We start from the raw sequence: 225,049 nt of genomic DNA on the forward strand, positions 1-225,049 counted from the left end.
CGATCCCGGTGGCGGTGCTCAGCACTCCGGTGGCGAGGTCGACGATCTCACCGTCGACCAGCACGGCCACGGAGGCCGCCGGAACTCCGCGTTCGCCCGCCTTGCGGGCGAGCGTTCCTCGCACGAACTCGATGACCTCGTCGGAGCTCTTCATGGGTTCACCCTAGGCGCGGGCGGAGAGCGACCTTTTGTTCAGATGAACAGGATGAAGGTATCCCGTTCGTCCGTATGAACAAGCCGCTCCCGTCAGCCCCGGATCAGGCGACGCCAGGCGAGTTCGGCCAGAACGGATGCCTGCAGCGGCAGCACCGCGTCGTCGAAGACCGTGTGCTCGGCGTGCATCGGCACCGGGCCCGCCGCGGTCATCGCGCCGACGAACACGAGCGCGCCGGGCACCTCCTGCAGCACGTACGAGAAGTCTTCCGAGGCCATCGACGGCTCGGGCAGTCGCGTGACGCGCTCCACCCCGACGAGTTCCTCGAGCACGGCCAGCACCTCGCGCGTCTCGGCCGGGTCGTTGTAGGTGACGGGGTACGAGGCGATGAACTCGGCGTCCAACCGGCATCCGTTCGCTGCGGCGATGCCGGTGAGCAGCGTCGGCAACTCGGTGCGCACGGTGTCGAGGGTGGCCATCGACAGGGTGCGGATGTTCGCCTCCATGCTCACCGTCGAAGCCAGCACGTTGCTCGCCTCGGAGTCGCTCGAGAGCCGGGTGATCGAGATGACGGCCTGGTCGGTGGCCGGCAGGCGTCGCGCGGCGAAGGTCTGCACCGCGAGGATCAGCTGCGCGGCGACCGGAACCGGGTCGATCGCCAGCTGCGGGAAGGCGGCGTGCCCGCCCGTGCCGTGCAGGGTGAGGCGCAGCGCACTGGCGCTCGCCATCATGGCCCCCTCGCGGGTGACGAGCTGCCCGAACGGGGTCGCACTGTCGACGTGCACCGCGTAGGCCGCGACGGGCTTCTCGCCCGCGGCGTCGAGCACGCCCTCGTCGATCATGAGGCGACCACCCGCGTAGCCCTCTTCCCCGGGCTGGAACATGAACGCGATCGTGCCCGGCAGCTCGTCGCGACGCGCAGCCAGCAGCCGCACGGCACCGAGCAGTCCGGCGATGTGCAGGTCGTGTCCGCACGCATGCATGGCAGCGGATGCCGCGGCGAACGGCAACCCGGTCGATTCGGTGAGTGGCAGACCGTCCATGTCTCCGCGCAACAGCACGACGGGCCCAGGGCGGCCGCCGCGCAGCACGGCCGTGACCGACGACAGTGCGGTCCCGCGCGTGATCTCCAGTCCGAGGCCGTCGAGTTCGCGCAGGATGATGCGCTGCGTTTTGGGCAGCTCGAGACCCACCTCGACCGCCGCGTGCAGCTCGCGCCGCACCGCGATCAGATCGTCGCGGAGCGCGTCGGCCGCCTCCGCGAAACGAGAACCCATCAGAACAGCATCCGCTCACCGAGCACGGGCACGGCGTCGAGCAGATCCTGCGTGTAGGGGTCGCCCGGGTGGGCGAGCAGCGCCTCGGTCGGCCCGGATTCGACGACCTTGCCGTGACGCATCACGCACACCTCGTCGCTGATGTACCGCACGACGGCGAGGTTGTGAGAGATGAAGAGCATCGAGATGTCGAGCTCCTGCTGCAGTTCGCGCAGCAGGTTGAGGATCGCCCCCTGCACCGACACGTCGAGTGCGCTGGTGACCTCGTCGGCGATGAGCACCGACGGCTCTCCGGCGAGCGCCCGGGCGATGGTGATGCGCTGGCGCTGTCCGCCCGAGAAAGCGCCCGGGCGCTCTCCGGCGCGGTCGGGGTCGAGGTGCACCTGGGCGAGAAGCTGCCGCACCCGGGCGATGCGCTCGGCCCGCGTCCAGCGGCGACCGGTCGCCTTCAGCGCCTCGGCGATCGAGTCGCCGATGGGCATGAGCGGGTCGAGGGCCGAGAACGGGTCCTGGAAGACCAGTTGCATGCGGCGACGGGTGCGTCGGGCCGCGGCACCCGCGCCCACGGCATCCGCACCGTCGACCCGGATCGACCCGGACTCGGGCCGCACGAGCCCGACCGCGGCGGCCGCGATCGTGCTCTTGCCCGAGCCGGACTCGCCGACCAGACCCAGCGTGCGCCCCTTGGGCACCGCCAGGTTCACGCGCTCGACCACACGGGTGCGTCCGTAGCGCACGCTCAGGTCGTCGATCTCCAGTGCGTTCACACCGGCACCTCCCGGTCGTTGATCGTCGGGGCGACGGCATCGTCGAGCGACTCGAGCGATTCGTCGAGCGCTTCGGGCAGCAGTTCCGGCGGGATCACCGGCAGCGGCTGGGTGCGGTCGCTGGTCATGTCGGGCAGGCACGCGATGAGCGCCTTCGTGTACGGATGCTGGGCGTCCTCGCGGATGCGGTCGGCCGAGAGCGACTCGACGACCCGCCCGTCCTTCATCACGATCACGCGGTCGCAGAACGCCGACACGAGGGCGATGTCGTGCGAGATGAACACGATCGCGGCCCCGGTCTCTTCCTGCGCCCGGTGCAGCACGCCCATGACCTGCCGCTGCACGGTGACGTCGAGGGCGGTGGTGGGTTCGTCGGCGATGATGAGGCGCGGCTTGCCGGTGAGGGCCATGCCGATCATCGCGCGCTGACGCATGCCGCCCGAGAACTCGTGCGGGTACTGCTTCAGGCGTGCGGTGGCGTTCGGGATGCCGACCGCGTCGAGGGCATCGGCCGCGCGGGCCCGCGCCTCTTTGGGGCGCATGCCCATGTGCACCTCGGGCACCTCGGTGAGCTGACGCCCGATCGTGAGGGCCGGGTTGAGCGAGGTGAGCGGATCCTGGAAGATCATGCCCAGCTCGACGCCCAGGCGTGCCCGATCGGATGCCGTGAGCGTGCGGGTCATGTCGAGGTCGTCGAAGCGGTGCGCCGAGGTGGTGATGCGGGCGTCGTCGCCGAGGAGCCCGGCGAGCGCCATCGCGGTGAGCGACTTGCCCGATCCCGATTCGCCGACGATGCCGACGATCTCGCCGCGTGCGACCTGCAGGTCGACGCCGCGCACGCGCTCGATGAGGCCGCCGTCGGCGGTGGGGAACGCGATGTGCAGGTCGGTGATCTCCGCGATCAGTTCGCGGTCGGATGCGGTGGCCTCCGGGGCGAGTTCGCGGCGACGCGCGGTGATCGTCACCGACCCGGCCGCGCGGGCGGCCACGGCGCGCAGACCGTCTCCGCGCGATCCGGCGACCGCCTCGCTGAGCAGCGTGAACACCAGACCCGCGAGAACCACCGCGATGCCGGGGCCGACCGCCGCGAGGGGGTTGATGTAGATGCGCAGGATGCCCTCCTGCAGCATCCGCCCCCAGTCGTAGGCGGGAGCCTGCACGCCCAGACCGAGGAACGACAGCCCGGCGAACGACAGCAGCGTGACGCTCGCGGTCGCCGCGGCGTTGACGAAGAACGGGTTGGCGATGTTGGGCAGCACGTGCCGCACCAGGATGCCGACCGGACCGACGCCGACGACCCGGGCGGCGCGCACGTAGTCGCGTCCCGAGACCGAGGCGGCCAGGTTGTAGACCAGGCGGGCGAACGAGGGGATGCCGGCGAAACCGATCGCGAGCATCGCCCCGGTCGCCGTCGCACCCCAGATGACCGTGAAGAAGAGAACCATCAGCAGCCACGGGAATGCGAGCAGGATGTCGAGGAGTCCGGTGAACCAGCGGCGCGGATACTTCGGCAGGATGCTGGCGACGAGGCCGAACACCACCCCGCCGATGAGCGCGATCGCGGTGGCACCCAGGGTGAGCAGCAGGGTCAACCGGGTGGCGACCAGAACGCGGGCGAACACGTCGCGCCCGAGTTCGTCGGTGCCGAACGGATGCGCCGCGCTGGCCGGCAGCAGTCGGGACGAGACATCGGTCGCCTCGGCGGCGGCGCCCCAGATGACGGGACCCGCGACGGCGAGGAACACCAGCAGCGCGGTGCCGACGAGCGCCGAGATCGTGAGGGGATTGAGGAGTTTGGTGCGCACGGACATGTCTCAGCCCTCCGTGATCGACGAGCGGGGATCGATGGTGGCGAGGATGACGTCGACGACGAGGTTCACGCCGAGCACGATGAGCGCATAGACGATCACCACGCCCTGCACCATCGGGTAGTCCTTCGCGCCGACCGACGAGACCATGATGGTGCCGAGCCCGGGGATGGCGAAGACGGTCTCGATCAGCACGGTGGCCGCGGTGAGACCGGCGAGGATCAGCCCGCCGACGGTCAGCGACGCCGTGACGATGTTGGGCAGCGCGTGACGCAGGTGGATCAGGCGCCGCGGCAGCCGCTTGGCCCGCGCGGTCGTCATGTAGGTGGTGTCGAGCACCGCCAGCATCTCGACCTGCACGATGCGCACGAGGTAGGCCATGGGCCCGATCGCGAGCGCGATCACCGGCAGCACGGCATCCGCGGGTTTGCCCCATCCGGCCGCCGGCAGCCAACCGAGCTGCACGGCGAAGAGCGAGATCAGGCCGACCGCCACGAGGAAGCTGGGCACCGCGATCAGGATGCCGAGCACCGCCGAGACCGCCATCGAGAGGCCGCGGCGACGACCCGAGCGGGCGAGCACCGCCGCGCCGATGCCGGCCGGGAGCGCCCCGACCACGGCGATGATGAACGCGAGCACGGCGAGCAGCAGCGTCGTCGGGAACCGCTGGGCGATCACATCGCCCACCGGCCGCTGCAGTCGCACCGAGGTGCCCAGGTCTCCGGTGAACAGCCCGCCGATGAAGCGGAAGAACTGCTCGTACATCGGACGGTCGAGTCCGAGCTGCACGCGCGTCGCCTCGACGAGCTGCGGGGTGGCGCTCTGGCCGAGTGCCGCACGCACGGGGTCACCGGGCACGAGGTACATCAGCAGGAACGAGGCCACGACGACGACGGCCAGCGAGATCACCAGTCGTCCGAGTCGTCGCAGCAGGAAGGCGGTGCGCGGCGAGAGGCCCCGCCGCAGACGGCGCTCCTCCACCCGCGCCGCCAGGGCGGCCGTGGTCGTGTCGACCACCTCGGCGGTCGCGAGCGGAGGAGTCGTCATGTCAGCCGAGCATCCGGATCGAGGTGGGCTGGATGTTGTTCGGCTGCTCGAAGACCGCGCCCGACTGGTAGGTCGGGAGGATGTTGTCGGTCACCGGGAACACGTCGAAGCGGTTGATCAGTTCAGCCTCGGCATCCTGCCAGATTCCGCAGCTGTCTTCGGGAGTCGCACTGGACGCCTCGGCGGCGAGCGCCGAGTACTCGGGGTTGTCGACGAACATGAAGTTCAGACCGCCCTGGTCGGGGGTGGCTCCGTCGAAGAAGGTCGACAGCACCACGGGTCCGCCCGGTGCCACCTGCACCCAGCCGGTGTCCCAGTCGAACGTCGACCACAGCTGCTCCGACCACGCCGCCGCGTCATTGGCGGAGAGTTCGGTGGTCACTCCCAGAGCATCCCACGTCTCCTTGACGAGCTCGGCCGCGGCCGCGTGCGTCGAGGTCGGCGCGTTGTAGACGAACTTGATGACGAGCGGCTCGCCGTCCTTCGAACGCTGGCCGTCGGAACCGACCGTCCAGCCGGCCTCGTCGAGCAGTTCGGCGGCACGGTCGAGGTCGGTCGCGGGAAGCTCCCACTTCGGACCGTCGGCGACGCAGAGCAGCGGGTTCTTGGTGACGAGCGAGACGGACTCGAGTCCTTCACCATCGGCGATGACCGTGCCGACCTCGTCGCGATCGATCGCGATCGAGAGGGCCTCGCGCACGAGCGGGTCGGAGAACGGACGCCCCTCCTTCTCGTTGAAGAGGATCATGCCGACGGGGTTGCGCACACCCGTGTGGGTGAGGCCGGCGCCGTCGAGGCGGGAGCGGTCGGCGCCCGAGATCGTCGCGGCGTTGATCTCGCCGGAGACGAGCAGGTTCGCCGCGGTGCTCTCGTCGGTGACGACGCGCGCCTCGATCGTGTCGGGCAGGCCGACCGTCTCGCTGGTGACGTCGTCGGGGCCCCAGGTGTAGTCGTCACGCTTGGTGAACGTGTAGGTGTCACCGGGCTTGAGGTCGCTGAGGGCGAAGAGGCCCGTGCCGTCGGTCGCGTCGGAGAGCGTCGTCGGGTCGGCGAGACCCGTGTCGCACACCAGCATGATCGTGCCGACGTTGACCGCGAGGAACGGGTTGTTCTCGGTGCTCGTCACCGTGACGGTGTTGCCGTCGGCGGTGGCCGAGATCTTCTCGTCGATGACCGAGCCGTACGAGAACGTCGCGTTCTCGGGGTCGGCGTTGTAGTTGAGGTTGTCGGCGACGGTCTGCCCCGTGAACTCGGAGCCGTCGGCGCAGGTGATGCCCTCCTTCAGGGTGAAGACGACCTCGGTGCCCGTCTCCTCCCAGCTCTCGGCGAGCCAGGGCTCGAGTTCTCCGTCGGGGGTGACGGCGATGAGGGATTCGTAGGCGAGGGTGACGACGGCGAACGTGTCGGGCGAGACGGCCTTCAGCGGGTTGAGGTCGCCCGGGTCATCGCCGACGGCGGTGACGAAGGTGCCTCCCGAGACGAAGTCGCCTTCGGCGGGAGCGGGTTGATCGGTCGAACCCGCACACGACGTCAGTGTCAGCGCGAGGGCGGAGACAACGGCGGCCACGGGTAGTGCGGTACTGCGTTTCATTGCGATCTCCTTGTATCGGGTACGGGAAGGAAGGCTGTGGGGTCAGCGGACGGGGGCTTCGGCCGAGAGCCGGGCGAGGGGCCCGGCGGCCTTGACCGTCACGTTGACGGTGGGGTGGGCGGTGTAGGGAACGTGCGTCTCGAGCACCTCGACGACCGACACCTGCAGCGGGTCGGCGCCGGCCTGGATCGCCTTGGCGATGGCGGCTTCGGATGCCTGTTCGATGGCCGACTCGCGGTCGCCCATGGCGGCCATCTGGTCGGCGCGTCCGCCGGCGAGCGAGATCGCCGCACCGACGGCGTTCGCGACACCGCCGTGGTCGGGACGCAGGATGCGTCCGGCACTCGCCAGGTGGTCGGGAACGAGGAACCCGCCACCGCCGACGACGACGAGGGGGATGTCCATGCGTCCGAGCGAGAGGCGTTCGACGGCCTGCTCCAGACGGTCGGCGACGACCGCGAGGGCCCGTTCCAACGCCTCCGACATCGACGACGACAGCGCGGGGAGCGTGCGGCCGTCGATCGAACGACCGGCCAGAGCCGCAGCATCCGTCAGCGTCGGCGTGGAACCGCCGAACAGCAGCCCCTCCGGGTTGATGCGGTAGCCGACCGAGTCGGGTCCGACGCGGCCGGAGGCGACGTCGATCACGGTGCCGCCGCCGATGCCGACGCTGAGGATGTCGGGCATGCGGAAGTTTGTGCGCACCCCGCCGATCTCGCGGGGCAGCGTGGACTCCCGCGGGAATCCGCCGACGACCACGCCGAGGTCGGAGGTCGTGCCGCCCACGTCGATCACGATCGCGTCGTCGTGCCCCGAGAGGTACGCGGCCCCGCGGATCGAGTTGGCCGGCCCCGAACCGATCGTCATCACCGGGTACTGCGCCGCGTAGTCGAGCGACATCAGCGTGCCGTCGTTCTGGGCGAAGAAGGTGGCAGCGTCGAGGCCCTCCTCGGCGACGACCGTCACCAGCGCCTCGGTGACCGAGCGCGCGACACTGTAGAGCGCGGCGTTGAGCAGGGTCGCGTTCTCGCGTTCGAGCAGGCCGGTCGGACCGATGTCCTGGCTCAGGAACACCCGGGTGTCCTGGCCGAGGTGCGCGCGCAGCAGCTCGGCGACTTCGAGCTCCTGGTCGGGCGACGAGGGGCTGAAGATTCCGGCGACGGCGATCGCGTCGAAGTCGTCGAGACCGTCGACGAAACGCAGGATGCCGTCGCGATCGAGCGGCGAGATCGGCGTGCCGTCGACCATGTGACCACCGCCGAGCATCGCCGAACCCGCGAGCACCATGCGCACGAGGTCTTCGGGCCAGCCGGTCAGCGGCGGGTACTCGGTCGCGGCGGGAGCGCCGAGGCGGATCATCGCGACCCGGTCGAGCTGACGGCGCTGCACGATCGCGTTCGTGGCGTGGGTGGTGCCGAGCATGACGCGCGAGACGCGGGAACGGTCGTCGCCGATCGCGGCCAGCACATCGCGGATGCCCGCGCGGATGCCGCCAGTGATGTCATCGGTCGTGGCCCGTTTGGTCCACGCGAGCACCTGGCCGTCGCCGTCGAGCACGACCGCGTCGGTGTTGGTGCCGCCGACGTCGACGCCGATGGACAGATCGCGCGCGGTCATCGGCCGGCTCCTTCGAACGGGATGTAGGGCAAGTCGTAGCCGAAGGCCGCAGGACCGGCGAGCTCGAGCCCGCGCGGGGTGCGCCAGATCGGGTCGCACGCCCAGGCGAGCACCGAGACGCGTTGGCCGAAGCGCAGCATCTCGGTGGTGATGGCGTGGCCGGTCTCGGCGTCGATGATCGTGATGAGGTCGGGCACGCTCACCAGCACCTCGCCGTCTTCGAGCACGAGCAGGTTCTCGTTCTGCAGTTCCAGACGCTGCAGGCGGCCGCGGTCGTCACCGGTGCCGGTGATGGTGACCGAACCCCGCACGAACCCGCCGGCCGTGCGGCGGTCGAGGTCGGTGATCTTGCCGGTCATGAGCACGCGGGCGTCGAGCTCGGCGGCCACGGCGTTCACCGGGTCGGACGACGACATGAGTGCGTGCCCGACACGGATCGCCGCACTCACGGTGCCCTCGATCACGGCGCCGCGGGCGGTCTCGGCGGTGAGCGGGTAGTGGGCGGCGATGCAGATCGACCCGCTGGCGACGGTGAGTGCGCGGGCATGCCGTTCGAGCCAGTGCAGATCGACGGTCTTCATGATCGAGATGTTGCCGACGACGTCGCTCTGCACGGCCCACTCGCAGGGGACTCCGGCGACGTTCATCGCGACCATCGACGCGTCGGGGAAGGCACGGCCCATACCGTCGGCATCCAGCATCTTCAGGCCCAGACGTGCGGCCCAGCCGATCGGCTGCACGCCATTGCCGCCGCCGATCTCCGCCGCCATGAGCGTGGTGACCTTGCGTCCGAGAAGCTGCTCGGCTTCGGCGAGGAGCGAATGGATCTGGTCCTTGGCCGAGAGCATCTCGATGCCGACCGTCGGGGCGCCGATGCCCGACATGAGGATGACGACATCGTCGGGGCCGAGGTCGTCGACGGTGACCAGCGGAACCGGACCGTGCTCGCGGATCGCGTTCTCGACCATGATCTGGGAGGCGTACACGGCACCGCCGCCGCCGGTGCCGAAGATCGCGGTGCCGACTCCGAGCGCGGCGATGTCGTCTGCCGTGATCTCGGTGATCGGCGCCGCGGTGTGCGCGGCAGGGGAAGTCTGAGCCATGTGTTCACGCTACGGACGGATGCGGCGACGAGCAATGTCGCCTCCGTCTAGTGTTTCAAGGCATACTGTGCGCATGGCACAGTACTCACTGCGTGATCTGGGAGAGGATGCCGAGCGTCTCGGTCTGCGTCTGCTCGCGGGTCCGCTCGACGACCGCTCCCTCACCCGCGTCGATCTCGTCTCGGTCGACCGCCTCGACACGCTCACCGCCGGAACGCTCGCGATCATCCCCGGCGACGAGCAGCCGCCGCCCTTCCGCATCGACGTCGCCCTGCGCCAGGCCAGCGCCCGCCAACTCGCCGGCATCGTCTTCTCCACCGCCGTGGCCCTCGCCGAGACCGCGACCGTGCTGGCCGACCGCGGCGGGGTGCCGGTCTTCGCCGCCGTCGGCATCGGATCCGCCGACCTCGCGAAGGCCGTCGACCGGGCGATCTCGGGCGGAGCATCCGAAGCGATGATGCGCGGCGCCGCCGCCATCTCCGCCGCCACCGCCGCCGCCTCCGAGCCCGGCAGCACCGCCGACAGCATCCTGCTCGCCGCGGGTGGCGTCTTGGGCGCCGAGCTGTCGCTGGTGTCCGACCCCGCCGTCGCCTGGACCGACACCGACGCCGTCTTCATCGGCGAGGTGCCCGTCGGACGACTCATCGCCTCGTCGGCCGACGGCGCCACCGAGGTCTCGCTGCCGGTGATCGCCTCACTGCTGTCGCGCGTCGCGCAGCGGCAGAGCAGCGACCGCTACGCACCCACGCAGTCGCGCGCCGATCTGCTGCTCGAGCTCGTGCTCGCCGATCCGTCCCGCGCCGAGGGTTTCGTCGCGCAGGCCGCCCGGCTCGGCCTGCCCCTGCCGCAGTCGCACGTCGTCGCCTGGCTCGCCCCCACCCGCACGACCGACCCCGGGGCGCGCGCGCCCCGCAGCGTGCAGCCGGCACTCGAACTGTTCGCCCTGCAGCTCGTCGAGGCGCGCGACGAGATGTGGCACGTCGCGTTCCTGCAAGACGACCTCATGCTCGTCTGCACCGAAGAGCACGGTGCCGGCGACCACCAGCGGCGCGTGCGCGAGGTGGCGATACTGATCCAGCAACAGGCCCAAGAGCTCGCCGGTGCCGACTGGGCCTACACGCTCGGTCTCGGCACTCCGCAGCTCGGTGCCCTCGGGCTGCGGCAGTCGGCGGCCGAGGCGCGCATCGCGGCCGAGTCGGCCATCGCCGCCGGGCGCTTCGGCGGGGTCGAGCTCACCGACGTCACGGGTCTGCGGCGGGTGCTGCTCGATGTGTACGCCTCGCCGATCAGCCGCGAACTGCTGCACGACATCCTGCGCCCGCTCGATGATCTCGGCCCCGAACGCGCGCTGCAGTCGGTGCGCACCCTGCTCGTCTATCTCGCCCACAACGGGTCGCTCGTGCATGCCGGCAAAGAGCTCATGCTGCACCCGAACGGCGTCGGATACCGCATGCGCCGCATCCGCGACCTGCTCGGCATCGACCTGAGCGACCCCGACGCCCGCTTCGCCGTCGAACTCGCCTGCCGCGTGCGGCTGCTCGCCGCCGGGTAGCCGGCCTCGCGCGGCCCTCACTCAGGACAGATTGCTCGATCTCACCCCGTTGACACGGTTTCGGGCAGCATTTCGACCGTTCGTCCTGAGTTGGGGCCGGGGTTCGGCCGGCATAACTCCTCAGAATCCGGCCCGCGCGGCCCGAACAGCCGGAATCCGGGGCGAACGCGACGGATTCTGAGGAGTTATGCGCCGAGCTCGGCGCGCAGCGCCGCACCATCGGCATCGAGCTGCGGAGCGCGAGGCAACCGCGCCGTGCCGTTCGTGCCCAGCGCCGAGCGGGCGATCGACACGCCATCGTCGTGCTCGATCAGGCCCAGCGCCGCGGCCTGCGCACCCCGCGCCGCCTCTTCGGGACTGCGCACCTGCGCCACGAGCACCCGCGCCGCCTTCAGGCGGGCGACCACGTCGTCGACCGAGAGGGTCGCGACCCGGGCCGACAGCATCCGTTCCAGGTCTTCGCGTCCTTCGACGCGCGCCTGGTTGCCCGCCCATGCCGGTCCGCCCAGCACGCCTGCGAGATCGAGGGCATCGACCAGGCGGGCGAACATCGCGTCGTTCGTGGCGCCGAGCACGACATTGCCAGCGGATGCCGCGAACGCACGGTACGGCACGATCGACGGGTGCGCGCTGCCCCACGGTTTCGAGGGCGGCCCTCCCGCCGAGGTGGCGGCGATGACCGTGCCGAGCGAGCTGAGCGCCGTGGCGAACAGCGAGAACTTCAGCCGCCGTCCGACACCCGTGCGCTGCCGTTCGAGCAGAGCGGCGAGCACCCCGTTGATCATCGACATGCCGGTCGCGATGTCGACCATCGCGACGCCCGACCGCACCGGGTCGGCGCCCTCGTAGCCGGTGACGTGCATGAGGCCGGATTCCGCCTCGACGGTCACGGCGGTGCCGGGCTCGGCCGCGAGCGGTCCGTCTTGCGAGAACCCGCTGATCGACGCGTAGACCAGCTGCGGGAACCGTTCGCGCATCGCGTCCGCGCCGATTCCGAGCCGGTCGGCGACACCGGGCCGGAAGCTCTCGACCAGCACGTCGGCCGTGCCGATCAGCCGATGCGCCGTCTCGCGGTCGTGCGGGTCGGCGAGGTCGAGGGCGATGCTGCGCTTGCCCCGGTTGATCGCGTGGAAGTAGGCGCTCGCGCCGTGCACGAACGGCGGACCCCAGTGCCGGGTCTCGTCGCCGATGCCGGGCTGCTCGACCTTGATCACGTCGGCGCCCAGCTCGGCGAGGGTCATCGTCGCGTAGGGGCCGGCGAGCAGGCGAGTGAAGTCGATCACGCGGATGCCGGTCAGCGGGCGGAAGTCTCCGTCGGTCATGCGCGATCCCCCTCGATGCTCGTCTCTGCGACGCTACTCGGGGGTCGGATGCCCCCGGCATGGAGCCTGCGCACACCGGCGCTCCCCCGCTGTAGGTCTTCACCACATGACCGGGCACCACTCGGGGCTCTAGGCTCGCAGCACCGATCGAAGCGCGACCCCGAGTCCCGGCGCACGAGGAGACCCCATGCCGTACACAGATTCCGCCGACGTCCGCCTCTACTACGAAGTCTTCGGCGAGGCGGATGCTCCCGTGCTGGTGCTCGTGTCGGGGGGCGGCGCGCAGCTGCTCGCCTGGGACGAGCGCTTCATCGAGATGCTGACCGACGGCGGACTGCGGGTGGTGCGGTTCGACAATCGCGACACCGGGTTCTCGGCACGGTTCGGCGGCCCCGACGACGTCGACGGCGGATACTCGCTGTCGGACATGGCCGGCGACATCCTGCGCGTGCTCGACGACCTCGGCGTCGAATCGGCGCACGTCGCCGGGCATTCGATGGGCGGCATGATGGCGCAGATGCTCGCGATCGAGCATCCGCAGCGCGTACGCAGCCTCGGGTTGCTGTCGACCATCCCGGGCCAGTCGCCGCGGTACGTGCTGCACGGCGAACGGCCCGAACTCGCCGAGCCGCCCGTGCGCATCACGCGCGAGCAGGCCGTGGCGTTCACCGAGGCGGCGTTGCAGGCGGCCCCTCCCGGCCGCTACGACCCGCAGGTCGCCTGGCACATCGCCGCGACCGGCGAGGCGTACGACCGCGGCTACTTCCCCGAGGGCTTCTCCCGGCAGTGGGCGGCCCTGCGGCGAGCGCCCGAGCGGCTCGAAGATCTGAAGGCGGTGACGGTCGCCACGCTCGTGCTCCATGGGCGCGACGACGACGTGCTGCACTGGGCGTCGGCCGTCGACATCGCCGAGGCCATCCCCGGCGCCGAGTTGCAGGTGCATGCCGACATGGGCCACCTCATCCCCCACGAGCTGTGGCCCGACATCGCCACCGCGCTCCTGCGCACCGCCGCACGGGCCGACGAGCAGCGCGAGGCCTGACCGCGCGGCCGGTCACCCCCGGCGATCGCCTCAGCGTCGCGCGTCAGCGATCCGCCTCGGCGTCGAACGACTCCACGCCCGTCTGGGTGAAGGGGTGCGGCCCGCGAGGGCCGAACACGAGCACGAGTTCAGCGGGAGCATCCGATTCGTTGCGCACTCCGTGCTGCATGCCCTCGGGGGCGTAGAAGGCGTCGCCGACCCGCAGCACACGGCGGTCGCCCTCGGAGGTGACCACGACCTCGCCGCGCGTCACGATGTACATCTCGTCGGAGCTGTTGGTCGAGCAGCTGTCGGGGTCGCCCGCGAGGTGATGGTGCTCGCCCTCTTCGGCGCCGGGCTCGAGGTGGTAGAACATCACCGAGGTCGGCAGCGCCGTCGTCTGCTGGAAGTACCACTCGATGCCCACGCGTCCTTCGCCGTGGTACAGCTCCCAGTCGTGGCTGTTGTCACCCCTCTTCTGCACGCGCATGCTGACAGTGTGCGCGGGCGGTGCGGGTCGCATCTATGGGTCGATCGTCCACGCTGACGCGAGCGCGATGGGTGATCAGCAAGATCGGTTCGCCGAGTCGCGTCACGAATTCAGATATTCAGCGTCTTTCTCTGTGAAGGGCTTCTGCACTTCGGCCGGCCTCCCCGCCGGCAGCCGGACTTCGGCCGGCACACATGATCCGCGGTCCCCACGCCTGGATCCGAGGGAGGGCACCCCACGCCCTCCCTCTTCTCCGTTTCCGGGGCCGTCGTCCCCCCTCGCATTCGGGAGGAGATCCGCATTCGGGAGGGTGATTTCGGGGATTCGATCCTCCGCAGCGCAGATCTCCTCCGTAGTGACGGGCGGATGCTTCAACTCAGCGTCCTCTCAGACCCGACCCCTATCGTCGCTGTCTCGTTGTCCATCCTGGGGAGGTCGGCTGACGAAAGGTGATGTATGTACATCTTCAACACCGGAGTCGCCGTCGCACTCGTCGTCGTCACGTTCTTCATCGGGGTGCGGGTGCACGCGGTCCGCACCCGAGCCACGGTCGACGATGGGCGCGTCAGCCGGTACGTGTATCCGGCCGCCTTCGCCTTCTGCGCGGTCGCACTGTGGAACGATCCGCTCTTCGAACCGGCCTGGCTGCAGCTTCTCCCGTTCGTCGTCGCCCCGTTCATCGCCGGCTTCGTCGTCCGTCTGGTGCTGGTGAAGGCCGAGAGCCACCGCGCGACTCCGCCGCCGTCCGCTCGTTCGGGAGGAGATCCGCATTCGGGAGGGTGATTTCGGGGATTCGATCCTCCCGAATGCCGATCTCCTCCCGAATGACGGGCGGATGCTCCCACTCAGCGTCCTCTCAGAACGGATGCCTATCGTCGCCGGGTCGTTGTCCATTCTGGGGAGGGTCGACCGACGAAAGGTGACTCATGAATGCCTGGAACCTCGCGAACGCGATCGCTCTCGTCGTCGTCGCACTCTTCCTCGGGATACGGGTGCACGCGGTGCGCTCACGGACCGCGATCGGCGACGGCCCGGCCACCCGTTATCTCTATCCGGCGGTCGTCGGGGGTACCACGGTCGCACTGTGGAACGACCCCCTCTTCGAACCGGCGTGGCTGCAGCTGCTTCTGCTCACCACCGTGCCGTTCACGATCGGCTTCGCCATCCACCTGATTGCGTTCAGGCGACAGCGCCGTCGCGAGGCGGAGTAGCCGCAGCATCCGCCGATCTCGAAACGATTCGTCATGTTGGCGTGATGTTTGGCCTCGAACTCGTCTTATAGGTGAAGGTCGGCAGAGTCGTCTCCGATTTCCGAACCGGAGACCTTCGGACCCGAATCCAGACGGATGCCACACCCTTCGGCGGGGAGGAAGCATGATCTCCTCTCCGCCGGAGTCTTGGGCGGCGCCGCGCGCGACTCCGCAGGTACCCCGCGCCTGACACCGCCGTCATTCAGGAGGAGATCGGCATTCAGGAGGATGCTTCGCCAGCATTCGTCCTCCGCACTGCCGATCTCCTCCCGCATGCAGCTCTCCCCGTGTGCGGGTCGCCTCCCGCGGTGCGAGAGACTGGACACGCGGATGCTGTCCGCCGACGCTCGAGGAGAACCATGTCCGAAGCATCCGCCGCCCTGAACCGGCCGCTCTGGGGCGCCACCTTCGGGCAGGCCGTCTCGCGCTTCTTCCGCAAGTACTCGACGTTCCGGGGGCGTGCATCCCGCAGCGAATACTGGTGGGTCGCCCTCTTCCTCTTCCTCATCACCCTCGTGCCGAACGCCTTGCTGGTGGCCGGCGTGACCATCGGGGTGCAGAGTGCCCTCGAACTGCGTGAGCCGGTCTCGATGGGCGCGAACCTCGACGACAGCACGCTGATCGGCTACAGCCAGCCCGGTATCTTCGCGGATCCGACCGCGATGCTGCTCATCACCCTGGGATCGGTGATCGGCGGCCTCATCGTGCTCGCGATCATCGTGCCGAGCCTGGCGCTCACCTGGCGTCGACTGCACGACGCGGGGCTCGGCGGCCCGTGGTTCTTCCTGACGCTCATCCCGGGCGTCGGAGGGTTCTTCCTGCTCGCGCTCATGCTGCAGCCCGCGAAGAAGGAAGGCCGCCGGTTCGACGTGCCCCTCGCCTGACGGGCGGCGGTGTCAGCCCTCGCGCAGGCCGAGCGTCGGGATGAGCCCCTCCAGATACTGCGCGGTGTCTTCCCATCCGGTGACGGCATGGCAGGCCACTCCCAGCGCGAGCACGGGATAGTCGTTGCCGTCGGGGTCGAGACGGTCGCCGACGAACAGCATGTCGTCGAGAGGGATGCCCGTCTGCTCGACGAGCCGATTCATGCCGTACGCCTTGTCGATACCGCGCTCGGTGATGTCGATCGACGTCGAACCGCCGGACCGCACTTCGAGGTCGGGCAGTCGCGCGGCGATCGCGGCCCGCAGCGCATTCTTCTTCTCGCCGGTCGGGTCCCACGCCGACTTCGCCGCGACCGGAGCCTGCTGTCCGAGCGCCGAGAACGTGACCTGCGAACCGCGGTCTTCGATGATCTCGCCCCAGGTCTCGGACTCCCAGAGCCCGAGTCGCCGCGCCCCCTGCTCGACGATGACGATCGCTTCCGCCCTCCGCTCCGCATCGAGGCTGAGGGCGTAGACGGTTTCGATGCCGTCGGGTCGGATGCGGTAGTACTGCGTTCCGCAGGCGGGCAGCAGGTGGAACTGCGCCAGATCTTCGGCGCTGGCATCCGGCAGACGGTCGACGACCTGGGCCGTGAACTGTCCGAGCTGGCCGCCCGAGATGATCGCGATCTCGACACGTGCGGCGAGATCGAGCAGGAGGGAGGCGATCCGGGGGTCGATCGCGCTCTTCGACGGTGCCAGCGTGTCGTCGAGATCGAAGGCCACCAGGCGCGGTGCGGCGCCGTTCACTCGGATGCCTCGGCCGGGGCATCCGCCTGCGCCCGCACGGGCCCGGTGCTTCCGCGCACGATGAATTCGACGGGCGGCAGATCGATCGTTCCGGGTTGGCGGCCCTCGACCAGGGCGACGAGGGTGCGCGCGCACGCGTTGCCCCACTGGAAGACGTCTTGCCGCACCGTCGTCAGCGGGGGGATGATGTACGGCGCGAGCGGGATGTCGTCGAATCCGACGATCGAGAGATCGTGCGGCACGCGTACGCCGCGATCGATCGCCGCCGAGATGCCCGCGATGGCCATGATGTCGTTGGCGTAGATGATCGCCGTCGGGGGCTCGGGGTGGTCAAGCAGTTCGTGCGTGGCACGCGCGCCCGATGCGCCGGTGAAGTCGGCCTGCGCGATCGGGCCGGGTTCGAGACCGAGCTGCGCGAGCTCGGTCAGCCACGCCTCGCGACGCACACGGGAGTGCACGTAGCGGTCGGATCCTGCCACGTGCGCGATGCGCTGGTGGCCGAGAGCGTGCAGGTGACGCACGGCGCGTCGGATGCCGGCGGCGTCGTCGAGCCCGATCGGTGCGGTGTCTTCGCCGCCGCCGGCCCCCAGCAGCACGCAGGGCATGCCCAGCGCCGCGAGTTCGGCCGGTCGTTCGTCTTCGATGCGGAGGTCGGTGAGGAAGACGCCGTCGACGCGCGCCTCGTGGGCGAAGCGCGAATACGCGTCATGCTCGGCCTGCTCACCGTCGACGACCTGCAGCACCAGGGCGTATCCGACGGTCGAGAGGAAGCTCTCGACCCCGGCGACGAACTGCGGGAAGAACGGGTCGGTGCTGAGCAGCTCGGGATCGCGCCGGATCACGAGCCCCACCGCCTGGGCGCGGCTGCGCGACAGGGCGCGTGCCCGGGCATCCGGACGCCATTCGAGCTGGCGCGCCGCCTCGAGGATGCGCTCCTTCGCCTCTTCGCCGACGCCAGGGCGCCCGTTGAACACGAACGACACCGCGCTCTTCGACACCCCGGCCCGTGCCGCGACGTCACCGATCGTGATCTTGCGTTCGCGAGGCGCACCCGCGGGTGCTGCGGATGCCGTCGTGCCGGCGCCCTGTCCATCGGGGGGTGTCGCGTTCATGGTTGTAGTGTAGCCGACCGTTTAGCGCGATTTAGCTCCGTGAGCCGATACCACCATCACCCTCCCTGGCGCTGGCATACCGGCCATCCGAGGGGACGCGCGCCTCAAGGTTGACCACAAACTCCAAAACCGGTTTACTAAGAGAGTTGTCAACGTCGAGCACCTCGCCGATCACCGGCGGATGTGCGACGACGGACGGTCGTATCAGTGAGGAGCAATCGCGATGGGCAGTGCCGCACCAGCGCAGAAATCGAACATCGGGCTCCCGCGACGACGCGGCAGTGCGCTGCGCCGCTGGCTGGGCGACAACCCGCTCGGCCTATTGCTGAGCGCCCCGTACACGGCATTCGTGATCGTGGTGTTCCTCATCCCGTTCGGCTTCGGCATCTGGATGTCGGTGCACGACTTCTACTTCACGGCCCCCGGCGTCGCCGTGGAGCATCCGTTCGTCGGCTTCGAGAACTTCGCCGCCGTGCTCGGCGACCCGATCGTGCGCCAGGCGTTCGGCAACCTGCTGATCTTCCTCGTCATCAACGTGCCGCTGACCGTCGTGCTCGGCCTGCTGCTGTCGTCCGGACTCGACGCGGTCGTGCACTGGAAGGGCTTCTTCCGCATCTCGTACTACGTGCCCTACGTGACGGCATCCGTCGCGACGCTCGCGGTGTGGATCTTCCTGTTCAACGGCAACGGCGTGGTCAATTCGATGCTCGGCTCGCTCGCCCCCGACCCGTCGTGGCTGGCGAACCCCGCGCTGATCATGCCGCTCATCGCCGTCTACGTCACCTGGAAGAACCTCGGGTTCTACATCCTGCTCTACCTCGCAGCGCTGCAGAACGTGCCGAAAGAGCTGCACGAGGCGGCCCAGCTCGACGGCGCCGGCCGGTGGCAGCGCTTCCGCTCGGTGACGCTCCCCGCCGTGCGTCCGGTGACGTCACTCGTCGTGCTGCTGTCGATCATCACCACCGGTCAGATCTTCACCGAGCCGTACCTGCTCACCGGTGGCGGCCCCAACAACGCGTCGATGACTCCGGCGCTGCTCATGTACCAGCAGGGCATCCAGCAGGGAAAGCCCGACATCGCCGCGGCCATCGGCATGATCCTCGTCGTCGCCGTGATGATCGTCTCGCTCGTCTCGCGCCGCATCACGGAAGGCAAGAACCGATGACCACGTCGACGATGCGCGAGAAGCGCTCCGTGCGCAGCGGCCGGGTGCTATCGGTGCTGCGATTCGCCCTGTTGCTGATCGGTGCCCTCGCCGCTCTCGTGCCGTTCTACTACATGGTGATCGGCGCCCTCCAGCGCAAACGCGACACCAGCCTGTTCGGGCTGCTGCCGCTGCCCGAGAACCTCACCTTCGACAACTTCGTCGAGATCAACGAGTCGGTCAACCTGCTCGGATCGCTGCTCAACTCGCTGATCTTCACGGCCGGCGTCGTCGGATGCACGCTCGTCTTCGGTCTGCTCGTCGGCTACGCGCTGGCGGTGCTCTCGTTCCGCGGTCGCGGGATCGTGTTCGCGCTCGTGCTGCTGGTGCAGGCGATCCCGTTCCAGTTGCTCATGATCCCCCTGTACGTGATGGTCGTGCGCTACTTCGGGCTCGCCGACAACTTCATCGGCATGATCCTCCCGTTCGCGATCAACTCGGTCGCGGTGCTGATCTTCCGGCAGTACTTCCTGCAGATCCCGCGCGACGTGTTCGACGCGGCCCGCATCGACGGCGCCAGCGAACTGCGCATCCTGCTCTTCATCGCCGTGCCTCTCGTGCGCCCGGCCGTGCTGACCGCGATGCTCGTGACCTTCATCGGGCCGTGGAACGAGTTCCTCTGGCCGTTCCTCGTCACGAAGGACGCCACGAAGCAGACGCTCGCCGTGAGCCTCGCGAACTTCTCCCAGACGAACGGCTCGTTCCTCGAGAACCCGATGGGCGCCGTGCTCGCCGGTGCGTGCGTGCTCGCCGTGCCCGTGGTCGTGCTGTTCCTCCTGTTCCAGCGGCACTTCACCTCAGCGAATCTCGGCTCGGCCATCAAGGGCTGAACCGTCGACACCGAAACACCTCGAAGGCAAGGCAATGACCCCATCCCCCACCACCGCACGCACGACCGCCGTCCCGTACGCCCTGACTCGGCTCGGCACGATCATGTCGGCGAACCCCGGCGACCCGCTCGAGGCGGAGGGAGTGCTCAACCCGGGAACGGCGTGGGGCCCCGACGGCGAGCTCTACCTCTACCCGCGCGTCGTCGCCGCCGGCAACGTCTCGCGCATCGCGCGCGCCCGGGTCGTCATCGAAGACGGTGTGCCGGTCGACGTCGAGCGCCTCGGCGTCGTGCTCTCACCCGATGAGCAGTGGGAGCACGGCACGCAGAACGCCGGCGTCGAAGACCCGCGCATCACGTTCCTCGAGCCGCTCGGCCTGCACGTGATGACGTACATCGCCTACGGCCCACTGGGCCCGAAGCCGGCGCTCGCCTACTCGCACGACACCGCCACGTGGACCCGCCTCGGCCCGATCCAGTTCGCGTATCAGCCCGAGCTCGGAACCGACCTCAGCCTGTTCGCCAACAAGGACATCGTGTTCTTCCCCGAGCTCGTTCCCGGTCCCGACGGAAAGCCCAGCATCGCGCTGCTGCACCGCCCGATGTGGGACCTCGACTGGCTGCGCCCCGGCGAGGGCGCCCGCCCGCCGGTCGGCATCGACGAGGAGCGTCCGTCGATCTGGATCGGTTACGTCGACGTCGACGCGGCACGAGCGGATGCATCCGCCCTCACCCGCGTGCACGGCTCGGCGATGATCGCCGCACCCGAGATGGCCTACGAGAGCGCGAAGATCGGTGCCGGGCCTTCTCCCCTGCGCGTGCCGGAGGGCTGGCTGCTGCTGCACCACGGGGTCTCGGGCGCGACCCCGAAGGGCTTCGAGCTGGCGCACGGCTCGGTGTACTCCGCCGGTGGGATCCTGCTCGACGCCGACGACCCGCGGCGGATCCTCGCTCGCTCGCCCGAGCCGCTCCTCGCTCCCGAGACCGCGGAAGAGACGCAGGGCACGCTCGCGAACGTCGTCTTCCCAACCGCGGTCGAGCAGATCGGCGACCGCACGTTCGTCTTCTACGGCATGGCCGATTCGTCGATCGGCGTCGCGGAGCTCACGCACCTCTGACCCACGGCATCCGTCACCGCAAGGGCCGCTCCCGATCCCGGGGGCGGCCTTTCGTGTGCCGCGCCGCCGGTTCCCGAGCGACGAGCGCAGCGACGAGACGAAGCCGGCCCCAACTCAGGAAGAAGGTCGCAGGCCAGCCCGGAATCACCCGATTCGAGACCTCCGCCGCAGGTTTTCCTGAGTTGGGTACGGCCCGCGTGCGCAACTCCCGAAGAACCGCGAGGATCGGCCCGGGTCCTGCGTCTCGCTCCGCTCGCTCAGGAACCCGATCCCGACACGGCGAAGGGCCGCCCCGACGGGAGCGGCCCTTCGCTGTTTCACCCTCAGTCGCGGGTCTGCCGCCGCACCTTCGTCGCGGCTGCGCCCGAGATGAGCAGCAGCAACGCGATGGCGAGGGTCCAGGGCAACCAGGTCAGGTCACCGCCGGTGCCGGGCAGGGCACCGGGGCCGTCCGCACCGCCCGGAGCTCCCGGCGTGCCGGGCCCACCGGGGGTGCCCGTCCCGTCGGCTGCGAGGACCAGCACCGGGGTCGAGGCGATGTCGGCATCCGCCAGCATCACGACGATCGTGTGCTCGCCCGGATCGGTGTCGGCGGGCACGGTGCCGCGGAATGCGATCACGCCGTCATCATCGGCCGTCACGGTGCCGAGGTCAGCCGGGGCCGACCGCAGCTGGACGACGTACTCCACGCCGGGCTCGAACCCGGTTCCGCTGACGTCGATGCGTCCGCCGACCTTCGGCGTTCCTTCGACGCGCACGACCGGCGTCACGACCTCGGGATCGACGGTGACGGTGATCGGCGCCGACGACTCCGACCAACCACCCGCGTTCTGCGCACGAACGGTGACCGGGTATTCACCGGGGGCGAGCCCGGTGACGGATGCCTCGAGCACTGCGGCTTCGCTCTGCACCGTGCGATCGCCGACGGTGACCTCGTAGGCGACGATCGGGGATCCGCCGATGTTCTCCGGCGCCGACCACTGCACGTGCACCCTGTCGCCCACCGCGGTGGCGGCGACGTCACGGGGGGCACTCGACACGGCGTCGAGACGTACAAGGCCGGCGAGCGCGGCTTCGAGAACCACCGCGGCCGCGTCGACCTGCGCCTGGGGCGAACCGGCGGCGCGCACCACGTCTTTCGCGGCTTCGAGAGCCGGCAGCACCGGCGCCCAGCTGCTCGGCGTGTAGGCGGTGCTGTCGAGTGCGTTCGCCGCATCGATCTGTGCCTGGATGCGCGCGGTGTCGGCCGAGACCGTGACCTCGCACCAGGCGATCTCGGTGCCGCCGTCGTGCCGCAGACCGACGGTCGTGCGTCCGGGTTCGTGGGTGGCGAGATCGACCTCGATGCGACCGTCGGCCGATTCGCGGGCATCGCCCTTCACGGTGGCGATCGATTCGTCCATCGACACGGCGGTGAAGCGGTCGTCCAGGTCGACGGGCGACACGGTGGCCGCGACGACCGCCGCCCCTCCACGGCCCGCGGAGACAGGCCCCGCGCACTCGAGCGTGTAGCCGCCGTACAGCTCGAACTCCCAGATGTTGAGTCCGTACTGCGTCGCCGGCACGCCCGTCAGTCGCACGTAGCGCACGTCTGCCGGCGCGAAGTCGAGCGTGTGGGTGAGCGACGGTTGCGCCGCTTCGACCCGCGCGAGCGGAACCCACGTCGTTCCGTCGACCGATCCTTCGATGCGGTAGTTGTTCGACGTGCCCGATTCCCAGGCGACGACCGCCCGCGAGACCGAGGTGACGCCACCGAGGTCGACCTGCAACCAATGCTCGGCGACGGCGCGCGCCGACGACCACTTCGTCGACCGCGATCCGTCCGTCGCCTTGGGGGCGACGACGGTCGCGACGTTGTTGTAGACGCTGTCGGCCGTGGTCGGGCGGGCGAGGGCGAGGTTGCCCTTGCCGCTCGGAACCGACGGAGCATCCACGACCAGCCGGTCGGAGAACACCTCGAACTCCCACAGCGACGGACCGTAGTCGAGCGCACGGGTGAGGGTCTGCATCCGCACGAAGCGGGCGGTTTGACCCTCGAGGGTGATCACGTCGAGGCCGCCGTCGCTTCCCGCACCCGGGGTGACGTACGCGTCGCGCCAGGTCTTCCCGTCGTCGGAGAGCTGGATCTTGTAGGTCTTCGCGTAGGCCGCCTCCCACCACAGACGCACGGTCGACACGGGCTTCGATTCGCCGAGGTCGATCTGCGCCCAGGCGCTGTTGGCGTTGTTGCCCCGCCAGCGCGTCTCGGGGTCGCCGTCGGCGAGCGCGGTCACGAGGTTGTACCCGGCGTAGCCGGAGGCGCGCGTCGCACTGTCGATGGCGAGGTTGACGCTCGACGACACCGACAGTTCGCGGATGCCGTACGCCGACGATCCTCCGTCGAGCAGCAGCACGCGCACGTGCTCCGCCGGCGTCGGGGTGATCGCGATCTCGGAGAGTCCGCCCTCGCCCTTCGTGACGTGCGACTGGTCGGTCCAGTCCACCCCGTTCGGCGACGTCTGCACGACGAAGTCGGTGGCGGGGGCATCGGTCCAGTCGATCGAGACCTTCGTGACCCACGAGCCGCGAGGCAACGTGGTCGACACCCCCTGGGTACCGCCCTCGGCCGAACGCCAGACCGATTCGCGGTCGCCGTCGCCGAGCGCGGCCACGGTCGACGAGTCCGCCGTGCTGCTGGCGCTGTACGCCGACGCGGCCGGAAGGTCACCGGCGGCGAGCGCGGCGGTCACGGTCTTGCCCATGTTCTCGCCGGATCCGAGCGCGAACGCACCGTGCCAGTTCTGTCCTGCGCCCTGCAGCGTCACACTGACCGAGAGTCCGGGGCGATCCGGGTTCGAGAGGCTGACCACCGGGGTCGCACCGCGTTCGTCGAGCAGCACGATGCTGGGCTGATCGACCGCGAGGGTGCGGCCGTCGCCGAGGTCGAGCGAGCCGGCGGTGTAGAACGTCGCCATGGTGATGCCCGCCTCGGCGTGCCGCACGGCCTGCACCTCGGTGTCGTTGCGGAGCGTGCGCACGGTCGGCTTCGCCGCGTACGCCTCGACCTCGGACGGGGTCGCCGCCGGCAGCACGGTGTAGTCGTACTGTGCGGCAGACGGCTTCACGCCGTGATCGATGGTGAGCGAGAACGCATCACGGCTGAGGGGTTCCTCCCCCTCCCAACTGCCGGTCTGGGTCTTGTTCGAGACCGTGACGTCCTGACCCGCGGCGAACACGTAGCCGACCTCGTCGTTGTATGCCCAGTGAGCACCCCCGACGCTCTGCTGGTCGGTGCCGGGGTTCACGGCCTTGCCGTCGACGGTCGCGTTCTCCTTGGCGGATGCCTGATTGATCGTGGTGTGCACGGCGGCGTCGCTCGTCGAGACGATGCCCGCTCCGAGGGCGACCATGCCCTCGTCGAACGAGAAGTAGCTCTTCTGCGCGTTCGTCCCGGCCGTGTCGAGCGTGAGCACGCTCACGCCGTACTCGCCGTTCGAGGTGCCGCCGGTGAAGCTCGCTCCGTCGCCGTTGCGCCCGCGGTTCTCGAAGCCCCGCTCGGTGCGCTTGACGTTCGGCGCCGTCACACCGGGGTAGTGCCACCAGTCGAATGCCGGTCCGAGATCGAGGTATTCGCGGTTGTTGACCTGGATGGCCGTCGAGCCCATCGCGTTCCAGAACACCGGGTTGCCGACTTCGTCGCGGTACGAGGTGCGCAGTTCGGCACCGAACGTGCGCGATGAGTTCAGCCGGGTGAAGATGCCGTAGCCGTCACGCAGGTGCGACGAGAACTCCGACCGCCAGAAGTACTTGTTGCCGGTGACGCCGTTCGTCTCGGTCTTGCCGAGCACCCCGTCGAGCACCGCCTGGTAGGCGGTGGAGTACAGAGCATCCGTGCGCACCATCCTCTGCAGCGGTTCGATGAACTCCGAGGCGTGGCTCGTGATGACGCCCACCGTCTTCGGCGGACGGTAGTTGAGATAGAGCATCCCGATCTCGCCGCGGATCAGCCAGCGCGTGCCGCTGATGAAGTAGAACGCGATCGAGTCGAGCTGGTCGCGCGTGAACGCGAGACCGGTGCCGCGCGCGACGTCCGACCACAGGGCGGCGTAGGTGAAGAGCACCATGCCGTAGCCTTCGCTGTAGAGCTGGGCGCCGTGGGCCCAGAAGCTCGCGTCGGGTTGCACGGCCTCCTGCACGGTGCCGGAGTGGTCGACGGCGATCGTGGCGACGATCGTCGCGAACCCCTCTTTCACCTTGGCGATGTCGCGTGTCGAGAGTGCTTCGAAGATGTAGTTCGAGGTGCGCCACGAACCGTTGGCGCCCACCGGGTCGAGCTTGCCGGTGTTGTGCTTCAGCGCGACATCGAAGGCCGCGGGGCTCAACGCGGAACCGAGGAACATCGAGATGCGCCCCATGGCGATCGACTCGCCGATCTCGGTCTCCCACCAGTTGGTGTTGCCCGGATTCACGCGGTCCCAGTGCAGCAGGGCGCGCTGCACGGAGTCGACCAGGCGTTGGTCGCCGAAGCCTGCGGCGTTCGGGTCTTTGTACGCCTGCGTCATCGCCAGCATCCGATAGAGCGCGGTGTACGCCGACCAGACGCTGCCGTTCGCCGAGCTCGTGCGGTCGGCGTAGTTCACGTCCGACCATGAGCCGTCTTCGTTCTGCGACGCGACGTAGTCCAGCGCCTCCGACGTGCGGGCGAGGTAGATGCCGTTCGCGATGATGATGTCGTCGCCCTGGCCGAGGTAGTACTCCTCGAGGCGATCGATGACGGTCGCGACATCGTCTTCGGGAGCGGCGGATGCCGGGGCGGCGACGATCGCCGACGAACCGATGACCAGGGCGACGGTGAAGGCGATGAACGCGGTGATGCGTCTCATGGCGAGGCTCCTTTGCCGGGGTGCCGTGAAGCGGGTGAGGCGGATGCCTCGAAGGGTATGGGTGCGAGGTCGTCCGTGCTCGGGTGCACGGAGCGGGAAACCCCGGGGTGCGCGCCATGACACGCTCACCCCGGGGGCGATCGGCCGGGGAGCCGATCCGATCGATCAGCCCTGAGCGATCAGCGCGTCGATCTTGTCTGCGGCGGTCGAGAAGGTCTCTTCGAGGTCACCCTCTCCGGCCTGCACGGCCTGACCCCACGCGTCGCGGAAGGTCTGCCACATCTCTGTCGCGTCGGCGACGTTGGGAACGTCGACCGTCAGCGGAACGGATGCCGCGAACGTCGCCAGCACGGGGTTGCTCGCGAGGTAGTCGGCGGCGATCGTGTCGATGTCTCCGCGGATCGGGAACTGCCCCGTGGTCTCGAGCAGTGCCAGGTCGTTGTCGGCATCCATCGAGAACTTCACGAAGTCCCAGGCGGTCTGCTTGTTCTCGCACGAGGTGTAGAGCCCGACGTTCTTCGAGTCCCCGAACGTGTAGGTCTCCTCGGCAGCGGTGCCGTCGGCGGTCGGCAGCGGCACGATGCCGTAGTCGATCTTGCCGTCGAACGCCCCGGCGCCCCACGGACCTGCGATGCCCATGGCCGACACTCCGTCGGCGAAGGGGCCGGCCCAGGCGTCGCCGCTGTAGGCCTCGGCCGAGGAGTAGCCCTCGGCGTAGAGCGTCTTCCAGAATTCGAGGGTCTCGAGGCCCTCTTCGCTGGTGAACGCGGCGGCGCCGTCGCTCACCAGCTGGGTGCCGCCCGAGTTGGCGAGGAAGAACGGGTAGAAGTCGAAGAGCGAGTTCGTGTAGTCGCCGGATGCCGGCGGGTACAGCACGAAGTCGGCGGCGCCGCTCTCCTTGATCGCGGCGGCGGCGGTGAGAACGTCGTCATAGGTGGCGAGCTCGGGGTTCTCGGGGTCGAGCCCGGCCGCCGCAAAGACGTCCTTGTTGTAGTAGAGCATGAAGGGGTTGGCCTTCCACGGCACCTGGTACAGGTCGCCGTCGGGCGAACGGAAGCCGTCTGCTGCGTCACCCGAGCGCTCGGTGATGAACGATTCGCCATCGTCGAACGTCGTCGAGATGTTCACCAGGCCACCCTGCTTCTGGAAAGCGGGGACGGCCGCGGGGGCGGTGTTGTACACGAGGCACGGAGTGTTGCCGGCCGTGATCGCTGCGCCGATCGCGTCTTCGGAGGACTTGCCCGAGGGGATCGCCGCCGCGGTGACCTGCTCGTCGGGGTGATCGGCGTTCCACGCCTCGACCACGTCTTCGGCCCAGGCGATCTCCTGCTCGTTCGTCGAGTACCAGATCGTGATGGGGCCGGAGGTCAGTTCGCCCCCGTCGGGAGCACCGGCCTCAGCGGTCGAGCCGCACGCCGCGAGGGGCAAGGCGAGGGCGGCCAGTGCAACGACTCCTGCATAACGCTTCATTGCGAGAAACTCCTTCGTTCGGAAGCCGCGCCTGCGAGCTTCCTTGCTGTGCTGGGGTCTGGTCTCTACGGGTGAGGCCGAACACAAATCAGTAAACCGGTTTTGTAAGTGAATGTCAATCAGTCCGGTTCAGATTCTGCACGATTGGCTCAGATGCCGTCGCAATGGCCGATCGATGGCCGCGTCACCGCCATCTGAACGCGCTAAACAGCACTAAACAGGGAGTTCTGGGGCTGTCCGACATCGCACGCACCCCTCACGGCTGCGTCTCCGCTTCGGCCCCGGAGACGGCGCCGGCCCGGTACCACCGGCTGCTCGGCCGACGCGGCGTCTCGCGCTCGCGGACGTGGTCGCGCCATGCCAGCCCGAATCCCAGCGCGGAGACGATGAACACGACAACCAGCGGGATGATCGCCTCGCCGACGTGCGTCGCGATCGGACCGAACAGAAGGATGCCGCCGACGACGAGGAACACGACTCCCTGCAGCAGATAGGCCTGTCGATGCGTCATCCCACTCCCGTCCGGGCACTCAGCAGTCGCCGGACTCCGCCGTCGGCGGATGCACCCTCTTGTGAGACGTTCTCCGCCGGAGAATCAGTCGCACCGCCCACGCACGCACGAGCCACCCCCGGCCGCGCGACGCAGAAGGGGGTGGCTCGTATTCACAGGGGCGCTCGGCGGGCGGGGCATCCGACAGAAGACGGATGCTCCGCTCGGCGAACGGGTCAGAACGACGTGATGACCACCCGGGTGATGTTGGGGTCGCGCAGCGCCTCGTAACCCTCGTTGACCTCGTCGAGGGCGATCTCCTTCGACAGCAGCGAGTCGAGTTCGAAGCGGCCTTCGAGGTAGAGCTTCGCGTACATCGGGATGTCGCGCTTCGCCGTGGTCGATCCCATGTAGACGCCCTGGATGCGCTTCTGCGTGCCGATCAGGCCGACCTGGTGCACGTCGATGTGAGACGTGGGGTCGATCACGCCGATCAGGTACAGGCCGCCGCCGGGAGCCGCCATCTCGAGCCCCTGCTCGGCGACGACCTTGGTGCCGACGAAGTCGAAGACGGCATCCGCACCGCGTCCGGTGATCTCGAGGACCGCGGCGACCGGGTCGACCTCTTTCGAGTTCACGACGTGCGTGGCGCCGAACTCGCGCGCCTTGGCGAGCTTGTCGTCGGCGATGTCGACGGCGATGATCGTCGTCGCGCCTGCGACGAGCGCACCGTTGATGGCGTTGAGTCCGACGCCGCCCGCACCGATCACGACGATCGAGTCGCCGGCCTGCACGTCGGCGGTGTTGAGCACCGAGCCCGCGCCGGTCACGACACCGCAGCCGAGCAGCGCCGCCTGGGCGAAGGGCACCTCGTCGGGAACCTTCACGAGCTGGTTCTCGTGCACGAGCGCCTGCTGCGCGAACCCGCCGAGACCGAAGGCCTGTCCGACCGACGATCCGTTCTCGCTGAGGCGGGGTGCCTCTCCCGCTGCACGCAGCGTGGCCTCGGGGTGCAGGCACTGGAAGACCTTGCCCGACAGGCACTTCTCGCAGGCGCCGCAGTACTGCACGAGGCATCCGACGACGTGGTCTCCGACGGCGATCTCGGTGACGGAGGGACCGACCTTGGTCACGACTCCCGCGAGTTCGTGTCCGAACACTCCGGGCAGTTCGTTGCCCAGATCGAAGCGCGACATCGTGAGATCGGTGTGGCACAGGCCGGATGCCTTGATGTCGACGAGCACCTCGCGACCGATCGGGTCGGCGATGTCGATGTCTGCGCTGACGAACCCTGCGCCGAGCTCGCGCACGAGTGTTGCCTTCATTTGCTCTCTCCTTCAGAGGGGTGTCCGTCGGCGTCTCCGGCGGACGACGGGATGCTCGAGTGCATCCAGCGGGGCATGAGCTGCATCAGGTGGTGCGCGAGCTCATCCTCCGTCGCTTCGATGTCGCCCAGCACCCACGAGGCGATGAGCCCGGTGGCGGCGTGCGCGATGTAGGTGGCGGCGATGTCGGGATCGAGCCCGGCGGGCGGATGCGCGGAGTCGCGGATGTGCGCGACGATCTCGACCCGCATCAGCTCGGCCACCCGGGCCTCGACACCCCGGGGAACCGCCACGGCGAACGCTCCGGCGTAGAGCGAGCGATACTCGGCGTAGTGGGCGATCAGCGCGCGCTGCGAGCGCTCCATGACGGTCACGTCGATCGTTCCGGCATCCGCTTCGCGCGAGGCGACCGCGATGTCGTGGAACGCCTGCTCCTGCAGATGCAGAGCGAGATCGTCGACCCCGGAGAAGTGCGTGTAGAACGTCGCGCGGGCGACACCCGCCTTCTCGGTGACGGTGCGTGCGGTGATCTCGGTGCCGGCGTCGGCGAGCTCACGGACCGCGTCGTAGAGACGGGAGCGGGTGGCCGCCACGCGGCGGTCGGTCGAAGACCGGAGCCCGTCGCGCACACTCGCGAGATCCGGGGTCGCGTCGATGCGATTCATGCATACGACTGTACTCCTGTTGCTGGACAGGTGTCTAGAAGTGGCCTACTCGCCCTGATCCCTCCGGCGTTGCCGGCGCCACTCCCCCAGCGACCCGACGGCGAAGATCACGCACGACAGGAACGACGGGATCGCCACATAGGGCCAGAAGGACTCCTCCCCGAGCATCCGCAGCCCGAACAGCAGGAATCCCACCGACGACGCGCCGTAGATGATGACCTGCCGCATGCCGAGATCGTCGGACTTCGAATGCTTGCTCCCCGTGCTCATGGACTCTCCGATCGGTGGGAACGCTTCGCCACTAGAGATGACGGCTCCGCCCGAGGAATCGGTCGGCATCCGCGCCGAGAAGACCACTCGCGCGAGCCATTTCGCGCCGACGCCGTAAGAATCCGACCCCGACCTCGTCTCATAAGGGGGCGTATCGCCCCGATCGTTCATCTCTGGGGGAAAGGAACGACATGAGCGAGGGCATACCTCTCTGGTCTCCGCATCTTTACAAGGCACCGGCATCCGCCGCGCACGCGCGTTTCCATGTGCGCGCCGATCCGGCCGCCATCGCCGACGCGATCGCACAGATCGTGGTGGGGGGCCAGCACACCGACTTCCAGATGGACGACAGCCGACAGCGTGTGCGTTTCCGCACGAAGCGCACCATCTGGACCTGGGAGATGGACGTGGGCATCACGTCGACACCGATGCGTCGCGGATCCGACGTGCAGATCGCGCTCGATGTCGCCCCCGACCGCCCCTTCGGGCCCCACGACGCCGAGAAGAACGAGGCCGCCGTCGAGCAGATCCGCCGCCAGATCGAGCTGTCGATCGGCTGATTTCACGATTCGGCGTCAGATTCCGTCGTCGAACGCGTCAATAGAGGTGGGTGCCGAGTCTCGGTCTCGTGCACCCACACCCCGATCCGGGTATATCGGGGCCACCTGGTGGGTGACATGGGGGTGTCACCCACCGGCGGTGGCCGGCATCGCACATCATGCAGATGCCGGCCACCTCAATCTCGCCGCGCACGATCTGCCGGCGGATGCTCGTGGCGACGGCCGGCCTCGGGAACCATGAGACCGGCCGTCTGACGCATCCGAGGGACCCGTCGTGGTCTCGGCACGTCACTAGCAAGACGTGCAGGCCGCCGGTTTCTGTCGCCGCTACGCAATACGTCATCGCTTCCCGCCTGGCGCCACGCCTGCCGTTATGCTCATGCCCATGACTTTGGCTACCGTTCAGCAGCAACTTTCCACTCCCGAGGGGTTCGCGAAGGCCGTAAACGCCCGGGGCACCGCCTACGGTGTCGGCATCGCCAGCCTGGGGCTGGGCGTCGCAGGCTTCCTCCTCAATCTCTTCTTCACCGGCCAGGCCCTGGACTGGCAGTGGAACTACGTGTTCCCGCTGCTCTTCCGGCCCGACCTGTTCGAATACTCCAACACGCGCGGACAGATCTGGGCGTACATCTACGCGTGGGCACCGATCGTCCTGATCCCGCTCGGCATCATCCTGCTCGTCGTGCACTTCTCGACGCGCAAGACGGCGGGGGCCTCGCTCTTCGCCGACTTCCAGTCGCGCGGATGGGTCGGCAAGCAGCGTTACACGGGCCTCAAGGTCAAGAACGGCAACGCCGATGTCGACACCGTCTTCATCTCGCACCCGAGCACTCCCGACGAGACCTTCGACGCCATCGCGCTGCAGTACCAGACGCACATCTCGAGCCTCGACAAGAAGGCCCTCAAGGCCACCGCGGCCGCTGCGGTCAAGGCGGGCATCCTGAACGGCACCAGCGCTGCCGCACTCGCGCAGGGTCTTCCCACCGAGATCACGGCTGCTCCGGCGCAGGGCAAGGGCGAGTTCGCGGTCGTGGTTCCGCCCGCTCCGGGCTCTTCTGCGAAGTACCGGGTGCTCGCGATCAAGGGCTAATTCTTCTTCTCAGTCGAAAATTCGACGAGCGAGCGTCAGATTCCGGACGCTCGCTCGTCTTTCTTTTGAGGGATAGTCGGTTTCCTCACCTACGCGGCGATTCCAGGGGAGTCTCGCGCGAAGGGGGCGGAGTGTGGTGCGCCGCCCCCTTCACCCTCCACTGAAGCGAATTGGTGAGTGATGAGCTTGATCTTGATGGATGCCCGTGAACGAGCAGGCAGCGCTGACGCGATCGATGGAGCCCTCGCGGCAGCCGATCCGGCACCGGGTCTTGCGATCACGCCGCGGCCCGAGGCATACGGCCTCTCCGAGTCACGGCGAGAACGACGTTTCCTGGGCGACGACGCGTTCGTCGAGCTCGGCACGGCGATCGCCACCGGCGCACTGTCCGATGGCGACCTGATCCGCGACCGCGACCTCGCCGCGCAGATGGGTGTGTCTCGTACGCCCGTGCGCGAGGCGATCCTGCAGTTGCAGCACATCGGTCTGGTCGAGGTGCTCCCCTCGCGGCGCACCCACGTGACCCCGCTCACGCACGAGATCGCTGACGACTGTCGGCGCTGGGCCGGGTACTGCGGCGGCATCGCCGCTCGGCAAGCCGTAGGTCGCCTCACGGCCGCAGATGTCGAGAACGCCGACGTCCGTATCGACGCCCTGCTCGAGACACTCGGATCACCGGCCGAAGCCGCCGCCAGCGCACTCGAGCTGCTGCTGTTCTTCTCCGCACGCGCGGGGAGCCCCATCCTGCACTCCGAGATCTCCGAGCGTCAGTTCTCGCTGCTTCGGGCACTGCGACGCATCAGCTACGCGCCGAACGAGATCGAAGATGCCCGCACCGGGTGCCGTGATCTCGCCGATGCGCTCGTGCACCGCGATGGCAATCAGGCAGAGACCGCGATGCGCACGATCTTCGGCATCAGCTGAGTCCGATGACGGATTCCACGCGACGCCAGCAACAGTTCGCGGAGGGCAAGGCGGTGCTCGAGGCGACCGGGGGGACGGTCGCCTCGAACGTCATCGACGCGCTCGGAGAAGTCTCGCCCGAGCTTCGCCATCAGATCGTCGCGTGGGGATATGGCGACATCATCGCCCGCCCGGGTCTAGCACCGCGCGACCGGCAGCTCGTCACCCTGGGCATGCTCACCGCACTCGGCGGGTGCGAACCCCAACTCGACATCCACATCAACGCGTCGCTGAACGTCGGGCTCACGCCCGAGCAGATCATCGAAGCACTGCTGCACTCGTCGGTCTACTGCGGATTTCCCCGCGCCATGAACGCGACGTTCGCCGCCAAGAAGGTCTTCGAACAGCGCGGGCTGCTCCCGGCCGAGTAAAGGGGCGCTCAGTCCGCGTCGACCGGAGGCGTCTCGCTGCGGCGATACCCGGGGCCGACCTCGGCATCCGCAGCGACAGCCGCGGCCTTGCGGCGCCGCTGCACCAGCACCAGCACGACCGCTACGACGACCAGCACCACCACGAGTCCGATGCCGACCCAGAGCACCATCGGCAGAATCGGGTTCGCGACGAGCTGCTCGTCGTCGACCCCCTCGATGTGATCGGCCGACGCCGTGCGCACGAGCGGCGTCGTCGAGTCGCCGATGTAGACGCTGATCAGAGCGGTCGCGCGGAGCTCGCCCTCGGGGATGTCGGCGACAGTCGCCGGGATCTCGAAGGTGCTCGTGGCCGCAGCGTCGAGCGTCGTGGTCCAGGTCACCTCGTTGCCTTCGACCACGGCCCCCTCGAGGACTTCGTCGGCAGCATCCACCTCGATGTACGCCGGCGGGGTGAGCGCGATGCGCGCGTCGATCGACTCTCCTCTATTAACGACCTCGGCCGTGTAGGTGAGGTCGTCTCCCGGGGCGAGGGTGTCGACACCGCTGGTGAGGGTGATGGAGAGGTTGGGCGCGGCCTGCGCCGGAGCGACCTGCGCACCGAGCATCCCGAGCACGGGAATCGCGAGCGCGGCGACCCCGACGAACCGTCGGACTGTTGAGAGGAGTGTGCGTGTCATATATGAGTGTGCGAGAGCGGGGGAAGCTCGACGGCCTCCCCCGCTGTTCGCGCCTACCTATTCGATGATCTGGTTGCGGCGTCGGACGAAGAGCAGCGCGAGCCCTCCGATGATGGCGAGGACTCCGACTCCCAGTCCACCACCGACGATCCACGGGTTCAAACCGGTGATGGCCAGCGGCGGTGCCGGAAGCTCGACCGTCGTCAGGGTCGCGCAGGCGGTGCCGCATCCGCCACCGTCTCCGGCGACGACCGCGTTCACCAGCTGGCGGTCGCCCGTGGCCGGGTCGTTCACCGTCACGCTGTAGGTGACGACGATCGTCGCGCCGGTCTCGAGCGGGCCCGCCCAGGTGAGCACGGGCGCCGTGTAGGTGGCGCCGTTGGTGGCGTCTGCGTTGTACGTCGCGTCGTCGAGCACCTTCGACAGGTCGTCGGTGAACGAAGCCGGGATCTCGTCGGTGTAGTCGACGAGGCCGGTGTTGCTGACCGAGATCGTGTAGGTGACGACGTCGCCGGGGCCGGTCTTCGTCGTGCTCACGGTCTTCGCGACCGCGTACGACGAGATCGGCGTGAACGTCGTGCACGCATCCTCACCCTCACCCACGCTCAGGCACTCGCCGCCGGCACCCGGGGTGACCGCGTTGAGCAGTTCGAGGTCACCCGTCGCGGGGTCATCGACCGTGACCGAGTAGGTGAGCGTGATGCTCTGCTCGGTCGGCAGCGCCAGCGCCCACGAGAGCTCCGGTGCGGAGTAGACCGCGCCGTTGCTCGCGTCGTCGTTGTACGTCGCGTCGTCGAGAACCTCGGAGAGGTCGTCGGTGAGGGTGGCCGGAGCATCCGCCGTGAAGGCCGCTGCACCGATGTTCGTCACGACGATCGTGTAGGTCAGGGTCTGACCCAGGTCGACCGTGGTAGCCGACGCCGTCTTCTCGACCGAGAACGCCCGCAGGGCATCCGTCGTCGAGCAGTCGGCTTCGGGGTCGCACTCGCCGCCGGGGCCGTTCGGAATGACCGCGTTGGTCAGCACCCCGTCGCCGAAGCCTGCCCCGTCGACCGTCACCGAGTAGGTGATCGCGATCGACTCGCCCGCCGGGAGCGCGCCCGACCAGGTGAGCGTTCCGGCCGTGACCGTGGCACCGTTCGTCGCGTCGTCGTTGTACGTCGCGTCGTCGAGCACCGCCGACAGGTCATCGCTGAACGATGCCGGGTCTTCGTCGGTGTAGTCCGTCGCACCCGTGTTGGTGATCGTCACCGTGTAGGTCACGGTCTCACCTGCGGTGACGAATCCGCCGGCCGACGACGACTTCGCCGCCGTGTAGGCCTGCAGCAGGTCTTCGGTGCTGCAGGTCTCGAGGCACGTACCGCCGCCGCCGGGAACGACCGCGTTGGTGAGAACGCCGTCGCCGGAGCCGGCCGCGTCGACCGTCACCGAGTAGGTGATGGTGATCGTGGCGCCGGCCGCGAGCGGACCCTCCCATGAGAGCGTCGTGGCCGTGACGGTGGCACCTTCGGTGGCGTCGTCGTTGTAGGTCGCGTCGTCGAGCACGGCCGACAGGTCGTCGGTGAACGAGGCCGGGTCGGCGTCGGTGAACGCGACCGAGCTGTTGTTGGTGACCGTGATCGTGTAGGTCACGGTGTCACCCTCGTTCACCTCGCCGCCGCCGGACGAAGCCTTCGTGACCTGGAACTGTCCGATCGCGGTGTCGGTGGCGCACTCGCCCTCGGGGTCGCAGTCGCCGCCCGGAGCGGTCGGGACCACGATGTTGCCGAGGTTGAGGTCGCCCGCACCGGAGCCGGCTGCGTCGACCGTCACCGAGTAGGTGATGGTGGTCGATGCGCCGATCGCGAGCGGACCCTCCCATGAGAGCGTCGTGCCCGTGACGGTGGCGCCGTTCGTGGCGTCGTCGTTGTAGGTCGCGTCGTCGAGAACGTTGGCGAGGTTGTCGGCGAAGGATGCCGGCTCGTCGGCCGTGTAGTCGATCGCACCGATGTTCGTGACGGTCACCGTGTAGGTGATGACGTCGCCGGGCCGCGCCGTCTCGCCGGAGGCCGACTTCGACACCGTGTACGCGCCGGCCGGGATGTTGACGAGGCAGGCCGGGTCGTTCGAGTCGGGCGAGCAGTTGCCGCCGTTCTCGGTGACGACCGCGTTGTCGATCTGGCTGTCGCCCGTGATCGGGTCGTTCACCGTCACCGAGTAGGTGACCGTGACGGTCTCGCCGATGTCGAGCGGGCCCGACCAGCTGAGCACCGGCTCGTCGTACGTGGCGCCGCTTGTCGCGTCGTCGTTGTACTCCGCGTCGTCGAGCACCGCAGTCATGTCGTCGGTCAGCGCCGCCGGAGCTGCCGTCGTGTACGGGGCCTCTCCGGTGTTGGTGATCGTCAGCGTGTAGCTGATCGTGTCGCCGGGGATCACGTCGACAGCATCCGCCGTCTTCGTCACCGTGAACGACTGCACGGGGGTGGTCGTCGTGCACTCGGCGCCCGGCTCGCACGCGCCGCCGACTCCGGTCGGCACGACCGCGTTGGTGAGCACGTTGTCGCCGGTGTTCGGACTGTTGACCGTCACCGAGTAGGTGATCTCGATCGAATCGCCCGCGGCGAGCGCGCCCGACCAGGCGAGCGTGTTTCCGGTGACGGTGGCACCGCCCGTGGCGTCGTCGTTGTAGCCGGCGTCATCGAGCACGGCCGACAGGTTGTCGGTGAACGATGCCGGAGCTGCCGTCGTGTAGGCGACCGTGCCCGTGTTGGTGACCGTCACCGTGTAGATGATGGTGCCGCCGAGCTGGATCGACTCCGCCGACGCCGTCTTGGCGACGGTGTACGACTGCACGTTCGTGGTGGTCGAGCATTCGCCGATGCAGTCTCCGCCGGGAGCCGTCGGGGCGACCGCGTTGGTGATCACTCCGTCGCCGGTGTTGGGGTCGTTGACCGTCACCGAGTAGGTGATCTCGATCGATTCGCCCGCGGCGAGCGCACCCGACCAGGTGAGCGTCGGCGCCGTGTAGGTGGCGCCGTTCGTGGCATCGGCGTTGTAGGTGGCGTCATCGAGCACGGCCGTCAGGTCGTCGGCGATGGATGCCGGGGCCGCCGTCGTGTAGTCGACCGAGCCGGTGTTCTCGACCGTGACCGTGTAGGTGATGGTGGCACCCGGGACGATGGTCGACGCGGAGGCCTCCTTCGTCACGGAGTACGACTGCACGGCCGTCTCGGTCACGCACTCGTCGGGCAGGCACGCGCCGCCGGGGCCGTCGGGGACGACCGCGTTGGTCAGCACGCTGTCGCCGGTGGTGGGGTCGTCGACCGTCACCGAGTAGGTGATGGTGATCGAGTCGCCGGCTGCGAGAGCGCCCGCCCAGGTGAGCGTGCCGTCTTCGACGGTGGCGTCATTCGTGGCGTCGTCGTTGTAGGTGGCGTCGTCGAGCACGGCGGACAGGTCGTCGGTGAACGATGCCGGGTCTGCCGTCGTGTAGTCGACCGCGCCCGTGTTCGTCACGGTCACCGTGTAGGTGACGGTGGCGCCGGGCACGACCGTCGCTGCCGATGCCTCCTTCGAGACCGTGTACGACTGCAGCTCGGTCGTCGTCGAGCATTCGCCCTCGCAGTTGCCGCCGGTGCCCGTCGGCACGACCGCGTTGGTGAGCACTCCGTCGCCGGAGTTCGGGGCGTTGACGGTCACCGAGTAGGTGATCGTGACGGTCTCGCCCGCGGCGAGCGCACCCGACCACCCGAGCGTGTCGTCGGTGACGGTCGCGCCGCTGGTGGCGTCGTCGTTGTAGGTCGCGTCATCGAGCACCGCCGACAGGTCGTCGGTGAGCGATGCCGGTTCGGCGTCGGTGTAGTCGACGGTGCCGGTGTTCTCGACCGTGATCGTGTACGTGAGCGTGGCGCCCGGCACGACGGTCTCCGACGACGCGGTCTTCGTCACCGTGTACGACTGCACGTCGGTGATCATCGAGCAGTCGCCGGTGCACTCGCCACCGGGAGCCGTCGGCACGACGCCGTTTGTCAGCGCGCCGTCACCGGTGTTCGGGTTGTTCACGGTGACCGAGTAGGTGATCTCGATCGAGTCACCCGCGGCGAGAGCATCCGACCAGGTCAACATCGGGGCGTCGTAGGTCGCGCCCGCCGATGCGTCGTCGTTGTACGTCGCGTCGTCGATCACGGCCGACAGGTCGTCGGTGAAGGATGCCGGGGCAGCCGCCGTGTAGTCGACCGAACCGGTGTTCTCGACCGTCACGGTGTAGGTGATGGTGGCGCCGGGGGTGATGGTCGCCGTGGAGGCGACCTTCGTGACCGTGTACGACTGCACACCGGTGGTCGTCGAGCAGTCGCCCTCACAGGAGCCGCCGGGACCGTTCGGCACGACGCCGTTGGTGAGCACGTCGTCGCCGGTGGCCGGGTCGTTCACCGTCACGGAGTAGGTGATGGTGATCGTGTCGCCGGCATCGAGGGCGCCCTCCCACGAGAGCGTCGGCTCGTCGTAGGTCGCGCCGTTGGTGGCGTCATCGTTGTAGGTCGCGTCATCGATCACGGCCGACAGGTTGTCGGTGAACGCTGCCGGTTCGGCGTCGGTGTAGTCCACCGATCCGGTGTTCTCGACCGTCACCGTGTAAGTGATGGTCGCGCCGGGGATGGCGCTGGTCGACGATGCGGCCTTCGTCACCGAGTACGACTGCACACCGGTCGTGGTCGTGCAGTCACCGGTGCAGGAACCACCGGGACCGATCGGCACGACCGAGTTGGTGAGCACGTCATCGCCGGTGGCCGGGTCGTTCACCGTCACCGAGTAGGTGATGGTGATCGTGTCGCCCGCGGCCAGTGCACCCGACCACGACAGCGTCGGTGCGGTGTAGGTCGCACCGTTGTCGGCGTCTCCGTTGTAGGTCGCGTCATCGAGCACGGCCGTCAGATCGTCAGTGAAGGATGCCGGGCTGAGAGCCGTGTAGTCGACCGTTCCGGTGTTCGCGACCGTGATCGAGTAGGTGAGGGTCGCACCGGGCACGACGGCATCGGCCGAGACCGACTTCGACACCGTGAACGACTGCACCGGGGTGGTGGTGCCGCACTCGTCGGGCGTGCACTCGCCGCCGGGGGCGGTCGGCACGACGACGTTGGTGAGCACGCTGTCACCCTCGCTGGGGTCGTCGATCGTCACCGAGTAGGTGATGGTGATCGACGCGCCGGCGGCCAGGGGGCCCGCCCATTCGAGCGCACCGTCGGTGACGGTCGCGCCGTTGGTGGCGTCGTCGTTGTAGGTCGCGTCATCGAGAACGGCCGACAGGTCGTCGGAGAACGATGCCGGGTCTGCCGTCGTGTAGTCGACCTCGCTCGTGTTGGTGACGGTCACCGTGTAGGTGACGGTGTCGCCGGGCAGAGCAGACGTCGTGGATGCTGCCTTCGACAGCGTGTACGACTGCACGTCGGTCGTGGTCGCGCACTCGCCGGGAGCGCACTCGCCGCCCGGGCCCGTCGGGAGCACCGCGTTGGTCAGCTCACCGTCGCCCGTGCGCGGGTCGTTGACGGTCACCGAGTAGGTGATCTCGACGGTCTGGCCGATGCTGACCGCCCCCGACCATGCGAGGGTCGGCGACGTGAAGGTCGGCGCAGGAAGCTGGATGCCGGGCTGTCCGACGACCGCGGCCGAACCGCTGCCGTAGGTCGCGTCATCGAGCACGGCCGACAGGTCGTCGGTGAGGGTCGCCGGTGTGGTCGTCGTGTAGGCGGTGCCACCGTCGTTCACGATCGTCAACGTGTAGGTGACGACGTCGCCCGCGTTCACAACCTCGGGCGTCGACGCTGCGACCTCCTTCGAGACCGTGTAGTGGCTGACCGGGTTCTCGGTCACCTCGCAACCGGCCGGCGGGCAGGTGCCGTCGCCGTTGCTGAGCACGTTGCCGAGCGAGTGGTCGCCCTGATCCGCGTAGGGGTCGACCGTCACGGTGTAGGTCACGGTGAGCGTCTCGCCGACCGGCACCTCTCCGGTGATCGCGAGATCGGCGCCGGTGAGGGTTGCCGTCAGGCCGGTTTCGGCTGTCGGGCCAGCGGTCAGCGTGGCGTCGTCGAGCACTCCCGCGAGGTTGTCGAGAGCATCGACCGCCGCAGCGGCCTGTCCGACGTTCGTGAACTCGAGCGTGTAGGTCACGGCCTGGCCAGCTACGACGGCGGTGCCGTTGGCAGGATCGACGGTCTTGGAGACCTCGAGCGCCGCAGCCGGAACCTGCGCGAACGTGCACGCGTCATCCGGGTCGAGGGCGTCGTCTTCGGGCACGCAGACCGTGTTGACGAGCACGTTGTCGCCCGAGGAGGCGTCGTAGGTCACCGAGTAGGTGATGGTCGACGACTGTCCGGACGCGAGGACGCCCGACCAGCTGAGCTCGGGGGCGTCGTAGTCGACATCGCCGAACGCCGCCGTGGCGTCGCCGTTGTAGGCGGCATCGTCGAGCACGTCGGTCATGTCGTCGATGAACGTGGCGGGAGCGGCGGCTGTGAAGGCGCCCGGGCCCTCGTTGGTGACGGTGATCGTGTAGGTCACGATCTCGCCGTCGGCCGGGAGCTCGTCGGTGTCGGCGACCTTCGTGAGGGTGAGGCGCGGAAGCTCCGCCTGGGTGGCGGCACAGGGCTCACCGGTCACCGGGTCGGTGCCCTCGGGCGTCGCCGGGTCACACGTCGGAATCGTCGTGGGCGGCGTGCCGGGCGGCGGCGGGGTGGCCGGCTGCCAGGCGACGTTGCGCACGACTCCATCGCCACCTGCGGCGAGCGTCACGGTGTACGTGATGGTGACCGAGGCCTGGGAGGCGAGCGCACCGCTCCACGAGAGGAAGCCGGGCGCGATGTAGACGGGGTTGGCACCGGCGGATGCCGCGGCACTGCCGAACGTCGCATCATCGAGCACGCCGCGCAGGTCGTCGAAGACGACGGCGGGCGATGCGGCGGTGTAGTTGCCGACACCGGTGTTGGTTGCCGTCACGGTGTACGTGATCGTGTCACCGGGGCGCGAGTTCTCCGTCTGCGTCGACGTCTTCTCGATCTCGAGCGCCCGCCCGCCGAATACGACCGGGTAGTCCTCGACCTCACCGCCCGATGCCGCGCCCGTGGGGAGCGGATCGGCGACTGCGCCTGAGAAGAGGCGGAATCTCGCGAACGTATCGGCCGCGACTGTGCCCACGGGGAAAGTGAGCACGTAGCTCGCCGTACCGCTGTTAGCGGGCACCGAGGCGGTGAGGCGTTCGGAGGTCTCGAAAGTTCCGTTGCCGTTGAGGTCGATCCAGCCCGCGAGCGTCGCCGGCAGGGGGGAGTTGTTCGTCGCCGAGACGGTCACGGCGGTCTGCTCGCCGACCTTGCGCAGGATGGGCGTTGTCACGCCATCCTCGTCGGCGAGGTTGTCGATGTCGTCGCCATTCGCCGTGGCGGTCGGCTGACCGTCGAGTTCAGCGTCGACCAGCGATCCAAGCATGAGCGGAGCCGTGCCGGTGGCTTCGACGTAGCCGATCAGTCCGTGGCGGGCACCGTTCGAGGCGATGTCGGTGCCATAGCTGTTCGGGGCGTCGCCGAGATCGACGAGGAGCGAGGCGCTCGCGCAGCGGGCGCCGTCGTTTCCACCGGAAGCGGGTCCGTTCGTGAACAGCACTGCGGTGACTGCGGCGGTGTCGACGCGGAATATCCCGCCGGTGGTGTTGTTCGAGAAGTAGAGGTTGCCATCGGCATCCGCGTATCCGGCGCCATAGCTGCCCGTGGGCATGTTCTGCACGACGCCATGATCGGTCTGCTGGTTGGTCGTCGTGTTGAACTCGATCAGGCGCGAGGTCGCGTTGACGCTCCAGAGGCTACCGTCGACGAACACCCAGTCGGGCCCAGGCACCATGCCTGTCGGCGCAAGAGTTCCACTGGAGACCACCTGGCCGAAGGTCGGCGATCCCTGGGCGTAATCGATCTCGTACCAGGGTGCGGCTGATGTATTTCGCGTCAGCCAGTAGTGGCCCTGGTCATCGAAATCGCCCATGTTGAAGCCGCCGGTGAATGTGAGTCCGGCGGGGGTCACGTCATTCGTCGTGCCGTTGATCGACATGCGCACGATCCGCAAGGCGCCGATGTCGAACCCGTAGACGTAATTGTCGGTCTGGTTGAAGCCCTGAGCGTTGACGGTCTGCCCGATGACCGTCGCGCCGATCTGCGAACTCGCTCCGGTGATCAGATCGACGGCAAAGATGCCGGTGCGCTGATTCGGTGCCGTGCCGATGGTCTGGAAGAGGTAGCCGTCGGTCGAGCAGGTCCACACCGGCGGGTCGACGACGTCGAGGGTCGTGGATCCGGGAGGGTTCAGACCGGTCTGCGTGACGTTGCCCGGGCCGTTGGTGTACGAGCCGACGGTGTCGGACGTGACGTTGACGGTGATCGTGCAGGATGCCGCGTTGGCGGCGAGCGTGCCGTTGGTCACCGTGAGGGTGCTGCCGCCGGCGGTCGCGGCGCGCGTGGCCGTGCAGGTGCCACCGAGGTTTGGGGTCGATGCGACGCGCACGCCCGCGGGCAGCGTGTCGGTGAAGCCCCAGCCGACCTTCTGCGCGAGTTCCGACGTGTTCGTCACTGTGAAGGTGAGCGTCGAGGTGCCACCGACGTAGACCGATGCCGGAGAGAACGCCTTGTCGAGCTGCGGGGTCACGTCGAGGATGCGCATATTGTCGAAGGCCGCGTCGTTGCCGACGCCGCTGCCGTTGGCATTGGTCATGCGCACACCGACGGATGCACCATTGAAGAGCACAGAGCCGTTCGACGTGTAGGTGCCGACGCTGACGGCGGTCGCGGCCACGACTGCGCCCCCGACCGCGGGCGCATTGACGGTCTTGGTCGAGGTACACGCGTTCACGGTTCCGCCGACCGCGGTTGCCCCACCCGCGGGCGCGATCAGCGAGAAGTTGTAGAGCGGCGCTGAGACGGAACAGTTCTTCGCCGCGCCGTCGACGCTGAACGTGATGAACCGTCCGGTCGCCGATGCGAGGGGAATCTGCGCGACGGTGGCGAACTGAATGAGGTTCGCTCCGGGATTGCCCTCGGTGAATGCTGCCACCGCATCGTTCGCGGCTGCCGTCGCCGGGTTCACGTGGGCGCCCAGCGCCCAGGCGAGTTGGCGAAGATTGGCGGAGCTGCCCGCGTTCGCGCAGTTGCCCTGGGTCGTGTACGGGATGTTGTAGTTGACGATCTGCCCATTGCAGTTCGTCAGCCAGGCGTTGTTCGCGGTGTACTTCTGGCCGTTCACCCCGGTGTAGGCCGTGAGCAGAACCGGTGCGGAGCCCGGCGTGTTTTCGAAGTTCTCCTCGAAGAGGGTGGTGGGGGCTGAGGGCACTCCTGGGTTTCCGGGTGCCATCCGCGGCGCGATCAGGGCGGCGGCAGCCGATGCTCCGCCGATGCTCGCGGTGCTGGTGGCCGGAGCTGCGGCGAGCGCGGCACCGGTGGGCACGAATGCCGACATGAGACCGATGACAAGCGAGGTCACCGCGACGATGCTCAGGGCCGGGCGCTTGCGCGCGAGCACTGGGCCGCGAGAATCCGACAATCGTCGAGTCCTGCGGTTCGTTTTTTTGGCGTGCGCGCGCATAAGGGTCCCTCTCCCCCCTATCCGGCTCGGGGACGCCAGACAGGACTTGCGCTCAGTCAATCGCCACCGAACGCACAGGTAAAGCTCAGGAAAGTTAAATCACCCTGGTGGGGTCGTTAACTCACCCTCATCTCACCCTCAGGGTGCTCTGGCCCGTCAAGACCTGAAGAACCCGGTCCCTGAGCGAGGAGCGCAGCGACGAGACGAAGGGCCCCATCACCTGGGTCCCTGAGCGTGTCGAAGGGCCCACCTCAAGACACTCAGCGGAACCGGCCGGCTGCTTCGAGCGCGCCCGCCCGGGTCGATACGCCGAGCTTGCGATAGAGAGCGCGCAGGTGGGTCTTCGCCGTGTTGCGGGAGATGTGCATGGCTTCGGCGATCTCTTGCACCGAGGCGTGTGCGGCCAGCAGACCGAGCACCTGTTTTTCGCGCGGGGTGAGGGAGATCAGGGGTGGCGGCGTGAACCGGGCGGTCGCGTCGGTGGGAATGCGGGTGTGCTCGGTAAGCGCTTCATACACGACGGGGAGGGCATCGTGGGCGGCGTCGAACGCCTGGGTGCGCTCGAGGTGTTCGGCGGCCGAGCGAATCGCCTGCGCGCGGTGCGCGGCGCGGGTGAGGTGGGCGAGGTTGGCGCGCAGTACGCGCCACCGCGAAGGCTCGGTGAAGGAGGACGCCTGGCCCTGGAGGGAGCGCGCGAGCAGCATGGCCGCTTCCGTCGTGCGGCCGCGCACCATCAGGAATCGTGCGGCGCTGGCTGCGAGGAACGGGTCGGGCTGCGCACTGCGGACGGCATCGAGAACGTCTCCCGCCGCGTCGAGGTCTCCGAGCGACTGGTGGATGTCGGAGAGGTCGGCACGGAACAGCGCTCCAGCGAGCGAGCTCGGCGGGGTGAGTGACGGGTAGGCGTTGAGCTCGCCGTCGATGTGGCGCACCGCACGGGCCCGGTCTCCCCAGATCAGGGCGATGCGGGCGCGAACATGGGTTCCGACCCACCACAGGTCTCCGGATTCGATGCCGCTCGGGATGCGGGCGAGGGCGGCTTCTGCCGATGCCCGGTCGAGGCGGCCGATCGCCACCAGCGCTTCGGCGAGACCCCCGGCGATCTGCAGCCGGAAGGCCATACCGTGCGGGTTCGACTCGACGGGCACGGAACTGCGTGCGAGCCATTCGTCGGCTCGGGCGTTGTCGCCGGCCAGCGCGTGTGCGAGCGCGCAGTATCCGGCGAGGTACGGGGTGATCGGATGCGGGAGCCCGCTCGCGCTCCACCGCCACCCTTCGGAGAACGCTTCGGCGGCGTGGGCGAGGTCGCCGACGACGAGCCTGGCGAGTCCGACGTGGATGAGGATCATCCCGAGGATGTCGTCGAATCCCTGCTGCTCGCCGGCGTCGCGGATCACGCGCTGCACGTCGTCGGCGGCGTCGTTGGCGCGGGTGAATCGACCGGAGACCAGATTGCGGCGGATATCCATGGCATGGGCGCAGAGCGTGTCACGAACGGCGGGTGTCTCGTGGTCGAGCACCCATCGCGTGAATGTGCGCTCGACGCGTTCTTCGACGAGTTCGGCGGATCGCCAGGCCGCACGCGTCCATGCTGATGCGAGCTGATAGCGCGGGTTCTCGGCGAGCCAGTCGGCCGGCACTCGGGGCCAGGCGGCGATCAGGGCGTCGGGTTCGGCGACGGAGAGAGCGAAGAAGTAGTCGTCGATCAGTGCGCCGAAATCGCCCCACCGCTGCTCATCGAGCGAGGCTTTCACTTCGTCGAGCACACGGGCGCGGTCGTCGCTCAGCCATTGCATGGCTGGTCTGCGCTTTCGTCGATCAGGGTTCGCACAGTTCGGGTCTTTCGTGAACTCAGGGTTTGTCGTTCGCGGGGGATGCTGTGCGAGGTCGCATCGGGTAATGCGTCTCGAACACCCCGGGGATGAAAGTGTGGGGCCGCGCATCGACTGATGCACGGCCCCACTCTGTTAGCGCGTTGCGCCCGTCAGCGGATTACGCCTGGCCGCGGCGGCGGCGAGCCACCAGGGCCATGACACCGGTGATCAGCAGCAGCGCGGCCACGATGATCAGCGGCAGCGAGTCTGCACCCGTCGTTGCGAGGTACGTCGTCGTCGGCGGGGTGTCGGACGTCGGAGGCGTGACCGGCGGAACGACCGTGACCGGGTTCTCCAGTCCGATCTCCAGCAGGCCGGCACCGGCGGTGAACGTCACGCTGCCGTCGGCGTTGTGCGTCAGGCCCTCACCGGTGAACACCGGTGCGCCGTAGACCACGCCGTCTGCCGTGGCCTTGACCTCGGAGAGCGTGATGACGGTACCCACGGGAACCTCGGTGACCGTGTAGATCGTGCCGTTGGAGACCTTGAACGTACCCGCCCGCTCCTCGGTTTCGCCCGGGTAGACGGCCGAGAGGTTGACCGTGTACTCGGCGCCGACGACCTTGGCCGCACCGTTGCCGGTGACGGTCTTGGTCACGGCGAACTCCGTGTACTCGATGGCCACGGGGTTCTCGAGGCCGATGGCCACGGTGCCGGCACCGATGGTGAAGGTGGCCGAGCCGTCGCCGTTGTCGGTGACGCCGGTGCCCGTGTAGACCGGGGTGCCGTAGATGACGCCGTTGGCGGTCGGTGCGACCTCGGTGAGCGTGACGACGGTGCCGAACGGAAGCTCGTCGAGACCGTCGGTCTCACCGTCGGCGATCGTGAGCGTACCGGTGACGGGAGCACCCGCTGCGGTGTACGAGTAGTTGACCGTGTACTCGGCGCCCTCGACCTGCGAAGCGCCTGCACCGGTGACGGTCTTGGTGACGTCGAAGCCGCCGAGCACCTGGGTGACCGGGTTCTCGAGACCGATGGCGATGACGCCGTCGATCATCGTGGCGGTCGCGGTGCCGTTGCCGTTGTCGGTGACGCCGGTGCCGGAGAAGACCGGGGTGCCGTAGACGACGCCCGTTCCGATCGCGGCGACCTCGGTGAACGTGATGACCGCGCCCTCGGGAATGTCGTCGACTCCGTCGGTCTCGCCATCGGCGATGGTGAGCGAGCCGGTGACCGGGGCCGCCGTTCCCACCACGTACGAGTAGTTGACGGTGTACTCGACGCCCGCGACCTGCGGAGCACCCGAGCCGGTCACCGTCTTGGTGACCGCGAAGTCGCCGAGGTTGTCGCCCTCGCCGCCACCGCCGGCACCGACGTACTCGACGGGAGTGGCGTTGTAGGTCGAGCCGTTGACGATCGCCTTGTTGTTGAAGAAGTCACCGTTTGCGACATCCGTCGGAAGATCCACGATGAAGCTGACTTCGTAGACGCGCGTGCCGTCGGTGTTCGCACCGTTGAGCTGCACGTCGAACGCCGTGTCGGCGGGGCGGTTGGTCAGCGTGTACGAGTTACCCGCGGTGGTGCCCTGACCCAGGTAGGTCCACTTGGACGTGTCGTCCTTCTGCGCCCAGTCGGCGTTGGCGATCGAACGGACCGTCAGGCGAGCCGGGTCGAAGACGAGCGGAGCGTCGTAGTCATCGGTGATGATCGGGTTGGCACCCGAGCCGAGGTCGTCGCTGGGAACGCGGATGACCCAGGTCATCGTGGTGCCGTCGTTGTTCATGTAGCCGAACTTGGTCGGCGCCGAAGGAACGTCGTCGGGGCCGGCCGTGCCGACACCACCCTCGACGTCAGTGACGATCGTGACGCCGTTGCCGGTCGTGAACTCGATCTCTTCTTCGGTGAACGTCTCGACGAACTTCGCGTTGAAGTTGAGTGTGCCGTTCACGTTGTTGTGCGTGGCGACGAAGTCACTGAGCGTGCAGACGAACTGCGACTCGGTCACAGCGCAGGTGCCGACGATGTTTCCGTCAGCGTCCGGCAGGTTGATCGTCGCTCCGAAGCCGACGAGAGCGTCGGGGAAGTCGAGGGTGAAGGTGTCGCCCGGCTGAGCCGAGTCCGGCACGGCCCACGTCGCGTTGACCTGGTACTGCGCATCCTTCACGTAAGGCGGCGCGTTGACGATGTCGACACTCGTGACGCCATTGACTTCCGCAGCATCCGCGGCCGGAGCGGTGAACACCGCCGAGAACATCGCGAGCACGATGCCGATCAGTACGACGACTGCCCCCGTAGCGCGCGAGCGCTTTCGGAGTACAGCAGAACCATTCCCATTCATCCCAGTTTCCTCTTCCCAAGCTCAGCGGTCGGTGTTCCCCGACTAAGAGACGCTGATATATCGCGTTCGTTACGCAGGTCGTGTGACCTCTTTCGGAACCTCGAGCTCCACCACGATGACGAACCGCAACCGATCGACCGTCTACGAGTGTGGGAAGGTCCCCTCCACTCGGGAGTAAATCGGTGCCGCATGCCCCAGGTCAAGCTCAGCCCCACAAACAAGACGTATTGGCCCCAGGAATCGGTCGGTCTCGCAGAAAATGTCCTCGAAGGCTGCACCAATCAGCCCCATTCCCACGATTCCCAGCGGGTGGCGGCCGCCCCTTGGGGGGAGAAGCGGGCGGCCGCCGTCGACGCGCTCATGTGGTGAGGAAAGCACCCGAGGGCGTCACAACCAAGACGAGATGGGATACCGAATCTGTCGCCGGTGCGGAGAACGTGATTCCCGGGCACGACCGGGAACCGGACTGCCGCTCAGCCCGGCCCGGTCCGGCCGGGGCTCAGAACTCGGAGCGCCGCGCAAACTCGTCGACAGCGTGCGATCTCTGGGTGGCGCGAAGCATCTGTTTCGTCGACGTGAACCCGGACTGCTCGGCGATCTGCGAGACAGGGAACGAGTTCGACGAACGGAGCCGCTCGACTTCGCTGAGACGCCGTCGCTCGATCTCCCGCCGCGGTGTGGTTCCGAAGTCGCTGAACGCGCTATGGACGGTGCGCACACTCACCGCCAGCTCCTTCGTGAGTCGCGCGACGTCGAAACCCGCGTCCCGGAAGTGCGTCTCGATCACCAGCTGGGCGCTCATGAACAGCCCGTCTCGGTGGAGCGAGCTGGAGCGCGCGGCAGAAGCGCCCGCCTCATCGAGCGCCCCGGCGACGAGGTGCTCGAGTGAGATGCCGAGATGCGTCCGTGCGGATTCCGTGGCGGGCGGTGACGTGTTCAGGATGGAGTTGGTCATCGAGAGCAGCGCGCTCAGCGACGCGTTCTGCATCGACACGGGCTCGTGGAATCGAAATCGAGAACGCCCGGCCCTCAGCAGCGTGGGTTCGAAGTACCAGACGAAGCGTGCCGTCTCGGCGAGGGTCTGCGCAGTGGTGGGGGCTTCTCCGTCGAGCAGGATCAACGACCCGGCCTCGGCTTCGACCGACGACCCGTCGACCTCGAACTCGAACGCCCCCTCGACCGTGTAGACGAGGTACATGAGGTTCGGGGCGGCCGACAGGCTGTATCCCGCGGAATTCGACCACGCTCGACCGATCCCGAATCTCGGATGCTGCATCGTGTCTGCCACGAGTCGTGGATCGATCGCCCCGCGGGGTTGCCACCCGAAGTCGTCGCATTTCTCGGCAGCGGCTTCACCCATCGCCATGGCCGACGCGGCTCTCCTGCTCGCGTTTCGCCCCACAGGCGCAGCTGTGTTTGTGCGCGTTCGTTCGTTCGTTCGGTTCATCGTGTCCCGCTCGCGTTGATATGCAGGGTGGAAGACCGTCAGGTCGGGTAGCAAGCAGAGTATCGCTGCCCGGTCGCTATGGCGACACATTTTCTCCGCTGGTCAGAGAAGCGCCACCCGGATGTCACGTCGAAGCCGTTCTGCCGCCTTGAGGTTCCTCATCGCTGCCGACGCTTCTGCCGCAGCATCCGTCGGCGCACCGACCGAGTCGAGCCAGATGTCTACCTCGGTCGCGCGTCCGATCGGCGCCGTGATGACGATGACCACGTCGAGCTCTCCGTGCCACAGCGTTCGGCGCGTGCGGAAGCTGACGCGCAGGTGATCGGGATCACGCACGAAGGCGTCGTGCCGCGCCCTCTCGGCGAGCAGCTCGACGGCAGAGGCCACCGAAGCAGGACGCGCGTAGGTCGCCAAGCGGGCGTGCGCGATGGATGCCATGGTTCCCCTCCGGATCCGACACTCGAGATGGTCGACGGCCGGCTCCAGAGCGGAGGAGCCGGCCGTCGTCGAGTGGGCGCATCGCGAGACGCGCATCCCCCCGAGTTCCGGCAGATGATGGGAGGCCGCCGGAACGACGCGCCGGGTCAGAGAACCCAGAACGCGCTACTAGAGAGACGGGTTGGGGCCCGGAATCAGTCGGATGCGCCGCCAGAAACCGCAGCCGCGGTCTCGCGTCGATTTCGGATCGCCGCAAGCGTGACCACCAGCGAGACGACGGCCAGCGGGCCGGTAAGCGGAATGAGCGGCAGAGGCCATCCGTCGAGTGCGACGAACAGGGCGACCATGGCGGCGGTTACGAACCACAGTGCGATCGCCAGTGGAACGGTAGCGAACCGGCGCACGCCGGCGCCGTCACCGCGGTGCTGTCGGTTGAGCTGCACGATGCTGACGATGAAGGGAACGAGCGAGAGCGTGCCGCACACGACCGCCACCACCTCCGCGTCGAAGAGATAGGCGAGCGTGGCGGCACTGATGAGGACGGCTCCTGCGAAGAACCATGTAGCGGGGCGTTTCATGCGGACGACCGTAGGTAGAGATCCTGAGCGTGCCGTGTGGATCGCTGCGTGGCCGATCGGGCGGTGGGAGAGCGGATGCTACGCAGCATCCGTGCGCCGCGGCCACGCAGCCCAGACACCGCCCGGCGGGAGGGCAGCGCGGGCTTGCGCGAGGCGATCACGGTCGGGTGTTCTGACTGGTCCGCGCGCGCTCGCGGTGCGCTGCGCGCCGGTGGCGTGAAGGCGATACTCGGCGTGCGGCGACGGCGAGTCGTCGATGTGCTCGCTGTAGCCGCCGTCGACGACGGCCTTCACGATCCACTCCATGTCTTCGGCGAGATCGTGGATGTCTTCGTCGCACGCGTCGCATCGGCAGTCGGGAAAGCGGAATTCGTGCAGAACGCCTGCGGTGATCAGCACCCCCGAAGGTTCGATGAGCGAGAACGAGAGCGGCGCGGCGGTGGGGTCTCGTGGCACGACGTCGAGCACTCGCGGCGCGGAAGGATCGGTCACCACGGTGCGGATGAGCGCGGCGTCGTACGTGCGCAGCATCCAGTCGATGAGTGCGTTGGCGACGAGTCGGAGGGGTTCGAATCGGTCCGGGTCGTGCACCCGCTCATGGGACTCGGCGGACGGATGGTCGGACCACTGGTGCCCGTATTCGATCACCTGACCGTCGTCGTCGCGGTATTCGCGGAACGCGATCAGGGGACGCTGGTAGCCGTGCACGTGTCTCCCGTAGTGGCAGTGCTGCGGTGGATGACGTGGGGCCGGCGCCGGGCCGACCCCACGTCACTCATCGTTCTCAGGCTGCTTCTTGTTCCTTGCGGCGTCGGAAGGTGAGCACGAGACCGAGCATGATGATCGCCAGCGCGGCCGCACCGATCCCGATGCCGACCATCGTGCCACCGGTGATCGCGAGACCACCGCCACCCGCAGGAGGTGTGGGCGTTGCCGGCGTGACCGGGATGTCACCGCACGCCTTGTCGGTCACGGTGGTGCCGTCGACGGTGAGTTCGGCTTCGTTGATGAAGCCGCCGCCGGTTTCGGTGGTCGTGGTGGTGCACTCGGCCTCCACCACGGTGATCTCCGTCTCGACGGTCGTGTCGATCGTCACTCGGTAGGTGTGGGTCTCGCCACCGGCGAGCGTCACACCTTCGGCGATCGTGGTGTCTTCCACCCCGTCGTAGTCCGGGTTGGTGTCGACCTCACCGGGGGTGATGTTCTCGACCGCGACGTCACCGATCTCGACGTCTCCGCCGAAGTCGAGGGCATCGACCAGGTCGTACTCCCCCTCGGCGGTGCCGTTGTTGATCACGTCGAGCTCGTACGTCACCGTCGACTGGTTGTCGTCGGTGAGGTCGGTCGCTCCGATGAACCGCTTGTCGAGAACCATGTCGAAGTTGCGGTCGATGACCAGACCGGCATCGAGCGTCGGATCGGCCGAGTCCTGCCCGAGGGTGAAGACCTGGGTCGCGCCCGTGGCGGGGTCGGCATCCGAATCGATCGTCGTGTCATCTCCCGTGTGCTGGGCGGTGAACGTGGTGTTCGAGTTCAGACCGTTCGGGTCGAAGATGACCTGGTACTCACCCGATGCGAGGTTCGCGAACGAGTAGTTGCCGTTCGCGTCAGTCGTCGTCTCGAGCGAGACGGCGTTGCCGTCGACATCGGTTCCGACCAGACGCACGGGGAACCCGGCGATGCCCGGCTCACCATCGGTCTGCAGGCCGTCGCCGTTCACGTCTTCCCAGACGCGGTCGCCGACCGTCGACGAGATGATCTGCACGGTGCGGATCGCGGGACCGACGCCCTGCGTGACACCACCGGCGCGTCCTGCGGTGACGTTGTTGTACACGTCACCGCCGGCGTTGCCGACCGGGGTCATCGCGATGTCGACCTGGAACGGGGTCGCGGGAGTGAAGGCGCCCGCACGCTGGAACCGCAGGCCCGTCACCTCTTCATTCGAGGTGGGGCAGTCCGCAGACGTTCCCGAACCCGACACGACGGTGCCGGAGATCGCACTGCACCAGACCGTCGATCCGCTCGCGCCGTTGGAGGCGTGACCGGGGGCGACGTTCAGCGACCCAGGCGCCGTGGCCGTGTAGAGGATCTGGATGTTGTCACCCGCGACGGCTGTCGCGGAGTCGAACACCAGCTCCCCTTCGAAGTCACTGTTGTTCAGCCCGTTGGCCGGCAGGACGTCGATCACGTCGACATCGGTGACGTTCTCGGGCGCGTCGACGTTGGCGAAGAACACGCTCCACAGGATGGTGCGCGGGTTCGTGACGCCGTCGGGGTTGACCTCGATGACGGGCTTGTCGACCGTCTTCGCAACCTTGATACCCGTCGGAACGACCAGCTGGATCTGCACGTCGTCGTCACGCAGGTTCGCGGGGCTGCCATCGATCGGCGACGACGCGAGCACCTGGTTCGTGTATGTGCCGTTACGGGCGGTCGAGATGATCTCTGCCGTCACGATGAGCGGTTCGATCGGCGCACCGATCGGCAGCTCACCCAGGTTGAACCGCACGTACTGGCGGTTCGCGGCACAGGCGATCTCGGCATCGGCCGGAGCGCCCATCTGCACGACCTCAGGGGTGATGGCGTTGGCACCCTGCACGGTCGAGCCGTACACCTGGTACTCGGGCAGGCAGTCCTCGATCTTGACGAGCGCCGGGTTGCCCTCGACCGTCACCGGACTCGTCAGCGTCGGGTTCAGTCGGTAGCGGATGTTCGAGCCGGAGGTGTACTGAGGAACAAAGTTGTCGATGAACTCACCAGTAGTCAGGTTCTCGACGTACTTCTGCACGCGAACGATCCCCTCACCCTGGATGAGGCGGTCACCGAGATTGCCTGTATGCGTCACCGGATTGTAGTTCGAACGATTGGTAGCCCGAGCGGGGTTGGTAACCACTCCCGCAGCATCCGTTATCCCCATCACGGCCATCTTGGATGCCCAGTTGCCAATCGGAGAGGTGTCATCGGAGTCGAGAACTACCTGTCCGATCGCGTACTGAAGGTTCACGTCACCGAAAGTCGTACCCACAGGCCATTCCGTATTGAAGGAGATTCGCACACGGTTGACGCCCTCCCAAATAGTGCGGCCTTGCCCGTCAACGACGGGAGTGACTAGGTCGCTCGGATCTTCCACCCACGTGCCTGTGGAGCACTCGGATGCCGCATTGGGGCCCGCGACACCCATGCTGTACTCAATTCGCACGTTGCGTGCCCCGGAAGCCGCGGTGCCGATAAGACTTGAAGGAACCGCACCATTGGCCTGAGTTGCGTATGCGAGGTAGACCGGATTGCCGTTGCTCGGATAGTCCGCAGGACGTAGGCCGGCCCAGTCGGAGCGCGCCGCGAGGGCTAGGCGATCGGCATCCCAGACGTCGCAGGCCACGACGCTACGTGAAAGGTCCGTCCCGGTCCCCGCAGGTGCCCCCTCGGTGATTCCGATTACGCTCTGAACCGCCTGACCAGGCAGAACGACGGTGTTTCCATCTTTTCGGACGCCCGAGCCGGGAGGTCCTTCGTAGACGCCACTTCCGGAGAACGGAATGCCGGCTGTGTTGCCCGGCTGACCGAAGATGCCAGTGAAGGCTTTGTCGAGCGACCCCTGGGCCTGCAAGGTAATGGCAGCATCCCGAGTGTTGTTGGAAGGGTCATCCACTGCCGGAGTTCCATCAATGCCCGTCATCTGAAGATTCACGTACTCGTTGTGCGTGTTGAGGGTGTAGACCCCCGGCGTCGCGCCACCGCCGAATTCAAGGATCGCTCGCTGCGGAATCTGCACCCGAAGCTCGAAAGCGATGACGAGGCTCTGGCTTCCCGATAGAGCGTTTCCACTACCGGTCGTAGTCGGGACGGTCACAGCAGTGGTGTCGGCATTCGTGATGGTGATGACACCGTTCTGCCCCGGGGTCGTGCCCGCAGGGCAACTCACAATGCCACTGTCACGAACCGAGTTGGCGGGGTTCGCGTAGCTACCGACGCTGAGGCGGCTGTACGGCAGCGAGGCGCGGAAGCCACTGCCGGAGGTCGTGATCCCGCAGCTGCGGAAGATAGGTGCGTACGCGGCACGAGCAGCTGCGTCGGATCCCGCAGTAGCTACCATTTGAGCCCATACCGTCGCGCCATAGAACGACGCCGGGTCCATGTTGTCTTCGAACCTGATCGTCGAGGACAATGGCGCGACGCCTTTGCCCCCTGCTGGGACTGAAAGCGTCACCGGGTACGACAGCTCGCGGCAGACCTTCGAGAGATCGTTGACGCACGCGTTCGTGTTCTGGAAGAGCGGCCCTTGGTTCGCAGCAGCAGCATCGAGGCGCTTCGACAGGTCGAATCGCGGAGCGGCCGAAACCGTCTGCGAGATCGGGTCGGTGGAGACGGCTTCCGGAATCTGGTCGGACGTGACGTCGAAGACGACGTCGTCCATCGTCGTGCCGTTCGTCACCTCGGGCTTGACACGGGTCACGAAGGGGTAGTTGAGCGAGGTGCCACCGGTCTGGTCGTCGAGAACACAAACGACCTCCTGCGTGGGGTAGGACTGCCACGACGTGCCGGTGATCGGCGGGGTCAGCGCGGGCAGCGTCTGCGGCGTCGCGCCGGAGCCCGGAAGGCAGAACGGCGGAAGGCTGACGAGCTCCTGACCGCGCGGAACCGTGAAGCGCACGGTCGGCGTGGTCTGGTCGTCGCCCTCGAAGCGGATGCCGAGGTTGTACGAGATCGTGTCGTTCGTGCGGATGATGTCGTTCGTCGCGCTCGAGTCGTTGCCGGCGGCATCGTCGGCAGAGAACGGCGCCGTACCCGTGGTCTGGCTGATGGTGAGCGCGAGCGTCGCCGCCGCATTCGCCGGTGTGGCGACGATGAGTCCGGCGAACAGCGCGCTCAGCGCTGCTGCCACCCCCACTGTCCTGGTCATTGCGCGCGAGCGCGCGGTCGTGCGAGTCATGATGGCCCTTCCCCTAGCCAAGGTGATGCGCAAAGTTGCCCTTCGAGCAGGATGTGCGGGTGCTTCCTGACCAGAGAGACTGCGGGTATCGCTCAGTATTACGCAACGGTGGTGAATTAAGGTGAACAATTTTCTGCATTATGTGAGGACATTTTGTGCACTCATGGGAGCGAGTGTGCGCAGTGCGTTCGTCGCCGCCTCTGACGTGGTCACTATGTCGTCGTAGTGGTGAACGAAGCCGTGGGCGTCTTCGATGACGATCGAGACACGCACCTCGCCCTGGTGCAGTTCCGCCGACGATCCCTCATCGGATCGTCGGAAGTGGCCGAACCTCATGCCTCCACCCGCGGCACCGAGGCGGTGCCTTCGGCGAGGGCGGACAGCATGCGCATCCGCCGAGTCGACTCCCACCGCACACGATGCAGATCGTGTCCGCGGGCGCGCATGAGTTCACCCCGATCGGGTGTGAAGTCTTCAGCCGCTTCGTGCAGCGTCGACAGTGCTGTCATCTCGGTCGCCTCCCCCTGCCCCATCGACCCACGCCCCCTTGTCGGCAACCCCGGTGAAGAAATGCTGGGTGGAGAAGCCGACTTGGGGAGGCTCTCCACCCAGCCACCCAAAGGGCTTCGACACTGGGGAGGGTCGAGCGGGGGCGAAAACTCCCCCACATCAGAATTGACGGTGTCGCAGGCGGAATCGGTCGGCATCCGATCGAAATCGGCGGAAGAAATACGCAGTGAGGCGGCCGCCTCGGGCGAGGATCAGCCCGAGTAGTCGTCGGAGTAGGTCGCGCGAACCGTCGCCCCCCGCTCGGCGAGAGCATCGATCGCAACGGCGTAGTCGATCTCTCCACGACCCGTGTGCTCGATCACGAACACCCCGCCTCGCGGCGAGATCAGGTCGGTGGTGCAGGAGACGAGCGCACCATCCGCATCACACGCCCATCCCTCCGGTGCGGTCACCGAGGTGACGTCGGCTGAGAGCTCGACCCGCAGCTTGCTCACGCTCCACGCCTCGCCCTCCACCGCGAAGTCGACGTCGAAACCGGTCACGCCCTCATCGATCGAGGCCACGGTGACCTTCAAGTCGCCGTCGGGCGCCTCGGCGAAGATCCAGGTCTTGGTGACGAAGGTCACCGTGATCACGGTCATCAGCACGAGTGCCGTGCCGGCCGCGACCACCATCGCCGCTGTGCGGGCCCACTCGTGCACGTGCGAGGCGCCGGAGCCGGAGCCGGCCGGCGCATCCGTCGGGACGCTGCCGGACACATCAGCCGGAGCATCCGCCGGAACATCGGTCGGCGCGTCGGCCGGCATCTCACTCGCCTCCGCCAATCCGGCAGGCCCCGCCAACGCCACGGCCCCCGCGACCGGCAGCACGCCGAGCGTCGCTAGTCCGGCGAAGCGCCGCCACGACCGACGGCAGTACGGGCAGGTGCGGTAGTGCTGGGTCGACCGGTTGGCCTTGGTGTCTTCGGGGGTGTCGCCGACGGTCTCCGGCAGCAGTTGAGCCGCCGCGACGCACTCGGGCCTGGCGTTCTCTTCGAGCAGCAGGCGCAGCGTCGTGCGCCGCAAATTTCCGCGAGCGCGACGCGACAGCGAGTAGATGGCAGCCGCCGGGCGAGCCAGATGCTCCTCGAGATCGCGCGGCTTCATGCCCTCGAGCACCGTGGCGACGAGCACGCGCTGCTGATCTTCGGGCAGTTCACCCAGGGCCCGACGCACGACCGCCAGCTCCGACTCGATCTCGAGCTCACGGATGCGGGGGTCGGCGCGCGACGCCGGCTCCTCGACCACATCGAGCGCGGCGACCTTCGAGCGCGGCGAGCGGAAGTCGTCACGGATGCGATTGCGCATCGTCTGCGCGATGTACGCCGGCACGTTGTCGGTCGGCCCCGTCCCCTCGGACCACTTCGCGAGAACCACGAGCAGCGCCTCGCCCAGCAGATCGTCGGCATCGTGCGAGGTTCCGGCGATGCGCTTGGCCGTGATGGTCAGCGCGGGCAGGGTGTGGGCGAAGTACTCCCCCGCCGCATCGCGATCGCCGGCGGCCGCACGTGCGACCAGCGCCGAGAGCACTTCGGGGTCTGCGGCGGACGGCTCGATGTCATCCCCATCTGCGGGGTTCGAGAAGGTATCCGTCATCACATCCCTCGTCGATCGGAGGCCAGAGAGTCACGACGCTCCACTGCAAGCCGTCGCCGAGCGGCAACGTTACACGGCTGAGGGCACACTCGGGGCAACCACGCGTCAGTGCGCGGTCGTTCTGTGGATGGATGACGGCGGGATGCCCTCGGTCACGCCCTCGAATTTCGGGTTCGAGCGGCTGCGCGAGCACCTGCCATTCATTTGACGAGATCGGGTGCGAATTCTGTCGGCGTCGACCTCAGATGCGTGGTTTCGACTGTCATTCGGGAGGAGATCGGCGTTCGGGAGGCGGATGCCGGGGCATCCGCTCCTCCGTCGTGCAGATCTCCTCCCGAATGACGGGCCTTCGCCTCGATCGCCCGCTCAGGAGCAGACCGGACGGAGGCACGCGCGGGTATATCGCGGGCGAATCCGGCGAATTCACGCGGGCATGCCGCATCCTTCTGCAATGGGGAGTCTCTTACCGGACGGCGCCGGACGGCGCACAGCGGGCGCGGTGGTCTGGGCCGTCTACCCCTGGGCGATGTGGCTTCTGCCCGTGCTGCTCTTCGGTCTCGCGATCTGGCACGACCCGAACGGCTTCCACTGGGTCGCACAGGTGCTTCCGATCATCATCGGGGCGCTCGTGCTGCTCGGTTGGTGGCCGTATGCCATCTTGCACCGCCGAGGGTACGACGCATTCCCCCGCTCCGTGCTGGTGATGATCGTTCTGTGGTGGTGCTGCTCCGCCGTCGTCATGACCTGTTTTCCGAACTCGATCGGCGACACGCAGCTCCTCACCGAGCTGACGTTCGGCCTCGTTGCGGAGGGGTCGACGTACGACGTACTGCAGGCCGCGTTCTTCGCCGGGCTCGTTCCTCTGGCGGCCGCGATCGTGCTGTCGCTCGCCGCACGGCCGACGTGGTGGGCAGCGCCGCACCCGGTGCACAACTCCTCAGAATCTGTCAGCGATGGCGCGTTTCGGAGCGAACCCGGCGCGATTCGCGACACTTCTGAGGAGTTGTGAAGCGCGTGACACCTAGACGGCGGCAATACTCCAGGCCGCCGTGTGCGACTCGCCCGGCTCGAGCACCACGAGGTCGACGCCGGAGTTGAAGGCATCCGGCGGGCAGGTCATCGGCTCGACGGCCAGGCCGATGCGGTGCGTGCCGTCGACACCGGGGGTGTCTGCGGTGTGGATCTGCACCCATGGGCAGCGTTCGTCCCAGGTGAGCGCGACCCCGTGGCCGTCTTCGGCGAGGACGGTCACGGTGGCGACACCCGCCGAATCCCGCGTGAGCGAGGTGAAGGCGTGATCGATGAACGTCTCGCAGATGATCCCCGGCTCCCGGAAGTCGAACTCGGGGTGCGCGTCGATCGCGTCGACCCGCACCGGGCTCAGGCGGTCTTCGGTCACGAGCAGCACCTCGTCGGCGGGGAGCGTCAGGATCCAAGCATCCACCCGTCCTGATCCGGCCGAGAGATACGGATGCGGACCGGTGCCCCACGGGGCCGCGACGGCGTCGGTGTTGGTGGCAGTCACCGACTGCGTGAGGCCGTCGGGACCGACCGCGAACTCGGTCTGCACCACCACGCGGAACGGGTATCCGGCCTGTGCAGGAATCGTCGCCTCGAGCACGACGCGATCGGATGCCGTCGCCACCACGTCGAAATCGACCCAGGCGAGCAGCCCGTGCAGGGCGTGCCCGCGGGCGGGTTCGGTCAGGGCGAGCTGATGCTCGACCCCGCCGAAGGAGTACTTCCCATCGACCACGCGGTTCGGCCACGGCGCGAGCGTGGCACCGCGATACGCCGGGCGCACCTCGTCTTCGGCGAACGGAACCACCAGGTCACGGTCGTCTTTCGCGAGAGCACGCAGCGTCGCGCCGATGGTCGCGATCGTCGCCTCGTATCCGTCGGCGGCGATGGTGACCTGCCTACCGGAACGCGGCCCTTCGACAGGCTCAGGGACCCAGCCGGGGGCAGGCTCAGAGACCCCCTCCTGGGTTGCTGAGCCTGTCGAAGCATCCCAGGCCCCCACCGTCACAGGCCCTGGGCGAGGCGGTGGTAGGCCTGGTTCCAGCGCACCTGCTGCTGGAACTCGGGCAGCCGCGTCGACTCGTCGATCACCAGCAGTTCGATCTCGGCCATCTCGGCGAAGTCGCGGAACGCCTCGATGCCCACGGCGGTCGACATCACGGTGTGGTGCGCGGCACCGGCGGTGAGCCAGGCGGCGGCACTGGTCGGGAAATCGGGCTGCGGCTTCCACACGGCACGACCGACGGGGAGGTTCGGCAGCGCCTCGCGGGGCTCGACATTCTCGACGACGTTGGCGGTGAGGCGGAACCGGTCGCGCATGTCCGACAGCGCCACCACGACCGCGGGGCCGGGATCGGCCGTGAAGACCAGGCGCACCGGGTCGTCTTTGCCGCCGATGCCGAGCGGGTGCACCTCGAGCGTCGGCTGCGCCGACGACAGCGACGGCGACACCTCGAGCATGTGCGCGCCGAGGATCACCTCGTCGCCCGGCGTCATGTCGTAGGTGTAGTCCTCCATGAGGCTCGCGCCGCCGGGCAGCCCCGCACCCATCACGTTCGCGACCCGGACGAGCAGCGCGGTCTTCCAGTCGCCCTCGGCGCCGAAGCCGTAGCCCTCGGCCATCAGACGCTGCACCGCGAGACCCGGCAGCTGCTTCAGCGTGCCGAGGTCTTCGAACGAGGTCGTGAACGCGCCGAAGCCACCCTCTTCCAGGAACGAGCGCAGGCCGACCTCGATCGCCGCTCCGTCGCGCAGCGACTGGTGACGCTCGCCCCCGCGGCGCAGCTCGGGCGCCACCGCGTACAGCTGCTCGTACTCGGCGACGAGTGCGTCGATCTCGGCATCCGTCGCCGCATCCACCGCCGCGGCCAGATCGTTGACGCCCCACGTGTTCACCTGCACGCCGAACTGCAGCTCGGCCTCGGTCTTGTCGCCCTCGGTGACCGCGACGAAGCGCATGTTGTCGCCGAAACGCGCCAGCTTCAGGCTGCGCGACGCCGCGAGACCCGCCGCCGCACGCTGCCAGGTCGCGAGCTCGGCGCGCACGCGCGGGTCGCTCGCGTGACCGACGATCGTCTTGCGCGGGATGCCGAGGCGGGTCTGGATGTATCCGAACTCGCGGTCACCGTGCGCGGCCTGGTTGAGATTCATGAAGTCGAAGTCGATCTCGCTCCACGGCAGTGCCACGTTCGCCTGGGTGTGCAGGTGCGCGAGGGGCTTGCGCAGGCTGTCGAGGCCCGTGATCCACATCTTCGCGGGGCTGAACGTGTGCATCCAGGCGACGACGCCGATCACGCGGTCGTCGGCGTTCGCCTCGAGGGCGATGCGGCGGATGGCGTCGGTGTCGGTGAGCACCGGCTTCCACACGATGCGCACCGGCACGTCGTCGGCGGAGTCGAGGACGTTCGCGATCTCCTGCGACTGCGCCGCGACCTGCGCGAGCGTCTCGGGGCCGTAGAGGTGCTGGCTACCGGTGAGGAACCAGACCTCGTAGCCGTCGAGCGAGGTGGTGAGCGAGGTGCGGGTCATGAGGCGTCCTTCGTGGGCAGAGCGGTGATCGCGGCGGCTTCGATGGCGAGGCCGTCGCGGTAGCGGGAGAGGTACGAGGCGAAGCCGGCGACATCGGCCGGGTCGGGTTCGGCGGTGACGACGGATGCTCCGGCGAAAACGGTGTCGTCGAGATAGGCACTGAGGTCGCGGTCTGCATGACCGAGGTATGCGGCGAGCACCGCGATGCCCCACGCCCCGCCCTCGGCGGCGAGCTCGCCCACGTCAACCGGGGTGTCGAGGGCGGCGGCGAGGAACCGCTGAGCCACTCCGGCGGTGCGGAACAGGCCACCGTGCGCGAACATCCGCTCGATGCGCACGCCGTCGTCCGACAGGATGCGCATGCCCAGCGCGAGCGTGCCGAAGACCCCGTAGATCTGCGACCGCATCACGTTCGCGAGGGTGAACGAGGCATCCGGGGTGCGCACGAAGAGCGGGCGTCCCTGCGAGAGTCCCACGACCGGCTCGCCGGCGAGGTGGTTGTAGGCGAGGAGGCCGCCCGCATCCGCGTCGCCCTGCAGCGCCTCGTCGAAGAGCGTCGCGAAGACGGCATCCTCGTCGATGTACTGGCCACTCGCGACGCTGAACCGGTGGAACAGCCCCGCCCACGCGCCGAGTTCGCTGGCGCCGTTGTTGCAGTGCACCATCGCGACCGGCGCTCCGGCCGGAGTCGTGACGAGGTCGAGCTCTTCGTGCACCGACGGCAGCGGCTTCTCGAGCACCACCATCGCGAAGATGCTCGTGCCCGCACTGACGTTGCCGGTGAGCGGGGCGACGGAGTTGGTCGCGACCATGCCGGTGCCGGCGTCGCCCTCCGGCGGGCACAGCGGAACTCCCGCCTGCAGCGCACCGGACGGATCGAGCAGGGCGGCGCCCTCGGGTGTGAGGGTGCCGGCATCCGCCCCCGCGGGCAGCACGGCGGGCAGGAGCGCGGCGAGGTCGCGGCCGGTGTGCGCGCGGTACTTCTCGAGCAGCACCGCGTCGTAGTCGACCGCAGCGGAGTCGATCGGGAACATGCCCGAGGCGTCACCCACACCCAGCACCCGGCGCCCCGTGAGGCGTTCGTGCACGTACCCGGCGAGAGTGTTGATCGAGGCGATATCGCCCACGTGCGGCTCATCGTCGAGTACCGCCTGGTGCAGATGCGCGACCGACCAGCGCTGCGGGATGTTCACGCTCAGCAGCGCGGTGAGTTCAGCTGACGCGGCACCCGTGCTCGTGTTGCGCCAGGTGCGGAACGGCACGAGCAGCTCGCCGGCCGCATCGAAGGCGAGGTAGCCGTGCATCATGGCCGAGATGCCGATCGCGCCGAACGACGACGGACGGATGCCGTGGTGCTGCTGCGCCTCATCGATCAGGGCCGAGTACGCCGCCTGCAGCCCCGACCAGACGTCGTCGAGCGCGTACGTCCAGCGGCCGTCTTCGAAACGGTTCTCCCAGGTGTGCGATCCGGTCGCGAGCACCTCGGCGGTGTCGGCGTCGATCAGGCACGCCTTGATGCGCGTCGACCCCAGTTCGATGCCGAGGGCGGTGCGGTTCTGTTCGATCGCGGCGGCGCCGCTCGCCGCGGTCATCGTCGGGCATCCGCACTCTGGCCGTACACGTTCTGATACCGGTCGTAGAGTTGGTCGATCGCCGCCTGCGGGATCGGGATCAGCGGCCCGGCCCCGCGGGCGTAGTGCACGGTGCGCGCGACGTCTTCGACCATGATCGCCGCCTTCACGGCATCCTTCGCATTCACGCCGATCGTGAACGGACCGTGGTTCTGCATGAGCACCGCGCGCGAGCGGTGACCGGTGAGGGTCTCGACGATGCCGCGTCCGATCGAGTCGTCGCCGATGATCGCGAACGGACCGACCGGGATCGGCCCCCCGAACTCGTCGGCCATGGCGGTGATGACGCAGGGGATCTCTTCGCCACGCGCTGCCCAGGCGACGGCGAACGTGGAGTGCGTGTGCACGACTCCCCCGACCGCGGGCATGTGGCGGTAGACGTAGGCGTGGGCCGCGGTGTCGCTCGACGGGGAACGCTCTGACCCCGGGGCACCGGGGATCGCGGTGCCGTCGAGGTCGCAGAGGATCATGTTCTCAGGGGCGAGGTCGTCGTAGCTCACGCCGGACGGCTTGATGACGAACAGGTCGGCGCCGGGCACGCGGCCCGAGACGTTGCCGCCGGTCCAGACGACGAGGCCGTTGCGCACGAGTTCGCCGTGCAGACGGGCCACCTCGTCGCGGGTGCGGGCGATCGCCGCCTCGACCTCGGGGGCGTATCGGGGGGCTTCGTCGCTCACAGGCACCTCGTCGTGGTTGTGGACTGTGACCGGTCACAGTTCGTGTCACGGGAAGCCTACGACCGGGCGTGCAGCGGGGTCAAGGCCGCAGCCGGCGAGGGGTCAAGACACGCCGCACGCGGATGCCCTCATGCGGCGTGTCTTGACCTCTCACCGGAGAGGAGGCGCCGCCACCGAGTCGCGCACGACGAGCTCTGGCACGACGAGCTCGGGCACGACGAGCTCGGGCACGATCGCCGACGCGGATGCCGCGGCATCCCCCGCGATCACCGCCGCCACCGCTCGGCGCGCCAACTCGTCGAAGTCCTGCCGCACGGTCGTGAGCCGGGGCCACGCGAACGCCGCCTCGGGCACGTCGTCGAAGCCCACCACGCTCATCTCCCCCGGCACCGCGACTCCGGCCGCGTGCAGCGCGCCGAGCAGGCCGAGCGCCATCTGATCATTCGCCGCGAACACCGCCGTGGCACCGGCCGCGCGCAACGCGGGCGCGGCCTCGTAGCCGGCACGTGCGGTCCAGTCGCCGGCGATCGTCAGGGCGGGCACGAGGCCTCGCACCGCGAGCTCGGCGGCGAACCCCTCGGCTCGCGATTCCGCCTCGAGCCAGTCCGCGGGGCCGGCGAGATGCGCGATGCGCGTGTGTCCGGCATCCGCCAGCACCCCGACCGCGAGCCGTGCCCCGGCGACCTGATCGACGCCGACACCGCGCGCATCGTGACCGGCGGAGTGCAGTGTGACGATCGGCACGCCGGCGGTCACCGTCTCGAGCACCCGCAGCGTGCGGGCGTGCGGTGCGACCACGAGGATGCCCTCGACCCCCTGCGCCACCAGATGGTCGACAGCCGACGAGACGGACGCCGCGTCATCGGCATCCGCGAACGCCGCACTCACCCAATACCCCGCTGCGCGAGCGGATGCCTCGATCGCCGCGATGCTGCGCGACGGGCCGAACTGCAGGGCGTCCGACGCGAGCACCCCGAGCGTGCGGGACCGGCGGGTGCCCAGCGCACGGGCCGCGTTGTTCATGCGGTAGCCGAGCTCGCCCATCGCCTGCAGCACACGCTCGCGCGTGGGTTCGGCGACGTCGGGATGCTCGTTCAGCACCCGCGAGACGGTCTGCCGCGACACCCCGGCGAGCGCGGCGACATCGCGCACACCGACCGCCCGTCCGTTGATCTCCGTCACGTCGAGGAGTCTAGGCGGCGCGGCATCCCGTCCCTAACTCAGGACATTCGGGCCGGAAACCACCCGAAACGCCCGATATCCGACCCGAATCGGGAGTTTTTCCTGAGTTAGGTACGGCGGCCCCGCGCATAGTTCCTCAGAAACGGGCCGGAACGGGCCGGAACGCGCCGAATCCGCCCCGGTGCTGCAGAATCTGAGGAGTTATGCAGTGCGGTGCGGGCCCTTCGACGGGCTCAGGCCCCCACTGCCAACCCCGGATCGCGGATCTCGCGAGCGTCAGCTCACCGTCGCGACGATCACCGGGGTCATGGCCGCCATCATCACGACCATGATCGCGGAGGTCACCGCCCCCGCCACCGCATCTCCGGCCGGCGACGACTCCGCGAGCTCTTCGATGCGCTTCTTGAGCTTGCCCGCCGAGAGGTCGCCCACCTCGGGGCGCATCAGAGGATGCGCGGCATTGAGCCCCTGCAGGATCGCGAGCAGCGTCAGGTCGGCCTGCGTGGGAGCCACCGAACCGGCGATCACCCCGGCGAGCCGCGAACGCAGCAGCATCTCGGGGCCGGGATCGGACTCCGGGGTGCGCTCGGCGCCCCAGCCGAAGAAGCCGCGCTCCCCGTGGGCGAGCACGCCCTGCGCGACGAGCGAGGCGACCACGTCGTCGAGCGGATCGAGCTTCGACCGAACGACGAGGGACTGCAGCTTCTTGCCGCTCAGCGGAGCCAATCGCGCCAGCGCGGCATCGAGCACCGGATGCCCGGTCGGCTCGGTCGAGAGAACGTCGACGGCCGGGTTCCTCCCTTCGCCGATGCGCACCCGGCCGTGCAGGACCAGGTCGACGATGACGGCGGCGATCTCGCCATACGGACGGTAGCCGCCGGCTGACGGCTCGACGCGTCCGTCCGGCCGGAGCAGCAGCAGGTGGAGTTCCTCGACGATCAACATGCCCTCACGCTACGACGCCGCCTGCGCCTGCCGCATCCCCCGCGCGACGGATGCTTCGCCCCGAGCCCCGGAGCCCGAACGTGAGAACGCCCTTCGTTTCGCGGGTGCGAGGCGAAGGGCGTCCCTGGGAGAAGAGTTACTCCGCGGCGGCGACCTTCTTGGCATCGTCGGTGTTCAGCACGCGGAAGAGGATCGCGGCGATGGCGCCACCGACGATCGGGGCGAGGATGTAGAGCCACAGCGAGCTCCATGCGAAGTGACCGCTGACCGAGAGGCCGAGCGCGACGGCCGGGTTGAACCCGCCGCCCGAGATCGAGCCGACGGTCGTGGCGCCGACGAAGACGACGCCACCGATCGCGAGACCGTAGAACGAGTTGCCCGCGGTCTCCTTCGAGGTGGCGACGTTGAGCACGACATAGACGAGGAAGAGCGTGAAGATCGCCTCGACGAGGAACGCGGGCCAGATGTCGATGACCATCGCGGTCTCGGACGGAGCCCACCAGACCGAGCTGACGAGAGCGGCGAGCACGCCGCCGATGGCCTGGGCGATGATGTACGCGACCAGGTCGACGACGCTGAGGCCTCCGCGCAGGAACACGCCGACCGAGACGGCCGGGTTGAGGTGCGCGCCCGAGATGTGCCCGGTGGCGAAGATCAGCACGGCGAGGGCGAAGCCGATCGCGAGCGGCGTCAGCGGGCTGCCGCTGTTGACCGCGCCGATGATGCTGAGGACGAAGAGGAAGGTGGCGAGCGCTTCTGCGAGCGCCTTGCGTGCGGTACCGGTCATGAGAACCCGTTTCTGATCAGTCTGATGATGCGCGATCCCCCCGGACCGCCGGCTGAAACATAGCGTTCGAGCGCGGCCGGCCGTCGTCGCCGCGCGGGCAATCTGTGAACCTGCTGGGAGAGACGGCCGCTGTCAACCCCGTCGCCAGTACCGGCGCGTCGGCAATAGCGTGCTCGCATGACCATCGAGACCACTCCGGACGCCGAGGCGCCCACGCGGCTGCGCCGGGCCATCACCGGCCCCCTCCTCTTCGCCTTCATCCTGGGTGACGTGCTCGGGGCGGGCATCTATGCGCTCATGGGCGTGCTGTCGGAGACGGTCGGCGGGATGCTGTGGGCGCCCCTGCTCGTGGCCCTGCTGCTCGCCCTGCTCACTGCGGGCTCGTACGCCGAACTCGTCACGAAGTACCCGCGCGCGGGCGGGGCCGCCGTGTTCGCCGAGCGGGCGTTCCGCAGCCCGGTGATCTCGTTCCTCGTCGGGTTCAGCATGCTCGCCGCCGGTGTCGTGAGCGCTGCGGGGCTGTCGATCGCGTTCGCCGGCGACTACCTCGGCACCTTCTTCGACCTTCCGACGACACCGGTCGCGATCGTGTTCCTCGCCGTCATCGCGCTGCTCAATGCGCGCGGCATCCGCGAATCCCTCGGTGCGAACCTCGTCATGACGGCCATCGAGCTGAGCGGCCTCGTGATCGTGATCGTCGTGGTCGCGATGTTCTTCGGCGGGGGCGGCGGCGACATCTCGCGGGTCGTCGAGACACCGGAAGGCACCCCCGCGGCCATCGCCGTGCTGGCGGGTGCTGTGATCGCGTACTACTCCTTCGTGGGCTTCGAGACGTCGGCGAACATGATCGAAGAGGTCAAGAACCCCAGCCGCACCTACCCGCGCGCGCTGTTCGCCTCGCTCATCACCGCCGGCGTCGTCTACGTGCTCGTCGGCCTCGCGAGCTCGATCGCCCTGCCGGCATCCGAGCTGCAGGATTCGTCCGGACCGCTCCTCGCCGTCGTCGAGGCGACCGGGGCGAGCATCCCGTCGTGGCTGTTCAGCCTGATCGCCCTCATCGCCGTCGCGAACGGCGCCCTGCTGACGATGATCATGGTCAGCCGCCTCACCTACGGGATGGCCGAGCAGAAGCTTCTGCCCAGCGCCCTCGCGCGGGTTCTGCCGAAACGCAAGACCCCGGGGTCGCGATTCTCACGACCACGCTCGTCGCGATGGGGCTCACGCTCGTCGGAGACCTGCAGACGCTCGCCGAGACCGTCGTGCTGCTCCTGCTGATCGTGTTCCTCAGCGCGAACGTGTCGGTGCTGGTGCTGCGCCGCGACAAGGTCGAGCACGATCACTTCCGCGTCTGGACGTTCGTGCCCGTGCTCGGCATCCTCTCCTGCATCCTGCTGTTCACCCAGCAGCGCCCGCAGGTCTGGCTGTTCGGCGCGATCCTGCTCGCCGTCGGCGCCCTGCTCTTCCTCATCACCCGACTCGCGCGACGACGCACCGAGAAGACCACCACCACCCAGAAGGAGCACGATGATGACAACGCGTGACACGACCGGCGACGACGGCGAGACGTTCGAGCAGAACCGCCACGATCAGCTGACGACCGCCCCCGAGGCGACCGAGGCGGATGCCGACCCGCGCATCGAGGTCACCGAGCACGACGGGAACACCCGCATCGACATCGCTCCCGATGCCGACGTGCGTCCGGGGCCCGGCCCCGGGATGCCCGAAGCCGACGGCGAGTAGAGCGCAGCCCTTCGTCTCGCTGCGCTCGCTCAGGAACCGGGTGAGCGCTACAGCCAGCCCTTGCGCTTGAACGCCGCGTACAGGCCAAGCCCCATCGCGAGCATCAGGCCGAGCGCCATGGGGTAGCCGAGCATCCAGTGCAGCTCGGGCATGTGATCGAAGTTCATGCCGTAGATGGTTCCGACGAGCGTCGGCGCGAAGAGGATGGCGGCCCATCCGGAGATCTTCTTGACCTCTTCGTTCTGACGGATGCTGAGTTCGGTCATGCGCCGCATCTCTTCGTTCTGCCGGCGGGCGACGATCGTCGACTCCACCGTCAGCGCGTTGTCGAGCACGGTGCGGAAGGTCGTCGCCTTGTCGGCGATGCGCAGCGTGTGATCGAGCACGTCGCGCAGATACCGCTGCAGCTCCTCGTCGACCCGATACTTGTCGGATCCCCGCAGCAGAGCCTCGAGCATCCCCGACAGCGGCTGCGTCGCCCGCTGGAAGTCGATGACCTCGCGCCCCAGCTCATAGATGCGCTGCGTCGCATCGACGCCGTCTTCGAAGAGCTGGCTCTCGATCTCGTCGATGTCGTTCTCGAGCCCGGCCAGCACCGGCGAGTACTCGTCGACCACCTCGTCGAGGATCGCGTACAGCACCGCCTCCGGGCCGTGCTTCAGCAGGGCGGGGTCGCCCTCGACCCTGCGGCGCACGCGCCCGAGGTCGGGCGACTCGGCGTGACGGATGGTCACGACGAAATCGGGCCCGACCAGCACGTGCACCTCGCCGAACTCCACCTCTTCGGTGGCGTCGAGATAGCGCGCCGGCCGCAGCACCATGAAGAGCACCTCGCCGTAGCGCTCGAGCTTCGACCGCTGGTGCCCCGAGAGGGCGTCTTCGACGACGAGCGCGTGCACGCCGAACTCCTCGGCGACCTCGCGGATCTCCTGCTCGCTGGGCCGGTAGAGCCCGATCCACCCCATTCCGCCGCGCTCGCGCAGAGTCTCGAACGTCTCACTGAGGCTGTGGGGGTTCGCGGTGCGCACGCCGTCGACGTAGATCGCATTGTCGATGATCGCCATGGAACCCTCCCGGCGCGGCGACACCGCCGCGCGATGTCAGTGCGAGATCACTCCACGGGAGGAGCGACGCAGGGGATCGCCGAGTCGGTGATCGACTGGTGATATTGCTCGGCGGTGAACGGCAGACCGAACTCGGGTGCGGCCTCGCCCGACGCGGCGGGCGCCTTCGAGGCGATGGCCGCGAGCTCCCACGCGAGCGACTGCGCGATGCCGGCGCCCGCCGTGGAGTTGTTCAGCACCACGGCGACGGTGAAGCCGGTCGCGGGGTCGGAGTAGGCCGCCGTGGCATAGCCCGGAGTCCAGCCCTGCTGGCCGATCATCGAACCGACGATGAAGCCGCCGCCCGTCGCCTGGTGCCACGACGGGGCGTCCTGGTAGGCGGGGAGCGGTGCGCCGAAGCGGTCGGGCTTCTCCTCGGTGCGCAGCACCTGCGCCGCCTCGGCCTGCGCGTAGCGACCGAGGTCGGTGATGGTCGACACGGCGCCCGAGTCGGTGAACCCGGTGCTCGACGACAGCGTGGTGATGTCGACGGGCGCTGCGCAGTTGTATCCGCCCTCGACGGCGTTGAGGTAGTGGCCGTTGAGCACGGGTCCGCTCGACGGCGGGGCAGCGACCGGATCGGGCAGCGACGTGCTGGCCAGGCCCAGGGGCTCGGTCACATACTCGGCGATCAGCTCGGATGCCGACATCCCCGACGCGCGCTCGAGCGCGAGGCCCAGCAGCAGGTACCCGGAATCGGAGTCGCGGTAGGTCGTGTGCGGGGGGATGCGCCCGTGCGAGAGGCCGAACGACGCGAGTTCGAGCGGAGTCCAGACGCGCTCGGGGGTGTTGATCCACGCGCCCTTGACGGTCTCTTCCGACGAGCTGGCGCCGCTGGTGCCGTTGCACAGGTCGAGGAGGGTGACGTCTTTCAGGTCGGCGACACCCGCCACGTACTCGGGAACGGGCGCGTCGAGCTCGACGGTGCCCTCGTCGGCGAGCGCGTAGAGCACGTCGCAGGTCATGAGGCGGGTGACATCAGCGATGCGGAACGACATGTCGACATCGACCGGGGTCTCACCGCCCGGCTCCTGGCTGCCGACGCCGGTCACCCACTGGCCGCTCCACGGTGCCCACACGCCGACGATGGCGGCGGACGAACCCGAGGCGACGATGGCGTTGTCGACCGCGGCCTGCATCTGGGCGACCATGTCGTCGGGAAGCGCGCCGTCGACCTGCGTCGGCGGCGTGTAGGTGAATGTCTCCTCACTGGAGCATCCGGTGAGCATGAGACCGAGCACGACAGCGCTGGCTGCTGCGGCGCGCCACCGGCGCGACGAGAGAAGCTGCATAGAAGAAACCCCCGGGGATGTGTCTCCCGAGTCTAGAGCGAGCTTCCTGAAAGACGACATCGAGCCGCCGCATCCGCTCTCGTTCTAGGGTGAAGGAGTGCCCCACATCTTCGATGATACCGTGACCGCCGCCGTGCTCCACCACATGAACGACGACCACACCGACGACAACCTGTTGATCGCGCGCGCCTTCGGCGGGGAGACGGATGCCGAGATCACCGCCGTCGTCATGACCGGGTTCGACGGCGACGGCGGCACCTGGCAGGTGACCCGTGGCGGCGAGACGGAAGAGCTCGTGGTGGCCTGGCCGGGCGGGTCGATCACCGAGCGCCCCGAGGTGCGGCGCGAGATCGTCGCCCTGTACGACGCCGCGTGCGAACGCCTGGGCATCGAGCCCCGCCCGCACGCTTGAGCACCCGCGACGCCGCGTGACATTGCGGGTTTCGCCGGGACTTAGGTAACCCTTACACTGAGACCATGTCCGAGATCCTCTCCTTCTCCGCCGCCCTGCGCGAGCGTTCGTCCGGATCGCACTCCCGCAGCGAGACCGCCGGCTTCATGTCCGACCTCCTGAAGGGCGAGGGCTCCCGCGAGGACTATATCTCGCTCGTCGCTCAGCACTACTTCATCTACGAAGCCCTCGAGGCCACGGGCGACCGCATGCGTCAGGACCCGGTGGCCGCCGTCTTCATCAGCGACAAGCTCACCCGCCTGCCCGCCCTCGAAGCCGACCTCGAGTTCCTGCTCGGTGCCGACTGGCGCGAGCAGATCGTGGCCTTGCCCACGACGCAGCGCTACGTCGAGCGCATCAACCAGGTGGGCGCGACCTGGGTGGGCGGCTTCGTCGCACACCACTACACGCGCTACCTCGGCGACCTCTCCGGTGGCATCTTCATCGGCCGCGTGATGGCCCGCCGTTTCGGCTTCGAGACCAACGGCATCGGCTTCTACCTCTTCGACGACATCGCCGACCCGTCGGCCTTCAAAGACGTGTACCGCGACCAGCTCGACGCGGCCCCGTGGGACGACGCCGAGCGCGAGCGCGTGATCGACGAGGTGCTGCTCGCCTACCGCTTCAACACCGAGCTCTTCGAAGACCTCGACCGGGCCCGCGCCGCGGCCTGACCCTTCGACAGGCTCAGGGCCCCACTGGGTCGCTGAGCCTGTCAAAGCGCCGCCCTGAGGGTCAACCCTTCGGGATCTCCGGGGTGGATGCCGCGAGCCAGGCGTCGCGCATGAACCGGCGCACATCTTCGTCGACGCGGATGTCGCTCGGGCGCAGCGGGCGTGACAGGTACAGCCCCTCGAGCGACGTCAGCCGGCTGAGGGCGACGTAGGTCTGCCCCGGGGCGAACGCACCCGATCCGAGATCGATGACGGCACGGTCGTAGGTCTTGCCCTGCGACTTGTGGATCGTCACCGCCCACGCCAACCGCAGCGGGAACTGCGTGAACTCGGCGACGACGTCGCGGCTGAGCTTCTTGGTGTGGGCGTCGTAGGCATAGCGGAACCGTTCCCAGACGGCTGGCTCGACATCGACCTCTTCGCCGTCGATGTCGACGCGCACCGCATTGCCGAGAATGCGGATGACCGTGCCGATCGTGCCGTTCACCCAGCGCGGCGGCTCCCCCGACATCGCGGTGTCGTTGCGCAGGAACATCACCTGCGCGCCCACCTTGAGTCTCAGCTCCGATTCGGCGGGCAGCGAGGCCTCGCCCCGGCCGAACTCTCCGCTCACCTCGGCGCGCGCGGTCTGCTCCTTGCCCGGGAGAGCGGCGAGGTGACGCGTGTTGATGCCGTTGACGATGTCGTTGCGGGTCGCGAGGGTGATCATCGGCACTTCGCCCGGTTCGGGGTCGGGCGCCGGGCGCGCACCGTGACTGTTCAGCACACCCGCGATCTCGGCCGTCACCCGCCCGTACCGCACCGCGTTGAGCATCGCTTTGAATCCGTCATCGGACTGGCGGTGGATCTGCACGAGCTCGCGCACGTGCAGCTCGGCCCGGGTGTCGACCTCGAACAGGCCCTGCTGCTGGGTCTGTCCGTCGGTCGTGCCGCCGGTCCACACCTTCGCGTCGAAGAACCAGAACGAGCGGTAGTGGTCTTTCACGTACCGGGCCTCGTCGCCGCGGGGCGGCACGGGGGCGAGCTGATACGGGTCGCCGAACATGACGACCTGCACGCCGCCGAACGGTTCGCCCCGGCGGCCGCGCGCCTGGCGCAGCGAGCGGTCGATGGCATCCATCAGGTCGGCGTTGACCATCGAGATCTCGTCGATGACCAGCGTCTCGATGGCGTTGAGGATGCGCCGGGTCGCGTCGTTCTGATCGATGTCGCCGTCGGCGATGAGTCCGATCGGCAGGCGGAACAGCGAGTGGATCGTCTGCCCCTCGACGTTGAGCGCCGCCACTCCCGTCGGCGCGCAGATCGCGATCTGCTTCTTCGTGTTCCATGCGAAGTACTGCAGGAGCGTGGACTTTCCGGTGCCCGCGCGCCCCGTGATGAAGACGTGCTCGCTGGTGTCCTCGATGAGACGGAACAGCTCGTGCTGCTCGTCGGACAGGGCAGGAAGGGACACGGATCTCACAGAGGGAAGCGGACGGATACGGGGCGCCACACCATGCTACGGCCCGGCATCCGCCCTGGCATCGCGGCGCTCGGCTTCGTCTCAGGACACCCTCATAGACTGACGGCATGGACGGGGTGGAGTCTACGGCGCGTGGGCGCGCGCGCCTCGGCGTCGACCTCGCCATGCTCGCCCTCGTCGGGGTGCTGCTGATCGCCGCGATCTTCGCCGGCGGAGCCACCCTCTACAAGGACTTCTACGGTCCTTCGGCGTTCGTCACGCGCTATCTCGACCTCCTGTCGTCGGGAAAGGCCGCCGACGCGCTGCGCGTGCCCGGCGTCGCCGTCGACCGCGAGACGCTCGACACGGCCGGCATCGACCCGACAGCATCCGAAGCGCTCCTGCGCCAGGCCGCGCTCGCTCCCCTGACCGACGTGCACATCGACGGTGAGGAGCCCGTCGAGGGCGGCACCGCGGTGACCGTCAGCTATCGGGCCGCCGGCCACCCGGGCAGCACCACCTTCACGGTCGAGCAGGACGGCTGGGAAGGGGTCGCGCCCCGCTGGCGGTTCACGAAGAGCCCGCTCGCCGTCGTCGAGCTCACCGTGCGCGGCGCCGATCAGTTCGCCGTGAACGGATTCGACGTCGATCGCCGGCAGGTCTCGGCGGCGGGCGTCGAGGCCGCGCCGCTCGACCCGGTTCCGCTGCTCGTGTTCACACCCGGCCTCTACGCCGTGACGGTCGACACGGCGATCGCCACCTCGACCGGGCACGGCGTGCTCGCCGACTCCCCGCTCACGATCACCCCGCTCGACGTGCAGACCGAACCCACCGAGGAGTTCATCGCCGTGGTTCAGGAGCGCGTCGAGCAGTTCCTGACCGGTTGCACCTCGCAAGAGGTGTTGCAGCCGACGGCCTGCCCCTTCGGGATGCAGGTGCGCAACCGCATCGCCAACCCCCCGAAGTGGTCGATCGCGACCCAGCCGACTGTCACCGTCGAGCCCGACGGCGGCAACTGGCGGATCCCCCCGACGGATGCCGTCGCCCACATCGAGGTCGACATCAAGTCGCTCTTCGACGGATCGATCCAACCGATCTCCGAGGACGTGCCGTTCCAGGTGAACGGCACGATCGTGATCCTGCCCGACGGCTCGGCGTCGATCCGCGTCGGCTCTCCCGAAGACGCCGCCGCCGGCTGAGGCTCTGGCTCAGCGCGACGTGCGCTCGGCCTCGCGCCGGTCACGTTCGGCGAGAGCAGCGAGCTGGGCGTTGTACTCCTCGAGCTCGGCCTCGCCCGTGCGATCGGCGTGCCGGTCGCGGCGCTTCTGCACCTTCGTGTCGTTGCGGCTCCACTGGATCGCCACCGTGATCGCGAGGATCAGCGTGGGGATCTCACCGATCGACCAGGCGACACCGCCGCCGATGTACTGATCCTCCATGGGCGTCGCACCCCAGGTGCGCCCCATCGAGCCGAACCAGTCGGCGACCATGAGCCCCTCCTGCATCATGATCGCGACGCCGAAGAAGGCGTGCATGGCCATGATGGCGATGAGGGTGATCAGGCGTCCCGGGTACGGCAGGCGGTACGGGATGGGGTCTTCGCCGACGAGCGTCAACACGAACAGGTAGCCCGAGATGAGGAAGTGCGTGACCATCCACTCGTGCCCGAGGTGCTCGAACATCGACCACCGCACGAGGTCGGTGAAGTAGAACGCCCACAGCGACAGGATGAAGATGCCGGCGGCGACGAACGGATGCGTGACGACGCGCGAGAACGGCGACTGCACCGCCCAGAGGATCCACTCCCGACCGCCGCGCGTGCCGTCTTCGCGCTTGTGGATGGCGCGCAGCGCCAGCGTGACCGGCGCACCGGAGACGAGCAGCAACGGGATCGCCATCGACAGCATCATGTGCCCGAGCATGTGCACGCTGAACAGGTACTCCTGGTACGCATTGATCGGGCCGCAGGTGACCCACACCAGCAGCAGCAGACCGAGCACCCAGAAGATCGTGCGGTGGATCGGCCAGCGATCCCCGCGCCGGTGCAGGCGGATGACGCCGGCGATGTAGAAGAACAGACCGAACCCGGCGGCGACCAGCCACAGGATGTCGAGATCCCACGACGTGAACCAGCGGTCGAGCGTGAACTCCGGCGGCACCGCCGACCGCGTCAGCACCTCGGCGGGGGTCTGCGCGAACGCGGCCTCTTCACCGGTCGGAGGGGGCGTGCGGGCGAGGGCTGCGGCAGCGCCCGAGGCGAGACCCATGAGCGCGACCTCGCAGAGCACGAGCATCCAGAACCACCCTGCCGCCCGCTCTCCGTCGAGCTTGGGGATCAACCGGGCGCGATACCAGGCGCCGAGCAGACCCATGCCGCCCAGCAACACCACCTTGGCGAGGAGGATCGTGCCGTACGGCGTCCAGAGTTGACTCCAGTCGCCGAGCGCGACCACCGAGCGGGCGATGCCCGAGACCGCGACGACCACGAACGCGGCGATCGCGAGCGACGAGTACCGGCCGACCAGGCGGGCCGTGTCGATGCCGTCGCGGCCACGCAGCACGATGATGAGCAGCAGGCCGCCCAGCCAGACGGCCGCACCGATCGTGTGCAGCAGGATCGAGTTCACCGCGACGGTGTGCCCCGACAGCTCGCCGGAGTGGCCCTGGGTGGCGAGCGGGAGGAACGATGCGGCGGCGAGCAGCGCCGTGATGAGCGTCGGAGTCCACGTGCGCCAGGCGAAGGCGAGCACCGTGATGACCGAGCCGAAGATCGTGGTGATGAGCCACGACTGCCCGAGGGCCGTCTCGAGAAGGTAGCGGCCGAGCTGCGACCCGAACTCGCGCTCGATGCTGAGCTGCGGGTTGAACGCCGCCATGAAGGTGAGGAATGCCGTGAAGCCGGCCGAGATCGTGAAGACGGCCGCGCCGATCGAGGCGATGTTGAGCGCCGTGTCGAACGACTTCTCGCCGCTCTTCAGGGCGAACAGCGCCAGCACGAGCGAGCCCAGCATGGCCGCGGCCGCGATGTTCATCGTGAGCTTGACGATCGGCGTCGCCCACATCACGAAGGGCCCCGGGTCCTGCAGCAGGAGCGGCTGCGCTCCCCCGCCGACGATCAGCGCCGCGACGACGCCCACGACGGCGGCAGCAGCGAGGATCGCGATGCCCGCGACGCGGTACGCCGACGCGCTCGATCGGGTCGACTGCACGCGGGAACTCACCCCTCAAGCCTAAGCCGCGGCATCCGTGCCGGCTGACCTGCGCGGGTTGGCCGGACGCACGAAGGCCGCCACCCCGAGGGGCGACGGCCTTCGACAGGAAACTGTCTTACTTGACGGCTGCCTTCAGCTTGGAACCAGCGGTCACCTTGACGCGCTTGCCGGCCGGGATCTTGATCTCGGCGCCGGTCTGCGGGTTGCGGCCGGTGCGAGCCGCGGTGTCGACCTGCTCGAACGAGATCCAGCCCGGGATCGAGACCTTGCTGCCCTTGGCAACGGCGTCGGAGACCGTGGAGAACAGCGCGTCGAGGACACCCGAGACGGTGGCCTGGCTCTGGCCCGTGGCGCTTGCGATGCTCGCGACGAGCTCGGTCTTGGTGATGGACTTGTCAGCCATGTCATCCTCCAGCGACGTGGATTCCGTCGCATCGTTGTGTGGATCGGAGCAAATGCCCCGTGGTCGAGTGACCGCCTTGAATGTATCAATGACCGCCCACATTTCCGCGTCATTTCGCGGGTTTTGGTCATTTATTGGGCGTGTTGCACCACTTTTGTCACTCCAGTCACAGGATTCGGCCCTGTTTCGAGCCCTTCTCAGGCCCGGTGAGCGTCGATCACGGCACGCGCCGTGCGCGCGAAAGCGGGCGAAACGCGGTCGTCCCCGTCGAGATATCCGCCCACGAGGGCCGCGTCGCGCAGCAGCACGAGTGACGCGGCGACGTCTGCCGGTCGACTCAGCCCGGCAGCAACCGCCACCGACTCGAGCGTGGAACGGAACCACTCCCTGTGCTCGTCGATCATCTGTCGCACCGCACCGTCGGCGTCGGGATATTCGGCGGCGGCGTTGATGAAGGGGCATCCGCGCGTGTGCCGCTGACCGATGTCGGCGACGATGCCGGCGATCACCGCGTCGACGAGGCGTTCGGGCTCGGTGACGGATGCTCCGGCCTCGGCGAACATCTCGCGCAGCATCCGATCCTCATTCTGCAGGTACGCGAGGACGAGATTCTCTTTGCCGCCGAACTGCTTGTAGAGCGTCGCGCGGGTGACCTCGGCTTCGGCGATCACGCGATCGACGCCGACCGCGTGGATGCCCTCCTCGTAGAAGAGGCGGGTGGCGGCGTCGATCAGTCGCGCGCGGGCGGGGCTGGGTCGCTTCGGGGTGTCGGTGCTCATGGGGGGTCCTCCCCTCATCGTGGCATCCGTTCGTCGATTTCTCGATTCTTCGGGAATACCTTGCGGTAGATAGAACGTTCGGTCTACTATCAGCCTAACGCACTTCCACTCACACAGGAGAAGAACATGAACAGCAGCGACAAGACCCCCATCGTCCTCATCCACGGCCTCTGGATCACCCCGAAGAGCTGGGACACCTGGGCCGACCGGTTCCGCGCTCAGGGTCACGAGGTCATCGTGCCCGGATGGCCCGGCATCGACGACCGCACCGTCGACGACATCCGTCGCGATCCGTCGGCGCTCAAGGGCATCGGCCTGAAGCAGATCGCCGACAACTACGAGCGCATCATCCGCGCACTCCCCGTGAAGCCGATCATCATGGGCCACTCGTTCGGCGGAGTGCTCACGCAGATGCTCGCCGACCGCGGCCTCGGCGTCGCCTACGTGGGCGTAGCCCCCGGCCAGACGGCCGGCGTCACCGCGCTCCCCCTCTCGACCCTGTGGACCGGCACACCGATCCTCTCGAACCCGTTCGGACGCAACGGCGCCAAGCCGCTGTCGAAGCGTCACTTCCACTTCACGTTCGGCAACGACCTTCCGCGCGAAGCATCCGATGCCCTGTGGGAGGAGTACGCGGTCAACTCGTACAACCGGGTCTTCTTCGAAGGTGTGACCTCGGTGCTCAACGAGAAGGGCGGCGTCACGCACGTCGACTACGCCCGCGCCGACCGCGCCCCGCTGCTGCTCATCGCCGGCGAAATCGACCATGTGGTGCCGCCGGCCATCGTGCGCGCGATCGAGAAGAAGTACCTCGCCTCCGGCAGCCCTGCCATCGTCGAGCGCATCGAGTACCCCGGTCGCACCCACCGCCTCGTCAGCCAGGACGGCTGGGAGGAGATCGCCGACAAGGCCCTCGCCTGGGCCGTCTCTCACTCCGCCGCCGCCGTGGCGTGAGGGGGCGCGAGCTCGGGGCGGCGCCCGGCGTTGGGCGGAGAACTCCCTGTGCGGAGGAAGACTGCGGGCCGAATCTCCTCCCAACGCCGAGATCTCCGCCTCACGCGGCGAGGTGAAGTCGCTGGGCTACCGCGGCCAGGATGCGATTCTGCACCGATGCCCACTGGTTCATGAGCTGGTCGTAGCTGACACGGATGACGTGATACCCGCGCAGCATCAGCTCGGCGTCGTGCGCGATGTCACGCGTCCGCTGCGCTCCGACATGGTGACCGCCGTCGATCTGCAGCACGAGACGCTCGCCGATCACGAAGTCCACCCGATGCCCGAAGAGCCATACCTGGGGTGTGATGGTCAGGCGCAGCCAGGCCAGGCGCGTGCGGAGGATCGTCTCGGTTCCGGCATCGGCGAAGGGTTCCGCCTCGGCCAACAGACGCCGTGCAGACGGCGGCAATGGCGCACGACCGAGAACGGTCGGGTCGACCGCCCTCGTCCGCAGGGCCGATTCCCACGTGGCGAGCGCGTCTTCGTGAGGCTGACACCGCGCGATGAGGATCAGGGCGTTCTCGATGGAGTCCTCGAGAAGATCCGGATCGCGCGGAATGAGCGGCGCACTCCAGTGCACGACGCCACGCACCTCGCTCGCACGACCCGACTTGGGTGGAGCTGCGACATGGGGAACGGATGCCTCTGACACCCAGAGTCCGCGACGCTCGGCGAGAGTGACGCAGCTGAGCACGACGCCGCGCTTCGCCGCGGAGACCAGCATCGGATCGGCGCCTGGGAGTGCCACCCAGCCGCGGCAGATCGAAACGACGGCGCGCTGACGAGTCGCCATCCGCAATGCGTGTTCTGTGATGCCGCGGCGCCGCAGAGTCGCGATCCGCGCGACTCCACCTCGTGCGACGAGTTCGGCGATCACCTGCATCCGTCGATGATGCCGCCGGTCAGGCAGCCCGGATCGACTGATCGTCGAGTTCGGTGCACTATTGCCGTCTCCCGACTCTCGTGCAGAACAACACGTTGGGCGGAGAACTCCTCGATGGGAGGAAATTTCGCCCACAAGCATCCGCCCCACACGGAGAAGTCCGCCCCACGCGACACCGACCCCCCGGGCACGCAAAAGGGGCGAGGATCCGAAGATCCTCGCCCCTTTCGAACGACTAGCTGATGCTTACCAGCTGGACTTGGTCACGCCGGGCAGCTCGCCACGGTGTGCCATGTCACGGAAGCGGACACGCGAGATGCCGAACTTCGTGAGGACACCGCGGGGGCGGCCGTCGATGACGTCGCGCGAACGCACGCGAGCCGGCGACGCGTTGCGCGGCAGCTTCTGCAGACCGAGACGTGCGGCCTCGCGGGCCTCGTCGGTCGCGTTCGGGTCGACCAGGGTCTTCTTCAGCTCGGCGCGACGCTCGGCGTACCGCTCGACGATGACCTTGCGCTGCTCGTTGCGAGCGATCTTGCTCTTCTTAGCCATTGATCAACGCTCCTCTCGGAATTCGACGTGCTTGCGGACGACCGGGTCGTACTTCTTGAGCACGAGACGGTCGGGGGTGTTGCGGCGGTTCTTCTTGGTCACGTACGTGTATCCCGTACCTGCCGTGGAACGCAGCTTGATGATCGGACGTACGTCCTGAGCCTTCTTGGCCATTAGAGCTTCACACCCTTCGCCTTGAGGTCCTTGACGACGTTCTCGATGCCGCGCACGTCGATCAGCTTGATGCCCTTGGCGGACACGTTGATCGTGATCTTACGACCGAGCGACGGAACGAAATAGGTCTTCTTCTGCACGTTCGGGTCGAAGCGACGCTTCGTCCGGCGGTGCGAGTGCGAGACGTTGTGACCGAAACCGGGAACAGCTCCGGTCACCTGGCACACTGCTGCCATGATGGTGACTCCTTCTATACCGTGAGGCCGGACGGCCCCACCCAAGATCCCTTGTCTGCACGCCGCTCGACCCCGCAGGACCGAACAGCACGCGAACTGCGCACAGGAATGTGCACAGACAATCGCCAATGCTATCACGGCGAGGGCGGATGCCGAGAACAGCGAAGGCCCGCCCTAACTGCTGCCGAGCGACGCATCCTCGGCCCCGCGGCCCCAGCGGAATGGTGAGACCGTCGGGTCGCCGGCGATCCAGAAGCGCCAGGGGAATGCATCCGTTCCGGCGATGCCCGCGACGCCCACCCGCGGGCCGGTCGCGATGTCGACCACGGGGTCGCTCAGCCAGAGTTCCGCGCGCGCACCGTGCCACTGCTCGCCCGTGACCGCGTCGATGCCGTCGTGGAGCGGATGCTTCAGCCCCACCGCCTGCCCGAACCTCCCCGGCCCGCGGGCGAGGTCGCGCAGCACCCGGGGCGTGACCGGCGTCGTGACGCCGCGGCGGTGGGCGACGGCATCCGCTCCGGACACGACCTCGCCCGCGCGCAGCAGCACACCGCCGGCGACGCCCTCGGGGCCGCAGACGACGTTGACGCACGAATGGATGCCGTGACTCAGGTACACGTACAGATGCCCCGGTTCGCCCCACATCGTGGCGTTGCGCGCGGTGCGCCCCATGCGCGCGTGCGACCCCGGGTCGGCCATGTCGCCGGTGCCCTGCCCGTGATAGGCCTCGACCTCGGTGAGGCGCATGTGCACCTCGACCTCTGGCTCACCCGGCAGCGCGACGATCGTGCGCAGCTCGGCGCCCAGCAGACGCGGCGCGACCTCGACGGCCAGCCCGCTCAGCTCGTCGCGGGTCGCACGGTGCAGGTGCGGGGTGGTGCTCATGTCAGAAGCGCGGGGCCGTCTGACACCACGAGGCGTCGAAGCCGGTCAACGCGACGAGCTCTTCGCCCGTGCGCAGGTCGAGCAGGTGCGTCTCCATGTTCTGCGGCAGCGGGAGGAGCATCTCGTCGTACGGGTTCTTGGTCATGTCGGGAGCGATCACGACCGCGGCGTACTGCCCGCTCGGCGACGCGCAAGCCTGCAGGATCGACTCGGTCGAGGCGACCTCGACGAGCGTGGTGGCGGTGCCGTCGTCGGCGACGCGGATGATCGCCTGACCGGTCGGGATGCCGTTCTCGTCGCGCGCCACGATGTGGCGCAGCGTCCCTCCAGGGAACGGCGTGATCGTCGACGCGATGCCGTAGTCGGGGTCGGATGCCGCGAGCGGCTGCTCCGAACCGTCGGCGAGGTTGAGCTCGACGACCGTGCCGTCGAGGCGCTCGACGATCGCGGTGTACGTGCCGCGGCTGATGCCCTGGATGTTCGCCGCCAACCCGAGGGACTGCACCCCGGCGTCGCTGGACCGGTCGACGAGCGAGAGGGCGCCGTCGAAGTCGATGAAGAGCACCGCGGCGCTGTCGGGCACGAACTGCCAGGCGAAGATGCTGGCCTCGGTGTCGCCGACCTCGATGATCTGCGGTTCGTCGTTCGAGTCGTTCAGCGACTGGGTCACGAGCACGCTCGCCCGCCCCTCGGTGTCGCTGAGCTCGCGGTCGGAGTAGCTGTAGCCGACGAGTCCGCCGCGCTCCGAGACCTGGATCGCGCCGACGTAGCCCTCGCCGGGCAGCGGGAGTTCATGCTGGTTCTTGCCGTCGCGGTCCATCACGTAGATGTGCGAGCCGTCGTCTTCTTCGACCGTGACCACGAGCTGCGTCGACGTGGCGCGGAAGTCGTTGATCTTGTCGGCCGCGAAGACCGGCACCGCCTGCTCGCCCGTGAGGTCGACGGTGTCGAAGATCTTGTCGTCCTTCTTGGGGTCGCGGTTCAGCAGGAAGATGCTCGAGCCGGGCGTCGTAAAGCTCGTCGTCAGGTCGCTCTTCGGACCGCCTCCGGCACCGACGGCATCGGCGACGGTCACGGTGTACTTCGTGTCGTCGTCGAGCGGGACGGTGAAGCGGATGCCGATGCCCCGGCCCGCGGCATCCACCGTGAACGGCACCGACGGCTCGACCGTCACCTGTGCGGGATCGATGGCGGCGAGCGACTGGTTCGCCGTGAGGATCACGCGGCTCCCCGACGAGTTGATGGCCTGCTCGGGATCGACCTGCACTTCGGAGATGCGCGGCCCCTGCGTGAGGCTCACGACGCCGAATGCGGCACCGACGAGCACGAGGATGCCGAGCACCGCAGCGAGCGCGAGTCCGAACCGTCGCGAGGGCTTCGCGGCGTCGGAGTCGGTCGCGCGCGGGGCGCGGGCGGGCTTGGCCGGCTTCGGTTCCTTCGCCGGCTTCGCGGGCTTGGGCGCCTTGGCGGGCTTGGGCTCCTTCGGCTCCTTCGCCGGCTTGGGTTCCTTCGCCGGTTTCGGTTCCTTCGGCTCCGCGCTCCCTGAGCGACGAGCGAAGCGAGGAGACGAAGGGGCGTCCGCCTCGTCCGAGGCGGGCGCTTCGTACGACGAACGGCGGGCGGGCCCTTCGTCTCGCTGCGCTCGCTCAGGAACCGGGAGCTCGACCGACTCCTCGCCCCTGGGCCCCTGAGCTTGTCGAAGGGCCCGAGGATCGTCCGCGGACGTGTCGACCGTTGGGGCGGGCCCTTCGTCTCGCTGCGCTCGCTCAGGAACCGGGAGCGCTGCCGCTGCGGCCTCGGCCGCCTCGCGGGCGGCACGCATCTCCGCGCGCGTCTGCGGAACGGGCGCGACGCCGGACGCCTCGGGGCGCTCGTCGTCAGTACTCATAGGGGTCTCCCGGCTCGTCGATCGCGACGACCTCGGTCGGTTCGATGCGCAGCGTGCCGTCGGCATCCGCCCGCACGGTTCCGGTGACCTCGACCCACTGGCCGGTCTTGTACTCGCCCGCATCGACGCTCACGGGCAGGGTCGCCGGCTGCGCATCGATCACGCAGTGCGTGATGACCATGCGGGTGAGGTTGACCTCGCCGTCTTTGACGGCATCCGGGGTGACGAATCCGGTCAGGGTGACGGATGCTCCGTCGTACGCCGCCGTGTTGGTGGCGGTGGCGAAGACGCTCGCCCAGTCGCCGACGCCGAACGTCGAGGTGTCGGCGACGCCGAGGGTGACCTTGTCGGATCCGGCGAAGAGTGCGGTCTGCTCTCCGACGCGCGACATCGCGAGCTCGACTGACAGCGACGCGGGCGGCAGCACGAGTGCCGCGGCGACCACACCGGTCGCCAGGATGCCGCCGGTCACGGCGCCGGCGGCGGCGAGGGCGCGGCGCGGGGAGGCCGGAGCATCCGCCTCGTCATCTGCCGTTCCGTGATCGTGGCCGTGGTCGCCCTCTTCGCCGAGCGGGAGCGTGCACGACCAGATCGCACCCGCGAGGGTCACGACGGCCGCCGCGCAGGCGAACCAGATCGACTCGGGGCTGATGTAGAGCGTGAGGCGACCGGTGACGCCGAGCCCGAGCGTGACGATCGAGATGAAGGTCGCCAGGCCGATGCCCAACCAGCGCGCTCCGAGCGCGCGCAGGCGGAAGCGCGAAGCGGTGGACTGCTCAGACAAGGACGTTCACCCCGATTCCGATCGCGAAGGCCGCCGCGAGCACGATCCCGACGATACCGACGAGCGTGCGGGCGGTGAAGGTGGTGCGCATGAGCGCGAGCATCTTGACGTCGACGAGGGGGCCCACCAGCAGGAAGGCGACCAGCGCGCCCGACGAGAACGTCGACGCGAACGACAGGGCGAAGAAGGCGTCGACGTTCGAGCAGATCGCCACGGTCATCGCCAGCACCATCATCGCGACGATCGAGAGCACCGGGTTCGAGCCGATCGCGAGCAGCATGTCGCGCGGGATCAGCACCTGCACGGCTCCGGCGAGCGCCGAACCGATCACGAGGGCGGGCATGACCGCGCGCAGCTCGACGAGGAACTGCGTGAGGCTGCGCTTGATCGGCGTGCCGTGCTCGTGGGTGACGCGGTCACACGTGTCGATGAAGCGCTGCGTCAGCATGGCGTCGGGCGAGGGGTGGCGGCTGTAGATCCAGCCGATGAGGTTCGCGATCAGGTAGCCGCCGACGAGACGGGCGACCAGGATGCCGCCGTCCCACCCGAATGCGGCATGGGTGGTGAGGATCACGATCGGGTTCACGATCGGCGCCGCGATCAGGAACGTCATCGCTTCGGCCGGAGCGAGGCCGCGCATCATGAGGCCGCGGGCGAACGGCACGTTGCCGCACTCGCACACCGGGATCAGCATGCCCAGCAGCGACAGCACCGCACGGCGGGCCCAGGCGCGCTTCGGCAGCCAGCGGTGGATGACATCGGGCGGCAGCCACACCTGCACGACGATCGAGAGCAGCACGCCGAGGATCACGAACGGCAGCGCCTCGATCAGCACGCTGAGGGCGAGGGTCAGACCGTCTTGCGCACGGGTCGGCAGCGAGGCGGGGAAGAGCGAGGGCAGGAACGCGTCGACCAGGAACAGTGCCGCGATGATGACGGCACCCAACCCGAGGCCGATCCACGCCGACCGCGGCGAGCGCGTCGGGCCGTGCGCGTGCGCGTGCCGCTGAGGGGTGAGCAGAGTCACGCCGTCGCAGCCCGTTCGGCGTCGCGCTTGTTAGTGCAGGGGGCGCACAGTCCGAAGATGTCGACCACGTGCGCAGCATCCGTGAATCCGTGCAGGGCAGCCGTGCGATGCGCCCACTGCTCGACGTCTTTGGCCTCGATCTCGACCGTGAGCCCGCAGTTGCGGCAGATCAGGTGATGGTGGTGGCCCTGCGTGGTGCAGGCGCGGTAGAGCGCCTCACCCTCGGGGCTCTGCAGCGAGTCGGCGTCGCCCGAGGCGGCGAGTCCGGCGAGTGCCCGGTACACGGTGGCCAGGCCGATGCCCGTGTTCTCGTCGCGCAGCGAGGCGTGCAGATTCTGCGCGCTCACGAAACCGCGCGCGTCGGCGAGTGCTTCGCGCACGCGTTCGCGCTGCCAGGTGTTCCGCTGAGCCATACCGTCGATTCTAGGTGTCGGGGATTGTGGAGGGCTGGGAGTCGTGGGGCGCCGGGCGGTCGGCGTTCATAACTCCTCAGAAACCGGTGAGATCCTCGCAAAAAGGGCCGGGAGGCGACCCCGCGGCGGGGTTCTTGAGGAATTATGCACGGGCGGGCGCTCGGACCGGCGGCCACAACTCAGGACAGACCGGCCCCGCGCGGCCCGAAACACGTCGGAACCGGCCGCGACCGCCCGATTGTCCTGAGTGAGGGACAGCACCGAGCCGAGCCGAGCCTCTCCCGGCTCAGACCGGAACCCTCTTCACCCGGGCCCGGGCCTTCTGCACCACCCAGCACACGACGTAGATCGTGAACGACAGGGTCGTGATGTAGGGGCTGACGGGCAGGGTGCCGGCGAGGGCGAGCAGGATGCCGCCCACCGCCGAGACGAAGCCGAACAGGGCGGCGAGCAGCGGCACCGCCACCGGCCCCGCGGTCACGCGCATCGCGGCGGCTGCGGGAGTGACGAGCAGCGCCATCACGAGCAGCGCGCCGATGATGTGCACGCTGACGGCGACGATGAGTCCGAGCAGCACCATGAACAGCAGGCTCACGGCGCGAGTCGGCACACCGCGGGCGGCGGCCGATTCGGGGTCGAGCGAGTCGAAGCGCAGCGGGTTCCACATGACCAGCAGGCCGATGAGCACGACCATGCTGATGCCGATCAGCCAGCCGAGGTCGGGGCTCGACACCGAGACGATCTGCCCGGTGAGCAGGCTGAAGCGGTTGGCGCTGCGTCCGTCGTAGAGCGACAGGAACAGGATGCCGAGGCCGAGGCCGAACGGCATGAGCACGCCCACGATCGAGTTGCGGTCGCGGGCTTTCGCTCCGAGGATGCCGATGAGGATCGCCGCGACCAGGGCTCCGCCGAGGGATCCGACGACGACGCTGCCACCGAAGAGGAGGGCGGCCGCGGCTCCCGCGAACGAGAGTTCGCTCACGCCGTGCACCGCGAAGGCGAGGTCGCGCTGCATGACGAAGACGCCGATCAGACCGCCGACGATGCCCAGCACGGCGCCCGCGATGATCGAGTTCGCGAGCAGGGCGACGAGCTCGCCGTAGTCCTGGAACGAGAAGACGTCGCTCCAGTCGATCAGCGGCCTCATGCGGCTCCTCCGTGGGCGTGGCCGTGCTCGTGGTCACCGTGGTCGTGGTGGGGCTCGGCATCCGGAACCCCCACGACCACCAGGCGGTCGCCCGCGCGCAGCACGAACACGGGGGTGCCGTAGAGCTCGGTGAGCACGCGGGTCTGCAGCACCTCGTCGGGTGTTCCGAGCAGGAACCGCCCGCCGGCGATGTAGAGGATGCGGTCGACCCGGCCGAGGATCGGGTTGATGTCGTGCGTGACGAAGAGCACCGCCGCTTCGCGCTCACGGCGCTGGCGGTCGATGATGTCGGTCACGGCGAGCTGGTTCGCGAGGTCGAGGTTCGACAGCGGCTCGTCGCAGAGCAGAAGGGCGGGCTCGTCGGCGAGCGCCTGACCGACCCGCAGTCGCTGCTGCTCACCGCCCGAGAGCAGCCCCACCCGTCGCTCGGCGAAGTGCGAGGCGCCGACCGATGCGAGCAGCCGATCGACCTTGGCGCGGTCGCCGCGATGCGGGATCGGGAAGCCGAAGCGACTCCCCTGCACACCCAGCGCCACCAGATCACGGGCGCGCATGCTGGTGTCGGGAGCGAGCGAACGCTGCTGCGGGATGTACCCGATGCGGGCGTTGCCGCGGTGCACGGGCTCGTCCGCGACGCGGATCGTTCCCGACGACAGCGGCTGCAGGCCCAGGATGCTCCGCAACAGGGTGGTCTTGCCCGAGCCCGACGGGCCCAGCACGGCGATGAACTCGCCGGGGTTCACCGTCAGGTCGAGGCCCGACCACAGTTCCCGATCTCCGCGGTGCAGCCCGGCATCCGCGATCTCGAGGACGGGGCTGCCGCTGGGTCCCTGAGCCTGTCGAAGGGCCCGGCTCACGACTGGGTCGCGGCGGCGAGGCTCTGGATCGCGTCACTCATCCACTCAGAGTACGACGATCCTTCTTCGAGCAGCTCCGTGAAGGCGACGACGGGGATGCCGGCGTCTTTCGCGGCCTGTTCGACGCGCTGGGTCTCGGCTCCGCCGGTCTGGGCGTTGGTGAGCAGCGCGGTGACCTCACCGCTGCCGATCACGTCGAGCGACTCGAGCAGCACGGCGGGGGCGACATCGGTGCCCTCTTCGACCGATTCGGCGAAGCCCTCGGGGGTGACGTCGGTGAATCCGGCGGCGGCGGCGAGGTAGCCGGGCAGCGGCTCGGTGATGAAGACGTTGACGCCCGAAGCATCCGCCTTGATCGTCGCGAGATCGGCCTCGAAACCCTCGAGGTCGGCGGTGAGCTCGGCGGCGTTCGCCGCGAACTCGTCGGCACCCTCGGGGTCGAGCTCGGAGAGCTCGTCGGAGATCGCCTCGACGACGTGGATCATCGTGTGCGGGTCGAACCAGACATGCTCGTTGAAGCCCTCGATGTGGTTGTGACCCTCGTGGCCCTCTTCGCCCTCGGCGTGCTCGTGGTCGTGCTCGGCCTCGGACTCGGCGTCGTGGCCCTCGTTGCCGGGGAAGTCGTGCGAGTACTCGACGGCCGTGACGACGTGGGGGTCGTCGGCATCCTGCAGCAGCGTGTCGATGAAGGCGTCGTAGCCGCCGCCGTTCTCGATCACGAGGTCGGCCTTCTGCACCGTGAGCCGGTCGCGGGCGGTGGCCTCGTACGAGTGCGGGTCCTGCGAGGCCGAGGTGATGATCGACTCGACTTCGATGCGGTCGCCGCCGATGTGCGCGGCGATGTCGCCGTAGACGTTGGTGCTCGCGACGACGGTGATCGTGCCGTCGTCGCTGCCCTCTCCCGCTGCGGGGGTGGCGGTGCATCCGGCCAGCGCGAGGGCGGCGACGGATGCGAGGGCGAGGGCGATGACGGGCTTCTTCATGATCTCCACTCTAAACGCTAATGAGAACCATTATCAAATTGGGTACCCGGGTGGGCCCTTCGTCTCGCTCAGTTCCGAGACGAAGGGCCCCGAGATCCGTCAGCCGAGCAACCCCGCCGGAGCGATCCACGCCGTGGCCTCGCCCGGCAACGCCGAACCCTCGAGCGCGCGGCTCGACAGCACCACGTCCGCAGCATCCGCTCCGAGGTCGAACGCCTCGGCGCCGAAGTTCGTCACGACCTGCCAGCCGTTCGGACGCGCGAACCGCAGCACATCGGCGCGGCCCGTCTCGATCCACTCGAGCGTCTCACCGGTCTGCAGCGGGTGCCGCAGGCGCAGCGCCTCGCGGTACAGCGACAGGGTCGACGACGGATCGGATGCCTCGGCATCCGCCGAATAGTCGGCAAACCACGCCGGCTGAGGCAGGTGTGCGCCCGCCGAACCGAACCCGAAGGAGTCGCCGTCGGCCGACCACGGCAGCGGGACGCGGCATCCGTCCCGCCCGATCTCCTCGCCGCCGGTGCGGAAGAAGGTCGGGTCCTGACGGTCTTCGGCGGGGATGGCCGCGACCTCGTGCAGGCCCAGCTCCTCGCCCTGGTACAGGTACGTCGATCCGGGCAGCCCCAGCAGGAAGAGCGTCGCGGCGGTCGCCCGGCGCGCACCCTTCTCACGGTCGAGCACCGACTCGTCGCCGCCGTCGAGCAGCCACTGGCCGCCGTGGCGGGTCGGGGCATCCGAATCCTGTGCCACGGGGATGCCGTAGCGCGTGGCGTGACGCACCACGTCGTGGTTCGACAGCACCCACGTGCTCGACGATCCCGACGTCGCGGCGAGCGCGAGGTTCTCGGTCACGATGCGGCGGAACTCGGGGGCATCGAAGTCGGCCTCGAGCAGGTCGAAGTTGAACGACTGGCCCAGACTCTCGGGGCTCGCGTACTTGGGCACGCGGTCGGCGGCGACCCACGCCTCGGCGACCGCCGTGCGGGGCGGGTCGTACGAATTGAAGACCTGACGCCACTCGGCGTAGATCTCGTGCACGTCATCGCGGTCGATGAGCGGGTGGTTGCCGTCCTTGGGGATGAGGTCGAGCTCGGCGCTCGTCGGCAGCTTCTCGGCGAAGTCCTTCGTGAGCATGTGCGCCACGTCGATGCGGAAGCCGTCGACGCCGCGGTCCGACCAGAAGCGCAGGGTCTTCACGAAGTCCGCGCGCACCTCGGGGTTGTCCCAGTTGAGGTCGGGCTGCTCGGTGGCGAAGTGGTGGAAGTACCACTGGCCGTCGGCGACGCGGTGCCAGGCGGGTCCGCCGAACGTCGACACCCAGTCGGCGGGCGGCTCGGAGCCGTCGGGCCCTTCGCCCTCGCGGAAGATGTACCGCTCGCGCGCCGCCGAACCACGGCCGGCCGCCAGTGCCTCCTGGAACCACGCGTGCTGATCGGACGTGTGGTTGGGGACGATGTCGACGACGACGCGGATGCCGCGCGCGTGCAGCGCCTCGACCATCGCGTCGAAGTCTTCCAGCGTGCCCAGACGCGGGTCGACGTTGCGGTAGTCGGCGACGTCGTAACCGCCGTCGGCGAGCTCCGACGGGTAGAAGGGGCTCAGCCAGACCGCATCGATGCCGAGGTCGGCCAGGTAGTCGACGCGCGACAGGATGCCCGGGATGTCACCGAGTCCGTCGCCGTTCGCATCGGCGAAGCTGCGGGGATAGATCTGGTAGACGGCGGCCTGACGCCACCACGCTGCCGTCTTGTCGCCTTCGCGGGTCTCGAGAAGAAGCGCATCGGTCATGAGGGGTGTTACTCCTTTGTCTTGCGGTGGATCTGAGGGGCTAACCCTTGACGGCGCCCTGGGTGACGCCTTCCATGACGAAGCGCTGCGTGAACAGGTACGCCAGGATCGCCGGGGCCATCGCCATCAGGTACGAGGCGAACGACACGTTGTAGTTGTTGCTGAACTGGGTCTGGAACAGGTTCTGCCGCACGGGCAGCGTCTGCATCGCCGGATCGGAGATGATCAGCGACGGCATCATGAAGTCGTTCCAGGCGTAGAGGAAGGCGAAGATGCCGACCGTGGCGCTCATGGGGGCGAGCAGGGGGAAGATCAGCTTCCAGAAGGTCTGCCACGTCGTCGCACCGTCGATGCGGGCGCTCTCCTCCAGTTCGATCGGGATCGAGCGCAGGAAGGCGGTGAACAGCAGCACGCTGAAGCTGAGCTGGAACATCGTCGCGAGGATGATCACGCCGAAGGGGTTGTCGAGTCCGACGCGTCCGGTGAGCTGGATCTGCGGGAGCGCCACCACCGGGAACGGGATGAACATCGCGGCCAGCAGGTAGAAGAACGAGTAGCGGAACAGCCGGCGGTCCCAGTTGCGCACGATCGCGTACGAGGCGAAGGCGGCGAGCAGGATCGTGGCGATCACGGTGCCGGCGGTCACCAGCAGCGAGATGCCCGCCCCGACCGGGAACTTGGTGAGGTTCCAGGCCTCGACGAACCCGTCGATGCTGAACGGCGCCGGCAGCGAGAAGGCGTTGCCGTCGACCGCCTGTCCGGTGGTCTTGAACGCCATCGAGAGGGTGACGTACAGGGGCAGCAGAACGGTGACGGCGCACAGGATCAGGATGATCGTGCCCGACCAGTTCACCCGCTCCATGCGGATGCGCGGCTTCTTCTTGCCGGGGGTGACGGTGGTGAGTGTCTGCGTCGACATCAGAGGGCGTTCCTTCCGCGGGTCAGCGAGAGCTGAAGGAGGGAGATGAGCACGGCGACGATGAAGAAGATGGTCGCGTTGGCCATCTGGTAGGCGTAGTCGCCGCCGTTGAAGCCCGCGATGATGGTCATCGCGACGCTTCGGGTGGATGTTCCGGGGCCTCCGTTGGTGAGGCCGACGATGATGTCGTAGGCGTTGAGGAAGCCCTTGAATCCGAGGATCACGTTGATCACGACGTAGCCCGCGACGAGCGGGAGCGTGATGCGTGTGAGCTGCTGCGTCTTGCTGGCGCCGTCGATGCTCGCCGCCTCGTAGACCTCACCGGGCACCGAGAGCAGGCCGGCGATGTAGATCAGCAGCGTGCCGGGCACGGCCTGCCACGCGGTGACGATGACGATCGCAACCCAGGCGAGGTCGGGGTTGGCGAGCAGGCTCGTCTCGAGCCAGGGGATGCCGGTGGCCGCCCCCGCGGCGGGGATCGAGTTCGAGAACAGGAAGTTGAAGACGTAGGCGATGATGATGCCCGAGATCACCATCGGGATCACGAAGATCGTGCGCAGCCCCGTCTTGAACCGCACGCGGGAGGTGAGCCCCACCGCGAGCAGGAAGGCGATCACGTTGACCACGATCACCGTGGCGATCGAGAACCCGAACGTGAACAGGTAGCTCTGCAGGATCGCCGGGTCGCTGAACAGGGCGATGTAGTTGGTGAACCCGTTGAAGTTCCACTCGCCGATGCCGATCGAGTCGGTGAAGCTGAAGAAGATGCCGATGACGCCCGGCACCGTGATCGCCAGCGTGAACAGCACGAGCGTCGGCAGCAGGAAGAGGTAGTAGATCGGCTCGACGCGACGCGTGTGCCGCCGGATCTTGCGATCCTGACCGGTGAGGATCGCCGTGGTGCTGGCGCCGGTGGCGGCGCTGGTGGTGGTGCTCATGGCGTGGACTCCTCTGTCTCGCCGGCGGATGCCGCGTCGTCCGTCGTCGGGATCGGAGCACGGAAGGCGATGCGCGCCCAGTCGGCGTCCATCGTGCGAAGGGTCGAGGTCGTGTTCGCCCCGAGGACCATCGCCTGCGCGTAGTTGAAGATCGGCAGGGTCTTGGGCACGAGCACTGACGGCCCCTGGTAGATCTTCCCGGCGGCGTAGTACTCGGTCATGCCCTCGATCCGCGGATCGTCGGGGGCCGGAGCATCCGTCGTCGGGGTGAATCCGAGCTGCGAGGCGTTGTACTCCTCGATGTTCTCGGGCAGGTAGAGGTACTCGAGGAAGTCGCGGGCGGCTTCCTGGTGGTTCGATTCCTCGGGGATCATCGCAGCGAGGTCCATGTTGACGCGCACCTCGAGATCGGCGGGGTCGTCGGTCATCGGCAGCGGGAAGGTGCCCAGCTGCAGGTCGGGTGCGGTCTTCGCGATCTCGCTGAAGGCCCACGGACCCTGCAGGTACATCGCGGCCTCACCCTTGGCGAAGGCGAGGTTGCCGTCGCCGTAGCCTCGGCTCGCGGCATCCGCATTCGTGTAGTCGTTCGCGAGCAGCAGCATGCGATCCATGGGCTCGGAGAAGTCCTTCTCGAACGAGACCGGGGAGTCGGGGCCGACGTCGGCCCCTTCGGCGGCGAGCGCGTCGAAGAACTCGATCACGTCGACCGAGCCGCCCGCGGTGTAGTCGTACCAGCCCTGCCCGACGGTCCAGTCGTCTTTGAACGTGCCGTAGAACGGGTCGATGCCGGCTGCCTTGAGCTGGTCGCACACGGCGATCAGCTCGTCCCAGGTCTTCGGGATCTCGAGACCCTGAGCCTCGAAGATCTCCTTGTTGTAGATGACGGATGCTGCCATCACCGAGTAGGGCAGGGCGCTCGTGCGTCCGCTGCACGAGCCGTACTGGTCCATGAGCGGCTGGAGGTCGTCGCGGATGGTCGCGGCGGCGTCGGTGCCCGAGAGGTCGGTGAGTGCGCAACGCTGCACGAACCGCGCGATCTCGTAGTTGTAGTTGGCGAGCATGATGTCGGGCGGGTTGCCGCGCACGAAGCTGGCGGAGACGACGTCGACGCCCGAGGTGTCGATCTCGACCTTCACGTCGTCCTGCGAGGAGTTGTACTCGGCGACGAGTTCGGTCATGAACTCGATCGCCTCGCGCTTGCTGAAGGTGAAGCGGATCGTCTCCGCTCCGGAACCGGCCGCGCAGCTCGTCAGAGCCGCCCCGACCAGCGTCAGCCCGAGGGCCCCGGCGATCATACGCACCACGCGTGTTCGTTTGTCAGACACCGTCGTCCTTCCGATTCTTTAGATCCGCAGATTAAATCTAGTGAGCGAATCTACTGTCGAGAGGTACTCTCTCATTGGAACGACAGGAAGGTCAAGAGGCATGTCAGAAGTCTCACCGGGTCTCGGCACCGGACGCGCGAGCGTCGGCGCGGTCCTCGACTTCGCCTGGGCGGCCGGAGAGTTCACGGCCACCGACGTCATGGCCGGCACCTCGCTCACCCGCTCCACCGCGATCGACGCGATCGACACCCTGCTCGGCGCCGACGTACTGCGCGAGCTGCCCAACGCCCGCGCCGTCGGCGACTACCGCTCCGGTCGACCCGCGCGACGCTTCGCCCTCTCCCCCGACCTCGGGGTCGTCGTCGGCATCGACGCCGGCGACACGCACCTCTCGGTCACCGTCGCCGATGTTCTCGATCAGACGCTCGTGCACCACCGCGTCGAGGTGTCGCAGGCACAGCCCGCATCCGATCGCCGCGCGCTCATCATCGAGCGCCTCCGCGCCGCCCTCGACGAGGCGGGCGTCACCCGCGACCGCGTGCTCGCCGTCTGCGCGGGCGTCGCCGCGCCCGTCGACCGCAACGGCATCTCACCCCCGCACCCCGACGGCTTCTGGGAGCGCACCAACCCCGGGCTCGCCGAAGCGCTGAGCGACTGGGCGCCGGTCGTGCAGATCAAGAACGACGCACAGCTCGCGGCCATCGCCGAGGGCGCGGTCGGCGCGGCGATCGGATGCCGCGACTACGTCGCCCTGCTCGCCAGCGAGCGCTACGGCGGCGGCGTGGTCGTCGACGGCCACGTGCTGCACGGTGCCCACGGCGGTGTCGGCGAGGGCGTCGTCTTCGACCACATCATCGGAGTCGGCTCGGCCGTCGGCCTGCCCTACGCGGTGCAGGATACTGCGCGGGATGCCGTCTCCGCCGGAGACGTGGCGAGCTCTTCTGCATTGGGGCAGCTCGTCGCCGAGGACCGCATCGACCCGCGACTCGTGCTCACGCTCGCCGCCTCCGGCGACCCGGATGCCCGGCTGGTCACCGACCGCGTCGCGGCCGTCGTCGCCCGCATCGTCGGCGTGCTCGGCAGCATGTACGACCCGGCGCGCGTGATCGTCTGCGGCGCCGTGGCCGAGAGCATCGAGCCCGTGCTCGCGGCGGCGCGCAGCCTGCTTCCCGCCGAGCTGCACCTGCCGGCGCCCCTCATCCTCGCCTCGACCCTCGGCGCCGAGGTCGTGTCGGTCGGCGCGATCGCCACCGCACGCCGGGCGGCCCGGGACGTTTCCGTGCCCCAGCTCGCCGAGCAGCGGCTGAGCCTGCGCGCGTAGGCCGCGGCATCCTCGAGCTACGCGAACCGCGCCGTTCGGGAGGAGATCGGCGAAGCGGAGGATAACTCGGGGGCTATTGATCCTCCCGAATGCCGATCTCCTCCCGAATGCGGAAGAACGTCGCCTACTCCTGAGCCTGGTGGATGAACCGCTCGTCCGTCGCCCGGAGCACGCGCAGGATGTTGCCCGACCACACCCTGTCGATGTCGGCATCCGACCACCCGGATGCCGACAGGGCCTCGCGGAGGCGCGCGAATCCGGCGACGTCTCCGAGGCCGTCGGGGAAGTCGGGGAATCCGTCGTAGTCGCTGCCGATTCCCACGTGATCGATGCCGGCGATGTCACGGGCGTGATCGAGATGCGCCACGACCTGATCGATGCTCACCGATGGGGCGTCGCCGTCACGGCCAGCATCCCACCAGTCGGCGTAGTCCTGCGAGACGAAGACGGGGACGAACGAGACCATGATCACGCCGCCGTTGTCCTGTAGCCGTTGCAGCACGCCGTCGGGAACATTGCGCGGATGCTCCGTCACGGCGCGGCAGGAGGAATGGCTGAAGATCACCGGCGAGTCGGTGACGCGCAGCGCGTGGTTCATCGTCGCCTCCGACACGTGAGACAGGTCGACGAGCATGCCGAGCGCGTTCATCTCGCGCACCACCGACTCCCCGAACTCGCTGAGCCCGTCGTGCTGCGGCTCATCGGTGGCCGAGTCGGCCCAGGGCGTGTTGTTGTTGTGTGTGAGGGTCATGTAGCGCACACCCAGGCGCGCGAACATCCGCAGCGTCGCGAGCGACCCGGCGATGCTGTGACCGCCCTCGGCACCGAGCAGGCTGGCGGTCCTGCCTTCGTGCCCCGCCCGGACGACATCGTCTGCCGTGCGCGCGAACTCGAGGTGATCGGGGTACCGCTGCACCAGGCGGTGCACGAAGTCGATCTGCTCCAGCGTGTACTGCACCGCGTCGACGTCGGGGGCGTCGTCGGCATAGACCGACCAGAACTGCCCGAGCACGCCGCCCTCCCGCATCCGGTGCAGATCGGTCTGGAACGGCGCGGGCGCCGCCGGGTCATCGAGACCCTCCACCGAGTATGCGGCGAGGTTGCGCGCCGCCCACGGCAGGTCGTTGTGTCCGTCGATGAGTCCGTTCAGCGAGGGTGCGTCCGTCATAGCTCGAGGCTAGAGGCACCCCGGGGCGCAGGGGCGCGCCTCGAAGGGAGTGTTCGTCGGCCGGCCGCCCTCAGTTATGAGGTGACTTTCAACCCGCTCCAGTTGGCGACCAGTTGCTCCACGGGAGCACTGAGACCGGCGGCATCGCGGAGGACCACACTGCGTCACGAAAGGTGCTCCAGTGTGAAGGAATCCGCCGAGACCTTGAAGCTCGCGGTTCTCTCGGACCTCAGTGCCACTCCAACTCCGCATCCGACACGACGTCGTCGACGTGCGCGCTGCCCTGAATCTGAGATCATCGCCAGATGAAGACCACCGAAGTCGAAGTCGCCTGCGATGAGTCCGGGAACGAAGGCGAGAACCTGTTCGCCTCCGGAAGCACAGTCTTTGTACATGCCAGTACGGATCTGGATGCGGTCACCGCGGCGGCCATCATGGACCAGGTTCGCACCGATACCCGCAGCCAGGCTCCCGAGATCAAGTCGCGCACTCTCCTGACACCGGGGAACGAGGACGTTCTCCTGGCGTTGCTCGACAACCCCGACCTGCAAGGTCGCGTCAGCGTCCATCTGACGGAGAAGCGGTTCTTCCTGGCGAGCAAGTTGGTCGACCTAATCGTGGAAGAAGTGATGCATGAGCGAGGCGAAGACATCTATCGAGATCGACGCGCGCGCGCCTGGGCATGGATTCTGTATCAAGACGCTCCCGCTCAGCTCGGCCCGGCCTGGACCGCGCTGCTAGACGCCTTCAACGAACTGACCTGGCGGCGGCCTGGACGGAGCAAGGCCTCAGAGACGTCTACATTCCTGGCGGCGTTAGAAGATGCTCGCTCGGGAGCGACCGGACGTGTCGCGCACATCCTGCGGATAGCGCACGCAGGCGAGCCTCACATGCTCGACCTCGCGCGAGAAGCCAGCGATACGAGCAAGGAGGTACTTCGGAACCTAGACCCCATCGTTGCCGCCGTTGGCCAGACTGCACGGACGTGGCATGAGCGCACCAACGCCGATATCCGGATCGTTCACGACGAGGCACCGGCCATCACACCCGAGTTGAAGGCGGCATTGATGCTGGGGTTGAGCGCGGCCGCCACGGCCGAGCTTGGACTTCCCCCCGTCTCTCTTGTCGGCATCAACACTGTCGATTCGAAGCTCGAGCCTCGAGTTCAGGTCGCCGACTTGTTTGCCGGCGTCGGGCGAGCGTGTGCTCAGGACGCTCTAGCCGGACATCCGAATAAGAAGTGGATCCGTGCCTTGCGACCCCATCTGAATGACGACTCGATCTGGGGCGACGCGACCAGTTGGTTCACACTGTTCGACAGAGAGCTCCAAGCCGACGGGCGGCGAGGAGGCACCGATGAGTGAGGACAACCGCCTCCGAGAGTGGTTCGACAAGGCGGACGCTGAGATGCGCGCCAGCTATGCGGAGAATCACGCGAAGGCTCGCGACTCGAAACGAATCCAACAGACGGGCCACGCCGCCGAACACGCCTGGGGCAAGTTGCTCGAAGAGTGGCTTCCTCCGCACTACGAGGTTGCATACCGCCGCTACATCCTGCCAGAGGTCGACGCGGCGGACTACACGCCGCGGGAGACCGACATCGTGATCTTCCGCCCCGGTTACCCACGAGCGTTGAGGCGGCAGGAAGAGGTGCTCGCGGCTGGCGTCGCCGCAGCGTTCTCGGTGAAACTGACCTTGGACCCGGCGGGCCTAAGAGAGGCCATCGAGGAGGCGGCGCTGGTCCGGCGACACATCGCGCCGCGCCTCGGGACCGCACGGCAGGAGGCCACGCCAGCGTTCCGGTACGGAGTGCTCGGCCACGCGCACAGGTTCGGCACGAAGCCTCGACTAAATGTCGCCACCAACTACTTTCGAAGCGACCTGGAACTCTCTACACACCCGCGCGAGTCGTTGGATCTGATCTGTGTCGCGGACCTTGGCGTCTGGGAGAAGATGACGTCCACATACTCCCCCGTCTGGAACGAAGAGGAGCGGGTGAAGGGCAACCTCGTCCCGGAGGGATTCAGCGTGGACACTACTCTCATCGACGTAGAGACGTCGATGTCGGAGAAGTACCCCGGGCCGAACGGTGACTGGTCACAGACGTCCGGGTCTCCGCTCTCTATGTTCATCAGCGCGCTCTACGGCTTCCTGTCCCAAGAGGATGAACAGGCAGCTCCGTTCTACCGCGGCCTCCTTGGTAGTGATGTGTCAGCGTCGGGCGGCGGGCTGTCGCGTCGCTGGGCCCCCGAGCTCGTGTACAACGAAGCCACGCTGGAGATGCTGCCGCATCGACTGGTCAACGGTCGCGAACCTGAATGGGGAATGGCCTACTAGGGCGCGCTTCGCTTCAGGCGCACCGGCTTACTTAGGTCCGTGCTGTCTAACCCTCCGCCATTCATCGTAAGGAATCTGCCGCTCGCCGGCGCTCTGCCGGCGCAAGTTCTCCTGCAGGTGTTCCGTCCGTTCGCTCCAGTCGGTCCCATCACTCACCCCGCCCGTGATGATGAGGTTTCGCTCCGCAATAAGGGCGTTCACTTCGTCACGGACCGTTGCTTGAGAGTCATGCGCGGCATCGTGCAGCCATCCGACGTACGCCGCCTGAGCTTCGTAATGCCCGCGAACAAGCGGTCGCATGAGCAGGCGGTCACCTGAACCTCTGAGGAACTCCTGCGCGTCCCTCGGCCAGTCCGGCCATTCGAGAAGTTGCGCAGTGGAGACGCCGACGCTACCGCGCACCGGCTCGGGGATCAGCTCCGCATGAAACGACCATGGGGCTGACAGATAGTGGAGGACATAGTTGCGGAGCTTCGCGAGAAAGATCGCGCCCGGCTGCGCCCGCTTCAGCGTATTCAGACGCTCAGCTGCCTCTTTCTGCAAGTCGGACGTCAAGAGTTTCACGACGGGGCGCGACTGGTCGACGACGGCGACGAGCCCTGCCACGTATGCGAGCAGCGACTTATCGAGCTCGCGTTCGACCACCTCGCGGCCGCGCGGTTCCGATTGCCTCATCAGGGCGTGGATCACGTTCTCGTCCGATTCGCATTGAAGGAGAACGTTGTCGAGGGAGAACGTGAAGTCACGCCATACCTCGAACACCCGCGCCAGATTGGTGATGCGACGGTGAGCACGGCTGCCGGGATGCTCGTAGATCTCGCGTTCCTTCGCCGCTAACTCGTCGGCAGTCGACGCTTCATCGTCCGTCACGCATCGAGCCTACCCAGGACCCTCGCCGGAGGAGGACGCGTCGTAGCAGGCTGGCGCATCCGTGTGGCGCGGATGCGGCTCTAGCACGGTCTACGCGCCGCTCGGCGACTCCAGCCGAGGGTCGCAGCGACGCCGAATCGGAGGTAACTGCCTCGAGGACCCAACTAATCTCGCAGCGGCGACGGCTGGTCACACCGCGGGGGTATTGCGGTGTGACCATATCGGAGTGCGGGAAGAGGGCACTTAGGTGGCGTCTGACGCCTTCGACGTGACACGAGAGCCTGCGTCGAGCCGTCTAGTCGGCTACATCGACATGAACATCGGATCCGGATCATCGTCACCAGGTATTCCGACGAAGTGCGCCGTCACGGACCGCGTCGCTGCGTAGACATTCATCCGCCTACCAGCGAGTGTCAGCGTCGCAGGGGATGTTTCGAACGAGCGCCGCCAGAGCGCTGAGGTCTTCGGGTCCCTTGATGCTGGCGGATCAGACTGAACATCGTCTGCACTCGCCCACACCAGGACATTCTTTCCGCTCTCTCCCTCTCGAAGAAGATGGCTATCCCAAGCGATGCCATCGAGTCTTCTCTTGGGGGCCCAACGGAAGTATTCAGAGATCACCTGGGTCACGACGTACTCGACGCGCTCCTCTCCCGTAAGCCGCACAGACCGCGTAAGCCGCTCGACGAAGTCGTCGGCGAAGCTCGCGTACACGTACTCCGTGCGGCGCGCCTCGTCGAACACGCTGGGAAGGCTCGGCCGCTTAGTGAAGTCAAGAATGGTGAGCTTGCGTTTGACTTCGAACCCTCCAACGACTGCATCGTCGAACTGGCTGTGCAGTGCTGTCTCCTTGACGGCCAGATCCGGAGTCGTCGCGCTGTAGAACAGTCCTACACCTTCGGGGTTTAGCCGTCCTGCAGATGCTTTGCCAGCCGGTGCTGGCCCCAGGCTCCTCGCAGGATCTCGTCGTGCCTGGTCGATGAAAGCGAAGCCGTCATCGACCATGCGGGCGCGGTAGAGGAGGTCTCCGGGCCTGAACTCGGTAAGCATGTCATCACGCACGTAGGCATCAAGCCCTTCGAGGAATCGAGAGACTCTCGCTGGAGGTTCCTTCTCACGACCTTTTCGCTCCTCGGCTCCGATGTAGACAAACCGCGAACGATGCTTGACGGCGTCTGCGAAGCTGTCCCAGGAGAACAGGAACTCGTCCTGGAGCTGCGAGTCCGCCCATTTCTTCGGGGTACTTATGGCATCACTGACATGGGCCACGACTTCATCGGCGACCGTAGGGTCAAGTGCCCCGTCGAGGACGGTCTCGACGACGTGTTCAGTGTCGTGCTGCTCGAAGTAGAAGTCCCCCATATCCTCGGGGTCGCCGTCATATCCTTCGGCGAAGAGCCACGACGCTGTATCGAAAACGAGCTGTCCGACGACGTTCATCGAGACCGCGAAGGGCAGCTCGTCGTCGTCAACCTGTCGGCCGCAGTAGCTGCACTCTCGTTCGTCGACTCCGGATATGACACGAGACGCGAGCGCAGGGTCGATTATGTGCTCGACGCATATGTTCTCTGCCAGGTGCGTGAAGCCTTCAGGTTCTCTCACGTGCTGATGTTATCCACCGGCTCACTCGGAGTACCCCCTCCCGCCGACGCTACTTAAACGGATCAGCGCGTTCGTACGGCCACAGCTCCCACCCGACCTTTTTCCCCAACGCTCCGAAGCAACCTTGGATGGCGAGCCGGTGCATACTGAACCACCACTGGTCGAGTTCTCGCGCGGTCGCCGCGCTGACTCTGGCGAGGAAGGCCTCGAACTCAGCGGGCGTCGCATCGAGTGGAGATCCGCCAAGGGAAGTCGCCACCTCGACCTCCAACCGATCCCAGTACTGGGCTGGCGCGTCGTACTCTCCCGCCTCCCCTGTCGCAAGGATGTCCAGATAATGGAACCGACCTGACCGTCCGTAGCGCGACAATGTGGAGAAGAGAAGCGGCAGTGCGCGACTCGAACGGATCCCCCCTATCAGCGTCGCGACGTAGTCGGTGGCAACGGCGTCCGACTGGCGCTCTGTGGCGGTGTCGAGAACGAGCGTCACAAGCGTCTCAATGTCATGCCCCCAGCCCATCATCATCTTCAACGTCGGCCAGCGGCCGTCGGTCTCCACCGCCGCACAGCCGAGGAGGATCTTTGCGGTCTTCTCGACGCCGATGCTGCCGAGAGTAAAGACGGCGTCGCTATGAACTACTGGTTCGCGCAACGAGGCGATGGCCGCTACCGCGTCACGCATCAAGTTCCGGGCGGACTGCGCCTCGGAAAGTAGCGCGAATCCTTGGGCAACGGACAGTGAGGGATCGATGCCGGGCTGAACCATCTGCCGATGGTAGCTCGTGCCCATGTTCCTCGCGCGCCTTGGAGGTCCTCACATGATTCGTCGACATCGAGCCGCCCACGACCCGCCTCGTTCGTGTTCTCCGCTCATCGCGGGTGGAGGAACCCGTGGGCGGTCGGGTTGCGGAAGACCCTACCTTCCATCAGAGGCCCGCACCGCCTTCAGGAGAGTGCGGAGATCACACTGCGTATAGTGCCCGACAAGCGCCCGTGTCGAACAGCGCTGCGCTGGCCGGTAGCGATCCGGCGGCCGGACGCCAGATGGAAGGCGCGGACCAAAACCGTTCCCGTCGCGGAGGGTTCCGAACAGACTCCGACCGCGGCGCGCTGCCCCAAGGCTTGCCCCTCAGCGCAGAACTGGTGTCCCGGATGGGCTACTCGCCGCCAGCTACGCTTACCGCCCGCGGCAGTGGCCAAAGCATTGCCAAAGGCTTCGGCTGACTCGTGTCGATGCTGTGGCTCGAAGCTCAGTCCACGCTTGACAACCGCCGCCAGAGCGCGGGGTACATGTGGCGCTAACTCGCTAAGCGGGCGGAGCTCACCGCCAGCGATGCGGCGCTGTTGTTCCGCTCGGTCGATGCGGTGATCGACCGGATACTCGCCACTGAGGAGGTAGTACACGGTGGCCGCCAACGAGTAGACGTCGCTGTACACAGTGCAGGCGCCGTCGAAGGCTGCGACTTCGGGGGCTAGCGTGCACCAGCTGCCGGTTCGTGGCGCGAATCCGTCCACATTGGGAACCACGCAGAACTCGACATCGGACACGACGGCGATGTCACCCTCGAGGAGTGCGTTGGCGGGCTTCACATCGCGATGCAACATCCCCATGGCATGAACAGCATCGAGCCCGGTAGCAATGTGCTGGCCATAGCGTGCAGCCAGACTCGAGGGCAGACCATGCGGAGCAGCCTCGGATTCAAGGTCACCGTCGGGCAACAGCTGAGTGACGATGTAGCGGAGGTCGCTGTTGCCGATGACGTCCGCGTTGATGATGGGGACGATGTATCGGCTGCGGAGTTGCTCGAGGCGCTTGGCTTCATCCCAAGACTGAGGCGCCCCCGCATCGGGGCGCAGGATCTTCAGCGCGACGGTCTGGTCGAGGTGACGGTCGTGGGCCTGATACACCTCGCCATCGGAACCGAGCTTGCGCGCTAGGACATACCTGTCGTTGACAGTAGTTCCCTCCGGCAACACGTTCACGCTCATTCAAGCAACGATACTGTCGGGTATGAGCGTTCTTGGAGTGGTCGTCACCCCCAGCGGCAAACAACCCCGCGTCTACGGGGTGATTCTGGACGGCAGCCTTGCGGAGCCGACGTACGTCGACCGGTTCGAACTGCGCACGTCGTCTACCGAGCCATCCGAGCAAGCGGTTGATCTCGCCCGCCACCTCAGTAGCAAGCTTGCTTCCTTGAAGCTCGACGGCGCCGGCATACGCATCGCTGGTACACCGCCGGTTGCGCGACGCAGCAAGGCCTCTTTCGTCCGAGCACACTGCGAAGGCGCGATGCTCTTCGTCTTACGCGAAGCACTTGGCATTCCGGTGGTGACAATCGAGCCCGTCAGCGCGCCAAGAGCCTTCGGGATGACCAAAACCAACTTCGAAGAGCTACGCGACCGGATCGCGTCAGACGGAGGTAACGCCGACGCCATCGTGGGCGCTCTGGCTGCCCTCGCTGCTCGATGAGTGGTGGCACACGAAGAGCGAGTCCACTCCGTCGATGTTCCACCGCAGGTCGGCGTCCGTCAGCGAGTTGACGACCACTGCGATGAGCCAGTCGGTCTCCACCGCCTCGCGAACCCGGCGGGCGGCATTCGCCACAAGGGTTCCGCTGGCGATATTGACATCGAGGACGACGGTTCGCCGTGAACGACCGCCGCGGATGTCGGGGTTCAACATCATTGCCGCGCCGAGAACTCGCTCTGCAGCGGGACTCGCCGCCTCTACCGTGAAGCTCTCCCAGCCTGCGACGCAGTCAAGGAAAGAGCTAGCGGACGCGCGAAGGTCGGGCGCCTCGTCGTGGGCACGGACAAGGCTGTTGCCGCGCAGAACAAGCTCAGCCAGGTCCATGTTTTCCCTTCTCGTGAGAAGTATCCATCTCACACCACGTCGCGCCGGGAGCGACGCGGACATTGCCGTCTATGCGCAAGTGTCGACCTAGTTTAGGCGCCTACTGGAGGCGCTTGGCGTTGCCGAGAAGTACGCTCGAGTCGACCCAGCATCATTGAAGGCGACAACACCCCTGTTGCCGCACGCACCTGCTCCCGCTCTCGCTCGATGCGCTCCGCAAGGCAGTCCTGGCATCCGCCGCCCTTCGACTTCGCCTGCCCGGTGGCCTGCCATGCGCCATGCACGTCGCACTTCCACCAGAGCTTCTTGTTGGTGCCGGCGACGACGTCTGTCGGCTTGAGGTCGCCGTTGGCATCGTCCCAGTCGGATGCCATGTCCGGTCGAGTGGTCGCCATATCGTTGAACCCCACCCACACCCACTTGTTGATGCAGTACAGGCATCGTGAGCCCCGAGCGCGACTCACTACCTCGGCCGGCCAATCGTGACCAAGCTCACAGATCCAGGACAAGCGTTCTCTCGACTTCGCCGTGATGTTGTCGGGGGTGAACTTGCCGTTCCTAGAGAAGTCGAACTGTTCCACGAGATGTGGGTGCGTAGCGTGAAGGCAGTTGTCGGCGGTGACCTTCGTGCCGGAGCAGTCACCACATATGAACTTCCTCGTGATGTTCTCGATGACCGCGGGAAAGCTGTGGCCACGCTCGCACCGCCACCATGCGGTCAGTCCCGACCCGGACAAGACGTTCTCCGGCTCGAGCTTTCCGTTTTTCTTCTTGTCCCACCGCTTCAGCAGGTGCGGGTGCGTAGCAGCCAGGCTCGTCGTCTCATGCGCCTCGACGCGGCTGCAGACGCGGCAACAACCACCCTTGATGCGCCGCAGTACTGACATCTCGTAGGGCTCGTGATCCTCTTCCCTGCAGATCCACCAGACCGGCCGCTCGGTCTTGAACAGCACCTCGTCCGGGCGAAGCGGAGCATTGAGCTCGTCGTGCCAGTCCGCGGCGAGGTCTGGGCGGACTGCGGTGAGTGAGTTCACTTCCGCGGCGACCGAATGGTTCGAGCAGACCGTGCAACCGGCACCGTATCGCGTGCGGATGTTGATCTGCTGCCAGGACTCGTGACCCTCGGCGATGCACAACCAGTAGGCATGGTCCTCGGAACCGGCCCCGACCTGGTCAGCTCGCAGCTCACCGTTAAGGGTGGGGTGCCACTCAACCCCGTCATTCGGGTGGGTGTCGGCGAGCGAATTGAAGCCAGCCAGGATCCGTCTGCTCGCACAGTAGCCGCATCCTCCGCTTTCCTTCGAGTTACGGATGATGAACATCGTTGAGTTGAACGGGTGACCAAGCGGGCAGGCATAGTCGTGCTTCACCTGGACGGTCTCATACGCCTCGAAGCGGGTACCGGCACGCTCGCCGCTGACGAATTGCGTCAGGTGGAGGTGCTTGGCCCGCGGGAGGGTGCAGGTTCGCGTCTGTTCGAGGTACGCCCGTTCATCTCGGAGCCCCACCGCCCGCTCCACCTCGAACGCGTGCGGAAGGTCGGCTCCGGCGTGGGCGGCGGTCCGCAGGAGATGCCAGATCCCGTCCACGAGCACGGCGGCGGATTCAGCCACGACCGTGGAGACGACGGCGTCAAGCTCGGCGTATCGTGTCGCGGGGTCGCGCTCGGCTGCAGCGATACCCCCAGGACGGAGCACTCTCGCCGCCAGTCGAACGGCAACTTCGAAGCGTTGAGCAGCGTCGAGCGCCAGCGTCTCCGCTTCGACCCAGAGGTCGACCCAGCCGAGGATTTCTGCCAGCCGGTGCGCGTCGAGAACGCCGTCGGCGCGCAGCTTCCGGTAGACCCGGTCCGCCTTGATGATGTTCGCGCCGACCTGAAACTGTGCGTCCGACACAGTACCGGGACCGACCCATCGAGAATGCCGCCGGCAGACACGCGGACCGTCGTGGGCCTCTTCGATGACCTCAGTTCCTCCCGAACAGCGAGTGCAGCCGTATCGGTCGTTCAGGCCGGTGGTGCAGTGAACACAGCTAGCGCCGTCTTCGTGGGATGGGAGCATCTCCGCGGTACGCGCGAAGTGGCCGCGGGCGATACCGGTCACTTGTTCGAGCAGGTCTGCGGAGGTCCGGCGCGGGTCGTGCCCGAGCACGAGCGCGTAAGGCTTTAGCCACTGAACCCACACAGTCTTGCTGATGCGGTTGGCGTCGCGGACTCGCGTCGCGTAGCTCTCGACCGTCTCGTACCGCATGGGGCGCACACGCGTCGGCAAGACGCGAAGCTTAGGCAGCACGACGAGCCCCCTGCTCAGTTTCGATGGCTTCCGCGAGGTCGACTTTCCGTTCGGTGGTCAGGTCCAGTTGGATGCCGGCCAGGAGCTCTTTCGTGATGGTCTCGCTGTGCGGGTCGTCGTTGTCGATGAGTTCGAGCGCCGCGACCGTCAACAACCGGGAGAGGCCCCGGATGTAGCCGCGCGTCCGGGTGTGGAGGTATCGCGCCAGGGGCCGGAGCGTGCGCTCCGGATGGTTCATGAGTCCGAGCTGCTTCTCGAAGCTGTCGATGACGGCGATCCACAGCCTTTGGCCTTCTTCGGTTCGGATCTCCATCTTCCCCAGTTGAACCAGCGTGCTCCGGCCTGCGAGCTGCGCACCGAGGTCCCCGGTCGTCAGCGAAGAACGGTCGAGATTCATACCGACGTAGAGCGGGACGGCCTTCACTGAGTTGAGGAGGTTCTTGATGGCCTGCGCGGACTCCCACCGCCCCGTGCTCGCGACTCCGGCGAGGTTCTGCATCTCGTCGATGACGATGAGGGACGTCCTGTGGTCCTGAAGCAGTTCGGTGACCCTCTGGGTGCGCTCTTCCAGCGTCATCCGGTCGAGGACGGGCTGACCGAAGAAGTAGAGGAAGCGGCCCATCAGCTTCTTGCCGTTGCATCCGGTGGGGACCTCGACGTACACGACCGGGTGGTGCTTGAGGTCCCTCCATTCGGGGTAGCGCGCGGTGTGCCGGTGGAAGCCGTCGACCATCGCACGGATCGCTGCCGTCGTCTTTCCCGCCGTGGCCTTCCCCGACAGCAGAACTCCGGTCCGGCCCACGTCACGGTGCGAGAAGCGTGCCGCTAGCCGGCACTGCTTGATGAGCTGCTGCATCGAGGGGGTCTCCACGACGATGGAGTCAGCGATGCGCAGGCTCCGGCGGTCGTTGAACTCGAGGCGCTTCTTCGGCGTCCAGCTCAGGTACTCGTCGATGGTCGCAGTCTCCGGTTCGGACGGCGCGTGGTTCTCGAGCAGATGCTCGAGTGCTTCGACGCGGTCGAAGTGTCCGAGCTCGAAGTCGAGTGTGGTGTTCATGATGATCCTTCTGGGTGTGAGGTTTCAGACGATGCGGAGGTCGGGGACGTCGTCGCCGAAGTCGCCGAAGCCGTCGTCGGCTCGCTCCTTCGCGCTGGCGATGGTGTTCTTCCGACGCTGTCGTCGCTCGGCTTCCTGGAGGGCCTTCTCCTCCTCGGCCGCCTGCCGCTTGAGCCCTTCGTTCTCGGCGATGACCGCGTCCAGGAGTTCGAGCATCTGGTCGTCGGCTTCGGCCGCGTTGAAGGCGACGTTGTCGCGGGTGAAGTCGTTCACGCGCTGGTTGTAGAGGCGCTCGAGCGGTCGAGACATTCCTGCCTGGCGGTTCCACGTGCACTCGATCCAGCTGTCGTTGGCGGCCCGGACCCACACCCGGTTCAGGTCGGTCGGGTCGTAGTGGACATCGACGGACTTGCCCTCGCCTTCAGCGGTCTTCTTGCCGCGCAGCAGCGCGAGGTGCGGGCTGTCGTACTTGCGGTTGTTGATCTCGACGCCGTTCGCCTGGACCGTGCGGGTCTCGCGCGGCATCAGGGAGATGAAATCCTCCTCCTCCCAGGCGAGCACGAAGTGACCGGAGATCTCCATGGACGCGGCGAACATGGAGTTCGGGGTGTGACGCTGGTCCGGGTTGATGGGGTCGACGAGGCCTCGGTGTGTTTTGTTCTGGTACACCACCGCGACCCAGCGGTCGAAAAGCTCTCGGACAACATCGAGGTCGAGGACGGCCTCGGAGACGATCCTCTCGCCGCGGGACTCGATGTTGCCGCTCGTGTACCCCTGGAGGTACTGGGTGAAGTGCGTCTTGATGGTGTGGAACGTGCGCTCGACGATGGGCTTGCTCGCCGGCGACTTCTTCGGCGCTTCCGTGAGGTGGATGCCGTACCGCTCGCACGCGAGCCGGAAGACGTTGGAGCGGTAGTCGGTGCCGTTGTCGGTGAGGATACGCCGGGGGACGATGTACGGTCGGTGCGTGTCGAACTCCTTGAGCTGTTCGACGTCGAGGTGCGCCGACCACGGCATCTGCGGCAGGCCGAGCGTGTCGTAGTACGTCGACCAGGAGCGCAGGCGCCGTGGGACGAGGGCGTTGGCCAGAAGCGTCGCGTGGTCGAAGCCCTTGGCGGCTCCCTCGGTGAAGTTGTGCGCGACGATGGTCCGCGTGCGCTTGTCAACGAGGATGGTCAGGTGCGGGCGGCGGATGTTGCCGTTCGGGAACCGCACGAGGCAATCCAGGATAGTGCTGTCCATCTGGCACTCGTCGCCGGGGGCGCTCACCTCACGGGGACGGTGCTGGTTCTTCGGCGACAGCGCCGCGGTCTCACGCTGGCGGGCCGGCTTCACCGGGTTCTGGCTGCCTGCGAGCTTGATGACGTAACGCTCGACCGTCTTCAGCGACGGCAGCTGAGGGCGCTCTTCGGGGTTGGGGAACTGCTTGATGAGCTTCCGGTGCAGTTCTGCGCGGATACGGGTGTACGTGGGGCTCGAGCGGCCGACGTAGCTCGCGATGAGTTCAGCGAGGGCTTCCGTGACCTTCTCATCCGCGCGTCGGAGGGGCCGTTCCTGTCGGACCGTGCGGCCGTCACGGAGCGCGGCGATGCCGCCCTTGCGGAAGTGGAGCATGCGACGCTTCAAGGTGCCGTCGCTGATGAGGAACCCGTGATCCTCCTTGAGCTCCTTGGCCTTGGAGAGCAGCTTGGATGTCATCGGGACGCCTGCGGCGTACTTCTCCCGCGGCTCGTCGCCGACGGCCGGGGTGCCATCGATGAGTTCCTGCAGGTGCGGGATGAGGAACAGGGTGGCCTCGTCGAGGTCGTCGACGATCTCGCTGAGGGTGTGCTTCGGCTTCTCCTCGGCCGAAGCTGGGGCGGCGAGCTTCAGTTCAGCGCGCATCTGACGGGCGAGGTCGATCTGGTCAGCGATCTCGTACTCGTCGGTCAGCTCGTTGCGGAGTCGGAAGTTGCCGCCGCCCCATCCGACGACGGTGAAGTCGCCAGTGTCGAGGTGGATGGTCTGGCCGATGGTGATGGTGATGGGCGTGGACATTGTGGTGCTCCGATTTCTTGGTGGGTTGTGTTGCGGGGTTAGGAGGGTCACGCCACCCAGATGGGTGTTTCTGGCGTGAGGGGGAGAGTGAGATCGAAGGAGAGCTCGCGCTTCCAGAACATGTGGATCAGCGCGGGGATGTTCTCGCCGGGCTTCGTCGTTCGCAGGGCGCCCATGAGGCGGCCGAAGGTCGCGTGCGTGGCGGCGAGCCCGAGGACCGTGGCCCGCAGGTCCTCCGTCGGCGCGAACCGCGGGTGGTGATACCGGGCGAGGAACTCGAGGTTCCAGCTGACGATGGTGGTCAGGTCGTTGAGGAGGACATAGCGCCAGCCGAGTCGCTCACACATCAGTCGCGTGAGCTCGAACTTGTGGCGGTCTTCGTCCGTCGTCAGGGACTCGGAGTGCGCGTCCATGAGAAGCCGCTCGCCACCGACGAGGATCGCGAAGAAGTCGGGGTAGTGGAAAGTACCGTCGGCGAAGGTGAGCAGCATCGGCTGGGCGAACAGCGCGACGATGTCGTTCAGGTGGTCGATGAGCATCATGCTGGTGAACTCGAGCATCGACTCGTGGAAGACGTGCTTTCCCGAACCTGCGCACCAGTAGTGCCCCTGGAACGTCTTCTGTCCCACGCCCTTGCCCGGGCGCCGGGTACGGTTGCCGGGGACGACGGCGTCAACCGCGACGGGGTCATAGGCGCGGATGGAGCGCTTGCGCTGCTCGGCATCAAGCCACTCGATGCGGTCGAATCCGTCTCCGACGGTCCGGGAGATTCCTTTTTTCTTGCTCACGTATCGTCGTGTGCGCGGCACCTTCGAGGCCTGTAGAGAAATCATGTCTTTTGGCTCGATCCAGTTTCGTTAGGATGAATCAGGTGACGAATCCCCGCTACATTCCGCGCGAATTTGCCGTGGATCCGGGCGAGTTCGGGCGCAAGAAGAACCTCGAGTGGATCGCCGTTCCCGCAGACGCCACACCTCGCGAGCTGGCTCAGAGGGATGCCGCGGAACTCCAGCACCTGCTCTGCCGTGGGGTATTGAAGCTCTACATGCCGGAGTCGAGCAACACTCGGATCATCAAGCTCGCGGCGGCGCTGGACATGACCTACGACCGTCTCCAGAAGATGCTGTCGGGGCGGGTCGTCATGCAACTCGAAGACATCGGTCGACTGCGAGTCCTGATCGGTGCGCGTCTGGACTACTGGATGCTTCGAGGCCAATCCGCCGACGTCGTGCGCATGATCGAGGACCGAATGACGCAGGAACGGCGCGCGAGGATGGAGGCCGGTCAGCGACCGCCCCAGCCACCCCCTCGTACCGACTAGCAGCTCTGGTCGAGCCGTCGTCATTATCATGAGCGGAATTTATGCCGCACTTGCGACACGCGCAAGCCCCTCTTTTCTTCAGTTCGCCGTTAGCATGCCGTCGTTGACGCACACGCGCCGACCTGAACGTCGGCAGGATTACGGCGTAAAACGGGACAGATGGAGGTGGCTCGATGCCTGGACAGATCCAGCACCACACGGTGCCGCGAATGTACCTCGAAGGGTTCGCAGATGACCTAAGGATGACCGCCGTCAACGTCCGAACCTCGAAGGTTCACGGTATATCCATCAAGGACGCGACGACCCAGAGGTACTTCTACTCGTCGCCTAGCGCCGAGGATCCAAACGGGTTCGAGGACGCCCTCTCCACCGTTGAAGACCGAGCGAAGCCGCTCCTCACGAAGATCGACAACGGACTCTGGCCACTCGCGCCAGAGGAGCGCGCGGTGTTCGCCGCCTACCTCGCCCTGCAGTTCATGCGTGGTCCCGACCACCGCCGTCAATTACATCAGGCCATGAACACTGTCGTTCGCCAACTCGCAGCCACAGACCCAGACGAGCTCGCCCGGCTCATGAGCCTCCGAGGCGCGCCCGATGGGCTGGGGTTCTTGACCGAGGGCCTGGACGAGTCCCAGGCCCTCGATGGCCACCTGATCCAGATGTCCACCGGACTGGCTGAGATCGCTTACCTCTTCGTCATCCGTCGCTGGCGGCTGGTGCGGTTCGACGAACCTGCCCTCATCACGTCGGACGCGCCGGTCACACCGATGCCTGACCCGATGTCCGAGGACGACGGTCCGCTCGGCCTGGAGAACGCGTACGCGCTGCTCTTCCCGTTGAATCGCCGTCTGGGCCTGCAGATGTTCCGGCCGCGGCCTGAACACTTTCGCCCCGGCGTACTAGAAGAGGTCATCGGCGGCGCGCGCGACACCTCGATCTCCGGTCACCCCCATCACCAGGGCGAGTTCAACCTTCGCACCGTGATGAACGCGAGCGAGCGAGTATTCCACCATCCAGATGACGCCGCGCTCGTCCCTGAACAGTTCGCGGCGCTCGCGCAGCTTGGCGGGAGAACCAACCCCACCGGATAGCCCCGGAACCGTCCCTCCGATTGGCGGCACGCGTCATATGCCAGGCTCGAGCCATGAACGACTTCATGTTCTGGTTCGGCCTCATCGCGAACATCATCACCGTCATCGCCGGGCTCATCGCCATCGCCGGCGTTGCCTGGGCCATCGCTGGCCGGCCGAAACTGGCGTTCTCGGTGTCCGTGATGGCGTCGCTCACGCCGTCGTTGAACATCGTGGCGACGTCGAGTGGATCATCTGCCGTGCGGAATGCCACCATCTCCTACGGAGCCGTGGATGACAACGGGTTCGCCATGTGGGGTTCCGGCGACCCTGTGTCGAATCCTCTCAACCGTGGAGAATCACTCCTGGTGCAGGCCTTCGAAGCCGGAACGACGCACTTCGGATCCCCTGCTCGCGCCGATGAGTTTCGGGTTCCGCTGCAACGCGGTGACGGGTTCTTCGTCACGGTGCAATGGCTGTCGCCGCTGTTCCCCTGGCGCGACGAGTCCGTCACCTATGTGTGGCCGCCTCGACTCCGCTTCGCTAGCGCGGAGCCCGAACGGCTGACCGGCCGCAAGCAGCTCCGGTTCCTTGAGCGGACACGTGACCCGAAGTTGAATCCGCACACCGGAGGCCCATCCCCGAAGAGGTACTCGCAGAAGGCCACGGACGCCACGTTCGACGAGCTCATCCATGCACATCAAGGCGTCGTTGTCGTAGGCCTGGCACCGAGTTGGCAGGGCGAACACTGGGAGGACGTTCAGCGCATGCTGGAGGCCTTCGCCGCGAAGCACTCCCCGAACGTCAAGGTGCTCACCGTGACGTCGGACGAGAACCCGAGGCTCAACGGCCAGTACGTGGACGACGTCGTCCCCCACTTCGTCGCTCTCCGCGGCGGCCAGGTCGTCGCGACGATGGATGGCGCTTCGTCCATGGCCGACCTGGAGTCAGCTCTCGGCCAGCATCTGACTTAGGCCGCGGCGACGTACTCGGCGAGCCTCTCCTGACTGACACGTCCGAGACGCCGCGCGCCCTTCGCCGCCTGACCCTCGGGGGTGACGAACCGTCCATCGAAGTAGTCTTTCAACTGCGCGATGGCGAAGTCGCCGTTCATGAGCACTCGGAAGTCGATGCCGGATTCCATCATCGCTTCGGCGACGTCATGGATCTGGTCCTGGCCAGCTTCTTCATCGAGAGCCATCCCGACCGAGCACGCCCAGAGGACGAGAACCGCCGTGGTCATGTCGGCTCCTTGGACGCGGAGACCACGGGCTCGCACCCAGCTTCGGATTCGGGCGACCGCGTTCCCCATCTCGATGAGGTCGAGGAGGTCCATGGCGATGTCCCCGTCGGAGGTCACCTCCGTGTCGAGCGGCCCGTGGAACCTCGTCCACGCGGGGATGCCGTCGGCCGAGAGCTGAGAGGTGGGAGTGATGTGAAGGCGCATGACGACTTTCTGATCATGAGGGCCGCCGAGCGCATGCCCTCTCAGCACTTATATGCGCGGCTTGAGCGCGTTCGAGGTGACACCTCTCCTTCACTGGGACGACTATCTGCGGATTATTTGCCGCCCTGGGCTGTTTCAGAGTATGGTGCTAGCCACCGAAGGCCGGCAGGAGCACACCGCCACGTGAGAGGAAGCGTCTGATGAAGGCACGCGAGCACACCGACCGCATCGTGCTTCCTGACGAGCGTGTCGCAGTCTGCGGAGACTGGCACGGGAATCAAGGATGGGCTCGAATCGTCGCCCGCGCGTTGCCCCACCTCGCCCCCGATGTGACAACGATGCTGCACCTCGGCGACTGGTGGATGCCGCCGGACGCGTTCGACGAGATCTTCGCCGAGACCGCGCTCACCCGCTTCTACCTCACGGTCGGAAACCACGAGGACTTTGGACGACTCAGTCCACTCTTCGACAAGTACCCTGGCGAGGCCGTCCGGGTCTCGGAGATCGTATGGCTGCTTCCACGGCCGGCACGCCTGTCTATCGGGGGGCGCAATGTCCTGTCGCTCGGTGGCGCGTCCTCTGTCGACCGCGAGTCGAGGACCGAGGGGGTGACCTGGTGGCCCGAGGAGGCCGTCAGTGACGAGAGCGTTGCGGCGGCCATCGCCGGCGGCCCCGCAGACCTCATGCTCACCCATGAGTCACCCGCCGGTACTCCGGTGCGCGCGGTCCGGGAGATCCTCCGCTCGAACCCGCACTGGTTCACCAAGGCGGCGCTGGAGGCGTCCGCAGCTTCACGCGCGCGGGTCGGCCAGGTCTGGGATGCGGTGCGCCCCGAGCTGCTCGCGCATGGTCACATGCACGTCGCCGCGGGCGGTAGGACCGAGGACGGCCGGCGAGTGGCGAGTCTCGGGCGTGAGGGTCACGAGGGAAATGTCACGATCCTCGACATGCGCACCCTGAGGATGACTACGCCGAGCCTGGCGACCCTCCGCGGATACGCCAACGACGACGACGGTTCTCGTCGCGCTCGGGAGCTGCGCGCGAATAGCGTCGCCGAATCCTTGTACACAGGAGTCCTGGACGGACTCAAGCCCACTCCTCGAGCCCTCCGCGATGCCCAGGACTACATCGACGGGCTCCGTAGTCTCGAGGAGATCCTCGAAGACGTCCGCCGACGCCACACCCGCAAGCCCGACGAGAACTCATGACCAACACCCCCTGGGCGGACATCGTCGGCCCCTGCTACACGGTGGCGAGCATGGCCCGCACCCTCCGGTGGACGGAAACCGAAGTCATGGCCGCGGGGAACGATCTCCGCCTCCTCATGCTGACCACCGACGACGGCATCGACCTGTTCCCGCGGCTCCAGCTCCAGGACGGGAAGATCGTCGACGGGCTCCAAGACGTCCTCCGCGTCCTCGCGACCGGGACTGCGGGCAGATGGACGTGGGCGCAGTGGTTGAACGTCGCGTTGCCCGACAAGGACCGGCCCCGCAACATCACGCTGCTCTATGAAGGGCGCCTCGAGGAGGCGCTCCGGAACGCTGGCCATGACGCCTGGTCGTGGAGTGCGCCCTGACAACGACTAGAGCCAAGGCCTCGACGACAGAGATTCAATCTGCGGGGTTGGAGAGTTTCACCGTGCAAGCGCCGTCCACGACGGTGGTCTCCCCGGACAGAAAGCCCGCGCGGTCACTCGCCAGGAAGACTGCTACGTCGCCGATGTCCTGCGGTGTGCCGACGCGACCCACCGGGTGGAGTGTGGTGAGCCGAGCGGCCACTCGATCCGGGTCACCGAGCGAGTCGAGATTACCCTCGCTGAGATCTGACGCGATCCAGCCAGGAGCAATCGTGTTCACCCGGACGCCCCGCGGCCCGAGATCCACGGCCATCGCCCGGGTGACTGCATGAATCGCCCCCCTTGGAGGCCGAGTAGGCGACGTGCCCCGGGTTATAACCGAGACCTAGTGCGAGACCCTCGGCGATGTACTTCGGAGTCTTCTGGCTGGTGTGCGGTTCGTCGCCGACCGCGGCCTGCGCGAGCCACATCTTCGCCTGGAGGAGGTCGCGGACCTCGGCGTAGGCGGGGTCGAAGTCGACGTTGCTGACGGCCAGCAGAGACCCCCGCCTTCGGTCACGCCGGATCCGGTTCACTCATAGCTGCGGTGAACGTGCCATCCGTCCTCGCCCTTGAAGACGTCGAAAACCAGCGACAGTCCGTCGTCGTCCGTGCCCTGAAACCGCCACCCGTAGAGGCCGCGGCTTGCATGCGCTGACTCCACCGGCACCGTCCACACCGCATCGCGCAGCCGTGTAGGCATGTCCGTAACCCTCCACCGACGGCCAGCGAACACCATCCTCGTGGGGATGTCGTTGACCATCCATATGGTGGCGGGGAGGTGTTCGACGTCGGCGCGCATAACGACAATGATAGAACAGATGTTCGAATGTTGATAGCCTTTTGCTCGGCCGGAGGAAGGGTGCCGGCATGGGTTCCAGCAAGCGATTGGCCGCACACTACGACATGCGCGCACACCACAAAGCGATCCTGCGCGCCACCCAGTCAGGGCCACTCCAGTCGTTGTCCGAGCGGGAAGTGGCGCTGCAGGAGCAGCCTCTGACCACGTACCCGCAGCCCTATCGCGCGGTGCGGGCGTGGGTGCACTTCGGGGCGGAGGCGATCCGCGTGGATGCGAAGCTCGCCAGGTCGACGCCACTCGCCGCGGGAATCGAGTTCCGGGCGGGCGAGCAGGTGTTTCGTTGCTGGGTGTGGGGCAACGCGGTGACCGTCGACGACGACGACTAAGAACGTGAATGTCGGAGACCGATGCTAATACTGATTAGGTCGGCAACGAAGCCGACCTTCAAGAAGGAACAGCAATGGCAAACGGAGACATCCGGACGTACTACGAAGACGGTCAGTGGAAGTCGAAGGTGGACGGCAGCTCCCGCGCCGCGCACGTCGGCGGAACGAAGGCCGAACAGTCGGCCGTTGGACGCGACATGGCGCGCGAGCGAAAGGTCGAGCACCGAATCACCCGCACCGATGGCGCGGTCACTCAGCAGAACTCCTACGGCAACGACCCCGAGTCCAGCAGGGGCTGACCCCGCTGGACGAGTGAGCGCACGGCGAAGCTCTAGGTCGACTTCTTCCGTTCGCTCTTGTAGTCGTAGTAGCGAGACATCGCCGGAAGCCATTTCGTCCTGGCGAATGCCCAGTCCGGTGTCTCGAACGCGGTGAGGATTTCGCCGGCGGCCGACGGTCCGGCACCGGTCAGCCACATGACCCCGAGCATGTCGTAGGCCTTCACGATGTCGTCGACGATCTGGCGGAGAGCCTTCACGTCCTCGAAGCCGATGAAGGCGCCGCGCCCTGCCCGCTGCAGTCGCTGTGACGTTTGAGCCACGGATGGGTGGACGTACCCGCTCATCCGAGACCAGAGAGACTTCACATCGTTCTGGTAGTTGGACAGGTCGTCCGGCTTGCCGAAGAGCACATCGACCTGCTTCACGACGTCGATGGACGAACGGGGCACGGCGGAAGCGAGGTAAGCGATCCGGTCCTCCCGGCTGTGCGTCTTCACATCAGGAAGCTGCTGGTCCACATACACATGCTTGACCGATGACTCTAGGAGGTAGCGCAGTTCTCGTCGGGCAGCGTTATGGACCCCGACCTTCACGAGATCAAGGATGGCGACGACAGACTCGAGGGTGTCGTCAGTCGATGTGTACAGCAGCAGTCCGTCGACTATCGGAGAGCTCCGACTCGACTCCGCCCACGACATGCGGATGATGTCGATAAGGGCTCGTGTGACACGTTCGAGGCGAGTGATCTGCGCCTTGTAGTCGGCAGACTCTCGCAGCTCGGCGTGAGCGACGACGCGATCCTTCGCGCTATCGGCGACGGCGGCATCCGAGGATTCGGGTTCAACCGCGTAGTCATCCTGGCGTGAGCGACGACCATGGCAGATCGCTCGGGCGACCCCCGACCACCATCGCCGCTGTCCTTGAGATTCGGATGGACCGCGCATAGGAGTGAAAGACTACCGAGGAAAGGAAGGCACGAGATGTCCGAAAGACGTTTCCCCACTGCTCCGAACACCGCCGCGGCGATCCGGACCGCGCTGGGCCAGAACAACATCGAGGCCGCCGACCGCCTCATCACGGAGCTGTTCGGTCGCGTCATCAACGCATCCGGAGAGATCCCCGCCGAAGCCCTCGCCCGACCGGGGAGCACTGGCGACGCGCGCTACGACACCCTTCTCGCGGTCGGACTCGCCTACGCACTCAAGACCCATGGTCTCCCTCCCGCCGCATGGATGGACGCAGTCCCCGCGCTCAGCGTGGAATGGGTCTGGGACCAGGACCCTGACCCTCTGCCCGAGTATCGCGAGTACATCCGCAGGCAAACTCCTCCTATGTTCCTCGCCAAGGGGCTTTTGCTCCGCGACCGCGACCTGAGGATCCTGTGAGCATTCCCGAACAGCTGCTGACCGCTGACGAGTTGGCCGGCTACTTCGAGATCCTGCTGGATCGACTCGCCGCGCGTGAGATCGATGTAGACGCGTACATCATCGGCGGTGCAGCCATTGCCATCCAGCTGGGCCGGAACGAACTGACCCCCGACGTGGATGGATTCTTCCAGCCACGCGCGGAGGTACTCGCGGAGGCTCAGGCGATGGCGGACGAACTCGGCCTGCACCCGGACTGGGTCAACACACATGCCGCGGGGTTCATCGCGTTCGACCCAGCCGACGACAGCGACGCGCTGGTGACACACGTCGGCGGCCACCGCGTTGCCGTTGCCTCCAAGCGAGTACTCCTGGCCATGAAGATCGCAGCGGCGCGCCAGAAGGACCAGAGCGACATCAGCCGCCTCCTCTTGGACATGAACATCACGGACCCCGACGAGGTTGTCGAACTCGCTTACTCCGTCTTCGGCGAAGACAGCATGACTCTCACTACAGGACGCGAGGACGTTCGCCTGGAAGCAGCCCAGGCGCTGAGGCGAGCTTCGCTCTACGCCGCGAAGATGGCGGGCACGGAGCCTCCCCACCCCACCCCGCTGCCTCGACAGAACGCGAACCAAAGTCGACGGCCACAGGGTTCCATCGGCGGGCACGGTGGAGAGTTCACCGCGAAGGAACACAGCGATCCAGAGATCCAGCTCCCGCCGGGGGTATAGCCCTCGGCGCCCCGCGCGCCGCCTACGTGCGTGAACTGGTGAGCAGTGGGATCACATTCGACGGCCGCACAGCCTCCGACGGTGCACTCCCCGCAGCCGAAGGCGTTCGCGCGACCACAACCTCGAAGAGGTCGCGCGGGGCGCGAGCCTGGTCGATGAGTGACTCACGTTCGATGCCAGCGGAATCCAGCAGCTCAACCGACCGAGGCAGCATCGAAGGCTGCTCCGTCGCACTGATGAGACCAGGTTCCTGACGCCGCCAACCACGCTGCGTCAGTGTGATGACTGCATTCCGGTAGGTCACATCGCTGATGGATCCAAGTCGCCGAGCGCGGAACAGCAGGGCCTGAATGCTGACACCCCACTGTTCCTTCAGCGCCCCGAGTGTGTCCCAGGCGCGCGCGTTCATCGCGGTAGGAAGTAGCGGCCAAAGTTCATCCTCCGGCATCAAGAACTCAGCGGCAAACCTGTTGGCCTGTTCTTCGACGACTCGACCTCCCGGTTCCGCATCCCGGTGCATGATGAGATGCCCGAGCTCATGAGCCACATCGAACCGCTGACGGTAGTAGTCACGCTTTGTCGGGTTGAGGACAACCACCGGCCGCTCGGTGGACTCGAACGAGTACGCATCCACCGCCGAGGTCTGCGGCGGGCTGAACACGACAAGAACACCGTGGGACTCGAGGAGGCGGACCAGATGCTTCAGCGGGCCTGCCTCCAGGCCCCACTCGCGTCGCAGACGGCGAGCTGCTTCCTCCGGCGCATCGACCTCATCATCGAATGACACCTCGAAGGATGGAACGTTCACTTCGGGGAACTCGACGTGCTTCTCCACCGCCTCGGCGATGTCGACGGCAAGAAGCCCGAACGCGAACGCCTGGTCGCGGGCGCGCTGGCTCGTGGAGCGAAGAGAGCGAAAGTGAGGAACAGCGGTTTCATGTCGTCTGGACGCACCCCGAGGACTGAAAAAGTCCGGGGTCACGCCCAGGCTCATGGCGAGCTCAGCAACGTTTGCCGGCGTCGGACGCTTCGCCCCCGATTCCCAGGCAGCAAGCGCCGTCGAGCTCTTGCCGATCTGCGCTGCCAGCTCACTCTTACGGAGACCTTCGAGCTGGCGCGCCAGGGTGAGTCGTTCTGGTGCGAAGAGCGTCACTTGGTGTTCTCCGACGCGGCGGCCGGGCGCAGACGAACCGCGACGTCCGGCTCGTCGACACGCGGCGGAACTGACCCGGGCTTCGGGCGGGCGATGGGGTCTCCGTCAACGCCGCCACTCAGCGGCTCTGCCCAGTGCCAGGGGTTACCGAGATCGTCGTTGTACCGGGAATGCCCGATGATGAGCTCCCGCTCGAACGTCGCGAGATTCAGTGCATGGCCGAGGACGTAGGTGGGCATCCCGATGACGGGGAGCGCGTCCTGCGCGGCGAGTTCTTCTCGCTCATCGGCCGGCAGAATCTGGTCGAGCAGCGTGGAGGGGACAAACGCCCCGGGCATCTGGCGCGACACGGCTCTCACGGTGGGGGTCGCACGAGTCCAGTCGAGCTTGGCTCGCTCTCCGACTTCGAAGGCGTGGGTGATGAACCGAAAACCTTCGACACTCCAACCGTTGCTCCCGTTGAGGTTGGAGCGAGTCACGACGCCTGCCGGGATGAGGGGCATCGTCGTGCGGGCCCTTTCGGAAAGCCCCTCGAACAGGAAGTCCAGTCCGGTGGACTCCATGCCTGCGTCGACTGAGTAGTCACCGCAAGAGAAGACACGGTCGAGCCGGTTGGCGAGCACCTCGTAACGGCCGACACCAGCGGTGAGTGCCCCGTAGCCGGAGCCTCGGGTGAAGTCTTCAAGGATCTGCTCGCATGCGACGCCAAAGGCCCAGGAGAGGCCAGCGACAGCGTTGGTGCCGTGGAGGGCTTCTAGGACGTCATCTCGGTTCATCACAAGGTCAGAGTACACCCGTATCCAGTAATTGTGTCCATATCTGCAACCAATTGCGTGCAATCGGCGAGATCTCCGCTGGAGAAGGCCCCAGCGTTCCCCGACGCTGCGCGTGAACTCAAAGGCGTCGATGACCTTGAGGCCCAACGTCGTTGGTCGCGTGTACCCTGACGCTGTGACCGTGCCCGAGTCGTTGCCGCAGGTGCTGATCTTCATCGCCATGCTGGTGCCGGGGGTCAGCTTCGTAAGTGTCCGCACCTGGTACGTCGGGTGGCGGACCCCGGACTATGGAGCGGGTTCTCGTATTCTCGAGGCCCTCTACGTGAGCGCGATCTTCGTCATCGTCTACGTGGGACTGGGACTCGCTGTATTCGGACTCGCGAGCGAGTGGACCGGGATGGTCACGCTCGGATCGTTCGAACGCTGGGTCAACGATGGGTGGCGAGATACACCCGCATGGTGGATCGGGCTCGTCACCGTTGTGCTGCTCGTGGTCATCCCGGGGGGCGTAGCCGCACTGATGAGCTGGAGCCGACTCATCACGAAGGTGGACGACGACGGCAAGGTCACCCGCAAGCGACGTCGCGTGAATCGAAACCAGAGTCTGCCCAGGGCATGGGACCTGTCGGCGTACGGCGCCGAGACACCGCGATTGTCCGGGTGAAGACCAGCTCCGGCGTCTACGTAGGTGGATGGTTCGATGTCGAAGGGTACGTGAGCACGTATCCGTATGAGAGGGACATCTTCATCGCGCATCAATGGCGCATGGGCAAACGGGGGCAGTTCCCGGAACCTATTCACGACTCGCTCGGCGTATGGGTTCCCATCACCGACGATTGCCACGTGGAGTGGATTGCAGCTCCACCACAGAAGGAAGAGGGATAGCTATGCCCGACAAAGGTCGCCAATCAGAGCCGTTCTCGAAAGGCAGCTCGCCCCGCCGCGGTGGTGAAGGCGCAAAGCCGACGAACGGCAGCAACCCCAACCAGGCAGTCAAGCCTCCGTCGAGCGGACCTTCCGGTGGAGCCGGCGACTCCGGCGCTTCCAAGAAGTAGAAGCCATGGCTAACGATCCTCAGCAGCGCCGGCCGCCGAAGAGTGACGGTCAGTTCGGCGCGAAGCCCACCATGATGAAGCCGAACCAGTCCGCCAAGCCTCCAACGCAAGGGCCAAAGGGAACCGCAGGTGACTCGGGGGCGAAGCGCAGCTAGTTGGCCCCGGGATACAGGTTCACGCCGAGAACGTGTTCAAGTCGCGACACCGTCAAGAGGTCGGGCCAGACGGATCCGGCCATCACGTGCCGGATGGTGCGCTCGTCCAAGCCCGCATCGCGTGCCACGGCTCGTACGCTTCGATCTCCGAGCGCTTCGCGAAGGTTGACTACGAAGCGTCGCACAGCCTCACCAGCTGGATCGGAGGTCGGCGTGTCCGGCCACTGATCCACGAGAGCCGCGGGCGGCTTACGAGGAACTCGTTCTGACATCAGCGCCCTCCTGTGGCGTCTGGTGGCGATCCCAGTGATCCCATGGAGCAACTACCGGATCTGGAGCAGATCTGGTTTTCAGGAGCAACTTGGAGGCTCCATTGGCGCGGGTTCAAGGTCATCTCATATCAGTCGACGAGCAGCGCGGGCTCCTCGAGAACCGATGCCACGTCGGCGATGAAGCGGCTCATGCCGTCGCCGTCGATCACGCGGTGGTCGAAGGAGCCTGCGACGGTGGTCACCCAGCGGGGGCGCACCTCGCCGTCGACGACCCACGGCTTCTGGCTGATCGTGCCCATGGCGATGATGCCGGCTTCGCCCGGGTTGATGATCGGGGTTCCAGCATCCATCCCGAACACGCCGATGTTGGTGATCGTGATCGTGCCGCCCTGCTGATCGGCCGGCGAGGTCTTGCCCTCACGCGCCGTGAGGGTGAGGCGGTTCAGCGCCCGGGCGAGATCCTTCATACCCAGGTCCTGCGCATCCTTGATGTTCGGCACGAGCAGACCGCGGGGCGTGGCCGCGGCGATGCCGAGATTCACGTAGTGACGCACGGCGATCTCGGCACCGTTCTCGGTGTCGATCCAGGCGGCGTTCACCATGGGTGTGCGGCGCACGGCCCAGATCACGGCGCGCGCCATGATCAGCAGCGGCGAGACCTTGATGTCGGCGTACTCGGGCGCGGCCTTGAGGCGCTTGACGAGTTCCATCGTGCGCGAGGCATCCACCTCTTTCCACACCGTGACGTGCGGAGCGGAGTACGCGCTCTGCACCATCGCCGACGACGTGGCCTTGCGGACGCCCTTGACCGGAATCGACTCGGTGCGGTCGTCGGATGCCGCAGACGGGGCCACCCCGCGGGCGATGCCGACCGGCGCTGCCTGTGGTGCCGGCACGGTCTCTTCGCGCACGGCGCCCCACTCGGGCGTCTCGATGTTGCGGAACACGCTCGCCTGCGAGGCATGGCTCATCACGTCGTCACGCGTGACCTCGCCGTCAGCCCCCGTCGGGGTGACCGAGGTGAGGTCGACCCCGAGGTCGCGGGCGAGCTTGCGGATCGGAGGCTTCGCGATGACGCCGACCGACGAGCGCACCGGGCGCTCGGCCGGGCGCTTGCGCCGCGAGGTCGCGCCGCCGCCGGTGCCGTAGCCGACGAGCACCGAACCGCCGCCCTCTTCGGGCGCGGGGGCCTCGGCCGTGACGACCTTGCCAGGACCGGCATCGTCTCGGGCATCCGTCACGAAGGTGATGATCGGCGCACCGACCTCGACCGTCGTGCCCTCGGCCACCAGCAGCTCACCGACGACGCCGGCGTGCGGCGAGGGCAGCTCGACGAGCGACTTGGCGGTCTCGATCTCGCAGATCACGTCGTTGATGGCGACGGAGTCACCGGGGGCGACCTTCCACGCGACGATCTCGGCCTCGGTCAGGCCTTCGCCGACATCCGGAAGGGTGAAGTTCTGCGTGCTCATCTGCGGTCCTTTCGGAACGGATCAGTAGGCCAGGGAACGGTCGACGGCCTCGAGGATGCGGTCGGCATCCGGAAGGTAGATGCCCTCGAGCTTGGCGGGCGGGAACGGGGTGTCGTAGCCGGAGACGCGCAGCACCGGCGCTTCGAGCGCGTAGAACGCACGCTCCATGACGGTCGCGGCGACCTCGCTGCCGATGCTGCCGAAGCCCTGCGCCTCTTGGGCGTAGACCATGCGACCGGTCTTGCGCACCGAGTCGAGGATGGGCGCGTAGTCGATCGGCGAGATCGAACGCAGGTCGACGACCTCGCAGCTCGTGCCCTCGGCTTCGGCGAGCGCGGCGGCCTGCAACAGCGTGGTGACGATCGCGCCGTGGCCGACGAGCGTGACGTCGGATCCGGTGCGCACGACGCGCGAGGAGTGCAGCGGCGCGGCGGAGGCGTCGAGTTCGACCTCGCCCTTCTGCCAGTACCGGCTCTTGGGCTCCATGAAGATCACGGGGTCGTTCGAGGCGATGGCTTCCTGGATCATCCAGTACGCGTCGTTGGGCGTCGAGGGTGAGACGACCCGCAGTCCGGGGGTGTGCGCGAAGTACGCCTCCGGGCTCTCCTGGTGATGCTCGACCGCGCCGATGTGTCCGCCGTAGGGGATGCGGATGACGACCGGCAGGCTGAGCGCGCCCTCGTGACGGTTGGTGAGCTTCGCGAGCTGCGTGGTGATCTGGTCGAAGGCGGGGAAGACGAACCCGTCGAACTGGATCTCGATGACGGGACGGAACCCCGTCATCGCGAGACCGATCGCCGTACCGACGATCCCCGACTCGGCGAGCGGGGTGTCGAGCACCCGCTGGTCGCCGAAGTCGCGCTGCAGGTGCTCGGTCACGCGGAAGACGCCACCGAGCTTGCCGATGTCCTCACCCATGAGCAGCACCTTGGGGTCGTTCTCCATGGCCGCGCGGAGCCCGGCGTTCAGCGCCTTGCTGAACGGCATCGTCTCGAGAGTCACTTCTGTTCTCCTTCGAACGATGCTTCGTACTGCGCTTGCCAGGCCTTCTGCTCGGCGATCAGGGAGTGGGGTTCGCTGTAGACGTGGTCGAACATGCGGCTCACCGGCGGCGGGCCGAGTTCGACGGTGCGCGAACGCAGATCTTCGGCAGCATCCGCCCCTTCGGCGTCGACGTCGTCGAAGAAGGATGCTCCGGCACCGCGATTCTCGAGGAACGCCCGCATGCGGGTGATCGGGTCGCGCTGCGCCCACGACTCCTCTTCGTCGTTGCCCCGGTACTTGGTGGGGTCGTCGCTGGTGGTGTGCGCACCGAGGCGGTAGGTCACCGCTTCGATCGCTCGCGGCCCCTGCCCGGTGCGTGCCTCATCGAGCGCGACGCGGGAGACGGCGTAACTGGCGAGCACGTCGTTGCCGTCGACCCGCACACTGGGGATGCCGTAGCCGGCGCTGCGCTGCACGAGCGGAACGCGCGACTGCGTCGATACGGGCACCGAGATGGCCCAGTGGTTGTTCTGCAGGAAGAAGACCGTCGGCGCCTGGTAGCTGGCGGCGAAGACCATGGCCTCGTGCACGTCGCCCTGGCTGGAAGCTCCGTCGCCGTAGTAGACGATGACCGCAGCATCCTTCTCGACGTCGCCGCTGCCGGAGCGGCCGTCGAAGGCGAGCCCCATCGCGTATCCGGTGGCGTGCAGGGCCTGCGACCCGAGCACCAGCGTGTAGAGACGCGTGTTGCCGTTCTTCGGGTCGGTCGGGTCCCACCCGCCGTGCGAGACGCCGCGCATGAGCTTGATGATGTCGAGCGGGTCGACGCCGCGGATGCGGGTGACCGCGTGCTCGCGGTACGAGGGGAAGAGCGTGTCCTGTGCGCGGGCGGCACGACCGGAACCGACCTGCGCGGCCTCTTGGCCACGGCTCGGCGGCCAGAGGGCCAGCTGTCCCTGACGCTGCAGGTTGGTGGCCTGGCCGTCGATGGCGCGGATGACGACCATGTCGCGGTAGAACTGCTCGAGCTCCGCATCGCTGATCTTCTCGATCAGTGACAGGTAGCGCTCAGCAGCGGGGGTGGGGGCGAATCGACCGTCCGCCTCCAGGACGCGGACGATTTCGTTCTCTGGCGAGCTCACCGTTCCACGCTATCCGAGGTTGGGTCGCTAGGGCTGGAGGGTCCGCACAACGGATTCGGAAACCTGTAGGACCTTGTCCACCGACTCATGCTCGCCGACGGATATGCGAATGCCGTCTCCCGAGAAGGGGCGCACGATCAGATCGGCCGCGACGAACGCGCCGGCGATCTCGTCGGTGCGCTCGGCGGCGGGCAGCCATACGAAGTTGCCCTGCGCGTCGGGGACATCCCATCCCTGGGCGCGCAGCCCTTCGACGAGGCGGGTGCGGCGCACGACGACCTCGGCCACGCGCTCGAGGAGCTCGGCTTCGGCGTCGAGGCTGGCGATCGCCGCGTTCTCTGCGGCCGACGTCACCGACAGCGGAACGCCGGTGGTGCGAGCCGCGTCGAGCACCTTCTCGTGCCCGATCGCGTACCCGATGCGCAGGCCCGCGAGGCCGTATGCCTTCGAGAACGTGCGCAGCACGACGACGTTCGGATGCTTCTCGAAGATGCGCTCGGCGAGACCGTTCACCGCATCGGGCGCGGTCACGAACTCGGCATATGCCTCATCGAGAATGATCAGGATGTCGGCGGGGACGCGGGCGACGAAGGCGGCGAACTCGGCGGTCGTGATGATCGGACCGGTGGGGTTGTTGGGCGTGCAGACGATGATCGCGCGGGTGCGGTCGGTGACGGCATCCGCCATCGCGTCGAGGTCGTGCCGGGCGCCTGCTGCCAGCGGAACCGGCACTCCGGTGGCGCCGGAGACCAGCGGGAGGCTCGGGTACGCCTCGAACGAGCGCCAGGCGTAGATGACCTCGTCGTCGACGGAAGAGGTGGCGAGGATCAGCTGGTGCAGGATCGAGACGCTGCCCGCCGCGACGTGCACCTCGTCGGCTCGCACGCCGTAGCGCGCGCCGAGGCGCTCGCGCAGTCGACCGGCCGTCGCATCCGGGTAGCGGTTGATCGGCGTCGTGTGCTGAAGGGCTTCGACGACCGAGGGCAGCGGATCGAAGGGGTTCTCGTTGCTCGACAACTTGAACGCGTCGGGACCCGCCTGCTTGCCCTGGCGGTACGGCGCGAGGGCGGCGATGGCGGGGCGGATGCGCGGAAGGATCGGGTCGGTCACGAGGATGAGTCTACGAGTGTTGGTTCGCTGGTGGGCGGGCTGCGGCGTCGCCTCTCTTTCGGCGCAAGAGGATGCTTGGTATCATTTTGGTATGGCTATGACAGTGAGATTCCCCGAAGAGATGGACGCGCAACTTGGCGCGCTCGCAAAGCGGCGACACACGTCGAAGCATGCTCTTCTCATCGAAGCCGCCGACCGCTTTCTCCGAGAAGAGGTCACCACTGAGGAGGCAGTCACCATTGCGCGAGGCGTCGCTGACCGCTACTCCGAGCTGCTCAAGAAGCTCGAAGACGCGTGACGCGTTACGTCGAACTACCCCACGCAGTCGGCGTTCTCGATGCACTTGGACTCCACATCCGCGACATCGGGCTACTTTCGTCCGCCTTGGCTCGGCCATCGAGCTCGATGTTCGGTGTCGAGGCGTACCCCGAGATCGAGGTGAAGGCCGCGGCTTTGCTGTCGTCGTTGAGCCAGAACCACCCTCTGTTCGATGGCAACAAACGCTTCTCCTGGGTGCTGACACTAACCTTCCTCGAGATGAACGGCGTCTTTATCGATATGGGCACCGAGGCAGCATTCGATCTCGTGCTGCGCACAGCACAGAGCAAAGCCGACCTCGACGAGATCGCGGACATGTTCAGAGCCCACCAGCGTTAGGGTGACGCGCCCCTCCTGACAACCGACCGAAGGTCATGGGAGACTGAGCGGACCATGCGTTTCATCATTCGAGTCGTCGTCAATGCCTTCGCCCTGTGGGTGGTCACGCTGATCACCGCCCTGCAGGTCACGATCACCGCGTTCCCCCCCGGAGAGACGCTGCAGCTGGTGCTGACGCTGCTCGCGGTCGCCGCGATCTTCGCGCTGGTGAACACGATCATCGGCACCGTGGTCAAGATCGTCGCGTTCCCGCTCTACATCATCACCTTCGGGCTGATCGGGTTCCTCATCAACGGGTTCCTGCTGTGGCTGACCGCCTGGATCACCAGCGGCTTCGGCTGGGGCCTCACGGTCGGCGACTTCTGGTGGGGAGTGCTGGCTGCGCTGATCATCTCGGTGATCAACGGCATCTTCGGCTTCATCCTGCGGCCGCAGAGCAAGAAGCAGCGCCGCCGCGACTGAGGTCATTCGCACTCGTCACCCCCGTCGTCGACGCGCTCGGCGTGATACTCGGTCGACTCGATGTCTTCGGCCTCGCCGAGTTCGTCCCAGAAGCCGTCGAGACCGTCGAGCCTCGGGTCGCCCGATTCTTCGAGCATCTCGGCCGTCTCGATGTACGACTCGAGCATGTGGGTGCGCAGCGTGAAGTCCTGAAGACCCGGATCGGGGTCGCCCACGCGTTCGGCCGTGAAGCTGTCGGGCGATCCGGTACCGCCCGGTGATCCTCCGCCCGCGAGCGAAGACACCAGATCGTCGGTATGGCGCAACTGCACGAGCAACTGGTCGTCGTCGAGGGTCGGCTCGACCGGGCTGCCCGCCGTGACCTCGACCCGCACGTCGAACTCGCTCCCCATCGCGAGGTGCGCAGCGATCATGCCGGCTTGCGAGTGCGCGAAGACGTCGACCCGATCGCCCTCCTCCGCCCCCGCCTCTTTCAGCGCATCCATCGTCGCCTGATACGACGCCGAGGTTTCACCCGAGTAGAGCTCCTTGTTCGACTTCATGTCCCACGGCTCCTTACCGCCGTAGCCGACGGACTGCGTGCCCTTCGCGTAGACGACGAAGCGATTGGTGCCGTCGGGCATCGCGTAGCGCTCGACCTTCACCTGTGCACCCGCCGCCGTCGGAAAGCGTCGCAGCGCCTCGGGAAGCGAGGTCGGCGGACCGCTGGGCGACGAGGTCTTGACGGGTGTGACGGTCACGGCATCCGCCTTTCCGCGCAGCACGGTCCCTGCCGGGATGACGCCCGTCCGCGCGAGCCCGGCGGCCATCCCGAAGCCGAGCAGGAGCGCCCCGAACGCGCCTCCGAGCCGACTCCCCGCCGGCCCCTGCACGCCCAGACCGTCGAAGCGATGCGCCGACCACTCCGCGACCAACCGATCCGCGAGCTCGCCGATGCGGTCGTCGGATGCGGCGATCTGGTCGGCCCTGTCCCGCAACTCGCCGGCCAGCGCCGGGTCACCGGCGGCGACGGCGGCCGCCTGCGCCCGAAGCTCGACGACTTCGTAGGCATCGGCCATGAGCAGCGTGCGCGACGCGATCTTCTCGAACTCCGCGTGGAGCAGGTTCCAGCGGCCGCCGACACGCCCCAGCGCGTCGAACTCGCTCCACGCACGGCAGGCCGCCGAGCCCATGAGCAGCGCGTACGCACGGGATGCCCCACCCCAGGCCGCCTCGACCGACGCCGTGATCGTCACCAAACGAGCACCGACGTCGCGCACGACAGCGGTGTCGACCGCGATCGCCCCGCCGTATCGCACATCGAGATCGTCGCTCATGCGACACCGACCGCCCGCCAGTCGGCCACGAGCGACTGCAGCACCATGACCTCGAGGATCAGGAGGGCGTTCTGTTCGGCGATCGCCTCGTGCAGCGCCTGCATGCCACGGGCCTGCCAATCCGTCTCTTCGGGCAGGGGCGCCGCCACCGCTGCTGCGGACTCGGCGGATTCGAGCGCGTTGCGCAGCTCGAGCCCCGCCTGCTCCCACATCGCGAGGTCGTACGACGACCAATCATCGGTGAGGAGAGACGTGGGCGAGGCGAGTGAGGAGTACATGCCCAGAAGCATGCGGGCCGCGCGACGACGCGGAAGCACGGATGCCCCGCACCGGTGCACAGATGCCGTTCGGGCGGGGCTGTGCAGGACCGGTGCATCGCCGAACTGCACGACGATCTGCACGACGAACTGTGCACGACCGCCATCGACCGGCAGAATGGGACAGTGACATCCCCGGATCCCTATCGCGTGATCTTCGTGTGCACGGGGAACATCTGCCGGTCCCCGATGGCCGAAGTCGTGTTCCGCGATCTGGCGCAGCACCAGGGTCTCGGCTCGCGCATCGTCTCGCGCAGCGCCGGCACCGGCGACTGGCACCTCGGCGAACGCGCCGACCACCGCACCATCGACTCGCTCGCGCGACGCGGCTACGACGGCTCGCAGCATCGCGCGCGACAGTTCAGCGCAGCATCCTTCGCCGACAACGATCTCGTCGTCGCCCTCGACCGCACCCACGAACGCATCCTGCGCGAGTGGGCACGCGACGAAGACGAAGAGGGCAAGGTCACCCTGCTGCTCGCCTTCGACCCCGATGCCTCGACGCACGATGTGCCCGACCCGTACTACGCCGGGGCCGAGATGTTCGATTCGGTGCTCGGTATGATTGAGACGGCGACTCGGGGCCTGTTCCGCCAGCTCGAACCAGCTCTGCGTCTCCCCCGCACGCCCCGCATCTGAGGGGCCCGATCAGGAGGACTCCCCTGACTTTCCAGCCTTCGCTTCCGCCGCAGCCCCTGAGCCCCCTCGACGGTCGCTACCGCGGCGCCGTCACCGGACTCTCCGACTTCCTCTCGGAGGCGGGCCTCAACCGGGCCCGCGTCGAGGTCGAGGTCGAGTGGCTCATCGCCCTCACCGACCGGTCGCTGTTCGAGACCTCTCCCCTGTCGGACGCCGACAAGGAGCGCCTGCGCGCGCTCTACCGCGACTTCGGCCAGACCGAGATCGACTGGCTCGCCGAGAAGGAAGCGGTCACCCGCCACGACGTCAAGGCCGTCGAGTACCTCGTGCGCGACCGCCTGTCGACGCTCGGTCTCGACGCGGTCTCCGAGCTCACCCACTTCGCCTGCACCAGCGAAGACATCAACTCGGTCTCGTACGCGCTCACCGTGAAGCGTGCGGTCGAGGGCGTCTGGCTGCCGGCACTCGACGGCGTGATCGCCAAGCTCCGTGAATTGGCCGTCGAGCACGCCGACGCCGCGATGCTCTCGCGCACGCACGGTCAGCCGGCCACCCCGTCGACGATGGGCAAGGAGATCGCGGTGTTCGCGTGGCGCCTCGAGCGTGTGCGCGAGCAGATCGCGGCATCCGACTACCTGGCCAAGTTCTCGGGCGCGACCGGCACGTGGTCGGCGCACCTCGCTGCCGATCCGGATGCCGACTGGCCCACCATCGCCCGCGAGTACGTCGAGGGCCTCGGCCTCGGCTTCAACATCCTGACCACCCAGATCGAATCGCACGACTGGCAGGTCGAGCTCTACGATCGGGTGCGTCACGCCGGCGGCATCCTGCACAACCTCGCCACCGACATCTGGACGTACATCTCGCTCGGCTACTTCGCGCAGATCCCGGTGGCCGGCGCCACCGGTTCGTCGACGATGCCGCACAAGATCAACCCGATCCGCTTCGAGAACGCCGAGGCCAACCTCGAGCTCTCGGCTGCGCTGCTCGGCTCGCTCTCGCAGACCCTCGTCACCAGCCGCCTGCAGCGCGACCTCACCGACTCGACCACGCAGCGCAACATCGGTGTCGCGTTCGGGCACTCGCTGCTCGCGCTCGACAACCTGCGTCGCGGCCTCAACGAGATCTCGCTCTCGCGTCATGTGCTGCTGGCCGACCTCGACGTGAACTGGGAGGTTCTCGCCGAGGCGATCCAGACCGTGATCCGCGCCGAGGTGGTGGCGGGTCGTTCGACGATCAGCGACCCGTACGCGCTGCTCAAGGAGCTCACCCGCGGACACCGTGTCGCCGGGCCCGAGCTCGCCGCATTCGTCGAGGGACTCGAGATCGGCGACGCCGCCAAGCAGCGCCTGCTCGCACTCACCCCGGCGTCGTACATCGGCATCGCCGAGCGCCTCGCGCGCTGAGAACCCCGCCCATCCGACCTCGGATGCACCGGAAACGCACCCCGCACACCTCGCGGGGTGCGTTTCTGCTTCGGCGCGCGGCCCTAACTCAGGAAAAATCGACGACGCCGGTGCCCCCGGCCACGTCATTCCGCGGCGCGCGCGGACGGATGCTTCGGATTGTCCTGAGTTGGGGACAGCCCACCCCACCGAACAGCGCGAACAGCTACGCCCGGGCCTCGCCGGAGAAGCTCTCGACCCGCTCCCGGGGCATGAAGGCCACCGCGATCAGGGTCAGCGCGGCGGTCACGGCCGCGGCGACGAACACCCACACCGAGGCGTCGATGATGGTGCCCGGGTCGTCGGGCCCCGCGCCCTGGGCGATCACCGTGTTGGAGATCGCGCCGAAGATCGCCACACCGACGGCAGCGCCGGCGGAGCGCGCGAACGCGTTCATGCCCGTGACCGCGCCCCGCTCACCCCAGCCGACGGATGCCTGAGCGGCGATGAGCGTGGGGGCGGCGCTCCACCCCAGCCCGAAACCGAGCACGAAGGCGATGCCCGCGATCGCGAACGGGTTCGGCCAGGGCGAGACGATCGCGAGAGCGGTGGCGCCGAGGGTGGCGATACTCATACCGATCAGGGCGGTGCGGCGGAATCCGATGCGCATGTAGAGGCGCCCGACGTTCGCGGCGGCGAGCGGCCACCCGAGCGTCAGGGCGGCGACCGCGAGGCCGGCGAGCAGCGGCGCTATGCCGATCGAGCCCTCGAGGTACGCGGGCGCGAAGCTGGTGATGCCCGTCAGCAGCGCACCGATCCCCAATGACACGATCGTCGTGGTCAGGATCAGAGGCCGGGCGGCGAGGCGCAGATCGACGATCGGTTCTGGCACCCGTCGCTCGACGAGCACCAACCCGGTGAGGGCGACCACGCCGATGCCGAAACAGAGGGCGCTCTGCATCGAGAGCCACGCCCAGGCGTTGCCCCCCTCGAGCACCCCGAGAATGATCCCGGTCAACCCGATCGTGAGCAGCACGGCACCGAGGTAGTCGATGCGGTGGCGCTGCGTCTGCTTCTCTTCGTGGAACTTGCGCAGGATCATCCACCCGGCGATCAGACACAGCGGGATGTTCACGAAGAAGATCCAGCGCCAGGCGTCGAGCTGGGCGAAGAGTCCGCCGAGTGCGGGGCCGACGACCGACGACACCGCCCAGACGCTGGCGATGTAACCCTGCACCTTGGCCCGCTCGGCGACGGTGTAGATATCGCCCACGATGGTCATCGACATGGGCGCGACCGCTCCGGCGCCCAGCCCCTGCACCACCCGGAAGGCGATGAGAGCGGGCATGCTCCACGCGAACCCGCAGAGAATCGACCCGAGCAGGAACAGCCCGATGCCGAGGAGGATGATCGGCTTGCGCCCGACGGTGTCGGCGAAGCGCGAGTAGATCGGAACGCTCACGGCCTGCGCGAGCAGGTACACCGAGAAGAGCCAGGGAAACTGCTGATAGCTGCCGAGATCGTCGACGATGCTGGGCACCGCGGTCGCGAGGATCGTCGCGTCGATGGCGATGAGCCCCGTCGACAGCATCAGCGCTCCGAGCACGGGACCCCGTGCCGAGCGCAATCCGACGGAGGAGCGTTCGACGGGATTGGTCACGTCTGTGACAAGCCTCCCCGCACGGGACCTATTCCTGACGGTCGCCGCGCGTGTCGCGCGGTTCGGCCGAACCGTCGTCGGGCTCGTCGTCGTAGAGCACCGGCCGATCGATGGTCTTCGTGATGTCGGCGGGGTCGATCGCGAGCAGGAGCATCGCGAGTCCGAGCAGCGTCACGATGAACGCGCCACCGCCGACGACGAGCCCGAGCAGGACCGGAGTCAGGCCCTGGTAGCTGCCGTTGGCGATCGCGTCGTTGACCCGCGCGGTGAAGGCGCCGGTCGAGACGAGCGTCACGACCATCGCGAACACACCGCAGGCGAGCGCGATGCCCAGCAGGTGAAGGGGGCGCATGATGTCGCGGCGGCTCGGCTTCTCGTCACTCATCGGGCGTCTCCACTCTCAGCCGGCACGGAAGCGGAGGCCACGGCATCCGCCTTCTTGGGGGTCAACCCGGCGATGCCCAGGAACACGGCGACCAGCGCGGCGTATCCGCCGAACATGCCGACGCCGAGGATGATGCCGGACAGCTCGAACGTGCCCGCCTCGTCGATCGTGTAGTCGTGGGTGAATCCGGCGGGGATCAGCAGCAACAGGATGCCGAGCAGCACGCCGAACGCACCGATGATGACGCCGTCGCGACCCGTGGGGTCACCCGCGCGGCGCGCACGAACCCCGGCGAGGAGTTCGACGGCACCCGTGATCAGCGCCCACGAGGAGACGACGATGAAGAACAGATCGTTCGTGCGCCACATCGGGATGCCGGTGGCCATTCCGGCCGCGAACCCGAGCAGTCCGAGGATCACGTACGGCCAGCGCGAACCCGCCGGCAGCACCAGGAAGACGGCGAGGATCAGCACGAACCCGGTCACGAAGGCGAACCCGCTGAACACCGAGAGGCCGACGGCCGCGGAGTGGTCGGATGAGAACGTGATCATGACGGCGGCGGCGGCCGCGAAGAGTGCGCGCAGCAATTGCACGTGGCGCACGGTGAATGCGCGAGCAGGGGCAGACATGACGATCCAGAGTCCTCCGGGGTGTTCCCCCCAGTCTACGCGGGGGCGCGGAGCCGGGCGGACGGGTGCCGCTCGTGGGGCCCGGCAGATCTCCCCAGATCGACTACCAGGCCCCACGAGTACGCAGCACGGGGGCATCACTACGCTGGATCATCCTCCGCAGGTTCGGGCACCCTGCCCGCGTCGAGACGATCAGACGATCACACATCGGCACCAATCCCCAGAGGTGACGTCGTGTGGTCGTTATGCTCACTGTAAAGGGGAGTTCTTCACATACCAGAGGGGGTCTGTGATGGGGAATGACGAAATCCCTCGCGGCCACCGCGTCGAGGGCTTCGCGGCATCGTTCCGCGATGCGATCAACGCACGCCGCGTGACGCTGTCGTGGCTGCAGGAGCGGCTGCGGGCGCGCGGCAACCAGGTGTCGATGGCCACGCTCAGCTACTGGCGATCCGGTGCGCGGCATCCGGAGGGCGCGCAATCGATGGCCGCGGTCGCCGACATCGAGGAGCTGCTCGACCTCGACACCGGCGCTCTGAGCGGCCTGCTGCGCTCGTCGCACCGCACCGGCCCGCTCGGGCCGAACCTCTTCCCGCTCTCCGAAGAAGAGATCGAACGTGCGGTGATGGATGCTTTCGCCGCACTCGGCGCGGACTACCCCGACACCTCGCGCGAGCTGACGACGCACTCCGTGACCGACGTCGACGCGACCGGGAGCGTCGTGCACAGTCACACGCGCAGCATCGTGCAGTCGACGGTCGGGACGATCACGGCGATCCCCTTCTTGGAGCTGAGCCCCGGGGTCCCGACCCCGGCTCCCGTGTTCTCGGCGGACTACGGCGGGCGCATCGCGAACCGCTATTCGCATCCGAACGGCGAGGTGCACGGGGTGCTGTTCGAGTTGGATGCTCCGCTCACCGCCCCGAACACGGCCATGGTCGAGTGGTCGGTCGCCTACCCCGAAGGGTTCCCGCCGACGCTCGAGACCGGGCACGCGGTCGCCCGGCAGTGCCGGGAGCTGCTCGTATGGACGCGATTCCACCCCGATGCGCTGCCCGACTGGCTCGAGGAGCAGGTCGACACCCCTCAGGGCACCACGGTCACGCCGATCGCGTTCGAGACGGGCCCGTCGATCCACCAGGTGCGTCGGGCCTTCGGCCCCGGGGCCCTTCTGCTGCGCTGGGGGTACGGCCCGCGCGAGTGAACTCGGCGCTCAGCCGGGCTGATCGCCCGTCGCGACGGGGCGCCCCGGGGTGTTCGACCACTGGCTCCACGACCCGGGGAAGACTTTCACGTCGACACGCACCTCGTCGAGGACGAGCGCGGTGTGCGCGGCCGTGACGCCCGAGCCGCAGTACGCAGCGACGCGGGTGCCCTCGGCGATGCCGACCGTGGCGAGGTTCGCGCGCACGGTCTCGGCATCGAGGATGCGGCCCTCGGCGTCGAGGTGCAGCATCGTGGGCAGGTTGACGGCTCCGGGGATGTGGCCGGCCACCGGGTCGAGCGGCTCGTGCTCGCCGCGGTAGCGCTCGGAGGCCCGCACGTCGAGCAGCACGCCGGATGCCGGGAACGCCGCCGCCTCGTCGATCGTCAGCGCATCGGCTCCGATCTCGTGCAGCACCGCGGAGCCGGGGACCGGGGCGACGTCATCGGTGGCGACGCCGAAGCCGGCGGCCTGCCATCCGCGGATACCGCCCTCGAGCACGCGCACGTCGACGCCCGCCTGGCGCAGCAGCCACCAGGCCCGGGCCGCGGCCAGCCCCTTCGCATCGTCGTACGCGACCACGAGGTCACCGTCGTCGACGCCCCAGCGACGCACGGCCGCCTGCAGGGTCGCGGTCGACGGGAGCGGATGCCGCCCCTCCGATGCCTCGCCGTGCGTCGAGAGCTCGGTGTCGAGAGGCACGTACACGGCTCCCGGGATGTGTCCGTCGAGATACTCGGCACGACCGTCCGGTCGGTCGAGACGCCAGCGCACGTCGATGACGCGCACGACCGCTCCCTGCTCGCGCAGGTCGCTCAGTTCCTCGGGGCTCACGAAGTTGCTCATTCTGCGAGGCTACCCACCCGATCGATGCATCCGCTCCGAGCCGACATCGGTCGTCATCCGGGGTGCCGTGCGGCGCTATCCTCGATGAGGCCGCCGTTGAGAAAGGGCACCGATGCCCACTCGTCTCCGCTGGATGCGCTTCCGCCCGCAGGAAGCCGCCCTCATCGCGATCACCGCGGTCTGGGGCAGCACGTTCCTGCTCGTGCACTGGGCGATGCAGCACTCCGGACCCTGGTTCTTCGTGGGCATCCGGTTCTTGGTGGCCGGGCTGATCAGCGTGGTCATCTTCCACCGGGTGCTGCGGGGCATCCGCTGGCGCGATATCGGTGCGGGCGTCGCGATCGGCGTGATGATCTACCTCGGCTACGGTCTGCAGACCTACGGGCTGCAGACGATCGACTCAAGCACCTCGGCGTTCATCACCGCGATGTACGTGCCGCTGGTGCCGCTCGCGCAGTGGGCCGTGTTCCGCAAGCGACCGCCCGCGATGGCGTTCGTCGGAGCCGCGCTGGCCTTCGTGGGGCTGATGCTCATCGCCGGCCCCGATGCGTTCTCGTTGACACTCGGCTCGGGCGAGATCGCGACCATGATCAGCACCCTGCCGATCGCCGCCGAGATCATCCTGATCAGCGTGTTCGCCGGCAAGATCGACCTCGGCCGCATCACGATCATCCAGCTGCTCACGGCGGGAGTGCTCGGGCTGCTGACCATGCCGGTCGTGGGCGAGGGCATCCCCGAGTTCTCGTGGATCTGGGTCGGGTGCGCGCTCGGGCTCGGGGCCGCGAGCTGCCTCATCCAGCTCACGATGAACTGGGCGCAGAAGTCGGTCTCGCCCACGCGCGCGACCATCATCTACGCCGGCGAACCGGTGTGGGCGGGCATCATCGGACGCATCGCCGGCGAGCGGCTGCCCGCGCTCGCGCTGGTCGGCGGGGCGCTGGTGGTGCTCGGCACGATCGCGAGCGAGCTGAAGTTCGTGCGGCGACGGTCGGGCACGGCCGATGCTGCGACCCTCGCCCGGGAATAGACCGAGCGGCCGCGCGTTCTACCCCACATGATTGAAAGTTCAACGGTCGTTCCGGTCGCCAGCGAGCGCACGCGCGTGCGCGTGCCGATGCGGTTCGCCGACGGCTACGCCACGACCGCCGACGTCGTCACCTTCGACGGACTCGTCGACGGCCGCGAGCACCTGCTGCTCGGCCTCGGTGACTGGCGCGCCGCACTCGACCGCGCAGCCGACGGAGGCCCCGCGCCGCTCGTGCGCCCGCACAGCGAATGCCTCACCGGCGACGTCTTCGGCTCGGAGCGCTGCGACTGCGGGCCGCAGCTGCGCGAAGCCGTCGAGCGCATCGCCGACGAGGGCGGGTTCCTGCTCTACCTGCGCCAGGAGGGCCGCGGCATCGGCCTGTATGCCAAGCTCGACGCCTACGCGCTGCAGGACTCCGGCCTCGACACCTACGAGGCGAACGTGGCCCTGGGCCGCGGTGAAGACGAGCGCGACTACACCGTCGCCGCCCAGATGCTCACGACGCTCGGGGGCGACAGCATCCGCCTGCTCAGCAACAACCCCGACAAGGCGCGGCAGCTCGACGCCCTCGGCATCCGCGTCACCGAGCACGTTCCCACCGGCGTGCACCTGTCGGAGTCGAACACCCGCTACCTCGAAGCCAAGCGCGACCACACCGCGCACACCCTCGACCTGTCGGCGGCCTGATGACCGACGCCGCCGCAGTCACGACCGAGGGGCGGCTCGCCCGCCGGCTCGACGACGCTGAGATGGATGCCTGGCTGCCCGTCATCCGCTTCGTGCAGTTGCTTCCCCAGGTGCTCGACCGCACGCTGAAGGAAGAGGTCGGGCTCAACCACGCGCGCTACGCGATCCTCGTCACCCTCGGCGGTCAGGTCAGCGGAGCCGTGACGATGACCGAGCTCGCCCGCATCGCCGGCCTCAGCCGCTCGCGCCTCAGCCACGCCATCGACTCGCTCGAGGAGCGCGGCTGGGTCGAGCGCACCTCGTGCCACAGCGACAAGCGCACGCTCTCGGCCACCCTCACACCGGCGGGGCGCGACATGCTGCGCGCGGCGGCCCCCGTGCACGTCGAGCAGATCCGCGAGCTCGTTCTCGACCCGCTGAGCGACGAAGAGCGCGGCCAGCTCGCGTCGATCCTGACGAAGCTGCTGCCCGGGGTGACCGCGGCGCTGTAGTCGCGCGCCTTTCCGAATCCGGGAACGTTCTGCTCTGTGTTTCTGCTCTGAGCAGAAACGATGGAGCGGCATGCGGCACGCGTCGTACCGTGAGGCATGGCCGACATCGTCCCCTTTCCGCGCGCACCCCGCCCGAGCGACCCCGAGCCGCTGTGGCGTCACCTCCTCGGCGATCAGCTGCGACGCCGACGACATGACCGCGGAGAGACGCTCACCGAGACAGCCGACACGGCCGGCGTCTCACCGCAGTACCTCTCGGAGGTCGAACGCGGCCGCAAGGAACCGTCGAGCGAGATGATCGCGGCCATCGCCGGCGCCCTCGACACCAGCCTGATCGAACTCACCAGCGCCGTCGCCGACGAGTTGCGTGCGGCGTCGGCACCGGCATCCGCCCGCGCCTCGGCGTTCGCCCTCGCCGCCTGAGGGGTCTCCGCGCGGTTCATAACTCCTCAGAACCCGGCCGTTCGGGCCGACGCGGGGCCCGTTTCGGCGCCGCGCGCCTCGTTTCTGAGGAGTTATGAAGACGCTCTCGGCGCCGGGCTGTCCCCAACTCAGGAAAAACCCGTCGTCACCGGCCGGAATCGGGCCAGATGCGCCCGTTCCGGCCGATCTGTCCTGAGTTAGGGACAGCAGTCGGGTCAGCCCCGCGCCCCCAGCACCGTGTCGATGAGGCCATAGGCCTGGGCGGCGGATGCCGTGAACACCCGGTCGCGGTCGGTGTCGGCGCGCAGCTCGGCGACCGAGCGTCCGCTGTGCCGGGCGAGGACCTCCTCCATGTCGGAGCGCACCCGAACGACCTCGTCGGCGGCGAGGATCAGGTCGGGGATCGCCCCGCGCGACTGCCCGGCGGGCTGGTGCAGCACGATGCGGGCGTGGGCGAGGGCCGCCCGCTCCCCCTCGACTCCGGCGGCGACGAGCAGTGCGGCCGGGCCGATCGCCTGCCCCACACAGGTCGTCGCGATGCGCGGACGGATGTGCTGCATCGTGTCGTAGATGGCGAGCGCCGCCCCGGGGTCGCCGCCCTCGCTGTTGATGTAGAACTGGATGCCGCTCTCGGGACTGTCGGCATCGAGGTGCAGCAGCTGGGCGATCAGCGCGTTCGCGACGCCCGCGTCGATGCCGGTGCCGAGGTAGATGACGCGCTCGGCGAGCAGGTGCGAGTAGACGTCCATGACGCGTTCGCCGCGCGGATGCTGCGCGATGACGTTCGGGATCGTGTAGCTGCTCATGCGCCCGCCCCCAGCCCGACACGTGCGCGTCGTCGCGGCATGACGTCGGCGATCGAGGTGACGATCTCGTCGATGAAGCCGTACTCGCGGGCTTCGATAGCGGTGTACCAGCGGTCGTGCAGCGAGTCGTCGAAGATGCGCTCCGGGGTCTGACCGGTGTCGTCGGAGATGAGCCCGAGAACGGTGTCGCGCGTGTGACGGAGGTCGTCGGCCTGGGTCTCGAGTTCACCCGCCGAGCCGCCGATGCCCGCCGAGCCCTGATGCATGAGAATGCGCGCGTGCGGCAGCGCCCGCCGCTTGTCCTTCGTGCCCGCCGAGAGCAGGAACTGCCCGGCACTGCACGCGAGGCCGAGGGCCAGGGTCGAGACGTCGTTGGGGATGAGGCGCATGATGTCGCGGATCGCGAGCATCGACGGCACCGAACCGCCCGGCGAGTGGATCCAGAGGGCGATGTCGGTGGCGGGGTCTTCGGTCGACAGCGCCAGCATCTGCGTCATCAGCAGGGTGCCGTTGTCGTCGTCGAGAACACCGTCGAGCACGAGCACGCGCTCGTGGAACAGTGCGCGGCGGGCCTCGGGGCCGAACTGCGGGGTGGGGTTGTCTTCGCTCATGCCCCCAGCATCCGTCCGCCATCGACGCGGGTCGCCGGAATCTGCCGTCAGCCGCTCTGCCCTCGGCAGATCCAGGGGCCGTAACCTGCGCGACTCATGGGGTTCGTAGGCTCGAAGCATGGCCAAGCACAAGGAACCGACGTGGTCGGAAGACGGGATCAACTTCCGCACGCGCAAGTGGGTGCGCCCGGAAGACCTCAACGCGAACGGGTCGCTGTTCGGCGGCAGCCTGCTGAAGTGGATCGATGAAGAGGCGGCGATCTACGCGATCGTGCAGCTGGGCAACTACCGCGCCGTGACGAAGCTGATCTCGGAGATCAACTTCGAGGCATCGGCCGTGCAGGGCGACCTGATCGAGATCGGCCTGACCGCCACGCACTTCGGCCGCACCTCGCTGACCATGCGTGCGGTGGCGCGCAACATGATCACCCGCAAGCGCATCCTCACGATCGAGAAGATCGTTTTCGTGAGTCTCGACGACGACGGCAACCCGACCCCGCACGGCTACCGCGACATCACCTACGACCGCGACCGCATGCCCACCGAGCGTCTCGCGACCGGAACGGTGACGCTGCCCAAGCTCTGAGCGACGACCCGAACCACCCCTCTACGCGCGAACGACCCCCCGGAGTTCGTCACGCAGAGGGGTGGTTGGCGCGGAGAGAGCGGGCTCGGCGACGGCCAGCGCTCCGAACGCGCGGGCGAGGTCGGCGATCAGGTCGTCGTCGTTCTCGAGACCGATCGAGAGGCGCAGCACGTCGGCGGCCGGGCGGGCCTCGGCCGGCACCGGGCGGTGCGTGAGCGCGGCCGGGTGCTGGATCAGCGAGTCGACGCCGCCGAGCGAGACGGCGTGCGTGAAGAGGTCGGTGGCGGAGGCGACGACGGATGCCGCGGCGTATCCGCCCTGCATCCGCATCGCGATCATCGCGCCCGTGCCGCGCATCTGCCGTTCGAGGATGCCGTGGGGGTCGCCATCGAGTCCCGGGTAGAACACCTCGGCGACCTCGGGTCGGTCGAGCAGCCACGACACGATGCGGCGGGCGGTCTCCTGCTGGCGCTGCATGCGCACGGGCAGGGTCGTGAGTCCGCGGTGCAACAGGTAGGCGCCGAGCGGATGCAGCAGCCCGCCCGTCACGGCGCGCACGCGGCGCAGCGCTTCGGCGGTCTGCTCGCTGCAGGCGACGACACCGGCGATCACATCGCCGTGCCCGCCGAGGTACTTCGTGGCGCTGTGCAGCGACATCGCGGCGCCCAGGTCGACGGGGTTCTGCAGGATCGGCGTCGCGAAGGTGTTGTCGACGACGACCGGCACCGCGCCCGCCTGGCGCACGACGTCGGCGATGTCGGCGAGTTCGAGGGTGGGGTTGGCCGGCGTCTCGAGCACGACGAGCCCGGTGTCGGGCCGGATGCTGTTCGCCACCTCGTGCGGGTCGCAGTAAGTGACCTCCGCGCCGAGCAGGCCCGAGCCGAGCAGGTGGTCGGTGCCGCCGTAGAGCGGGCGCACCGCGACCACGTGCCGCTTGCCGACCGCGTTCGTGTGCGCGAGGATCACAGCCGTCATCGCCGCCATGCCCGAACCGAACGCGACGGAAGCCTCGGCATGCTCCATCTCGGCGAGCGCCTCTTCGAAGCGCGCGACGGTCGGGTTCCAGAGGCGGGCGTAGACGAGGCTGCCGTCGGCCGGCGGACGGCCACCCGTGGCCATCGCCTCGTACGAGTCGCCACCGCGCTCGACGTCGGGCAACGGGTTGGTGGTCGAGAGGTCGAGCGGCAAGGCGTGGACCCCGAGACCGTCGAGGTCGGAACGGCCGCAGTGAACGGCGACGGTGTCGGGATGCAGCGGTGCAGTCATGGTTCCACGTTGCCGGAATCACGGGAATCACGCTGTGATTCGACAGCATCCGCCGTCAAGGACGATGAAATCGCTATTCTGAGCAAGAACGGATGCCGAGGAAGGACCCGCGTTGGCCAAATCACAAGGCTCACCACTCGACGAGATCGACCTCGATCTGCTCGCCGTGCTCACGCGCGACGCCGACATCACGAACAAGGCCCTCGCGCACCGGCTGAACCTCGCCGAGTCGACGTGCGCGCACCGGGTGCGGGCGCTGCGCGAGCGCGGGATCATCCGCGACACCCGCATCCGCCTCGATGAGGCCGCCGTCGGATTCCCTCTGCAGGCCATCATCAAGGTGCGCCTCGCGAACCACACCGGTCCGACCGTCACAGCACTCTTCGACGCTCTCGCCGGCATCCCCCGCGTGCTGCAGGTGTTCCACGTCGCGGGGGTCGACGACTTCCTCGTGCATGTGGCGGTGCAGGATGCCACGGCCCTGCGCGACATCGTGCTCGAGCACATCACCGTGCACCCCGTCGTGCGCGGCACCGAGACGCAGCTGGTGTTCGAACTGCGCGACGGCGCGGGGCTGCTGCAACCCGCCGGTTCCTGAGCGAGCGCAGCGAGACGAAGGGCCCTTCGACAGGCTCAGGGACCCAGGCGCGGCCAGGGACCCAGTCCCGGCGGCACGAGCGGTACTTTGGAACGAAGGTCAGCAAGGGAGCACCCATGAGCCGCAGCGCCACCGCCGCCACGCACGCCATCCGCGAGATGCGCGACTTCCTGTTCGCGAACGCCACCGACTACGACACCGCCCGCGCCGGATTCGCGTGGCCGCAGGTCGACGAGTTCAACTTCGCTCTCGAGTGGTTCGACGTGGTCGCCGCTGAGAATCCCGACCGCCCGGCGGTGCAGATCGTCGAGGCCGACCTCTCGGTGCTGTCGTGGAGCTACGGCCGACTGTCGGCGCGCTCCGACCAGGTGGCCGCCTGGCTGACCGGCCTCGGCATCCGTCGTGGCGATCACGTGATCGTGATGCTCGGCAACACGATCGAGCTGTGGGAGGTGATGCTCGCCATCACCAAGATCGGCGCGGTGTCGATCCCCACCTCGACGCTGCTGTCGGCATCCGACCTCACTTACCGCATCGAGCACGGCGAGGCCTCTGCCGTCGTCACTCTCGGCGCCCTCGCCGACCGACTGAGCGGTGTCGGCGACGCCATCCTGCGCATCGGCATCGGCGACGGCATCCCCGACGGTTGGGCCCGCTTCGCCGACTCGGCGAGCGCGCCCACGACTTTCGAACCCGACGGCCCCACCCCCGCGACCGACACCTCGCTGCTGTACTTCACCTCGGGCACCACGAACCGCCCGAAGCTCGTGCAGCACACGCACGTCTCGTACCCGATCGGGCATCTCTCGACGATGTGGTGGCTGGGCGTGCGCCCCGACGACGTGCACCTCAACATCTCGTCGCCCGGCTGGGCGAAGCACGCATGGTCGAGCTTCTACTCGCCGTTCCTCGCCGAGGCCACCGTCTTCGTCTACAACTACGACCGTTTCGACGCCAACACCCTCATGCAGGTCATGGACACCCACCGCGTGAGCACGTTCTGCGCGCCGCCGACGGTGTGGCGGATGCTCATCCAGGCCGACCTCGCACGCCTCACCCACCCGCCGCGCGAGCTCGTCGGCGCGGGCGAACCGCTCAACCCCGAGGTCATCGATCGGGTGCGCGACGCCTGGGGCGGCACGATCCGCGACGGCTTCGGCCAGACCGAGATGACGTGCTGCGTGGGCAACTCCCCCGGCCAGCCCGTGAAGGTCGGCTCGATGGGGCGGCCCCTGCCCGGGTATCCGGTGGTGCTGCTCGACCCGGTCACCGGCGAGGTCGTCGAGGGTGAAGGCGAGGGCGAGATCGCGCTCGACCTGGCGCACCCACCGCTGGGTCTCATGGCCGGGTACTACGACGACCCCGACAAGACCGCCGAGACACGCGTCGGCGGATACCACCACACCGGCGACATCGCCGTGCGCGACGCCGACGGGTACCTCACCTACATCGGCCGGGCCGACGACGTGTTCAAAGCATCCGACTACAAGATCTCACCGTTCGAACTCGAGTCGGTTCTGCTCGAGCACGACCTCGTGATCGAGGCGGCCGTCGTGCCGAGCCCCGATCCGACGCGCCTGTCGGTGCCGAAGGCGTACGTCTGCCTCGTGGCCGATGCATCGGATGCCGGAGCCGACGCCGCGCGCTCGATCTTCGCCTACGCGAACGAGCGCCTGTCATCGCATCTCTGGGTGCGCGTCATCGAGTTCGTGCCGGAGCTGCCGAAGACGATCTCGGGCAAGATCCGTCGTGTCGAGCTGCGCGCCCGTGAGGCCGCGCGCGTCGAATCGGGGGATCCGGTCGGGCAGCACTGGGAGCGCGACTACCGCTGAGCGGTGTCGGTCAGCGGACGACCGCGATGGTGCCCGTCGCGGGAGCTGCGCTGCGCGAGGGAACGACGACGGTCGTCATCGTGGGCGCCGGCGCGACGACCTCGGACGCGGCCGTGCGCGGGGCGCGTTCACGGCCGGCCACTCCGATGACGGCGCGGGCGATGCCGCCCAGCACGAGCATGACGGCGAGCGCGGCGCCCGAGGCGATCAGCGGCACCCACTGATTCGCGAACGATCCCGCGACGCTCAGAAGCGCGAACGGGATCCAGACGCCCACCGCGCCACCGGCGAGACCACTGGCCCCGCGGGCGATCGCGATGCCGGCCACGATCGCGCAGACGATGGCGAGAACGGCACCGATCATTCCGATCGGAACGAGAAAAGCAGCCAGGTCTCGAGCCATACCTGTTGTTGTCATGATGACCCCCCGGTCTGCGGAACCTCCGCACTCTCACACTAGAAAATGGTACGCGCGAAACCATCCGTCTCACGCATGATCTTTGTCATCCTTTCGGAGGACATCGCGCGTGTGCGCTCCCTCTTCATAGACGACTGAGACCGCGTTTTATGACGGTTGTTCGCGGAATTCGTGCGTGCGGATCAGCGCCGACCGGAGCGCTGGGTCGAGCGGCGCGAGCCGCGCAGCGTGAGTCGACGCAGACGCGAGGGCCGCACGATCGCGATCGGCTGCGTGACCACCGCATCGACCACCATCGAGCCGTCGGTCGGGCCGACGATGGCCATGGCCGACGTCTCGGTCGACTCGGCGGGGTCGACCGGCAGCCTGCCCAGCGCACGGTGCGCCTTGACGTACGCCGGAACCAGAAGCACGATCGCTCCGACCCAGGCGAGCGGGTTGCTGAGCGCCACGCCGGCGAAGTCCATCAGCGCACCGAGAACGACGGCCGCGACGACGCGCATGACGAGCTCGACCACACCCGTGACGGTCGGGATGAGCGTGTGGCCGAGGCCCTGCATCGCACCGCGCAGCACGAAGAGCACGCCGAGCGCCCAGTAGCCCGCGCCGTTGATCATGAGCATGAGATGCGCGAGATCGACGACCTCGTCGGAACCCTCTCCGACGAACAGACGCACCATCGGGGTTCCGAAGGCGACGACCAGGCCGCCGAGCACGAGGCCCGCGGCGATCGCCATCCAGGTCGCCTCGACGACACCGCGACGGATGCGATCAGGACGCCGACCGCCATGGTTCTGCGCCGCGTACATCGAGACGGCGAGACCGAGCGACGAGAGGAAGGCGACGGCGAGGCTGTCGACGCGAGCGCCGGTCGTGTAGGCGGCGACGGCATCCGCCCCGAGCGTGTTGAGCGCGACCTGCACCGTGATCGTGCCGATCGCGATGATCGACGCCTGGAACCCCATCGGCAGGCCGAGGCGCAGGTGCTCGGCGATGTCGGCGCGGGTGATGCGCCAGTCGTTGCGACGCAGGTGCAGCATCGGCAGACGGCGGCGCACGAACTCGAGGCACAGCACGACAGACACGCCCTGCGCGATGACCGTCGCCAGCGCGGCCCCACCGACACCCCACTCGAGCGGCCCGACCATGAGCACGACGAGCCCCACGTTCAGGGCGCACGAGATCGTGAGGAACACCAGCGGCGTGCGGGAATCGCCGATCGCGCGGATGATCGCCGACAGGTAGTTGAAGAACATCGTGGCGCTCGCGCCGAGGAAGCTGATCTGCGTGAAGACGGTCGCTTCGGCCATGAGCTCGGGCGGGGTCTGCAGCAGCGCGAGCAGCGGACCGGCGATCAGCGGCGCGCACGCGGTGAGGATCACGCTGGTCACGCCGCTGAGCAGCACGCCGGTGGCGACCGAGCGACGCACCGCTGCGTCGTCGCGTGCACCGAAGGCCTGGGCGATCGGGATCGCGAATCCGCTCGTCAGACCCCAGGCGAATCCGAGCAGCAGGAACAGCAGGGGTCCGGTCGCACCGACGGCGGCGAGGGAGTTGACGCCGAGGTGGCGGCCCACGACGATCGCGTCGGCGAACTGGTAGAGCTGCTGGACGACGTTGCCGAGCAGCAGAGGGATCGAGAAAGCGAGGATGACGCGCCACGGACGGCCCGTCGTGAGGGAGGTTGCCATGAGGAAGGAACTCGCAGGGCTGGAGTACGGATGCGGGGATTCGCAGCACCTCTCCGTGCCGCGCGAAAAGTCTATCGAATCGATTCGGTGAAGTGCACGCGAATCCCTGGATAGGGTGGGCGGATGACCCCGTACCCGGCGACGATCGCAGCGCCGGTGGAGCACGAGATCGTCATCAAGAAGTCGCGGTTCATCGCGCACATCGCGCCGGTCGACTCGGTCGAGGGCGCAGAGACGGTGATCGCCGGCATCCGCAAACGAGCGTGGGATGCCGGTCACAACTGCACCGCGATGGTCACGGGCCTGCTCGGCGATCAGGCCCGCTCGTCCGATGACGGGGAGCCCTCGGGCACCGCCGGCATCCCGATGCTCGAAGTTCTGCGGCGCCGCGAGCTGACCGATGTCGTCGCCGTCGTCACCCGCTACTGGGGCGGCGTGAAGCTCGGCGCCGGTGGGCTCGTGCGGGCGTACTCGACCGCGACATCGGAGGCCCTCGACCTCGCCCGCCTCGTGCGGCGGGAGGCGCTGACGCAGATGCGCATCGACGTCGCGCATGCGGATGCCGGTCGCTACGACAACTTTCTACGCGACTGGGCCTCGCACCACGGCGCGACGCTCGGCGACGCCCAGTACGGCGCGGTGGCGACGTTCGAGGTCTGGGCGCCGGCGGCGGAGATCGCGCACCTGACGGATGCCGTCGCCGCGGCATCCGGCGGGGTCGTCGTTCCCGTGGTCGGCGTGGAGCGCATCGTCGACGTTCCCGCGTGACGTCCTAGGCTGAGACGATGTTCGACAGCCCGCTCTCGGCCTCGGCGTACGAGGTTCTCGGGGTGGCTCCGGGCGTCGACGACGAGCAGCTGCGGCGTGCGTACCGGGTGCGCCTGCGCGAGACGCATCCCGATACGGGCGGCGATGCGGCGGTGTTCATCCGCGTGCAGCGCGCCTGGGAACTGATCGGCACTCCGACCGGACGGGCGAGCTACGACCGCAGTCGCGGCGGCGACAGCGAGTGGGACGGATGGCGGGCGCCCAGCGCCGAGCGCTCCGACACGCGCCCGCGCCCGAAGACCTATGGGGAGCCCGGCATCCACCGCCGCGCCCGCTACACCGCGCTGCTGCAGGAGTGGGCGGGAGAAGAGCTCCCCGACCCGTACGCACCGAGCGTCGTGCGCGCGGCCCCGCGCGCCCTTCGTCGACTGCTCGCCGAAGCCCTCGCCGAAGAGGCCACCGCCCACGCGGTCTCAGGCCTCGGCATGGGGTTCACGCTGTGGCACGGCGCTGCGGTCGGAGAATCCGCCCCGGATCCGGCGCAGGCGGATGCCGCCGACCGGCTCGACCACATCGTGCTCGGCCCCTCGGGTCTCTACGGGGTGATGTCGGCCGACTTCGGCGGGGTCGTCGGGTTCCGCCGCGGGGAGATCACGGGGCCGAGCCTCGGGCACCGCGCACCGGTCACCGAGCTGCTCGCGCAGATCCGCGATGTCGCCCGCGTCGCTCGCGTGAAGTTCAGCGGCGCGATCGTGGTGCTGCCCGACGACGACCTGGCTCTCGCCTCGACGCCGCTGGGGAGCATCCGTGGACTGCCTGCCATCGTCGTGCGCCGCAGCATCCTGCCCACGCTGCTGCGCAGCGGAATCCCGGGTTCGCGCACGATCGGCGGCAACGAGCTGTTCGATGTGCGCACGCGTCTGCGCCACAGCATCCGCATCGACTGACACCGTGCAGACACGCCGTACTTTTGAATCACTAAAAATAACGGGTAGGGTCGAAGACATGGAGACCACACTCGACTCGGCGCTTCGCGGCGCCGGACTGAAGGCGACCGCAGGCCGGGTCGCCGTTCTCGAGGCCCTGGACTCCCTGCCCCATTCGAACGCGGAGCGGGTCTACCGCACCGTGTCCGATGTGCTGCCGACCACGTCGATCCAGTCGGTGCACAACATCCTCGCGGACCTGACGACGGCGGGCCTGCTCCGCCGGATCGAACCGGCCGGTTCCGCGGCGCTGTACGAACGGCGCATCGACGACAACCACCACCACATCGTCTGCACCTCCTGCGGTGCGGTCGGCGATGTGGACTGCGTGGTCGGCGAAGCACCGTGCCTCACCCCGTCATCGGCGGGGGGATTCACCGTCCAGACAGCAGAAGTCACATTCTGGGGCCTCTGCCCCACCTGCCAGAACGCCGCGTAATGCCACACATCAGCCGCCTGTCCCACGCCGTGGGAGAGGGCTGTTCGTCGTACCTGCGCGCAGAAGGAGAAACACCATGACGAAACCCGCCACGACCACCCAGACCGGCACGCCGGTCGCGAGCGACGCCCACTCGCTCACCGTCGGAGCCGACGGCCCCACCGTCCTCCACGACCGCTACCTCGTCGAGAAGCTCGCCTCCTTCAACCGCGAGCGTGTGCCGGAGCGCAACCCGCACGCCAAGGGCGGCGGCGCCTTCGGTGAGTTCGTCGTGACAGAAGACGTCTCGGCCTACACCCGCGCGGCGGCGTTCCAGCCCGGCGCGACCAGCGAGACGCTGCTGCGCTTCTCGTCGGTCGCCGGCGAGCAGGGCTCCCCCGACACCTGGCGCGACGTGCGCGGATTCTCGCTGCGCTTCTACACGAGCGAGGGCAACCTCGACATCGTCGGCAACAACACCCCGACGTTCTTCCTGCGCGACGCGATGAAGTTCCCCGACTTCATCCACTCGCAGAAGCGCCTGGGCGACTCGGGCCTGCGCGACGCCGACATGCAGTGGGACTTCTGGACGCTCTCGCCCGAGACCGCCCACCAGGTCACCTACCTCATGGGCGACCGCGGTCTGCCCCGCAGCTGGCGCCACATGAACGGCTACGGATCGCACACCTACCAGTGGGTCAACGCCGCGGGCGAGCGCTTCTGGGTGCAGTACCACTTCCTGTCGAAGCAGGGCGTCGAGAGCATGGGCGCCGACGAGGCCCAGCAGCTGGCCGGATCGGATGCCGACCACTACCGTCGCGACCTGTTCGACGCGATCGCCAACGGCGACCACCCGTCGTGGGACGTGTACGTGCAGATCATGCCGTACGACGAGGCGAAGGAGTACCGCTTCAACCCGTTCGATCTGACGAAGACCTGGTCGAAGAAGGACTACCCGCGCATCAAGGTGGGTACGTTCACCCTGAACCGCAACCCGGAGAACTTCTTCGCCGACATCGAGCAGGCGGCGTTCTCGCCCGGCAACCAGGTGCCTGGCACCGGCATCTCGCCCGACAAGATGCTCATGGCGCGAGTCTTCGCGTACTCCGACGCGCAGCGGTACCGCATCGGCGCGAACTACAACCAGCTGCCGGTCAACCAGCCGCACGCGGCCGAGGTGCGCAACTACATGCACGAGGGGCAGATGCAGTTCCGCCCCAACGGCGCCGCGCACCGCACGTACACGCCGAACTCGTTCGGCGCAGCCGGTGGCCCCGAGGCCGACCCGCTCGCGGGCGTCGAGGCGAGCTGGGAGTCCGACGGCGAGCTGATGCGCTCGGCGGCGACCCTGCACCTCGACGACGACGACTTCGGTCAGGCCGGCACGCTGTACCGCGTGGTCTTCGACGACGAGCAGCGTGCGCGCTTCGTCGACACGCTGACCGGCCAGGGCAAGAGCATCACGATCGACGAGATCCGCGAGCGCTTCTTCCAGTACTGGACCAACGTGGATGCCGCGCTCGGAGAGGCGCTGCGCGCCCGCGTCTGAGTCCACTGGGTTTCATCGAGACCCATCACGCCCGCCGAGACCCATCGCCCCGCACGTCGGGGGCGGTGGGTCTCGGCGTTGCCGGTGGGTCTCGGGGCCGTCCCGAGGGGGAGAATGGATGACGTGGCTGTTCCCCTCTCCGACCTCACCCGCATGCCCGCACCCCAGCAGGTCTACGCCGCCGACGGCACCCGCCTCGCCACCTACACGTGGGGCGAGCCCGACGCACCGGTCGTCGTGACCGTGCACGGCTTCGCGTCGAGCGCCCGCGACAACTGGGTGCTGACCGGCTGGGTGCGCGAGCTCACCAAGGCCGGGTACCGTGTGCTGGCCCTCGACCAGCGCGGCCACGGGCACAGCGAGAGGCCGCACCGCGCCGAGGACTACAGCATCCGCACGCTGGTCACCGATGTCGAGAGCGTCATGGATGCGTACCTCGTCGACGACGCCGTGTACGTGGGCTACTCGCTCGGCGCCCGCGTCGGCTGGGAGGTCGTGCGCGACCTGCCGCAGCGCATCGGCCGTGCCGTGCTCGGCGGGGTGCCTGACGGCATCCCCCTCGCCCGCCTCGACCTCGACCAGGTGCGCGCATACATCGCCGACGGCACCCCGGTGGCCGACCAGACCACGCAGAACTACATCGCGCTCACCGAGCGCGTTCCGGGCGACGACCTGCAGGCGCTCGTCGCCCTCGCCGAAGGAATGCGGGCGTCGGGAACGATCGACCCGGATCCGGCGGATGCTCCGACCCGCCCGATCCTGTTCGCGACCGGGTCGAAAGACGCGATCATCGAGGGCTCGCGCGCCCTGGCATCCGCCGCCCCCGACGGCCGCTTCTTCGAGATCCCCGACCGCAACCACTTCAACGCGCCGGGATCTTCGGCATTCAAGGCCGAGGCGCTGAGGTTCCTCGCCGAGCAGTGAGGCGCCGGGTGCGGCTGGGACCCTTCGTCTCGCTTCGCTCGCTCAGCGACGAGACGAAGGGCGCCCGAGCATGAAGAAGGCCCCTCGTCTCGAGAGACGAGGGGCCTTCTGGTGAATCAGACCGCGGCCTGCTCGCGCTTCGGCAGCACCCAACCCGCACGCGGGAAGTGGCACGTGTACCCGTTGGGGTACTTGATCAGGTAGTCCTGGTGCTCGGTCTCGGCCTCCCAGAACGGACCCTCGGCCTCGATCGTGGTGACGGCCTTGCCCGGCCAGAGCCCCGAGGCGTCGACGTCGGCGATCGTGTCGCGGGCGACCTGCTGCTGCTCGGGGCTGAGCGGGAAGATCGCCGACCGGTAGCTCGATCCGATGTCGTTGCCCTGACGGTCACGCGTCGACGGGTCGTGGATCTGGAAGAAGAACGCCAGGATGTCGCGATACGTCGTCTTGGTCGGGTCGAAGACGATCTCGACCGCCTCGGCGTGACCGGGGTGGTTGCGGTAGGTCGCGTGGTCGTTCTGACCCCCGGTGTAGCCGACTCGGGTGTCGAGCACGCCGGGCTGGCGGCGGATCAGGTCTTCCATGCCCCAGAAACAACCGCCGGCGAGCACGGCGGTCTCGGTGCCGGGGGTGCGGGTGATGGTTCCGGTGTCGTCGGTCATGACTGCTCCTCAGAGATGTCGGTGGTGGTGTCGGTGGAGTCGGCGCCGGCGAAGAGGCCGCTGTAGCGACCGTACCCCTCCTGCTCCAACTGATCGGCGGGGATGAAACGCAGTGCCGCGGAATTCATGCAGTAGCGCAGGCCGCCGGCGTCGCGGGGCCCGTCGTCGAAGACGTGCCCGAGATGGCTGTCGGCCCCGGTGGACCTGGCCTCGGTGCGGGTCATGAACAGCTTGCGGTCGGTGCGGGTGGTGACCGCATCCGCATCGATGGGCTTCGTGAAGCTCGGCCATCCGGTGCCGCTGTCGAACTTGTCGATCGAGCTGAACAGGGGCTGGCCCGAGACGACATCGACGTAGATGCCGTCGTCGTGGGTGTTCCAGTAGGCGTTGCGGAAGGGCGGCTCGGTGCCGTCTTCCTGCGTGACCTCGTACTGGGTGTGCGTGAGGTCGCTGACGGCCTCGGAAGTCTTGCGGTACTCGTTCGACACGATCTGTCTCCTTTGTGAGACGCAGCTGGCTGCGGCGTCTCTGATCACAACCAGGGAGGAGGCCGTTTTGGTCCCGCAGGACTGGGAGCGGGCTGTGAGTTTCGCGGGTGCCGGCGATTCAGGATGCCGCGCGGATCACGTCGAGGTTGCGCACGACGGTGGCGAGAGCATCTGCCGCTGTCGTGTCGTCGAGGCGGCGAGCCGCCTTGAGTCCGAGCCAGGTCACGTCGGGAGCGGCGGCGAGCGCGTCGGCGACGTGCTGCTCGTCGAGCAGCGACTGCGATTCGGGGTAGGTCGAGGCGATCGGCAGGTGCGCGTCGATCCACGCGGGGCCGTAGACGCTCTGCACGGGGGCAGCGCCCGAGAAGGCGAGGCCGACGAGACGGCCGGATGCTGCGGCTCGCGCGATCTGTGCGGAGACGGCATCCGCATCGCGCAGTTCGATGGCCGAGCGACCCCAGTTCATCCAGAGCCCGATGGGCGCACCGGTCTGCTCGATCGCCGCGATCTCGTCGTCGAGCGGCAGGAACCCCTTCGAGTACTCCTGCCCGGGGACGAACGCGTCGCAGTGCTCGATCACGAGGCGCGCACCCTGCCAGCCCCACCCCGCGACCTCGTCGAGCGACCGTGCGAGCGCCGCGACATCGCCACCCGCCTGCGGAGCCGTGTGCAGCATGACCACGTCGACCGAGGCCGGGCTCTCGCCGTCGATGCGTGCGATGCCCTGCGCCACGGCGCGCAGATCGGCGAGCGCGGCGGCACGGCCGTCGTCATCGGCCGAGGCGAGGCCGTACCGGGCATCCGCCCCCACCCGTCCCATCACGAACGGGATCGGTGTGACCGCCAGCGACACGGCGGGAACGTGGGCGAGGAACCAGGCGTCGTCATGCGGATGGATGCTGCCCATCCAGGGCACCTCGAGACCGGCGACGCCCGGAAGCGCGCAGATCGCCGGGAGCAGGTCGGCCTCGAGGGCCGGGTCCCACACCGCGTGCGCGGGCGACACGGGGTAGGCGCTGACGAGGATCGGCGCGGTCATGGGCGGGCTCCTTGATTCGAGGTCGCGGGCTCTGCAGACGGCATCCGCACGCCGGTCGCGCGCCCCGATCCGAGCGTATCGGGAGCTGCGGACAGCGCACGGAATCATCGACGCCATCCGTCACGGATAGAGTGTCTCCTCTGCACACAAACCCTGGGGGACGCACATGTCGGTTGGTCTGCTCGCCGTCGTCGACGACATTCTGAGCGCTGCGATGAAGGCTTCGGCCAAGGCCGCGGGCATCGTGATCGACGACGCCGCCGTCACACCCCAGTACGTGCAGGGCATCACCCCCGCGCGTGAGCTGCCGGTGGTCGCCAAGATCGCCCTCGGCTCGCTGGCGAACAAGTTCGTCATCATCATCCCGATCGCGCTGCTGCTCACGGCCTTCGCGCCGCAGGTGCTGCCATTCCTGCTCATCCTCGGCGGCGCCTACCTCTGCTTCGAAGGCGCCGAGAAGGTGCTCGAGTGGTTCGGCGTGCAGCACGGCCACGCCGAAGAGGGCGACCGCAACGAGAACAAGCTCGTCTGGGGCGCCGTGCGCACCGACCTGATCCTCTCGACCGAGATCATGCTCATCTCGCTGGCGAACCTCGAAGCGGGCCTCGACATCTGGACGACGCTCGCGATCCTCGCCGTCATCGCCCTCATCATGACCGGCGTCGTCTACGGCGCCGTGGCGCTGCTCGTGAAGATCGACGACATCGGCCTCAAGATGGCGAAGAGCCGCGAGAAGCGCGTGCGCCACACGGGCATGCGCATCGTGCGGTCGATGCCCGCGGTGTTCCGCTTCATCAGCATCCTCGGCACCGTCGCCATGCTCTGGGTCGGCGGCCACCTGCTGCTCGTCAACCTCGGCGAAGTGGGCGTGCACTTCGGCGCCGACATCCTGCACGGCATCGAGCACGCGCTCGAACCCGCGGGCCCGGTCATCGTCTGGATCGGTGACACCCTCTTCTCGGCGATCGCGGGCCTGGCCGGCGGGCTGATCATCGTCGGCATCGTGCTGGGGATCGCGAAGATCTTCGGCAAGAAGCCGAGCTTCCACGAGGGCGAGGAGTCGCCCGCCGACGTGCACGTCTGAGACGGTCGGCGACGGGCTCAGTGCTCTTCGCAGTGATACCAGTCGTCGCAGGGCAGCTTCGGATCGCTGGCCACCGTGCCCTCGGGCGCCTGGAGCAGCTCGTCGGCTCGGGCGGGATGCACCATCTGCACGCCCTGGGATGTCATGAGCATCCGATACGGATCGCACTGCGGATCGAAGGGCGGTTGCTCGTAGTCGAAGGCTCGCAGGGTCTCGGGTGAGAACTGCTCCCGCAGCGAGCGGAGGTTGTCGTACTTCGGGTCGTCGCCGAGATCGAGGTCGGACTCGGCGTCGGGCACGATCTGCTGTGCGGTCGACACCTGAGCGGACAGCACGGTCGGGTCGGAGAGCACCGGGATCCGCGGCCCGGCGACGGTGAGATCGTAGGTCGTGTCCCGCGCGAGCAGAACGGTGCGCGACGGATCGGCGGTGCACGTCACCTCCTTCTCCGCGGTGAAGGAACCGCAGTCGCTACCGATGCTCGGGAAGAAGTCGTGCTGCCGATAACCGCTGTGCCGCTCCGACGGGCTCGTCACCGTGCACGATTCCTGCTCCGACGACGGCCAGAGCGGGTACGAGAACCGCATCGCCGTCAGCGCCACGACCAGCACGACGACGCCGATCACGACGCCCCGCACGATCGGCCTTCTCCGCCGCCGCGTCTTCACATCCCCCGACATGCCGTCGATCCTCTCAGACATCGGTGATGCGCTGCGCGCCGGGCGGGGTCGGCCGTCGTCGTCTCGACGAGCGGTGACCACAACTCAGGACAAACCTCGCCGCGCGACGCTGTTCGGCCCCGATTCGCCCCGGGGGCGGCGGTCTGTCCTGAGTGAGGGACAGGCCCCCGGCGACCCCGGCTCAGCTGCGCGCGTGATCCGGGCTGCGGAGCCACTCGTCGAACGTGATCTCGCCCTGCAGGGCGTCGGGCCCGCCGCGGAGCGCCCCCGACGCCAGGCCGCGACCGTACGCGCCGGGCAGCCTCACGTCGAGCACTCGCCGACGGATGCCGTCGACAGCGAGCTGCCGTCGGGCGACGTCGGCAAGAGTCTCGTCGCGCGGGCCCACCAGATCCTGCGCCCGGCCGACGGCACCCGCCTCGGCCACCCGCACCAGGTGCGCTCCGACCTCGCGCGCGGCGACGGGGCGCATGAGCGTGCGCGGCATCGGCGCGAAGGGCCCGCTCACGAGCCCCAAGATCTGCCCGGCGAACTCGTGGAACTGCCCGGCTCGGGCGATCGTGAACGGCACCGGCCCGGCGGCGACCGCCCGCTCCTGCGCGAGCTTGCCGGCGTAGTACGAGGTGTCGATGTCGTCGATGCCGACGATCGACAGCACGACGTGGTGCCCGACGCCGGCCTGCAGCTCAGCCGCCAGCAGGTGCTGCGCCGCGGTCTCGAAGAAGCCGATCGACTTCTTCGCCGAGAGGGTGGTGGCCAGATTGGTGACGTCGATGACGGCATCCGCTCCGGCGAGCGCGGCGGCCAGCCCCTCGCCCGTGAGCACGTTCGCGCCGTTCGCGCGGCTCAGCACGACGACGTCGTGCCCGGCTTCGCGCGCGGCCTCGACGGTGTGGCGGCCGACGGTTCCGGTGCCTCCTGCGACGGCGATCTTCATCGGGTTCCCTCTCGTTCGGGGTGCGCTGCTCGTCACCCTGTCATATGTCCGACGACGCAGCGCGCGGAAGTGTGAGGTCGGTGGGTGTCGATAGTCTGCGGAGAGCACCCCGACGAGGAGAACCGTGGACGACGACCTGAGCGACGTGTTGCGTGAACGACGGCGACTCACCGCTCTGGCGTACCGCATGACGGGCACCCTCGCCGATGCCGAAGACGTCGTGCAAGAGGCCTACGTGCGCTGGTATCGGATGACGGATGCCGAGCGCGACGAGATCGCGAATCCGGCGGGGTGGCTCACCACCGTCGCGAGCCGCATCTCGCTCGATCTGCTCACCTCGGCCCGGCACCGCCGAGAGCAGTACGTGGGCCAGTGGCTGCCCGAGCCGGTGCCCGTCGATCACTTCTCCGAGAGGGGGCGGCTGGCCCCGGCATCCGTCGACACGGTCGATCCGCTCGAGCGCATCACCCGCGACGACTCGGTGTCGACGGCGCTGCTCGTGGTGCTCGAGGCGATGACTCCGGCCGAGCGGGTGGCGTTCGTGCTGCACGACATCTTCGATGTGCCGTTCACCGAGATCGCCGAGATCGTGGGCCGATCGTCGGCGGCGGTGCGCCAGCTCGCGACATCCGCCCGCCGTCACGTGCGCGAGAACCGCGCCACCGCCGTGCCGCGCGCCGAGCACGAACGCGTGGTGCGGGCGTTCCGCCTCGCGACGAGCACCGGCGGCGTCGATGCACTGCTGCGTGTTCTCGCCCCCGATGTCGAGCTGCACAGCGATGGCGGCGGCGTCGTGCGCGCTGCCCTCAACGTCGTCAGCGGTGCCGACCGCGTGGCCCGCTTCCTGCTGGGCATCGCGGCGAAGCGCCCCGACATGACCGTCGAAGACCTGCAGACGGGCGACGGGCTCGCCTTCCTCTTCCGCGAGCACGGCGAGGTCGTGTCGGTGACGAACTTCGCCGTCGAAGACGGGCTCATCACCCGGGTCTGGATCATGATGAACCCGGCCAAGCTCACCCCGTGGCGACCGGCATCCGTCGCCGCCCCCGACGTGCCGTAGTCTCGGCTCTATGTCATCCGAACGGCCCCGCACCGCGCGCACGCGGCGCGACGCCGACCTCTGGTTCCGCGAGCAGGGCCTACCCACGTTCGTGCCGCTGCGCCGCTGGTTCACCGACCTGCCGCGTCGCGTCGCCCCGCTCGTGGTGTGGGTGGCGCTCGTCGCGTTCCTGCTCGGCGACGGCACCGACGAGGTCACCGACATCGTCATCACGATCAGCGACGGCGATTTCCTGATCGCCGTGCTGGTCGTGATCTTCCTCGTCGCGTGCGTCGCGCTGGCATGGGGCGCGTACATCTTCGTGCGATGGATGCTGCGCCGCATGTCCGTCGGGATCGGCACGGTCGTCGCCTCGGTGATCATCGTCGCGTGCATCGCCTCGCTCATCGTCGCCGGCTACCTCGACCGGCCCCGTGCGACGGTCGGTCCGGTGTTCGAGACGCTGGCGATCATCGCGGTGTGCTGTCTGGTGACCGGCATGGGTGGCGGCTCGCTCATCTCCTGGGCGTCGCGGCTGGCGGTGCGCAACGCGTCGGCGATCGGGCACATGGCGTCGATCGCGCTGCCCGTGATCCTGATGCTCGTCGTCTTCGCGTTCTTCTCTGCCGAGGTGTGGCAGATGGCCTCGGCCCTGCACTGGGGGTCGCTGGCGCTCATCGGCCTAGTCGTCGCCGTGCTCGCCGGCGTTGTGGTGCTGCGGGTCAGCGCGTCGGAGATCGACGACGAGGCGCACACGCCGACCGACGAGCAGCGCCGCGCCCTGCTCGTCGGCACTCCGGCGGAGCACCGTGCCGAAGCATCCGTCCGCCGCCAGCCCCTGCGCGCACCACAGCGCATGAACATCCTGCTCGCGCTCACTTTCGCGCAGCTGCTGCAGGCGCTGTTCTTCGCGGGTCTGCTGTGCGCACTGCTCATCGTGATCGGCAGCATCGCCGTTCCCGTCGGCGTCGCCGAGCTCTGGCTCGGGCCCGGGTCGGCCACGCAGCCGATGCTGATCGAGAAGTTCATGATCGGCTCGGCCGAGCTGCCGATCACCGTCAATCTGCTGAAGGCCGCCACTCTGCTCTCGCTGATCGCGACGCTGCCCTTCGTGTTCTCGGCCGTCAGCGAGGCCCGCTACCGGGAGCGCTTCTTCGACCCGATCATGGCCGACATGCGCCGCGCGATCCTCGTGCGCGATGCGCTCGGTGGTGGCGCCAAGCGCTGACGTCAGTACGGTGCGGCGAGACCTTCGAACATCGGGAAGTGCTTGACGTTGCGCGTGAGCAATTCCGCACCGAGCAGGTCGGCCGTCGCGGCGACGACGAAATCGGCGGCATCGATACCGGAATAGGCCGGAAGCCAGCGACGCCCGAACTCACCCGCGCGCTCGGCGACAGGGCGGTCGACGGGATGCCAGACGATCTGGTCGAGAAGCGGGGTCACCGCATCGAACTCCCGATCGCGGATCAGGACGAGAAGCTCCGCGCGAACGATCTCGCTCGAGTGCAACACCCCGCGATCGAGAGCATCGAGCAGAACCCGGTGCGCATCCGGAACACCCCGCGTGTGGTCGATCAGAACCGACGTGTCGATGAGGCTGATCATGCGAGCGATGAGAGGCGGCGCCCCGAACGGAGCCCCTCGACGAGCTCTTCGCCCGACACGTCGTTCTCGACCGCTCCGAACGTCGACGCAAGCGCGAGCCGAGTCGCCTCCCGCTGGCCCACGTGGCCGTAGGTGGAGTGGATCGCCTGGCGGATCAACAGACTCATCGACATGCCCGTGCGGCTCGATACCGCGTCGAGCACTCGGCGATCGTCGTCGCTCAGAGAGATCTGCGTGCGCCGGAGAGTCATGATGTAAGGACTATACATCGGAGCCGTGCGTGGGAGACGAAAGTGAAGGCATCCCGCCAGACTTCCACCGCCTCGATCGCCGTTCACGTCTCATCCCCGGGATCGGCGCGATCGGTGCAATTCCCCGCGAGATGCGCCGGCGTGCAGAAGAGATCGGAAATGACAGCATCCGACTCCTCCGCTCCCTGCTAGCGTCAGCGATGCGCACCCGAAGCGCAGGCGCAGATGCAGGAGACCACACGTGCAGATCAGAGATGCGGTCATCACCGACCTCGAGCCGATCACCGCGATCCACAACAACGCCGTCGTGCACACCACCGCGATCTGGAACGAAGACGCCGTTGACGTCGACGACCGCGCGGTCTGGCTCGCCGAGCGCACGTGCGACGGGTTCCCCGTGATCGTCGCGGCCGACGACTCGGGCGTTCTCGGCTACGCCTCGTTCGGTCGGTGGCGTCCGCACAGCGGCTTCAAGCACACCGTCGAACACAGCGTCTACGTGCGCGACGGACAGCAGGGGCGCGGCATCGGCAAGACGCTCATGGTCGAGCTGATCGCACGGGCCCGCGCACAGGGAATCCACGTGATGGTCGCGGCCGTCGAGAGCGGCAACGCCGCCTCGGTCGCCCTGCACGAGAAGCTCGGGTTCGTCGACGTCGGACGGATGCCGCAGGTCGGTGCCAAGTTCGGACGCTGGCTCGACCTCTCGTTCCTGCAGCTCACGCTCGACGATCGGCCGACGCCGACCACGGCGTCGGCTCCGACCGCGGCATCCTGAACGCACGCCGATGGATCCGCTGAACTGGCTCGTCGAGGCGTTCAACTCGCAGTGGGTGCTGCCCGGCGGGCAGACGCTTCTCGTGCGCGAGGTGGTGGGCAACGCCTTCGGGCTCGCGAGTGCGATCGGCGGCATGCGGCGCCGCATCTGGGCGTGGCCGGTCGGCATCATCGGCAACCTCCTGCTGCTGACCGTGTTCCTCGGCTCGATCCTGAGCCCCGACCAGTCGCTCCCCCACCTGCTCGGCCAGGCCGGGCGGCAGATCATGTTCATCGCCGTCGCGATCTACGGGTGGGTGCGCTGGCGAAACCTCGAGGGCGGCCGCGTCACCCCGCGGTGGGCGCCGACCGGCGCGCGCATCGGCATCGTCGCCGTGATGATCGTCGGCACGATCGCCCTGACGCCCCTCTTCCGCGCGCTCGGATCGTGGGAACCGGTCTGGGCCGATGCCTGGACCTTCGTCGGATCGCTGCTCGCGACGTACGGCATGGCGAAGGGCTGGACCGAGTTCTGGCTCATCTGGATCGCCGTCGATGTGGTCGGCGTGCCGTTGCTCTTCAGCTCGGGCTACTACGCCACCGGGCTCATGTACGTGTTCTACGGACTGTTCACCGCCATCGGGTTCGTCGTCTGGATGCGCACGCACCGCCGACAGGTCGAGCCGATCCTCACCGCGCAGACCGGATTGATCCCGGTGCGCAAGAGAGGGCGCGGCCGGCGCGACTGAGGTCGGGGCATCCGCCCGGAGCGACTACTGTCGCACGGGCGCTCGCTCGGGGATGAGCAGCACCACTCCGAGCAGCAGGCTCACCCCCAGCGCGACCATCTCGCCGATCGCCGCCTCGAGCGACATGTGCTCGAGATGCAGGGCGTGGTAGGCGAAGTGCATTGTGCCGAAGACCGTCCAGGCGAAGCCGAGGATGCGGTACGCCACCGCGTTGCGCCAGATCAATCCGCCGACGCTCGCCGCTCCGAGGGCGAGGTACATCGCGCCGACATCGCGGATCAGGTGCTCGTTGAACGGGCCGTCGACCGACACCCACGACCCGAGCACGCCGGGGAACGAGTCGTAGAAGCTCTGCGGGGCGAAGTACGCCCAGCCTCCGACGAAGAGTCCGAGGAGGGTCGAGAGGCCGAGGGCGAAGAAATGGAGTCGTCTCATACTGCTGATGACGCCGTGGCGCGGGCGGATGTGAGGTCTTCGGCCTTCATAACTCCTCAGAACGGGTGCTCGGGAGCCTGGATCGGCCTCGATCCAGCGGATTCTGCAGCGTTTTTGAGGACTTATGCCCGCGAGCCCGGGCCCAACTCAGGAAGATCGGTTCGAAACCGGCTGAATCTGGGGTGGATCAGGGCGAATGGCGCCGATTTTCCTGAGTTGGGCCCGGCTCTCGCTCTCCCCGCGTCAGGCGCGCTCGCGCCCGCGCAGCACCCCGGCCAGCAGCACGACGGCCACCCCCACGACCGGGATGATCATGAGCCCCACGCGCAGGCTGGTGGCATCGGCGATGAGACCCACGACCGGCGGCGAGAGCAGGAATCCGAGGCGCATCAGCCACGACACCACCGTGAGCCCCGTGCCGTGGCGCAGGCCGGGCAGTCGGTCGGCCTCGCTCATGGCCGCGGGCACGAGGGTCGCGACGCCGAAGCCCGCCGCCGCGAATCCGATGATGGTTCCCGGAATGGTCGGGAACGCCAGCGCGACGCCCATGCCGACCAGCACGATCAACCCGCCGACCCGCGCGACCAGGCGCTGGCCGAACCGGTCGACGAGTCCGTCGCCGAGCAGGCGTCCGATGAACTGTGCGCCGACGAGGACGATGAACCCGGTGGCGGCGATCGCGGCCGGGGCGCCGAGCGACCCGAGGTAGAGGGTCGCCCACGAGTTGCCCGCGTCTTCGACGATCGTGCCCGCCATGGCGATGACGACGAGGGCGATGAGCATCAGGATCACGCGAGGGCGGATGCCGGCGCGCAACGTCGCCTGCACCTCCGAGGGGTCCGCGACCGCAGCTTCGTCGGCCGCCGTGTCGAGCCCTGGAAGGCAGAACCGCAGCGCGGTCAGCGAGACCACCGAGAACAGTGCCGCCGAGATCGCGAGGTGCACACCGATCGGCAGCCCGAGGGCGATCGCGCCGGCGGCCATCGATCCGCCGATCACGGCACCGACCGACCACAACGCGTGGAACGAGTTCAGGATCGAGCGCCCGTAGCCGCGCTGCACGCGCAGGCCGTGGGCGTTCTGGGCGACGTCGGTGATGGCATCCATGGCGCCGCCGATGAACAGGCCGAGCGCGAACAGCAGCACGCTGGGCGCGAGTCCGGCGCCGAGCACGCCGATGCTGGTGAGCACCGTGCCGATCACGGCGACCTTCGCCGATCCGAACCGTCGGATCAGTGCGGCCGCGGCGAGTCCCGCCACGATCGCGCCCACCGGGAACGACGCGATGGCGAGCCCGTAGGCGGTGTTGTCGAGTCCGAGCTGCTCTTTGATCTCGGGGTAGCGCGGAAGGATGTTCGCGAACAGCGCCCCGTTGGTGAGGAACAGGGTGGCGACGGCGCCGCGGGCGCGACGGTCGGCGCGGGTGGGCGAGGCAGTGGAGCTCATGGCGACTTTCGGGTGGGGAGAGAGGAGGTCAGCGCGCGGTGATGCGGGCGACGGCGATGGCCACTTCGACAGAATCGCGTTCTTCGTCGTCGAGTGCGCGGTGGATCGAGAGGCCCTCGATCAGCGCGTCGAGCAGGCGGGCCGTCTGCGGGTCGAAGTGCCGCTCGAGCGCGGTGCGGCTTCGGCCCATCCAGGCGGTGGTGAGGGCGCGGTAGGCCGGTTCGCGGGCGGCGAGCGTGTAGAGCTCGTGCGAGAGGACGAGCTCTCGGGCGTCGCCGAAGACGTCGGCGAGGATGATCTCGACCACGGCCTGGCGGGCCGATTCGATGTCGGATGCTTCGGCCATCCGCTTCTCGAACCGCTCGCTGATCGTGGTGCCGAAGCGCGTGAACGCCTCGCGCAGCAGGCCGTCGATGCCGTCGAAGTAGTAGGTCATCGAGCCGAGCGGCACGCCGGCGGCCTCGGCGATGCGGCGGTGCGAGGCACCGGCGACCCCGGATTCGGCGATCACGTCGAGGCAGGCGTCGATGATGCGGTCGCGGCGCTCGGGGTCGTTCTGGCGTCCGCGGCGGGTGCCCGGCTCCGTCGCCGGCTCGGTGACGGGCTCAGACATCGGCTCAGTCATCGGCGCCGCCGATCGTACGGATGACGCGGGCCGGGTTGCCGACGGCGACGACGTTCGCCGGAATGTCGCGGGTGACGACGGCGCCCGCGCCGATCACCGAGTTCTCACCGATGGTGACGCCGGGGCAGACGATCGCTCCCCCGCCGAGCCAGACGTTGTCGCCGATCACGATGGGTTCGGCGGCTTCGAGCTTGTCGCGGCGCATCGTCGGGTCGATCGGATGCGTGGGCGTGAGCAGTTGCACGTTCGGTCCGATCTGGCAGTCGGCGCCGATCGTGATCGCCGCGGTGTCGAGCGCGGTGAGGTGGAAGTTGATGAACGTGCGCGCGCCGATGGTGACGTGATCGCCGTAGTCGACGTGCAGCGGTGGGCGGATGATGACGTCTTCGCCGAGGTGGCCGATGAGGTCGTCGAGCCAGCCGCGGGCGGCCGGGTCGCCCGAGATCGTCTGGCGGTGGTAGAGGTCGGCGAGGCGGGCGGCGCGAGCCGACCGCGCGGCGAGTTCGGGGTCGTCGCCGATGTACAGATCGCCGGCGAGCATCCGCTCCCGGTTGGTGCGGGGGTCGCCCGCGAAGTCATCGGTCACCGGGAGAGCGTATCAGAGTTTGCGTACGTTCGTACGCATTTAGTCAGACGGCGGTGCGCGGCGCGATCGTCGACAGCAACTGCAGCTTGTCGTAGCTCTCGGTTCCGGGGATCGCGGTGTACACCAGCAGCGCATGCGACTGCTCGGGATCGACCAGGCTCTGGCACGTGAGTTCGAGCGCGCCGAGCTCGCGATGCACGAAGCGCTTCGTCTCGCGCGGCCGCACCCCCACCTCGTGCGTCTCCCAGATCGCCCGGAACTCCGCGCTGCTCCGGCGCAACGACGCCGCATACTCGGCAGCCCGGGATTCGGGCCCACGCCGCGCGATCACCTCGCGCAACCCCGACACCCACAGGCGCGAGAGGAACTCGTGCTCCTCCTCGGCATAGAGCGAACGGGTCGATGGATCGCTGAACCAGCGATAGCCCAGGCTGCGCTCCGGGCCCGTGATCGCCGCCGTCTCGCCCGTCAGCGCCACCCCGAGCGGCGTCTGCCGCAGGGTCTCCCCGAGTTCGCTGACGATCTCGGCCGGGGTGTCCTGCAGGCGGTCGAGGATGCGGAGCATCCCCGGGCTGATGTGCGTGATCGCACCGCCGCGCGCCGGCGCCGGATGCCCGGCGAGTCGGAAGAGGTGGTCGCGCTCGTCGATCGTGAGGTGCAACCCCTGAGCGATCGACGCGAGCATCTGCTCCGACGGCAGCGGGCCATCGCCGCGCTCGAGCCGCGCGTAGTAGTCGGCCGACATGTGGCTGAGCGCCGCGACCTCCTCACGCCGCAAGCCCTCGGTGCGACGCCGCTGCCCCCGCGGCAGCCCGACGTCCTCCGGTTGCAGCGCATCCCTGCGCAGCCGCAGAAATCCCGCCAGTTCGGCTCGGTCGATCGCCATCTGTGCCCCCTCGTTCCGACGTCCCCGATCTTCGCACTCCCCATCGACGCGTATCCACTGCATGGCGTGTCCTGGTTGCGCGGCACGATCGACCGCAGGCTGGAGAAGACCTCAAGGAGCATCATGACCCGCAGAACCATCGACATCGAGATCCCCTCCCTCGCCGGCCGCCGCGCCGTCGTCACAGGAGGCAGCGACGGCATCGGCCTGCGCATCGCGACGCGACTCGCTCGCGCCGGCGCCGACCTCGTGCTGCCGGTACGTAATCCGCGCAAGGGCGACGCCGCAGCATCCGCCATCCGGGCCGTCGCGCCCGAAGCGCTGGTGCAGACCATGCCACTCGACCTGTCGTCGCTCGAATCCGTTGCCGCGTTCGGCGACACGATGCGAGCCAGCGGCCGACCGGTGCATCTCTTGATCAACAACGCGGGGGTCATGACGCCGCCTCAGCGGCAGACCACCGCCGACGGTATCGAGGTGCAGTTCGGCACCAATCACCTCGGCCATTTCGCGCTCGTAGCCCATCTTCTTCCGTTGCTGCGCGCGGGGCGGGCGCGCGTGACGTCACAGATCAGCGTCGCGGCCAACCAGGGCTCGATCCACTGGGACGACCTGAACTGGGAGCGCTCGTACAACGGCATGCGTGCCTACAGCCAGTCGAAGATCGCCTTCGGGATGTTCGGCCTCGAGCTCGACCGCCGCAGCGAGAGCCGGGGATGGGGCATCACGAGCAATCTTTCGCACCCCGGCATCGCCCCGACGAGTCTGCTCTCTGCGCGCCCGGAGCTCGGACGCGCGCAGGACACCCTCGGCGTGCGGCTGATCCGCTGGGCATCGGCGCGCGGCCTGGTCGTCGGCACCCCGGAGACCGCCGCCCTGCCCGCGCTCTACGCCGCCACGTCTAGCGAGGCGCAGGCGCGCCGACTGTATGGGCCGAAGAGGGCCGGTCATCTCGGCGGCGCGCCCGCCGAACAGGCGCTCTACTCGCGATTGCGCAGCGAATCGGATGCCGCGCGCATCTGGGCCGCGTCGGAAGAACTGGCGGGCGTCTCCTTCCCCGACTGACCGGCTGCCTCATTCCGGTCGCGAAAAAGCCCGGTATCCGAGCGGGATACCGGGCCTTTTCGCGACGGGAGCGCAGGTCAGTCGTCGGAGCGCGACCCGAAGATGCTCCGCAGCGCGATGAACACCACGACGGCGACGACCAGCACGATCGCCAGCTTCGCGATGAACCACAGCAGCGAGAACAGCGCGCCGACGATCCACCAGGCGATCACGATCGCGACGATCACGCCGACGATGGTCCAGATGCTGGTCTTGGTCATGCCTCCAGCCTACGGACGTTCGCTCTGCGCTCAGGCCGCGGGAATCTCGTCGACCGCGAAGTAGACCGGCAGGCCGCGCTCGCGGGCGATCGTCACGTCCATATCGGCACCGGCGGATGCCCCGGGCAGGCGCAGCACGGCATCGCAGTGCTGCAGCAGCCGGTGCGCGGTCTCGTACATGACGTCGCCGTCAGCATCCGCCGCGTCGATGTTCCGCAGGATCGGCAGCGCCACCCATTCGCCGATCATCGGCACGTGACCGAGGCGGAAGATCGGGGCGGATGCCTCTTCGAGGCGTTCGAGGTTGGCGGCGATGCGCGCCGGGTCGCCGTCGGTTCCCGAGCGGTACGGGCCGGCGATGAGAATCAGGAGTGGAGTCGTCATGGCGAAGACTGTATCGTTAACCGTGCAAGAACGTGCAACTCCGTGAAGGAACACTATGCTCAGCGCACAGCGCAAGTCCCACCTGCTCGAGATCCTCGCCCGCGACGGGCGGGTGGTCGCGAAGACCGTCGCCGACGAGCTCGGCATCTCGGAAGACTCGATCCGCCGCGACCTGCGCGAACTCGCCGAAGAGGGCAAGCTCGTCCGCGTGTACGGAGGAGCGCTGCCCGTGCCCGCCGCCGATCGACCGGTCGAGGAGCGCCGCGAACTCGCGACGGCCAGCAAGGAGCGGGTCGCGCGACGTGCGGTCGACAGCATCCGCCCCTCCTCGACCATCGTTCTCGACGCCGGCACCACCACCCTCGCGATGGCTCGCCTGCTGCCGAGCGGCACCGGGCTCACCGTCATCACGCCGAGCCCCGCGATCGCCCTCGCGGTCGCCGAGCATTCGGATGCCCGCGTCGTCATGATCGGCGGCGAGCTCTCGCGGCACTCGATGGTGGCCAGCGGATCGCTCGCGATGGAGGCGATCCGCCACCTCGCCGCCGACGTGTTCTTCGTCGGGGTCACCGGCATCCACCCCGAGCACGGCCTCACCACCGGCAGCCTCGACGACGCCGTCACCAAGCGCGCCATCGCCGAACGCTGCGCCGAGACGATCGTGCTCGCCAGCGAAGAGAAGATCGGCGCCGTCTCGCGGTTCCCCGTGCTCGATCTCGCGGCCGTCACGGCCGTCATCACCGACCCGCGCGACCGGAATCCCCTGATCGGCGCGCTGGTCTCGGGCGAGACTCCTGCATAACTCCACAGAGCCGCGCCGCGGGAGCCGAAATTCGACCGACTTCGGGGCCGAGCGGCGGATTCTGAGGAGTTGTGCACAGCGCAGCCGCGCACGCCGGCCACAACTCAGGACAAAACGCACCAGATCGTGCCCCCCGCAGCCGTTTCCTGCCCGTCGGAATCGATCTGTCCTGAGTTGGGTACACCACACACGTCACACATCGCCGGGCTACGGCGTCACCCCTTCAGAGGCGCAGACAGCGCCGGAACGAAGGAGACAACGTGTCGCACGTGAACATCGGCAAGCTCTACCCCGCCCCGTACCAGGCGATGTTGGAGTTCGCCGGCAAAGCCGCCGAAGCCGGAGTGGATGCCGGCCTCTCGCCGCTGCTCGTCGAACTGGTCAAGGTGCGGGCGTCGCAGCTGAACGGCTGCGCGTTCTGCCTGAAGATGCACGCGGCGGATGCCGTGAAACACGGCGAGGCCGCCGACCGCCTGGCCGTTCTCGCCGGCTGGTGGGAGTCGCAGTACTTCTCGGCGGAGGAGCAGGCGGCGTTGCAGATCGCCGAACGGGTGACGCTGATCAGCGACCACGGCCGGCTGCCCGACCGCGGCATCGCTCCCGAAGACGTGCTCACCGACCAGCAGATCGCCGCGGTGACCTGGCTGACGGTCGTCATCAACAGCTGGAACCGCATCGCGATCACGAGTCACTACCCCGTCGCGCCCTGACACCGCGCACCACGAAGGGAGGGGAGGAGACTCCCCAGCCTCCTCCCCTCGCGCCGTCAGCGGGAGGGCTGCCGGCGGTGCTCTCCGGTCCGCTGGGGAGCGGCGCTCGGAGAAGTGGTGCTCGATGAGGGACGAGCTCCACTTACTACGACGAGCGAGCGGCGGTTTTCTCACGCGGTTCGCGCGTTTCGACAGGTGAGGGTGAAACCTCAGGATCCCGCGGCGAGGGCTTCGGCATCCGATTGCGGATGCTGCGCCGCCCACGAGGCGAGAAGACGCAACCGCTCCGCCGACGGCGATCCCGGCTCTGCCGAGTAGACCATGAGCACGTTGCCGGGCTCGGCGGTGATCGCGAGTTCCTCGTAGGCGAGGGTCAGTTCGCCGACGACCGGGTGATGGAAACGCTTGGTCCCGGTGCCGTGGATGCGCACGTCGTGCGCCGCCCACAGCGTGCGGAATGTCTCGCTGCGGGTCGAGAGTTCGCCGACCAGGTCTTGCATCCCCTTGTCGTGCGGGTCGCGGCCGGCTTCGGCGCGCATGATGCCGACGCACATGCTCGCGAACAGGTCCCAGTCGGGGTAGAAGTCGCGGGCGGCGGGGTCGAGGAACTGAAAGCGCGCGAGATTGGGCGTGCGCCCGCCGTCGCCGATCACGGGCGAGTAGAACGCACGCCCGAGGTCGTTGGTGGCGATCAGGTTCTGCTGCGCGTCGCGCACGAAAGCGATGGAGTCTGTGATCGAGGCGAGCGCCCATTGCAGGCTGAGACGGGGCGCTCCCGAGCGGGTCGCGCGTCGACGTGAGCGCCCGCTGGCGGGGATGCCGTCTGCCGCCCGGGCGAGGTCGAGCAGGTGCGCCTGCTCGGCATCGTCGAGCAGCAGGGCACGGGCGAGCGCATCGAGAACGGATGCCGATGCCCCGGCGATCGCGCCCCGCTCGAGCTTCGCGTAGTACTCGACGCTGACTCCGGCGAGCGCCGCAACCTCGCTGCGGCGGAGCCCGGCGACCCGTCGGTTGGCTCCTGCAGTCAGACCCACCGCTTCAGGGGTGAGGCGGGCGCGGCGGGTCATCAGGAACTCGCGGACCTCTGCTCGATTGTCCATAGAAGAAGGGTAGGTCGCCGATGCTCGGCGCGGGGGCGCGAAAGGTGCCCTGGTGGTACACCCCTTCGCAGGGACTCCCGCGCACTCGGCGACGGACGGATGCTGGATCACATGACAAGCTCGACCCTCACCCGTTCCGCTACGCGACGCGTCCTTCCAGCGCTGTTGCTGCTGCTGACCGTGTTCGGTCCGATCTCGATGGATCTGTATCTTCCTGCGCTTCCCGCGCTCTCGACCGAGCTCGACGCAGTCACCTCGGTCGCCCAACTGACCGTCACCTCCTGCCTGATCGGCCTTGCGCTCGGACAGCTGATCGCGGGGCCCCTGTCGGACCGATACGGACGACGAGGGATCTTGATCGTCGGGATCATCGCGTACGTTGCGACCTCAGCGCTCTGCGCCCTCAGCCCGAGCGTCGAGCTGCTCATCGTCGCCCGGCTCGTGCAGGGCCTGGCGGGCGGTGTCGGCATCGTGATCGCCCAGGCCGCCGGCCGTGACATCTACTCGGGCGGTGCGCTGGTCCGCTTCTACGGACGATTGACCGTCGTCGGCGGGTTCGCGGCGATCGTCGGACCGCTGCTGGGCGGGGTGCTCAACACCTTCACGGACTGGCGCGGGCTGTTCGTCTTCCTCGCGGTGATCGGCGCCGGCATCCTCGCCCTCACCCTGCTCGCCTTCGACGAGACCCTGCCGGCAGAGGAGCGAACGCGCGGCGGCTTCATCCGCACCCTCACGGACTTCCGCACCCTCCTGTCGGATCGCGTGTTCTTCGGGGCGATCCTCAATCAGGGTTTCCTCTACGCGGCACTCTTCGCCTATCTGTCGGGTGCGACGTTCGTGCTGCAGGAGATCTACGGACTCTCGCCCCTCGGCTACGCGCTCGCCTTCGGTGCCAACTCGGCAGGTTTCATGGTGTTCGGGTATCTCTCCGGCCGAGCGTCGGAGCGGTGGAGCACGCGGCGGGTGCTCGCGGTCGGCGGCGGTCTGGCCGGTCTCGGCGCTCTCGGGCTGCTGGCGTGCGGTCTCATCGATCTGCCGCTGTGGGTCGTTCTCGTTTCGCTGTTCCTGCTCGCGAGCGGGGTGGCCGTCAGCTCCCCGCCGTCGACGACGCTCGCCCTCGTGCGCTATCCGCAGATCGCTGGAACCTCTTCGTCTCTGCTCGGAATGGTGCGATTCGGGTTCGGCGCCGTCGCCGCGCCTCTCGTCGGCATCGCCGGTGCCGCCAGTATCCTCCCGCTCGGGCTCGTCACGATCGTCGCCGTCGCTCTCGCAGTTCTCGCGCAGTTCTTCCTCATCCGCACCACCGATCACTAAGGAGCGAACCACCATGCGTGGAGTCGTCATGTATGCCCCGGGCGATGTCCGGACCGAAGACCTCGAGATGCCCGTCATCGTCGAGCCGACCGACGCGATCATCCGCGTCACCGCGACCTGCATCTGCGGGTCGGACCTCTGGCCGTACCGCGGCCTCGAGCCCCTCCATGAGGGCGGGCAGCCGATGGGTCACGAGTACATCGGGATCGTCGAGACCATCGGCGACGCCGTGACCGACGTGCAGCCTGGCGACTACGTCGTGGGCTCGTTCGTCGCCTCCGACAACACCTGCGAGATCTGCCGGGCCGGCTACCAGTCGCGGTGCGTGCACCAGGTGATGATGGGCTCGGTCGGCACCCAGGCGCAGTTCGCGCGGATCCCCCTCGCTGACGGCACGCTCGTGAAGACGCCCGGCGTTCCCTCCGCCGATCTGGTGCCGTCGTTGCTCGCCGCGTCCGACGTGCTCGGCACCGGCTGGTACGCCGCGATCGCCGCCGAAGCCGGGCCAGGGAAGACCGTCGCGGTCGTCGGTGATGGCGCGGTGGGACTGCTCGGCATCCTCGCCGCGAAGCAGCTCGGTGCCGAGCGGATCATCGCGATGTCGCGGCACGCCGACCGGCAGGCGCTCGCCCGCCGCTTCGGTGCCACCGACATCGTCGAGGAGCGGGGGGATGCCGGCGTCGCCGCGATCAAGGAGCTGACCGGCGGGCTCGGTGCGCACAGCACGATCGAAGCCGTCGGCACGCAGGAGTCGATGGACCAGGCGATCCGCGCCACCCGCGCGGGCGGGCACATCGGGTACGTCGGCGTCTCGCACGACGTGTCGCTCGACGGGTTCGAGCTGTTCTTCTCGAGCGTGCACCTGCACGGCGGGCCGGCACCGGTGCGCCAGTACCTGCCCGAGCTGATCCAGCTCATCTGGAACCGCGAGATCGACCCCGGTGTCGTCTTCGACCTCACGTTGTCCCTCGACGAAGCATCCGCGGGATACAAGGCCATGGACGAGCGTCGCGCCACCAAAGTGCTGCTCACCACCGACTGACCACCAGAGGAAGATCATGAACATCGAAGCATCCGTTCCCACCACGAAGAACCCGCCGGAGCAGTTCGCCGGCGACGTGTGGCTCGACGTGTTCCTCGAAGCGGGCGACGACCCGGAGGCGACCACGACGTGGAAAGAGCACGTGACGGATGCCGAGTTCGACGGGTCGGTCGGCGCATGACCGGCTGGACGGGCGGGCAGCGTTCCGTCGGCGACATCGCCCCGGCCCTCGCGCACTACACCGATGCCGTGCTGTTCGACGAGGTCTGGGCACGACCCGAACTCTCGCCGCGCGACCGCAGCCTCGTCACGGTGTCGGCGCTCGTCACGCTCGGAGCCGTCGACCAGCTCGAGTTCCACCTCGGCTTCGCGCGCGACAACGGCGTCACCGAGGAAGAGCTGGTCGAGGCCATCACCCACCTCGCGTTCTACGTGGGCTGGCCGCGGGCGATGGGCGCGGTAGCGGCGGCACGGAAGGCGTTCGCGGCTTCCTGAGTGCCCCGGCATCCGCCCGGTCCCTGCACAACTTCGGAGTTCTCGAGCGACACGACGGGGGACGGATGCCGCGACGCGGCGAGTCTCGTCGGATCTCCGAAGTTGTGCAGGGCGGGGCGCTTCGACAGGCTCAGCGACCCAGAGGGAGACGGGCTCAGCGACCGAGAGGGACACGGGCTCAGCGACCGAAAGCGCCCGCCGCCGACATAAACGGGGGCCTTCCTCGTCTCTTATCCGGAGGGTTCGGCACGCGAGCCCCGAGAGGTGGGGGCAACGAGATGACCATTCCTTCCATGAATGCCGGGTGGTACCCGGCGCCCGACGGATCCGGACAGTCGTGGTGGTGGGACGGAGCGCAGTGGATGCCGCCCCGGCTCGAGGTGTCACCGATCCCGCCCGCCGGCCCTGCGACCCTCCGTCTCGCCATCGTGGTCCAGGTGCTCCTGTTCGCCAGCGCGGCCCTGGCCCTCGCGACCGTCGCGGTCGAGGCGTTCGGGATCGCGAGCGTCGACGACTACCTCGGTGGCAATTACGGCGCGGCCGCGATGATCGAGACCTACGACACGTTCTCCGTCGTCGTGGCAATCTTCTCGCTCATCGTTCTCGTCGGCACCGGCATCCTCTGGATGATCTGGCAGTACCGTCTCGCGAAGCAGGTGCTCGGCCGCACCCGCCGCACGCCCGGGTGGCATACCGGATCGTGGTTCATTCCGGTCGTCAACTGGTGGTTCCCGTATCAGAACGTCTCCGACCTCTGGCGGGCCGCCGGTCGCACTCGGCCCGGTTGGCAGGCCGCGTGGTGGGGGCTCTGGATCGCGAGCTCGGTGACCGGCGGCATCTCCGGCCAGATGTCCTTCCGCGCGCAATCGCTCGAGGAGTATCTCGGTGCGATGACCGCGAGCCTCGTCAGCTCGCTGTTGCTGGTTGCGGCGGCGCTCTTCGCGGTGCGGCTCGTGCGGCAGCTGACCCGCGCGTACGCGTAGAGCGCCGCGACGCGAACCCGGGTACCGTGGGCAGGTGTTCGAAGAGACCGTGACCGACCGCCTGATCCTCACTCCCATCGATCCGACGGATGCCGCGATCGTGGAGGCGTTGTTCGCGATCCAGTCGGACCCGGCGACGTGGACGCATCTGCCCGACGCGGTCGATACCGATATCGCGGAGAGCCGCAGCATCGCCGAGGACCACGCCCGCTCGTGGACGGACTTCGGCCTGGGCTGGTGGGCGGTCCGGCTGCGCGAGCCGCTCGATGCGCTCGACGCGGGGGCCATCATAGGGCTCGGCGGCGCCGCGGTGAGGCGACCCGAAGTGCAGGCCTGGAACGTGGGCTACCGCCTGACGCCCGCCGCGTGGGGCCATGGTTTCGCCGGCGAGGTGAGCCGTGCGGCTCTGGCCGCCGCGCACGCCGCGCGCCCCGACCTGCCCGTCACCGCCCGCGCGCTCACGCGCAACCCGGCATCGTGGCGCACCCTCGAACGCGCCGGCCTGTCACTGGTCTGGGAGGGCGACGACCCGGCCGACTACCCCCTCACCTCGGGCGTCGAGCGCCGCGTCTACAGCGACCGCGACCTGTCACCCGCCCTGCTCGATCAGCTGATCGCGCTCGGGTAGGCGGCGCCCAACCGCGCCAGACCTGTCGCGATGATCTCGGCAAGGAGGGTGGCGTAGCGGCCGTCGGGGTCGAGATCGGGATCGAATACCGTGATCGATGCGCCGACAGCGCCGGGAGCCAGCCGGGCCAGGAGTTCGATCAGCTCCGAAGCGCTCACCCCGCCGGCATCGGGGCTGTCGACCGCGGGCATGATGTCGGGATCGAGCACGTCGACGTCGATCTGCAGCCAGTAACCGGCGCCGACGATCTCGGCCGTCGCGGAGGCTGCGTTCTCGGCCGTCTGCTCCCGAAGATCGCGCGCGGAGATGAGACGACCCAGGATGCCGCGCGTTTCGGCGGCTTCCTCGTCGTCGTCGCGGTGTCCGATGTGCACCACGCGACGCGCGTCGAAGTACGGGGCCAGGCCGTCGATGTCCGCGATCGCCGGCCAGTGCATGCCGACGGCCGCCGCGAGGTCTTCCCCCGCCACGCTGGCGCACTCCTCGCTGTTGCCCGGGTGGCGGAAGTCGGTGTGACCGTCGATGTGCACCAGTCCCACTCCTCCCCTGCGCGCGAGGGCCACTCCGATGCCGAGGAGCACGCTGCAATCACCCCCGATGACGAGTGGCGCGTCGCCTGCGTCGAGAATGCTCACGACCCGGTCGGCGAGCCTCCGGGCATGGTCGACCATCGCCGTCTCGTTGCGTACGTGCCCGACCGGACGCACATCGTCGTCGTCGAGATATCGCCCGGCGAGCACGACCCCGGCGTCGCGCGCTCCGCCCGCGAGGAGACGCCGGAACAGCCCGGCTTCCCGCAGCGCCTCGGGCGCTTTGTCCGCGCCGGGCACACTCCCTCGTTGCGGTGGTCGGAGTCCGAGGTTGGTGGGGGCGGAGAGCAGAGCAATCACGGTCTCAGCCTGGCATCTCCGACGGCAATGATCCGTTCGGCTGCCGCCTCCGCACCGGCGGGCGCAGCCCGCAGCCGTCGACCGTTGGTCGCGGCGCGCTCTCGGAGGTCGCCGTCGCCGAGCATCGACTCGACAGCCGACCTCAGCCCGCTCACGCGTGTCGACTTCGGCAGCACTCGCCCGACACCCGACCTCTCCACCGCATCGCCGACGAGGCGCTGGTCAGAAGTCGGATTGATCGGGAGCACCAGCAGCGGCACCCCGTGAGCGAGCACCTTCATCGTCGTCGAGTGGCCGCCGTGGCCGATGACGAGATCCATCGACGGGAGCAGCTCGGCGTGACCCGCCCAACCGCGCACGTCGACGTTCGCCGCACCCGCGAGCGGCCCGCCGAGGTCGACACCGCCCGTGGTCACCACGGCGTCGACGGAAAGGCCCGACAATGCCGTGACGATCCGCCGATAGACGGGGAGCATGCCGGGCCAGTCCGTCGTGCTGAGCGCCACGAGAATGCGCGGTCGCGCACGGCGCGGAGATGGCTCGACACCGACCTCCGTCGTTCCCGTCCAAATCGAATCCGGGAAGTCCCCGGCGTCGGCACGATCGAGATCCGCATCGGTGAGCATAAGACGTTCGTCGGCCTTCGCCCAGAGCGCGTGCGGCCGGAACCCGAGGAGACCGAGCACCCGACCCACCGTTCGGTCGATGCGCGACCAGAACTCCCCCAGCGTGTGAAACATCACCACGACCGGGAAACCGGTTCGCAGGGCACCCCGCAAGGGCGCAATCAGCATGCAGTCGACGAGGACGACATCGGGGCGACGGGCGTCCATCAGGGTTTCGGTCTCAGCGGAGACGCGTTTGCTCGCGAAGAGCCGATACATCGACGCTGTCTTTCGCAGACCTTGCTGCCCCTGTGGGCCGGCCGCCTCCCCGGGGAGGAAGGGGACGTGCTCCAACTCGGTGCTTCCCGGCACCAACCCCGCGATCTCGACCTCGACTCCGCGGCGAGCGAGAGCATCCGCTATGGCCAGAGCGGGCGGGACATTGCCGCCCAGATCGGCGCTGAGGATGAGCACCTTCACGACGTGCCGCCGTCACGCGGGGAGGGAGGAGTGGCATTCACCGCCCCAGTATGCGCCTCTGCCCGTCATCCGGGAGGATATCGACGAAGCGGAGGACCTTCGCGGCCGATCCATCCTCCCGAGTGCGGATCTCCTCCCGAGTGCGGATCTCATCCAGCGACCCCTCACCGGTAGAGGAGGTCGGCGGCGACGGCATCCGCCCACTCGGGCACCGCGAAGCGGGCGGGATCGTTCCACTCCCCGGCGACGATCTGCGAGAACGCACCCTGCACGCCGAACAGTTTCTCGAGGGGGCTCCAGTCCGACTCCCCCGGCATCGGCACGAGCGACCGTTCGACGAGGGCACCGGGGTGGATCTCGTCGATCAGCGACAGCATGCGTGCGCCCGCGTGCACCGGGCGCAGCGCCTCGGCGTCGGTGACGTGCAGGATCACGCCCTCGCACGCTTCGCCGGCATGGTCGCGCACGAGCGGCGTGAATCCGTAGGGAACGGCGACGAGGCCCGGCAGGTCGGCGGCATTGATGGCGGATGCATAGCGCTCCCCGTCGATGAAAGGCGCGGCGATCACGCGGAACGGCACCGCGGTGCTGCGTCCTTCCGAGACGTTCACGCCCTCGGCCAGGCAGGTGCCCGGGTAGAGCAGCGTCGTGGTCGGACTCGGCAGGTTCGGCGACGGCGGCATCCAGGTCGCATCTCCTCCGCCGATCGCGGCGTCGCGCGTGAGCCCGTCGACCTCGATCACGTCGAGTTCGACGTCGATTCCGCGGGTGCGCACCCAGTGCCGTGCCAGCTCGCCGATCGTGAGTCCGTGACGGATGGGCATGCTCCATCGGCCCACCAGCGACTGTGCACGCTCGTCGAGCATCGGGCCCTCGGCGCGGTCGAGGCGCCCGCCGAGCGGGTTGGGGCGGTCGAGCACGACCACGGCCACTCCGGCGTCGGCGCAGGCTTCGAGCACGTGACTCATCGTCCAGACGTAGGTGTAGAAGCGGGCGCCGACATCGGGCAGGTCGATCAGCATCACGTCGAGGTCGGCGAGATCGCCCGCGGCGGGACGCACGGCGTCACCATAGAGGCTGCGCACCTCGACACCCGTGACCGGGTCGACGAGATCACCGACATGCTCGCCCTCACGCGCGCGTCCGCTGAGGCCGTGCTCGGGCCCGAACAGCCGCGTGAGCGTCCAGCCCGCATCGGCGAGCGGCTCACGCCCCCGCCGCAGGTCGGAGGTGAGGGCGAGGTCGTTTGTGACCATCCCCAGGCGCGCGCCGGTGAGGCGGGCGAGCAGGTCGGGGCGGATGTCGCGGCGGATCAGGCGGTCGATTCCGAGGTGCATGGTCTCAGTCGATTCTGTGGTCGGTGACGGCGTTGTAGGTGCGTTGGAGGTTGTCGGCGATGGTGTCGTAGTCGGCCTGCGCGATGCGGGTGAACAGGAAGTCGAGCACGGCCAGTTGCGCGATGCGGCTGGCCATCGCGCCGGAGCGGAACGTCGATTCCGAGACGGCGGTGACGAGCACGAGCGAGCAGACGCGGGCGAGGGGCGAGCGCGGATTGTTGGTGATGGCGATGGTCGTGGCTCCCGCGCGCTCGGCGACCTCGGCCGACTGCACGATCTCGAGCGTGCGCCCGGAGTGGGAGATCGCGATCGCGACATCGCGCTCGTCGAGCAGGGCGGCGCCGGTCAGGGCGAGGTGCAGGTCGGTGCGGGCCTGCGCCACGAGCCCCGCGCGGTGCAGCTTCTGCTCGAGGTCGTGCGCGGCGAGGCCACTCGACGCGGTGCCGTAGATGTCGATGCGGCGAGCGCCGCGCACCGCATCGACGCATCGTTCGAGCACGTCGATGTCGATCTGCCGTGCGGTTCGTTCGATGGCGGATGCTTCGGCGAAGGCGATCTTGCGCACGGTGGTGAGCGCGTCGTCGTGCCGGTTGACGTCGCTCTCGGAGACCTGGAAGCGTTCGCGGTCGGAGGCGGTGCGGTCGAGCTCGGTGGCGAGCGCGAGGCGCAGCTCGGGGTATCCGGCGAAGCCGAGGCTCTGCGTGAACCGGGCGATGCTGGCGACTGACGTGCCGCACGCGGCGGCGAGCTGGGTGATCGAGTTGTCGACCGCGCTCTGCGGGTCGGCGAGCACATGCGTCGCGATGCGGCGCTCGGTGGGTGTGAGCCCGGAGAGTCGCTGGTGGATGGCGGTCATCGCACTGGTGGTCACGCGAACAGGATTGCAGAATCGAGACGAGAAGTGAAAGGAATTTTCAGAAATACCTTGAGTTTCTGTAACTGATTGCCCAAAGTAGTGCACAGGCATTCACAGCAGAGCGCCCCGGTCCCGTCCGAAGGCTCTCACCACCGAGAGGAAACCCATGCGACACCGCACCACCCGACTCGCGTTCACCGCGGGTCTTCTCGTCACCGGGCTCGCCGTCGCGGGCTGCGCGCCCGCCGCGTCGAGCGGCGAAAGCGGCGAAGAGATCACGCTCAAGATCTGGTCCTGGCAGGCATCCTCCTCACCCAAGTGGGAGGCCGTCTTCGACAAGTACGAAGAATCGCACCCCGGCGTGACCATCGAATTCGAGGGTTACCAGCCCACCGAGTACAACCAGATCCTCGCCACCGGGCTCGAGGGCAGCGATGGTCCCGACATCGCGATGCTCCGTGCGTACGGCGGCATCCAGCCGGCCATCCAGTCCGAGCAGATCGTGCCGATCGACGACATCGTCGACGGGCTCGACCAGTTCGACCCCACCGTGCTCCGCGCCGCTCAGGGCAAGGACGACGGCGCCACCTACGGCGTGCCCTTCGCGTACCAGACCATGCAGATGTTCTACAACAAGACGATGTTCGACGAGATGGGCCTCGAAGAGCCCACCGACTGGGACGAGTTCATCGACCTGCAGGAGACCCTGCTGAAGGAGGGCGTCACCCCCATGGCGCTCGGCGCCCGCGAGGACTGGGTGCTGCCGATGTTCCACGACATCATGGGCTCGGCGAACTACGGCGGCGCGGACTTCGAGGAGAAGGTGCTCGCCGGCGACGTCGACTTCACCGACCCGGCGTACGTGTCGTCGCTGCAGATCGTCAAGGACATGCAGAAGTACCTCGACAAGAACGTCAACGCCATCGCCGTCGCCGACGCGGTGCTGCAGTTCACCTCGGGCCAGGCCGCGCAGTGGCCGGGCGGCTCGTTCGACCTGCCGACGTTCCAGAACTCCGCGCCCGACACCGAGTGGGGCGTCTACGAGGTGCCGCCGGCACCGGGCAGCGCGCTCGACCACGCGGTCACCCCGGGCTACGCCGACGGCAGCTTCGGCATCAACGCCTCCAGCGACCAGCAGGATGCCGCGGCCGAACTGCTCAACTGGATGACCACGAAGGAGTTCGGCCAGCTCGTCGCCGACGAGGTCGACCAGTTCTCCGCCCTCCCCGGTGTGAAGTACTCCGACCCGCTCATGCAGGAGATGAACGAGGCGTACACCGAGAACCCCGCGCCGTACCTGCTGCTCGTCGACTTCCGCTACGGCGACCCGACCGGCACCGCCGTGCTCGGCCCGGACATCCAGGCGATGTTCCTCGGCGACAAGACGCCCGAGCAGCTCGGGACGGATCTGCAGTCCGGGATCTCCACCTGGTTCACCCCCGCATCCTGATCCGACCGTGGTGGGGAGCGTCGAACCCGGCGCTCCCCACCACGCAGTGAGAGAGACATCATGGCCCTGACCCTCCCCCTCCGTCGGGAGAAGACACGGCGCACGCGCGCAGGCATCGCCCTGACAACGCCCACCGCGACGCTGTTCGTCCTCCCCGCCGCGGTGCTGTTCGCCGTGCTCATCCTGTACCCGATGCTCGCCGCCCTCAGCTACTCGTTCTTCGATTGGCAGGGCACCAAGCAGGGCGGATTCGCCGGCGTCGCCAACTACATCACGCTCCTGACGAAGGAGCCCTACGCCTCCGAGCTCTGGAACGCCTTCGGCCACAACCTGCTGCTGTTCGCGGGAGCCCTCGTCTTCCAGAACTCGCTCGGCCTCGGCATCGCCACCCTGCTGCACCGCCGCAAGCGCACGAAGCGCTTCTTCCAGACGATCTTCGCGCTCCCGTACCTGGTGAGCCCCATGGTCATCGGCTACCTGTGGTCGCTGATGCTCTCCCCGCTGTTCGGTCCGGTCAACGCCATCCTGCGCGGTGTCGGCCTCGAGAGCCTCGCCCTCCCCTGGCTCGGCGACCCTCAACTCGCGATCTGGGTCATCGTGCTCGTGAGCGCCTGGCAGTGGATCGGCTTCCCGATCCTGCTCTACGGTGCAGCCCTCGGCGGCATCCCCGAAGAGATCGAAGAGGCAGCATCCCTCGACGGCGCCACAGCCGGCAAGCGCTTCCGCTACATCACCCTGCCGATGCTCACGCCGACGATCGGCATCATCACCGTGCTGACCTTCATCGGCAGCATGGAGGCGATGGCGATCCCGTTCGCCCTCGCCGGTTCCAACGGCGCCCCCGCAGGGTCGACCGACGTGATGATGCTGCTCTTCTACCGCACCGCCTTCGAGTCGGGCAATCCGAACTCCATCGGAGTCTCGTCCGCGCTCGCGACGGTCCTCTTCATCTTCATCATGGTGATCTCGGTCTTCATCACCTCCACGATGCGCCGAGCCGAACGAAAGCTGTTCTGATGAGCACCGTCACCGAACCCCGCACCGAGCCGACCACCGAGGCGATCGTCTCGGGCCGTCGCCCCTCCGCCCCGCGGCGACGCACGAGCCGCACCTCCGACACCCCGTTTATCGGGCGCCTGTTCGCGAACGTCTTCCTCTGGGGATACGCGATCGTCGCCATCGGCCCCCTGCTGCTCATGGTCAACAACTCGCTGCGCACCCAGCAGCAGATCGCGACCGAGCCGCTCGGGCTGCCGGTGCCGCCGACGTTCACGAGCTTCCAGAGCGCGTGGATCACGGCATCCTTCGACACCTACTTCCTCAACTCGATCACCGTCACCGTCGGCTCCGTCATCGTGACGACCGTCGTCTCGGTGCTCGCCGCCTATGCGTTCGCGCGGGCCAGGGCGAAGTTCTTCCGCGGCATCGAGGCGGTCTTCCTGTCGGGTCTGATGCTGCCGGTGCACCTCGCGATCCTGCCGCTGTTCTACCTGCTCGACTCGCTCAAGATGACCAGCAACGTGTTCAGCCTGATCCTCGTCTACGGCGCCCTCGGCATCCCCTTCACGACCTTCGTGCTGACGGTCTTCTTCCGGGCGCTGCCGATCGAGCTCGAAGAGGCCGCGCGCATCGACGGCGCTGGCCCGTTCCGCACCTTCGTGCAGATCTTGCTGCCACTGGTGCGACCGGCGCTCGCGACGGTGATCGTGTTCCGCTTCGTGCCGGTGTGGAACGACTTCTTCTACCCGCTGATCCTGCTGCGCGACCGCGACTCGTACACGCTGCCCGTCGGACTCACCCGCTTCTTCGGCGAGTACTCCACCGACTGGCCGCAGCTGTTCGCGGGTCTCACGATCGCGACGATCCCCCTGATCGTGCTGTTCCTGCTCGCGACCAAGCAGATCATCAACGGGTTGACCTCCGGCATGAGCAAGTGAGCCTCGGGTGGTGAACGGTGCGCCGGGATCGGCGTGGGCATCGCTGCGGTCGGCCGACGGGGTCGAGCACCGGCTCGTGCTCGGAACGGCGGCGAACGACGAGCGGATGCCGCTGACCCCGGCGCACCTGTTCGATCTCGCCTCACTCACGAAGACGTTCACGACGGTGGCGGCGCTGCGGCTCGTCGAGACGGGAGTGCTCGATCTCGACGCGCCGGTGCGGCCTCTGCTCGAGGTCGGCGCGGGTGACGGCGCGCAGCGCATCACGCTGCGGCATCTGCTCACCCACACGTCGGGGCTGCCCGCCGAAGGACGCGCCTGGCGCAGCGGGCTCACGGGCGACGAGCTGCGCGCGGCGGTGATCGGCAGCGAGCTGCTCGCCGCGCCGGGCGCCGTGCACCGCTACTCGGACGTCGGGTTCATCTCGGTCGGCGAGCTGGTCGAGCGGGTGTCGGGGCGACCGCTGGCCGAGCTCGTCTCCGAACTCGCCGCGCTGCTCGGGGCGGCGTCGCTGACCTGGTCGCCGCCGGCCGAGCTCTCGGTCGCGACCGAGGTGCAGCCGCACCGCGGACTGGTGCGCGGCGAGGTTCACGACGAGCTGGCCCACGCTCTCGGGCGACCGGCGGGTCACGCCGGGCTGTTCGGGTCGATGGACGACGTGGCCGCCCTGGCGCGGATGATCGGCGCCGGCGGGGTCGGCCGTGCCGGGCGCGTGCTGTCGGGTGAGAGCATCCGTCTGATGTCGACACCGGTGGTGACGGCGGATGCCGGGTACGGCCAGGCCGTCGGCCTGCGCGTGCGCGACGCGGCCTGGATGGGAGACACGGATGCCGTCGGCCACACCGGCTTCACCGGCACCGCCTTCGCGGTGTCGCCGCGCACGGGCGACTTCGCGGTGCTGCTGACGAACCGGGTGCACCCGACCCGGGAAGACGCCGACGTGAGCGCCGTGCGCCGGGAGTTCTTCGGCTTCCTGGGCTGAGAGGCACGACTTCAGCCGCGCTTCAGCAGAAAGGCAGCACACTGGAGGAATGCGGATCCTGGTAGTCGACGACGAGGTGCGCCTCGCCGACGGAGTACGCCGTGGCTTGGAGGCCGAGGGCTTCGCCGTCGACGTCGCCCACAACGGGGTCGACGGGCTCTGGCGGGCGCGCGAGACCCGATACGACGCGATCGTGCTCGACCTGATGATGCCCGGCATGAGCGGATGGAAGGTGTGCGAGGCGCTGCGCGCCGAGGAGAACTGGACGCCCGTGCTCATGCTCACCGCGAAAGACGGCGAGTGGGATCAGGTCGAAGCGCTCGAGACGGGCGCCGACGACTACGTCACCAAGCCGTTCTCGTTCGCGATCCTCGTCGCCCGCATCCGCGCCCTCGTGCGTCGCGGAGCCGTCGCGCGACCGGCGATCCTCGAAGCGGGCGACCTGCGACTCGACCCCGCCGCGCACCGCGTCTGGCGCGGAGAGACCCCCATCACACTGACCGCCCGCGAGTTCTCCGTGCTCGAATTCCTGCTCCGGCACCGCGGGCAGGTGCTCTCGAAGCGCGCGCTGATCGAGGGCGTCTGGGACGACGATTTCGACGGCGACCCGAACATCGTCGAGGTCTACGTCGGACACCTGCGCCGCAAGCTCGACAAGCCCTTCGGTCGCGAGGCGATCGAGACGATCCGCGGCGCCGGCTACCGATTGGCGGCCGACGGTGGTTAGCCGCGGGTGGCGGTCGGTGCGCGGCCGCACGACACTCGGCGCGACGATCGTCGTGGCCGTGGCGTTGGCGATCGGTGCGGTGTCGTTCTACGGCATCCTGAGCGCGAGCATCCATTCGGCCACCGAGCGCACGGCCGAACAGCGTCTCGACGAACTCGCCGAACGCCTCGACCAGCGCGGCGGACGCGAGGTCGACCGCCTCGAAGACGAGTTCGTGCAGATCGTCGCAGCCGACGGCTCGGTGCGCGCCGCCAGCGAAGACGCCCGCGAGGCGCTGGGATCGACGCCGCTCCCCCTCGACGACGACCCGCAGACCCGCACGATCGACGAAGAGCCGATGCTGATCGTCTCCGACGGCATCGGCGACGATGACACCCTCGTGCTGGCCGTCTCGATCGAAGACGACTCCGAGACCCTCTCGACCGTGGCGACGCTGCTCGCGGTCGCCGTACCGCTGTTGCTGCTGCTCGTCGCCGTCACGACCTGGCTCGTCACCGGCCGCGCACTGCGCCCCGTGACGCGCATCCGCGGCGAGGTCGACGGCATCACCGCCGAACGCCTGCACCAGCGAGTCGCGGTGCCCGATTCGGGCGATGAGATCGCCGCGCTCGCGACGACGATGAACGGCATGCTCGATCGTCTCGACGCGTCGGCGACCGCGCAACGACGGTTCGTGTCGGATGCTTCGCACGAACTGCGCTCCCCCCTCGCGACAATCCGTCAGCACGCCGAGCTCGCGCAGGCCCACCCGGCGACGACGAGCATCGGCGAGCTGGCCGACGTCGTCTCGGAAGAAGGACTCCGCCTGCAGGGCATCGTCGAATCCCTGCTGCTGCTCGCCCGACTCGACGAGGGCGTCGGCGGTCACGACGAAGCCGTCGACCTCGACGACATCGCCCTCGGCGAGGTGCGGCGGCTGCGAGCATCCGGAATCGACGTCGACGGGTCGGGCATCCAGGCCGCCCGGGTGACCGGCGACCCCCGCCTGCTCGGACAGCTGCTGCGCAACCTCGCCGACAACGCCGCCCGCCACAGCCGCGGACGCGTGGCGATCAGCGTCGCGCCCGTCGAGCAGCATGTGTTCGTCACGGTCGAAGACGACGGTGCGGGCGTTCCCGCCGACGAACGCGAGCGCATCTTCGAACGCTTCGTGCGCCTCGACGAAGCCCGCAGCCGCGACGCCGGCGGCAGCGGACTCGGCCTCGCGATCGCCCGGGGCATCGCGGGCGCTGCCGGCGGAACCGTCGTCGTCGACGACTCCCGCTGGGGCGGCGCCCGGTTCGTCGTGACGCTGCCCCTCGGCTCGTAGGCCCGATCCTGAAGGCGGCTTCAGGTCGCTTCAGGGTGGCTTCAGCGGTGCCGCGGGAACATCGTCACATGAACGACAAGACCCCGAACCCCGACCAGACGCCCGAGTCCACGCCCGACCAGCCGACCGTGCCGCTCACCCCGGCGCAGGATGCCCCGGCGCAGGACGCTTCGGCCCCCACCGCTTGCGACGGTCAGCCCGCCGCTCCCCACAACGCTCCGGCGACAGCATCCGCCGCCCCCGCATCCGCCGCCCCCACGAAGCCCGGCCGCAAGCGCGCCCTGCTGATCGGCGGAGGCATCGCCGCAGCCGTGGTGCTCGTCGGCGGTGGAGTCGCCGTCGGTGCCGCGATCGGCGACGAGTTCGGCGATGACGACGACCGCCCCTCGATGTCTGACGGCCCCCGCCACGACGACGACCGCGGCCCGCAGCAGGGCGACGACCAGAACGACGACCGCGGCCCGCAGCAGGGCGGAGGCCCCGCGACCGGCATCGGATCCGACTCGGCCGACGAGCTCGTCGAGATCGCCGACGCCGCCCGCGGTGCGGCCGAGGGCGATGTCACCTCGATCGACGCGAAGCGCGACGGCGCGTGGGAGGTCACCGTCGAGACCGCTGCCGGCGACGAGACCGAGGTGCGCGTCGATGCCGATCTCGCCACCACGGTCGTCTCGACCGACGCCGCCGACGGCGACGACACCGGACCGACGCTCACCCTCGACGAAGACGCGATCCGCGCGCTCGTCGCGGCAGCGCTCGACGAGGCCGAGGGCATGATCACCGACCTCGACGTCGACAGCGACGAAGTGAGCCCCTACGACGTCTCGGTGCTCACCTCGGACAACCGCTCGATCGACATCGACCTCGATGCCTCGTTCGCGGTCGTCGGCACCGACATCGACGACTGACCCCGGGGCCGAGGCGGCTTTCGAATCGCCCACTTTGCAGCATCCACCGCCCGAGAAGCGCAAAGTGGGCGATTCGAAACGTCGCTACGATTCAAGGATGAGCACCGACATCGATGACGTCTCCATCGGCGGAGAGGTCATCCGCCTCGGCCAGTTCCTCAAGTTCGCCGGCCTGCTCGACTCGGGCGGCAACGCCAAAGAGGTCATCATCGACGGCTACGTGACCGTCAACGGCGAGGTGGATCGCCGCCGCGGACGCCAGCTGCACGACGGCGACCTCGTCACTTTCGAGGGCCGCACGGTTCGCGTCCGCCCCTGATTCAGCGCGGCTTCACCTGGTATCGCAGCCACATCAGCCCGCTGTCGAAGCGGTGATCGTCGAGAAGCTCGAGGTCGACGTGCACGCCGTCGGGGAAGAACGGCAGTCCCCCGCCGACGATGCCCGGTCCGATGAACATCTGGTATTCGTCGACCAGCCCGGCACGGATCGCATGTGCGGCGAGCGTCGGACCGTCGACCGTGAAGTCGTGCGGTGACTCCTCTTTCCACCGTGCGACGGCCGCCGGATCGAACTCCCGCTCGATGCGGGTGCGTTCGCTCGACACGTCGGCGAGAGTGCGGGAGAAGACGACCTTCTCGGCCTTCTGCCATCCCAGCGCGTAGTCGATTCCGGCCTGCTCCTGGTCGGGTTCGAGGTGCGCGGTCTCCCAGTAGACCATCGTCTCGTACATGCGGCGGCCCTAGAGGTAGGTGCCGACGCCGGAGAACTGCTCGGTGATGAAGTCGTGCAGATCGGCATCGAGACCCCAGTCGAAACCGGCATCCGGCCCGCTGACGTACCCGTCGAGCGAGGTGATCATGGAGTAGATGAGGCGCGCCATACGCCCGACGGTACTCCCGGGGCCCGGGCGGCGGAAGGGGTGCTGCGTTCGGCCTAGAGCCCGTCGGCGAGGAGTCCGAATTCGGACGCCGCGCCGGCAAGTCGATCATCGAAGGTCGCGAGCGCGACATCATGATGCTGCGCGGTCGCCAGCACGCACGTGTCCGGCATCTTGAGTCTGTGCGAAGCCCTCAAGCGTGCGAGATCGAGCGCCTCATTCGCGCCAGCACTCACCTGTTCCACTCCGATCGCTCGGAGGTCGCGTAGGACAGCCGTGTCGATGCCGAGCAATACCGGCCCGACCAAGACTTCGGCCAATGTGAGCGGGTGCATCAGATACGTAGGTGGGTTTCGCTTGAGTACTTCCACCGCAGACTCGTGGTGCGCATCGAGCTTGTTGAGGAATGCGATCGCCACAGAAGCGTCGAGGACGATCACCCGTCCCAATCCTCACGCAGATCTTCGAGATAGCCGGCAGGATAGCTCGCACTGTATCGGCCGGCAATCACATCGATCTGTGCACGTCTCCTGATCTCCGCATCATCGACCCGCGCCTCGACCACCTTCGCACCCTCATCGAGAAGACGCAGGAGCAGGGCGCTCTCGCGGCTTTCTTGGGGCCATTCTCGACGAGCAACCTCCAGCGCATGCGCCACCTGGGGCGTGTGCGTGATGTTGGTGCGCGGGTGCTTCGTGGGCATGAGTCAAGTGTAACACCGCAGTTTCGGTGTCACACTTCTCCTGCGCAGCGCCGACCGCGTCAGGGCCGCACGCGACCGGAGGCCGTGCCGACGACGGTGGCGCCGTCTTCGGTCAGGGTGTCGAGCTCGATCCAGTACTCGGTGGCCTGCGCCCCGGGTTCGTGCTCGAGGCGGAAGCTGCCGCCCGGGGCGTTGACCTCGTCGGTGGCGCACGTGACCTCGCGGCCCGCGCTGGTGCACTCCCAGCCGGCGGGCACGGAGGCGATGTACACGTCTTCCGAGAGCGTCAGCGTGAGCGCACGGGTGTGCCAGGTCTCGTCGACGACCTCGAAGTCGAGCGACAGTTCGAGCTCGGTGCGCGTGAGAGCCGTCGCATCGACGTCGATCTGCGCTTCGGGTTCAACGACGAACCAGAGAGTCTTGGTGAAGAAGGCGATCGCGAGCAGCGCGACGAGGGCGACGCCGACGGTGGCGACGGCGATACCGACGACCGTGATCCCCCTCGACAGAATGCTTCGGGTCGTCGGCGGCGCAACGCGGGAGGAGGGAGGAGGGGATGCCGTCGGCCCCTCGGAGCGCGGCTCCTCGCTCGTCTCCTCACTCGTGTCGGCACTCGCCGGCGCTGCGTTCATCAGGTCGCCGACGATGAGCAGGGGCGCGACGCCGAGGGTGGCGAGCGCGGCGAAGCCCGCCCACTTGCGCCGGCACCGACGGCACGTGCGGTAGTGCTCGGCGCTCCGGCCCCCGGTCGTCTCCTCCGGGCTGTCGCCGACGACTTCGGGCAGCCGTCGTGCCGCCGCGGCGCATTCCGGGCGGGCATCCTCTTCCAGCATCAACCGCAGCATCGCCCGGCGCAGGTTCGTCTTCGCGCGCTTGGTGAGGGAGTAGATCGCGGTGGCAGGGCGGTCGAACCGCTCCTCGAGCTCGCGGGGCTTGTACCCGTCGAGCACGATCGCGGTGAGGATCTCACGTTGTTCGGGCCGCAGTTCATCGAGTGCGCGCCGCACGAGGTCGAGTTCGGGGCCGATCTCGATGAGCCGGATGCGTTCGTCCTCGTGCGCCATCGGGTCTTCCGTCGGTTCGAGGTATCGCACCTGCGAGCGCGGAGACTTGAACTCGTCGAGCAGGCGGTTGCGCATGATCTTGGTGATGTAAGCGTTCACGTTGCCGGTCGGTCCGGTGCCGTCGGCCCATTTGCCGAGCACGATGAGCAGTGCTTCGCCCAGCAGATCGCCGGAGTCGAACGAGGTGCCGGCCACCCGCCGCGCGATCGCGGAGAGCCGAGGCAGGTGGATCGCGAAGTACTCGCCGGCCGCGCGCCGGTCGCCCGTCGCCGCGGCACGCACGAGCTCCGCACTCCGCTCCTGCAGTTCCGTCTCGTCCAGCGAGACGGCACCGCGCGTATCCTCGCCCACCAGAGACCTCCCGTTCCCCAGAGCACTGCGGGACTACCGCCCACAGGGGGCGACGGGCATCACGCCCGCCGCCCCCTGTGTGTGACGACTAGTCCTGGATGCCGACGCGACGTCGCATCACGACGATCCCCATGCCGCCTGCGATGAGCAGGAGCGCGATGATCAGGATGGCGGTCGCATCCGCACCGGTGATCGCCAAGCCGGTGGTCGGCTTGTCGGGTACCGGCGGAACCGGTGTGATCGCTGCTGCTGCGTCGTCGGCAACGGCGACGGTGTCGCCGTTCACGTCGACCGAGGCAGTGGCGACGTTGGTGAGCGCCTCCGTCAGCGTGTGCTCGACCACGAAGACGCGCGTCTCACCGATGGCGAGGTCGATCGTCTGCGGCTCGAACGACGGGGCCAGCGGATCCGACACGACCACGTTCGTCAACGGCGCCTCGCCGGTGTTCGTCACCGCGATGCTCCAGTAGATCTTCGTGCCGCTCGGTGCCGTGACCGACTCCGACCAGGGACCGTCTTCGTTCAGCGACACCTGCTTGACGATCGTCAGGCCCACAGCGCCACCGGTGTACCACGACGAGTCGGTCGCGGTGACCGGGTCGGTCTCGGGGAGCGGCGTGCCCTCGGCATCCGACGGCGCACCCGTCGCGGTCGCGACGTTCTCGTAGAGACCCTCGATCGCCGTACCCGAGCCCGTGAACGTCACGGACTCCCCGGGGGCGAGGATTCCGTCGAAGCCCTCGGGGGCCACGACCTCGACCTCTGCGCCGGCCTCTCCTGCCGCGCCGCCGATGTCGGCGACGGTGACGTCGGAGAGCGTGGTGTTGCCGGTGTTGGTCACCAGGTAGCTCCACTGCACGGTCGAGCCGGCGGGAACCACCGGTGCGTCATCAGACGTCGGGACGTCGATGCCGTTCGTGGTCTTCACGATGCTGATGGCGGATGCCGCGGCCACCGTCACCACGGCCTCGTTCGACTCGAACGCCACGGGGTTGCCCCCGTAGACGGCCGTGGCGGAGATCTGGTTGTCGGCCGACTGGCCCGCGACCGTCTCGCCGTCGACCGAGGTCGGGACCGTGAGGGTGAAGTTCGTCGCCGTGGCCATGCTCGGCACGGTGACACGGAAGGCGGTGGCGCCGGTCGGCGTCGCCGTCCAGGTTCCCGTCGTCGCCGAGGTGGCATCGGTCGAGTACTCCACCGTGGCGCCCGCCGGGATTCCGGTGACCGGACCCGTGAGGGTGACGCCGAAGTCATCACCATCGGCCGCGGCCGGCAGCTTGTCGAAGAACACCGCGTTGGAGACGGTGCCCGGGAGGACGTTGCTCACGAAGATGCGCCAGAACGCGTCGTCCGTGATCGGGCTCGTCAGCGCATACGCACCGTCGGCCGTCGCGGACGACAGCTTGTCGATGAGCACGCCACCCGCGGTGTTGATCGAGGTACGCGTCTGCCAGTAGCCGATGGTGTCGCGGGTCGGGTCGAGGTCGTAGCCGTCGGCGTTGAAGAACGGGTTGTAGCCGATCATCGGAACCGTCGTAGCACCCGTGCCGCCATCGGCGACGCTGAGGAAGCGCGGGTCGTTGGTGTGCGACCACGACTGCGGCACCACGGTGGTGCCTGCGGGGTTGTAGGCCTCGGCAAGCACGATGACCGGGATGGTGTAGGTCCATCCGCTGTCCTCGACACGGCGGTGGTTGGCCACTCCGGGAGCACGCATGGGCGGCACCTCGTCGAACGTGAACTCGACGACCTGCATCGCGCAGCCGTTCGCATCGGTGATGCGCTTGGTCGTGTCGACCGTCACGCCCGATCCGATGGCGGGAGCCGGCGACGGGACGCCAACGAGCGGGGTCGCCTCCGGCACGAACGGCTGGGAATCGTCGTAGAGGATGCCGCACGGAAGCACGACCGTCATGACCGAATCCGCGTAGACGTCGCTCGGATTCTGGTTGATGATCGACGCCCGGTAACTGCCGGTGCCACCGACGCTCATGGACGACGGACCGCTGATGGTGGTCGTCAGGTATACCGAGTCGACCGGCGTGAAGTTGTAGGTGTCATCGGTGACAAGTGTTCCGTCACCGTTGCGGACGGAGACGGTGTTCTCCGTCGGTCCGACAGGTGCGCCCGCCGCGGCAGGCGACTCGACGATTCCTTCGCCGATCGCGCGGAAGACGGGCTGGCCGCCGAACGTGACCTGCACTTCACTGTTCACGGGAACCGTCTCGGCTCCGGGAGCGACGACAACGCGCCATCCGCTGATAGTCTCGCCAGGTGCGAGGTCCACCGCCGTCGTGCCCGTATTCCAAGCCTGCGAGCCTGCGACATGCGTGGCGAATTCCGCCGTCGTTCCCGTGCTGCCCGGCGGGGTCACGCTCTGCCAGGTCGTCGAGCCGTTCACCTGGTAGTCGAACGTGTACGGAAGGTTCGCTGCTGCCAGAGCACTGTTGAAACTCACTTGGATGGTGCTGAGGTCGATGTGTTGGTACCAGCTCGCGTTGGGGGTGCCGGTCGCGCCGGAGTCCTCGACGACGAGGGCGTCGAGGTTCGGAGAGCCAGACGGCCCGACATACGATCCCTTGGCGCGTACTTGGTGCCCCAAGTACCCGGCTGAAGAACCGCCCTGGGTGAAGGACTTGTCGGCAGCGACGCGTGCGGCGTCGCCCTCGGCGAAGGGAATGGACTGGGTGGTGGCGGGTGCGCCGTCGTGCCAGACACCACCGGCATCCTGCGTACGCAGCGAGACCGTGTTGGCGGGCGGCGAAACGAGTCCCGGGAACGCGTCCTCGGGGTAGCGGACGGTGATGCTGATCGCTGAGCCCGAGGGATCGACGGACGCATAGCTAAAGAACTCTGCGTCGTTGCTCCACACGACCGTGGGGAATGCCGACACGTCCCATGCGCCGATACCTGCGTTCGAGCTCACCAGCTCAACCCCTCCGGGGAACGTGTCGGTGAGTTCTTGCATATGCGAGGCGAACGTGCCGGGGATGGGCCCAGCCACGTTGATGTTGAAGGAGTAGGTGACCGTGCGGTTGTCACCCCCGGTGATGACTTGCGAAGTCTTGTAGGAGTTGTAGTCGTTCGAGCCGGTGACCACTGTCTCGACGGTGTCAGAGGTGACGGCGCCCGAGGGCCCACCGGTTCCGGCGATGGAGGCCGCGAAGACCTCACCCTCGTACCGGTCGTTGTAGGGAGCCTGGCGCACTGTGTAGGCAACGCTGAGCGGGTCGGTGTCGGTGTCGTTCAGGCTGATCGTGAGCACGCGGGTCGCAGAGTCGTAGCTGCACGAGGCGATCGGCGACGAGCCGCCGATGGGGCAGGATTCGAACTCCACACCGGCCGGGAGCGTCGTCGTCAGCACGATGCCGCTGTGCGTGGCCGCAGGGCCCTCGAAGTCGAGGGTGGCGGTGTAGTTGAAGTTCTGACCGACAGGGATTGATGCCGGAGCGTCGAGCTCGAGCGTGTAGTCGCCGTCTGCGGCGTTCGCGGGTGCTGCGGCACCGAGTATCAGGCTCGAGCCCGCGAGAATGCCCGCGATCCCGAGTGCGGCCGCGCGAACGAAACGTCCGGCTGCAGTGCGTGGTGTCTTGCCTGCGATTCTCGCCCGTGTCTGCCTGTCGGCAGAATCACGCGACGGAGCGCGGCCCATGTGCTTGCTCATTCGGTCTCCCCTTTGTCTTTGTCACCTGCGGTGACGTTTTCCCCCACCCGAGAGACCGGCAGAACGCCGGAGCGTGGTGCCCTCTCAAGCAGCGCATGTGTCGCGTGCGATTCCCATCCGCGTGCGCGTGCACCCTGCAGACGGCTCACTCGTGAGTCGTCTTGCCTCAACGTAGAGTCGCGATCGCGAAAAATCGCGGTTCGGTCGAGAATTTCACCCTCGTCTAACCCCTGCGGCGCAACGGCGCCCAAGATTCTGTTCATCGATGACGTCGTCGACATCTCGTCCCCCTCGTTCTTCTCGTGCTCCCACGGCATCCGCTCCTCCCGCGTGACGCGGGGGCCGCCATCTCCCCCCGGGACCGGCGGCCCCCACCGACACCGTCTGCGATCAGACGAGCGTCAACGCCGGGGAGGGCGAGCAGAAGTGAGTACTCCCGCACTGGATACACGAGCATCCGGCGGGAATCGGGCGGGTTCTCTCGAAGTTTCTTTTCGACCCCGTCCGCATATCAATGCGAACCCTGGGTGGCAAGGGCGTTCCGGTATTCATCGGCTCCCCGCAGGATGGCCCCATGCCCACCGATCGCCCCCTCGAGTCGTATGCGCCGATCGGCGATGGGCGCACGGTCGCACTGATCGGACTCGACGGCAGCGTCGACTGGCTACCGCTTCCCGACCTCACCGATCTGCCGGTGTTCGCGCGTCTTCTCGACGGCGAGACGGGCGGATGCCTCGAACTGCGGCCGAGCGACGAATTCCGCACCACGCGCCGCTACGTGCCCGACACCAACGTTCTCGAGACCACCTTCCTCACCGCCTCCGGCACCGTGCGCGTCACCGACGCCCTGGTCTCGGGGGTCGCCGGACGCCTCCCGTGGGCGGAGTTCGCCCGTCGCATCGACGGCGTGAACGGCGAGGTGGCCATGGAGTGGCGCGTGCACCCCGGCACCTCGTTGCAGACCGCCGCTCCCTGGATCGAGAACACCCCGCAGGGAGATGTGGTGCGCAGCGGTGAGACGGCGTTCGCCGTCGTCGGGTTCGACCACGGCCCCCGGCATCCGCGCGTCGACGCGCCCACCGGCCCCGAGCTCGCCGGCGCGTTCACCACCTCTCCCGGTTCCCGCCACCTCATCGCCCTGGCGGCGACTCACGACGAACCCCTGCACCTGCCCGATCCGCACAACGTCGACGACGGCATCGACCGCACCATCGAGAACTGGCGGCACTGGTCATCGGTGTTCTCCTACGACGGCCCCTGGAAAGAGCAGGTGCAGCGCAGCGCCCTGGCGCTCAAGCTGCTGATCTACAGTCCCTCGGGCGCGATCGCTGCGGCGGCGACCACCTCTCTTCCCGAGAACCCCGACGGCGGCAAGAACTGGGACTACCGGCACGCCTGGGTGCGCGACCTCGCTTACACGGTGCATTCGTTGGTGCGCTTCGGACTGCGCGAAGAGACCCAGGCCGCGCTGTCATGGATGCTGCGCACGATCCGCGACCACGGACCCGAACTCCACGTGATGTACACGCTCGACGGAGACCTCGTGCCCGAACCGCACGAATACGACGTCACGGGGTGGCCCGGCATCCGCCCGGTCGTCACCGGCAATCCCGCCGGCGATCAGCTGCAGCTGGGGGTCTACGGCGACCTCATCGCCATCTGCCGCACCTACGTCGACGCCGGGAACGTGCTCGACAAGGGCACGGCACGGATGCTCGCGGGCATCGCCGACCGCACCTGCGATCTGTGGCGCAACCCCGACTCAGGCATGTGGGAGCTGCCGGAACTGCGCCAGTACACCTCGTCGAAGATGGGCTGCTGGAAGGCGCTCGACGACGCCGTCGCGCTGGCCGAGAGCGGAGCCATCCCGGGGAGTGCGGAGCGCTGGAGCGCCGAGCGCGACCGCATCCGCCTCTGGATCGACGAGAACTGCTGGTCGGAGAAGCAGCGGGCCTACGTCTTCTACGCCGGGGCCGACGAGCTCGACGTCTCGGTGCTGCTGCACGCGCCGTCGGGGTTCGACCGCGGGGAGCGCATGGCCTCGACGATCGATGCACTGAGCGACGAGCTCGGCGCCGGTCCGCTGATGTACCGCTACAGCGGCGTCGCCGCCGAGGAGAAGACCTTCGTGGCATGTGCGTTCTGGCGGGCCGAAGCGCTCGCCTGCGTCGGCCGTCACGACGAGGCGATCGCGCGGGTCGACGAGCTCATCGCCCTGGCCAACGACGTCGGCATCTACGCCGAGATGATCGACGCCGACGACGGATCGGCCTGGGGCAACACCCCGCAGGCGTTGAGCCACCTCGCCTTCCTCTCGGCCGCCATGACCATCCGCGACGTCGTGCCCGCCGAAGCCCTGCGCGACAAGACCTGACAGACCACCGAACCACCGATAGGAACAAGGAGAAGGAGACACCATGTCCCGCGACCAGTACACCTTCGTGAACCCCGCCGAGCTCTACTCGGACATCCAGCCCGAGAAGCAGCACATGCCGGAGCCCGGCCTCGACGCCGACCTCACGCCGAAAGCCGACCTCGGCGAGGAGACCTACCGCGGCACCGGCCGCCTCACCGGGCGCAAGGCGCTCATCACCGGCGGCGACTCCGGCATCGGCGCCGCCACCGCCATCGCCTTCGCCCGCGAGGGCGCTGACGTCGCGATCTCCTACCTCCCCGAGGAGGAGAAGGATGCGACCCGCATCGCCGGCATCCTGCGCGAGGCCGGCGTGACCGTCGCCACGCTGCCGGGCGACCTGCGCGACCCGGAGTACTGCCGCGCGCTCGTGGCCGACACCGTCGAGGCGCTCGGTGGACTCGACATCCTCGTGAACAACGGCGGCAAGCAGGTCTATCAGGAGTCGCTCGCCGAAATCACCGACGAGCAGTTCGACGACACGTTCAAGACCAACGTGTACGCGATGTTCTGGATCACCAAGGCCGCGCTCCCGCACCTGCCCGCGGGCTCGGCGATCATCAACACGACGTCGATCCAGGCGTACTCGCCGTCGGACATCCTCGTCGACTACGCCTCGACGAAGGCCACGATCAACGCATTCACGAAGGGGCTCGCGCAGCAGCTCGCGCCGAAGGGCATTCGCGTGAACGCCGTGGCGCCCGGCCCCATCTGGACCCCGCTGCAGCCGAGCGACGGACAGCCGCAGGAGAAGATCGACAGCTTCGGCGAAGACACCCCGCTCGGGCGCATGGGTCAGCCCGCCGAGCTCGCCCCGGCGTACGTGTTCCTGGCCTCGGCCGAGTCGAGTTATGTCGCCGGTGAGACGCTCAACGTCAACGGCGGCATGCCCACCCCCTGACGCCTCGCGCGTTCGGGGGTGGTGGCGTCGGGCGGAGAGCTCGCGGTGGGCGGAGGATCCCACCGCGGGGCTCCGCCCGGCGCTGGCCTAAGAGGTGCGAGGAGCCCTGGGGAAGGCTCCCCGCACCAGCCCGCCAGAGATGGGGTGACGGGCATCCGGCCTGGGGAGACCGAATAGTGCGGCGACACAGCCTGTTCAGGCCGCGCGCTCGTCAGCCGACGATGACCTGCGCCTCCGAGACCGCCTTCAGCCCCTCGACGCCGAACTCGCGCCCGTAGCCCGATTGCTTCGCTCCGCCGAACGGCACCATCGGGTGGAGCCCGCCGTGCGAATTGAGCCACACCGTTCCCGCCTCCAGTCGGCCGGCGATCTGCTGCGCCTTCGCGCGATCGCTCGACCACACCGATGCTCCCAGGCCGAAGTCGAGTTCGTTCGCCAGTCGGATGGCCTCCTCGACTTCCGAGTACCGGATGATCGGCAGGGCGGGTCCGAACTGTTCCTCCACGACGAGGGCATTGTGGGGATCGATGTCGGTCACGAGGGTCGTCGGGTAGAAATGGCCGACCGCGGCATCGTCGGGGTCGCCCCCGAGTACGATCTGCGCGCCCGACTCCTTCGCGGCTGCGACGAGCGCCACCACCGTCTCGTACTGCTTGCGATTCTGAAGGGGGCCCAGCAGGTTGCCCTCCTGCAGGCCGATTCCCATCGGGACGGATGCCGCGAACGCAATGAGGTTTTCGACCACGGCGTCGTACACCGAGTCGTGCACATAGAGACGCTTCAAGGCTGCGCACGTCTGCCCTGTGTTGATGAATGCACCCCAGAAGAGTCCTTCGGCGATGGCGGCCGGGTCGACGTCCGGCAGCACGATTCCCGCATCGTTTCCCCCGAGTTCGAGGGTGAGACGAGTGATGTTGTCGGCGCTGGCCTCGATGATCTGCCTGCCGACCTCGGTGGACCCCGTGAACATGATCTTGCCGATGCTCGGGTGAGAACTCAGAGCCTGCCCGATGGAGCGGCCCGGACCAGTGACCACCGTGAGAACGTCTGCGGGGAGAGTGGTGTTGAGCACGGCTGCGATGGCCAGCCCGGAAAGGTCAGTGCTCTGCGCGGGCTTGGCGACGACCGTGTTGCCCATCCGGAGCGAAGGAGCGATCTGCCAGATCGCGATCATCATGGGCCAGTTCCATGGCGTGATGGCACCAACGACCCCGATGGGACGGTACTGCATCTCCGCGTACGTCGCGCCGTCGTCGACGAGCACCTCGGTGGGAAGAGGGGTCTCCGCCGCGGCTCGCAACCACGCGACGCATCCTCCGACTTCGAACCGAGCATTCAGGCCGTCCAGCGGCTTGCCCTGCTCACGCGAGAGCAGTTCAGCCAGAGGTTCCGCCCACCGTTCCACGGCATCTGCTGCGCGGTGGAGGTGGTCTCGGCGCGCTTGGTCCGTGAGCGCAGCCCAACCAGGCTGAGCCGCACGGGCTCTCTCGATCGCGCGTTCGAGGGCGTCGAGATCCTGCACCGGCGCCCGGCCGACGAGATCGCCCGTGGCCGGATCGAGCACGTCATGCGAGTGTTCGTCACGCGCCTGGATGCGCGCGAGAAGAGATTCGTAGCTGATCGTTTCTGACATGGGATTCCGTTCCTGTTCGTTCGGCATCGTCGCCGAGGATCATGGGGTCGTGAGAGGAGAGGGCGAAGTCACGGGATCGGCGCGCAAGACGATGCGATGCTCGGCATGCCTTCGGACGGCATCGGACGTGTAGGACAGGGGGAATGTGTGGCCCTCGACCCAGCCCTCGAAGAGATCGGAATAGTGGGGCGAGCGGGGGTCCCCGGACTGGCCCGGGCTGTTCGATGCGACGCTGGCGTCCCAGTTCCCCACATCGACCACCATCCGGAACGTGGATCCGGTCGCTTGGCGGAATTCCCCGTCGTATGCCGCGAGCCCCACCGTGTCGCCGCTGCCGCCGCGGGACAGAGGGCCGAGCATGCCGGAGTCGCGGTAGGGGCCCGACCCCTGTGAGAAGACGGGATGCCGAACCTCGACATGGAGCAGACGCCCCCAGGCCCAGATATTGTCATCGCTCTCCGGGCCGAGCATCGACTCGATCTGCGCGACGGCAGAGGCCACAGTGTCGCGCACGGTCGCGAGAAGGTACGACGCGGATTCCGACTGCGACACCCACTCGATGAGCTCGAGGTCACCCCGCAGATCGCCGCCGGACGCCTCATCGGTCTTCGCTGCGTCGACCGCGGCGAGCGCCGCCTCGGCGTCCATGCCGAGCGAGCGGAAGTACGCCTCGGCCAGCCGCGGGCGCAAGTGCTTCCTCGCCCAGATCTCGAACACGAGAGCCTCCCGCGACTCAGCAGTCAGACGGCCGTCCCATCCCCGAAGCGCGTTCCATTCGGGGCCGGCAGCATCGCCTCCGCCCAGTGCGCTGTCGAGCAGACGGAGCATCCGAAGGGCATGCTCGCTCAGGACGTCCATCTGCATCACAGCGCTGGATTCGACCGACACTGCTGCTTCTGCCGACAACCACTCGCTGATCCGCTCCGCGCGCGCCGATGAGTACCAATCGTGTGTGACGGTGAGTGAACCTTCGGCAAAATTACGCGGCAGGTTCTCTTCGTTCGCGGAGGCGAACCAGCCTCGAGCCGGTGTGCGTTCGGCGGGGAGCTCCGACGTGGAGGCGAGGCCGTTCCATTCGTGGGAGCCGTCGCCGGGTACCGGCAGGCTTCCGTCCCAGCCGTCGCGGCGTGGGATCTTTCCGGATGCCTGCCATCCCCAGTCGCCCTCCGGAGTCGCGAAGATCTGATTGACGGCAGGCGCCCCCCAGTGCGAGAGCGCGGCCACGAACTCGTCCGCGTCGACGGCATCGTTGTACCCGATGCTCGCGAGGTAGGGGACCATCCCCGGCTCGAGCCAGGCTGCGCGCAGCACCACCGCGAACCCCCGTTCGACGTCGACATGGATGACCGGTCCGTGCACGGTGTACAGAAGGCGCGCGGTGTCGTCTGCCTGGCCCTTCACCTCGACGTGCTCCGTCACGACGGTGAACTCGGTCCATCCCTCCGGCCCGAGATAGCGATCCGGACACGCGGGATCGAGATCGTAGACGTACAGGTCCTCAACATCCGCCGGCCAGATCGTCAGCCCGAACGCCACCTCGCCGTTGTGCCCGATCGTGATCCCGGGAAGTCCGGGCTCGCCGGCACCGATCACATCCAATCCGGGGGCTCTGAGGTGAGCGATGTAACGCAGAGAAGGCAGCGTCACGGCGCGATGCGGGTCATTCGCGAGGAGGGGACGGCCCGTCGCGGTGCGGGTCGCGTCGACGACCCAGTTGTTGCTGCCGCCCTCGTGCTGTCGCGAGGGCTCCGAGGCACCGTCCTCGGACAGATCGACGGCCGCGAAAGCGAGGTCGTAGGTGCGCATCACATCATCCAGACGCGACAGATCGATGCCGTCCGGAACCTGCAATGGGCGATCGGGCTCACGTGTTTGGCGGATCCGCTCGACCTCGGGGCCGCCGGACCGCAGCGCCCGGGCGCGAGCGACCTCATGCCCCGCGTTGTAGAAAAGACCGTGCGTGCGGAACATCACGATGTCGTCGTCACCCCACAGCTCAGGGACGTATCCCCGGAGCTCGAACTCCGGGGGCAAGCGGCGAGGCGCAGACGTCGCCCATCGGATGTACGCGTTGATGCCCGCGACGAACGAGCGCACAGCCGCGCGTGTGCCCTCGGCGTACGCCGCCCATTCTTCTTCGATGTCACCGCGGTAGCGGAACAGACGGTTGGCGCGATCCTGCTCGACGAAGCGCTCTCCGAAGGCGGCCGCAAGCCGACCCAGTCCCCGTCGCCGCCACAGGTCGATCTGGAAGAGCCGGTCACGGGCCGCGTTGAACCCCTGCGCCACGAACACATCCGTCCGCGTCTGCGCGGAGATATGAGGAACCCCCCAGCGGTCGACGATGATCTCCGCATCCTGCTCGAGCCCCGCGACGATGAACGTCGTCGCGGGGTAGTCCTCGGACGCTGTGTCCGGGGGGAGCGCGTCGTCGTTCACTTCTGCGCCGCAGCGACGGGGGCCGGTTCCGCCGCCTCGCGCGCGCGGCGAGCGAGGCGCTCGGCGTCACGTGCCATGAGCTTCCCGCGCAGGATCTGCGTGCCGGCGTTGATGGCGATCGCGGCGACGAGCGCCGCGCCGCTGGCCACGTTCTGCCAGAACGTCGAGACTCCGAGGAGGGTGAGACTGTTCGACAGGAACCCCATGAACAGCACACCGACCAAGACGCCGAACATATTGCCACCACCACCGGTCAGGATGATGCCGCCCAACAGCACCGCCGTGAGAACCGAGAGTTCGAAGCCGACGCCCAGTTGGCCCGCGGGAGCACTGTTGAGCCGGGCGACGGTGAGCGCACCGGCAAGACCGGCTGCAGCGCCCGAGAACATGTAGAGGAAAAAGGGGATGCGGCGCACGGAGACGCCCGAGAGATAGGCCGCCTCACGGTTCACGCCAATGGCGTAGACGTGCCGCCCGGACGGGGTCATCGTGAGGAAGAAGCCCGCAACGAGGAGCAGCACGAATGCGATCAAAGCCGAGACGGGGACTCCTGCGACGGCGCCGATCCCGAAGACGGAGAAGCTGACGTCGAACCCGGAGATGGGAAGCGGAGCGACCAACTGGGCCACTCCCCGGACCGCAGCCAGCATGCCGAGTGTGGTGATGAACGACGACAGCCCCACGAAGGTGATGAGAATCGCGTTGACGATGCCGACGAGCATCCCGGCACCGACCGCCGCTACCAGAGCGAGGATCGCCGAACCGGTCGCGTGCATCGTGAGCGCGGCGATGACCCCGCCGAGGGCCAGAGTGGAACCGACCGACAGGTCGATGTACCCCGCGATCACCAGCATGGCGATCGGGATGGCGACGATGGCGATGATCGCTGCGTCCTGCAGGACGCCACGGATGTTCCCGCCGGTGAGCTGCGCTCCGGTGGAGATCTGCACAGCCGCGACCATGATCACGAGCAGGACGACGAGAGGATTGCTGACGACGCCGTGGAGAAGGCGGGATCCGAGGGACCTCATGCGGAAACCTTTCGATCTGCCCCGGTGATGTCACGAGGCGGGTGAGTATCTGTGTGGATGAGGTTGAGGAGGTACTCATCGGTGATGCCGGTCACGTCATCGATCGTGATGTCTTCCACGACCGCGCCTTCGTGCATGACGATGCACCGGTGCGCCAGTTGCAGAACCTCTTCCGGTTCGTTGGTGGCGTAGACCACCGCGACACCGCGCTCGGCGGCGAGCCGACGAATGACCTCGTAGATCTCCGCACGCGCCCCGACATCGACGCCCTGCGTGGGGTCGTCGAGAAGCAGCACCCGCACGCGGGACTCGGTGTTGACCCAGCGGGCGATCAGCACCTTCTGCTGGTTCCCCCCGGAGTAGCGCTCGACCGGGAGATCGGGGGCGTTGGGCCGGATGCTCATCGCCTCGAAGGCATTCTGCACGAGCCGACTCTCCCGCCCCGCGTTGCGGAGGAACCTTCCCCCGATGTCCGCCATCGCCCGGGTCAGCGTGTTCTCTCCTGCGCCGAGGATGCCGAAGAGGCCTTGCCTCTGCCGGTCGCTCGGCACGAAGGCGATGCCGGCGCGCAGTGCCCGGTCGGGATTCCTGGGTGCTGCCTGCTCGCCGCGCACCCGCACCGATCCTGCGTTCGCACGGCGCCCGAAGAGTCCTTCCAGCAGCCGCGTACGTCCGGATCCGATCAGGCCGTAGAGAGCGACGATCTCCCCCGCGCGTACGCTCAGATCGAAGGGGCTCCCCGATTGCACGCGGAATCCTTCCAGCTCGAGCGCGGGGGCGGCATCAGCGGCGAGCGGAGCCGGAGACACCCGAGACGTGTGGGCGCCGCCCGAGATCGCCGCGACGAGATCGTTCTTGTCGAACTGCTTGCCGTCCGACGCCCACACCACTCTGCCGCCGCTCAGCACCGTCGCGCGGTCCGCCACCTGCATCACCTCGTTCAGCAGGTGGGTGACGTAGAGGATCGCAATGCCCTGCTCCTTCAAGGAGAGGACCACCTCCGCCAGGCGACGCGCCTCGACGGGCGAGAGAGCCGCACTGGGTTCGTCGAGTATGAGCAGATGCGCGTTGCGCCGCAGTGCTTTCGCGATCTCGACCATCTGACGCTGCCCCATGGAGAGGTCGCCCACGATGGCGCGAGGGTCGATGTCCGCCCCCACGCGCGCGAGGGCTGCCCGCGCGAGCTCCACCTGGTGAGACGCGCGGATGATCCCGTTCTTCGTGTTCTCCTGCCCCAGGAAGAGGTTCTCCGTCACGGTGAGCGTGTCGATGAGCGACAGGTGCTGATAGATCACCGCGATGCCTGCGCCGATCGATGCCCGCGGGTCGAGCGAGTCGTATTTTTCATCGTCGATCTCGATGGTGCCCTGCGTGGGCGTCGTCCGCCCGCCCAGACAACCGATCACGGTCGACTTCCCGGCCCCGTTATGGCCCAGGAGGGCGTGGACCTCGCCCGAGACGATCTCGAGGTCCACGCCATCCAGTGCCAGGGTCGCGCCGTAACGCTTGGTGAGACTGCGCACCCTGACCGTCATGTCAGCCGCCCAGCTCGACGATGTAGTCGTCCAGGTCGGCGCTGTCGGCGTCGACGAAGTAGACGGGAACATCGAATCGTTCCGTCGCCTCGCCCTTGCCGAGCTTGACCGGGAAGTCGACGATGGCCTGGGCGAGTTCGCTCGACTTCACCGTGACGACGCCGCGCACGAAGTTGCCGGCCTTCATCTCCTGGTAGAGCGTCAGGTTGCCGTCGAGACCGCCGACGTAGGTGTTCGCGTCGTCGGCCGGGCGGCCCGATGCGATGAGCGCCTGGTAGGCGCCGGCGGCAGCGTCACCGGAGGTCGCCACGACGACGTCGATGTCGGGATGCTGTGCCAGCACCGCCGAGGTCACGCTGAGTCCCTCATCGGGGGTGATCGCCTGTTGCTCGATGATCTCGGCATCCGGAGCCGACGCTTCGAGGCCGTCGAGAATGCCCGTCGTGCGCTCCTGTCCGAGCTGGATCGACATATCGCCGAGGACGAGCACCTTGGCGTCTCCGTCGAGATTCTCGGTGATCCACTCCCCCGCATCCTCACCGAGGGTCATCCCCGAGTCGTGGAAGCTGAACTGGAGTGACGAGGACTGCTCATCGAGGTCACCGCCGTAGGTGATCCACAGCGTGCCGTCGTCGATGAACTGCTTCGCGACGGTCTGCACCGCAGCGTTGTCCATCGGGAACGACACGACCGCGTCGATGTCGGAGCCGAGGTGCGTCGTGAGCTGACTAACCTGTGTGGCGAGATCCATGTTGTCGTTGGTGAAGACGACTTCGATTCCCTGGGTCTCGGCGTAGTCCGCCACCGCTTGAGTGAGCGATGCATAGACCGGGAGAGCGGTGAAGGGATAGTCGAACAGGATCTTGTCGACTTCGCCGGATGCCCCGGTGTCCGGGGTATCGGCCGAAGGCGCTTCATCGATGGAGCAACCGGCGAGGACGATCGCGCTCACCGCAGCGAGAGCGGCGAGCGACGTGACACGTGACTTGTTCATTGGAGCCTCATTCTGGGAAGGAATTCATCGGGTAGAACGGGGTGAAGCGTGTGCACTGTCCGCGCTCGGGAGTGAACGGTCGTACACTTTCTCGCCGGCGAACCAGGTCTGTTCGGCGACGATGTCTTTGAGAGCCTCGGAGTCGACGGCCAGCGGATCTGCACTGAGGATGACGAAGTCCGCGGAGAGTCCGGCCCGGATACGTCCGGTCGTGTCGGCGAGACCGAGCGCCGTGGCCGACGAGCGAGTGAAGGCGCAGATCGCCTCGCGCACATCGATGCGCTGTTCGGGCCAGAGTGAGCCGTCGAAGACTCTGGTCGGGTCCTTGCGTGTGACCAGCCCAAAGATCGCGTGCCACGGATTCGGTGACTCCGACACGGGCCAGTCGGATCCGGCGACGAGAAGGGCCCCCGCATCGAGAAGGTCTCGATTCGGGTGGATGCGGGCGGCGAGAGCGGGAGGGAGCACCTCCTGCAGAGCCTGCGGAATCACCCCGGGGTACCAGAGGAACGGAGATATCTCCGCGACGACTCCGAGGGCAGCGAACCGCGGGATGTCGTCGGGGTGGATGAGTTGGCCGTGGGCGATCTGCACCACCAGACCGAGGCCGTCGCGGCGTACGGCTTCGACCGCGTCGAGCACGAGCCGCACGGATGCGTCACCGGTGCAGTGCACCTTGACCCCGAGCCCGTAGCCATCGACGAGGCGCAGCCACCGCTCGAGCTCGTCGAAGGTCATGACCGGCTGCCCGGTGTGCTCGGAACCGTGCTCTTCCGTGTGCGGGTAGGGCTGGAGCAGGGCCGCCGTGTGGGTGGGCGGAACACCGTCGAGGAAGATCTTGGTGAAGTCCGGCCGATGCCGGTGGCTGCGGTATCGCTCTCCCAGCGGAAGCAAGGCCGCTCCCACATTCTGATTGCCGAGGATGGTGTCGTTGACGAGCATGGAGGAGACCACCCAGGAGGTGAGGCGCCCCTCCCCGCTCAGCAGATGGAGCGCCTGGAGCAGTTCGTGTGAGGTGGAAGCGTCTTGAAAAGCGGTGATGCCGTATCCGTGCATCATCTCGAGCGCGCGTTCGGAGCTTTGCGCGAGACGGCGAATGTCGACACCCTCGTCCTGCAGCACTCGCTGCTCGAATGCACCGGCCGCCGTCTCGAAGAGCAGTCCGGTCAGTGCACCACGGCCGTCGCGCACGATTCTGCCGCCCTCGGGGTCCGGGCTGCTGCTGTCGATTCCGACGGCCTGGAGAGCAGCAGAGTTCACCCATCGGTTGTGGTGCGAGTCATCGCTGAGGAGAACCGGGTTCTCGGGCGCTGCGGCGTCGAGCTTGGCGAGCGCATGGGCCTCACTCAGTTCGGCGACGAGGGTCGACCCCCAGTTGCCACCGAGCACCCACTGCCCGGGACCGAGACCCTGCGTGACGATCCACTCGTGCACCGCCGCACAGATCGCGTCGATCGATGCCGTGGGGCTGAAGCTGACACGGAACAGATCTTCCTCGCCGGCGAGGTGGTGGTGATTGTGGGCATCGATCAGGCCGGGAAGCACGGCCGATCCACGTAGGTCGACGATCTCAGTGTCAGTTCCGATGTACTCGACGAGGTCGCTGTCGTCACCGACTGCGAGAATCATGCCGTCGGAGATCGCGAGTGCAGAAGCGAGCGGACGATCGTCGTCCATCGTGTGAATAGTCGCGTTGCGGAAAACCAGGTCGGCGGATGCCATGTCACCACCCCTCTTCGTTGAATTCGTGTGACTCACTATATTGAGCATGCGCTCATTAAAATGTCCAGTATGTTTCGGAATTGTAACTATCACCCCTCCCCGACGATCCGGATCGATCCGCGTCGAGGCGAGGAGGCGTCCATGAGAGAGGCTTGACCCGTGCCGAAGATCGTCGACAAAGAAGCTCGTCGCCTCGAGATCCTCGAGTGCTACCTCGGCCTCGTCGCCCGCGAGGGGATGCAGCGATCGACGTCCCGTCGGCTGGCCGAGGAACTCGGAGTCGCGACGGGCGCGCTGTGGCACTACTTCGCGAACTTCGAAGAGATGCTCTCCACCGCCTTCCGCCTGGTCTTCGAACGCACGAACGAACGAATCGCCCGTGCCACCGATGGCCGCCGAGGACTCGACGCCCTGCACCGGATGATCGCGCAGATCCACCCTCTGGAGAAGACCTCGCACGACGAAGCGCTCGTCGTCGTGAGCTTCTGGGGTCGCGTGGCAACCCATCCCAGCTATTCGGATGACCAGCGATTCATCGAACGCCAGTGGCACGCCGCGTACATCGCACACCTCTCCGAGGCGGTCGCCGACGGCGAACTGGTGGCCGACACCCCGATAAGGCAGCTGGCGGACACTCTCGTGGTGCTGGCCGTCGGCTACCAGGTGGAGCACGTGCTGAGCACCCCGCTCGCATCGCCCGACGCGCAGCTGCGCGTCGTCGATGCGTTGCTCGCCCCCTGGGCGGCACCGGGGTCGATCGCCCGCGTCGAGAATCTGGATTAGGTTGCACTCGTGCCCAAGACCGTCGATCACGATGCCCGACGCGCGGAGATCGTCCGCGCGGTGTGGCGGCTGATCGCGCGCGACGGCATCGAAGGCGCGAGCATGCGACGAATGGCCGAAGAGCTCGGCTACGCCAACGGCGCGCTCAGCGGGTACTTCCCGCACAAGCGCGCCATACTCGCCGCATCCTTCCGTCACGTCTACACCGCCACCAACGAGCGGTACGACGTGGATCGACGACGGGGCCTCAGAGGGATGACCGCGCTTCGCGCCTTCCTTATGCAGGTGTTCCCGCTCGACGAGGAGAGGTTGCTCGAGGCGCGGATCGCCATCCCGTTCATGGAGCATGCCGCACATGATGCGGGCATGCGCGAGCTCTACGTCGAGCTCATGGCGGGCTGGAAGGATGAGCTCGCCACACTTCTCCGGGAGGCCATCGAAGACCGGGACCTCGACGCAGATATCGACATCGAGATAACGGTCACACACCTCATCGGCGTCTCTCAGGGGATCCAGGCGACGGGCGTCCTGAGCCCCGACGACGCGACACCCGAGCGTCTCGAGGCGCTCATCGATCTGCTCCTTCGCTCTCTTCGCTGACGGGCACCTCGGACGAACGGAATGTAACAGCTGGGTTACGACTGGTGCCGTACGGTCGCCCGCCAGCACTCGGCTGTGCAAGTCTCTCTACACCTGTAGAGAAACCGCGCATCGCGCATCGTCGCAAAGGAAACGTCATGCCCGCCAGCTCCTCGCCCACCGTCGCTGCTGCCGCGGGAGCGACGACCGCGGCGAAGACCGCTATCGACTTCCTCTACCTGTCCGAACCGGACATGGTGGCGGCGGGAGTGACCGACATGTCGGCCTGCGTCGACACGATGGAGGAGATGCTGCAGCTTCTCCACTCGGGTGACTACCGAATGGCCGGCGTGAACAGCGACTCGCACGGAGCGATGATCACCTTCCCCGAGAACTCCCCCTTTCCGAGCATGCCCGAGCCGACCGCCGACCGCCGGTTCATGGCGATGCCGGCGTATCTCGGCGGGACCTTCGGCACCACCGGCGTCAAGTGGTACGGATCGAACATCGCCAATCGCGAGCGGGGACTTCCGCGGTCCATCCTGATGTTCCTACTCAGCGATACCGAGACGGCCGCCCCGCTCGCCCTCATGTCGGCCAACCTCCTGTCGGCGTATCGCACCGGCGCGATCCCCGGGGTCGGTGCTCGGCATCTTGCCCGTGCCGATGCGAAAGTCGTCGGCATCGCGGGGCCGGGTGTCATGGCGCGCACCTCACTTGCGGCGTTCGTCGCCGCGCGCCCGGGAATCACGACGGTCAAGGTCAAGGGGCGGGGTCGGCGGAGTCTCGATGAGTTCACGCAGTTCGTACACCGCGAGTTCCCCGGTATCACCGAGGTGATCGAGGTCGACACCTTCGAAGACGTCGTTCGCGGAAGCGACATCGTCACCTACTGCACCTCTGCCGAGACCGGCGACCCGTCGACGTACCCGCTCGTCCGGCGCGACTGGGTGAAGCCAGGCGCGTTCTTGAGCATGCCCGCGGCGTGCAACATCGATGAGGGCATGGAGAGCGACGATGTGCGCAAGGTCGCCGACCACATCGGCCTCTACGAAGCCTGGGCCAGCGAAGTACCCGCGCCCGCGCATGAACACATCCCGGTGATCGGCTGCAAGTTCCTCGACCTGATCGCCGAGGGCCGGATGCCGGAGCCCGATCTCGAGAGCCTCGGCGCAATCGTCTCGGCCGCCGCCCCTGCTCGCAAGAACGACGATGAGATCATCATCCTCTCCGTCGGGGGGCTCCCCGTCGAAGACGTCGCGTGGGGCACGGTGGTCTACCGCGCCGCAGTCCGAGCACAGATCGGCGTCTCGCTGCACCTGTGGGACACACCCGTCCTTTCCTGAACCGATCCCCACAGAGCCCTGGGAGGCAGTATGCGCAGCGCAGACATCGTCGTGATCGGTCTGGGAACGATGGGCTCGATGGCGCTCTGGCAGCTCGCGTCGACGACTCGACAGAAGGTGCTCGGCATCGAACAGTATGGTCCGGTGCATCCCAACGGTGCGTATGCGGGAGAGTCTCGACTCTTTCGCGTAGCCGCCAAAGAGGGCGAGCTGTATGTTCCGATCCTGCAGCGATCCCGGGAGCTCTGGCTCGAGCTCGAGCAGGCGTCCCGGCGCGAGATCCTCGTCCAATGCGGTGTTCTCAGCCTCGGGCCCGGTACCCACCCCGACATCATCGCGACTCAACGAGCGATCGCGGACTTCGTCCTCCCGCATGAGCAGCTGTCAGCAGACGAGGTGCGCGCGCGCTACCCCCAGTTCCATGTCGAGGACGACGACATCGGCATCGTCGATCCCCAGGCCGGAGGCCTTCGCCCCGAAGTCGCCGTGCATGCGGCAACGCAGGAGGCCATCCGCTGCGGCGCCGAGGTGTCTTTCAACACCGAGGTGTTGGGTATCGATACCTCGGGAGACGGCGTCGTCGTCACCACGAGCGAGGGGGAAGTGCGGGCACGACAGGTCGTGATCACGACCGGGGCGTGGACGTCGAAAGTACTCCCCGACCTCGAACAGCTCCTGACCGTCAGCACGTACCTGCTGACGTGGCTGATGCCGCGTCACATCGAGCAGTTCGCACCTTCCTGCTTCCCCGCGTTCCTCCGCGACCTCGGTGACCTCCATGCGTTCGGGGCACCCACCCTCGACGGGTACAGCATCAAGTTCTGCCCCTACCTCCGCCTCCAGGAGGCCGTCACCTTCGAGGACCGCCCCACCGGCATCAGCCGTGAGCAATTGCGGTGGATCGGCGAGCAGGCCGAGCGCCTCCTCCCTGATCTGGTTCCCGACCCCGTGCGTTGGTCGCTGCACTCCGACTCGGAGACCCGCGACAAGATGCCCATCATCGACACGCTCGACGACGGGCGCGTCACCGTCGCCGTCGGAATGTCGGGCTATGGATTCAAATTCGCGCCCGTGTACGGACGCGCCATCGCCGACCTGGTCACCACGGGCGCCAGCCCCTGGCAGCACGAGCTCTTCACACTGGACGGGCACCTCGCCCGGAACATCCGCTAACTCCCCCTTGGGTGGAGGCCACGGGCGGACCCCCACCCCGTGTGCCCGTATTGGGGAGGCCGGACACACCGGTGAGGTTGGGACCCCACATCTCTGACACGACGTCGCGCGTCGAATCCATCGGGATTTTCGAGAATCAAGCGGTATATCAGCGGACGACGGTGTCGCCGTAGGTACCGACCACCGTTGCACCGCTGTCGGTGACGGCCACGACCTCCGCGTCATACTTCAGGCGCGGGATCGACGGCGAGTGGGCGAGCACGAGCATCCCGCCGTCGGCGTCGATCAACGCGGTCGAGCAGGTCACGACCTCTCCGTCGGCTGAGCACGCCCACCCCTCGGGCGCCTGCTGCACCTCGACGGGTTCGGAGAGCACGAAGCGGGCGGTGCGGATCGTCCACGATTCACCGTCGATGTCGAAGTCGACGTCGAGCCGGGTGAGCGAGACCGACGGCGTCTCGGCCAGCACGGTGAGCGATGCCGTCGGCTTCGGCGTGAACCAGAACGTCTGCGTGACGAAGGCCACGGCGAGGAACGCGAGGATCGCCGCGCCGATCGTGCTCGCGGCGACCGCGACCGACACGGCCAGCCGCGTGGCGGCGGGTGCGGGACTGGCCGAGGGCGCAGAGTTCGCACCGGATGCCCCGGGCGCGGGCTGCGCCGGCGCAGAGGCAGACGGGGCAGCGGGCTGACCAGCGGGCGGGCCCGCACTCGCCTGCCCGGAACTCGGAGCCCCCGGCTGAGAAGCCGGCTGTGACGATCCCGGCTGGTCTTTCTGAGACTGGTCGTCGTCGGTCTCGTCGTCTTCACTGGCCTGGGCCGGAGCGGGCGCACCCAGCAGCAGGTCTCCGATCACGAGCAGCGGTGCCAGGCCGAGAGTCGCGAGCGCTCCGAACCTTCCCCACGCACGTCGGCAGCGCCGGCAGGTCTTGTAGTGCGCGGTGAACCGGCTGCCGCGGATGTCGTCGGGCGAGTTCTCGACGTGCTCGGGCAGGTGCTGGGCGGCGGCGTAGCACTCCGGGTTGGCATCTTCTTCGAGGATGAGTCGCAGGGTCGCACGCCGCAGGTTCGCGCGCGCCCGGTGCGCGAGCGAGTAGATCGCCGTCATCGGCCGCGCGAGTCGTTCCTGCAGGTCGCCCGGCTTGATGCCCTCGACGATCGTCGCGGTCAGGATGAGTTGCTGGTCTGCGGGCAGCTCGGCCATCGCGCGACGGATGAGGGTGAGCTCCGCATCGATCTCGACCCGGCGGATGCGCGGGTCTTCGCGTGCCGCGGGATCGTCGTCGTCGTCGAAGTACCGCACCTTCGATCGCGGCGACTTGAAGTCGTCCTTCATGCGGTTGCGCATGGTCTGGGCGATGTACGCCGGTACGAAATCGGTGGGTCCGGTTCCGTCTGCCCACTTCGACAGGATGATGACGAGCGCATCACCGAGCAGATCTCCGGGATCGTGCGACGTTCCGGCGACGCGGCGTGCGATCGCCGACAACCGGGGCAGAGTGCGGGCGAAGTACTCTCCCGCAGCCTGCCGGTCGCCGGCCGCAGCCGCCAGAATGAGGGCCGACTCGTCGTCGCCCTCATCGTGCGAAGTCTCTGGCTCCGCCATGTCTGGCCTCCCCTGGGCCGGAGCGGGTGGCGGCGGGTCCCCCGACCCACCACCACCCGCGCCAATCAGGAACTCAGACCTGGGTATCCACCCGGTTGCGTCGCCGCATCACCAGGAAGGTTCCCCCGCCACCGAGCAGAAGCAGCGCCATGATCAGCAGCCACGTCGGGTCGGCTCCCGTGATCGCCAGGCCCGAGGTCGGACCCGTCGGCGCCGGCGGAACGACCGCATCGAAGGTGTTCGTCGCCGTGACCTTCAGAGCCTGGAGCTCGTCGGGAGTCCCGGATTCGACGGTCACACCGTTCTCGAAGCTGTCGTAGTCCACGACCGCCGTCTTCGCGCCCCCGTTGTCGGTCTCGACGCCGAAGCAGACGGAACCGAGCGGCAACAGGATGGGCTCGCCATTGGCATCCTCGAGGGTGACGGTCTGTCCGCCCTTGATCTGCACCGCCTGCGAGAACACGGTCACGGGGCCTTCGACATCGTCGAGCAGCACCTGGCAGGTCACCTCGACCGTGAACACCTTGGCCTTCACGGCATCGGTGTTCGCGCCCGTTCCCGCGAGCACCTTCTCGACCGCGATAGTGCCGGCCGAGAACTCGTTCACGAACCCTGCGGTGACCGTGTTGTCATCGTCGTTGGTGACGATGAGGACGGTGACCGGGGCCGGCGTCTCGTCGGCGCCTCCCGTGTTGGTCTCCGTGACGAGGCAGGATGCCCCGACCGGGATGTCGCCGATCCGCTCGCTCGTCAGAGTCGTCGACTCGTTGATGCGATCGAGCGTCACGGTGCCCTCATAGACCGTCGCGTCTTCCAGGGTGCAGACCACGCTGAATTCGAACGGGCCGGTGGCCTGTCCCGATCCTGCTCCCGCGATGTCCTTGACGATCACGAGACCGCCGAGGATCCGCACGAGTCCGGCATCGATGTCGAGTCGCTCCTCGTTCACCCCGAGCGCGATCGGACCCGCGACTCCGGTGGCCGGATCAGCATCCGAATCGATCGTCGCGTCGGTGCCGGCGGTCTGCGTCGTGAACGCGTAGCCGTGGTCGTCTGCCCACGCCTTGTCGAACGTCACCGTGTAGGTGCCAGACGGAAGGCCCTGGAAGATGTACCGGCCGAGGGGGTCGGTGACCGAGGTCGCCGTGATGGCGTTGCCGTCGACGTCGGTGCCGCTCAACGTCACCGTCATGCCCACGATGGCGGGCTCGCCCGCATCGAGGATGCCGTTGGAGTTGAGGTCGTCCCAGACGCGGTCACCGATCTGCGAGGCGACGACGTTGACCTGACGGATGGCAGGACCGACCGGCAGCGAAACTCCATCGACGCGACCGGCAGTGCGGTTCTCGTAGATGTCGCCGTGCGCATTACCGCGCGGCGTCATGGCGATCGTCATCTTCAACGTGTCGGTCGGCGTGAACGCGCCATCGCGCAGGAACCGCAGACCGGTGGCCGCGTCGAGCGACGTCGGGCAGTCGGCGTCCGTTCCCGAACCGGAGACCACGCTGCCGCCGGACGGTGCGTCGCACCATACGGTCGAGCCGGAGGCCCCGTTGGTCGCGTCGTCCGGGTCGGCCGCCAACTGTGCAGACGGGGTTGCCGTGTAGAGCACGTCGACACCCGTCGTCCCACCCGTCGGGGTGACCGAATCGAGCGTGAGCGTGCCGGTGAACTGACTGCCGCCGAGCCCGTTGGCCGGAAGCACGTCGATCACATCGACGTTCGACACGTTCTGCGGCGAGTCGATGTTCGCGAAGTCCACCGTCCACGTGAAGCCACGAGGAGTCGTCGCGTCGTCGGGGGTGACCTCGACGACCGGCTTGTCGACCGACTTGGCGACCTTGATGCCGGTCGGAACCTCGATCAGGACCTGCGCCGTGTCGGTGCGTGCCGCGGCGGACGAGCCGTCTGCGGGCGAGCTCACCAGAGTCGTGTTGGTGTAGGTCGCGTTGCGAACCGTCGCGAGCACCTCGACCGTGTAGACGATCGGGTCGATCGGGACGTTCACCTCCTGTGAACCGAGATCCCACCGGAGGTAGGTCTCGCCGGCCGCACACGTCAGACCCGCGCCGGCAGGGGAACCCTGCTGAACAACCGTCGGCGCCAAGGCCGCCCCGCTTTCGCGGGCCGAGGATACGAACATCTGGTACTCGGGCAGGCAGTCCTCCACACTCACGTCCGAGAACGTGCCTGCTGAGACATCAGCTGTGAGGCTGGGGTTCAGGCGGTAGTCGATCATCGATCCCGCGGTGTACTGCGGAACGGCGGTGTTCGTGTACTCGCCCGTGGTGGGGTTCTTCACGAACTTCACGATGCGAGCGTTGGCCGCACCGAGGATGAGCCGGTCGCCCAGGCCTCCGCCGGCAGTCGCCGGGTCGTAGGTGGAGTTGTTATCCCGGCGATCCGGAGCCGTGATCACAGCCTCGAGCGATTTCACACCGGTCGAGACCATCCGGCTGGCCCAGTTGGGCAGCACGGTACCGGTCGCGTCGGTCGAGACGACCTCGAGAGCGATCGCGATGTTGAGCTGGTACGCACCCGCCGTGGTCGCTGCCCGGTCGGTGAACGAGGCGCGAACCTGGTTCACGCCCTGCCAGACACCGTCGACGAGCGTGGCACCCGGTACCTGCGCCGGACTGTCGAACCACTGACCGGTAGCGCACGACGATGCGGTGCCCGGGCCCGGGGTGGGGGTGTAGCTGTACTGGAACCTCAGGCCCGACGGAGCGGGATCCGTTGCGATGGCACCGCCGGAGTACTCGGATGCCATCCATACGGGAGACCCGTTCGACGGCGCACGAAGGTTGGTCGACGCCGCACCCGCGTATGCGAAGGTCGACGGCAGGCCCAGCTTCGTGTCATCCCACACGTCGCACATGATCGACGTGTTGGAGTACTGCGTCCCCGAGTTCGGCGGAATGTCGTAACGCGAGTAGGTCAGGGCGCTGATCACGGTCTGGTCCTTGACGACGACGGTGTTGCCGTCGCGGTACGAGCTCGATCCGGGCAGACCCTCCCATACGCCGCCGAAGCCGGAAGGCCCGGTGTTTCCCTCGCGGCCGGTGATGCCGACGAAAGCCTTCGCAATCTCTCCATCGCTGACTTCGAGGCGCTCAACGGTATCGCGCACATTGTTCGCGGGGTTGTCGATGCTGGGCTGGCCGGTGACATCGGCGGCGACGACGTCGGTGAACGTGTTGTGTGTCGCGAGAGCGAACGTGTTCCCCGACGCTGTTCCCAGGTCGGTGATGGCGGTGAGCGGAATCTCGACGATGATCGTGGTCGAGACCACCAAAGCGAGGTTGGCCGGCAGCGCACCGCCATCGGTGTTCTGGCTGGGGTACGTGACCGCGGTGGTGTCTGCCCCGGTGATTGTGAACTGCACGGGGGTTCCGGGCCCACCGGGCTGCGCGCACGTGATCGTGCCGCTGTTGCGCACCGCGCGGACGTTCGTCACGGAGCCACCCGACTGGTTCGGAATGAAGCCGTGCAGGTTCAGAGAACCTGTGCCTCCACAGCCCACCATCCGGGCGCCGTACTTGTCGGCGGCACCTGCACCGGCTGCGATCCAATCCGGGTCGGAGGTGCTGCCTGCCGGATAGAACACATCGGGGCTGAGGTCGTCGGTGAAGGTGATCGGAGTTGCCAGAGGCGCAATACCCTTTCCGCCGGCGGGGGCGGAAATGGTCAGCGGGTACTCGGTCCAGCGACACGTCTGGGCGTTGTCGAAGCTGCAGGGGATGTACTGGCTGAACAACGGCCCCGTGGTGTCGGTGGTGCCGTTCAACCGCTTCGAGAGATCGAACTGAGGAGCAGCCGAGACGGAGTGGTTGACGGGGTCGGAGACGACCGGGGTCGTCACCTGGTCGGAGGTCACCTGAACCGTGACCGGGTCGAGCGCGGTGCCATTGGGCACCTCGGGACGCACAACCGAGAGGAAGGTGTAGTCGAGTGCCGTTCCCGCAGCCTGCGGAGCGACCTCGCACACGATCGTCTGCGCAGGCAACGTGGTCCAGGAGGTCGCCGTGACCGGGATCACCGGATCGGGAATGTCAGCGGGCGTCTCCGACGAACCCGGCTGAAGACAGTAGGCGGGTAGCGAGATGAGTTCTTCGCCCTTGGGGAGAGTGAAAGTGATGACGGGATTGGTCTGGTCGCCACCCTCGTAGCGCACGCCGACCGTGTAGGCGACCGTGTCGTTGGTGCGCACGATGTCGTTCGTCGCCGAGGAATCGTGCCCGGCAGCATCGTCGGCGTCAAAGGGCACCGTGCCGGTGGCCTGGGTCAATGTGATCTGCAGGGTCTCACCCGCGGCGTTCGCGGCGATCGGCATGCCTGCGAGCGACAGCAGGACCATCAGGCCGGATGCTCCGGCGGCAACTGCAGTTCGCACGCGGTGGCGCGGAGCCCCGTGCTGCGTCTCGGTGGTTCGTGTGGTTCGGGCGTTGTACTGTCGCGTCGACAGCAGACGCGCCAAAGCGTCGTTCAGTTTCATCAGAGGCCTCCCCGACCCTGTGCCGTCGCCGGGTAGCGACGTGTCACCCATTGATACGAGCAATGACCGAAAAGCTCACGACGTTATTTGTAACGACCAGGTAACGGAATCCTGAGCGTCACGTCCCCCACGGAGTCGACCGACATGCACGTTCGTCGGAGAGTCTGACGGAGGGGAGAACAGCAGCGATATACCGCGATACAAATCTCACCCTCAAAATCACCCTCTCCCGGTCTCCCCGGATCCAGCGGCGGCTCCCAGGTCGACCGAAATTCACCCACGGATTCACCCTGGCTCGCTCTATCGCCCGCGGGCTCGGATGAGGCTCAATGGCCGTGGGGCACCCCACCCCATGGATCCTCCAGATCCTCGTCGCCCCGGGCTCTCCCCAGTCCCGGGGCGACACCATGCCCGGCTCGTCAAGCCCGTCGCCGCCGTTCGCTCTGCGCGAGAGACTGATCTGATCCGCTCAGACGTCGATGGGAGACCCCCGACATGGCGACACGCCTCCTGCTCATCTCCGATACGCACCTGCCCACGCGGGCGAAGCGGCTGTCCGACGACGTCTGGCGCCAGGTCGACGAGGCCGACGTCGTCGTGCACGCCGGCGACTGGGTCGATCTCGCCACCGTCGAAGCCCTCGAAGCCCGCTCCCGACGGTTGATCGCGGTGTGGGGTAACAACGACGGACCGGAGCTGCGCGAGCGGATGCCGGAGTTCACCGTCGCACGCATCGAAGAGTTGCGTGTGGGCGTCGTGCACGAGACGGGGTCAGCCGCCGGCCGGGAGGCGCGGATGGATGCGGCCTACGCAGACGACGACCTGGACGTGCTCGTCTTCGGTCACAGCCACATCCCGTGGGACTCGACGACGCCCCGCGGCATCCGTCTGCTCAATCCCGGGTCACCGACGGATCGCCGCCGGCAGCCCGTGTGCACCCTCATGGCGGCCACCATCGACGGCGACGAACTGCGCGATGTGACGCTGGTGCCGGTCGCTCGAGTGTGATGACGGTAGGAGCACCAGCACCTCAGTGGACGATCGACGGCTCGGCTTCCGCCATGGGAGCGCGCTGGGCATCGCTCAGAGAGAGCCCCTGTCCGCGGCGCCGGAACAGCAGCGCCGACATCACGGCGCCGAAGGCGAAGAAGCCGGCGCCCCACCAGTACGCGGTCGCATAGCTGGCGATCGCGGCCTGCACGCCCGCCGCCTCGGTGACGGGAACATGATCCGCAAGATAGTCAGCCGCTGCGGTGGCCGCGAGGGTGTTCAGCACGGCAGTGCCGATCGAGCCGCCCACCTGCTGGCTCGTGTTGACCATGGCCGAGGCGACGCCTGCGAACTGGCGATCGACACCGAGCGTCGCCGTCTGCATGGCAGCCGGCATGATCGTGCCCATCGCGAAGCCGAGCGTCATCAGCGGCAGAAGCACGTTCGGGACGTACTCGCTCGAAGCAGTGAGGCTGGTGAGCCAGATCATCCCGATCGCCCCCAGCGTCATGCCGGCCGGAACCATGACCTTCGGACCGAGGCGCGGCACGAGCAGGTTCGTACCGAGCTGCGCGGCGAGCACCAGCATTCCGATCATGGGCAGGAACGAGAGCCCCGTCTGGATGGGCGAGTATCCGAGCGTGATCTGCAAGTAGTACGTCACGAAGAGGAAGATCCCGAACATGCCCGCGCCGGCGATCAGTACCGAGAGGTAGGCAGCTGCACGGTTGCGGTCGAGAACGATCGAGAGCGGGAGCAACGGATGTGCCGCGCGGCGCTGCCAGAGAACGAACACGACGAGAAGCACGCCGGCCCCCACGAGCATTCCCCATGTCAGCGGCGAGTCCCATCCATCGGTCTCAGCATTCGAGAAACCGTAGACCAGGCCGAAAAGGGCTGCGGAGACGAGAACGGTTCCCGGAAGGTCGAGCTTCGGTCGCGGTCCGCTGCGCGCGACGGACGGCACGAAGGCGAGCGCGCCGACGAGCGCGATCGCCGCGATCACGACGTTGATGTAGAGGTTCCATCGCCAGTCGAATGCCTCGGTGAGGAAACCTCCGAGGAGGAGGCCGACGGCGCCCCCTGCGCCGGCGATCGCCCCGAACACGCCGAAGGCGCGTGCGCGCTCCTTCGGCACGACGAAGGTGGTGGTGAGCACAGCGAGCGCCGTGGGAGCGAGCAGTGCACCGAAAACGCCCTGCAGCGCGCGTGCGGCGACGAGGAGCTCGAATGAACCAGCTGCCCCGCCGAGCGCGGAAGCGACCGCGAACCCGATCAGACCGATGACGAAGGTGCGCTTGCGCCCCATCAGGTCGGAGAGGCGGCCGCCGAGGAGGAGAAGGCTTCCGAAGGCGAGGGAGTATGCGGTGACGATCCATTGACGGTTGCCATCGGAGAAGCCGAGGTCGGCCTGGGCCGATGGCAAAGCGATGTTCACGACGGTGGCGTCGAGCACGACCATGAGCTGAGCGAGCCCGACCACGATGAGAGTGACCCAGCGACGATTGTCGACTGCGGGTGCGGAAGATTCAGACATGCGGATCACTATACGATACTCTGGAGTTCCGGATATATAGAGTTTCGGAATTGTTCAGTTTCGAATTGGTCTTGGTAGTGTGTGAGAGCAACAGGAAGGGGAAGGCCGCAATGACGCAGACCAACCTCGAGCAGCCCGCTCCAAAGCTCGGTCGTAAGCGAGACCCTTCTCGCGATCGCGAGATCCTCGACGCAACTCTCGACGTGCTCACCGAGACGGGCTACGACGGAATGACGATCGACATGGTCGCCGCCCGCGCCAAGGCCGGAAAAGCCACCCTTTACCGACGATGGGCATCGAAGCCCGACCTCGTGCTCGACGCGGTCGTGTGCATGAAGGGCGTCATCGACCTCGATACCCTCCCCGACACCGGAACGCTGCGAGGCGACCTGATCGCGATGATCAAGCCGCCCGGCATCCGCGACGGTGAGCGCAAGCTCAAAGTGATGGCAGGGATCGTCTCCCTGATCGCTCGTAACCCCGAGATCGCCGACGCGGCACGCGACGCGCTGGTCGAGCCACGCGCCGCCGCCAATCGCATCTTCTTCCGCCGAGCAGTCGAGCGCGGTGAGATCGCCGCCGACGCCGACATCGAGAAGCTCTGCATGATCGGCCCGGCGATGGTCGCTTACAACACCCTCATGCTCGGCAAGAGACTGGATCGTGATTTCCTGGCCTCGGTCATCGACGCCATCATCCTTCCCGCCGCCGGCCTTCGCCCCACGAAGAGCTGAGCAGGCAGACCACACCGTTCGTGCGTGCTGCGGATGGCGTGACGTCAGGCCCGACTACTCGACCGTGACCTCGATCATCGCGGTCTTCTGGTCTTCGACGTCTTCGGGCACCGATCCGCGGAACCGGTATTCGAACTCGATCACCGTGGTGCCCTCGCCGACCGGGGCGAAGCGGTACGAGAGGTCGCTCGAGGCCCCGGTCTCGCCGGGAGCGCCCAGGTAGTTCGATCGCCGCTCGCCTTCTTCGAGGATCGATCCGTCGGGCTGTTGCACGATCACCCATTCGTTGCCGACCGTCGCGTTGACCTCTCCGAAGTCGACGACCAGCGCCTCACCGGGCGCCAACGTGACCGACGTCTCGGTGTATTCGATCGTCTTCTCGGATGACGAGCATCCCGCGAGTCCGGTGCTGAGCAGCAGCGCCCCGGCGAGCAGGGCGACAGCGCGTGTGGTGAGTCTCTTCATGTGCGTGTGCCGGTCAGCCGAAGAGGCGCCCGAACAACCCCTTCTTCTGCTCGTATCCGGCCTGTTCGAGCAGACCGAAGAGCGGCTGCTTGATGCGGGAGTCCTCGAACGTATAGCTGTAGGTGTGGTTGGTGTCGCCGCCGCTGACGTGGGCGCCGGCGCCCGCGCCGAACGAGAAGCTCTTCTGCTTTCCCTTGAACGTGCTCTTCGAACCACCGAACGAGAGCGTCCCGTCAGTGCTGACGGAGCCGTGCGTCTCGGAGTCGACCTTGTGCTCTTCGTACGAGTACCGCTCCTTCTCAGGATCGAGGTCGACGGTCAGGGTGTACTCCTTGTCGATCGTCCCCGCCCCCAGCAGCGCGACGAACGCGACGTGCACGATGTCCCACCGCGCGACGATCCGCGTGCCGCTCATCTCGTAGCGGATCGGCTCGTTCGGGTTGTTCAGCTGAGGGATCGCCGCGGCGATCTGCTCGAGAGTCCAGGCCATGCGCTCAGCATAGGCCGGGGCATCCGCTCCCCCGCAAGACTCGACATCGTGCGCAACGTGCCGCGCTCTCGCCGATTCCGGTCAGCCGAGTGCCGACTGAATACGGGTGCTGAGCCGTTCGATCGCCCGCCGCGTCGTCGCTTCGCGCACCGAGCGGCCGGCGTCTGCGTGCAGCACGATCCGCACGTCGGAGCCGCCCGCCAACGGAGTGGCGACCACGCGCACCTCTTTCGAGCCGGCGAACATCGTGCGCCGGGTGCTGAACGCGACCGCGCGGCGGTCGACCACACGCCAGTCGACCGCCTTCAGGTCGGCCGTGATCTGTTGCAGCACGCTCATGACAGAGTCCGAGCCCGCCGAGGTGTAGAAGTTGGTGTGCGCCGTCGCCCGCATGGTTCCTCCGCAGAAGGCGGCGTTCTCAGATCTGCGATGGGCCCCGCCGCGTGGACCTACTTATGAGACGGAGCGAGGCGCCGTTCATTACGCGACAGTCGCAGATTCGTGTGTCTTCGCTTCACCCATGAGCACCGCCGCGACACCGATCCCGCAGAGCACGAAGCCGCCGACGGTCACGAGAGTAAGCGGTTCTCCGAGCAGGATGCTGCCGCCCACTGCCGTGGCGGGCGCGATGAGGAAGAGCAACGCCTGCAACGCGGTGATGCCCACGCGGCGCAGCAGCCACCAGTAGAGGCCGTAGGCCGCGAGGGTCGGCGACACGGCGGTGAGCACGACCGCCAGCCAGAACGAGACGGATGCCGGGGGCACGAGCGAGCCCGTCACCGCGGCGACCACGACCAGCAGCACCGCCGTCACCGTCACGTGGATGGTCAGTGTCAGCAGCACCCCGGTCTGCACCGAAGAGCGGCGCTGCAGGAAGGTGCCCACGATGAGGCACACCATCGCGAGCGCGGGCAGCAGATAGGCGGCCGGGTGCGCGTCGGAGCTTCCGAGCTGGGACTGCACGACGAGCAGAACACCGACCGCGCCGACCGCGAGCCCTGCCCACTGGGCGCCGCGCACGCGGAGTCCGAGCACCGGGCCGACGAGCACGGCGACGATGAGCGGCTGCACCGCGTCGATGAGGGCGACCGTGCCGGTGGCGATGCCCGCGGCGACGGCGGCGTAGACGGCCGCGCAGTATCCGAACTGCGCGAACAGTCCGATCGCGGCCTGGGTGCACAGGTCTTTCGCCGTCACCCCTTTCGCGGCGCCCGAGAGGTGCGCGATCACGAGCAGCACGACGGCTAGTGGGGCGAACCGCCAGACGAGGAGCGTGATCGGCGAGACGTCGACCGTGGCGATCGCGGGGATGATGAACCCGGAGCTCCACGTGACGACGAACGCCACCGCGGCCAGCACGGTCACGGACGCCTGAAGTACACCGATCTGTTTACCCATGACAGCGACTATACAGGTTGGTATACTCGGCGCATGGCCCAGCCCGTTCCCGAGCTCGCTCCCCTCACGCCCGGCGCACGCCTTGTGCTCGACGCCGCGTCGCTGCTGTTCTACGAGCGCGGCATCCACGCCGTCGGCGTCGACACGATCGCCGAGGCCGCCGGCGTCACGAAGAAGACGCTCTACGACCGGTTCGGCTCGAAAGAAGCGCTCGTCGTCTCGTATCTGCAGCACCGCGATGCCCGCTGGCGCGTGCACGTCGCCGAGCAGCTGGCGCGCGTGCCCGAGCCGGGAGCAGACCGCGTTCTCGCGATCTTCGACGCCGCCATCTCGTGGTCCGACGAGAACAGCCCCAAGGGATGCAGTGCCATCAATGCCCGCGCCGAGATCGGCGATGGCCACGACGGTCACCCGGTGTTCCCCGAGGTCGCCCGCCAGAAGGCCTGGCTGCGCGACCTCTTCGAAGAACTGTGCACCGAGGCGGGCGTACAGGATGCCCCAGAGATGGCCGAGGCCATGATGCTGCTCTACGAAGGGGCGATCGTCACGGTCGGCATGGAGACGTTCCCCGAGCCGTTCGCCGTGGCGAGGCGCTGGGCGGCGGGGCTGCTCGCGCAGGATTGAGGAGCGAACGGATGGACATCGAGTGTCGGTCTTGATCGCTAGATATCAATCTTGATCGTAAAGTATCAATATTGATACTATTCATCGCATGGCGAGAATCGAGAAGCTGCTCACACAGATGCGTGACAGTGCCGTCGGAATTCGTTTCGCAGATCTAGCCAAAGTCTGCGATCACTACTTCGGAGAACCTCGCCAGCAAGGAACCTCCCACCGGGTGTATCGAATGCCCTGGCAGGGAGATCCTCGTGTCAATATCCAGAACGACCACGGAACCGCAAAGCCATACCAGGTTCGCCAGGTGCTCGCGGCGATCGAGAAGATCGAGGAGGAGAGATCATGACCACGGTAGACGCAGACCACTACACGTACCGAGTCCGTTGGTCGGCCGAAGATGAAGCGTTCGTCGGCACAGTAGCCGAGCTTCCGTCGTTGTCGTGGATTGCGGAAAAGCAGCCCGACGCATTCCTCGGCATCCGCGCCCTCGTATCGGACGTGCTGAAAGACATGGAGGAGAACGGAGAGCCCGCCCCAGAAGCGATCGCCGATCGCTCATACTCGGGAAAGTTCATGGTCCGCCTGACCCCCGAGGCTCACCGACAGCTCGCACTCGACGCCGCCGAACAGCACGTCTCCCTGAACCGTCTCGCAGCGAATCGCCTCGTCGGGGCGTGAACCCGGTCGACCGCGCCACACCCTGACCCTGCGTAAGGTGGGAGGGCTGTCAACGAGAGGGTCGACATGATCGCTGGGTTCGAAGAACTCGACTGGCAGGACACGCGCATGGGTGAGCTCGTGCTGCGCCGCAGGGCAGACCCCTCGACGGGCGAGATGATCTACGAGGTCAAGCTCAAGGACGAGTACCTGATGTCGAGCCTCTTCACGGTCGCCGAAGAAGAACTCGCCACTCTCGGGCTCGCCGCCACCACGGGCGACCGGCTCAGCGTGCTCGTCGGCGGGCTCGGACTCGGCTACACGGCGGTCACCGCACTCGCCGACCCCCGCGTCGCGCGCCTCGAGGTGATCGACGCCCTTCCCGCGGTGATCGGCTGGCACGAGCGCGAGCTGCTGCCTGTCTCGCCGCAGCTCGTGCGCGATGAGCGGACCACCCTGACCCACGACGACTTCTTCGCCGTGGTGCGCCAGGCGCCGGATGCCTCGTCCCGACGCCACGATGCGATCCTGCTCGACGTCGACCACTCGCCCCGCCACACCCTCGACCCGACGCACGCCGATCTCTACACCGAGGCGGGGCTCACCGCGCTCGCGCGGCATCTCGCCGATCGCGGCGTGTTCGCCCTCTGGTCGGACGACCCGCCCGACGACGAGTTCATGACCACGCTCGCCGCGGTGTTCGACGACGCCCGCGCCCACGTCGTCGACTTCGACAACCGCCTCACCGGCGGCACCTCGTCGAACACGGTCTACGTCGGCATCCGTCGCTGATCGGTCCCCGGCGAACGCTGAGCCGCCGGCCGCCGCGCGGGCCGCGGCTCGCGCCTCGTCACACCCCCACGGGCACGTCGACCAGTCGACCGTCGACGAGGTGGACGACGCCGTGCATGCGCGGAAGGTGCACGAGGTCGTGCGTCACGAGCAGGGTCGACGTGTTCGACTCGTCGGCGAGACGCAAGATGAGATCGATGATGCTCGCACCGCGCTCCTGATCCAAAGCACTCGTCGGCTCGTCGACGAGAAGAACGCGGGGGTCGTTCATCAGAGCCCGGGCGATGTTGACGCGTTGACGCTGGCCACCCGAGAGCTGATGCGGCCGCTTGTCTCTCTGATCGCCGAGTCCGACGGCATCCAGCAGTTCATCCGCGCGGGCGGCCGCCTTCGCACGCCGGCGACGGCTGTGCCGCGCGCCGAGCTCGTTCATGACGGTCAGCTGCTCGCGGGCGGTGAGCGCCGGGATCAGATTGGATTGCTGGAACACGATGCCGATGCTGTCGCGGCGCAGCTCCGTCGCCTCACGGGCGTTCAGCCGAGTGGCGTCGATGTCGTCGATCAGCACCTGACCCGCGTCGGGGCGGATGAGGGTCGCGGCGACGGCGAGCAGGCTCGATTTGCCCGAGCCGCTGGGGCCGGTGATGCCGGTGACGGTGCCGGGGTGGGCGGTGAGTGAGACGTCGTCGACGGCGGTGACGCGGCCATCGCCGTCGAGGAACGTGAGGGTGATGTTGTTCAGGCGGATCATCGGTTGCTCCCGAGGGCGGTGAGGGGATCGGCGGAGGTGACGGAACGGAGGGCGAAGGCGGCGCCGGCCAGACCGAGAACGATCATGATCACGCCCGGCAGAAGCGTCGTCAGCGGACTGAGCAGGAACGGCAGCGCGGAGCCGGCGAGAGTGCCCAGTACGGCGACGAGACCCAGCCCGATCCCGATTCCCAGCAGCAGCACGATCAGGGCCTGACCGAGCGCGTCGCGCACGAGCGACCCGGTGCTGGCGCCCAGCGCTTTGAGCACGGCGACGTCGCCCTTGCGCTGCATCGTCCACACCGTGAAGAACGCACCGATCACGAGACCGGAAATGCCGAACAACATCATGACCATCAGCAGCAACGAGCCGATCTCCGAGCGGAATGCGCTCAGCGCCATCAGCGACTCGATCGACGTCTGCGAGAGGGTGCTGTTCGCGGTATCGGCCGCGTCCCAGTCGGGAGTGCCGGTGACCGCGAGCACGGTCGCGAAGGCATCGGGGTTGCCGGTCGCTGCGGAGTATGCCTGCCAGTCGTGCAGTGTCATCTGCACGACGGGCGTGTGGCTGTACCACCCGTCGCCGCCGATGCTCTCGACCGTGTAGGTGGTGCCGCCGATCGTGACGTCATCTCCGACGGCCGCGCCGAGGGCGTCGGCAGCCGGGTCGGAGAGGCCGAGACGGCCGTCCGCCGAGGGAGAGGTGGCTTCGAAGCCGGGTTCGACGCCGAAGACAGCGATCGCCGCGCGGGTGTCGCCGGTCTCGCCGCGGGTCTGGCTGATGCCGACGGGCCGTACGTTCGTGACGCCGGCGGTCGCCGCCCAGTCCGTGGCCTGCTGCTCGGTGAGGGCGGAGTCGGCGAAGCTCGCTCCGGACTCCCCCTCAGCGGGAGCCGAGAACACGATGCGGTCGGCCGGCAGCGCAAGCACCGCCGAGACGTTCTGGGTCGCAAGACCGCCCGTCAGCCCACTGAGGAAGCCGACGAGAACGGTGATGAGGGCGACGACGGTGCCGATCAGGAGGAAGCGGCCTCGGGCGAAGCGGAGATCGCGTAACGCGACGAACATGGTGAACCTTTCCTGTCACCGGATGCGGCGACCCTTCCACTCTCGCCGTCGGCTCCTGCCCGGTCATCGGCCACCCGAACACCGTTTCCCGGCCGGAGTACGGAGTCGTCAATCGTCCTTTCGGACGATGACCCGACTCGGGCGGCGGCGTAAAGTTCAGGCCATGGCACACACCGCACTGACCCCCGTCTTCGTGGGTCTGCGCACCGGTCTGCACGTGCTGTTCATCGCCCTCACCGCGCTCGTGATCGTGCGCGCGATCGTCGCGCCGACCGATGCGAGCGCCGCCGTGATCGTCGTCGCGATCGTGCTCGCGGCGACCTACGCGCTCGGTGCGGCGCTGACCCGTTCCCTTCGCGCGCGCGGCGCGCTGCAGCGGGTGTGGTTGGCGATCCTGACCGTCGAGTGGGTGGCGCTGCTGTGGCTCATCCCGGATGCCGCCTACCTGGTGTTCCCTCTGTTCTTCCTCTACCTGCACCTTCTCGGCCGGTGGTGGGGGTCGGCAGCGATCCTGGCCTCCACCGTGGTCGCGATCTGCGCCCTCGGTCTGCACAGCGGATGGAGCGTCGGCGGAGTCGTCGGTCCGCTCGTCGGTGCCGGCGTCGCCCTGCTGATCGGACTCGGCTATCAGGCGCTCGCCCGCGAAGCCGAGCAACGCGAGGCGCTCGTCGCCGAACTGATCGCGACGCAGAGCCGTCTGGCCGTGACCGAGCACGAGTCGGGTGTCCTCGCGGAGCGGGCGCGGCTCGCCCGCGAGATCCACGACACCCTCGCCCAGGGGCTGTCGAGCATCCAGATGCTCCTTCACGCGGCCGAGCGGGCCGACCCGGGCCGGCCCGGCATCGAGCACATCCGACTCGCCCGTGAGACCGCCGCGGCGAACCTCGCCGAAGCCCGCCGCTTCATCCGCGAGCTGACCCCGCCCCAACTCGACGACCAGACCCTGGGTGGGGCGCTGCGGCGTCTCGCCCGCACCCAATGGGCGAGCCAGGGACTCGACGTGCGGGTGCGCGTCTCCGACACGATGATCCTGCCGATGAACCTGCAGACCGCCCTGCTGCGCATCGCGCAGGGCGCGATCGCGAACGTCATCCAGCACGCCCGCGCCACCACGGCAACCATCACGCTCGCGATCGAGGCCGACCAGCTGCGCTTCAGTATCACCGACGACGGGGTCGGATTCGACCCGCTGCTCGGCGCGAAAGGCACCGCCGAGAAGTCGGACTCGTTCGGCCTGCAGGCCACGTCGGAGCGGGTGCAGCAGCTCGGCGGAGCGCTCACCGTCGATTCGTCGCCCGGCCGAGGAACGACCCTCGCCGTCGATCTGCGTCTGACGGAGCCGGCATGATCCGGCTCGTGATCGCCGACGATCATCCCATCGTGCGCGCCGGACTCCGGGCGCTGTTCAGCCTCGAACCCGACTTCGAGGTCGTCGCCGAAGCAGGCGCACCCGACGAGGCCGTCGAGCTCGCCGAGAGCCACAACCCCGACGTCGTGCTCATGGACCTGCAGTTCGGTTCGCACCAGGCATCCACCGGCGCCGACGCCACCCGGCGCATCCGCGCCCTCGATGCGGCCCCCTACGTGCTGGTGCTGACGAATTACGATTCGGATGCCGACATCCTCAGCGCCGTCGAGGCCGGGGCGAGCGGCTACCTGCTGAAGGATGCCCCGCCGCACGAACTCATCGCGGCCGCGCGCGCGGCCTCCGCGGGCGAGAGCGCGCTGGCTCCCGTCATCGCATCGCGGCTCCTCAACCGAATGCGCGCCCCGCAGATCAGTCTCAGCAGCCGCGAGATCCAGGTGCTCGAACTCGTCGCCGCCGGGCGATCGAACACCGACGTCGCCGCGGAACTCTTCGTCAGCGAGACGACCGTGAAGTCGCACCTCGCCCACATCTTCTCGAAGCTCGACGTGAGCTCCCGCACCGCGGCGGTCTCCGAGGCCCGCCGCCAGGGCATCCTCCGCTGACGCCTGCACGCGACCGTGGTTGCCATACTGAGGGCATGACCGCGCCCGCAGCATCCTCTCCCGTGACGGACTGGGCGGCGCACGTGAACCCGCGCGCCTACCGACGGTCTCGGCACGTGCTCGACGAGATGGTCGTCTCGGCAGTGCCGGAATACGCCGCGGCCGTAGACGCCGAACTCGACCGGTTCGACGAGGCCGCCATCGCCTCTCGCCGGAAGATGGATGCTCGCTACCAGCCCGCGTGGTTGACGAGTACGGGCGGCCACCGGCTGATGGGGGTCCTGCTCGTCGTTCGCCTCTTCGCCTTCGCCGCATTCTTCGCCTTCGTCTTCCCCAGCGGCGGCAGGTCGGGCACGCCCCTCCCGATCGAATGGGCGCCCACCACGCACTCCTGGGGGGCCGTTCTCCTCAGCGTGTCGGTCATCGCGCAGGTCGCCCTGCAAGCGCCGTACCGGCACCACGTTCCCCCGCGAGACGTCTTCGCCTGGGGTCCCGTGGTCTTGGGCGTTCCCAACCTCGTCTGGATGTTCCTGGTCCGTGAGAGCGGGATTCCCACACCCCCGTGGGCGCTGGTTCTCACGACCGTCGCGCTGCTGGTGAGTGGATGCTCCAGCACCATCCGGCTGGCGAGGCGCCGCCGCGATCCGAAACTCACGAAGAAGGCCGACGCTGCCGCGAAGGAGCGGCCTCGCGCACTGCGCAGGAACCTCCTCACACAGGCCGATGTGACAGCGCGCCGAATCGAAGACGCGTATGCGGCGCTCCCCGACGCACACCGGCGCCGCCTGGCGGATGAGCTGACGGCTGCGGCAGCGGCACTGCAGGAGCGCGGATTGGCGACGGTCACCCGACTGC

General features: G+C 67.8%; 218 protein-coding genes and 1 pseudogene (2 of these 219 only partly in view). 89 read left to right on the plus strand and 130 right to left on the minus strand.

Annotation, left to right across the window (positions count from 1 at the left end):
• The 8 genes from ACIOSY_RS00530 to ACIOSY_RS00565 all read right to left on the minus strand — a co-directional run.
• A protein-coding gene (locus tag ACIOSY_RS00530) for a serine hydrolase domain-containing protein (RefSeq protein WP_400847343.1) crosses the window boundary here: on the minus strand, positions 1 to 154 show its beginning. Its footprint begins 1,232 nt before the window's first position; the window shows 154 of its 1,386 coding nt (coding positions 1-154); it begins with the start codon at positions 152 to 154; its stop codon lies beyond the left edge, outside the window.
• Between the two features lie 92 nt (positions 155 to 246).
• The gene (locus tag ACIOSY_RS00535; protein WP_400847346.1) at positions 247 to 1,431 is read right to left on the minus strand and encodes a M20 family metallopeptidase; all 1,185 of its coding nucleotides are present in this window, start codon (positions 1,429 to 1,431) and stop codon (positions 247 to 249) included.
• Entirely contained in the window at positions 1,431 to 2,198 is a 768-nt protein-coding gene (locus ACIOSY_RS00540; protein WP_400847349.1) for an ABC transporter ATP-binding protein, read from the minus strand. The genes ACIOSY_RS00535 and ACIOSY_RS00540 overlap by 1 nt, the downstream gene beginning before the upstream one ends.
• The gene (locus ACIOSY_RS00545; protein WP_400847352.1) at positions 2,195 to 4,009 is read right to left on the minus strand and encodes a dipeptide/oligopeptide/nickel ABC transporter permease/ATP-binding protein; all 1,815 of its coding nucleotides are present in this window, start codon (positions 4,007 to 4,009) and stop codon (positions 2,195 to 2,197) included. Before ACIOSY_RS00545 ends, ACIOSY_RS00540 begins: the two co-directional genes overlap by 4 nt.
• A gap of 3 nt (positions 4,010 to 4,012) precedes the next feature.
• The gene (locus ACIOSY_RS00550; protein WP_400847355.1) at positions 4,013 to 5,053 is read right to left on the minus strand and encodes an ABC transporter permease; all 1,041 of its coding nucleotides are present in this window, start codon (positions 5,051 to 5,053) and stop codon (positions 4,013 to 4,015) included.
• Position 5,054: 1 nt separating this feature from the next.
• Positions 5,055 to 6,644, minus strand: coding sequence for an ABC transporter substrate-binding protein (locus ACIOSY_RS00555; protein ID WP_400847359.1), 1,590 nt, complete (start codon positions 6,642 to 6,644; stop codon positions 5,055 to 5,057).
• Positions 6,645 to 6,686: 42 nt separating this feature from the next.
• Positions 6,687 to 8,261, minus strand: a complete 1,575-nt coding sequence (locus ACIOSY_RS00560; RefSeq protein ID WP_400847362.1) for a hydantoinase/oxoprolinase N-terminal domain-containing protein — start codon at positions 8,259 to 8,261, stop codon at positions 6,687 to 6,689.
• On the minus strand, positions 8,258 to 9,364 hold the full coding sequence (locus ACIOSY_RS00565) for a DUF917 domain-containing protein (protein WP_400847364.1): 1,107 nt from the start codon (positions 9,362 to 9,364) through the stop codon (positions 8,258 to 8,260). Before ACIOSY_RS00565 ends, ACIOSY_RS00560 begins: the two co-directional genes overlap by 4 nt.
• Positions 9,365 to 9,437: 73 nt before the next feature.
• Here ACIOSY_RS00565 and ACIOSY_RS00570 point away from each other — a divergent pair, with 73 nt between their 5' ends.
• Positions 9,438 to 10,916, plus strand: a complete 1,479-nt coding sequence (locus ACIOSY_RS00570; protein ID WP_400847367.1) for a PucR family transcriptional regulator — start codon at positions 9,438 to 9,440, stop codon at positions 10,914 to 10,916.
• Positions 10,917 to 11,101: 185 nt separating this feature from the next.
• On the opposite strand, the gene ACIOSY_RS00575 is transcribed toward ACIOSY_RS00570, so the two are convergent.
• Entirely contained in the window at positions 11,102 to 12,238 is a 1,137-nt protein-coding gene (locus tag ACIOSY_RS00575; RefSeq protein WP_400847370.1) for a CaiB/BaiF CoA transferase family protein, read from the minus strand.
• 187 nt (positions 12,239 to 12,425) lie between these two features.
• On the opposite strand from ACIOSY_RS00575, the gene ACIOSY_RS00580 reads away from it, so the two are divergent.
• Entirely contained in the window at positions 12,426 to 13,280 is an 855-nt protein-coding gene (locus ACIOSY_RS00580; RefSeq protein WP_400847373.1) for an alpha/beta fold hydrolase, read from the plus strand.
• A 43-nt stretch (positions 13,281 to 13,323) separates the two neighbouring features.
• Here ACIOSY_RS00580 and ACIOSY_RS00585 read toward each other — a convergent pair whose 3' ends face one another.
• Positions 13,324 to 13,749: a cupin domain-containing protein gene (locus tag ACIOSY_RS00585; RefSeq protein ID WP_400847376.1), complete on the minus strand. Its 426-nt coding sequence runs from the start codon at positions 13,747 to 13,749 to the stop codon at positions 13,324 to 13,326.
• A gap of 456 nt (positions 13,750 to 14,205) precedes the next feature.
• Here ACIOSY_RS00585 and ACIOSY_RS00590 point away from each other — a divergent pair, with 456 nt between their 5' ends.
• From ACIOSY_RS00590 to ACIOSY_RS00600, 3 genes are all read left to right on the plus strand, one after another.
• Positions 14,206 to 14,532 (plus strand): hypothetical protein, encoded by a 327-nt coding sequence (locus tag ACIOSY_RS00590; RefSeq protein ID WP_400847380.1) that lies wholly within the window; start codon positions 14,206 to 14,208, stop codon positions 14,530 to 14,532.
• Positions 14,533 to 14,675: 143 nt separating this feature from the next.
• Positions 14,676 to 14,960, plus strand: a complete 285-nt coding sequence (locus ACIOSY_RS00595) for a hypothetical protein (protein WP_400847383.1) — start codon at positions 14,676 to 14,678, stop codon at positions 14,958 to 14,960.
• Positions 14,961 to 15,358: 398 nt separating this feature from the next.
• The gene (locus tag ACIOSY_RS00600) at positions 15,359 to 15,883 is read left to right on the plus strand and encodes a DUF805 domain-containing protein (RefSeq protein ID WP_400847386.1); all 525 of its coding nucleotides are present in this window, start codon (positions 15,359 to 15,361) and stop codon (positions 15,881 to 15,883) included.
• Between the two features lie 12 nt (positions 15,884 to 15,895).
• Here ACIOSY_RS00600 and ACIOSY_RS00605 read toward each other — a convergent pair whose 3' ends face one another.
• Together ACIOSY_RS00605 and ACIOSY_RS00610 are read right to left on the minus strand one after the other, a co-directional pair.
• On the minus strand, positions 15,896 to 16,672 hold the full coding sequence (locus ACIOSY_RS00605; RefSeq protein WP_400847389.1) for an HAD-IIB family hydrolase: 777 nt from the start codon (positions 16,670 to 16,672) through the stop codon (positions 15,896 to 15,898).
• Entirely contained in the window at positions 16,669 to 17,784 is a 1,116-nt protein-coding gene (locus ACIOSY_RS00610) for a LacI family DNA-binding transcriptional regulator (protein ID WP_400847392.1), read from the minus strand. Before ACIOSY_RS00610 ends, ACIOSY_RS00605 begins: the two co-directional genes overlap by 4 nt.
• A 223-nt stretch (positions 17,785 to 18,007) precedes the next feature.
• Here ACIOSY_RS00610 and ACIOSY_RS00615 point away from each other — a divergent pair, with 223 nt between their 5' ends.
• From ACIOSY_RS00615 to ACIOSY_RS00625, 3 genes are read left to right on the plus strand one after another with little or no spacing between them, the layout of a single operon-like run.
• The gene (locus tag ACIOSY_RS00615; RefSeq protein WP_400847395.1) at positions 18,008 to 18,949 is read left to right on the plus strand and encodes a carbohydrate ABC transporter permease; all 942 of its coding nucleotides are present in this window, start codon (positions 18,008 to 18,010) and stop codon (positions 18,947 to 18,949) included.
• Positions 18,946 to 19,818 carry a carbohydrate ABC transporter permease gene (locus tag ACIOSY_RS00620; protein ID WP_400847398.1) on the plus strand — a complete coding sequence of 291 codons (873 nt, stop codon included), beginning with the start codon at positions 18,946 to 18,948 and terminating at the stop codon, positions 19,816 to 19,818. The genes ACIOSY_RS00615 and ACIOSY_RS00620 overlap by 4 nt, the downstream gene beginning before the upstream one ends.
• 34 nt (positions 19,819 to 19,852) lie before the next feature.
• The gene (locus tag ACIOSY_RS00625; protein WP_400847401.1) at positions 19,853 to 20,935 is read left to right on the plus strand and encodes a glycosidase; all 1,083 of its coding nucleotides are present in this window, start codon (positions 19,853 to 19,855) and stop codon (positions 20,933 to 20,935) included.
• A gap of 323 nt (positions 20,936 to 21,258) precedes the next feature.
• On the opposite strand, the gene ACIOSY_RS00630 is transcribed toward ACIOSY_RS00625, so the two are convergent.
• The 6 genes from ACIOSY_RS00630 to ACIOSY_RS00655 all read right to left on the minus strand — a co-directional run bounded on the left by ACIOSY_RS00630 (position 21,259) and on the right by ACIOSY_RS00655 (position 30,017).
• Positions 21,259 to 25,797, minus strand: a complete 4,539-nt coding sequence (locus tag ACIOSY_RS00630; protein WP_400847404.1) for a polysaccharide lyase family 8 super-sandwich domain-containing protein — start codon at positions 25,795 to 25,797, stop codon at positions 21,259 to 21,261.
• Between the two features lie 165 nt (positions 25,798 to 25,962).
• Positions 25,963 to 27,267: an ABC transporter substrate-binding protein gene (locus tag ACIOSY_RS00635; protein WP_400847407.1), complete on the minus strand. Its 1,305-nt coding sequence runs from the start codon at positions 27,265 to 27,267 to the stop codon at positions 25,963 to 25,965.
• A 256-nt stretch (positions 27,268 to 27,523) separates the two neighbouring features.
• Entirely contained in the window at positions 27,524 to 27,778 is a 255-nt protein-coding gene (locus ACIOSY_RS00640; protein WP_400847410.1) for a hypothetical protein, read from the minus strand.
• 215 nt (positions 27,779 to 27,993) lie between these two features.
• Positions 27,994 to 29,082: a zinc-binding dehydrogenase gene (locus tag ACIOSY_RS00645; RefSeq protein WP_400847413.1), complete on the minus strand. Its 1,089-nt coding sequence runs from the start codon at positions 29,080 to 29,082 to the stop codon at positions 27,994 to 27,996.
• Positions 29,079 to 29,747, minus strand: coding sequence for a TetR/AcrR family transcriptional regulator (locus ACIOSY_RS00650; protein WP_400847416.1), 669 nt, complete (start codon positions 29,745 to 29,747; stop codon positions 29,079 to 29,081). Before ACIOSY_RS00650 ends, ACIOSY_RS00645 begins: the two co-directional genes overlap by 4 nt.
• Positions 29,748 to 29,792: 45 nt before the next feature.
• Positions 29,793 to 30,017: a hypothetical protein gene (locus ACIOSY_RS00655; protein ID WP_400847419.1), complete on the minus strand. Its 225-nt coding sequence runs from the start codon at positions 30,015 to 30,017 to the stop codon at positions 29,793 to 29,795.
• Between the two features lie 191 nt (positions 30,018 to 30,208).
• Between ACIOSY_RS00655 and ACIOSY_RS00660 the strand changes: the two genes are divergently transcribed.
• The 4 genes from ACIOSY_RS00660 (at position 30,209) to ACIOSY_RS00675 (ending at position 33,001) form a co-directional block, all read left to right on the plus strand.
• Positions 30,209 to 30,577, plus strand: a complete 369-nt coding sequence (locus ACIOSY_RS00660; RefSeq protein WP_400847422.1) for a hypothetical protein — start codon at positions 30,209 to 30,211, stop codon at positions 30,575 to 30,577.
• Between the two features lie 385 nt (positions 30,578 to 30,962).
• On the plus strand, positions 30,963 to 31,667 hold the full coding sequence (locus ACIOSY_RS00665; RefSeq protein ID WP_400847425.1) for a hypothetical protein: 705 nt from the start codon (positions 30,963 to 30,965) through the stop codon (positions 31,665 to 31,667).
• A gap of 180 nt (positions 31,668 to 31,847) precedes the next feature.
• Positions 31,848 to 32,591 (plus strand): GntR family transcriptional regulator, encoded by a 744-nt coding sequence (locus tag ACIOSY_RS00670; RefSeq protein WP_400847428.1) that lies wholly within the window; start codon positions 31,848 to 31,850, stop codon positions 32,589 to 32,591.
• 5 nt (positions 32,592 to 32,596) lie between these two features.
• Positions 32,597 to 33,001 (plus strand): carboxymuconolactone decarboxylase family protein, encoded by a 405-nt coding sequence (locus ACIOSY_RS00675; RefSeq protein ID WP_400847431.1) that lies wholly within the window; start codon positions 32,597 to 32,599, stop codon positions 32,999 to 33,001.
• 8 nt (positions 33,002 to 33,009) lie between these two features.
• On the opposite strand, the gene ACIOSY_RS00680 is transcribed toward ACIOSY_RS00675, so the two are convergent.
• The 11 genes from ACIOSY_RS00680 to ACIOSY_RS00730 all read right to left on the minus strand — a co-directional run bounded on the left by ACIOSY_RS00680 (position 33,010) and on the right by ACIOSY_RS00730 (position 56,958).
• The gene (locus ACIOSY_RS00680) at positions 33,010 to 33,678 is read right to left on the minus strand and encodes a hypothetical protein (protein WP_400847433.1); all 669 of its coding nucleotides are present in this window, start codon (positions 33,676 to 33,678) and stop codon (positions 33,010 to 33,012) included.
• Positions 33,679 to 33,735: 57 nt separating this feature from the next.
• Complete coding sequence (locus tag ACIOSY_RS00685; protein ID WP_400847435.1) at positions 33,736 to 43,167, minus strand: beta strand repeat-containing protein; 9,432 nt, start codon at positions 43,165 to 43,167, stop codon at positions 33,736 to 33,738.
• A 362-nt stretch (positions 43,168 to 43,529) separates the two neighbouring features.
• Positions 43,530 to 45,065, minus strand: a complete 1,536-nt coding sequence (locus ACIOSY_RS00690; protein ID WP_400847438.1) for a LuxR C-terminal-related transcriptional regulator — start codon at positions 45,063 to 45,065, stop codon at positions 43,530 to 43,532.
• Positions 45,066 to 45,261: 196 nt separating this feature from the next.
• Positions 45,262 to 47,421, minus strand: a complete 2,160-nt coding sequence (locus ACIOSY_RS00695) for a DUF5979 domain-containing protein (protein WP_400847441.1) — start codon at positions 47,419 to 47,421, stop codon at positions 45,262 to 45,264.
• Between the two features lie 499 nt (positions 47,422 to 47,920).
• Positions 47,921 to 48,787, minus strand: coding sequence for a helix-turn-helix domain-containing protein (locus ACIOSY_RS00700; protein WP_400847444.1), 867 nt, complete (start codon positions 48,785 to 48,787; stop codon positions 47,921 to 47,923).
• Positions 48,788 to 48,970: 183 nt separating this feature from the next.
• Positions 48,971 to 49,306 (minus strand): hypothetical protein, encoded by a 336-nt coding sequence (locus ACIOSY_RS00705; RefSeq protein ID WP_400847447.1) that lies wholly within the window; start codon positions 49,304 to 49,306, stop codon positions 48,971 to 48,973.
• Between the two features lie 194 nt (positions 49,307 to 49,500).
• On the minus strand, positions 49,501 to 49,884 hold the full coding sequence (locus ACIOSY_RS00710) for a hypothetical protein (protein ID WP_400847450.1): 384 nt from the start codon (positions 49,882 to 49,884) through the stop codon (positions 49,501 to 49,503).
• A 78-nt stretch (positions 49,885 to 49,962) separates the two neighbouring features.
• Positions 49,963 to 50,592: a DUF6226 family protein gene (locus ACIOSY_RS00715; protein WP_400847453.1), complete on the minus strand. Its 630-nt coding sequence runs from the start codon at positions 50,590 to 50,592 to the stop codon at positions 49,963 to 49,965.
• A 76-nt stretch (positions 50,593 to 50,668) separates the two neighbouring features.
• On the minus strand, positions 50,669 to 54,766 hold the full coding sequence (locus tag ACIOSY_RS00720; protein WP_400847456.1) for an SdrD B-like domain-containing protein: 4,098 nt from the start codon (positions 54,764 to 54,766) through the stop codon (positions 50,669 to 50,671).
• A 380-nt stretch (positions 54,767 to 55,146) separates the two neighbouring features.
• A complete protein-coding gene (locus ACIOSY_RS00725) occupies positions 55,147 to 55,323 on the minus strand; it encodes a hypothetical protein (RefSeq protein ID WP_400847459.1) in 177 nt (58 codons plus the stop codon).
• Positions 55,324 to 55,575: 252 nt separating this feature from the next.
• On the minus strand, positions 55,576 to 56,958 hold the full coding sequence (locus ACIOSY_RS00730; RefSeq protein WP_400847462.1) for a sigma-70 family RNA polymerase sigma factor: 1,383 nt from the start codon (positions 56,956 to 56,958) through the stop codon (positions 55,576 to 55,578).
• Positions 56,959 to 57,409: 451 nt separating this feature from the next.
• Here ACIOSY_RS00730 and ACIOSY_RS00735 point away from each other — a divergent pair, with 451 nt between their 5' ends.
• The gene (locus ACIOSY_RS00735; RefSeq protein ID WP_400847465.1) at positions 57,410 to 57,967 is read left to right on the plus strand and encodes a hypothetical protein; all 558 of its coding nucleotides are present in this window, start codon (positions 57,410 to 57,412) and stop codon (positions 57,965 to 57,967) included.
• A gap of 12 nt (positions 57,968 to 57,979) precedes the next feature.
• Here the strand turns inward: ACIOSY_RS00735 and ACIOSY_RS00740 are convergent, their stop codons facing one another.
• The 7 genes from ACIOSY_RS00740 to ACIOSY_RS00770 all read right to left on the minus strand — a co-directional run bounded on the left by ACIOSY_RS00740 (position 57,980) and on the right by ACIOSY_RS00770 (position 65,729).
• Positions 57,980 to 58,867 (minus strand): aldose 1-epimerase family protein, encoded by an 888-nt coding sequence (locus ACIOSY_RS00740; protein WP_400849056.1) that lies wholly within the window; start codon positions 58,865 to 58,867, stop codon positions 57,980 to 57,982.
• Between the two features lie 116 nt (positions 58,868 to 58,983).
• Positions 58,984 to 60,507 (minus strand): L-arabinose isomerase, encoded by a 1,524-nt coding sequence (gene araA / locus ACIOSY_RS00745; RefSeq protein ID WP_400847468.1) that lies wholly within the window; start codon positions 60,505 to 60,507, stop codon positions 58,984 to 58,986.
• Positions 60,504 to 62,099: a xylulokinase gene (locus ACIOSY_RS00750; RefSeq protein WP_400847471.1), complete on the minus strand. Its 1,596-nt coding sequence runs from the start codon at positions 62,097 to 62,099 to the stop codon at positions 60,504 to 60,506. The genes araA and ACIOSY_RS00750 overlap by 4 nt, the downstream gene beginning before the upstream one ends.
• Positions 62,096 to 62,815 (minus strand): L-ribulose-5-phosphate 4-epimerase, encoded by a 720-nt coding sequence (locus tag ACIOSY_RS00755; protein WP_400847474.1) that lies wholly within the window; start codon positions 62,813 to 62,815, stop codon positions 62,096 to 62,098. The genes ACIOSY_RS00750 and ACIOSY_RS00755 overlap by 4 nt, the downstream gene beginning before the upstream one ends.
• Positions 62,816 to 62,965: 150 nt before the next feature.
• Positions 62,966 to 63,997, minus strand: a complete 1,032-nt coding sequence (locus ACIOSY_RS00760; protein ID WP_400847477.1) for a LacI family DNA-binding transcriptional regulator — start codon at positions 63,995 to 63,997, stop codon at positions 62,966 to 62,968.
• Between the two features lie 276 nt (positions 63,998 to 64,273).
• Positions 64,274 to 64,942, minus strand: a complete 669-nt coding sequence (locus tag ACIOSY_RS00765) for a GPP34 family phosphoprotein (RefSeq protein ID WP_400847480.1) — start codon at positions 64,940 to 64,942, stop codon at positions 64,274 to 64,276.
• A 136-nt stretch (positions 64,943 to 65,078) separates the two neighbouring features.
• Positions 65,079 to 65,729: an MIP/aquaporin family protein gene (locus ACIOSY_RS00770; protein WP_400847484.1), complete on the minus strand. Its 651-nt coding sequence runs from the start codon at positions 65,727 to 65,729 to the stop codon at positions 65,079 to 65,081.
• A 177-nt stretch (positions 65,730 to 65,906) separates the two neighbouring features.
• On the opposite strand from ACIOSY_RS00770, the pseudogene ACIOSY_RS00775 reads away from it, so the two are divergent.
• Positions 65,907 to 67,270, plus strand: a pseudogene (locus tag ACIOSY_RS00775) (APC family permease).
• Positions 67,257 to 67,469, plus strand: a complete 213-nt coding sequence (locus ACIOSY_RS00780; protein WP_400847487.1) for a multidrug transporter — start codon at positions 67,257 to 67,259, stop codon at positions 67,467 to 67,469. Before ACIOSY_RS00775 ends, ACIOSY_RS00780 begins: the two are co-directional and overlap by 14 nt.
• Before the next feature lie 47 nt (positions 67,470 to 67,516).
• On the opposite strand, the gene corA is transcribed toward ACIOSY_RS00780, so the two are convergent.
• A complete protein-coding gene (corA, locus tag ACIOSY_RS00785; protein ID WP_400847490.1) occupies positions 67,517 to 68,533 on the minus strand; it encodes a magnesium/cobalt transporter CorA in 1,017 nt (338 codons plus the stop codon).
• A 47-nt stretch (positions 68,534 to 68,580) separates the two neighbouring features.
• Entirely contained in the window at positions 68,581 to 69,864 is a 1,284-nt protein-coding gene (locus ACIOSY_RS00790; RefSeq protein ID WP_400847493.1) for a serine hydrolase domain-containing protein, read from the minus strand.
• A 121-nt stretch (positions 69,865 to 69,985) separates the two neighbouring features.
• On the opposite strand from ACIOSY_RS00790, the gene ACIOSY_RS00795 reads away from it, so the two are divergent.
• Together ACIOSY_RS00795 and ACIOSY_RS00800 are read left to right on the plus strand one after the other, a co-directional pair.
• Positions 69,986 to 70,276 carry a DUF2470 domain-containing protein gene (locus ACIOSY_RS00795; RefSeq protein WP_400847496.1) on the plus strand — a complete coding sequence of 97 codons (291 nt, stop codon included), beginning with the start codon at positions 69,986 to 69,988 and terminating at the stop codon, positions 70,274 to 70,276.
• A 65-nt stretch (positions 70,277 to 70,341) separates the two neighbouring features.
• Positions 70,342 to 70,989 carry a heme oxygenase (biliverdin-producing) gene (locus ACIOSY_RS00800; RefSeq protein ID WP_400847499.1) on the plus strand — a complete coding sequence of 216 codons (648 nt, stop codon included), beginning with the start codon at positions 70,342 to 70,344 and terminating at the stop codon, positions 70,987 to 70,989.
• 61 nt (positions 70,990 to 71,050) lie between these two features.
• Here the strand turns inward: ACIOSY_RS00800 and ACIOSY_RS00805 are convergent, their stop codons facing one another.
• Complete coding sequence (locus ACIOSY_RS00805) at positions 71,051 to 72,442, minus strand: ATP-dependent RecD-like DNA helicase (protein ID WP_400847502.1); 1,392 nt, start codon at positions 72,440 to 72,442, stop codon at positions 71,051 to 71,053.
• A 116-nt stretch (positions 72,443 to 72,558) separates the two neighbouring features.
• Between ACIOSY_RS00805 and ACIOSY_RS00810 the strand changes: the two genes are divergently transcribed.
• The gene (locus tag ACIOSY_RS00810; protein WP_400847505.1) at positions 72,559 to 73,629 is read left to right on the plus strand and encodes a hypothetical protein; all 1,071 of its coding nucleotides are present in this window, start codon (positions 72,559 to 72,561) and stop codon (positions 73,627 to 73,629) included.
• A gap of 9 nt (positions 73,630 to 73,638) precedes the next feature.
• On the opposite strand, the gene ACIOSY_RS00815 is transcribed toward ACIOSY_RS00810, so the two are convergent.
• The 3 genes from ACIOSY_RS00815 to ACIOSY_RS00825 form a co-directional block, all read right to left on the minus strand.
• Positions 73,639 to 75,651 (minus strand): cytochrome c oxidase assembly protein, encoded by a 2,013-nt coding sequence (locus ACIOSY_RS00815; RefSeq protein ID WP_400847508.1) that lies wholly within the window; start codon positions 75,649 to 75,651, stop codon positions 73,639 to 73,641.
• A gap of 106 nt (positions 75,652 to 75,757) precedes the next feature.
• On the minus strand, positions 75,758 to 76,045 hold the full coding sequence (locus ACIOSY_RS00820) for an HU family DNA-binding protein (protein WP_247624225.1): 288 nt from the start codon (positions 76,043 to 76,045) through the stop codon (positions 75,758 to 75,760).
• 197 nt (positions 76,046 to 76,242) lie between these two features.
• On the minus strand, positions 76,243 to 76,824 hold the full coding sequence (locus tag ACIOSY_RS00825) for a TetR/AcrR family transcriptional regulator (protein WP_400847512.1): 582 nt from the start codon (positions 76,822 to 76,824) through the stop codon (positions 76,243 to 76,245).
• Between the two features lie 126 nt (positions 76,825 to 76,950).
• On the opposite strand from ACIOSY_RS00825, the gene ACIOSY_RS00830 reads away from it, so the two are divergent.
• Entirely contained in the window at positions 76,951 to 77,778 is an 828-nt protein-coding gene (locus tag ACIOSY_RS00830; RefSeq protein ID WP_400847515.1) for an alpha/beta hydrolase, read from the plus strand.
• Between the two features lie 100 nt (positions 77,779 to 77,878).
• Here ACIOSY_RS00830 and ACIOSY_RS00835 read toward each other — a convergent pair whose 3' ends face one another.
• The 16 genes from ACIOSY_RS00835 to ACIOSY_RS00910 form a co-directional block, all read right to left on the minus strand.
• Positions 77,879 to 78,613 carry an endonuclease domain-containing protein gene (locus tag ACIOSY_RS00835; protein WP_400847518.1) on the minus strand — a complete coding sequence of 245 codons (735 nt, stop codon included), beginning with the start codon at positions 78,611 to 78,613 and terminating at the stop codon, positions 77,879 to 77,881.
• A gap of 336 nt (positions 78,614 to 78,949) precedes the next feature.
• Positions 78,950 to 79,255 (minus strand): 30S ribosomal protein S14, encoded by a 306-nt coding sequence (gene rpsN / locus ACIOSY_RS00840; RefSeq protein ID WP_046014936.1) that lies wholly within the window; start codon positions 79,253 to 79,255, stop codon positions 78,950 to 78,952.
• 3 nt (positions 79,256 to 79,258) lie between these two features.
• Positions 79,259 to 79,429, minus strand: a complete 171-nt coding sequence (gene rpmG / locus ACIOSY_RS00845) for a 50S ribosomal protein L33 (protein WP_046014935.1) — start codon at positions 79,427 to 79,429, stop codon at positions 79,259 to 79,261.
• Complete coding sequence (rpmB, locus tag ACIOSY_RS00850) at positions 79,429 to 79,665, minus strand: 50S ribosomal protein L28 (RefSeq protein WP_400847523.1); 237 nt, start codon at positions 79,663 to 79,665, stop codon at positions 79,429 to 79,431. The genes rpmG and rpmB overlap by 1 nt, the downstream gene beginning before the upstream one ends.
• 174 nt (positions 79,666 to 79,839) lie before the next feature.
• Positions 79,840 to 80,550: a DNA-3-methyladenine glycosylase gene (locus ACIOSY_RS00855; RefSeq protein WP_400847526.1), complete on the minus strand. Its 711-nt coding sequence runs from the start codon at positions 80,548 to 80,550 to the stop codon at positions 79,840 to 79,842.
• 1 nt (position 80,551) lies between these two features.
• Complete coding sequence (locus tag ACIOSY_RS00860) at positions 80,552 to 82,438, minus strand: Ig-like domain-containing protein (RefSeq protein WP_400847529.1); 1,887 nt, start codon at positions 82,436 to 82,438, stop codon at positions 80,552 to 80,554.
• Positions 82,428 to 83,222: a TIGR03943 family putative permease subunit gene (locus ACIOSY_RS00865; RefSeq protein ID WP_400847532.1), complete on the minus strand. Its 795-nt coding sequence runs from the start codon at positions 83,220 to 83,222 to the stop codon at positions 82,428 to 82,430. Before ACIOSY_RS00865 ends, ACIOSY_RS00860 begins: the two co-directional genes overlap by 11 nt.
• Entirely contained in the window at positions 83,215 to 84,249 is a 1,035-nt protein-coding gene (locus ACIOSY_RS00870; protein WP_400847535.1) for a permease, read from the minus strand. The genes ACIOSY_RS00865 and ACIOSY_RS00870 overlap by 8 nt, the downstream gene beginning before the upstream one ends.
• Positions 84,246 to 84,662 carry a Fur family transcriptional regulator gene (locus tag ACIOSY_RS00875; protein WP_400847538.1) on the minus strand — a complete coding sequence of 139 codons (417 nt, stop codon included), beginning with the start codon at positions 84,660 to 84,662 and terminating at the stop codon, positions 84,246 to 84,248. The genes ACIOSY_RS00870 and ACIOSY_RS00875 overlap by 4 nt, the downstream gene beginning before the upstream one ends.
• Before the next feature lie 286 nt (positions 84,663 to 84,948).
• A complete protein-coding gene (locus tag ACIOSY_RS00880; protein WP_400847541.1) occupies positions 84,949 to 85,809 on the minus strand; it encodes a metal ABC transporter permease in 861 nt (286 codons plus the stop codon).
• Entirely contained in the window at positions 85,806 to 86,666 is an 861-nt protein-coding gene (locus ACIOSY_RS00885; RefSeq protein ID WP_400847544.1) for a metal ABC transporter ATP-binding protein, read from the minus strand. The genes ACIOSY_RS00880 and ACIOSY_RS00885 overlap by 4 nt, the downstream gene beginning before the upstream one ends.
• Positions 86,663 to 87,649: a metal ABC transporter solute-binding protein, Zn/Mn family gene (locus tag ACIOSY_RS00890; protein ID WP_400847547.1), complete on the minus strand. Its 987-nt coding sequence runs from the start codon at positions 87,647 to 87,649 to the stop codon at positions 86,663 to 86,665. The genes ACIOSY_RS00885 and ACIOSY_RS00890 overlap by 4 nt, the downstream gene beginning before the upstream one ends.
• 99 nt (positions 87,650 to 87,748) lie before the next feature.
• Complete coding sequence (locus tag ACIOSY_RS00895; RefSeq protein ID WP_400847550.1) at positions 87,749 to 89,437, minus strand: glycoside hydrolase family 13 protein; 1,689 nt, start codon at positions 89,435 to 89,437, stop codon at positions 87,749 to 87,751.
• Between the two features lie 40 nt (positions 89,438 to 89,477).
• Positions 89,478 to 90,356, minus strand: coding sequence for a carbohydrate ABC transporter permease (locus ACIOSY_RS00900; protein WP_400847553.1), 879 nt, complete (start codon positions 90,354 to 90,356; stop codon positions 89,478 to 89,480).
• The gene (locus tag ACIOSY_RS00905; protein WP_400847556.1) at positions 90,356 to 91,294 is read right to left on the minus strand and encodes a carbohydrate ABC transporter permease; all 939 of its coding nucleotides are present in this window, start codon (positions 91,292 to 91,294) and stop codon (positions 90,356 to 90,358) included. Before ACIOSY_RS00905 ends, ACIOSY_RS00900 begins: the two co-directional genes overlap by 1 nt.
• Positions 91,291 to 92,589, minus strand: coding sequence for an ABC transporter substrate-binding protein (locus ACIOSY_RS00910; RefSeq protein ID WP_400849059.1), 1,299 nt, complete (start codon positions 92,587 to 92,589; stop codon positions 91,291 to 91,293). The genes ACIOSY_RS00905 and ACIOSY_RS00910 overlap by 4 nt, the downstream gene beginning before the upstream one ends.
• Positions 92,590 to 92,719: 130 nt before the next feature.
• Between ACIOSY_RS00910 and ACIOSY_RS00915 the strand changes: the two genes are divergently transcribed.
• Positions 92,720 to 93,940, plus strand: coding sequence for an ROK family protein (locus ACIOSY_RS00915; RefSeq protein WP_400847559.1), 1,221 nt, complete (start codon positions 92,720 to 92,722; stop codon positions 93,938 to 93,940).
• Between the two features lie 124 nt (positions 93,941 to 94,064).
• Here ACIOSY_RS00915 and ACIOSY_RS00920 read toward each other — a convergent pair whose 3' ends face one another.
• Positions 94,065 to 95,108, minus strand: a complete 1,044-nt coding sequence (locus ACIOSY_RS00920; RefSeq protein ID WP_400847562.1) for a dipeptidase — start codon at positions 95,106 to 95,108, stop codon at positions 94,065 to 94,067.
• 305 nt (positions 95,109 to 95,413) lie between these two features.
• Between ACIOSY_RS00920 and ACIOSY_RS00925 the strand changes: the two genes are divergently transcribed.
• Positions 95,414 to 96,472 (plus strand): hypothetical protein, encoded by a 1,059-nt coding sequence (locus tag ACIOSY_RS00925; RefSeq protein WP_400847565.1) that lies wholly within the window; start codon positions 95,414 to 95,416, stop codon positions 96,470 to 96,472.
• Positions 96,465 to 97,445, plus strand: a complete 981-nt coding sequence (locus tag ACIOSY_RS00930; protein WP_400847568.1) for a DUF6602 domain-containing protein — start codon at positions 96,465 to 96,467, stop codon at positions 97,443 to 97,445. Before ACIOSY_RS00925 ends, ACIOSY_RS00930 begins: the two co-directional genes overlap by 8 nt.
• Positions 97,446 to 97,472: 27 nt before the next feature.
• Here the strand turns inward: ACIOSY_RS00930 and ACIOSY_RS00935 are convergent, their stop codons facing one another.
• The 4 genes from ACIOSY_RS00935 to ACIOSY_RS00950 form a co-directional block, all read right to left on the minus strand.
• Complete coding sequence (locus ACIOSY_RS00935; RefSeq protein WP_400847571.1) at positions 97,473 to 98,315, minus strand: hypothetical protein; 843 nt, start codon at positions 98,313 to 98,315, stop codon at positions 97,473 to 97,475.
• A gap of 303 nt (positions 98,316 to 98,618) precedes the next feature.
• Positions 98,619 to 99,917, minus strand: a complete 1,299-nt coding sequence (locus ACIOSY_RS00940) for an RES domain-containing protein (protein WP_400847574.1) — start codon at positions 99,915 to 99,917, stop codon at positions 98,619 to 98,621.
• A 49-nt stretch (positions 99,918 to 99,966) separates the two neighbouring features.
• Positions 99,967 to 100,683 (minus strand): hypothetical protein, encoded by a 717-nt coding sequence (locus tag ACIOSY_RS00945; RefSeq protein ID WP_400847576.1) that lies wholly within the window; start codon positions 100,681 to 100,683, stop codon positions 99,967 to 99,969.
• Between the two features lie 179 nt (positions 100,684 to 100,862).
• Positions 100,863 to 101,906 carry a serine/threonine-protein kinase gene (locus ACIOSY_RS00950; protein WP_400847579.1) on the minus strand — a complete coding sequence of 348 codons (1,044 nt, stop codon included), beginning with the start codon at positions 101,904 to 101,906 and terminating at the stop codon, positions 100,863 to 100,865.
• A 22-nt stretch (positions 101,907 to 101,928) separates the two neighbouring features.
• On the opposite strand from ACIOSY_RS00950, the gene ACIOSY_RS00955 reads away from it, so the two are divergent.
• Positions 101,929 to 102,387 (plus strand): hypothetical protein, encoded by a 459-nt coding sequence (locus tag ACIOSY_RS00955; protein ID WP_400847582.1) that lies wholly within the window; start codon positions 101,929 to 101,931, stop codon positions 102,385 to 102,387.
• Here ACIOSY_RS00955 and ACIOSY_RS00960 read toward each other — a convergent pair.
• From ACIOSY_RS00960 to ACIOSY_RS00980, 5 genes are all read right to left on the minus strand, one after another.
• Positions 102,328 to 102,771 carry a hypothetical protein gene (locus ACIOSY_RS00960; protein ID WP_400847585.1) on the minus strand — a complete coding sequence of 148 codons (444 nt, stop codon included), beginning with the start codon at positions 102,769 to 102,771 and terminating at the stop codon, positions 102,328 to 102,330. The genes ACIOSY_RS00955 and ACIOSY_RS00960 overlap by 60 nt on opposite strands.
• Before the next feature lie 92 nt (positions 102,772 to 102,863).
• Positions 102,864 to 105,020 carry a zinc-ribbon domain-containing protein gene (locus tag ACIOSY_RS00965; protein WP_400847588.1) on the minus strand — a complete coding sequence of 719 codons (2,157 nt, stop codon included), beginning with the start codon at positions 105,018 to 105,020 and terminating at the stop codon, positions 102,864 to 102,866.
• Between the two features lie 31 nt (positions 105,021 to 105,051).
• Positions 105,052 to 106,119, minus strand: a complete 1,068-nt coding sequence (locus tag ACIOSY_RS00970) for an ATP-binding protein (RefSeq protein ID WP_400847591.1) — start codon at positions 106,117 to 106,119, stop codon at positions 105,052 to 105,054.
• A 24-nt stretch (positions 106,120 to 106,143) separates the two neighbouring features.
• A complete protein-coding gene (locus ACIOSY_RS00975) occupies positions 106,144 to 108,156 on the minus strand; it encodes a Mu transposase C-terminal domain-containing protein (protein WP_400847594.1) in 2,013 nt (670 codons plus the stop codon).
• Between the two features lie 47 nt (positions 108,157 to 108,203).
• Positions 108,204 to 108,944, minus strand: coding sequence for a TnsA-like heteromeric transposase endonuclease subunit (locus ACIOSY_RS00980; RefSeq protein ID WP_400847597.1), 741 nt, complete (start codon positions 108,942 to 108,944; stop codon positions 108,204 to 108,206).
• Positions 108,945 to 109,027: 83 nt separating this feature from the next.
• Here ACIOSY_RS00980 and ACIOSY_RS00985 point away from each other — a divergent pair, with 83 nt between their 5' ends.
• The 3 genes from ACIOSY_RS00985 (at position 109,028) to ACIOSY_RS00995 (ending at position 111,521) form a co-directional block, all read left to right on the plus strand.
• A complete protein-coding gene (locus ACIOSY_RS00985; RefSeq protein ID WP_400847599.1) occupies positions 109,028 to 109,477 on the plus strand; it encodes a hypothetical protein in 450 nt (149 codons plus the stop codon).
• A gap of 173 nt (positions 109,478 to 109,650) precedes the next feature.
• A complete protein-coding gene (locus ACIOSY_RS00990; protein ID WP_400847602.1) occupies positions 109,651 to 110,568 on the plus strand; it encodes a DUF4238 domain-containing protein in 918 nt (305 codons plus the stop codon).
• A 53-nt stretch (positions 110,569 to 110,621) separates the two neighbouring features.
• Complete coding sequence (locus tag ACIOSY_RS00995; protein ID WP_400847605.1) at positions 110,622 to 111,521, plus strand: thioredoxin family protein; 900 nt, start codon at positions 110,622 to 110,624, stop codon at positions 111,519 to 111,521.
• Here the strand turns inward: ACIOSY_RS00995 and ACIOSY_RS01000 are convergent.
• Positions 111,518 to 111,994, minus strand: coding sequence for a hypothetical protein (locus tag ACIOSY_RS01000; RefSeq protein ID WP_400847608.1), 477 nt, complete (start codon positions 111,992 to 111,994; stop codon positions 111,518 to 111,520). The genes ACIOSY_RS00995 and ACIOSY_RS01000 overlap by 4 nt on opposite strands.
• A gap of 200 nt (positions 111,995 to 112,194) precedes the next feature.
• On the opposite strand from ACIOSY_RS01000, the gene ACIOSY_RS01005 reads away from it, so the two are divergent.
• A complete protein-coding gene (locus ACIOSY_RS01005; RefSeq protein ID WP_400847611.1) occupies positions 112,195 to 113,202 on the plus strand; it encodes a metallophosphoesterase in 1,008 nt (335 codons plus the stop codon).
• The gene (locus ACIOSY_RS01010) at positions 113,199 to 113,573 is read left to right on the plus strand and encodes a hypothetical protein (RefSeq protein WP_400847614.1); all 375 of its coding nucleotides are present in this window, start codon (positions 113,199 to 113,201) and stop codon (positions 113,571 to 113,573) included. Before ACIOSY_RS01005 ends, ACIOSY_RS01010 begins: the two co-directional genes overlap by 4 nt.
• 34 nt (positions 113,574 to 113,607) lie before the next feature.
• Here the strand turns inward: ACIOSY_RS01010 and ACIOSY_RS01015 are convergent, their stop codons facing one another.
• Entirely contained in the window at positions 113,608 to 113,949 is a 342-nt protein-coding gene (locus ACIOSY_RS01015) for an SDR family oxidoreductase (protein ID WP_400849062.1), read from the minus strand.
• A gap of 195 nt (positions 113,950 to 114,144) precedes the next feature.
• Positions 114,145 to 114,414, minus strand: a complete 270-nt coding sequence (locus tag ACIOSY_RS01020) for a hypothetical protein (RefSeq protein ID WP_400847617.1) — start codon at positions 114,412 to 114,414, stop codon at positions 114,145 to 114,147.
• 68 nt (positions 114,415 to 114,482) lie between these two features.
• Here ACIOSY_RS01020 and ACIOSY_RS01025 point away from each other — a divergent pair, with 68 nt between their 5' ends.
• Both ACIOSY_RS01025 and ACIOSY_RS01030 read left to right on the plus strand, forming a co-directional pair.
• Positions 114,483 to 114,800 (plus strand): hypothetical protein, encoded by a 318-nt coding sequence (locus tag ACIOSY_RS01025; RefSeq protein WP_400847620.1) that lies wholly within the window; start codon positions 114,483 to 114,485, stop codon positions 114,798 to 114,800.
• A gap of 74 nt (positions 114,801 to 114,874) precedes the next feature.
• Positions 114,875 to 115,099, plus strand: coding sequence for a DUF2188 domain-containing protein (locus tag ACIOSY_RS01030; protein ID WP_400847623.1), 225 nt, complete (start codon positions 114,875 to 114,877; stop codon positions 115,097 to 115,099).
• 32 nt (positions 115,100 to 115,131) lie between these two features.
• Here the strand turns inward: ACIOSY_RS01030 and ACIOSY_RS01035 are convergent, their stop codons facing one another.
• On the minus strand, positions 115,132 to 116,025 hold the full coding sequence (locus ACIOSY_RS01035) for a hypothetical protein (RefSeq protein ID WP_400847626.1): 894 nt from the start codon (positions 116,023 to 116,025) through the stop codon (positions 115,132 to 115,134).
• A 36-nt stretch (positions 116,026 to 116,061) separates the two neighbouring features.
• Here ACIOSY_RS01035 and ACIOSY_RS01040 point away from each other — a divergent pair, with 36 nt between their 5' ends.
• Together ACIOSY_RS01040 and ACIOSY_RS01045 are read left to right on the plus strand one after the other, a co-directional pair.
• Positions 116,062 to 116,466, plus strand: a complete 405-nt coding sequence (locus ACIOSY_RS01040; protein ID WP_400847629.1) for a hypothetical protein — start codon at positions 116,062 to 116,064, stop codon at positions 116,464 to 116,466.
• Positions 116,463 to 117,179 carry a hypothetical protein gene (locus ACIOSY_RS01045; RefSeq protein WP_400847632.1) on the plus strand — a complete coding sequence of 239 codons (717 nt, stop codon included), beginning with the start codon at positions 116,463 to 116,465 and terminating at the stop codon, positions 117,177 to 117,179. The genes ACIOSY_RS01040 and ACIOSY_RS01045 overlap by 4 nt, the downstream gene beginning before the upstream one ends.
• Before the next feature lie 22 nt (positions 117,180 to 117,201).
• Here ACIOSY_RS01045 and ACIOSY_RS01050 read toward each other — a convergent pair whose 3' ends face one another.
• A complete protein-coding gene (locus tag ACIOSY_RS01050) occupies positions 117,202 to 118,332 on the minus strand; it encodes an ImmA/IrrE family metallo-endopeptidase (RefSeq protein ID WP_400847635.1) in 1,131 nt (376 codons plus the stop codon).
• Positions 118,329 to 119,324, minus strand: a complete 996-nt coding sequence (locus ACIOSY_RS01055; RefSeq protein ID WP_400847638.1) for a hypothetical protein — start codon at positions 119,322 to 119,324, stop codon at positions 118,329 to 118,331. The genes ACIOSY_RS01050 and ACIOSY_RS01055 overlap by 4 nt, the downstream gene beginning before the upstream one ends.
• On the opposite strand from ACIOSY_RS01055, the gene ACIOSY_RS01060 reads away from it, so the two are divergent.
• Together ACIOSY_RS01060 and ACIOSY_RS01065 are read left to right on the plus strand one after the other, a co-directional pair.
• Positions 119,284 to 119,772, plus strand: a complete 489-nt coding sequence (locus ACIOSY_RS01060; protein ID WP_400847641.1) for a DUF6338 family protein — start codon at positions 119,284 to 119,286, stop codon at positions 119,770 to 119,772. The two genes, ACIOSY_RS01055 and ACIOSY_RS01060, sit on opposite strands and share 41 nt — an antisense overlap.
• Positions 119,724 to 119,993: a DUF6338 family protein gene (locus ACIOSY_RS01065; protein ID WP_400847644.1), complete on the plus strand. Its 270-nt coding sequence runs from the start codon at positions 119,724 to 119,726 to the stop codon at positions 119,991 to 119,993. The genes ACIOSY_RS01060 and ACIOSY_RS01065 overlap by 49 nt, the downstream gene beginning before the upstream one ends.
• A gap of 321 nt (positions 119,994 to 120,314) precedes the next feature.
• On the opposite strand, the gene ACIOSY_RS01070 is transcribed toward ACIOSY_RS01065, so the two are convergent.
• From ACIOSY_RS01070 to ACIOSY_RS01090, 5 genes are all read right to left on the minus strand, one after another.
• Complete coding sequence (locus ACIOSY_RS01070) at positions 120,315 to 120,590, minus strand: multiprotein-bridging factor 1 family protein (protein ID WP_400847647.1); 276 nt, start codon at positions 120,588 to 120,590, stop codon at positions 120,315 to 120,317.
• Between the two features lie 128 nt (positions 120,591 to 120,718).
• Positions 120,719 to 122,062 carry a dihydrolipoamide acetyltransferase family protein gene (locus ACIOSY_RS01075; protein WP_400847650.1) on the minus strand — a complete coding sequence of 448 codons (1,344 nt, stop codon included), beginning with the start codon at positions 122,060 to 122,062 and terminating at the stop codon, positions 120,719 to 120,721.
• A 21-nt stretch (positions 122,063 to 122,083) separates the two neighbouring features.
• On the minus strand, positions 122,084 to 123,049 hold the full coding sequence (locus ACIOSY_RS01080; RefSeq protein WP_400849064.1) for an alpha-ketoacid dehydrogenase subunit beta: 966 nt from the start codon (positions 123,047 to 123,049) through the stop codon (positions 122,084 to 122,086).
• An 11-nt stretch (positions 123,050 to 123,060) separates the two neighbouring features.
• Complete coding sequence (locus ACIOSY_RS01085) at positions 123,061 to 124,188, minus strand: thiamine pyrophosphate-dependent dehydrogenase E1 component subunit alpha (protein WP_400847653.1); 1,128 nt, start codon at positions 124,186 to 124,188, stop codon at positions 123,061 to 123,063.
• Positions 124,189 to 124,215: 27 nt separating this feature from the next.
• Positions 124,216 to 125,298: a histidinol-phosphate transaminase gene (locus ACIOSY_RS01090; RefSeq protein WP_400847656.1), complete on the minus strand. Its 1,083-nt coding sequence runs from the start codon at positions 125,296 to 125,298 to the stop codon at positions 124,216 to 124,218.
• 91 nt (positions 125,299 to 125,389) lie between these two features.
• Between ACIOSY_RS01090 and ACIOSY_RS01095 the strand changes: the two genes are divergently transcribed.
• The 3 genes from ACIOSY_RS01095 to ACIOSY_RS01105 are packed head-to-tail and all read left to right on the plus strand — an operon-like array spanning position 125,390 to position 126,417.
• Entirely contained in the window at positions 125,390 to 125,596 is a 207-nt protein-coding gene (locus ACIOSY_RS01095) for a hypothetical protein (RefSeq protein WP_400847658.1), read from the plus strand.
• Positions 125,593 to 125,955 carry a type II toxin-antitoxin system death-on-curing family toxin gene (locus tag ACIOSY_RS01100; RefSeq protein WP_400847661.1) on the plus strand — a complete coding sequence of 121 codons (363 nt, stop codon included), beginning with the start codon at positions 125,593 to 125,595 and terminating at the stop codon, positions 125,953 to 125,955. Before ACIOSY_RS01095 ends, ACIOSY_RS01100 begins: the two co-directional genes overlap by 4 nt.
• Before the next feature lie 54 nt (positions 125,956 to 126,009).
• Entirely contained in the window at positions 126,010 to 126,417 is a 408-nt protein-coding gene (locus tag ACIOSY_RS01105) for a phage holin family protein (RefSeq protein WP_400847664.1), read from the plus strand.
• Between the two features lie 2 nt (positions 126,418 to 126,419).
• Here ACIOSY_RS01105 and ACIOSY_RS01110 read toward each other — a convergent pair whose 3' ends face one another.
• Both ACIOSY_RS01110 and ACIOSY_RS01115 read right to left on the minus strand, forming a co-directional pair.
• Positions 126,420 to 127,733, minus strand: a complete 1,314-nt coding sequence (locus ACIOSY_RS01110; protein ID WP_400847667.1) for a hypothetical protein — start codon at positions 127,731 to 127,733, stop codon at positions 126,420 to 126,422.
• Complete coding sequence (locus ACIOSY_RS01115) at positions 127,730 to 128,134, minus strand: hypothetical protein (protein ID WP_400847669.1); 405 nt, start codon at positions 128,132 to 128,134, stop codon at positions 127,730 to 127,732. Before ACIOSY_RS01115 ends, ACIOSY_RS01110 begins: the two co-directional genes overlap by 4 nt.
• A 105-nt stretch (positions 128,135 to 128,239) precedes the next feature.
• Between ACIOSY_RS01115 and ACIOSY_RS01120 the strand changes: the two genes are divergently transcribed.
• Positions 128,240 to 128,689 carry a low molecular weight protein-tyrosine-phosphatase gene (locus tag ACIOSY_RS01120; RefSeq protein ID WP_400849067.1) on the plus strand — a complete coding sequence of 150 codons (450 nt, stop codon included), beginning with the start codon at positions 128,240 to 128,242 and terminating at the stop codon, positions 128,687 to 128,689.
• A gap of 23 nt (positions 128,690 to 128,712) precedes the next feature.
• Positions 128,713 to 130,095 carry an adenylosuccinate lyase gene (gene purB, locus ACIOSY_RS01125; RefSeq protein WP_400849070.1) on the plus strand — a complete coding sequence of 461 codons (1,383 nt, stop codon included), beginning with the start codon at positions 128,713 to 128,715 and terminating at the stop codon, positions 130,093 to 130,095.
• 205 nt (positions 130,096 to 130,300) lie between these two features.
• Here purB and ACIOSY_RS01130 read toward each other — a convergent pair whose 3' ends face one another.
• From ACIOSY_RS01130 to ACIOSY_RS01140, 3 genes are read right to left on the minus strand one after another with little or no spacing between them, the layout of a single operon-like run.
• A complete protein-coding gene (locus ACIOSY_RS01130; protein WP_400847672.1) occupies positions 130,301 to 131,734 on the minus strand; it encodes an MFS transporter in 1,434 nt (477 codons plus the stop codon).
• 28 nt (positions 131,735 to 131,762) lie between these two features.
• On the minus strand, positions 131,763 to 132,119 hold the full coding sequence (locus ACIOSY_RS01135; protein ID WP_400847675.1) for a hypothetical protein: 357 nt from the start codon (positions 132,117 to 132,119) through the stop codon (positions 131,763 to 131,765).
• Complete coding sequence (locus ACIOSY_RS01140; RefSeq protein WP_400847678.1) at positions 132,116 to 132,748, minus strand: acyl-CoA synthetase; 633 nt, start codon at positions 132,746 to 132,748, stop codon at positions 132,116 to 132,118. Before ACIOSY_RS01140 ends, ACIOSY_RS01135 begins: the two co-directional genes overlap by 4 nt.
• A gap of 292 nt (positions 132,749 to 133,040) precedes the next feature.
• On the opposite strand from ACIOSY_RS01140, the gene ACIOSY_RS01145 reads away from it, so the two are divergent.
• Positions 133,041 to 133,952, plus strand: coding sequence for a hypothetical protein (locus tag ACIOSY_RS01145; protein ID WP_400847681.1), 912 nt, complete (start codon positions 133,041 to 133,043; stop codon positions 133,950 to 133,952).
• A gap of 9 nt (positions 133,953 to 133,961) precedes the next feature.
• Here ACIOSY_RS01145 and ACIOSY_RS01150 read toward each other — a convergent pair whose 3' ends face one another.
• Positions 133,962 to 134,798, minus strand: a complete 837-nt coding sequence (locus tag ACIOSY_RS01150; protein ID WP_400847684.1) for a sulfurtransferase — start codon at positions 134,796 to 134,798, stop codon at positions 133,962 to 133,964.
• A gap of 112 nt (positions 134,799 to 134,910) precedes the next feature.
• Between ACIOSY_RS01150 and ACIOSY_RS01155 the strand changes: the two genes are divergently transcribed.
• The 4 genes from ACIOSY_RS01155 to ACIOSY_RS01170 all read left to right on the plus strand — a co-directional run bounded on the left by ACIOSY_RS01155 (position 134,911) and on the right by ACIOSY_RS01170 (position 137,426).
• The gene (locus tag ACIOSY_RS01155; RefSeq protein ID WP_400847687.1) at positions 134,911 to 135,825 is read left to right on the plus strand and encodes a DMT family transporter; all 915 of its coding nucleotides are present in this window, start codon (positions 134,911 to 134,913) and stop codon (positions 135,823 to 135,825) included.
• Positions 135,826 to 135,852: 27 nt separating this feature from the next.
• Positions 135,853 to 136,512, plus strand: coding sequence for a GTP cyclohydrolase II (ribA, locus tag ACIOSY_RS01160; RefSeq protein ID WP_400847690.1), 660 nt, complete (start codon positions 135,853 to 135,855; stop codon positions 136,510 to 136,512).
• Positions 136,512 to 137,003: a MarR family winged helix-turn-helix transcriptional regulator gene (locus ACIOSY_RS01165; RefSeq protein WP_400847693.1), complete on the plus strand. Its 492-nt coding sequence runs from the start codon at positions 136,512 to 136,514 to the stop codon at positions 137,001 to 137,003. Before ribA ends, ACIOSY_RS01165 begins: the two co-directional genes overlap by 1 nt.
• Positions 137,004 to 137,099: 96 nt before the next feature.
• Positions 137,100 to 137,426 (plus strand): helix-turn-helix domain-containing protein, encoded by a 327-nt coding sequence (locus ACIOSY_RS01170; protein ID WP_400847696.1) that lies wholly within the window; start codon positions 137,100 to 137,102, stop codon positions 137,424 to 137,426.
• Between the two features lie 215 nt (positions 137,427 to 137,641).
• On the opposite strand, the gene ACIOSY_RS01175 is transcribed toward ACIOSY_RS01170, so the two are convergent.
• Both ACIOSY_RS01175 and ACIOSY_RS01180 read right to left on the minus strand, forming a co-directional pair.
• Positions 137,642 to 138,232, minus strand: coding sequence for a ClpP family protease (locus tag ACIOSY_RS01175; RefSeq protein WP_400847699.1), 591 nt, complete (start codon positions 138,230 to 138,232; stop codon positions 137,642 to 137,644).
• Positions 138,229 to 138,843 carry a ClpP family protease gene (locus ACIOSY_RS01180; protein WP_400847702.1) on the minus strand — a complete coding sequence of 205 codons (615 nt, stop codon included), beginning with the start codon at positions 138,841 to 138,843 and terminating at the stop codon, positions 138,229 to 138,231. The genes ACIOSY_RS01175 and ACIOSY_RS01180 overlap by 4 nt, the downstream gene beginning before the upstream one ends.
• Before the next feature lie 118 nt (positions 138,844 to 138,961).
• Between ACIOSY_RS01180 and ACIOSY_RS01185 the strand changes: the two genes are divergently transcribed.
• Entirely contained in the window at positions 138,962 to 139,429 is a 468-nt protein-coding gene (locus ACIOSY_RS01185) for an acyl-CoA thioesterase (protein ID WP_400847704.1), read from the plus strand.
• A 21-nt stretch (positions 139,430 to 139,450) separates the two neighbouring features.
• On the opposite strand, the gene ACIOSY_RS01190 is transcribed toward ACIOSY_RS01185, so the two are convergent.
• Positions 139,451 to 140,695 carry a trans-sulfuration enzyme family protein gene (locus ACIOSY_RS01190; RefSeq protein ID WP_400847707.1) on the minus strand — a complete coding sequence of 415 codons (1,245 nt, stop codon included), beginning with the start codon at positions 140,693 to 140,695 and terminating at the stop codon, positions 139,451 to 139,453.
• Positions 140,696 to 140,807: 112 nt separating this feature from the next.
• Here ACIOSY_RS01190 and ACIOSY_RS01195 point away from each other — a divergent pair, with 112 nt between their 5' ends.
• Positions 140,808 to 141,293, plus strand: coding sequence for an Lrp/AsnC family transcriptional regulator (locus ACIOSY_RS01195; RefSeq protein WP_400847710.1), 486 nt, complete (start codon positions 140,808 to 140,810; stop codon positions 141,291 to 141,293).
• Positions 141,294 to 141,409: 116 nt separating this feature from the next.
• A complete protein-coding gene (locus ACIOSY_RS01200; RefSeq protein WP_400847713.1) occupies positions 141,410 to 143,125 on the plus strand; it encodes an AMP-binding protein in 1,716 nt (571 codons plus the stop codon).
• A 10-nt stretch (positions 143,126 to 143,135) separates the two neighbouring features.
• On the opposite strand, the gene ACIOSY_RS01205 is transcribed toward ACIOSY_RS01200, so the two are convergent.
• Positions 143,136 to 143,528, minus strand: coding sequence for a hypothetical protein (locus tag ACIOSY_RS01205; RefSeq protein WP_400847716.1), 393 nt, complete (start codon positions 143,526 to 143,528; stop codon positions 143,136 to 143,138).
• Positions 143,529 to 143,725: 197 nt separating this feature from the next.
• Positions 143,726 to 145,234, minus strand: a complete 1,509-nt coding sequence (locus ACIOSY_RS01210; protein ID WP_400847719.1) for an MATE family efflux transporter — start codon at positions 145,232 to 145,234, stop codon at positions 143,726 to 143,728.
• A 123-nt stretch (positions 145,235 to 145,357) separates the two neighbouring features.
• Between ACIOSY_RS01210 and ACIOSY_RS01215 the strand changes: the two genes are divergently transcribed.
• The 5 genes from ACIOSY_RS01215 to ACIOSY_RS01235 all read left to right on the plus strand — a co-directional run bounded on the left by ACIOSY_RS01215 (position 145,358) and on the right by ACIOSY_RS01235 (position 149,879).
• Positions 145,358 to 146,002: an IMPACT family protein gene (locus ACIOSY_RS01215; protein WP_400847722.1), complete on the plus strand. Its 645-nt coding sequence runs from the start codon at positions 145,358 to 145,360 to the stop codon at positions 146,000 to 146,002.
• A gap of 17 nt (positions 146,003 to 146,019) precedes the next feature.
• The gene (locus tag ACIOSY_RS01220; RefSeq protein ID WP_400847725.1) at positions 146,020 to 146,949 is read left to right on the plus strand and encodes a J domain-containing protein; all 930 of its coding nucleotides are present in this window, start codon (positions 146,020 to 146,022) and stop codon (positions 146,947 to 146,949) included.
• 58 nt (positions 146,950 to 147,007) lie between these two features.
• The gene (locus ACIOSY_RS01225) at positions 147,008 to 147,427 is read left to right on the plus strand and encodes a Fur family transcriptional regulator (RefSeq protein ID WP_400847728.1); all 420 of its coding nucleotides are present in this window, start codon (positions 147,008 to 147,010) and stop codon (positions 147,425 to 147,427) included.
• A 76-nt stretch (positions 147,428 to 147,503) separates the two neighbouring features.
• Positions 147,504 to 148,955 (plus strand): catalase, encoded by a 1,452-nt coding sequence (locus ACIOSY_RS01230; RefSeq protein WP_400847732.1) that lies wholly within the window; start codon positions 147,504 to 147,506, stop codon positions 148,953 to 148,955.
• A 114-nt stretch (positions 148,956 to 149,069) separates the two neighbouring features.
• Positions 149,070 to 149,879: an alpha/beta fold hydrolase gene (locus ACIOSY_RS01235; protein ID WP_400847735.1), complete on the plus strand. Its 810-nt coding sequence runs from the start codon at positions 149,070 to 149,072 to the stop codon at positions 149,877 to 149,879.
• Between the two features lie 116 nt (positions 149,880 to 149,995).
• Here the strand turns inward: ACIOSY_RS01235 and msrA are convergent, their stop codons facing one another.
• The 3 genes from msrA to ACIOSY_RS01250 all read right to left on the minus strand — a co-directional run bounded on the left by msrA (position 149,996) and on the right by ACIOSY_RS01250 (position 152,068).
• Entirely contained in the window at positions 149,996 to 150,541 is a 546-nt protein-coding gene (gene msrA, locus ACIOSY_RS01240) for a peptide-methionine (S)-S-oxide reductase MsrA (RefSeq protein ID WP_400847738.1), read from the minus strand.
• Positions 150,538 to 151,029 (minus strand): peptide-methionine (R)-S-oxide reductase MsrB, encoded by a 492-nt coding sequence (gene msrB, locus ACIOSY_RS01245; RefSeq protein ID WP_400847741.1) that lies wholly within the window; start codon positions 151,027 to 151,029, stop codon positions 150,538 to 150,540. Before msrB ends, msrA begins: the two co-directional genes overlap by 4 nt.
• A 118-nt stretch (positions 151,030 to 151,147) precedes the next feature.
• Complete coding sequence (locus tag ACIOSY_RS01250) at positions 151,148 to 152,068, minus strand: DUF4862 family protein (RefSeq protein ID WP_400847744.1); 921 nt, start codon at positions 152,066 to 152,068, stop codon at positions 151,148 to 151,150.
• 166 nt (positions 152,069 to 152,234) lie between these two features.
• Here ACIOSY_RS01250 and ACIOSY_RS01255 point away from each other — a divergent pair, with 166 nt between their 5' ends.
• Positions 152,235 to 153,152 (plus strand): DUF808 domain-containing protein, encoded by a 918-nt coding sequence (locus ACIOSY_RS01255; RefSeq protein WP_400847747.1) that lies wholly within the window; start codon positions 152,235 to 152,237, stop codon positions 153,150 to 153,152.
• Positions 153,153 to 153,169: 17 nt separating this feature from the next.
• On the opposite strand, the gene ACIOSY_RS01260 is transcribed toward ACIOSY_RS01255, so the two are convergent.
• Positions 153,170 to 153,832: a hypothetical protein gene (locus tag ACIOSY_RS01260; RefSeq protein WP_400847750.1), complete on the minus strand. Its 663-nt coding sequence runs from the start codon at positions 153,830 to 153,832 to the stop codon at positions 153,170 to 153,172.
• Between the two features lie 181 nt (positions 153,833 to 154,013).
• A complete protein-coding gene (locus ACIOSY_RS01265) occupies positions 154,014 to 154,769 on the minus strand; it encodes an SDR family oxidoreductase (protein ID WP_400847753.1) in 756 nt (251 codons plus the stop codon).
• A gap of 124 nt (positions 154,770 to 154,893) precedes the next feature.
• On the opposite strand from ACIOSY_RS01265, the gene sigJ reads away from it, so the two are divergent.
• On the plus strand, positions 154,894 to 155,829 hold the full coding sequence (gene sigJ / locus ACIOSY_RS01270; protein ID WP_400847756.1) for an RNA polymerase sigma factor SigJ: 936 nt from the start codon (positions 154,894 to 154,896) through the stop codon (positions 155,827 to 155,829).
• Positions 155,830 to 155,839: 10 nt separating this feature from the next.
• The gene (locus ACIOSY_RS01275) at positions 155,840 to 157,036 is read left to right on the plus strand and encodes a hypothetical protein (protein WP_400847759.1); all 1,197 of its coding nucleotides are present in this window, start codon (positions 155,840 to 155,842) and stop codon (positions 157,034 to 157,036) included.
• Between the two features lie 2 nt (positions 157,037 to 157,038).
• Here ACIOSY_RS01275 and ACIOSY_RS01280 read toward each other — a convergent pair whose 3' ends face one another.
• Together ACIOSY_RS01280 and ACIOSY_RS01285 are read right to left on the minus strand one after the other, a co-directional pair.
• Positions 157,039 to 157,416 carry a type II toxin-antitoxin system VapC family toxin gene (locus tag ACIOSY_RS01280; RefSeq protein WP_400847762.1) on the minus strand — a complete coding sequence of 126 codons (378 nt, stop codon included), beginning with the start codon at positions 157,414 to 157,416 and terminating at the stop codon, positions 157,039 to 157,041.
• Entirely contained in the window at positions 157,413 to 157,667 is a 255-nt protein-coding gene (locus ACIOSY_RS01285; RefSeq protein ID WP_400847765.1) for a ribbon-helix-helix protein, CopG family, read from the minus strand. Before ACIOSY_RS01285 ends, ACIOSY_RS01280 begins: the two co-directional genes overlap by 4 nt.
• A gap of 241 nt (positions 157,668 to 157,908) precedes the next feature.
• On the opposite strand from ACIOSY_RS01285, the gene ACIOSY_RS01290 reads away from it, so the two are divergent.
• Positions 157,909 to 158,445: a GNAT family N-acetyltransferase gene (locus tag ACIOSY_RS01290; protein ID WP_400847768.1), complete on the plus strand. Its 537-nt coding sequence runs from the start codon at positions 157,909 to 157,911 to the stop codon at positions 158,443 to 158,445.
• Between the two features lie 10 nt (positions 158,446 to 158,455).
• Positions 158,456 to 159,172 carry a nicotinamide riboside transporter PnuC gene (gene pnuC / locus ACIOSY_RS01295; protein ID WP_400847771.1) on the plus strand — a complete coding sequence of 239 codons (717 nt, stop codon included), beginning with the start codon at positions 158,456 to 158,458 and terminating at the stop codon, positions 159,170 to 159,172.
• 24 nt (positions 159,173 to 159,196) lie between these two features.
• Here the strand turns inward: pnuC and ACIOSY_RS01300 are convergent, their stop codons facing one another.
• The 5 genes from ACIOSY_RS01300 to ACIOSY_RS01320 form a co-directional block, all read right to left on the minus strand.
• Entirely contained in the window at positions 159,197 to 159,607 is a 411-nt protein-coding gene (locus ACIOSY_RS01300) for a hypothetical protein (RefSeq protein ID WP_400847774.1), read from the minus strand.
• Positions 159,608 to 159,850: 243 nt separating this feature from the next.
• A complete protein-coding gene (locus ACIOSY_RS01305) occupies positions 159,851 to 161,053 on the minus strand; it encodes an MFS transporter (protein ID WP_400847777.1) in 1,203 nt (400 codons plus the stop codon).
• Between the two features lie 28 nt (positions 161,054 to 161,081).
• Positions 161,082 to 161,666 carry a TetR/AcrR family transcriptional regulator gene (locus tag ACIOSY_RS01310; protein ID WP_400847780.1) on the minus strand — a complete coding sequence of 195 codons (585 nt, stop codon included), beginning with the start codon at positions 161,664 to 161,666 and terminating at the stop codon, positions 161,082 to 161,084.
• Between the two features lie 4 nt (positions 161,667 to 161,670).
• A complete protein-coding gene (locus tag ACIOSY_RS01315; protein ID WP_400849073.1) occupies positions 161,671 to 162,219 on the minus strand; it encodes a sugar O-acetyltransferase in 549 nt (182 codons plus the stop codon).
• 88 nt (positions 162,220 to 162,307) lie between these two features.
• The gene (locus tag ACIOSY_RS01320) at positions 162,308 to 163,150 is read right to left on the minus strand and encodes a helix-turn-helix transcriptional regulator (RefSeq protein WP_400847783.1); all 843 of its coding nucleotides are present in this window, start codon (positions 163,148 to 163,150) and stop codon (positions 162,308 to 162,310) included.
• A gap of 123 nt (positions 163,151 to 163,273) precedes the next feature.
• Between ACIOSY_RS01320 and ACIOSY_RS01325 the strand changes: the two genes are divergently transcribed.
• On the plus strand, positions 163,274 to 164,215 hold the full coding sequence (locus tag ACIOSY_RS01325; protein ID WP_400847786.1) for an SDR family oxidoreductase: 942 nt from the start codon (positions 163,274 to 163,276) through the stop codon (positions 164,213 to 164,215).
• A 77-nt stretch (positions 164,216 to 164,292) separates the two neighbouring features.
• Here the strand turns inward: ACIOSY_RS01325 and ACIOSY_RS01330 are convergent, their stop codons facing one another.
• Complete coding sequence (locus ACIOSY_RS01330; protein ID WP_400847789.1) at positions 164,293 to 164,475, minus strand: hypothetical protein; 183 nt, start codon at positions 164,473 to 164,475, stop codon at positions 164,293 to 164,295.
• A 30-nt stretch (positions 164,476 to 164,505) separates the two neighbouring features.
• Positions 164,506 to 164,859 (minus strand): DUF4406 domain-containing protein, encoded by a 354-nt coding sequence (locus ACIOSY_RS01335; protein WP_400847792.1) that lies wholly within the window; start codon positions 164,857 to 164,859, stop codon positions 164,506 to 164,508.
• Positions 164,860 to 164,914: 55 nt separating this feature from the next.
• On the opposite strand from ACIOSY_RS01335, the gene ACIOSY_RS01340 reads away from it, so the two are divergent.
• Positions 164,915 to 165,661, plus strand: a complete 747-nt coding sequence (locus ACIOSY_RS01340; protein WP_400847795.1) for a DeoR/GlpR family DNA-binding transcription regulator — start codon at positions 164,915 to 164,917, stop codon at positions 165,659 to 165,661.
• A gap of 260 nt (positions 165,662 to 165,921) precedes the next feature.
• Positions 165,922 to 166,371: a carboxymuconolactone decarboxylase family protein gene (locus ACIOSY_RS01345; RefSeq protein ID WP_400847798.1), complete on the plus strand. Its 450-nt coding sequence runs from the start codon at positions 165,922 to 165,924 to the stop codon at positions 166,369 to 166,371.
• 209 nt (positions 166,372 to 166,580) lie between these two features.
• On the opposite strand, the gene ACIOSY_RS01350 is transcribed toward ACIOSY_RS01345, so the two are convergent.
• Positions 166,581 to 167,471 carry a helix-turn-helix domain-containing protein gene (locus ACIOSY_RS01350; RefSeq protein WP_400847801.1) on the minus strand — a complete coding sequence of 297 codons (891 nt, stop codon included), beginning with the start codon at positions 167,469 to 167,471 and terminating at the stop codon, positions 166,581 to 166,583.
• Between the two features lie 111 nt (positions 167,472 to 167,582).
• Here ACIOSY_RS01350 and ACIOSY_RS01355 point away from each other — a divergent pair, with 111 nt between their 5' ends.
• From ACIOSY_RS01355 to ACIOSY_RS01380, 6 genes are all read left to right on the plus strand, one after another.
• Complete coding sequence (locus tag ACIOSY_RS01355; protein ID WP_400847804.1) at positions 167,583 to 168,785, plus strand: multidrug effflux MFS transporter; 1,203 nt, start codon at positions 167,583 to 167,585, stop codon at positions 168,783 to 168,785.
• A gap of 13 nt (positions 168,786 to 168,798) precedes the next feature.
• Positions 168,799 to 169,827, plus strand: coding sequence for a zinc-dependent alcohol dehydrogenase family protein (locus tag ACIOSY_RS01360; protein WP_400847807.1), 1,029 nt, complete (start codon positions 168,799 to 168,801; stop codon positions 169,825 to 169,827).
• A 16-nt stretch (positions 169,828 to 169,843) separates the two neighbouring features.
• Positions 169,844 to 170,008 (plus strand): hypothetical protein, encoded by a 165-nt coding sequence (locus tag ACIOSY_RS01365; RefSeq protein WP_400847810.1) that lies wholly within the window; start codon positions 169,844 to 169,846, stop codon positions 170,006 to 170,008.
• Positions 170,005 to 170,322: a carboxymuconolactone decarboxylase family protein gene (locus ACIOSY_RS01370; RefSeq protein WP_400847813.1), complete on the plus strand. Its 318-nt coding sequence runs from the start codon at positions 170,005 to 170,007 to the stop codon at positions 170,320 to 170,322. The genes ACIOSY_RS01365 and ACIOSY_RS01370 overlap by 4 nt, the downstream gene beginning before the upstream one ends.
• Positions 170,323 to 170,600: 278 nt before the next feature.
• Positions 170,601 to 171,305 (plus strand): DUF4328 domain-containing protein, encoded by a 705-nt coding sequence (locus tag ACIOSY_RS01375; RefSeq protein ID WP_400847816.1) that lies wholly within the window; start codon positions 170,601 to 170,603, stop codon positions 171,303 to 171,305.
• 34 nt (positions 171,306 to 171,339) lie between these two features.
• A complete protein-coding gene (locus tag ACIOSY_RS01380; protein WP_400847819.1) occupies positions 171,340 to 171,933 on the plus strand; it encodes a GNAT family N-acetyltransferase in 594 nt (197 codons plus the stop codon).
• On the opposite strand, the gene ACIOSY_RS01385 is transcribed toward ACIOSY_RS01380, so the two are convergent.
• The 4 genes from ACIOSY_RS01385 to ACIOSY_RS01400 all read right to left on the minus strand — a co-directional run bounded on the left by ACIOSY_RS01385 (position 171,912) and on the right by ACIOSY_RS01400 (position 176,116).
• Positions 171,912 to 172,823, minus strand: coding sequence for an arginase family protein (locus ACIOSY_RS01385; protein WP_400847822.1), 912 nt, complete (start codon positions 172,821 to 172,823; stop codon positions 171,912 to 171,914). The two genes, ACIOSY_RS01380 and ACIOSY_RS01385, sit on opposite strands and share 22 nt — an antisense overlap.
• Complete coding sequence (locus ACIOSY_RS01390; RefSeq protein WP_400847825.1) at positions 172,820 to 173,908, minus strand: glycosyltransferase; 1,089 nt, start codon at positions 173,906 to 173,908, stop codon at positions 172,820 to 172,822. Before ACIOSY_RS01390 ends, ACIOSY_RS01385 begins: the two co-directional genes overlap by 4 nt.
• A gap of 164 nt (positions 173,909 to 174,072) precedes the next feature.
• Positions 174,073 to 175,245, minus strand: a complete 1,173-nt coding sequence (locus ACIOSY_RS01395; RefSeq protein WP_400847828.1) for an exo-beta-N-acetylmuramidase NamZ domain-containing protein — start codon at positions 175,243 to 175,245, stop codon at positions 174,073 to 174,075.
• A gap of 4 nt (positions 175,246 to 175,249) precedes the next feature.
• Entirely contained in the window at positions 175,250 to 176,116 is an 867-nt protein-coding gene (locus ACIOSY_RS01400; protein ID WP_400847831.1) for a MurR/RpiR family transcriptional regulator, read from the minus strand.
• 151 nt (positions 176,117 to 176,267) lie between these two features.
• Here ACIOSY_RS01400 and ACIOSY_RS01405 point away from each other — a divergent pair, with 151 nt between their 5' ends.
• The 8 genes from ACIOSY_RS01405 (at position 176,268) to ACIOSY_RS01440 (ending at position 183,733) form a co-directional block, all read left to right on the plus strand.
• A complete protein-coding gene (locus ACIOSY_RS01405) occupies positions 176,268 to 177,551 on the plus strand; it encodes an ABC transporter substrate-binding protein (RefSeq protein ID WP_400847834.1) in 1,284 nt (427 codons plus the stop codon).
• Between the two features lie 60 nt (positions 177,552 to 177,611).
• A complete protein-coding gene (locus tag ACIOSY_RS01410; RefSeq protein WP_400847837.1) occupies positions 177,612 to 178,568 on the plus strand; it encodes a carbohydrate ABC transporter permease in 957 nt (318 codons plus the stop codon).
• Complete coding sequence (locus tag ACIOSY_RS01415) at positions 178,568 to 179,488, plus strand: carbohydrate ABC transporter permease (protein ID WP_400847840.1); 921 nt, start codon at positions 178,568 to 178,570, stop codon at positions 179,486 to 179,488. Before ACIOSY_RS01410 ends, ACIOSY_RS01415 begins: the two co-directional genes overlap by 1 nt.
• A gap of 10 nt (positions 179,489 to 179,498) precedes the next feature.
• A complete protein-coding gene (locus ACIOSY_RS01420; protein WP_400847843.1) occupies positions 179,499 to 180,470 on the plus strand; it encodes a serine hydrolase domain-containing protein in 972 nt (323 codons plus the stop codon).
• Positions 180,471 to 180,519: 49 nt separating this feature from the next.
• Positions 180,520 to 181,197 (plus strand): response regulator transcription factor, encoded by a 678-nt coding sequence (locus tag ACIOSY_RS01425; protein WP_400847846.1) that lies wholly within the window; start codon positions 180,520 to 180,522, stop codon positions 181,195 to 181,197.
• Positions 181,190 to 182,506 (plus strand): ATP-binding protein, encoded by a 1,317-nt coding sequence (locus ACIOSY_RS01430; protein ID WP_400847849.1) that lies wholly within the window; start codon positions 181,190 to 181,192, stop codon positions 182,504 to 182,506. The genes ACIOSY_RS01425 and ACIOSY_RS01430 overlap by 8 nt, the downstream gene beginning before the upstream one ends.
• 68 nt (positions 182,507 to 182,574) lie before the next feature.
• Positions 182,575 to 183,414: a PepSY domain-containing protein gene (locus tag ACIOSY_RS01435; RefSeq protein ID WP_400847852.1), complete on the plus strand. Its 840-nt coding sequence runs from the start codon at positions 182,575 to 182,577 to the stop codon at positions 183,412 to 183,414.
• Between the two features lie 97 nt (positions 183,415 to 183,511).
• Positions 183,512 to 183,733: an RNA-binding S4 domain-containing protein gene (locus ACIOSY_RS01440; protein WP_400847855.1), complete on the plus strand. Its 222-nt coding sequence runs from the start codon at positions 183,512 to 183,514 to the stop codon at positions 183,731 to 183,733.
• Position 183,734: 1 nt separating this feature from the next.
• Here ACIOSY_RS01440 and ACIOSY_RS01445 read toward each other — a convergent pair whose 3' ends face one another.
• The 6 genes from ACIOSY_RS01445 to ACIOSY_RS01470 form a co-directional block, all read right to left on the minus strand.
• Positions 183,735 to 184,145 carry a dihydrofolate reductase family protein gene (locus tag ACIOSY_RS01445; RefSeq protein ID WP_400847858.1) on the minus strand — a complete coding sequence of 137 codons (411 nt, stop codon included), beginning with the start codon at positions 184,143 to 184,145 and terminating at the stop codon, positions 183,735 to 183,737.
• Between the two features lie 9 nt (positions 184,146 to 184,154).
• The gene (locus tag ACIOSY_RS01450) at positions 184,155 to 184,295 is read right to left on the minus strand and encodes a hypothetical protein (RefSeq protein WP_400847860.1); all 141 of its coding nucleotides are present in this window, start codon (positions 184,293 to 184,295) and stop codon (positions 184,155 to 184,157) included.
• 53 nt (positions 184,296 to 184,348) lie between these two features.
• Complete coding sequence (locus ACIOSY_RS01455; RefSeq protein ID WP_400847863.1) at positions 184,349 to 184,732, minus strand: type II toxin-antitoxin system VapC family toxin; 384 nt, start codon at positions 184,730 to 184,732, stop codon at positions 184,349 to 184,351.
• Positions 184,729 to 184,995, minus strand: a complete 267-nt coding sequence (locus tag ACIOSY_RS01460) for a hypothetical protein (RefSeq protein ID WP_400847866.1) — start codon at positions 184,993 to 184,995, stop codon at positions 184,729 to 184,731. Before ACIOSY_RS01460 ends, ACIOSY_RS01455 begins: the two co-directional genes overlap by 4 nt.
• Before the next feature lie 59 nt (positions 184,996 to 185,054).
• A complete protein-coding gene (locus ACIOSY_RS01465; protein WP_400847869.1) occupies positions 185,055 to 186,410 on the minus strand; it encodes an RNA polymerase sigma factor in 1,356 nt (451 codons plus the stop codon).
• Positions 186,411 to 186,498: 88 nt separating this feature from the next.
• Complete coding sequence (locus tag ACIOSY_RS01470; RefSeq protein ID WP_400847872.1) at positions 186,499 to 190,074, minus strand: hypothetical protein; 3,576 nt, start codon at positions 190,072 to 190,074, stop codon at positions 186,499 to 186,501.
• Between the two features lie 574 nt (positions 190,075 to 190,648).
• Here ACIOSY_RS01470 and ACIOSY_RS01475 point away from each other — a divergent pair.
• On the plus strand, positions 190,649 to 192,448 hold the full coding sequence (locus ACIOSY_RS01475; protein WP_400847875.1) for a glycoside hydrolase family 15 protein: 1,800 nt from the start codon (positions 190,649 to 190,651) through the stop codon (positions 192,446 to 192,448).
• Positions 192,449 to 192,491: 43 nt separating this feature from the next.
• Positions 192,492 to 193,388 (plus strand): SDR family oxidoreductase, encoded by an 897-nt coding sequence (locus tag ACIOSY_RS01480; RefSeq protein WP_400847878.1) that lies wholly within the window; start codon positions 192,492 to 192,494, stop codon positions 193,386 to 193,388.
• Positions 193,389 to 193,599: 211 nt separating this feature from the next.
• On the opposite strand, the gene ACIOSY_RS01485 is transcribed toward ACIOSY_RS01480, so the two are convergent.
• Genes ACIOSY_RS01485 through ACIOSY_RS01510 form a run of 6 tightly spaced genes read right to left on the minus strand, consistent with a single transcriptional unit; the run spans position 193,600 to position 202,742 of the window.
• Positions 193,600 to 195,021, minus strand: coding sequence for an aldehyde dehydrogenase family protein (locus ACIOSY_RS01485; RefSeq protein WP_400847881.1), 1,422 nt, complete (start codon positions 195,019 to 195,021; stop codon positions 193,600 to 193,602).
• Positions 195,022 to 195,060: 39 nt separating this feature from the next.
• On the minus strand, positions 195,061 to 197,460 hold the full coding sequence (locus ACIOSY_RS01490) for a penicillin acylase family protein (RefSeq protein ID WP_400847884.1): 2,400 nt from the start codon (positions 197,458 to 197,460) through the stop codon (positions 195,061 to 195,063).
• Entirely contained in the window at positions 197,457 to 198,491 is a 1,035-nt protein-coding gene (locus tag ACIOSY_RS01495; RefSeq protein WP_400847887.1) for an ABC transporter permease, read from the minus strand. The genes ACIOSY_RS01490 and ACIOSY_RS01495 overlap by 4 nt, the downstream gene beginning before the upstream one ends.
• Positions 198,488 to 200,026, minus strand: a complete 1,539-nt coding sequence (locus tag ACIOSY_RS01500; RefSeq protein ID WP_400847890.1) for a sugar ABC transporter ATP-binding protein — start codon at positions 200,024 to 200,026, stop codon at positions 198,488 to 198,490. The genes ACIOSY_RS01495 and ACIOSY_RS01500 overlap by 4 nt, the downstream gene beginning before the upstream one ends.
• A gap of 1 nt (position 200,027) precedes the next feature.
• Positions 200,028 to 201,020 carry a sugar ABC transporter substrate-binding protein gene (locus ACIOSY_RS01505; RefSeq protein ID WP_400847893.1) on the minus strand — a complete coding sequence of 331 codons (993 nt, stop codon included), beginning with the start codon at positions 201,018 to 201,020 and terminating at the stop codon, positions 200,028 to 200,030.
• Positions 201,021 to 201,044: 24 nt separating this feature from the next.
• Positions 201,045 to 202,742, minus strand: a complete 1,698-nt coding sequence (locus ACIOSY_RS01510; protein ID WP_400847896.1) for an amidohydrolase — start codon at positions 202,740 to 202,742, stop codon at positions 201,045 to 201,047.
• Between the two features lie 159 nt (positions 202,743 to 202,901).
• On the opposite strand from ACIOSY_RS01510, the gene ACIOSY_RS01515 reads away from it, so the two are divergent.
• The 4 genes from ACIOSY_RS01515 to solA all read left to right on the plus strand — a co-directional run bounded on the left by ACIOSY_RS01515 (position 202,902) and on the right by solA (position 206,623).
• Positions 202,902 to 203,525, plus strand: coding sequence for a TetR/AcrR family transcriptional regulator (locus ACIOSY_RS01515; protein WP_400847898.1), 624 nt, complete (start codon positions 202,902 to 202,904; stop codon positions 203,523 to 203,525).
• Positions 203,526 to 203,534: 9 nt separating this feature from the next.
• A complete protein-coding gene (locus tag ACIOSY_RS01520; RefSeq protein WP_400847901.1) occupies positions 203,535 to 204,125 on the plus strand; it encodes a TetR/AcrR family transcriptional regulator in 591 nt (196 codons plus the stop codon).
• A 137-nt stretch (positions 204,126 to 204,262) separates the two neighbouring features.
• Positions 204,263 to 205,450: a tyramine oxidase subunit B gene (locus ACIOSY_RS01525; RefSeq protein WP_400847904.1), complete on the plus strand. Its 1,188-nt coding sequence runs from the start codon at positions 204,263 to 204,265 to the stop codon at positions 205,448 to 205,450.
• A 30-nt stretch (positions 205,451 to 205,480) separates the two neighbouring features.
• On the plus strand, positions 205,481 to 206,623 hold the full coding sequence (gene solA / locus ACIOSY_RS01530) for an N-methyl-L-tryptophan oxidase (protein ID WP_400847908.1): 1,143 nt from the start codon (positions 205,481 to 205,483) through the stop codon (positions 206,621 to 206,623).
• Positions 206,624 to 206,771: 148 nt separating this feature from the next.
• On the opposite strand, the gene ACIOSY_RS01535 is transcribed toward solA, so the two are convergent.
• On the minus strand, positions 206,772 to 208,229 hold the full coding sequence (locus tag ACIOSY_RS01535) for a sigma-70 family RNA polymerase sigma factor (protein ID WP_400847911.1): 1,458 nt from the start codon (positions 208,227 to 208,229) through the stop codon (positions 206,772 to 206,774).
• A 73-nt stretch (positions 208,230 to 208,302) separates the two neighbouring features.
• Positions 208,303 to 212,724 (minus strand): SdrD B-like domain-containing protein, encoded by a 4,422-nt coding sequence (locus tag ACIOSY_RS01540; protein WP_400847915.1) that lies wholly within the window; start codon positions 212,722 to 212,724, stop codon positions 208,303 to 208,305.
• Positions 212,725 to 213,219: 495 nt separating this feature from the next.
• On the opposite strand from ACIOSY_RS01540, the gene ACIOSY_RS01545 reads away from it, so the two are divergent.
• Positions 213,220 to 213,732, plus strand: coding sequence for a metallophosphoesterase family protein (locus tag ACIOSY_RS01545; protein ID WP_400847921.1), 513 nt, complete (start codon positions 213,220 to 213,222; stop codon positions 213,730 to 213,732).
• A gap of 22 nt (positions 213,733 to 213,754) precedes the next feature.
• Here the strand turns inward: ACIOSY_RS01545 and ACIOSY_RS01550 are convergent, their stop codons facing one another.
• On the minus strand, positions 213,755 to 215,251 hold the full coding sequence (locus tag ACIOSY_RS01550; RefSeq protein ID WP_400847924.1) for an MFS transporter: 1,497 nt from the start codon (positions 215,249 to 215,251) through the stop codon (positions 213,755 to 213,757).
• A gap of 110 nt (positions 215,252 to 215,361) precedes the next feature.
• Here ACIOSY_RS01550 and ACIOSY_RS01555 point away from each other — a divergent pair, with 110 nt between their 5' ends.
• Positions 215,362 to 215,985, plus strand: a complete 624-nt coding sequence (locus ACIOSY_RS01555; protein ID WP_400847927.1) for a TetR/AcrR family transcriptional regulator — start codon at positions 215,362 to 215,364, stop codon at positions 215,983 to 215,985.
• A 54-nt stretch (positions 215,986 to 216,039) separates the two neighbouring features.
• Here ACIOSY_RS01555 and ACIOSY_RS01560 read toward each other — a convergent pair whose 3' ends face one another.
• The 4 genes from ACIOSY_RS01560 to ACIOSY_RS01575 all read right to left on the minus strand — a co-directional run bounded on the left by ACIOSY_RS01560 (position 216,040) and on the right by ACIOSY_RS01575 (position 218,338).
• The gene (locus tag ACIOSY_RS01560) at positions 216,040 to 216,450 is read right to left on the minus strand and encodes a hypothetical protein (protein WP_400847930.1); all 411 of its coding nucleotides are present in this window, start codon (positions 216,448 to 216,450) and stop codon (positions 216,040 to 216,042) included.
• A gap of 13 nt (positions 216,451 to 216,463) precedes the next feature.
• A complete protein-coding gene (locus tag ACIOSY_RS01565) occupies positions 216,464 to 216,940 on the minus strand; it encodes a hypothetical protein (protein WP_400847933.1) in 477 nt (158 codons plus the stop codon).
• 81 nt (positions 216,941 to 217,021) lie between these two features.
• The gene (locus ACIOSY_RS01570; protein WP_400847936.1) at positions 217,022 to 217,279 is read right to left on the minus strand and encodes a hypothetical protein; all 258 of its coding nucleotides are present in this window, start codon (positions 217,277 to 217,279) and stop codon (positions 217,022 to 217,024) included.
• A 141-nt stretch (positions 217,280 to 217,420) separates the two neighbouring features.
• Positions 217,421 to 218,338, minus strand: coding sequence for a DMT family transporter (locus ACIOSY_RS01575; protein WP_400847939.1), 918 nt, complete (start codon positions 218,336 to 218,338; stop codon positions 217,421 to 217,423).
• Between the two features lie 33 nt (positions 218,339 to 218,371).
• Here ACIOSY_RS01575 and ACIOSY_RS01580 point away from each other — a divergent pair, with 33 nt between their 5' ends.
• The 4 genes from ACIOSY_RS01580 to ACIOSY_RS01595 all read left to right on the plus strand — a co-directional run bounded on the left by ACIOSY_RS01580 (position 218,372) and on the right by ACIOSY_RS01595 (position 220,405).
• On the plus strand, positions 218,372 to 218,962 hold the full coding sequence (locus ACIOSY_RS01580; protein WP_400847942.1) for a TetR/AcrR family transcriptional regulator: 591 nt from the start codon (positions 218,372 to 218,374) through the stop codon (positions 218,960 to 218,962).
• 88 nt (positions 218,963 to 219,050) lie between these two features.
• A complete protein-coding gene (locus ACIOSY_RS01585; protein ID WP_400847945.1) occupies positions 219,051 to 219,302 on the plus strand; it encodes a toxin HicA in 252 nt (83 codons plus the stop codon).
• Positions 219,299 to 219,634: a type II toxin-antitoxin system HicB family antitoxin gene (locus tag ACIOSY_RS01590; protein WP_400847948.1), complete on the plus strand. Its 336-nt coding sequence runs from the start codon at positions 219,299 to 219,301 to the stop codon at positions 219,632 to 219,634. Before ACIOSY_RS01585 ends, ACIOSY_RS01590 begins: the two co-directional genes overlap by 4 nt.
• A 66-nt stretch (positions 219,635 to 219,700) precedes the next feature.
• Positions 219,701 to 220,405 (plus strand): spermidine synthase, encoded by a 705-nt coding sequence (locus ACIOSY_RS01595; RefSeq protein ID WP_400847951.1) that lies wholly within the window; start codon positions 219,701 to 219,703, stop codon positions 220,403 to 220,405.
• Between the two features lie 58 nt (positions 220,406 to 220,463).
• On the opposite strand, the gene ACIOSY_RS01600 is transcribed toward ACIOSY_RS01595, so the two are convergent.
• Together ACIOSY_RS01600 and ACIOSY_RS01605 are read right to left on the minus strand one after the other, a co-directional pair.
• On the minus strand, positions 220,464 to 221,156 hold the full coding sequence (locus ACIOSY_RS01600) for an ABC transporter ATP-binding protein (protein WP_400847954.1): 693 nt from the start codon (positions 221,154 to 221,156) through the stop codon (positions 220,464 to 220,466).
• A complete protein-coding gene (locus tag ACIOSY_RS01605; protein WP_400847957.1) occupies positions 221,153 to 222,223 on the minus strand; it encodes an FtsX-like permease family protein in 1,071 nt (356 codons plus the stop codon). The genes ACIOSY_RS01600 and ACIOSY_RS01605 overlap by 4 nt, the downstream gene beginning before the upstream one ends.
• Positions 222,224 to 222,386: 163 nt before the next feature.
• Here ACIOSY_RS01605 and ACIOSY_RS01610 point away from each other — a divergent pair, with 163 nt between their 5' ends.
• The 3 genes in view from ACIOSY_RS01610 to ACIOSY_RS01620 are tightly spaced (at most 35 nt apart) and all read left to right on the plus strand, a layout consistent with a single transcriptional unit that may run on beyond the window.
• The gene (locus ACIOSY_RS01610; protein ID WP_400847960.1) at positions 222,387 to 223,571 is read left to right on the plus strand and encodes a sensor histidine kinase; all 1,185 of its coding nucleotides are present in this window, start codon (positions 222,387 to 222,389) and stop codon (positions 223,569 to 223,571) included.
• Positions 223,568 to 224,194 carry a response regulator gene (locus ACIOSY_RS01615; protein WP_400847963.1) on the plus strand — a complete coding sequence of 209 codons (627 nt, stop codon included), beginning with the start codon at positions 223,568 to 223,570 and terminating at the stop codon, positions 224,192 to 224,194. The genes ACIOSY_RS01610 and ACIOSY_RS01615 overlap by 4 nt, the downstream gene beginning before the upstream one ends.
• A 35-nt stretch (positions 224,195 to 224,229) precedes the next feature.
• Positions 224,230 to 225,049, plus strand: partial view of a hypothetical protein gene (locus ACIOSY_RS01620; protein ID WP_400847966.1) — the 5' portion only. The gene runs 158 nt beyond the window's last position; only the first 820 of its 978 coding nucleotides appear in the window; the start codon lies at positions 224,230 to 224,232; its stop codon lies off the right edge, out of view.

Origin of the sequence: Microbacterium sp. NPDC087665, from assembly GCF_044743285.1 — a bacterium.
Classification (GTDB): Bacteria; Actinomycetota; Actinomycetes; order Actinomycetales; family Microbacteriaceae; genus Microbacterium.

Coding starts and splice junctions, on each gene's coding strand:
- ACIOSY_RS00705 (WP_400847447.1), bottom strand. CDS start 49,306: ATGGCATCCATCGCGCACGCCCGCTTGGCGACCTACGCGCGTCCTGCT.
- ACIOSY_RS01200 (WP_400847713.1), top strand. CDS start 141,410: ATGAGCCGCAGCGCCACCGCCGCCACGCACGCCATCCGCGAGATGCGC.
- ACIOSY_RS01280 (WP_400847762.1), bottom strand. CDS start 157,416: ATGATCAGCCTCATCGACACGTCGGTTCTGATCGACCACACGCGGGGT.
- ACIOSY_RS01335 (WP_400847792.1), bottom strand. CDS start 164,859: ATGACGACTCCACTCCTGATTCTCATCGCCGGCCCGTACCGCTCGGGA.
- ACIOSY_RS00650 (WP_400847416.1), bottom strand. CDS start 29,747: ATGAATCGCATCGACGCGACCCCGGATCTCGCGAGTGTGCGCGACGGG.
- ACIOSY_RS01355 (WP_400847804.1), top strand. CDS start 167,583: ATGACAAGCTCGACCCTCACCCGTTCCGCTACGCGACGCGTCCTTCCA.
- ACIOSY_RS01550 (WP_400847924.1), bottom strand. CDS start 215,251: ATGTCTGAATCTTCCGCACCCGCAGTCGACAATCGTCGCTGGGTCACT.
- ACIOSY_RS01215 (WP_400847722.1), top strand. CDS start 145,358: ATGACCCCGTACCCGGCGACGATCGCAGCGCCGGTGGAGCACGAGATC.
- ACIOSY_RS01305 (WP_400847777.1), bottom strand. CDS start 161,053: ATGAGCTCCACTGCCTCGCCCACCCGCGCCGACCGTCGCGCCCGCGGC.
- ACIOSY_RS00920 (WP_400847562.1), bottom strand. CDS start 95,108: ATGACGGACGCACCCTCGCTGAACGGACTCATCGACGGACACAACGAC.
- ACIOSY_RS01435 (WP_400847852.1), top strand. CDS start 182,575: ATGAACGACAAGACCCCGAACCCCGACCAGACGCCCGAGTCCACGCCC.
- ACIOSY_RS01340 (WP_400847795.1), top strand. CDS start 164,915: ATGCTCAGCGCACAGCGCAAGTCCCACCTGCTCGAGATCCTCGCCCGC.
- ACIOSY_RS00580 (WP_400847373.1), top strand. CDS start 12,426: ATGCCGTACACAGATTCCGCCGACGTCCGCCTCTACTACGAAGTCTTC.
- ACIOSY_RS01525 (WP_400847904.1), top strand. CDS start 204,263: ATGCCCGCCAGCTCCTCGCCCACCGTCGCTGCTGCCGCGGGAGCGACG.
- ACIOSY_RS00825 (WP_400847512.1), bottom strand. CDS start 76,824: ATGAGCACCGACACCCCGAAGCGACCCAGCCCCGCCCGCGCGCGACTG.
- ACIOSY_RS01370 (WP_400847813.1), top strand. CDS start 170,005: ATGACCGGCTGGACGGGCGGGCAGCGTTCCGTCGGCGACATCGCCCCG.
- ACIOSY_RS00965 (WP_400847588.1), bottom strand. CDS start 105,020: ATGCGGTACGAGACGGTCGAGAGCTACGCGACGCGAGTCCGCGACGCC.
- ACIOSY_RS00670 (WP_400847428.1), top strand. CDS start 31,848: ATGAGCTTGATCTTGATGGATGCCCGTGAACGAGCAGGCAGCGCTGAC.
- ACIOSY_RS01120 (WP_400849067.1), top strand. CDS start 128,240: ATGGCCGAAGTCGTGTTCCGCGATCTGGCGCAGCACCAGGGTCTCGGC.
- araA (WP_400847468.1), bottom strand. CDS start 60,507: ATGACCCGCACCTCGCTCACCACCTCGCTCGACGGCTACGAGGTCTGG.
- ACIOSY_RS01565 (WP_400847933.1), bottom strand. CDS start 216,940: ATGGCCTGGACTCTCGAGCAGATCGCCGCGGCGATCCCTCAGCTGAAC.
- ACIOSY_RS01440 (WP_400847855.1), top strand. CDS start 183,512: ATGAGCACCGACATCGATGACGTCTCCATCGGCGGAGAGGTCATCCGC.
- ACIOSY_RS00590 (WP_400847380.1), top strand. CDS start 14,206: ATGTACATCTTCAACACCGGAGTCGCCGTCGCACTCGTCGTCGTCACG.
- ACIOSY_RS00710 (WP_400847450.1), bottom strand. CDS start 49,884: ATGAAACGCCCCGCTACATGGTTCTTCGCAGGAGCCGTCCTCATCAGT.
- ACIOSY_RS01360 (WP_400847807.1), top strand. CDS start 168,799: ATGCGTGGAGTCGTCATGTATGCCCCGGGCGATGTCCGGACCGAAGAC.
- ACIOSY_RS01210 (WP_400847719.1), bottom strand. CDS start 145,234: ATGGCAACCTCCCTCACGACGGGCCGTCCGTGGCGCGTCATCCTCGCT.
- ACIOSY_RS01110 (WP_400847667.1), bottom strand. CDS start 127,733: ATGAGCGACGATCTCGATGTGCGATACGGCGGGGCGATCGCGGTCGAC.
- ribA (WP_400847690.1), top strand. CDS start 135,853: ATGATTGAAAGTTCAACGGTCGTTCCGGTCGCCAGCGAGCGCACGCGC.
- ACIOSY_RS01000 (WP_400847608.1), bottom strand. CDS start 111,994: ATGCGCCTTCACATCACTCCCACCTCTCAGCTCTCGGCCGACGGCATC.
- ACIOSY_RS00560 (WP_400847362.1), bottom strand. CDS start 8,261: ATGACCGCGCGCGATCTGTCCATCGGCGTCGACGTCGGCGGCACCAAC.
- ACIOSY_RS00900 (WP_400847553.1), bottom strand. CDS start 90,356: ATGTCGACGCAGACACTCACCACCGTCACCCCCGGCAAGAAGAAGCCG.
- ACIOSY_RS00930 (WP_400847568.1), top strand. CDS start 96,465: ATGAGTGAGGACAACCGCCTCCGAGAGTGGTTCGACAAGGCGGACGCT.
- rpmG (WP_046014935.1), bottom strand. CDS start 79,429: ATGGCCAAGAAGGCTCAGGACGTACGTCCGATCATCAAGCTGCGTTCC.
- ACIOSY_RS00535 (WP_400847346.1), bottom strand. CDS start 1,431: ATGGGTTCTCGTTTCGCGGAGGCGGCCGACGCGCTCCGCGACGATCTG.
- ACIOSY_RS01510 (WP_400847896.1), bottom strand. CDS start 202,742: ATGGCATCCGCCGACCTGGTTTTCCGCAACGCGACTATTCACACGATG.
- ACIOSY_RS01145 (WP_400847681.1), top strand. CDS start 133,041: ATGGGGAATGACGAAATCCCTCGCGGCCACCGCGTCGAGGGCTTCGCG.
- ACIOSY_RS00595 (WP_400847383.1), top strand. CDS start 14,676: ATGAATGCCTGGAACCTCGCGAACGCGATCGCTCTCGTCGTCGTCGCA.
- pnuC (WP_400847771.1), top strand. CDS start 158,456: ATGGATCCGCTGAACTGGCTCGTCGAGGCGTTCAACTCGCAGTGGGTG.
- ACIOSY_RS01265 (WP_400847753.1), bottom strand. CDS start 154,769: ATGAAGATCGCCGTCGCAGGAGGCACCGGAACCGTCGGCCGCCACACC.
- ACIOSY_RS00680 (WP_400847433.1), bottom strand. CDS start 33,678: ATGACACGCACACTCCTCTCAACAGTCCGACGGTTCGTCGGGGTCGCC.
- ACIOSY_RS00665 (WP_400847425.1), top strand. CDS start 30,963: ATGACTTTGGCTACCGTTCAGCAGCAACTTTCCACTCCCGAGGGGTTC.
- ACIOSY_RS01460 (WP_400847866.1), bottom strand. CDS start 184,995: ATGCCCACGAAGCACCCGCGCACCAACATCACGCACACGCCCCAGGTG.
- ACIOSY_RS01285 (WP_400847765.1), bottom strand. CDS start 157,667: ATGACTCTCCGGCGCACGCAGATCTCTCTGAGCGACGACGATCGCCGA.
- ACIOSY_RS00750 (WP_400847471.1), bottom strand. CDS start 62,099: ATGACCGCGGCGAGCGGCGCCGCCGCGATCGAACAGAACCGCACCGCC.
- ACIOSY_RS01105 (WP_400847664.1), top strand. CDS start 126,010: ATGCGTTTCATCATTCGAGTCGTCGTCAATGCCTTCGCCCTGTGGGTG.
- ACIOSY_RS01590 (WP_400847948.1), top strand. CDS start 219,299: ATGACCACGGTAGACGCAGACCACTACACGTACCGAGTCCGTTGGTCG.
- ACIOSY_RS01475 (WP_400847875.1), top strand. CDS start 190,649: ATGCCCACCGATCGCCCCCTCGAGTCGTATGCGCCGATCGGCGATGGG.
- ACIOSY_RS01325 (WP_400847786.1), top strand. CDS start 163,274: ATGACCCGCAGAACCATCGACATCGAGATCCCCTCCCTCGCCGGCCGC.
- ACIOSY_RS00880 (WP_400847541.1), bottom strand. CDS start 85,809: ATGAGGCCGCTGATCGACTGGAGCGACGTCTTCTCGTTCCAGGACTAC.
- ACIOSY_RS00915 (WP_400847559.1), top strand. CDS start 92,720: ATGTCAGAAGTCTCACCGGGTCTCGGCACCGGACGCGCGAGCGTCGGC.
- ACIOSY_RS01135 (WP_400847675.1), bottom strand. CDS start 132,119: ATGAGTGACGAGAAGCCGAGCCGCCGCGACATCATGCGCCCCCTTCAC.
- ACIOSY_RS01540 (WP_400847915.1), bottom strand. CDS start 212,724: ATGAAACTGAACGACGCTTTGGCGCGTCTGCTGTCGACGCGACAGTAC.
- ACIOSY_RS01250 (WP_400847744.1), bottom strand. CDS start 152,068: ATGACCGCGCCGATCCTCGTCAGCGCCTACCCCGTGTCGCCCGCGCAC.
- ACIOSY_RS01330 (WP_400847789.1), bottom strand. CDS start 164,475: ATGACCAAGACCAGCATCTGGACCATCGTCGGCGTGATCGTCGCGATC.
- ACIOSY_RS01495 (WP_400847887.1), bottom strand. CDS start 198,491: ATGAGGTCCCTCGGATCCCGCCTTCTCCACGGCGTCGTCAGCAATCCT.
- ACIOSY_RS01500 (WP_400847890.1), bottom strand. CDS start 200,026: ATGACGGTCAGGGTGCGCAGTCTCACCAAGCGTTACGGCGCGACCCTG.
- ACIOSY_RS01570 (WP_400847936.1), bottom strand. CDS start 217,279: ATGAGCGTGCTGCAACAGATCACGGCCGACCTGAAGGCGGTCGACTGG.
- ACIOSY_RS00905 (WP_400847556.1), bottom strand. CDS start 91,294: ATGAGCACCACCACCAGCGCCGCCACCGGCGCCAGCACCACGGCGATC.
- ACIOSY_RS00990 (WP_400847602.1), top strand. CDS start 109,651: ATGCCTGGACAGATCCAGCACCACACGGTGCCGCGAATGTACCTCGAA.
- ACIOSY_RS00790 (WP_400847493.1), bottom strand. CDS start 69,864: ATGCAGCTTCTCTCGTCGCGCCGGTGGCGCGCCGCAGCAGCCAGCGCT.
- ACIOSY_RS01610 (WP_400847960.1), top strand. CDS start 222,387: ATGGCACACACCGCACTGACCCCCGTCTTCGTGGGTCTGCGCACCGGT.
- ACIOSY_RS00660 (WP_400847422.1), top strand. CDS start 30,209: ATGAGCGAGGGCATACCTCTCTGGTCTCCGCATCTTTACAAGGCACCG.
- corA (WP_400847490.1), bottom strand. CDS start 68,533: ATGGCGATCATCGACAATGCGATCTACGTCGACGGCGTGCGCACCGCG.
- ACIOSY_RS01470 (WP_400847872.1), bottom strand. CDS start 190,074: ATGAGCAAGCACATGGGCCGCGCTCCGTCGCGTGATTCTGCCGACAGG.
- ACIOSY_RS00995 (WP_400847605.1), top strand. CDS start 110,622: ATGAACGACTTCATGTTCTGGTTCGGCCTCATCGCGAACATCATCACC.
- ACIOSY_RS00735 (WP_400847465.1), top strand. CDS start 57,410: ATGGGGAGTCTCTTACCGGACGGCGCCGGACGGCGCACAGCGGGCGCG.
- ACIOSY_RS01425 (WP_400847846.1), top strand. CDS start 180,520: ATGCGGATCCTGGTAGTCGACGACGAGGTGCGCCTCGCCGACGGAGTA.
- ACIOSY_RS00630 (WP_400847404.1), bottom strand. CDS start 25,797: ATGAGACGCATCACCGCGTTCATCGCCTTCACCGTCGCCCTGGTCATC.
- ACIOSY_RS01150 (WP_400847684.1), bottom strand. CDS start 134,798: ATGAGCAACTTCGTGAGCCCCGAGGAACTGAGCGACCTGCGCGAGCAG.
- ACIOSY_RS00770 (WP_400847484.1), bottom strand. CDS start 65,729: ATGACCGGTACCGCACGCAAGGCGCTCGCAGAAGCGCTCGCCACCTTC.
- ACIOSY_RS00635 (WP_400847407.1), bottom strand. CDS start 27,267: ATGAAGCGTTATGCAGGAGTCGTTGCACTGGCCGCCCTCGCCTTGCCC.
- ACIOSY_RS01605 (WP_400847957.1), bottom strand. CDS start 222,223: ATGTTCGTCGCGTTACGCGATCTCCGCTTCGCCCGAGGCCGCTTCCTC.
- ACIOSY_RS01140 (WP_400847678.1), bottom strand. CDS start 132,748: ATGTCTGCCCCTGCTCGCGCATTCACCGTGCGCCACGTGCAATTGCTG.
- ACIOSY_RS00945 (WP_400847576.1), bottom strand. CDS start 100,683: ATGGTTCAGCCCGGCATCGATCCCTCACTGTCCGTTGCCCAAGGATTC.
- ACIOSY_RS01395 (WP_400847828.1), bottom strand. CDS start 175,245: ATGCACCTCGGAATCGACCGCCTGATCCGCCGCGACATCCGCCCCGAC.
- ACIOSY_RS00695 (WP_400847441.1), bottom strand. CDS start 47,421: ATGAATGGGAATGGTTCTGCTGTACTCCGAAAGCGCTCGCGCGCTACG.
- ACIOSY_RS01535 (WP_400847911.1), bottom strand. CDS start 208,229: ATGGCGGAGCCAGAGACTTCGCACGATGAGGGCGACGACGAGTCGGCC.
- ACIOSY_RS01005 (WP_400847611.1), top strand. CDS start 112,195: ATGAAGGCACGCGAGCACACCGACCGCATCGTGCTTCCTGACGAGCGT.
- ACIOSY_RS00585 (WP_400847376.1), bottom strand. CDS start 13,749: ATGCGCGTGCAGAAGAGGGGTGACAACAGCCACGACTGGGAGCTGTAC.
- ACIOSY_RS01230 (WP_400847732.1), top strand. CDS start 147,504: ATGACGAAACCCGCCACGACCACCCAGACCGGCACGCCGGTCGCGAGC.
- ACIOSY_RS01585 (WP_400847945.1), top strand. CDS start 219,051: ATGGCGAGAATCGAGAAGCTGCTCACACAGATGCGTGACAGTGCCGTC.
- rpsN (WP_046014936.1), bottom strand. CDS start 79,255: ATGGCTAAGAAGAGCAAGATCGCTCGCAACGAGCAGCGCAAGGTCATC.
- ACIOSY_RS00820 (WP_247624225.1), bottom strand. CDS start 76,045: ATGGCTGACAAGTCCATCACCAAGACCGAGCTCGTCGCGAGCATCGCA.
- ACIOSY_RS01220 (WP_400847725.1), top strand. CDS start 146,020: ATGTTCGACAGCCCGCTCTCGGCCTCGGCGTACGAGGTTCTCGGGGTG.
- ACIOSY_RS01480 (WP_400847878.1), top strand. CDS start 192,492: ATGTCCCGCGACCAGTACACCTTCGTGAACCCCGCCGAGCTCTACTCG.
- ACIOSY_RS00860 (WP_400847529.1), bottom strand. CDS start 82,438: ATGAGTACTGACGACGAGCGCCCCGAGGCGTCCGGCGTCGCGCCCGTT.
- ACIOSY_RS00610 (WP_400847392.1), bottom strand. CDS start 17,784: ATGAACGCGACACCCCCCGATGGACAGGGCGCCGGCACGACGGCATCC.
- ACIOSY_RS00565 (WP_400847364.1), bottom strand. CDS start 9,364: ATGGCTCAGACTTCCCCTGCCGCGCACACCGCGGCGCCGATCACCGAG.
- ACIOSY_RS00645 (WP_400847413.1), bottom strand. CDS start 29,082: ATGAAGGCAACACTCGTGCGCGAGCTCGGCGCAGGGTTCGTCAGCGCA.
- ACIOSY_RS01505 (WP_400847893.1), bottom strand. CDS start 201,020: ATGAACAAGTCACGTGTCACGTCGCTCGCCGCTCTCGCTGCGGTGAGC.
- ACIOSY_RS00855 (WP_400847526.1), bottom strand. CDS start 80,550: ATGAGCACCACCCCGCACCTGCACCGTGCGACCCGCGACGAGCTGAGC.
- ACIOSY_RS01020 (WP_400847617.1), bottom strand. CDS start 114,414: ATGCGCGCCGACGTCGAACACCTCCCCGCCACCATATGGATGGTCAAC.
- ACIOSY_RS00800 (WP_400847499.1), top strand. CDS start 70,342: ATGTCCGAGATCCTCTCCTTCTCCGCCGCCCTGCGCGAGCGTTCGTCC.
- ACIOSY_RS00830 (WP_400847515.1), top strand. CDS start 76,951: ATGAACAGCAGCGACAAGACCCCCATCGTCCTCATCCACGGCCTCTGG.
- ACIOSY_RS01255 (WP_400847747.1), top strand. CDS start 152,235: ATGTCGGTTGGTCTGCTCGCCGTCGTCGACGACATTCTGAGCGCTGCG.
- ACIOSY_RS00600 (WP_400847386.1), top strand. CDS start 15,359: ATGTCCGAAGCATCCGCCGCCCTGAACCGGCCGCTCTGGGGCGCCACC.
- ACIOSY_RS00810 (WP_400847505.1), top strand. CDS start 72,559: ATGGACGGGGTGGAGTCTACGGCGCGTGGGCGCGCGCGCCTCGGCGTC.
- ACIOSY_RS01080 (WP_400849064.1), bottom strand. CDS start 123,049: ATGCCGTTCAGCAAGGCGCTGAACGCCGGGCTCCGCGCGGCCATGGAG.
- ACIOSY_RS01170 (WP_400847696.1), top strand. CDS start 137,100: ATGGCCGACATCGTCCCCTTTCCGCGCGCACCCCGCCCGAGCGACCCC.
- ACIOSY_RS01485 (WP_400847881.1), bottom strand. CDS start 195,021: ATGTCAGAAACGATCAGCTACGAATCTCTTCTCGCGCGCATCCAGGCG.
- ACIOSY_RS00675 (WP_400847431.1), top strand. CDS start 32,597: ATGACGGATTCCACGCGACGCCAGCAACAGTTCGCGGAGGGCAAGGCG.
- ACIOSY_RS01035 (WP_400847626.1), bottom strand. CDS start 116,025: ATGCGCGGTCCATCCGAATCTCAAGGACAGCGGCGATGGTGGTCGGGG.
- ACIOSY_RS00655 (WP_400847419.1), bottom strand. CDS start 30,017: ATGAGCACGGGGAGCAAGCATTCGAAGTCCGACGATCTCGGCATGCGG.
- ACIOSY_RS00895 (WP_400847550.1), bottom strand. CDS start 89,437: ATGACCGATGCGCTTCTTCTCGAGACCCGCGAAGGCGACAAGACGGCA.
- ACIOSY_RS00570 (WP_400847367.1), top strand. CDS start 9,438: ATGGCACAGTACTCACTGCGTGATCTGGGAGAGGATGCCGAGCGTCTC.
- ACIOSY_RS01190 (WP_400847707.1), bottom strand. CDS start 140,695: ATGACTGCACCGCTGCATCCCGACACCGTCGCCGTTCACTGCGGCCGT.
- ACIOSY_RS01350 (WP_400847801.1), bottom strand. CDS start 167,471: ATGGACAATCGAGCAGAGGTCCGCGAGTTCCTGATGACCCGCCGCGCC.
- ACIOSY_RS01450 (WP_400847860.1), bottom strand. CDS start 184,295: ATGGCGCGCCTCATCTACTCCATGATCACCTCGCTCGACGGGTACGTC.
- ACIOSY_RS00960 (WP_400847585.1), bottom strand. CDS start 102,771: ATGGACCTGGCTGAGCTTGTTCTGCGCGGCAACAGCCTTGTCCGTGCC.
- ACIOSY_RS01315 (WP_400849073.1), bottom strand. CDS start 162,219: ATGCTCGCCGGCGATCTGTACATCGGCGACGACCCCGAACTCGCCGCG.
- ACIOSY_RS00780 (WP_400847487.1), top strand. CDS start 67,257: ATGACAACGCGTGACACGACCGGCGACGACGGCGAGACGTTCGAGCAG.
- ACIOSY_RS01040 (WP_400847629.1), top strand. CDS start 116,062: ATGTCCGAAAGACGTTTCCCCACTGCTCCGAACACCGCCGCGGCGATC.
- ACIOSY_RS01560 (WP_400847930.1), bottom strand. CDS start 216,450: ATGAAGAGACTCACCACACGCGCTGTCGCCCTGCTCGCCGGGGCGCTG.
- ACIOSY_RS01365 (WP_400847810.1), top strand. CDS start 169,844: ATGAACATCGAAGCATCCGTTCCCACCACGAAGAACCCGCCGGAGCAG.
- ACIOSY_RS01555 (WP_400847927.1), top strand. CDS start 215,362: ATGACGCAGACCAACCTCGAGCAGCCCGCTCCAAAGCTCGGTCGTAAG.
- ACIOSY_RS00975 (WP_400847594.1), bottom strand. CDS start 108,156: ATGTCCACGCCCATCACCATCACCATCGGCCAGACCATCCACCTCGAC.
- msrA (WP_400847738.1), bottom strand. CDS start 150,541: ATGACCGACGACACCGGAACCATCACCCGCACCCCCGGCACCGAGACC.
- ACIOSY_RS01070 (WP_400847647.1), bottom strand. CDS start 120,590: ATGTCAGAACGAGTTCCTCGTAAGCCGCCCGCGGCTCTCGTGGATCAG.
- ACIOSY_RS01075 (WP_400847650.1), bottom strand. CDS start 122,062: ATGAGCACGCAGAACTTCACCCTTCCGGATGTCGGCGAAGGCCTGACC.
- ACIOSY_RS00615 (WP_400847395.1), top strand. CDS start 18,008: ATGGGCAGTGCCGCACCAGCGCAGAAATCGAACATCGGGCTCCCGCGA.
- ACIOSY_RS00835 (WP_400847518.1), bottom strand. CDS start 78,613: ATGGCGACTCGTCAGCGCGCCGTCGTTTCGATCTGCCGCGGCTGGGTG.
- ACIOSY_RS00555 (WP_400847359.1), bottom strand. CDS start 6,644: ATGAAACGCAGTACCGCACTACCCGTGGCCGCCGTTGTCTCCGCCCTC.
- ACIOSY_RS01155 (WP_400847687.1), top strand. CDS start 134,911: ATGCCCACTCGTCTCCGCTGGATGCGCTTCCGCCCGCAGGAAGCCGCC.
- ACIOSY_RS00550 (WP_400847355.1), bottom strand. CDS start 5,053: ATGACGACTCCTCCGCTCGCGACCGCCGAGGTGGTCGACACGACCACG.
- ACIOSY_RS01175 (WP_400847699.1), bottom strand. CDS start 138,232: ATGAGCAGCTACACGATCCCGAACGTCATCGCGCAGCATCCGCGCGGC.
- ACIOSY_RS01095 (WP_400847658.1), top strand. CDS start 125,390: ATGGCTATGACAGTGAGATTCCCCGAAGAGATGGACGCGCAACTTGGC.
- ACIOSY_RS00625 (WP_400847401.1), top strand. CDS start 19,853: ATGACCCCATCCCCCACCACCGCACGCACGACCGCCGTCCCGTACGCC.
- ACIOSY_RS01405 (WP_400847834.1), top strand. CDS start 176,268: ATGCGACACCGCACCACCCGACTCGCGTTCACCGCGGGTCTTCTCGTC.
- ACIOSY_RS00730 (WP_400847462.1), bottom strand. CDS start 56,958: ATGACGGATACCTTCTCGAACCCCGCAGATGGGGATGACATCGAGCCG.
- ACIOSY_RS01415 (WP_400847840.1), top strand. CDS start 178,568: ATGAGCACCGTCACCGAACCCCGCACCGAGCCGACCACCGAGGCGATC.
- ACIOSY_RS00545 (WP_400847352.1), bottom strand. CDS start 4,009: ATGTCCGTGCGCACCAAACTCCTCAATCCCCTCACGATCTCGGCGCTC.
- ACIOSY_RS01025 (WP_400847620.1), top strand. CDS start 114,483: ATGGGTTCCAGCAAGCGATTGGCCGCACACTACGACATGCGCGCACAC.
- ACIOSY_RS01165 (WP_400847693.1), top strand. CDS start 136,512: ATGACCGACGCCGCCGCAGTCACGACCGAGGGGCGGCTCGCCCGCCGG.
- ACIOSY_RS00925 (WP_400847565.1), top strand. CDS start 95,414: ATGAAGACCACCGAAGTCGAAGTCGCCTGCGATGAGTCCGGGAACGAA.
- ACIOSY_RS01580 (WP_400847942.1), top strand. CDS start 218,372: ATGGCCCAGCCCGTTCCCGAGCTCGCTCCCCTCACGCCCGGCGCACGC.
- ACIOSY_RS01410 (WP_400847837.1), top strand. CDS start 177,612: ATGGCCCTGACCCTCCCCCTCCGTCGGGAGAAGACACGGCGCACGCGC.
- ACIOSY_RS00970 (WP_400847591.1), bottom strand. CDS start 106,119: ATGAACACCACACTCGACTTCGAGCTCGGACACTTCGACCGCGTCGAA.
- ACIOSY_RS01595 (WP_400847951.1), top strand. CDS start 219,701: ATGATCGCTGGGTTCGAAGAACTCGACTGGCAGGACACGCGCATGGGT.
- ACIOSY_RS00575 (WP_400847370.1), bottom strand. CDS start 12,238: ATGACCGACGGAGACTTCCGCCCGCTGACCGGCATCCGCGTGATCGAC.
- ACIOSY_RS01010 (WP_400847614.1), top strand. CDS start 113,199: ATGACCAACACCCCCTGGGCGGACATCGTCGGCCCCTGCTACACGGTG.
- ACIOSY_RS00640 (WP_400847410.1), bottom strand. CDS start 27,778: ATGACGCATCGACAGGCCTATCTGCTGCAGGGAGTCGTGTTCCTCGTC.
- ACIOSY_RS01320 (WP_400847783.1), bottom strand. CDS start 163,150: ATGGCGATCGACCGAGCCGAACTGGCGGGATTTCTGCGGCTGCGCAGG.
- rpmB (WP_400847523.1), bottom strand. CDS start 79,665: ATGGCAGCAGTGTGCCAGGTGACCGGAGCTGTTCCCGGTTTCGGTCAC.
- ACIOSY_RS01260 (WP_400847750.1), bottom strand. CDS start 153,832: ATGTCGGGGGATGTGAAGACGCGGCGGCGGAGAAGGCCGATCGTGCGG.
- ACIOSY_RS01445 (WP_400847858.1), bottom strand. CDS start 184,145: ATGTACGAGACGATGGTCTACTGGGAGACCGCGCACCTCGAACCCGAC.
- ACIOSY_RS01310 (WP_400847780.1), bottom strand. CDS start 161,666: ATGTCTGAGCCCGTCACCGAGCCGGCGACGGAGCCGGGCACCCGCCGC.
- ACIOSY_RS01205 (WP_400847716.1), bottom strand. CDS start 143,528: ATGGCTCGAGACCTGGCTGCTTTTCTCGTTCCGATCGGAATGATCGGT.
- ACIOSY_RS00725 (WP_400847459.1), bottom strand. CDS start 55,323: ATGACAGCACTGTCGACGCTGCACGAAGCGGCTGAAGACTTCACACCC.
- ACIOSY_RS01575 (WP_400847939.1), bottom strand. CDS start 218,338: ATGGGTAAACAGATCGGTGTACTTCAGGCGTCCGTGACCGTGCTGGCC.
- ACIOSY_RS00875 (WP_400847538.1), bottom strand. CDS start 84,662: ATGGCTCAGCGGAACACCTGGCAGCGCGAACGCGTGCGCGAAGCACTC.
- ACIOSY_RS00910 (WP_400849059.1), bottom strand. CDS start 92,589: ATGATCGCCGGGGCCCTCGGGCTGACGCTGGTCGGGGCGGCTCTGACG.
- ACIOSY_RS01375 (WP_400847816.1), top strand. CDS start 170,601: ATGACCATTCCTTCCATGAATGCCGGGTGGTACCCGGCGCCCGACGGA.
- ACIOSY_RS00955 (WP_400847582.1), top strand. CDS start 101,929: ATGAGCGTTCTTGGAGTGGTCGTCACCCCCAGCGGCAAACAACCCCGC.
- ACIOSY_RS01225 (WP_400847728.1), top strand. CDS start 147,008: ATGGAGACCACACTCGACTCGGCGCTTCGCGGCGCCGGACTGAAGGCG.
- ACIOSY_RS00950 (WP_400847579.1), bottom strand. CDS start 101,906: ATGAGCGTGAACGTGTTGCCGGAGGGAACTACTGTCAACGACAGGTAT.
- ACIOSY_RS01235 (WP_400847735.1), top strand. CDS start 149,070: ATGGATGACGTGGCTGTTCCCCTCTCCGACCTCACCCGCATGCCCGCA.
- ACIOSY_RS01185 (WP_400847704.1), top strand. CDS start 138,962: ATGGCCAAGCACAAGGAACCGACGTGGTCGGAAGACGGGATCAACTTC.
- ACIOSY_RS01030 (WP_400847623.1), top strand. CDS start 114,875: ATGGCAAACGGAGACATCCGGACGTACTACGAAGACGGTCAGTGGAAG.
- ACIOSY_RS00700 (WP_400847444.1), bottom strand. CDS start 48,787: ATGGCGATGGGTGAAGCCGCTGCCGAGAAATGCGACGACTTCGGGTGG.
- solA (WP_400847908.1), top strand. CDS start 205,481: ATGCGCAGCGCAGACATCGTCGTGATCGGTCTGGGAACGATGGGCTCG.
- ACIOSY_RS00765 (WP_400847480.1), bottom strand. CDS start 64,942: ATGTTGATCGTCGAGGAACTCCACCTGCTGCTGCTCCGGCCGGACGGA.
- ACIOSY_RS00620 (WP_400847398.1), top strand. CDS start 18,946: ATGACCACGTCGACGATGCGCGAGAAGCGCTCCGTGCGCAGCGGCCGG.
- ACIOSY_RS00690 (WP_400847438.1), bottom strand. CDS start 45,065: ATGCAATGGCTGAGCGACGACCGCGCCCGTGTGCTCGACGAAGTGAAA.
- ACIOSY_RS01615 (WP_400847963.1), top strand. CDS start 223,568: ATGATCCGGCTCGTGATCGCCGACGATCATCCCATCGTGCGCGCCGGA.
- ACIOSY_RS00890 (WP_400847547.1), bottom strand. CDS start 87,649: ATGAAGAAGCCCGTCATCGCCCTCGCCCTCGCATCCGTCGCCGCCCTC.
- ACIOSY_RS01300 (WP_400847774.1), bottom strand. CDS start 159,607: ATGAGACGACTCCATTTCTTCGCCCTCGGCCTCTCGACCCTCCTCGGA.
- ACIOSY_RS01275 (WP_400847759.1), top strand. CDS start 155,840: ATGTCATCCGAACGGCCCCGCACCGCGCGCACGCGGCGCGACGCCGAC.
- ACIOSY_RS01545 (WP_400847921.1), top strand. CDS start 213,220: ATGGCGACACGCCTCCTGCTCATCTCCGATACGCACCTGCCCACGCGG.
- ACIOSY_RS01065 (WP_400847644.1), top strand. CDS start 119,724: ATGGGACCTGTCGGCGTACGGCGCCGAGACACCGCGATTGTCCGGGTG.
- ACIOSY_RS01180 (WP_400847702.1), bottom strand. CDS start 138,843: ATGAGCGAAGACAACCCCACCCCGCAGTTCGGCCCCGAGGCCCGCCGC.
- ACIOSY_RS01600 (WP_400847954.1), bottom strand. CDS start 221,156: ATGATCCGCCTGAACAACATCACCCTCACGTTCCTCGACGGCGATGGC.
- ACIOSY_RS01055 (WP_400847638.1), bottom strand. CDS start 119,324: ATGAAGATCAGCACCTGCGGCAACGACTCGGGCACGGTCACAGCGTCA.